This window comes from Pseudomonas sp. W2Jun17, assembly GCF_023127795.1.
GTDB classification, from domain to species: domain Bacteria; phylum Pseudomonadota; class Gammaproteobacteria; order Pseudomonadales; family Pseudomonadaceae; genus Aquipseudomonas; species Aquipseudomonas synxantha_A.
On record NZ_SPKO01000009.1, the window covers coordinates 1 to 228,629 of the forward strand.

200 protein-coding genes, 2 other RNA genes, 2 pseudogenes and 1 riboswitch (1 of these 205 running past the window's edge) are annotated in these 228,629 nt (G+C 59.5%); of the genes and pseudogenes, 103 read left to right on the forward strand and 101 right to left on the reverse strand.

Annotated features, from left to right (window positions below):
* Positions 1–178 precede the first annotated feature (178 nt).
* Both E4O98_RS07470 and E4O98_RS07475 read right to left on the reverse strand, forming a co-directional pair.
* Positions 179–514, reverse strand: coding sequence for a hypothetical protein (locus E4O98_RS07470; protein ID WP_032881258.1), 336 nt, complete (start codon positions 512–514; stop codon positions 179–181).
* A gap of 145 nt (positions 515–659) precedes the next feature.
* Positions 660–1,034, reverse strand: a complete 375-nt coding sequence (locus E4O98_RS07475) for a DUF2784 domain-containing protein (RefSeq protein WP_228308846.1) — start codon at positions 1,032–1,034, stop codon at positions 660–662.
* 108 nt (positions 1,035–1,142) lie between these two features.
* Here E4O98_RS07475 and E4O98_RS07480 point away from each other — a divergent pair, with 108 nt between their 5' ends.
* On the forward strand, positions 1,143–1,829 hold the full coding sequence (locus E4O98_RS07480) for an HAD-IA family hydrolase (protein WP_248134591.1): 687 nt from the start codon (positions 1,143–1,145) through the stop codon (positions 1,827–1,829).
* 127 nt (positions 1,830–1,956) lie between these two features.
* Here E4O98_RS07480 and E4O98_RS07485 read toward each other — a convergent pair whose 3' ends face one another.
* Positions 1,957–2,703, reverse strand: coding sequence for a 3-oxoacyl-ACP reductase family protein (locus tag E4O98_RS07485; RefSeq protein WP_032879901.1), 747 nt, complete (start codon positions 2,701–2,703; stop codon positions 1,957–1,959).
* Positions 2,704–2,808: 105 nt separating this feature from the next.
* Between E4O98_RS07485 and E4O98_RS07490 the strand changes: the two genes are divergently transcribed.
* Positions 2,809–3,732 (forward strand): LysR family transcriptional regulator, encoded by a 924-nt coding sequence (locus tag E4O98_RS07490; protein ID WP_032879902.1) that lies wholly within the window; start codon positions 2,809–2,811, stop codon positions 3,730–3,732.
* 116 nt (positions 3,733–3,848) lie between these two features.
* Here the strand turns inward: E4O98_RS07490 and E4O98_RS07495 are convergent, their stop codons facing one another.
* The 3 genes from E4O98_RS07495 to E4O98_RS07505 form a co-directional block, all read right to left on the reverse strand.
* Positions 3,849–4,577 (reverse strand): aspartate/glutamate racemase family protein, encoded by a 729-nt coding sequence (locus tag E4O98_RS07495; RefSeq protein ID WP_228308845.1) that lies wholly within the window; start codon positions 4,575–4,577, stop codon positions 3,849–3,851.
* A 13-nt stretch (positions 4,578–4,590) separates the two neighbouring features.
* The gene (locus E4O98_RS07500) at positions 4,591–6,120 is read right to left on the reverse strand and encodes an NCS1 family nucleobase:cation symporter-1 (RefSeq protein WP_216091965.1); all 1,530 of its coding nucleotides are present in this window, start codon (positions 6,118–6,120) and stop codon (positions 4,591–4,593) included.
* A 474-nt stretch (positions 6,121–6,594) separates the two neighbouring features.
* Positions 6,595–7,329, reverse strand: a complete 735-nt coding sequence (locus tag E4O98_RS07505) for a phosphoadenylyl-sulfate reductase (protein WP_032879905.1) — start codon at positions 7,327–7,329, stop codon at positions 6,595–6,597.
* A gap of 148 nt (positions 7,330–7,477) precedes the next feature.
* On the opposite strand from E4O98_RS07505, the gene thrH reads away from it, so the two are divergent.
* On the forward strand, positions 7,478–8,095 hold the full coding sequence (thrH, locus tag E4O98_RS07510; RefSeq protein WP_005790415.1) for a bifunctional phosphoserine phosphatase/homoserine phosphotransferase ThrH: 618 nt from the start codon (positions 7,478–7,480) through the stop codon (positions 8,093–8,095).
* A gap of 110 nt (positions 8,096–8,205) precedes the next feature.
* On the opposite strand, the gene pabB is transcribed toward thrH, so the two are convergent.
* The 4 genes from pabB to E4O98_RS07530 all read right to left on the reverse strand — a co-directional run bounded on the left by pabB (position 8,206) and on the right by E4O98_RS07530 (position 12,711).
* Positions 8,206–9,549: an aminodeoxychorismate synthase component I gene (pabB, locus tag E4O98_RS07515; protein WP_248134593.1), complete on the reverse strand. Its 1,344-nt coding sequence runs from the start codon at positions 9,547–9,549 to the stop codon at positions 8,206–8,208.
* Between the two features lie 101 nt (positions 9,550–9,650).
* Entirely contained in the window at positions 9,651–10,637 is a 987-nt protein-coding gene (locus E4O98_RS07520) for an alpha-L-glutamate ligase-like protein (protein WP_005790412.1), read from the reverse strand.
* Positions 10,637–12,169, reverse strand: a complete 1,533-nt coding sequence (locus tag E4O98_RS07525) for an inactive transglutaminase family protein (protein ID WP_032879907.1) — start codon at positions 12,167–12,169, stop codon at positions 10,637–10,639. Before E4O98_RS07525 ends, E4O98_RS07520 begins: the two co-directional genes overlap by 1 nt.
* A gap of 5 nt (positions 12,170–12,174) precedes the next feature.
* A complete protein-coding gene (locus E4O98_RS07530; protein ID WP_032879908.1) occupies positions 12,175–12,711 on the reverse strand; it encodes an ATP-dependent zinc protease in 537 nt (178 codons plus the stop codon).
* A gap of 271 nt (positions 12,712–12,982) precedes the next feature.
* Between E4O98_RS07530 and E4O98_RS07535 the strand changes: the two genes are divergently transcribed.
* The 6 genes from E4O98_RS07535 to prpD all read left to right on the forward strand — a co-directional run bounded on the left by E4O98_RS07535 (position 12,983) and on the right by prpD (position 21,390).
* On the forward strand, positions 12,983–13,696 hold the full coding sequence (locus tag E4O98_RS07535) for a GntR family transcriptional regulator (RefSeq protein ID WP_032879909.1): 714 nt from the start codon (positions 12,983–12,985) through the stop codon (positions 13,694–13,696).
* Positions 13,693–14,586 carry a methylisocitrate lyase gene (prpB, locus tag E4O98_RS07540; protein ID WP_032879910.1) on the forward strand — a complete coding sequence of 298 codons (894 nt, stop codon included), beginning with the start codon at positions 13,693–13,695 and terminating at the stop codon, positions 14,584–14,586. Before E4O98_RS07535 ends, prpB begins: the two co-directional genes overlap by 4 nt.
* A 42-nt stretch (positions 14,587–14,628) precedes the next feature.
* Positions 14,629–15,756, forward strand: a complete 1,128-nt coding sequence (gene prpC, locus E4O98_RS07545; protein WP_248134595.1) for a 2-methylcitrate synthase — start codon at positions 14,629–14,631, stop codon at positions 15,754–15,756.
* 183 nt (positions 15,757–15,939) lie between these two features.
* On the forward strand, positions 15,940–18,534 hold the full coding sequence (gene acnD, locus E4O98_RS07550; RefSeq protein ID WP_032879911.1) for a Fe/S-dependent 2-methylisocitrate dehydratase AcnD: 2,595 nt from the start codon (positions 15,940–15,942) through the stop codon (positions 18,532–18,534).
* 11 nt (positions 18,535–18,545) lie between these two features.
* The gene (gene prpF / locus E4O98_RS07555; protein WP_248134597.1) at positions 18,546–19,727 is read left to right on the forward strand and encodes a 2-methylaconitate cis-trans isomerase PrpF; all 1,182 of its coding nucleotides are present in this window, start codon (positions 18,546–18,548) and stop codon (positions 19,725–19,727) included.
* A 178-nt stretch (positions 19,728–19,905) separates the two neighbouring features.
* On the forward strand, positions 19,906–21,390 hold the full coding sequence (gene prpD, locus E4O98_RS07560) for a 2-methylcitrate dehydratase (RefSeq protein ID WP_248134599.1): 1,485 nt from the start codon (positions 19,906–19,908) through the stop codon (positions 21,388–21,390).
* Between the two features lie 134 nt (positions 21,391–21,524).
* On the opposite strand, the gene E4O98_RS07565 is transcribed toward prpD, so the two are convergent.
* Genes E4O98_RS07565 through E4O98_RS07585 form a run of 5 tightly spaced genes read right to left on the reverse strand, consistent with a single transcriptional unit; the run spans position 21,525 to position 27,059 of the window.
* Positions 21,525–22,265, reverse strand: coding sequence for an alanyl-tRNA editing protein (locus tag E4O98_RS07565; protein ID WP_032879914.1), 741 nt, complete (start codon positions 22,263–22,265; stop codon positions 21,525–21,527).
* 2 nt (positions 22,266–22,267) lie between these two features.
* Positions 22,268–23,260, reverse strand: coding sequence for a serine O-acetyltransferase (locus E4O98_RS07570; RefSeq protein WP_005790394.1), 993 nt, complete (start codon positions 23,258–23,260; stop codon positions 22,268–22,270).
* 37 nt (positions 23,261–23,297) lie between these two features.
* The gene (locus E4O98_RS07575) at positions 23,298–24,212 is read right to left on the reverse strand and encodes a cysteine synthase family protein (protein WP_057701141.1); all 915 of its coding nucleotides are present in this window, start codon (positions 24,210–24,212) and stop codon (positions 23,298–23,300) included.
* Between the two features lie 16 nt (positions 24,213–24,228).
* A complete protein-coding gene (gene moeB, locus E4O98_RS07580) occupies positions 24,229–26,091 on the reverse strand; it encodes a molybdopterin-synthase adenylyltransferase MoeB (RefSeq protein ID WP_103733620.1) in 1,863 nt (620 codons plus the stop codon).
* A 23-nt stretch (positions 26,092–26,114) separates the two neighbouring features.
* The gene (locus tag E4O98_RS07585; protein WP_032879916.1) at positions 26,115–27,059 is read right to left on the reverse strand and encodes an EamA family transporter; all 945 of its coding nucleotides are present in this window, start codon (positions 27,057–27,059) and stop codon (positions 26,115–26,117) included.
* A gap of 109 nt (positions 27,060–27,168) precedes the next feature.
* On the opposite strand from E4O98_RS07585, the gene E4O98_RS07590 reads away from it, so the two are divergent.
* The gene (locus E4O98_RS07590; protein WP_005790387.1) at positions 27,169–28,593 is read left to right on the forward strand and encodes a PLP-dependent aminotransferase family protein; all 1,425 of its coding nucleotides are present in this window, start codon (positions 27,169–27,171) and stop codon (positions 28,591–28,593) included.
* A 104-nt stretch (positions 28,594–28,697) separates the two neighbouring features.
* On the opposite strand, the gene E4O98_RS07595 is transcribed toward E4O98_RS07590, so the two are convergent.
* Positions 28,698–29,516 (reverse strand): pyruvate, water dikinase regulatory protein, encoded by an 819-nt coding sequence (locus E4O98_RS07595; RefSeq protein ID WP_003193298.1) that lies wholly within the window; start codon positions 29,514–29,516, stop codon positions 28,698–28,700.
* A 178-nt stretch (positions 29,517–29,694) separates the two neighbouring features.
* On the opposite strand from E4O98_RS07595, the gene ppsA reads away from it, so the two are divergent.
* The 8 genes from ppsA (at position 29,695) to E4O98_RS07635 (ending at position 37,823) form a co-directional block, all read left to right on the forward strand.
* On the forward strand, positions 29,695–32,070 hold the full coding sequence (gene ppsA, locus E4O98_RS07600) for a phosphoenolpyruvate synthase (protein WP_005790384.1): 2,376 nt from the start codon (positions 29,695–29,697) through the stop codon (positions 32,068–32,070).
* Between the two features lie 106 nt (positions 32,071–32,176).
* Positions 32,177–33,166, forward strand: coding sequence for an alpha/beta fold hydrolase (locus tag E4O98_RS07605; protein ID WP_032879918.1), 990 nt, complete (start codon positions 32,177–32,179; stop codon positions 33,164–33,166).
* A 229-nt stretch (positions 33,167–33,395) separates the two neighbouring features.
* Complete coding sequence (rraA, locus tag E4O98_RS07610) at positions 33,396–33,887, forward strand: ribonuclease E activity regulator RraA (protein ID WP_005790380.1); 492 nt, start codon at positions 33,396–33,398, stop codon at positions 33,885–33,887.
* Positions 33,888–33,902: 15 nt separating this feature from the next.
* Positions 33,903–34,898 (forward strand): zinc transporter ZntB, encoded by a 996-nt coding sequence (locus tag E4O98_RS07615; protein ID WP_005790378.1) that lies wholly within the window; start codon positions 33,903–33,905, stop codon positions 34,896–34,898.
* 86 nt (positions 34,899–34,984) lie between these two features.
* The gene (locus tag E4O98_RS07620; RefSeq protein WP_005790375.1) at positions 34,985–35,230 is read left to right on the forward strand and encodes a hypothetical protein; all 246 of its coding nucleotides are present in this window, start codon (positions 34,985–34,987) and stop codon (positions 35,228–35,230) included.
* Between the two features lie 2 nt (positions 35,231–35,232).
* Positions 35,233–36,057, forward strand: a complete 825-nt coding sequence (locus tag E4O98_RS07625; protein ID WP_248134601.1) for a mechanosensitive ion channel domain-containing protein — start codon at positions 35,233–35,235, stop codon at positions 36,055–36,057.
* 87 nt (positions 36,058–36,144) lie between these two features.
* A complete protein-coding gene (sigX, locus tag E4O98_RS07630; RefSeq protein ID WP_003193286.1) occupies positions 36,145–36,735 on the forward strand; it encodes an RNA polymerase sigma factor SigX in 591 nt (196 codons plus the stop codon).
* A 107-nt stretch (positions 36,736–36,842) separates the two neighbouring features.
* A complete protein-coding gene (locus E4O98_RS07635) occupies positions 36,843–37,823 on the forward strand; it encodes an OmpA family protein (protein ID WP_005790371.1) in 981 nt (326 codons plus the stop codon).
* A 60-nt stretch (positions 37,824–37,883) separates the two neighbouring features.
* Here the strand turns inward: E4O98_RS07635 and cobA are convergent, their stop codons facing one another.
* The 8 genes from cobA to E4O98_RS07675 all read right to left on the reverse strand — a co-directional run bounded on the left by cobA (position 37,884) and on the right by E4O98_RS07675 (position 49,159).
* Entirely contained in the window at positions 37,884–38,627 is a 744-nt protein-coding gene (gene cobA, locus E4O98_RS07640; protein ID WP_032879920.1) for a uroporphyrinogen-III C-methyltransferase, read from the reverse strand.
* Positions 38,628–38,637: 10 nt separating this feature from the next.
* Positions 38,638–41,346, reverse strand: a complete 2,709-nt coding sequence (locus E4O98_RS07645) for a nitrate reductase (protein ID WP_248134603.1) — start codon at positions 41,344–41,346, stop codon at positions 38,638–38,640.
* Positions 41,346–41,663, reverse strand: a complete 318-nt coding sequence (nirD, locus tag E4O98_RS07650; protein ID WP_005790365.1) for a nitrite reductase small subunit NirD — start codon at positions 41,661–41,663, stop codon at positions 41,346–41,348. The genes E4O98_RS07645 and nirD overlap by 1 nt, the downstream gene beginning before the upstream one ends.
* Positions 41,660–44,113 (reverse strand): nitrite reductase large subunit NirB, encoded by a 2,454-nt coding sequence (nirB, locus tag E4O98_RS07655; RefSeq protein ID WP_248134605.1) that lies wholly within the window; start codon positions 44,111–44,113, stop codon positions 41,660–41,662. Before nirB ends, nirD begins: the two co-directional genes overlap by 4 nt.
* A gap of 233 nt (positions 44,114–44,346) precedes the next feature.
* Positions 44,347–46,014 (reverse strand): bifunctional protein-serine/threonine kinase/phosphatase, encoded by a 1,668-nt coding sequence (locus tag E4O98_RS07660; RefSeq protein WP_248134607.1) that lies wholly within the window; start codon positions 46,012–46,014, stop codon positions 44,347–44,349.
* Positions 46,014–47,225, reverse strand: a complete 1,212-nt coding sequence (locus E4O98_RS07665; protein ID WP_078822055.1) for a nitrate/nitrite transporter — start codon at positions 47,223–47,225, stop codon at positions 46,014–46,016. Before E4O98_RS07665 ends, E4O98_RS07660 begins: the two co-directional genes overlap by 1 nt.
* 145 nt (positions 47,226–47,370) lie before the next feature.
* On the reverse strand, positions 47,371–47,946 hold the full coding sequence (locus E4O98_RS07670) for an ANTAR domain-containing protein (RefSeq protein ID WP_005790358.1): 576 nt from the start codon (positions 47,944–47,946) through the stop codon (positions 47,371–47,373).
* Positions 47,947–47,959: 13 nt separating this feature from the next.
* The gene (locus E4O98_RS07675) at positions 47,960–49,159 is read right to left on the reverse strand and encodes a CmpA/NrtA family ABC transporter substrate-binding protein (RefSeq protein WP_032879926.1); all 1,200 of its coding nucleotides are present in this window, start codon (positions 49,157–49,159) and stop codon (positions 47,960–47,962) included.
* A gap of 270 nt (positions 49,160–49,429) precedes the next feature.
* Here E4O98_RS07675 and E4O98_RS07680 point away from each other — a divergent pair.
* From E4O98_RS07680 to E4O98_RS07700, 5 genes and pseudogenes are all read left to right on the forward strand, one after another.
* Positions 49,430–50,179, forward strand: a pseudogene (locus E4O98_RS07680) (secretin N-terminal domain-containing protein); the annotation flags it as partial.
* A 153-nt stretch (positions 50,180–50,332) separates the two neighbouring features.
* Complete coding sequence (locus E4O98_RS07685; RefSeq protein ID WP_005790352.1) at positions 50,333–50,548, forward strand: FliM/FliN family flagellar motor switch protein; 216 nt, start codon at positions 50,333–50,335, stop codon at positions 50,546–50,548.
* Between the two features lie 165 nt (positions 50,549–50,713).
* Positions 50,714–51,097, forward strand: a complete 384-nt coding sequence (locus tag E4O98_RS07690) for a winged helix-turn-helix domain-containing protein (RefSeq protein ID WP_032879928.1) — start codon at positions 50,714–50,716, stop codon at positions 51,095–51,097.
* Positions 51,090–51,551, forward strand: a complete 462-nt coding sequence (locus E4O98_RS07695; protein WP_279309750.1) for a transglycosylase SLT domain-containing protein — start codon at positions 51,090–51,092, stop codon at positions 51,549–51,551. Before E4O98_RS07690 ends, E4O98_RS07695 begins: the two co-directional genes overlap by 8 nt.
* Positions 51,552–51,631: 80 nt before the next feature.
* A complete protein-coding gene (locus tag E4O98_RS07700) occupies positions 51,632–52,651 on the forward strand; it encodes a quinone-dependent dihydroorotate dehydrogenase (protein ID WP_005790346.1) in 1,020 nt (339 codons plus the stop codon).
* A gap of 127 nt (positions 52,652–52,778) precedes the next feature.
* Here E4O98_RS07700 and E4O98_RS07705 read toward each other — a convergent pair whose 3' ends face one another.
* The gene (locus tag E4O98_RS07705) at positions 52,779–52,994 is read right to left on the reverse strand and encodes a ribosome modulation factor (protein WP_002553055.1); all 216 of its coding nucleotides are present in this window, start codon (positions 52,992–52,994) and stop codon (positions 52,779–52,781) included.
* 532 nt (positions 52,995–53,526) lie between these two features.
* On the opposite strand from E4O98_RS07705, the gene rlmKL reads away from it, so the two are divergent.
* Both rlmKL and E4O98_RS07715 read left to right on the forward strand, forming a co-directional pair.
* Positions 53,527–55,791: a bifunctional 23S rRNA (guanine(2069)-N(7))-methyltransferase RlmK/23S rRNA (guanine(2445)-N(2))-methyltransferase RlmL gene (gene rlmKL / locus E4O98_RS07710; RefSeq protein ID WP_005790343.1), complete on the forward strand. Its 2,265-nt coding sequence runs from the start codon at positions 53,527–53,529 to the stop codon at positions 55,789–55,791.
* A 230-nt stretch (positions 55,792–56,021) separates the two neighbouring features.
* Complete coding sequence (locus E4O98_RS07715; protein ID WP_248134608.1) at positions 56,022–58,448, forward strand: diguanylate cyclase; 2,427 nt, start codon at positions 56,022–56,024, stop codon at positions 58,446–58,448.
* An 81-nt stretch (positions 58,449–58,529) separates the two neighbouring features.
* On the opposite strand, the gene dacB is transcribed toward E4O98_RS07715, so the two are convergent.
* A complete protein-coding gene (gene dacB, locus E4O98_RS07720) occupies positions 58,530–59,990 on the reverse strand; it encodes a D-alanyl-D-alanine carboxypeptidase/D-alanyl-D-alanine-endopeptidase (RefSeq protein WP_005790339.1) in 1,461 nt (486 codons plus the stop codon).
* A 236-nt stretch (positions 59,991–60,226) separates the two neighbouring features.
* Here dacB and E4O98_RS07725 point away from each other — a divergent pair, with 236 nt between their 5' ends.
* A complete protein-coding gene (locus E4O98_RS07725; RefSeq protein WP_003193255.1) occupies positions 60,227–60,571 on the forward strand; it encodes a YggL family protein in 345 nt (114 codons plus the stop codon).
* Between the two features lie 37 nt (positions 60,572–60,608).
* On the opposite strand, the gene E4O98_RS07730 is transcribed toward E4O98_RS07725, so the two are convergent.
* Complete coding sequence (locus E4O98_RS07730; RefSeq protein WP_248134610.1) at positions 60,609–61,799, reverse strand: benzoate/H(+) symporter BenE family transporter; 1,191 nt, start codon at positions 61,797–61,799, stop codon at positions 60,609–60,611.
* Positions 61,800–62,043: 244 nt separating this feature from the next.
* Here E4O98_RS07730 and E4O98_RS07735 point away from each other — a divergent pair, with 244 nt between their 5' ends.
* Positions 62,044–62,808 (forward strand): GntR family transcriptional regulator, encoded by a 765-nt coding sequence (locus E4O98_RS07735; protein ID WP_005790335.1) that lies wholly within the window; start codon positions 62,044–62,046, stop codon positions 62,806–62,808.
* A 154-nt stretch (positions 62,809–62,962) separates the two neighbouring features.
* On the opposite strand, the gene guaD is transcribed toward E4O98_RS07735, so the two are convergent.
* The 4 genes from guaD to xdhA form a co-directional block, all read right to left on the reverse strand.
* Positions 62,963–64,267, reverse strand: a complete 1,305-nt coding sequence (gene guaD / locus E4O98_RS07740) for a guanine deaminase (RefSeq protein WP_032879939.1) — start codon at positions 64,265–64,267, stop codon at positions 62,963–62,965.
* A gap of 7 nt (positions 64,268–64,274) precedes the next feature.
* Positions 64,275–65,117 carry a xanthine dehydrogenase accessory protein XdhC gene (gene xdhC, locus E4O98_RS07745; RefSeq protein ID WP_103733630.1) on the reverse strand — a complete coding sequence of 281 codons (843 nt, stop codon included), beginning with the start codon at positions 65,115–65,117 and terminating at the stop codon, positions 64,275–64,277.
* A 123-nt stretch (positions 65,118–65,240) separates the two neighbouring features.
* On the reverse strand, positions 65,241–67,640 hold the full coding sequence (gene xdhB / locus E4O98_RS07750; protein ID WP_103733631.1) for a xanthine dehydrogenase molybdopterin binding subunit: 2,400 nt from the start codon (positions 67,638–67,640) through the stop codon (positions 65,241–65,243).
* Positions 67,633–69,081: a xanthine dehydrogenase small subunit gene (gene xdhA, locus E4O98_RS07755; RefSeq protein ID WP_032879942.1), complete on the reverse strand. Its 1,449-nt coding sequence runs from the start codon at positions 69,079–69,081 to the stop codon at positions 67,633–67,635. The genes xdhB and xdhA overlap by 8 nt, the downstream gene beginning before the upstream one ends.
* Positions 69,082–69,361: 280 nt before the next feature.
* Between xdhA and E4O98_RS07760 the strand changes: the two genes are divergently transcribed.
* The 6 genes from E4O98_RS07760 to ffs (E4O98_RS07785) all read left to right on the forward strand — a co-directional run bounded on the left by E4O98_RS07760 (position 69,362) and on the right by ffs (E4O98_RS07785) (position 78,605).
* Positions 69,362–70,021 carry a GntR family transcriptional regulator gene (locus E4O98_RS07760; RefSeq protein ID WP_005790326.1) on the forward strand — a complete coding sequence of 220 codons (660 nt, stop codon included), beginning with the start codon at positions 69,362–69,364 and terminating at the stop codon, positions 70,019–70,021.
* A gap of 2 nt (positions 70,022–70,023) precedes the next feature.
* Entirely contained in the window at positions 70,024–73,512 is a 3,489-nt protein-coding gene (smc, locus tag E4O98_RS07765; RefSeq protein WP_248091978.1) for a chromosome segregation protein SMC, read from the forward strand.
* A gap of 259 nt (positions 73,513–73,771) precedes the next feature.
* Positions 73,772–74,635 (forward strand): cell division protein ZipA, encoded by an 864-nt coding sequence (zipA, locus tag E4O98_RS07770; protein ID WP_005790323.1) that lies wholly within the window; start codon positions 73,772–73,774, stop codon positions 74,633–74,635.
* Positions 74,636–74,722: 87 nt separating this feature from the next.
* A complete protein-coding gene (gene ligA / locus E4O98_RS07775) occupies positions 74,723–77,089 on the forward strand; it encodes an NAD-dependent DNA ligase LigA (RefSeq protein WP_228308827.1) in 2,367 nt (788 codons plus the stop codon).
* Between the two features lie 117 nt (positions 77,090–77,206).
* Positions 77,207–78,373 (forward strand): putative zinc-binding metallopeptidase, encoded by a 1,167-nt coding sequence (locus E4O98_RS07780; RefSeq protein WP_216091946.1) that lies wholly within the window; start codon positions 77,207–77,209, stop codon positions 78,371–78,373.
* A 135-nt stretch (positions 78,374–78,508) separates the two neighbouring features.
* Positions 78,509–78,605: signal recognition particle sRNA small type (gene ffs, locus E4O98_RS07785), an RNA gene on the forward strand.
* A gap of 189 nt (positions 78,606–78,794) precedes the next feature.
* Here the strand turns inward: ffs (E4O98_RS07785) and E4O98_RS07790 are convergent.
* Complete coding sequence (locus E4O98_RS07790; protein WP_248134612.1) at positions 78,795–79,415, reverse strand: hypothetical protein; 621 nt, start codon at positions 79,413–79,415, stop codon at positions 78,795–78,797.
* Between the two features lie 452 nt (positions 79,416–79,867).
* Complete coding sequence (locus tag E4O98_RS07795; protein WP_248134614.1) at positions 79,868–80,458, reverse strand: HNH endonuclease signature motif containing protein; 591 nt, start codon at positions 80,456–80,458, stop codon at positions 79,868–79,870.
* 36 nt (positions 80,459–80,494) lie between these two features.
* On the opposite strand from E4O98_RS07795, the gene E4O98_RS07800 reads away from it, so the two are divergent.
* Positions 80,495–82,900, forward strand: coding sequence for an NACHT domain-containing protein (locus E4O98_RS07800; protein WP_248134616.1), 2,406 nt, complete (start codon positions 80,495–80,497; stop codon positions 82,898–82,900).
* Positions 82,901–82,960: 60 nt separating this feature from the next.
* Here the strand turns inward: E4O98_RS07800 and E4O98_RS07805 are convergent, their stop codons facing one another.
* Positions 82,961–86,800: a transglycosylase SLT domain-containing protein gene (locus E4O98_RS07805; RefSeq protein WP_248134618.1), complete on the reverse strand. Its 3,840-nt coding sequence runs from the start codon at positions 86,798–86,800 to the stop codon at positions 82,961–82,963.
* A gap of 264 nt (positions 86,801–87,064) precedes the next feature.
* Positions 87,065–89,200 (reverse strand): phage tail fiber protein, encoded by a 2,136-nt coding sequence (locus E4O98_RS07810; protein WP_248134620.1) that lies wholly within the window; start codon positions 89,198–89,200, stop codon positions 87,065–87,067.
* Positions 89,201–89,752: 552 nt separating this feature from the next.
* Here E4O98_RS07810 and E4O98_RS07815 point away from each other — a divergent pair.
* The gene (locus E4O98_RS07815; RefSeq protein WP_248134622.1) at positions 89,753–91,084 is read left to right on the forward strand and encodes an ATP-binding protein; all 1,332 of its coding nucleotides are present in this window, start codon (positions 89,753–89,755) and stop codon (positions 91,082–91,084) included.
* A gap of 72 nt (positions 91,085–91,156) precedes the next feature.
* Here the strand turns inward: E4O98_RS07815 and E4O98_RS07820 are convergent, their stop codons facing one another.
* Positions 91,157–91,498 (reverse strand): hypothetical protein, encoded by a 342-nt coding sequence (locus E4O98_RS07820; RefSeq protein ID WP_248134624.1) that lies wholly within the window; start codon positions 91,496–91,498, stop codon positions 91,157–91,159.
* 576 nt (positions 91,499–92,074) lie between these two features.
* Entirely contained in the window at positions 92,075–92,365 is a 291-nt protein-coding gene (locus tag E4O98_RS07825; protein WP_248134626.1) for a hypothetical protein, read from the reverse strand.
* A gap of 425 nt (positions 92,366–92,790) precedes the next feature.
* On the opposite strand from E4O98_RS07825, the gene E4O98_RS07830 reads away from it, so the two are divergent.
* Positions 92,791–93,324, forward strand: coding sequence for a KilA-N domain-containing protein (locus E4O98_RS07830; RefSeq protein WP_248134628.1), 534 nt, complete (start codon positions 92,791–92,793; stop codon positions 93,322–93,324).
* A 249-nt stretch (positions 93,325–93,573) separates the two neighbouring features.
* On the opposite strand, the gene E4O98_RS07835 is transcribed toward E4O98_RS07830, so the two are convergent.
* The 3 genes from E4O98_RS07835 to E4O98_RS07845 form a co-directional block, all read right to left on the reverse strand.
* On the reverse strand, positions 93,574–94,065 hold the full coding sequence (locus E4O98_RS07835) for a KilA-N domain-containing protein (RefSeq protein WP_248134630.1): 492 nt from the start codon (positions 94,063–94,065) through the stop codon (positions 93,574–93,576).
* A 34-nt stretch (positions 94,066–94,099) separates the two neighbouring features.
* Positions 94,100–95,176, reverse strand: coding sequence for an N-acetylmuramoyl-L-alanine amidase (locus E4O98_RS07840; RefSeq protein ID WP_248134633.1), 1,077 nt, complete (start codon positions 95,174–95,176; stop codon positions 94,100–94,102).
* A gap of 218 nt (positions 95,177–95,394) precedes the next feature.
* Positions 95,395–95,958 (reverse strand): recombinase family protein, encoded by a 564-nt coding sequence (locus E4O98_RS07845; protein WP_248134635.1) that lies wholly within the window; start codon positions 95,956–95,958, stop codon positions 95,395–95,397.
* Between the two features lie 369 nt (positions 95,959–96,327).
* Between E4O98_RS07845 and E4O98_RS07850 the strand changes: the two genes are divergently transcribed.
* Positions 96,328–96,840: a RidA family protein gene (locus E4O98_RS07850; protein ID WP_248134637.1), complete on the forward strand. Its 513-nt coding sequence runs from the start codon at positions 96,328–96,330 to the stop codon at positions 96,838–96,840.
* A 194-nt stretch (positions 96,841–97,034) separates the two neighbouring features.
* On the opposite strand, the gene E4O98_RS07855 is transcribed toward E4O98_RS07850, so the two are convergent.
* Positions 97,035–98,339: a site-specific integrase gene (locus tag E4O98_RS07855; RefSeq protein ID WP_248134639.1), complete on the reverse strand. Its 1,305-nt coding sequence runs from the start codon at positions 98,337–98,339 to the stop codon at positions 97,035–97,037.
* 171 nt (positions 98,340–98,510) lie between these two features.
* Here E4O98_RS07855 and ffs (E4O98_RS07860) point away from each other — a divergent pair.
* From ffs (E4O98_RS07860) to E4O98_RS07875, 4 genes are all read left to right on the forward strand, one after another.
* Positions 98,511–98,607, forward strand: an RNA gene (ffs, locus tag E4O98_RS07860) — signal recognition particle sRNA small type.
* A 150-nt stretch (positions 98,608–98,757) separates the two neighbouring features.
* Positions 98,758–100,719, forward strand: coding sequence for an AAA family ATPase (locus tag E4O98_RS07865; RefSeq protein WP_103733636.1), 1,962 nt, complete (start codon positions 98,758–98,760; stop codon positions 100,717–100,719).
* Between the two features lie 158 nt (positions 100,720–100,877).
* Positions 100,878–101,924, forward strand: a complete 1,047-nt coding sequence (locus E4O98_RS07870) for an N-acetylmuramidase family protein (protein ID WP_032879947.1) — start codon at positions 100,878–100,880, stop codon at positions 101,922–101,924.
* 1 nt (position 101,925) lies between these two features.
* Positions 101,926–102,516, forward strand: a complete 591-nt coding sequence (locus E4O98_RS07875; protein WP_078822042.1) for a hypothetical protein — start codon at positions 101,926–101,928, stop codon at positions 102,514–102,516.
* Positions 102,517–102,629: 113 nt separating this feature from the next.
* On the opposite strand, the gene E4O98_RS07880 is transcribed toward E4O98_RS07875, so the two are convergent.
* Entirely contained in the window at positions 102,630–103,493 is an 864-nt protein-coding gene (locus E4O98_RS07880; RefSeq protein ID WP_223018109.1) for a LysR substrate-binding domain-containing protein, read from the reverse strand.
* A 99-nt stretch (positions 103,494–103,592) separates the two neighbouring features.
* Here E4O98_RS07880 and E4O98_RS07885 point away from each other — a divergent pair, with 99 nt between their 5' ends.
* The 6 genes from E4O98_RS07885 to E4O98_RS07910 all read left to right on the forward strand — a co-directional run bounded on the left by E4O98_RS07885 (position 103,593) and on the right by E4O98_RS07910 (position 110,244).
* Positions 103,593–104,534 (forward strand): DMT family transporter, encoded by a 942-nt coding sequence (locus tag E4O98_RS07885; RefSeq protein ID WP_103733639.1) that lies wholly within the window; start codon positions 103,593–103,595, stop codon positions 104,532–104,534.
* Between the two features lie 77 nt (positions 104,535–104,611).
* Positions 104,612–106,672 carry a DNA polymerase III subunit gamma/tau gene (dnaX, locus tag E4O98_RS07890; RefSeq protein WP_223018111.1) on the forward strand — a complete coding sequence of 687 codons (2,061 nt, stop codon included), beginning with the start codon at positions 104,612–104,614 and terminating at the stop codon, positions 106,670–106,672.
* A 43-nt stretch (positions 106,673–106,715) separates the two neighbouring features.
* Positions 106,716–107,054, forward strand: a complete 339-nt coding sequence (locus E4O98_RS07895; protein WP_003193199.1) for a YbaB/EbfC family nucleoid-associated protein — start codon at positions 106,716–106,718, stop codon at positions 107,052–107,054.
* A 139-nt stretch (positions 107,055–107,193) separates the two neighbouring features.
* The gene (locus E4O98_RS07900) at positions 107,194–108,228 is read left to right on the forward strand and encodes an NADP-dependent oxidoreductase (protein WP_248134641.1); all 1,035 of its coding nucleotides are present in this window, start codon (positions 107,194–107,196) and stop codon (positions 108,226–108,228) included.
* Positions 108,229–108,294: 66 nt separating this feature from the next.
* Complete coding sequence (gene recR / locus E4O98_RS07905; RefSeq protein ID WP_005790294.1) at positions 108,295–108,897, forward strand: recombination mediator RecR; 603 nt, start codon at positions 108,295–108,297, stop codon at positions 108,895–108,897.
* Between the two features lie 198 nt (positions 108,898–109,095).
* Complete coding sequence (locus tag E4O98_RS07910) at positions 109,096–110,244, forward strand: acyl-CoA dehydrogenase family protein (RefSeq protein WP_228308824.1); 1,149 nt, start codon at positions 109,096–109,098, stop codon at positions 110,242–110,244.
* 109 nt (positions 110,245–110,353) lie between these two features.
* On the opposite strand, the gene E4O98_RS07915 is transcribed toward E4O98_RS07910, so the two are convergent.
* Positions 110,354–110,902, reverse strand: coding sequence for an adenine phosphoribosyltransferase (locus tag E4O98_RS07915; RefSeq protein WP_005790291.1), 549 nt, complete (start codon positions 110,900–110,902; stop codon positions 110,354–110,356).
* Between the two features lie 78 nt (positions 110,903–110,980).
* On the reverse strand, positions 110,981–111,715 hold the full coding sequence (gene fnr / locus E4O98_RS07920; RefSeq protein ID WP_005790290.1) for a fumarate/nitrate reduction transcriptional regulator Fnr: 735 nt from the start codon (positions 111,713–111,715) through the stop codon (positions 110,981–110,983).
* Between the two features lie 155 nt (positions 111,716–111,870).
* On the opposite strand from fnr, the gene E4O98_RS07925 reads away from it, so the two are divergent.
* Positions 111,871–112,332 carry a hypothetical protein gene (locus E4O98_RS07925; RefSeq protein WP_032879954.1) on the forward strand — a complete coding sequence of 154 codons (462 nt, stop codon included), beginning with the start codon at positions 111,871–111,873 and terminating at the stop codon, positions 112,330–112,332.
* A gap of 6 nt (positions 112,333–112,338) precedes the next feature.
* Here the strand turns inward: E4O98_RS07925 and hemN are convergent, their stop codons facing one another.
* The 6 genes from hemN to ccoG all read right to left on the reverse strand — a co-directional run bounded on the left by hemN (position 112,339) and on the right by ccoG (position 119,165).
* Positions 112,339–113,721 carry an oxygen-independent coproporphyrinogen III oxidase gene (gene hemN, locus E4O98_RS07930; protein ID WP_248134643.1) on the reverse strand — a complete coding sequence of 461 codons (1,383 nt, stop codon included), beginning with the start codon at positions 113,719–113,721 and terminating at the stop codon, positions 112,339–112,341.
* Positions 113,722–113,824: 103 nt separating this feature from the next.
* Positions 113,825–114,508: a sulfite exporter TauE/SafE family protein gene (locus tag E4O98_RS07935; protein ID WP_032879956.1), complete on the reverse strand. Its 684-nt coding sequence runs from the start codon at positions 114,506–114,508 to the stop codon at positions 113,825–113,827.
* Positions 114,501–114,713 carry a cbb3-type cytochrome oxidase assembly protein CcoS gene (gene ccoS / locus E4O98_RS07940; protein ID WP_032879957.1) on the reverse strand — a complete coding sequence of 71 codons (213 nt, stop codon included), beginning with the start codon at positions 114,711–114,713 and terminating at the stop codon, positions 114,501–114,503. Before ccoS ends, E4O98_RS07935 begins: the two co-directional genes overlap by 8 nt.
* Positions 114,714–114,735: 22 nt before the next feature.
* Positions 114,736–117,186 (reverse strand): heavy metal translocating P-type ATPase, encoded by a 2,451-nt coding sequence (locus E4O98_RS07945; RefSeq protein WP_248134645.1) that lies wholly within the window; start codon positions 117,184–117,186, stop codon positions 114,736–114,738.
* 8 nt (positions 117,187–117,194) lie between these two features.
* The gene (locus E4O98_RS07950) at positions 117,195–117,734 is read right to left on the reverse strand and encodes a FixH family protein (protein WP_032879960.1); all 540 of its coding nucleotides are present in this window, start codon (positions 117,732–117,734) and stop codon (positions 117,195–117,197) included.
* Between the two features lie 15 nt (positions 117,735–117,749).
* Positions 117,750–119,165 carry a cytochrome c oxidase accessory protein CcoG gene (gene ccoG / locus E4O98_RS07955; protein WP_032879961.1) on the reverse strand — a complete coding sequence of 472 codons (1,416 nt, stop codon included), beginning with the start codon at positions 119,163–119,165 and terminating at the stop codon, positions 117,750–117,752.
* Between the two features lie 569 nt (positions 119,166–119,734).
* Between ccoG and E4O98_RS07960 the strand changes: the two genes are divergently transcribed.
* A complete protein-coding gene (locus tag E4O98_RS07960; protein ID WP_146097863.1) occupies positions 119,735–120,232 on the forward strand; it encodes a hypothetical protein in 498 nt (165 codons plus the stop codon).
* A gap of 95 nt (positions 120,233–120,327) precedes the next feature.
* Here the strand turns inward: E4O98_RS07960 and E4O98_RS07965 are convergent.
* From E4O98_RS07965 to ccoN (E4O98_RS08005), 9 genes and pseudogenes are all read right to left on the reverse strand, one after another.
* Positions 120,328–120,438: pseudogene (locus E4O98_RS07965) on the reverse strand (VapC toxin family PIN domain ribonuclease); the annotation flags it as partial.
* 68 nt (positions 120,439–120,506) lie between these two features.
* Positions 120,507–121,484, reverse strand: a complete 978-nt coding sequence (gene ccoP / locus E4O98_RS07970) for a cytochrome-c oxidase, cbb3-type subunit III (RefSeq protein WP_248134652.1) — start codon at positions 121,482–121,484, stop codon at positions 120,507–120,509.
* Complete coding sequence (locus E4O98_RS07975) at positions 121,481–121,666, reverse strand: CcoQ/FixQ family Cbb3-type cytochrome c oxidase assembly chaperone (RefSeq protein ID WP_005790274.1); 186 nt, start codon at positions 121,664–121,666, stop codon at positions 121,481–121,483. The genes ccoP (E4O98_RS07970) and E4O98_RS07975 overlap by 4 nt, the downstream gene beginning before the upstream one ends.
* 5 nt (positions 121,667–121,671) lie before the next feature.
* A complete protein-coding gene (gene ccoO / locus E4O98_RS07980) occupies positions 121,672–122,280 on the reverse strand; it encodes a cytochrome-c oxidase, cbb3-type subunit II (protein WP_003193167.1) in 609 nt (202 codons plus the stop codon).
* Positions 122,280–123,722 carry a cytochrome-c oxidase, cbb3-type subunit I gene (ccoN, locus tag E4O98_RS07985; protein ID WP_078822029.1) on the reverse strand — a complete coding sequence of 481 codons (1,443 nt, stop codon included), beginning with the start codon at positions 123,720–123,722 and terminating at the stop codon, positions 122,280–122,282. The genes ccoO (E4O98_RS07980) and ccoN (E4O98_RS07985) overlap by 1 nt, the downstream gene beginning before the upstream one ends.
* A gap of 353 nt (positions 123,723–124,075) precedes the next feature.
* Positions 124,076–125,023, reverse strand: a complete 948-nt coding sequence (ccoP, locus tag E4O98_RS07990) for a cytochrome-c oxidase, cbb3-type subunit III (RefSeq protein ID WP_005790271.1) — start codon at positions 125,021–125,023, stop codon at positions 124,076–124,078.
* Positions 125,020–125,220, reverse strand: a complete 201-nt coding sequence (locus E4O98_RS07995) for a CcoQ/FixQ family Cbb3-type cytochrome c oxidase assembly chaperone (protein WP_032879966.1) — start codon at positions 125,218–125,220, stop codon at positions 125,020–125,022. The genes ccoP (E4O98_RS07990) and E4O98_RS07995 overlap by 4 nt, the downstream gene beginning before the upstream one ends.
* Positions 125,221–125,223: 3 nt before the next feature.
* On the reverse strand, positions 125,224–125,832 hold the full coding sequence (gene ccoO / locus E4O98_RS08000) for a cytochrome-c oxidase, cbb3-type subunit II (RefSeq protein ID WP_003193159.1): 609 nt from the start codon (positions 125,830–125,832) through the stop codon (positions 125,224–125,226).
* A 10-nt stretch (positions 125,833–125,842) separates the two neighbouring features.
* Positions 125,843–127,267 carry a cytochrome-c oxidase, cbb3-type subunit I gene (ccoN, locus tag E4O98_RS08005; protein ID WP_005790268.1) on the reverse strand — a complete coding sequence of 475 codons (1,425 nt, stop codon included), beginning with the start codon at positions 127,265–127,267 and terminating at the stop codon, positions 125,843–125,845.
* A gap of 79 nt (positions 127,268–127,346) precedes the next feature.
* Here ccoN (E4O98_RS08005) and E4O98_RS08010 point away from each other — a divergent pair, with 79 nt between their 5' ends.
* The gene (locus tag E4O98_RS08010) at positions 127,347–128,039 is read left to right on the forward strand and encodes an alpha/beta family hydrolase (protein ID WP_032879967.1); all 693 of its coding nucleotides are present in this window, start codon (positions 127,347–127,349) and stop codon (positions 128,037–128,039) included.
* 102 nt (positions 128,040–128,141) lie between these two features.
* On the opposite strand, the gene E4O98_RS08015 is transcribed toward E4O98_RS08010, so the two are convergent.
* Positions 128,142–129,707 carry a PAS domain-containing methyl-accepting chemotaxis protein gene (locus E4O98_RS08015; protein ID WP_032879969.1) on the reverse strand — a complete coding sequence of 522 codons (1,566 nt, stop codon included), beginning with the start codon at positions 129,705–129,707 and terminating at the stop codon, positions 128,142–128,144.
* A gap of 151 nt (positions 129,708–129,858) precedes the next feature.
* Complete coding sequence (locus tag E4O98_RS08020; RefSeq protein ID WP_032879970.1) at positions 129,859–130,650, reverse strand: CPBP family intramembrane glutamic endopeptidase; 792 nt, start codon at positions 130,648–130,650, stop codon at positions 129,859–129,861.
* Positions 130,651–131,071: 421 nt separating this feature from the next.
* Here E4O98_RS08020 and E4O98_RS08025 point away from each other — a divergent pair, with 421 nt between their 5' ends.
* Complete coding sequence (locus E4O98_RS08025; protein WP_248134654.1) at positions 131,072–131,932, forward strand: DMT family transporter; 861 nt, start codon at positions 131,072–131,074, stop codon at positions 131,930–131,932.
* 70 nt (positions 131,933–132,002) lie between these two features.
* Here E4O98_RS08025 and E4O98_RS08030 read toward each other — a convergent pair whose 3' ends face one another.
* Positions 132,003–132,887 carry a DMT family transporter gene (locus tag E4O98_RS08030; RefSeq protein WP_032879973.1) on the reverse strand — a complete coding sequence of 295 codons (885 nt, stop codon included), beginning with the start codon at positions 132,885–132,887 and terminating at the stop codon, positions 132,003–132,005.
* Positions 132,888–133,040: 153 nt separating this feature from the next.
* On the opposite strand from E4O98_RS08030, the gene aceK reads away from it, so the two are divergent.
* The 5 genes from aceK (at position 133,041) to E4O98_RS08055 (ending at position 141,179) form a co-directional block, all read left to right on the forward strand.
* Positions 133,041–134,750 (forward strand): bifunctional isocitrate dehydrogenase kinase/phosphatase, encoded by a 1,710-nt coding sequence (gene aceK / locus E4O98_RS08035; RefSeq protein ID WP_248092011.1) that lies wholly within the window; start codon positions 133,041–133,043, stop codon positions 134,748–134,750.
* A 178-nt stretch (positions 134,751–134,928) separates the two neighbouring features.
* The gene (gene hrpA, locus E4O98_RS08040) at positions 134,929–138,840 is read left to right on the forward strand and encodes an ATP-dependent RNA helicase HrpA (protein ID WP_248134656.1); all 3,912 of its coding nucleotides are present in this window, start codon (positions 134,929–134,931) and stop codon (positions 138,838–138,840) included.
* 252 nt (positions 138,841–139,092) lie between these two features.
* Complete coding sequence (locus E4O98_RS08045) at positions 139,093–140,214, forward strand: beta-ketoacyl-ACP synthase III (protein ID WP_005790250.1); 1,122 nt, start codon at positions 139,093–139,095, stop codon at positions 140,212–140,214.
* Positions 140,215–140,337: 123 nt separating this feature from the next.
* Positions 140,338–140,952: an RNA polymerase sigma factor gene (locus tag E4O98_RS08050; RefSeq protein WP_005790248.1), complete on the forward strand. Its 615-nt coding sequence runs from the start codon at positions 140,338–140,340 to the stop codon at positions 140,950–140,952.
* Entirely contained in the window at positions 140,946–141,179 is a 234-nt protein-coding gene (locus E4O98_RS08055; RefSeq protein WP_032879977.1) for a zf-HC2 domain-containing protein, read from the forward strand. Before E4O98_RS08050 ends, E4O98_RS08055 begins: the two co-directional genes overlap by 7 nt.
* A 35-nt stretch (positions 141,180–141,214) precedes the next feature.
* Here E4O98_RS08055 and E4O98_RS08060 read toward each other — a convergent pair whose 3' ends face one another.
* Positions 141,215–142,537 carry a putative porin gene (locus E4O98_RS08060; RefSeq protein WP_005790244.1) on the reverse strand — a complete coding sequence of 441 codons (1,323 nt, stop codon included), beginning with the start codon at positions 142,535–142,537 and terminating at the stop codon, positions 141,215–141,217.
* A 284-nt stretch (positions 142,538–142,821) separates the two neighbouring features.
* Here E4O98_RS08060 and E4O98_RS08065 point away from each other — a divergent pair, with 284 nt between their 5' ends.
* Complete coding sequence (locus tag E4O98_RS08065; protein WP_032879978.1) at positions 142,822–143,955, forward strand: GNAT family N-acetyltransferase; 1,134 nt, start codon at positions 142,822–142,824, stop codon at positions 143,953–143,955.
* Positions 143,956–144,073: 118 nt separating this feature from the next.
* Here E4O98_RS08065 and aqpZ read toward each other — a convergent pair whose 3' ends face one another.
* The 5 genes from aqpZ to E4O98_RS08090 form a co-directional block, all read right to left on the reverse strand.
* On the reverse strand, positions 144,074–144,775 hold the full coding sequence (gene aqpZ, locus E4O98_RS08070; RefSeq protein ID WP_005790241.1) for an aquaporin Z: 702 nt from the start codon (positions 144,773–144,775) through the stop codon (positions 144,074–144,076).
* A gap of 174 nt (positions 144,776–144,949) precedes the next feature.
* Positions 144,950–146,782, reverse strand: coding sequence for an ABC transporter ATP-binding protein (locus tag E4O98_RS08075; RefSeq protein WP_032879980.1), 1,833 nt, complete (start codon positions 146,780–146,782; stop codon positions 144,950–144,952).
* 82 nt (positions 146,783–146,864) lie between these two features.
* Complete coding sequence (locus E4O98_RS08080; RefSeq protein ID WP_032879982.1) at positions 146,865–147,428, reverse strand: peptidylprolyl isomerase; 564 nt, start codon at positions 147,426–147,428, stop codon at positions 146,865–146,867.
* A gap of 3 nt (positions 147,429–147,431) precedes the next feature.
* Positions 147,432–148,235 carry an alpha/beta hydrolase gene (locus tag E4O98_RS08085; RefSeq protein WP_248134659.1) on the reverse strand — a complete coding sequence of 268 codons (804 nt, stop codon included), beginning with the start codon at positions 148,233–148,235 and terminating at the stop codon, positions 147,432–147,434.
* A 14-nt stretch (positions 148,236–148,249) separates the two neighbouring features.
* Positions 148,250–149,173 (reverse strand): LysR family transcriptional regulator, encoded by a 924-nt coding sequence (locus E4O98_RS08090; RefSeq protein ID WP_005790234.1) that lies wholly within the window; start codon positions 149,171–149,173, stop codon positions 148,250–148,252.
* 49 nt (positions 149,174–149,222) lie between these two features.
* Between E4O98_RS08090 and E4O98_RS08095 the strand changes: the two genes are divergently transcribed.
* The 3 genes from E4O98_RS08095 (at position 149,223) to E4O98_RS08105 (ending at position 151,364) form a co-directional block, all read left to right on the forward strand.
* Positions 149,223–149,537 carry a hypothetical protein gene (locus E4O98_RS08095; RefSeq protein WP_032879985.1) on the forward strand — a complete coding sequence of 105 codons (315 nt, stop codon included), beginning with the start codon at positions 149,223–149,225 and terminating at the stop codon, positions 149,535–149,537.
* Positions 149,538–149,688: 151 nt separating this feature from the next.
* Entirely contained in the window at positions 149,689–150,288 is a 600-nt protein-coding gene (locus tag E4O98_RS08100; protein WP_103733652.1) for an FMN-dependent NADH-azoreductase, read from the forward strand.
* A 203-nt stretch (positions 150,289–150,491) separates the two neighbouring features.
* Positions 150,492–151,364 carry a carboxylate/amino acid/amine transporter gene (locus E4O98_RS08105; RefSeq protein WP_005790229.1) on the forward strand — a complete coding sequence of 291 codons (873 nt, stop codon included), beginning with the start codon at positions 150,492–150,494 and terminating at the stop codon, positions 151,362–151,364.
* On the opposite strand, the gene E4O98_RS08110 is transcribed toward E4O98_RS08105, so the two are convergent.
* Complete coding sequence (locus E4O98_RS08110; RefSeq protein ID WP_248134661.1) at positions 151,318–152,349, reverse strand: NADP-dependent oxidoreductase; 1,032 nt, start codon at positions 152,347–152,349, stop codon at positions 151,318–151,320. The genes E4O98_RS08105 and E4O98_RS08110 overlap by 47 nt on opposite strands.
* A gap of 63 nt (positions 152,350–152,412) precedes the next feature.
* Positions 152,413–153,201 carry an SDR family oxidoreductase gene (locus E4O98_RS08115; RefSeq protein ID WP_248134663.1) on the reverse strand — a complete coding sequence of 263 codons (789 nt, stop codon included), beginning with the start codon at positions 153,199–153,201 and terminating at the stop codon, positions 152,413–152,415.
* A gap of 127 nt (positions 153,202–153,328) precedes the next feature.
* Here E4O98_RS08115 and E4O98_RS08120 point away from each other — a divergent pair, with 127 nt between their 5' ends.
* On the forward strand, positions 153,329–153,895 hold the full coding sequence (locus E4O98_RS08120; RefSeq protein ID WP_248134664.1) for a TetR/AcrR family transcriptional regulator: 567 nt from the start codon (positions 153,329–153,331) through the stop codon (positions 153,893–153,895).
* Between the two features lie 16 nt (positions 153,896–153,911).
* Here E4O98_RS08120 and E4O98_RS08125 read toward each other — a convergent pair whose 3' ends face one another.
* A complete protein-coding gene (locus E4O98_RS08125; RefSeq protein WP_103733655.1) occupies positions 153,912–155,204 on the reverse strand; it encodes a mechanosensitive ion channel family protein in 1,293 nt (430 codons plus the stop codon).
* Positions 155,205–155,396: 192 nt separating this feature from the next.
* Here E4O98_RS08125 and E4O98_RS08130 point away from each other — a divergent pair, with 192 nt between their 5' ends.
* Positions 155,397–156,743, forward strand: a complete 1,347-nt coding sequence (locus E4O98_RS08130; RefSeq protein WP_005790219.1) for a DEAD/DEAH box helicase — start codon at positions 155,397–155,399, stop codon at positions 156,741–156,743.
* Between the two features lie 47 nt (positions 156,744–156,790).
* Here the strand turns inward: E4O98_RS08130 and E4O98_RS08135 are convergent, their stop codons facing one another.
* Positions 156,791–157,066: a hypothetical protein gene (locus tag E4O98_RS08135; protein ID WP_248134666.1), complete on the reverse strand. Its 276-nt coding sequence runs from the start codon at positions 157,064–157,066 to the stop codon at positions 156,791–156,793.
* 154 nt (positions 157,067–157,220) lie between these two features.
* Between E4O98_RS08135 and E4O98_RS08140 the strand changes: the two genes are divergently transcribed.
* A complete protein-coding gene (locus E4O98_RS08140; protein WP_248134668.1) occupies positions 157,221–157,622 on the forward strand; it encodes an Eisosome component PIL1/LSP1 family protein in 402 nt (133 codons plus the stop codon).
* Between the two features lie 39 nt (positions 157,623–157,661).
* Here the strand turns inward: E4O98_RS08140 and E4O98_RS08145 are convergent, their stop codons facing one another.
* From E4O98_RS08145 to E4O98_RS08155, 3 genes are all read right to left on the reverse strand, one after another.
* Positions 157,662–158,531 carry a DUF6279 family lipoprotein gene (locus E4O98_RS08145; RefSeq protein WP_103733657.1) on the reverse strand — a complete coding sequence of 290 codons (870 nt, stop codon included), beginning with the start codon at positions 158,529–158,531 and terminating at the stop codon, positions 157,662–157,664.
* 66 nt (positions 158,532–158,597) lie between these two features.
* Positions 158,598–159,320: a TorF family putative porin gene (locus E4O98_RS08150; protein WP_005790212.1), complete on the reverse strand. Its 723-nt coding sequence runs from the start codon at positions 159,318–159,320 to the stop codon at positions 158,598–158,600.
* A gap of 213 nt (positions 159,321–159,533) precedes the next feature.
* The gene (locus tag E4O98_RS08155; protein ID WP_003193095.1) at positions 159,534–159,713 is read right to left on the reverse strand and encodes a hypothetical protein; all 180 of its coding nucleotides are present in this window, start codon (positions 159,711–159,713) and stop codon (positions 159,534–159,536) included.
* Positions 159,714–160,035: 322 nt separating this feature from the next.
* On the opposite strand from E4O98_RS08155, the gene E4O98_RS08160 reads away from it, so the two are divergent.
* Both E4O98_RS08160 and E4O98_RS08165 read left to right on the forward strand, forming a co-directional pair.
* Positions 160,036–160,872, forward strand: a complete 837-nt coding sequence (locus E4O98_RS08160; RefSeq protein WP_019820451.1) for a S1-like domain-containing RNA-binding protein — start codon at positions 160,036–160,038, stop codon at positions 160,870–160,872.
* 112 nt (positions 160,873–160,984) lie between these two features.
* Complete coding sequence (locus E4O98_RS08165) at positions 160,985–161,383, forward strand: DUF2177 family protein (protein WP_032879998.1); 399 nt, start codon at positions 160,985–160,987, stop codon at positions 161,381–161,383.
* On the opposite strand, the gene E4O98_RS08170 is transcribed toward E4O98_RS08165, so the two are convergent.
* Positions 161,327–162,505 carry an MFS transporter gene (locus E4O98_RS08170; protein ID WP_248092022.1) on the reverse strand — a complete coding sequence of 393 codons (1,179 nt, stop codon included), beginning with the start codon at positions 162,503–162,505 and terminating at the stop codon, positions 161,327–161,329. The two genes, E4O98_RS08165 and E4O98_RS08170, sit on opposite strands and share 57 nt — an antisense overlap.
* Positions 162,506–162,609: 104 nt before the next feature.
* Between E4O98_RS08170 and E4O98_RS08175 the strand changes: the two genes are divergently transcribed.
* The gene (locus tag E4O98_RS08175; protein ID WP_103733660.1) at positions 162,610–163,503 is read left to right on the forward strand and encodes a LysR family transcriptional regulator; all 894 of its coding nucleotides are present in this window, start codon (positions 162,610–162,612) and stop codon (positions 163,501–163,503) included.
* A 142-nt stretch (positions 163,504–163,645) separates the two neighbouring features.
* Positions 163,646–163,768: a PA1414 family protein gene (locus tag E4O98_RS27645; RefSeq protein WP_003193089.1), complete on the forward strand. Its 123-nt coding sequence runs from the start codon at positions 163,646–163,648 to the stop codon at positions 163,766–163,768.
* Between the two features lie 188 nt (positions 163,769–163,956).
* Here the strand turns inward: E4O98_RS27645 and E4O98_RS08180 are convergent, their stop codons facing one another.
* Together E4O98_RS08180 and speB are read right to left on the reverse strand one after the other, a co-directional pair.
* On the reverse strand, positions 163,957–165,339 hold the full coding sequence (locus tag E4O98_RS08180; RefSeq protein ID WP_103733661.1) for a sodium:solute symporter: 1,383 nt from the start codon (positions 165,337–165,339) through the stop codon (positions 163,957–163,959).
* A gap of 131 nt (positions 165,340–165,470) precedes the next feature.
* Positions 165,471–166,421: an agmatinase gene (gene speB / locus E4O98_RS08185; protein WP_005790202.1), complete on the reverse strand. Its 951-nt coding sequence runs from the start codon at positions 166,419–166,421 to the stop codon at positions 165,471–165,473.
* 149 nt (positions 166,422–166,570) lie between these two features.
* Here speB and E4O98_RS08190 point away from each other — a divergent pair, with 149 nt between their 5' ends.
* The 7 genes from E4O98_RS08190 (at position 166,571) to E4O98_RS08220 (ending at position 174,487) form a co-directional block, all read left to right on the forward strand.
* Entirely contained in the window at positions 166,571–167,464 is an 894-nt protein-coding gene (locus E4O98_RS08190) for a LysR family transcriptional regulator (protein WP_005790200.1), read from the forward strand.
* Positions 167,465–167,471: 7 nt separating this feature from the next.
* Positions 167,472–168,077 carry a DTW domain-containing protein gene (locus tag E4O98_RS08195; RefSeq protein ID WP_032880007.1) on the forward strand — a complete coding sequence of 202 codons (606 nt, stop codon included), beginning with the start codon at positions 167,472–167,474 and terminating at the stop codon, positions 168,075–168,077.
* 231 nt (positions 168,078–168,308) lie between these two features.
* Entirely contained in the window at positions 168,309–169,211 is a 903-nt protein-coding gene (gene cysM, locus E4O98_RS08200; protein ID WP_003193080.1) for a cysteine synthase CysM, read from the forward strand.
* On the forward strand, positions 169,211–170,563 hold the full coding sequence (gene rlmD, locus E4O98_RS08205) for a 23S rRNA (uracil(1939)-C(5))-methyltransferase RlmD (protein WP_248134677.1): 1,353 nt from the start codon (positions 169,211–169,213) through the stop codon (positions 170,561–170,563). The genes cysM and rlmD overlap by 1 nt, the downstream gene beginning before the upstream one ends.
* 121 nt (positions 170,564–170,684) lie before the next feature.
* A complete protein-coding gene (gene relA / locus E4O98_RS08210; protein WP_032880009.1) occupies positions 170,685–172,928 on the forward strand; it encodes a GTP diphosphokinase in 2,244 nt (747 codons plus the stop codon).
* A gap of 154 nt (positions 172,929–173,082) precedes the next feature.
* On the forward strand, positions 173,083–173,916 hold the full coding sequence (gene mazG, locus E4O98_RS08215) for a nucleoside triphosphate pyrophosphohydrolase (RefSeq protein ID WP_248134679.1): 834 nt from the start codon (positions 173,083–173,085) through the stop codon (positions 173,914–173,916).
* Between the two features lie 25 nt (positions 173,917–173,941).
* Positions 173,942–174,487 (forward strand): DUF2058 domain-containing protein, encoded by a 546-nt coding sequence (locus tag E4O98_RS08220; RefSeq protein WP_014719402.1) that lies wholly within the window; start codon positions 173,942–173,944, stop codon positions 174,485–174,487.
* A gap of 66 nt (positions 174,488–174,553) precedes the next feature.
* Here E4O98_RS08220 and E4O98_RS08225 read toward each other — a convergent pair whose 3' ends face one another.
* The 7 genes from E4O98_RS08225 to purM all read right to left on the reverse strand — a co-directional run bounded on the left by E4O98_RS08225 (position 174,554) and on the right by purM (position 182,983).
* Positions 174,554–176,659: a TonB-dependent receptor gene (locus tag E4O98_RS08225; RefSeq protein ID WP_078821994.1), complete on the reverse strand. Its 2,106-nt coding sequence runs from the start codon at positions 176,657–176,659 to the stop codon at positions 174,554–174,556.
* Positions 176,656–177,882 (reverse strand): MFS transporter, encoded by a 1,227-nt coding sequence (locus tag E4O98_RS08230; RefSeq protein WP_078821993.1) that lies wholly within the window; start codon positions 177,880–177,882, stop codon positions 176,656–176,658. The genes E4O98_RS08225 and E4O98_RS08230 overlap by 4 nt, the downstream gene beginning before the upstream one ends.
* Positions 177,872–179,797 carry an IucA/IucC family protein gene (locus tag E4O98_RS08235; RefSeq protein WP_223018125.1) on the reverse strand — a complete coding sequence of 642 codons (1,926 nt, stop codon included), beginning with the start codon at positions 179,795–179,797 and terminating at the stop codon, positions 177,872–177,874. Before E4O98_RS08235 ends, E4O98_RS08230 begins: the two co-directional genes overlap by 11 nt.
* A 188-nt stretch (positions 179,798–179,985) precedes the next feature.
* On the reverse strand, positions 179,986–180,174 hold the full coding sequence (locus E4O98_RS08240; RefSeq protein WP_003193064.1) for a hypothetical protein: 189 nt from the start codon (positions 180,172–180,174) through the stop codon (positions 179,986–179,988).
* Positions 180,175–180,552: 378 nt separating this feature from the next.
* Entirely contained in the window at positions 180,553–181,266 is a 714-nt protein-coding gene (locus tag E4O98_RS08245; protein ID WP_032880017.1) for a DUF3108 domain-containing protein, read from the reverse strand.
* An 8-nt stretch (positions 181,267–181,274) separates the two neighbouring features.
* The gene (gene purN, locus E4O98_RS08250; RefSeq protein ID WP_032880020.1) at positions 181,275–181,925 is read right to left on the reverse strand and encodes a phosphoribosylglycinamide formyltransferase; all 651 of its coding nucleotides are present in this window, start codon (positions 181,923–181,925) and stop codon (positions 181,275–181,277) included.
* On the reverse strand, positions 181,925–182,983 hold the full coding sequence (gene purM, locus E4O98_RS08255; protein ID WP_005790182.1) for a phosphoribosylformylglycinamidine cyclo-ligase: 1,059 nt from the start codon (positions 182,981–182,983) through the stop codon (positions 181,925–181,927). Before purM ends, purN begins: the two co-directional genes overlap by 1 nt.
* A gap of 355 nt (positions 182,984–183,338) precedes the next feature.
* Between purM and E4O98_RS08260 the strand changes: the two genes are divergently transcribed.
* The 5 genes from E4O98_RS08260 (at position 183,339) to E4O98_RS08280 (ending at position 187,940) form a co-directional block, all read left to right on the forward strand.
* Positions 183,339–184,379, forward strand: coding sequence for a DUF2066 domain-containing protein (locus E4O98_RS08260; RefSeq protein WP_248134681.1), 1,041 nt, complete (start codon positions 183,339–183,341; stop codon positions 184,377–184,379).
* 55 nt (positions 184,380–184,434) lie between these two features.
* A complete protein-coding gene (locus E4O98_RS08265; RefSeq protein ID WP_005790179.1) occupies positions 184,435–185,508 on the forward strand; it encodes an AI-2E family transporter in 1,074 nt (357 codons plus the stop codon).
* 204 nt (positions 185,509–185,712) lie between these two features.
* Positions 185,713–186,417: a DnaA regulatory inactivator Hda gene (gene hda / locus E4O98_RS08270; RefSeq protein WP_027603798.1), complete on the forward strand. Its 705-nt coding sequence runs from the start codon at positions 185,713–185,715 to the stop codon at positions 186,415–186,417.
* Between the two features lie 209 nt (positions 186,418–186,626).
* Entirely contained in the window at positions 186,627–187,256 is a 630-nt protein-coding gene (locus tag E4O98_RS08275; protein ID WP_005790175.1) for an NlpC/P60 family protein, read from the forward strand.
* Between the two features lie 144 nt (positions 187,257–187,400).
* Complete coding sequence (locus E4O98_RS08280; protein ID WP_005790173.1) at positions 187,401–187,940, forward strand: C40 family peptidase; 540 nt, start codon at positions 187,401–187,403, stop codon at positions 187,938–187,940.
* Between the two features lie 131 nt (positions 187,941–188,071).
* Here E4O98_RS08280 and E4O98_RS08285 read toward each other — a convergent pair whose 3' ends face one another.
* Positions 188,072–189,385 carry a sorbosone dehydrogenase family protein gene (locus E4O98_RS08285; RefSeq protein WP_216091917.1) on the reverse strand — a complete coding sequence of 438 codons (1,314 nt, stop codon included), beginning with the start codon at positions 189,383–189,385 and terminating at the stop codon, positions 188,072–188,074.
* A gap of 99 nt (positions 189,386–189,484) precedes the next feature.
* Positions 189,485–189,731, forward strand: a riboswitch (cobalamin riboswitch).
* Between the two features lie 78 nt (positions 189,732–189,809).
* Here E4O98_RS08285 and cobO point away from each other — a divergent pair.
* The 13 genes from cobO to E4O98_RS08350 all read left to right on the forward strand — a co-directional run bounded on the left by cobO (position 189,810) and on the right by E4O98_RS08350 (position 201,241).
* Positions 189,810–190,421, forward strand: a complete 612-nt coding sequence (cobO, locus tag E4O98_RS08290) for a cob(I)yrinic acid a,c-diamide adenosyltransferase (RefSeq protein ID WP_005790169.1) — start codon at positions 189,810–189,812, stop codon at positions 190,419–190,421.
* Complete coding sequence (locus E4O98_RS08295; RefSeq protein WP_248134683.1) at positions 190,418–191,809, forward strand: cobyrinate a,c-diamide synthase; 1,392 nt, start codon at positions 190,418–190,420, stop codon at positions 191,807–191,809. Before cobO ends, E4O98_RS08295 begins: the two co-directional genes overlap by 4 nt.
* Entirely contained in the window at positions 191,806–192,456 is a 651-nt protein-coding gene (gene bluB / locus E4O98_RS08300) for a 5,6-dimethylbenzimidazole synthase (RefSeq protein ID WP_078821987.1), read from the forward strand. Before E4O98_RS08295 ends, bluB begins: the two co-directional genes overlap by 4 nt.
* On the forward strand, positions 192,453–193,361 hold the full coding sequence (gene cbiB / locus E4O98_RS08305) for an adenosylcobinamide-phosphate synthase CbiB (protein ID WP_032880032.1): 909 nt from the start codon (positions 192,453–192,455) through the stop codon (positions 193,359–193,361). The genes bluB and cbiB overlap by 4 nt, the downstream gene beginning before the upstream one ends.
* Positions 193,354–194,343, forward strand: coding sequence for a threonine-phosphate decarboxylase CobD (gene cobD, locus E4O98_RS08310; RefSeq protein WP_248134685.1), 990 nt, complete (start codon positions 193,354–193,356; stop codon positions 194,341–194,343). The genes cbiB and cobD overlap by 8 nt, the downstream gene beginning before the upstream one ends.
* A complete protein-coding gene (locus tag E4O98_RS08315) occupies positions 194,340–195,791 on the forward strand; it encodes a cobyric acid synthase (protein WP_216091915.1) in 1,452 nt (483 codons plus the stop codon). Before cobD ends, E4O98_RS08315 begins: the two co-directional genes overlap by 4 nt.
* Positions 195,792–195,952: 161 nt before the next feature.
* Entirely contained in the window at positions 195,953–196,474 is a 522-nt protein-coding gene (cobU, locus tag E4O98_RS08320) for a bifunctional adenosylcobinamide kinase/adenosylcobinamide-phosphate guanylyltransferase (RefSeq protein ID WP_032880036.1), read from the forward strand.
* Positions 196,471–197,526, forward strand: a complete 1,056-nt coding sequence (gene cobT / locus E4O98_RS08325) for a nicotinate-nucleotide--dimethylbenzimidazole phosphoribosyltransferase (protein ID WP_032880037.1) — start codon at positions 196,471–196,473, stop codon at positions 197,524–197,526. The genes cobU and cobT overlap by 4 nt, the downstream gene beginning before the upstream one ends.
* Positions 197,523–198,098 (forward strand): alpha-ribazole phosphatase family protein, encoded by a 576-nt coding sequence (gene cobC, locus E4O98_RS08330; protein ID WP_032880038.1) that lies wholly within the window; start codon positions 197,523–197,525, stop codon positions 198,096–198,098. The genes cobT and cobC overlap by 4 nt, the downstream gene beginning before the upstream one ends.
* Positions 198,099–198,100: 2 nt before the next feature.
* Positions 198,101–198,829: an adenosylcobinamide-GDP ribazoletransferase gene (locus E4O98_RS08335; protein ID WP_248134686.1), complete on the forward strand. Its 729-nt coding sequence runs from the start codon at positions 198,101–198,103 to the stop codon at positions 198,827–198,829.
* 42 nt (positions 198,830–198,871) lie between these two features.
* Positions 198,872–199,276, forward strand: coding sequence for a MarR family transcriptional regulator (locus E4O98_RS08340; RefSeq protein ID WP_005790150.1), 405 nt, complete (start codon positions 198,872–198,874; stop codon positions 199,274–199,276).
* A gap of 63 nt (positions 199,277–199,339) precedes the next feature.
* Positions 199,340–200,539: an MFS transporter gene (locus E4O98_RS08345; RefSeq protein ID WP_164365808.1), complete on the forward strand. Its 1,200-nt coding sequence runs from the start codon at positions 199,340–199,342 to the stop codon at positions 200,537–200,539.
* Between the two features lie 150 nt (positions 200,540–200,689).
* The gene (locus tag E4O98_RS08350) at positions 200,690–201,241 is read left to right on the forward strand and encodes a redoxin domain-containing protein (protein ID WP_005790144.1); all 552 of its coding nucleotides are present in this window, start codon (positions 200,690–200,692) and stop codon (positions 201,239–201,241) included.
* A 65-nt stretch (positions 201,242–201,306) separates the two neighbouring features.
* Here E4O98_RS08350 and E4O98_RS08355 read toward each other — a convergent pair whose 3' ends face one another.
* From E4O98_RS08355 to E4O98_RS08370, 4 genes are all read right to left on the reverse strand, one after another.
* The gene (locus E4O98_RS08355; RefSeq protein ID WP_032880041.1) at positions 201,307–202,584 is read right to left on the reverse strand and encodes an outer membrane protein transport protein; all 1,278 of its coding nucleotides are present in this window, start codon (positions 202,582–202,584) and stop codon (positions 201,307–201,309) included.
* A gap of 146 nt (positions 202,585–202,730) precedes the next feature.
* The gene (locus E4O98_RS08360; RefSeq protein WP_078821982.1) at positions 202,731–203,213 is read right to left on the reverse strand and encodes a hypothetical protein; all 483 of its coding nucleotides are present in this window, start codon (positions 203,211–203,213) and stop codon (positions 202,731–202,733) included.
* Positions 203,214–203,488: 275 nt separating this feature from the next.
* The gene (locus E4O98_RS08365) at positions 203,489–203,713 is read right to left on the reverse strand and encodes a hypothetical protein (protein ID WP_005790139.1); all 225 of its coding nucleotides are present in this window, start codon (positions 203,711–203,713) and stop codon (positions 203,489–203,491) included.
* Positions 203,714–204,155: 442 nt separating this feature from the next.
* Positions 204,156–204,461 carry a hypothetical protein gene (locus tag E4O98_RS08370; RefSeq protein WP_032880043.1) on the reverse strand — a complete coding sequence of 102 codons (306 nt, stop codon included), beginning with the start codon at positions 204,459–204,461 and terminating at the stop codon, positions 204,156–204,158.
* Between the two features lie 457 nt (positions 204,462–204,918).
* On the opposite strand from E4O98_RS08370, the gene E4O98_RS08375 reads away from it, so the two are divergent.
* Both E4O98_RS08375 and rmuC read left to right on the forward strand, forming a co-directional pair.
* On the forward strand, positions 204,919–205,242 hold the full coding sequence (locus tag E4O98_RS08375; RefSeq protein ID WP_248134688.1) for a sel1 repeat family protein: 324 nt from the start codon (positions 204,919–204,921) through the stop codon (positions 205,240–205,242).
* Positions 205,243–205,417: 175 nt separating this feature from the next.
* A complete protein-coding gene (gene rmuC, locus E4O98_RS08380; protein ID WP_177464428.1) occupies positions 205,418–206,782 on the forward strand; it encodes a DNA recombination protein RmuC in 1,365 nt (454 codons plus the stop codon).
* A 61-nt stretch (positions 206,783–206,843) separates the two neighbouring features.
* Here rmuC and E4O98_RS08385 read toward each other — a convergent pair whose 3' ends face one another.
* The 3 genes from E4O98_RS08385 to E4O98_RS08395 form a co-directional block, all read right to left on the reverse strand.
* Entirely contained in the window at positions 206,844–210,314 is a 3,471-nt protein-coding gene (locus E4O98_RS08385) for a PAS domain-containing hybrid sensor histidine kinase/response regulator (RefSeq protein ID WP_248134689.1), read from the reverse strand.
* 118 nt (positions 210,315–210,432) lie between these two features.
* A complete protein-coding gene (locus E4O98_RS08390) occupies positions 210,433–210,816 on the reverse strand; it encodes a YbaN family protein (protein WP_032803663.1) in 384 nt (127 codons plus the stop codon).
* A gap of 20 nt (positions 210,817–210,836) precedes the next feature.
* Positions 210,837–211,424 (reverse strand): YecA family protein, encoded by a 588-nt coding sequence (locus E4O98_RS08395; RefSeq protein ID WP_005790129.1) that lies wholly within the window; start codon positions 211,422–211,424, stop codon positions 210,837–210,839.
* A 275-nt stretch (positions 211,425–211,699) separates the two neighbouring features.
* Between E4O98_RS08395 and recQ the strand changes: the two genes are divergently transcribed.
* Positions 211,700–213,829: a DNA helicase RecQ gene (gene recQ, locus E4O98_RS08400; RefSeq protein WP_005790127.1), complete on the forward strand. Its 2,130-nt coding sequence runs from the start codon at positions 211,700–211,702 to the stop codon at positions 213,827–213,829.
* A 121-nt stretch (positions 213,830–213,950) separates the two neighbouring features.
* Positions 213,951–214,385: a MarR family transcriptional regulator gene (locus tag E4O98_RS08405; RefSeq protein WP_003193007.1), complete on the forward strand. Its 435-nt coding sequence runs from the start codon at positions 213,951–213,953 to the stop codon at positions 214,383–214,385.
* 128 nt (positions 214,386–214,513) lie between these two features.
* On the opposite strand, the gene E4O98_RS08410 is transcribed toward E4O98_RS08405, so the two are convergent.
* Positions 214,514–216,703, reverse strand: coding sequence for a patatin-like phospholipase family protein (locus E4O98_RS08410; protein ID WP_005790125.1), 2,190 nt, complete (start codon positions 216,701–216,703; stop codon positions 214,514–214,516).
* An 84-nt stretch (positions 216,704–216,787) separates the two neighbouring features.
* Between E4O98_RS08410 and E4O98_RS08415 the strand changes: the two genes are divergently transcribed.
* Positions 216,788–217,075, forward strand: coding sequence for a SelT/SelW/SelH family protein (locus tag E4O98_RS08415; protein WP_043049661.1), 288 nt, complete (start codon positions 216,788–216,790; stop codon positions 217,073–217,075).
* A gap of 34 nt (positions 217,076–217,109) precedes the next feature.
* On the opposite strand, the gene E4O98_RS08420 is transcribed toward E4O98_RS08415, so the two are convergent.
* The 3 genes from E4O98_RS08420 to E4O98_RS08430 form a co-directional block, all read right to left on the reverse strand.
* Entirely contained in the window at positions 217,110–217,391 is a 282-nt protein-coding gene (locus E4O98_RS08420) for a hypothetical protein (RefSeq protein WP_005790122.1), read from the reverse strand.
* 130 nt (positions 217,392–217,521) lie between these two features.
* Positions 217,522–218,406, reverse strand: coding sequence for a DMT family transporter (locus E4O98_RS08425; RefSeq protein ID WP_032880046.1), 885 nt, complete (start codon positions 218,404–218,406; stop codon positions 217,522–217,524).
* Between the two features lie 99 nt (positions 218,407–218,505).
* Positions 218,506–219,255: an AraC family transcriptional regulator gene (locus E4O98_RS08430; protein WP_032880047.1), complete on the reverse strand. Its 750-nt coding sequence runs from the start codon at positions 219,253–219,255 to the stop codon at positions 218,506–218,508.
* A gap of 137 nt (positions 219,256–219,392) precedes the next feature.
* On the opposite strand from E4O98_RS08430, the gene E4O98_RS08435 reads away from it, so the two are divergent.
* Positions 219,393–220,202 (forward strand): UDP-2,3-diacylglucosamine diphosphatase, encoded by an 810-nt coding sequence (locus E4O98_RS08435; RefSeq protein WP_248134692.1) that lies wholly within the window; start codon positions 219,393–219,395, stop codon positions 220,200–220,202.
* A gap of 66 nt (positions 220,203–220,268) precedes the next feature.
* On the opposite strand, the gene E4O98_RS08440 is transcribed toward E4O98_RS08435, so the two are convergent.
* The 3 genes from E4O98_RS08440 to phhA form a co-directional block, all read right to left on the reverse strand.
* Positions 220,269–221,462: an amino acid aminotransferase gene (locus tag E4O98_RS08440; RefSeq protein WP_248134694.1), complete on the reverse strand. Its 1,194-nt coding sequence runs from the start codon at positions 221,460–221,462 to the stop codon at positions 220,269–220,271.
* Positions 221,462–221,818, reverse strand: a complete 357-nt coding sequence (locus tag E4O98_RS08445; protein ID WP_005790113.1) for a 4a-hydroxytetrahydrobiopterin dehydratase — start codon at positions 221,816–221,818, stop codon at positions 221,462–221,464. Before E4O98_RS08445 ends, E4O98_RS08440 begins: the two co-directional genes overlap by 1 nt.
* A gap of 98 nt (positions 221,819–221,916) precedes the next feature.
* Positions 221,917–222,708 (reverse strand): phenylalanine 4-monooxygenase, encoded by a 792-nt coding sequence (phhA, locus tag E4O98_RS08450; protein ID WP_043049667.1) that lies wholly within the window; start codon positions 222,706–222,708, stop codon positions 221,917–221,919.
* Between the two features lie 257 nt (positions 222,709–222,965).
* Here phhA and E4O98_RS08455 point away from each other — a divergent pair, with 257 nt between their 5' ends.
* Positions 222,966–224,519 carry a sigma-54-dependent phenylalanine hydroxylase transcriptional regulator PhhR gene (locus E4O98_RS08455; protein WP_005790109.1) on the forward strand — a complete coding sequence of 518 codons (1,554 nt, stop codon included), beginning with the start codon at positions 222,966–222,968 and terminating at the stop codon, positions 224,517–224,519.
* 66 nt (positions 224,520–224,585) lie between these two features.
* Here the strand turns inward: E4O98_RS08455 and E4O98_RS08460 are convergent, their stop codons facing one another.
* Positions 224,586–225,563, reverse strand: coding sequence for a hypothetical protein (locus E4O98_RS08460; protein WP_223018134.1), 978 nt, complete (start codon positions 225,561–225,563; stop codon positions 224,586–224,588).
* Between the two features lie 586 nt (positions 225,564–226,149).
* Between E4O98_RS08460 and E4O98_RS08465 the strand changes: the two genes are divergently transcribed.
* The 4 genes from E4O98_RS08465 to E4O98_RS08480 form a co-directional block, all read left to right on the forward strand.
* Positions 226,150–226,890 carry a flagellar basal body rod protein FlgF gene (locus tag E4O98_RS08465; protein ID WP_032880052.1) on the forward strand — a complete coding sequence of 247 codons (741 nt, stop codon included), beginning with the start codon at positions 226,150–226,152 and terminating at the stop codon, positions 226,888–226,890.
* A 62-nt stretch (positions 226,891–226,952) separates the two neighbouring features.
* Entirely contained in the window at positions 226,953–227,738 is a 786-nt protein-coding gene (flgG, locus tag E4O98_RS08470; RefSeq protein ID WP_005790105.1) for a flagellar basal-body rod protein FlgG, read from the forward strand.
* 53 nt (positions 227,739–227,791) lie between these two features.
* Complete coding sequence (gene flgH, locus E4O98_RS08475) at positions 227,792–228,487, forward strand: flagellar basal body L-ring protein FlgH (RefSeq protein WP_005790104.1); 696 nt, start codon at positions 227,792–227,794, stop codon at positions 228,485–228,487.
* Positions 228,488–228,514: 27 nt separating this feature from the next.
* Positions 228,515–228,629 carry the beginning of a flagellar basal body P-ring protein FlgI gene (locus tag E4O98_RS08480; protein ID WP_164699565.1) on the forward strand. Its footprint extends 974 nt past the window's final position, so only the first 115 of its 1,089 coding nucleotides appear in the window; it begins with the start codon at positions 228,515–228,517; the stop codon falls past the right edge of the window.

Here is a 228,629-nt window from a genome sequence, read left to right on the forward strand (position 1 = left end):
ATCGGGCGTTTTGAGACTGAAACAGGTGTAAATCTATTTCAGGACTAGACAGAGTGCTGGCGCCGAACAGGGCGGCGGCTACGAGGGCGTAAATGATGCTGAGGTTCATGGGCCATCCTCGAAGGTCAGGCCCATGATACGTCGCTTGCCGGGGTCAGCGCCCTGGCAGTTTCATACTTTATTGCGCGGTTTTCAGCTTGATCACATCACCGGAAATCTTGGTGGTGTAGCCGTTCAATACCCAGGCCCAGAACCACTTTTCTTGCACTTGGGTGTTGATCAGCGCGTCGCCGCCTTTGGCTTTGATGGCTGCATCCTGAGCGCGTACGAAGCGGTTGTTCTGGCCGATTGGGATGACGCCCAACAGCATGATACCGGTGGCGCTGGCTTCGCTGTGGCCGAGGACGGTGTATTGGCTGGCGTCGTATTGCTGGGTTTTCATGGCGGTGCCGGTGCAACCTGCCAGGGTGAAACCAAGAACCGCTGCTGCAACTGCTTTACTGACGTATTTCACTTGAAACTCCATGGACTCAACCTCGAGATTCAATTCCCGAGGGGGCGACACTTTAAGCGCTCGGTTGGCAGATTGAAAACAATCTGCCCAGGTTTCATGTTCAGGCTTGTGCGTGCGCCCAGGCGATCAAGCTCGGAGCTGAAGGTCATGCGCGTCTGCGTGTTAGCAAACTCCGGATCAACCGCCCATACACCACGGCGTTGATCAATATCACCACCGCCCCCAGCACCAGTTGAATATTCGCCGTCAGCCCGGCGGGGTAGATCAGCGTCAGGATGTAGTGCTCGATAAACCCACCGCCATAACCGTCTTGCCCGGCCAGGTGACGAAACAGGTTTTCCCAGCGGGTGAGGGGGCAGGGCAGGTGCAGCACCTCTACCGCGATCCCCCAGGCCACGGCGGGCAAGTGCAGCCACATTACCCTGGGCCATTTCAGGGCGAGCAGGCCACCGAACAGTACGAACAGGATAAAGGTCAGGTGAAACAGCACGAGGCCGTCGGCGACGAGTCGGTAGAGCATTGTGGGCACTTCGAAAGGAGGGGCAAACAGTCTAAAGGGTTGCTCGCCGGCAAGGGTGGCCGTTATTGTGCTGAATCCATTTAGTCCTTGCCCCAAGGTTGTATCGTGATGAATGCACCGCGTACCGCTGTCCCGATCAAAGCCGTGATTTTCGATATGGACGGGTTGTTGCTGGATACCGAAGGCATCTACACCGAAGTCACGCAGATCATCGCCGAGCGCTATGGCCGTACCTATGACTGGGGTATCAAGCAGCACATCATCGGGCGAGGCGCTCAGGATCTGGCCGATTACGTGGTCAAGGCGCTGGATTTGCCGATCAGGCCCGCGCAGTTTCTGGAAATTCGCGAGCCGTTGATGAGCGAGCGCTTTCCCAAGGCCCTGGGTATGCCGGGCGCTGAAGCGTTGGTGCGGCATCTGAAGGCGCACAATATCCCGATTGCGGTGGGCACCAGTTCATCGCGTAACTCGTTTGGCCACAAGACCACCTTGCACCGCGAATGGTTTGGCCTGTTCGACACCATCGTCACTGCCGACGACCCGGAAGTCGGTGCGGCCAAGCCGGCGCCGGATATCTTCCTCACGGCTGCGCGCCGTCTGGGTGTGGCGCCTGAGGATTGCCTGGTGTTCGAAGATTCGCCGTTCGGCGTGACTGCGGCGAAGGCTGCCAACATGACCGCCATCGCCGTGCCCGATGAGGCCATGGCGGACAGCAAGTACCAACATGCTGACCAGATTATTCGCAAGCTCGCCGACTTTGATTTGGCCGCCTACGGCTTGCCCCCCATGGCCTGACCCCGCGCGGTCAAAAATGTGGGAGCTGGCTTGCCTGCGAAAGCGGTAGTGCAGTGACAGATGTGGCACTGACACACCGCCTTCGCGGGCAAGCCCGCTCCCACATTTGGTTTGCGGTTTTGCAAAATCAGGCGCTGAAACCACCATCGATGGTCAGGCTGGCGCCCGTGATATACCCGGCTTCCGGCCCGGCCAGATACGCCACAAAGCTGGCAATCTCCTCCACGTGCCCATACCTGCCCACCGCCATCAACCCGATCAAGCTTTCGGCAAACTCACTGTTCGCCGGGTTCATATCGGTATCCACCGGCCCGGGCTGCACGTTGTTGATGGTGATACCCCGTGGCCCCAGATCCCGCGCCAAGCCCTTGGTCAACCCCACCAGCGCCGCCTTGCTCATGGCATAAGGCCCGCCACCACCGAAGGGCATACGCTCGGCGTTGGTGCTGCCGATATTGATTACGCGGCCACCTTCGCCCATGTGCCTGGCGGCTTCCTGGGTGGCGATAAATACGCTGCGCACGTTGATTGCCAGGGTCTGGTCGAAGTCCTCCAGCTTGAAGTCTTCCAGCGGCGCGATGGCCAGCACGCCTGCGTTGTTCACCAGGATATCCAGGCGCCCAAACGCATCGACCGTGGCGTTGACGGCATTGCGAATTGCCGTGGCATCGGCGCTGTCGGCTTGAATCGCCAGGGCTTTGCCGCCTTCGCTGATCACGTCGTGCTGCAACGCTTGGGCCTTGGCGGCCGAACTGACGTAGGTAAAGGCGACTGCAGCACCCTGCGCGGCGAGGCGCTTGACGATGGCGGCGCCGATGCCGCGGGAACCGCCTTGAATCAGGGCGACTTTGCCGGTGAGGTTTTGTGTGGTCATGTCGATCTCCAAGTAGTTGATGGGCTGAGTATCGACCTGCCTCCGGTACGCCGGTAGACCGTGATTGCTATAGTCTGTGTAAACCAAAAGTTTAGAGTGGCCGATATGGAGAGCTTTGGCAGTATCGAATGCTTTGTGCGCAGCGCCGAGGGTGGCAGCTTTGCCGAGGCGGCCCGGCACCTGAGCCTGACGCCCGCAGCCGTGGGCAAAAGTGTCGCCAAACTGGAAGCGCGCCTGGGTGTGCGGCTGTTTCAGCGCAGCACTCGGCGGCTTACGTTGACTGAAGCCGGCAAGTTATTCCTGGAAGAGGTCAGCGCCAGCCTCACCACTATCCAGAATGCTGTGGCCAACCTGGCCAGCGCCGAAGGGCGACCGGTGGGCACGCTCAAGGTCAGCATGGGCACGGTGGTCGGCTGTTTGTATATCGTGCCGCTGCTGGGGGAGTTTCTGAAACGCTACCCCGATATCAGCCCGGATTGGCATTTCGACAATCGCCAGGTCGATCTGATTGGCCAGGGCTTCGACGCGGCCCTTGGCGGCGGCTTTGAGTTGCCCCAAGGCGTCGTGGCACGCAAGCTGACACCGGCTCACCGCGTGCTGGTGGCATCGCCTGACTATTTGGCGGCACGCCCAGCGGTGTTGCAGCCAGAAGACCTGGAGCACTGCGACGGCATCCTGATTCGCTCACCGCAAACCGGGCGAGTGCGCTCCTGGCAACTGACTCATCGCAATGGCGAGCACGGCCCGCTGAGTCTCAAACCGCGCATGACCATGAGCGACTCGCAGGCCGCCTGCATCTGCGCCGAACAGGGCTTGGGCGTTGCGCTGGTGAGCATGCCGTTTGCCGTACCCTGGCTGGCGAGCGGCAAGTTGCTGCGGGTATTGCCGGACTGGTATGTGAACGACGGCAATATTTGCATCTACTACGCCGAACATAAACTGCTGCCAGGCAAGACTCGGGCGTTTGTGGATTTCATCATCGAGCAGTTTGCCGAGCAGCAGTTAGGCCAAAGATTCAGTGCCATCTAACACCTTGTAGTGATCAAAATGTGGGAGGGGGCTTGCTCCCGATTGCGGTGGGCCAGCTATAGATAAGCTGGCTGATACACCGCTATCGGGAGCAAGCCCCCTCCCACATTTGATCTTCAGTGGCCGAACTTACCGGGCCAACCTATGACTTTCTTAGGCCTGGGTGCCGCATACGTCCTGACTTTGGACGTCGACAACCCCAACCTCACCAACGACTCGGCAACCATCACCGCCGCCGTCACCCCGTCCACCACCGGCACTCCGGTGCGTTTGCGAATCTGCTCATCCAGCCCGGCCATGCCGCCGCAGCCCAGGCAGATCACCTCGGCCTTGTCGTCGCGAATGGCCAGTTCCGCCTGGTGCACGATGGCTTCCATGGCGCCCAGCGGGTCTTCTTCCAGCTCCAGCACTGCCATGCCGCTGGCGCGCACCGAAGCGCAACGCTGGTAGAGGCCGGCGAGTTTCAGCCGGTCTTCAATCAGCGGCACAGTGCGGTCCAGGGTCGTCACCACCGAGTAGGCGTGCCCCAGGAACATCGCGATGCTGGCCGCCGCCTCGGTGATATCCACCACCGGCACATTGAGCAGCTCCTGCAGGCCTTCACGGCCATGTTCGCCATAGCCGGCCTGGATCACCGCATCAAAGGGCTGGTCGTAGGCCATTACCCGATCCATCACGGCGATGGCTGCCAGATAGCTTTCAAAATTGCCTTCCACCGATTCTGCGCCGAAGTACGGGGTGAGCCCGACAATCTCGGTGCCCGGTGAAGCCACGGCCCGTGCTTGCTGGGCAATGGTGTCGGTGATGGATTCGGTGGTGTTGACGTTGACCACGAGGATACGCATGAAGAGTCCTTGTTTAATGACTGACGTTATCGACGGCAATGCTTTCGCCGCTGACATCGGCGTAGTGCGGCTGACGCTTGGCGATCAGCAGGTACAGCAACCCTGCGATGCCGGCGCCGAACAGCCAGGAGAACGGTGAAACGCTGGCAAACCCTGGCAACAGCGCCAGCAGGATGGCGATCACCGCCGCAGGAATAAACGCCGCCACGGCGCGCATATTCACCCCCCGGCTGTAGTAATAAACGCCATTGGGGTCTTCGCTATACAGCTGCGGCACGTCCACCCGGCTTTTACGGATCAGCCAGTAATCGACCATGATCACCCCGTACAACGGCCCCAGCAGCGCGCCCAGGCCAGAAAGGAAGTACACAATCACCAGCGGGCTGTTGTAGAGATTCCACGGCAGTATCAGCACCGCCACGAAGGCGCTGATCAACCCGGCGCGGCGAAAGTTCAGGTACTTGGGCGCCAGGTTGCTCAGCACAAAGGCCGGGGCGACGAAGTTGGCCATGATGTTCACCGCCACGGTAACGATCAGGAAGGCCAGGCAACCGAGCACCAGGAAGAAGGTATTGGGGATTGCCGCGATGATTTCGGTCGGGCTCTCGATCACTCGGCCATTGAGCTGGAACTGGCCGCCGCACAGCAGCACGGTAATGGCGGCGAACACCAGGATATTCACCGGCAGGCCCCAGAAATTGCCGACCTGGATGGTCTTGCGGCAGGGCGAAGAGCGGGCGAAGTCGCAAAAGTTGAGGATCAAGGTGCCGTAGATCGCCAGCCACAGCGCGCCACCGGCAAAGATATTGCGCCACATCTCGCCGCCGCTCAGCGGTTCACGGATCGACCAGGCGATATGCCCGCCTGCCTGGAAGTACATCCAGCCGGCCAACGCAGCCACCGTAAGCAAAATCACCGGCCCGGCGAAGCCTTCATAGCGGCGTACCATTTCCATGCCATAGGCGAGGATCACCAACTGCACCAGCCAGATCGCGACAAAACACGCCCAGCCCAGGCTCGACAGGCCCAGGATCGAGTTGTGGTCATAGTCGGCAAAGCCCGGATGAATCGCCGTCAGCAATACACGGAAAACCACCGACGCCAGGTACGTCTGGATACCAAACCAGGCAATCGCAATCACCGCCCGGATCAATGCTGGAATCTGCGCCCCGTGGATACCGAAACTGATGCGGCTGATCACGGGAAACGGCACACCGGTCTTCTGTCCCATGTACCCCGACAAGTTCATGAAGAAGTACACCAGCGCCGCGCCGATCCCCAGGGACAGCAATATTTGCCAGCCGCCCAAGCCCAATGCATATAAGCCGATGGCAAACGAATAGTTGGCGATGTTGTGCACGTCATTGGTCCACAGCGCAAAGATGCTATAGCGCCCCCAGCGTCGGCCCTCGATTTTGGTGGGGGCCAGGTCCTTGTTGTGCAGGCGCGGGCTGAGGACCAGGGGGCCGGGGCTTGCAGCCTCGGGGTGGAGGGTGGAGGAGGGCAGATCCAGCGCGATATTGCTCGAAAGACTTGTACGCATTCCGGCAGGCTCCAGCGCATCGGCAGCAAAGCGGCGGATGGCAAAGTGTATGTAGGTTTTGTATTGATTGTATACAAAGCGTACTTTTCACTAAGCCACATGCGTGCCAGTTTTCGTTATATGAAAAACGGGGATAATTTCTTTTTTATAGTATTTTTAAATAAACTACTGAATTGAAAGCAATATAAATTGACCGTTTGAACAGGTATTTATTTTTGATTGGGAGTAGCGTGATTCGGGGGTGTGGGGACTAGCAGAGATGAATGTTACGTTTTGGTGCGCTCGAATATGAGTTGCACACAAAAATGGCACCGATGGTTACAAGGTTGTGTACATTTTATGCTGCGCACAAAACAAAATGTGGGAGGGGGCTTGCTCCCGATAGCGGTATATCAGTCAGAAAATCTGCAACTGACCCACCGCTATCGGGAGCAAGCCCCCTCCCACATTTTTACCTCACCAGTTTGCCAGGCCTCAGGCCTTGCTGATGATATTCCCCGCATGCAGCCCGCATTCCTTCTGCGTGGCTTCTTCCCACCACCAGCGACCTTCGCGCTCATGCTGGTTCGGCAATACCGGGCGGGTGCAGGGCTCGCAGCCGATGCTGATAAAGCCGCGCTCATGCAGGCTGTTGTAAGGCAACTCCAACATGCGGATGTAACCCCACACCTCTTCGCTGGTCATCTGCGCCAGCGGGTTGAACTTGTACAGGGTACGTTCGGGGGTGGAGAAAGCCGTGTCGATTTCCAGCGCAGCCACCTGGCTGCGGGTGCCGGGGCTCTGGTCGCGGCGCTGGCCGGTGGCCCAGGCACTTACACTTGCGAGCTTGCGGCGCAGCGGTTCGATCTTGCGGATGCCGCAGCATTCGCCATGGCCGTCCTTATAGAAGCTGAACAGGCCCTTTTCCTTGACGAAGGGTTCCAGCTTGCTCTGGTCCGGCGAGATCAGTTCGATGTCGATCTTGTAGAACTCGCGCACCTGCTCGATAAACCGGTAGGTTTCCGGGTGCAGACGGCCAGTGTCGAGGCTGAATACCTTGACGTTCTTGTTCAGCTTCCAGGCCATGTCCACCAGCACCACATCCTCGGCACCGCTGAAGGAAATCCACAGGTCATCGCCGAACTGGCTGAACGCCAGCTTGAGAATATCCTGTGCAGACTTGTTGGCATAAGTCGCGGCGAGTTCAGCGACGTCGAAGGCTTGGTTCATCAGGACGGTTCCTACAGGTCAGTGGCGCTGAGCGCTCTATAGGCGGCGATGGTATCAAAATCTGCCGTGCGTTGCGGCGGCGTGCTTGAGTCGCTAGAGTTCGGCAGTCCTTTTGCCCGCTCAACTAATAAATCCAATGGAGTGTCTTGTGGAAATTGCCTGTCTTGACCTGGAAGGGGTGCTGGTTCCGGAAATCTGGATCGCCTTCGCCGAAAAAACCGGTATTGAATCCCTGCGCGCCACCACACGCGACATTCCCGACTATGACGTGCTGATGCAGCAGCGCCTGCGCATCCTCGACGAGCACGGGCTCAAACTGGCCGATATCCAGGCGGTGATTGCTACGCTCAAACCGTTGGACGGGGCCGTCGAGTTCGTCAACTGGCTGCGCGAACGCTTCCAGGTGGTGATCCTGTCCGACACCTTCTACGAATTCTCCCAACCGCTGATGCGCCAGCTGGGTTTCCCGACCTTGCTGTGCCACCGCTTGATCACTGATGAAAATGATCGGGTGGTAAGCTACCAGTTGCGCCAGAAAGACCCCAAGCGCCAGTCGGTATTGGCGTTCAAAAGCCTCTACTACCGCGTGATCGCTGCCGGTGATTCGTACAACGACACCACCATGCTGGGGGAAGCGGACCGTGGGATTCTGTTCCATGCGCCGGAGAATGTGATTCGCGAATTCCCGCAGTTCCCGGCGGTGCATACGTTTGAAGACTTGAAGAAAGAGTTTATCAAGGCGTCGAATCGGCAGTTGAGCCTGTAAGTTATGCGACGCGACTGATTGCCCCATCGCAGGCAAGCCAGCTCCCACCTTTGATCGCGGCGCGGTCGAAGGTGGGAGGGGGCTTGCCCCCGATAGGGCCGGTACAGGCCCTACAAACTTTCCAAAGTCTGTAACAACACCCGCACCTTCGTCAGCGACTCCTGATACTCAGCCTGCCACTGCGAATCCGCCACAATCCCACCGCCACCCCAGCAACACACCTGCCCGTCCTTGACCAGCAAACTGCGGATGGCAATGGAGCTGTCCATCTCGCCGCGCACGTCCAGGTAGACCAGCGAGCCGCAGTAAAGCCCGCGGCGGGTTGGCTCAAGTTCGTCGATGATCTGCATCGCGCGTATCTTCGGCGCGCCGGTGATGGAGCCGCCGGGGAAGCTGCCGGCGATCAGGTCGAGGGCGTCTTTGTCGTCGGCCAGTACACCGGTGACACTGCTCACCAGGTGGTGCACGTTGGGGTAGCTTTCCAGGCTGAACAGCTCTGGCACTTTCACTGAGCCGATGCGGCAATTGCGACCGAGATCGTTGCGCAGCAGGTCGACGATCATCAGGTTTTCTGCGCGGTCCTTGGGGCTGGCGAGCAACTCGGCGGCGTTGGCGGCATCTTCTGCAGGTGTTACGCCGCGAGGGCGGGTGCCCTTGATCGGGCGGGTCTCGACCTGGCGTTCGCTGATGCGCACAAAGCGTTCCGGTGACAGGCTCAGTACCGCACCGTCATCGGGCAAGCTCTGGAACCCGGAAAACGGCGTGGGGCAGGCTTCGCGCAGGGCGCAATAGGCTGCCCAGGGATCCCCCATGCAGGGTGCGCGAAAGCGCTGGGCAAAGTTGACCTGATAGCAGTCGCCGGCCTGGATGTAATCCTGGATACGCGCGATGGCTTGGCGGTAGGCCTCTGCGGTGAGGTCTGGTGCCATCGGGCCCTGGAGTTTGAACGTCGCAGAGGTGTCGACAGTCCCGTGGCTGAACAGCGCGATCAACCGTTGTCGTTCGCTATCGGCCAACGTGGGATGAAACACCAGTTGGCTGCTCCGGGCCTGGTGGTCGCTGATCAGCGCCCAGGCGTACAGCCCGAAGCGCGCGTCCGGCAGGTGCAGGTCATCCACCGCCAGGTGCGGCATGTTCTCAAGGTGCCGGCCGAAGTCGTAGCTCAGGTAGCCTATCAAGCCTCCGGCGAACGGCAACGGTAAATCGGCGGGGATTGCGGCTTCACCCAATCGCGTGAGGTTTTCCCGTAAGCGTTGCAGGAAATCACTGCCGCTTTCGTCCGGCTCTACCGTCAATGTCGCTTCCGGCCAGGCACTGAGCAGGTCATACCGGCCGCGCTCAGCCGTCGGCCGGCCGCTGTCGAGCAGTACCGCGCCTGGAGCACGGCGAATCGCCGCAAAATACTCGGCGGGGTTGGCCCGGTAGGGCAATGGGTGTACGGAGCAGGTCAACATGCGGGGTTGGATCAGCCAATGGCGCGGGGGAGGGGGATTGTAGTCCCCTGTAGGATTTGCTCCTAGAGGGGATGTCGGGGATAGACAGTTTGAAGACCGGATCAGCCTTCCACGGGCGGTATATGCCCAAACATCTCCTGCACGAACTTCACCCGCTCTTGCGGGGTTTCCGTCACGCCGGCAGCTTTGAGTTCCTCCAGTCGCGCCTCCACCGCATGGGTGCGCAAGGTCAGCCCGCAGTCATTGGCGATCTGGATATTCAGCCCCGGCCGTGCATTCAATTCAAGGATCAGCGGGCCTTTTTCCTGGTCCAGTACCATGTCCACGCCGATATAGCCCAGTCCGCACAGCTCGTAGCAGCCAGCCGCAAGCTGCATGAAACCGTCCCAGTTGGGCAGTTGCACGCCATCGACCGCATTGGTGGTGTCAGGGTGCTTGGTGATGATGTTGTTCAGCCAGGTACCGCGCAGGGTCAGGCCGGTGGCAAGGTCGACGCCTACGCCAATCGCGCCCTGGTGCAGGTTGGCCTTGCCGCCGGACTGGCGGGTCGGCAAGCGCAGCATGGCCATCACCGGGTAGCCCATCAGTACGATAATGCGAATATCCGGCACACCCTCGTAGCTGATGCTTTTGAAGATCTGGTCGGGCACCACACGGTACTCGATCAGTGCGCGGTCGCGGTGGCCACCCAGTGAATACAGGCCAGTGAGGATGCTGGAAATCTGGTGCTCGATCTCTTCATGGCTGATGATCTTGCCGGACACCGTGCGATAGCGCCCTTCAAAACGGTCTGCCACCACCAGGATGCCGTCGCCGCCGGCACCCTGGGCGGGCTTGATCACGAAATCGCTGCGCCCACCGATGATCTCGTCGAGCTTGTCGATTTCCTTCTCGGTGGAGATCACCCCGTACATTTCCGGCACATGGATACCGGCGGCCAGCGCCCGTTCCTTGGTGATGATCTTGTCATCCACAATCGGGTACAGGCTGCGTTTGTTGTACTTGAGCACGTAGTCGGCGTTACGCCGATTGATGCCCATGATCCCGCGCGCTTCCAGGGCCTTCCAGGTTTTCCAGAAGCCAAACATCAGGAGTCAGCCTTCAGGAATGCCTTGAAACGCACCAGCTCGGTGAGGCGATAGCCGCGATAACGACCCATGGCCAGCATGAAGCCCACCAGAATCAGCAGGATCGCCGGGAAGGTAAACACGAAGTAAACCAGCTCCGGAACGCTCATGATGAGGTGGGCCAACGAGGCGGCGAACAGGGTGCCAATCGCCACTTTCAGTGCATGGTTGGCGCCGCGCTCTTCCCAGGTAATCGACAGGCGTTCGATGGTCATGGTCAGGATCACCATCGGGAACAGCGCCACCGACAAGCCACGCTCCAGCCCCAGCTTATGGCTGAACAGGCTGATGGCGGCGATCAGCACCACCACGAAGGTCAGCACCACCGACAGCCTCGGCAGCATCTGCAGTTTCAAATGTTCCAGATACGACCTGAGTGACAGCCCCAGTGCCGTGATGATCGTGAACAGCACAATGCCGAAGCCCAGTTGCGTCTCGCGGAACGCCAGGGCGATCAGCACCGGCGTGAAGGTGCCCAGGGTCTGCAGGCCGATCAGGTTGCGCAGGATCAGAATCACCAGCACGCCAATCGGGATCATCACCATGATCATGAAGGTCTGCTGGGTTTGCAGCGGCAGGCCGTACAGCGAGTATTCGAGGAAGTTGGCGTCGGTGTTTTCGTCGGTCAGCTTGGCCAGGCGAATCGCGTTCATTTCGCTGTTGTTGAGGCTGAAGGTCACCATGGCCTTCTTGCCGCCATCGACCGTGATCAGGTTTTCATCGCCGGTCCACCACAGCAGGCGGTCGGCGGGCAGGCCCTGTTCACCGGTCTCCGGGTTGAAGTACAGCCAGTCGTTGCCGTTGAAGCTGCGCAGCCACAGTTCCGGGGTTTGCGGCTGGTCGGCCACCAGGCGGATGGTGTGGACTTTCTCCACCGGCACATGGGCAATGGACAGCAGCAGCTCGACGATCCTGGCCTTGTGCGGCGTCGACGGGTCGCCGGCCAGCAGCAGCTTCACATTGTCGTCGTTGAGGTTGTTGGTGCGCTTGATGGCTTCGCTGATAAAGGTCTCGACGTCGGCCGAGTGCTGGCGGATCGGCGCCAGCAAGGCTTCGGCGGCGATTTTTTCCGGGCCTTCCACAGCGATGCTGTCGCGGAAGGTCGGGCCTTTGATCTTGACCTTTTCGCCGCTGTAACGCTTGGTCAGCACCAGGCGGTAATACAGGGTCTGGTTGCCCTTGGCCCGGCGTGCCGACCAGGTGACCTTGCGGTTGCCGTCGATGCGGTTGACGCTGACTCCGTAGTTGTTGGAGATAAAGCTTTCATTAAGGCTGACGAAGTCGCGGCTCAGTGGCGGCACGAACATCTGGATCTTGACCGGGTCCTTGGGGTTGGCGACGAACTCGACCTTGGCGTCGATGTTCCACAAGTCGTCGGTGGCATCCTCGGTCACGGGGATCCCCAGCACGAAAATCTGATAGGCGGTGACCGAAATGCCGAGCACCACCAGGAAGGTGATCAGGATTTTCAGGTGCAGGGTCAGAGAGCGCATTCGGTTTACTCGGCGGTATGAGCGTCGGCGACGCAGGCGGGTTTGCCTGCTGCATATTTAAGACTGGGGTCGACCAGCGCATCAAAGCGTTTCAGCGCTTCGGAGCCGATCAGCAGCGGGTATTGGAAGCTGCTGCGGTCAGTCAAGTTCACTTCGATGCTGCGTAAAGCAGTGCCCATGCAGATATCCAGGGCAACCACCGGACGGGCGGTGTAGTTCTTGTCCTCATCGGGGTCGTAGTCGCCGGCGCGGCGCTTGATCTTGCTGACGCGGGCCAGGGGCAGTTCGATGGGGTGGGAGTGGGCGGTGTCGATGGCCAGGTAGAAGCGTACCCAGGTTTCGCCGTTGCGCTTGAAGCGCTTGATATCGCGGGCGCTCAACGAGGCGGTCTTGGCGCCGGTGTCGAGCTTGGCCGCGACCTCCAGGTCGATACCGTCCAGCTTGGCGTATTCATTGAGGCCATACACCGTTTTCTCGGCGGTGAAGCCAAGGCTGGGCAGCAACAGTAGGCAAACAAACAGGGGGAAGGGCTTGAGTCTCATAAATCCTGAGGCGGTGCCGTGCGATGTTCAATTCAAGGCGACTGGCATTGCTGCGCAAACTCCCTCGTGCGCCGTTTCATCCAGGGATGTCAGGCAAATACGCCGGGCATTCTAACATGATGCTTTTTTGGCGCCAGCGCTGGCAGGCGGCCATGCCTTGGATGGGTTATTCAGACGTATTAGACGATTGTCGACAATATGTATTTATTCTTTGACTGTTAAGGGGTAATTAGCTAGTTTTTGCAGCATTGCTTTTAAAGGTGTCGACAATATGCTGGGTCAGGCGGAAATTCCGATAGCGGCGTCAGACGATTCCCAAACCATGTCCGAGAACGTCTTCCGGCGTATCCAGGCCGCCATCGTCAAAGGTGAAATCGCCCCCGGCAGCAAGATTTCCGAGCCGGAACTGGCGCGTACCTACGGCATCAGCCGCGGCCCGCTGCGCGAGGCGATCCACCGCCTGGAAGGCCAGCGCCTGCTGGTGCGCGTGCCCCACGTCGGCGCACGGGTTGTGTCGTTGAGTCATGCCGAGCTGATCGAACTCTATGAGATCCGCGAGTCCCTGGAAGGCATGGCCTGCCGCCTCGCTGCCGAGCGCATGACCGACGCAGAAATCGAAGAGCTGCGCCAGGTATTGCACACCCATGAGCGCGATGCCGCGTTCCAGGCCGGTGTTGGCTACTACCAGCAGGAAGGCGACTTCGACTTTCATTACCGGATCATCCAGGGCGCCGGTAACCGCACCCTGACCCAAATGCTCTGCGGCGAGCTGTACCAACTGGTGCGCATGTACCGCATCCAGTTTTCCGCCACCCCCAATCGTCCACGCCAGGCCTTTGCCGAACACCACCGCATTCTCGACGCGATTGCCGATCGCGATGGTGAATTGGCCGAACTGTTGATGCGCCGGCATATCGGCGCCTCCAAACGCAACATCGCCCGTCACTTCCCGGACGGTGCTCCTTCATCACGAGGTGAGTCATGAGTTCCCATAACAACAGCACTCCCGGCCAGCGTTTCCGTGACGCAGTCGCCAGCGAACAGCCTTTGCAAGTTGTTGGTGCAATCAATGCCAACCACGCGTTGTTGGCCAAGCGCGCCGGCTTCAAGGCTATTTACCTGTCGGGTGGCGGTGTCGCCGCCGGCTCGCTCGGCGTGCCGGACCTGGGTATTACCGGGTTGGATGACGTACTCACCGACGTGCGCCGCATTACCGACGTCTGCGACCTGCCGCTGCTGGTGGACGTGGACACCGGTTTCGGCTCCTCGGCGTTCAATGTGGCGCGCACCGTCAAGTCGATGATCAAGTTCGGCGCCGCCGCCATCCATATCGAAGACCAGGTCGGCGCCAAGCGCTGCGGGCATCGCCCCAATAAAGAGATCGTGTCGCAGCAGGAAATGGTCGACCGCATCAAGGCTGCCGTGGATGCGCGTACCGATGACAGCTTCGTGATCATGGCGCGCACCGACGCCCTGGCGGTCGAGGGCCTGGAGTCTGCCCTTGAACGTGCCGCCGCGTGTATCGAAGCCGGTGCCGACATGGTCTTCCCGGAAGCCATCACCGAGCTCGAGATGTACAAGCTGTTCGCTTCCCGCGTAAAGGCGCCGATCCTGGCTAACATTACCGAGTTCGGCGCGACGCCGCTGTACACCACCGAACAGTTGAAATCTGCGGATGTTTCCATTGTGCTGTACCCGCTCTCGGCCTTCCGTGCCATGAACAAGGCCGCCGAGAACGTCTACACCGCGATCCGTCGCGACGGCACCCAACAGAACGTGATCGACACCATGCAAACGCGCATGGAGCTCTACGATCGCATCGACTACCACACCTTCGAGCAGAAGCTCGACGCGCTGTTTGCCGCAAAAAAATAATGCGGTGCGCCTCCCTAATAAATTCAAGATTGGAGAACGAACATGGCTGAAGCAAAAGTATTGAGTGGCGCCGGCCTGCGTGGCCAGGTTGCCGGGCAGACCGCACTGTCGACCGTGGGCCAGGCTGGTGCAGGCTTGACCTATCGTGGCTACGATGTGCGTGAACTGGCCGCCGATGCGCAGTTTGAAGAAGTCGCCTACCTGTTGCTGTACGGCGAGTTGCCGACCAAGACCGAACTGGCCGCCTACAGCGCCAAGCTGAGCAAGCTGCTTGACTTGCCCCAGGCATTGAAAGAAGTGCTCGAACGCATCCCCGCCGACGCCCACCCGATGGACGTGATGCGCACCGGTTGCTCGTTTTTGGGCAATATCGAGCCGGAAAAAGATTTCAGCGTACAGCGCGATGTCACTGACCGCCTGCTTGCCGCATTCCCGGCGATCATGTGCTACTGGTACCGCTTCAGCCACGACGGCAAGCGCATCGACTGCGTGACCGACGAGCCGAGTATCGGCGGCCACTTCCTGCACCTGCTGCACGGCAAGAAACCCAGCGAGCTGCACGTCAAAGTCATGAATGTGTCGCTGATTCTCTACGCCGAGCACGAATTCAACGCCTCGACCTTCACTGCCCGGGTGTGCGCCTCGACCCTGTCCGACCTGTATTCCTGCGTCACCGCCGCCATCGGTTCCCTGCGCGGCCCGCTGCACGGCGGTGCCAACGAAGCGGCGATGGAAATGATCGAGCGCTTTTCCTCGGCCGAAGAAGCGGTCGAAGGCACGCTTGGCATGTTGGCGCGCAAGGACAAGATCATGGGCTTCGGCCACGCGATCTATAAAGACAGCGACCCGCGTAATGAAGTGATCAAGGGCTGGTCGAAAAAACTCGCTGATGAAGTGGGCGACACGGTGTTGTTCCCGGTGTCTGAAGCCATCGACAAGACCATGTGGGAGCAGAAAAAGCTGTTCCCCAACGCCGACTTCTACCATGCCTCGGCTTACCACTTCATGGGCATCCCGACCAAATTGTTCACACCGATCTTCGTGTGCTCGCGCCTGACTGGCTGGGCCGCGCACGTGTTCGAACAGCGCGCCAACAACCGCATCATCCGTCCAAGCGCCGAGTACATCGGCGTTGAGCAGCGCAAGTTCGTGCCAATCGAACGTCGCTGAATGGGATGGGCTGTGTTCGCTGGCTAATGTGCTTTTTTGTGGGAGCTGGCTTGCCTGCGATGGCATCACCTTGGTGTACCTGTCACACCGCAGTGATGCAATCGCAGGCAAGCCAGCTCCCACAGGAAACAAAGCCAGTGTCGACAGTTCACCTTTCGAACTTACCGTGACCGAGTCCTGACGATGAACACTGAATTTCGCAAACCGCTCCCCGGCAGCCGCCTGGATTTCTTCGACGCCCGTGCGGCTGTCGAAGCAATCACCCCCGGCGCCTACGCCACCTTGCCTTACACCTCGCGCGTGCTTGCCGAAAACCTGGTGCGCCGTTGCGACCCGGCCACCCTCAACGCATCCCTGAGCCAACTGATCGAGCGCAAACGTGATCTCGATTTCCCCTGGTTCCCGGCGCGCGTGGTGTGCCATGACATCCTCGGCCAGACCGCCCTGGTGGACCTCGCTGGTCTGCGCGATGCCATCGCCCTGCAAGGCGGCGACCCGGCGCAGGTCAACCCGGTGGTGCCGACCCAACTGATCGTCGACCACTCCCTGGCTGTCGAGGCTGGCGGCTTTGACCCACAGGCGTTCGAGAAAAACCGCGCCATTGAAGACCGTCGCAATGAAGACCGCTTCCACTTTATCGAGTGGACCAAAAAAGCCTTCAAGAACGTCGATGTCATCCCGCCGGGCAACGGCATCATGCACCAGATCAACCTGGAGAAAATGTCGCCGGTGATTCAGGTCCGTGACGGCGTAGCCTTCCCGGATACCTGCGTCGGTACTGACAGTCACACTCCCCACGTCGATGCCCTGGGCGTGATCGCCATTGGCGTCGGCGGCCTGGAGGCCGAGAGCGTGATGCTCGGCCGTGCGTCGTGGATGCGCCTGCCGGAAAGCGTCGGCGTGGAATTGACCGGCAAGCTGCAACCGGGCATCACCGCCACCGATATGGTGCTGGCACTCACCGAGTTCCTGCGCCAGCAGAAAGTGGTCGGCGCCTGGCTGGAGTTCTTCGGCGAAGGGGCTAGTGCACTGACCCTGGGCGACCGTGCGACCATCTCCAACATGGCTCCTGAATACGGCGCCACCGCAGCGATGTTCTATATCGATCAGCAGACCATCGCCTACCTCAAACTCACTGGCCGAGAAGACGAACAAGTCGCCCTGGTCGAACAGTACGCGCGCCACACCGGTCTGTGGGCCGACGACCTCAAGGGGGCTCAGTACGAGCGTGGCCTGACCTTCGACCTGTCCAGCGTCGTGCGCAACATGGCCGGGCCCAGCAACCCACACGCCCGTGTTGCCACCCGCGACCTGGCGTCCAAAGGCATCAGCGGCCAGTGGGACGAAGTGCCAGGGCAAATGCCCGACGGCGCAGTGATCATTGCGGCCATCACCAGTTGCACCAACACCAGTAACCCGCGCAATGTCATCGCGGCGGGGCTTCTGGCACGTAACGCCAACAAGCTCGGCTTGGCCCGCAAGCCTTGGGTCAAGTCGTCGCTGGCGCCGGGCTCGAAAACCGTGGCCATGTACCTGGAAGAGGCCGGTCTGGGCCATGAGCTGGAAAAACTCGGTTTCGGCGTAGTGGCCTTTGCCTGCACCACCTGCAACGGCATGTCCGGCGCGCTCGACCCGGTGATCCAGCAGGAAATCATCGACCGCGACCTGTACGCCACCGCCGTGTTGTCGGGCAACCGCAACTTCGACGGGCGCATTCACCCTTACGCCAAGCAAGCCTTCCTGGCTTCGCCGCCGCTGGTGGTGGCCTATGCGATTGCCGGCACCATCCGTTTCGATATCGAGAAGGACGTGCTCGGCCTGGATGCCGACGGCAAGGAAATTCGCCTGCAGGATATCTGGCCGAGCGACGAAGAGATCGACGCGGTGGTCAAAGCATCGGTCAAGCCCGAGCAGTTCCGTGCGGTGTACATCCCCATGTTCGCGATTCACGAAGACACCGGCCCCAAAGTCACCCCGCTGTATGACTGGCGCCCGCAGAGCACCTACATCCGTCGCCCGCCGTACTGGGAAGGCGCGCTGGCCGGCGCGCGGCCGCTCAAGGGTATGCGCCCGCTGGCGGTGCTGCCGGACAACATCACCACCGACCACCTGTCGCCGTCCAACGCGATCATGCCGGGCAGTGCCGCCGGGGAATACCTGGCGAAGATGGGCTTGCCGGAAGTCGACTTCAACTCCTACGCGACCCATCGCGGTGACCATCTGACGGCGCAGCGCGCCACCTTCGCCAACCCGAAACTGTTCAACGAAATGGTGCAGGAAAACGGCAAGGTCAAGCAGGGCTCGCTGGCGCGAATCGAGCCGGAAGGCAAGGTCACGCGGATGTGGGAAGCGATTGAAACCTACATGGAGCGCAAGCAACCGCTGATCATCATCGCCGGTGCCGACTACGGCCAGGGCTCGTCCCGCGACTGGGCCGCCAAGGGCGTGCGCCTGGCCGGTGTGGAAGCGATTGCCGCCGAAGGCTTCGAGCGCATTCACCGCACCAACCTGGTGGGCATGGGCGTGTTGCCGCTGGAATTCCTGCCGGGCACCGACCGCCACACCCTCAAGATCGACGGCAGTGAAACCTATGACGTGATCGGCGAGCGCACCCCGCGCGCGCAACTGACCCTGGTGATCAACCGCAGGAATGGCGAACGTGTCGAGGTGCCGGTGACGTGCCGCCTGGATACCGCCGAAGAAGTGTCGATCTACGAGGCGGGCGGCGTGTTGCAACGTTTTGCCCAGGATTTCCTGGAATCGGCGGCCACCGCCTGAAGAGGACTACCATGGCACACGTAGCGCAAATCAAGATCCCAGCCACCTACATGCGTGGCGGCACCAGCAAGGGCGTGTTCTTCAGCCTCAAGGACCTGCCCGAAGTCGCGCAGGTGCCGGGGGCGGCCCGCGATGCCTTGTTGCTGCGGGTCATCGGCAGCCCCGACCCTTACGACAAGCAGATCGACGGCATGGGCGGTGCCACCTCGAGCACCAGCAAAACCGTGATCCTGGCCAAAAGCAGCCGCGCCGATCACGACGTGGACTATCTGTTCGGCCAGGTCTCCATCGACAAGCCGTTTGTCGATTGGAGTGGCAACTGCGGCAACCTGTCGGCAGCAGTGGGCTCGTTCGCCATCAGCGCTGGCCTGGTTGATCCGGCCCGCGTGCCCGAGAACGGGGTGGCGGTGGTGCGGATATGGCAGGCCAATATTGGCAAGAGCATCATCGCCCATGTGCCGATCACCAACGGCGCGGTACAGGAAACCGGCGACTTCGAACTGGACGGTGTGACCTTCCCGGCCGCCGAAGTCCAGCTGGAATTCATCGACCCGGCGGCGGAAGGTGGTGGTTCGATGTTCCCCACCGGCAACCTCATCGACGACCTGGAAGTACCGGGCGTCGGCACCTTCAAGGCCACGTTGATCAACGCCGGTATTCCGACCATTTTCATCAACGCCCAGGACCTCGGCTACACCGGTACTGAGCTGCAAGGCGCGATCAACAGCGACCCCAAGGCCCTGGCCATGTTCGAGACGGTACGGGCTTATGGCGCGTTGCGCATGGGCCTGATCAAGCACCTGGACGAGGCCGCTCAGCGCCAGCACACGCCCAAGGTTGCGTTCGTGGCCAGGCCTGCGGACTACGTGGCCTCAAGCGGCAAGGTAATCAAGGCCGGCGATGTGGATCTGTTGGTGCGTGCTTTGTCCATGGGCAAACTGCACCACGCCATGATGGGTACGGCGGCGGTAGCGATCGGCACGGCGGCGGCGATCTCCGGCACCCTGGTCAACCTGGCGGCGGGCGGCGTGGAGCGCAATGCCGTGCGCTTCGGGCATCCGTCCGGCACCTTGCGCGTCGGTGCCGAAGCCAGCCAAGTGAACGGTGAATGGGTGGTGAAGAAAGCCATCATGAGCCGCAGTGCGCGGGTGTTAATGGAAGGTTTCGTGCGCGTCCCCGGTGACGCTTTTTAGCTTTATGTGGGAGGGGGCTTGCTCCCGATAGCAGGGTGTCAGTCGCCCCATTCATTAACTGACCCACCGTCATCGGGAGCAAGCCCCCTCCCACAGGGATACAAGCAGGCAATCAGACCTGCGCAACGATTAACCCTGACCCTGAGGATGGAACAACCCAACTTTTAGGAGAACTGCCATGAGCGCCAACGTCGACCAGAACAACCGCCCCGACTACGACCAGTTTTTGCAGGACATCGCCGACTATGTCCTCAACTACCGCATCGAATCCCGGGATGCACTGGACACCGCCCGCAATTGCCTGATGGACACCCTTGGCTGTGGCCTGCTGGCCCTGCGGTTCCCCGAGTGCACCAAGCACCTGGGGCCGATAGTGGAGGGCACCGTGGTGCCGTTCGGCGCGCGCGTGCCGGGCACTTCGTTTCGCCTCGACCCGGTCAAGGCCGCCTGGGACATTGGCTGCATCGTGCGCTGGCTCGACTACAACGACACCTGGCTCGCTGCTGAATGGGGCCACCCTTCGGACAACCTCGGGGGCATTCTCGCCGTGGCCGATCACCTTTCGCAAAAACGCGTGGCCAATGGCGAGGCGCCGCTCACCGTACGTGCGGTGCTGGAAGCGATGATCATGGCCCACGAAATCCAGGGGGTGATCGCCCTGGAAAACTCTTTCAACCGCGTCGGCCTTGACCACGTGCTGCTGGTCAAAGTCGCCTCCACCGCTGTCACCGCCAAGCTGATGGGCGCCAATCGTGAACAACTGCTGGCGGCCTTGTCTCAGGCTTTCGTTGATGGGCAGGCGTTGCGCACCTATCGTCATGCACCGAATGCCGGCTCGCGCAAATCCTGGGCCGCAGGCGATGCATCGAGCCGTGGTGTGCGCCTGGCGGATATCGCCCTGCGTGGCGAAATGGGCATCCCCGGTGTGTTGAGTGCGCCGCAGTGGGGGTTCTACGACGTGTTGTTCAGCCACACCAACAAGGACCTGGCGCTCAAGCCCACAGACAAGCGCGCCTTCAGCCTGCCTCAGGCCTACGGCACCTACGTGATGGAAAACGTGCTGTTCAAGATCAGTTTCCCGGCGGAGTTCCACGCGCAAACCGCCTGCGAGGCGGCGGTGACCTTGCACCCGCAGGTCAAGCATCGTCTGCATGAAATCGAACGTATCGTGATCACCACCCATGAGTCGGCGATTCGGATTATTTCCAAGGTTGGCCAATTGGCCAACGCTGCCGATCGCGACCACTGCCTGCAATACATGACCGCCGTGCCCTTGGTGTTCGGCAATCTGGTGGCCGAGCACTACGAAGATGATTTCCACGCGGCCCACCCGATCATCGACGAGCTGCGCGACAAGATGGTCATCGTTGAAGACCCACGCTATAGCCGCGAATACCTGGAGGCGGACAAGCGTTCCATTGCCAATGCGGTGCAGGTGTTCTTTATGGATGGCACCTGCACTGAGCAGGTAGCGGTGGAATACCCGATTGGCCATCGCCGCCGTCGGGTGGACGGTATCCCATTGCTGGAAGACAAGTTCAAAGCCAACCTGGCGACGCGGTTCACTGCGCAGCGCAGCGCCGAGATTGTTGCGTTGTGCAAGGATCAGGCACGGCTTGAGGCGACGGCTGTGAACCGTTTCATGGATCTGTTGGTGATCTAAAAAACAACGCGGCCAATGTGGGAGGGGGTTTGCTCCCGATAGCTGGGTGTCAGTCAACAGATTCATTGACTGGTCCACCCCTATCGGGAGCAAGCCCCCTCCCACATTTTTCCTCCATTGGGGCGACTATCGGGTCAGGCGCAAGCTTGTTCAAACCGCAGTATCACCCTGCGGTTGTGCTTGCTCTTCTTTTCGATTTTCTCGCAGAACACCCGGCCGATTTCTTCGGTGTTGAGCACATGGGTGCCGCCGCATGGCTGGATATCGATGCCGGGGATCTCAATCACCCGTACCGAGCCCGACACCACCGGTGGCGCAACCGCCTGGGTGCGGGTGATCTGTAGCAAGGTCGCGTATTCGGTGGCGGGCATCGACAGGGTCTTCACCGCGTGGGCCTGCTCGATCAGGGCGTTGAGGTCACGGGTTAGACCGTCTTTGTCCAGGGTCATTTCCGGCAGGTCGAAATCCAGTCGGCCTTTATCCGCACTGATGCTGCAACCGGTCACGGGCGCGTCAATGAGCGAGCACAACAAATGCAGGCAGGTGTGCATTTTCATGTGCTGGTAGCGCCGCTCCCAATCCAGGCCGGCGTCTACCTGGATGCCCGCCGTCAACTGCTCGGGGCAATGGTCCACCTGATGCCAGATGATCGAGCGCAACACCGGATCGCGCACGGTACCTGTCACCTCGACCCGCGTGCCATCGGGCAGGGTGAAATGGCCGGTATCGCCCGGTTGCCCGCCGCCGGTGGGGTAGAACAGTGTGTGCTCCAGGGCGATGCCGTGTTCACTGACCGCAATAACCCGGGCGCTGAACGCGTTCTGATAGGGCGCGCTGTCGAACAGCGCCAGGGTTTCCATGGTATGCACGGACATGTTCAACCTCCAACGATCAGTGGGCTGGCTTGCAAGAGATGGCGCACCATCGCGCTCAAGCCAGGGGGAGAGAGCAGGGTGATTTCAAATTCCGGCCCGCAGACTTTCAGGTTCAGCGGCAAGCGCGGCAGTTGTTCGCCGGTATCGACACGGTGCAGACGAAATTGCAGGTGGTGGCGCTCTTTCACCGTGGGTTCGAGCATTAACCCTTGCAGCGGATGAAAGTCGGCATCCAGCACCGTGACCTTATGACCGGCACTCACCTCACCGACGACGTGCAAGCGCTCATCCAGGGCAAAGGCGCCTAGGTAATTGCTGCGGTCCGATTCGTCGTTTTTTTGCAACTGGATCTGGTTGACTACCTTGACCTTGGTGCCTGCCGGTACGTCCTGGGTGATCACGCAGGAGGGGCTGATAAATACGTTGTCGCCGATCGACACGTAGCCCAGCACCCTGGCACCGGCGCCCACTTCGACGTTGTTGCCCAGGCGCGGGTGGCGTTTGCCGTCCGGGTTGTTGGCGATGCCGCGGGCTCCCAGGGTCACGCCGCACAGGATGTAGCAGTCGTTGCCGATCACGCAGGTTTCGCCGATGACGGTGCCGTAGCCATGGTCCAGTACAAAGCGCCGGCCGATACGCGCCGCCGGATGAATCTCGGCACCGGAGAGAATCTTGCCCTGGTTGCTGAGCTTGAGCGCCATGCGCGAAAACATCCCATGGCCCGGGTCGGGGAAATTCCACACCTGGTGCGCAAGACGATAGAACAGCACTGCCTTGAACGAGGCATAGGATTCCAGGATCAACTCACCGCGCCCACGCGATGCCGGATCTCGATAGGCGTAGGCGATCAGGTCCTCGGCCACTGCTTGGGCGGCGTTCTGGATCAGTGGCGCCAGGTGTGGTTCCAACTGCTTCATCTGCCCGGGCGTCAGGGTCGTGATGAGATGGGTAAGCAACTCATCGTGCAGCAGTTGCATGTCGATAAAGCCCCCCATGGAGGCACCCCCGCATTCTGGATGATTGAAAAACCCGTTACTCGAAACTGGGCAGGTAGCTGTCGGCATTGTCGTAGACCATGGTCAGCACCACCGTTTCAGGCGGCAGTTCGGGGGCGAGTTGGGCGATGGCAACCATGTTGGCGGCGGAGGACAGCCCCAGGCTGATGGCGTCGGTGCGCATGATGCGTTTGATCATGTCCAGGCACGCCGAGTGCGACACCTTGAGCATGCCGTCGATCACGTCCAGGTTGAGGATGCTCGGGATCAGGCCAATCGACAGGCCCTGGATTGCGTGCGCAGCGTGCTGGTCTTTGAGCAGGTCGCATTCCTGCGGCTCCACGCCCATCACGCGGATCGCTGGCCAGGCGGCCTTGAGGGTTTCGCCAATGCCGGTGATATGGCCACCTGTGCCGATGCCGCTGACGAAGTAGTCCACGCGCTGATCACCGAAGGCGCGGATGATCTCCGGCGCGGTGGTGTCGCGGTGGGTCTGCGGGTTGGCGCCGTTGCGCTGCTGGTTGAGCATCACGAAGTTGGGGTTTTCCAACTGCAGTTCCATGCACTTTTCGCCGTGGGAGTTGTTGCCCAGGCGGCTGTCTGACAGCACCACTTTGGCACCATACAGGCGTAGCAATTTCTGCTTTTCGGGGCTGTAGTTGTCAGGGATCACCAGCACCACTTTATAGCCCAGGACATTGCCGGCCATCACCAGGCCAATGCCGGTGTTGCCGCCGCTGGGTTCGATGATGGTTTGCCCGGAGTCGCGGATCAGTACGCCACGGCGCTCGGCATCGAGGATCATGCCCAAGGCGATGCGCGCCTTGTGGCTGCCACCGGGGTTGAGGGATTCCAGCTTGGCGTAGACCTCGATGCCGAGGTCTTCGGAAAACTGGGCCAGGCGCACGATAGGCGTTTGGCCGATGACGTCGAGAATGGAGTTATGCAGCATCAGCAAGTCTCCACGATCAGTACAGAGGCATGTCGGGTTCGACGTCGCGAACCCAGTGCTTCATGCCGCCCTGCAGGACTTTGGTGTTCGCGAACCCGGCTGCCAGCAGGGTGCTGGCGGCCTGTTCGGCGCGGGTGCCCGCGTAGCAGATCAGGTAATGGGTGTTGTCGCGGCTGAGGTTGTCGAGTTGCCCATCCAGTTCGGCCAGGGGAATGTGCAGCACGCCTGGCAGCTTGCATACTTCCAATTCGCTGGCGTCGCGCACGTCCAGCAATACATCGGCGCTGTTGGGGTGCTCAAGCACCTGCTTGAGGTTCTGAGGCTTGATGTAGCGTTCTGCCGCCAGCGACGGTTGGCTCGGTACGGCATCGGCACATGCCGTGGGGGCGGCGCTTTCGCTGCTGCGCAGCTCCGAGCAGCAGGGGCAGTCGAGGCGGCGCTTGAAGCGGATCTCGCTGAACTTCATCGCCAGCGCGTCAAAGCGCATCAAGCGGCCGGATAAAGGTTCGCCAATGCCGATCAGCAATTTGATCGCCTCGGTGGCCTGGATCATTCCGACCACACCCGGCAGCACGCCGATCACGCCGCCGGCGCTGCAATTGGGCGCCAGTTCTGCGGGCGGGGCCTTGGGAAACAGGCAGCGATAGCACGGCCCGCCTTTGTAGTTGAGCACGCTGATCTGCCCGTCGAAACGGTAGATGGCGCCATAGACCAAAGGTTTGCCCAACTGTACGCAAGCATCGTTGACCAGGTAGCGGGTATCGAAATTATCGGTACCGTCGATCACCAGGTCATAGGCGCCCACCAGTTCCAGAGCGTTGTCGGTGTCAAGCGCGGTGTTGTGCGCATTGATCCGGATATGAGGGTTGAGGTCCAGCAGGCGTTGCTTGGCGGACTCGACCTTGGGCATTCCCAGGGTGCTGTTGCCATGGACAATCTGGCGCTGCAGGTTGCTGCTTTCCACCACATCAAAATCCACCAGCCCCAGGGTGCCGATGCCTGCCGCTGCCAGGTACAGGCTGATGGGCGAGCCCAGGCCCCCGGTGCCGATGACCAGAACTTTGGCTTTCTTCAGGTTCAATTGGCCTTCGCGGCCGACGCCCGGCAGGGTGATGTGGCGCACGTAGCGCTGCACTTCTTCGTTGCTCAGGGTGTCGATGTCCATGCCGCCTGAGGTGGCGAGCAACACTTCGATCCGGGATTTTGGCGGCAGGACTTCATCGGCTTCGATCAGCGCCTCCTCGGCGGTAAACAGGAAGTGTTCCTTGAGCTGGTTGTTCTTTTCATGGAACAGGTACTGACGCAATTGGGGGTGATTGGTGCAGAGATTTTCAATGACTTCGCGCAATGTCGATCCGGCGCCCTCAAGGGTCGATTCCGGCAGCTTGGCCACGCGAACCAGAATGTCGGGGAAAGAGACAGCGTTCATGGACAACTCCGTGTGCAGGTCGTTGAAGGGTTGAGGTGCGAAATGCTTGCCATCCCAGGCAAACAGTTTTGAGCCCAGGACCTGGCTCTGGCGAACATCCACCACCAGATAGCTGACGGGGTAGATCGGCTCCCCCATGAACAGCGCCTTGTCCTGGTCTTCATCACTGAAATAGGCGCCGACATCCGGGTGGGAGTGATAGATCACCACCACCGGGTTGTCGCTGCGAAACGACTTGTTCAGCAGCAGGGTATCGGCCACCGAGAAGGTGTAGCCGTTGGCCGCGCTGCGGGGGTACATCTGGGAGTTCTTGTGGTGCAGCTCGTTCTGGATATTGCTGCCCAGGTACACACTGCCGTCGGCGAAGACGAAGCCGCAGCACTCTTCTGGGTAGCTGCGGCTGGCGTGGGCGTAGATCTGTTCCAGGGCGGTGGGGCGGAGGACTTCCATGTTTCTCTCGCGTTGGTTGAGGGTCATTTTTTCTTGGCCAGGAGTTTTTCAACCGGCAGCTTGGTGATCGCAAAGCCGGCCAGCAGAATCGCCGAATACAGCATAAGGTCGCGGGAAATTTCCACGCCTTCGTACCAGGCACCGATGATCACCGCGAATACCGGGAAGATGATGAAGACAAACGACAGGATGATCGGGCTCAGGCGCTTGAGCAGCATGAAATACACAATAAACCCGCCTACCGAGGCCACCAGCCCGAGGTAGAACAGTGCAGTCCAGGAGCGCAGGGTGATGTCATTGAAGGCTGGCGTTTCAAACCACAGGCCGGCGACGAACAACATCAGCCCGGCGATGCCGATGGGCAGGGTGTTGTAGGTAATCACGCTGATGGCACTGCCTTTCTGCTTGGTAATCACGTAGCACAACGCGTGCATGATCGCGGCGCTCAGTATCGCCAACACCCCGAAGAACTCGGCGTGGTCCAGGTGCAGGCCCTGGCTCTTGATGATCATGTAGAGGCTGCCAAACCCGATACCGATGCCAACGACCTGGGAGAAGTAGATGCGCTCACGCAGGAACAGCGCCGAAAAGATCAGGATGAATACCGGCATGCAGCTGAACAGCAGGGCCGTCAGGCCGGATGACACGTGCATCTCGCCATAGTTGAGCAGGTAGTAGGGAACGCTGAAGTACGACAGGGTCACAAACACAAAGAACCAGCGGCTTTCCCGTGGGAACAGGATCGGCTCGCGACGCACCATGGCAAAACACAGGAACAGCGGAAACGCGATCAGAAAGCGCAGCCCGGCGGATGTCAGCGGCGGCACGCTCTCTACGGCGATCTTGATGCCCAGCCATGTAGTGCCCCAACTCAGGCACACGATCAGAAACATCAAGCTGGTCACCAGCCCGGCGAGCCACTGTTTTTGAGTTTTTGTTTTTGCAGTGTTTTCGAGAACGGCGGACATTGGCATCTTTTATTGCTTCCCTGAGCCGGAATTGAACTCTATATTGAACTTGTAATGAGTTATGTTTATCGGCGATTGAACCCGTAAAAGCACACTATTAGGGCGAAAGATGGCTGTCAAAACAAATATTGACATGGTGTCAATTATGCGTGAGGGCCTGTCCAACGGGCAGGGCGTGAAGTACAAGCGCCTGTCTGATGTGATGGAGCGGGGCATCCTCGAAGGCTTGATTGAGCCGGGACGAAAACTGCCGCCCCATCGGGTGCTGTCCGACAACCTGGGGGTGACCATTGGCACCATCAGCCGGGCCTACGGTGAGTTGGAGCGCCTGGGCTTGGTGGTTGCGCGGGTCGGTGACGGAACCTTCGTGCGCAAGCGTGGGATGGAGCGTCAGCGTGATGAAGGCTTTCGCAATTTCAGCGAGGAGCCGCGCCAGTACTTCGACATGAGTCGCAACATGCACATTCCGGGGCAGGAAACGGTGTTTCTTGCCCAGAGCTTCCAAACGCTGTCGACCAACGCCAAGTTCCTGCAGGACATCAGCGCCTATACCCCCGACGCCGGCTTGCCGCGTTACCGTGAAGCCGGGGCGCAATGGCTGGTGCAGCGCGATTTTCATCCGATTCCAGAGCAGGTCATCTGCGTCAACGGCGGCCAGCACGGTTTGCTGTGCGCGATGATGGCGCTGCTGCGTGCTGGCGATACGGTAGTCACCGAGCAACTGACTTATCCTGGGCTGATTACGGCTGCGCGCATGTTGGGCGTGCGCCTGATTGGCCTGGAAATGGATGAAGAAGGCGTGTTGCCCACGGCGCTGGATGAGGTCTGTCGTAATCACCGCATTTCGGCGTTGTACTGCACGCCGACTATTCAGAATCCCACGACGGCGGTGTTGTCGGTGGCGCGTCGCGAAGCCTTGGCCAAGGTGTGTCGTGAGCACAACCTGCTGATTCTCGAGGACGAAGCCCACGGCGTGCTGGTTGAGGATCGCCCGCCGCCCCTCAGCTATTTCGCGCCTGAGCGTACGATTTTGATCAGCAGTCTGAGCAAAGCGGTGTCGGCAGGGTTGCGGGTAGGCTACGTGCACGCGCCACCGGCACTGGTCAGCCGCATCTCGGCGGCACTGCGCTCGACCTGCTGGATGGCGACGCCTGTGACCCTGGAACTGGCCACCCAGTGGATCGAAAACGGCACGGCGGAATATCTGTTGCGCCAACAAATCAACGAAATCAGCCGCCGCAAGACCTTGGTCGAGGATTTATTGACCGGGCTGGCGTATCGCACCCACCTCAACAGCCCGCATTTCTGGATCGAAGTGCCGGAGCCATGGCGTGCGTCGGAAATCGAGGCAGAGCTCAGGCAGAACAATTACCTGATCGCCACCGCCGAGGCGTTTGCCGTGGGGCAGACGGCGGTGCCGCAGTTTATTCGGGCGAGTATCTGCAATACGTCTGGCGATGATCAGTTACTGCGCGAGGGGTTTGATGCGCTGGCGACGGCGTTGGGGCAGGGGGGGGGGCGGTTTCATCTGTAAATCCGCGTTACCGTTCATCGCAGGCAAGCCAGCTCCCACAGGGGAACGCATTCCAACTGTGGGAGCTGGCTTGCCTGCGATAGCGTCAGATCAGGCGACAGAGATCACTTGAAGCGCCGCTCCACACCCTTCTCAACCAAAATCTTTGCCGAAATCTCTTCCACCGAAAAATGCGTGGAATTGATGTGTGCAATATTCTCGCGACGGAACAGATTTTCCACTTCACGCACTTCGAACTCGCACTGCGCATAGCTGGAGTAGCGGCTGTTGGGCTTGCGTTCGTTACGGATGGCGGTCAGGCGGTCCGGGTCGATGGTCAGGCCGAACAGTTTGTGCGAGTGGGCGCGCAGGGCGGCGGGCAGCGTCAGGTGCTCCATATCGTCTTCTGTCAGCGGGTAGTTGGCCGCACGGATACCGAATTGCATGGCCATGTACAGACAGGTCGGGGTCTTGCCGCAACGCGACACGCCCACCAGGATCAGGTCGGCCTTGTCGTAGTAGTGGGTGCGGGCGCCATCATCGTTGTCGAGGGCAAAGTTCACCGCCTCGATGCGCTCCATATAGTTGGAGTTATGCCCGATGGAATGGGACTTTCCGACAGAGTATGAAGAATGCTCACTCAACTCCTGTTCCAATGGCGCCAGGAAGGTCGAGAAAATGTCGATCATGAAACCATTCGACGTTGCGAGAATCTCACGAATGTCTTGATTGACGATGGTGTCGAAAATGATCGGGCGAAAACCGTCTTTTTCAGCCGCCAGATTGATTTGTTGTACCATGGCCCGCGCTTTATCCACGCTGTCTATATAAGGCCGGGTGAATTTGGCGAAGGTAATGTTTTCGAACTGCGCAAGCAGGCTCTGGCCCAGTGTTTCGGCTGTGATGCCGGTGCCGTCGGAAATAAAGAAAGCAGATCGTTTCATTTGAGCCCTGGGCCTTAAGCTGATGGCGAATCTTGGATATGATAGGCGCGATTTTGCCGTCCCGCAGTGGGCCGCATTCTCACTTATTTTCCAGGTCCAGGCCACAAGCGCTGGCGTTAGCTCCTACTGAGCAACCCGCGTCCTGAGCTTTTCCAACACAGAAAGTGGAGAGATCACCTTGGTAGAGTACGTAGTTTCCCTCGATAAGCTCGGCGTCCATGATGTAGAGCATGTGGGGGGCAAGAACGCATCCCTCGGCGAGATGATCAGTAATCTTGCAGGCGCTGGTGTCTCGGTGCCCGGTGGTTTCGCCACCACGGCCCAGGCTTACCGCGACTTCCTCGAGCTGAGCGGCCTCAACGCCCAGATCCACGCCGCGCTGGATGCCTTGGACGTCGACGACGTCAACGCCCTGGCCAAGACCGGCGCCCAGATCCGTCAGTGGATCATGGAAGCCGAGTTCCCCGAGAAGCTCAACGAAGAAATTCGCACCGCCTTCGCCACCCTGTCCGCCGGCAACCCGGACATGGCTGTCGCCGTACGCTCCTCGGCCACCGCCGAAGACTTGCCGGACGCTTCCTTTGCCGGCCAGCAGGAAACCTTCCTGAATATCCGTGGCGTGGAAAACGTCATTCGCGCGGCCAAGGAAGTATTCGCCTCGCTGTTCAACGACCGCGCTATTTCCTACCGTGTACACCAGGGTTTCGACCACAAGCTGGTGGCCTTGTCTGCTGGTGTGCAGCGCATGGTGCGTTCGGAAACCGGCACTGCTGGCGTGATGTTCACCCTGGACACTGAGTCGGGCTTCCGTGATGTGGTATTCATTACCGGTGCCTACGGCCTGGGCGAAACCGTCGTACAAGGCGCGGTCAACCCTGACGAATTCTACGTGCACAAGCACACCCTTGAGGCCGGCCGCCCGGCCATCCTGCGCCGCAACCTGGGCAGCAAGGCGATCAAGATGATCTACGGCGACGAAGCCAAGGCCGGTCGCTCGGTGAAAACCGTTGACGTCGACAAGGCCGAGCGCGCGCGTTTCTGCCTGACCGATGCTGAAGTCAGCGAACTGGCCAAACAGGCGATGATCATCGAGAAGCACTACAAGTGCCCGATGGACATCGAGTGGGCCAAGGACGGTGACGACGGCAAGCTATATATCGTGCAAGCGCGTCCGGAAACCGTGAAGAGCCGCACTTCGGCCAATGTCATGGAGCGTTACCTGCTCAAGGAAACCGGCACCGTACTGGTGGAAGGCCGTGCCATCGGCCAGCGCATCGGTGCTGGCAAGGTGCGCATCATCAAGGACGTGTCCGAGATGGACAAGGTCCAGCCCGGCGACGTGCTGGTTTCCGACATGACCGACCCGGACTGGGAGCCGGTGATGAAGCGCGCCAGCGCCATTGTCACCAACCGAGGCGGGCGTACTTGCCACGCGGCGATCATCGCCCGTGAACTGGGGATCCCGGCGGTAGTCGGTTGCGGCAACGCCACCCAACTGCTCAAGGAGGGCCAGGGTGTCACCGTGTCTTGCGCCGAAGGCGATACCGGTTTCATCTTCGAAGGTGAGCTGGGCTTCGATATCAAGCAAAATTCCATCGACGCCATGCCCGACCTGCCGTTCAAGATCATGATGAACGTCGGCAACCCGGACCGCGCCTTCGATTTCGCGCAGTTGCCGAACGCCGGTGTGGGCCTGGCCCGCCTGGAGTTCATCATCAATCGCATGATCGGCGTGCACCCAAAGGCCTTGTTGAACTATGACGGCCTGCCGCTGGATATCAAGGAAAGCGTCGACAAGCGCATCGCCGGCTACAACGACCCGGTAGGCTTCTATGTCGAGAAGCTGGTGGAAGGCATCAGTACCCTGGCCGCGGCGTTCTACCCGAAAAAGGTCATCGTGCGCCTGTCGGACTTCAAGTCCAACGAGTACGCCAACCTGATCGGCGGCAAGCTCTACGAGCCGGAAGAAGAAAACCCGATGCTGGGCTTCCGTGGCGCCTCGCGTTACATCAGCGAAGCCTTCCGTGACTGCTTCGAGCTCGAGTGCCGTGCACTCAAGCGCGTGCGCAACGAGATGGGCCTGACCAACGTCGAGATCATGGTGCCATTTGTGCGCACCCTGGGCGAAGCGAGCCAGGTGGTCGACCTGCTCGCCGAAAACGGCCTGACTCGTGGCGAGAACGGCCTGCGCGTGATCATGATGTGCGAGTTGCCGTCCAACGCCATCCTGGCCGAGGAATTCCTGGAGTTCTTCGACGGTTTCTCCATCGGCTCCAACGACCTGACCCAGCTGACCCTGGGCCTGGACCGCGACTCCGGGATCATCGCTCACCTGTTTGACGAGCGTAACCCTGCGGTCAAAAAGCTGCTGGCCAATGCCATCCAGGCGTGTAACAAGGCCGGCAAGTACATTGGTATCTGTGGCCAAGGCCCTTCCGACCACCCTGACCTGGCTAAATGGCTGATGGAGCAGGGCATTGAAAGCGTCTCGCTGAACCCGGACTCTGTGCTGGAAACCTGGTTCTTCCTGGCGGAAGGCCAAGCGTCCGCTTAAAGTCGCAACGTCAAAAGTGCCGGTCACTCGTGAGGGTGACCGGCATTCTTATCTGTACTGGGCGGGAACTCCTTGCGGACGCCGCCCTTTTTTGTGCAAGAGCATTATGCAAAGCAGCAGCAACCTGTTTCCCGTCGCCTTGATCAGCGCTGAACGTCGTGGCGACCTGAGTGAAGACGTCTACCGGCTCAAGCCCGGCAATAGCCCTGATGGCACCGTCGAGCTGGCGGTTACCCGTTTGGGCCTGGCCGATGTCCCGGAAAACCGGGGCACGCCGATTATTTTGTTGCATGGCAGCTTTTCCAATCGGCGCTTCTGGTACTCGCCCAAGGGGATCGGCCTGGGCGCGTACCTGGCGCGCCGGGGTTTTGATGTGTGGATCCCGGAAATGCGCGGCCATGGGCTGTCCAAGCGCAACCATGAGTACGCCAGAAACCGCGTCGCCGATTACGCCCGCTACGATTTGCCGGCCATGGGGGCCTTTGTGCGTGAGCAAAGCGGGCAGGTCCCGCACTGGATCGGGCATTCCCTCGGTGCCACGACCTTGGCTGCGGCCCTGGGCGGGCAACATTTGGGGGCGCCTGAGGTGGCTTCGGTGGCATTGTTCGGCTGCCAGGTCAGCCGCACCCATTGGCCGTTGAAAATTCCACCCGTGGAGTGGGGTACTCGGTTGATCCTCAAGCGCCTTGCCCATGTGTCTGGCCCACGCTTCAAGCGCGGCCCCGAGGATGAGCCGGCGGGAGTGATGATCGAAGCGATGCGCTGGAATGGCCTGTTCGGCCGCTTCGGCGATGCCGAATGTGACTGGTGGAAGGGCTTGGCGCAGATCGATGTGCCGTTGCTCGCGGTCAGCGCGGCGGGCGATCGGCAAGACCCGGACTGGGCGTGTCGCAAGCTCTTCGAGCAGGTCGGCAGCGAGCATCGCCAGTATCTGTGCCTGGGGCGCGAGCAGGGTTTCAGCGAGGACTTCGGGCATGTGCAGATGCTGGTCAGCAAAGCCGCGCAGGCCGAAGTATGGCCATTGGTGGAACGGTGGTTGAACGACCCACTGACACCATTATTCGGGACTCGACCCCAAGTGGCCGCAGCAGTTTGAGCAAACGCTCTACCAAGGGCGTTTCACTCTTGAGTGGTTGCGGCTAAGATATGACGCGCTGGGCGCTTCTGGTCATATTCAGTCGCGCAACGTGTATTGCGTTGCGCTGATGCGGGTCCGATCATGGCGGCTCACCACTGGCAGGCACTTAAAGAATGCCTGTCGCGGCGCGTTTTTCTGATGTACACCGTGGATGTTCGATCTCTTCTTTGACGACAGGAGCTTCTCGATGAACCATTACGTGACCCCCGACCTGTGTGACGCCTACCCGGAACTGGTGCAGGTAGTGGAGCCGATGTTCAGCAACTTCGGTGGCCGAGATTCTTTTGGGGGTGAGATCGTCACCATCAAATGCTTCGAAGATAATTCCCTGGTAAAGGAACAGGCTGACCAGCCGGGCGCTGGCAAAGTGATGGTCGTTGACGGCGGAGGCTCACTGCGCCGCGCGTTGCTGGGCGATCTGATTGCCGATAAAGCTGCGAAAAATGGCTGGGAAGGGCTGGTGATCTATGGTTGCGTCCGGGATGTGGATGTTCTCGCCCAGACCGACTTGGGTGTGCAGGCACTGGCCTCCCACCCGATGAAAACCGACAAGCGTGGCCTCGGTGACCTGAACGTCGTTGTGACGTTCGCGGGTGTGACGTTCCGTCCGGGTGAGTACATCTACGCCGACAATAACGGCGTGATCGTGTCGCCCAGCCCGCTGAAAATGCCTGAATAAACCCAAGGAGTCTGGATGTTCGAGGAAGAGAACGCGCAATGGGGGCTGGTACATGCCCTGGTGCTGGATGGTAAAGGCGGTGCGCGTTCGATTGCCCGGACTGAGCTCGACGATCTGCAGTTGCAACCCCAGGAAAGCCTGTGGCTGCATTGGGATCGCAGCCATCCCCAGACCCAGACCTGGCTGCGCAAATCCAGCGGCCTGAGCGAATTTGCCTGCGACCTGCTGCTGGAGGAGAACACCCGCCCACGGTTGTTGCCGTTGCCCGACGCCGAATTGCTGTTGTTTCTGCGCGGGATCAATCTCAACCCCGGGGCAGAGCCGGAGGACATGGTTTCGGTGCGTATCTTCGCCGCCGCCAATCGTGTGATCTCCCTGCGTTTGCGCCCGTTGCGCGCCACCGATGAGCTATTGGTGCAACTGGCGGACGGCAAAGGCCCAAAAACGGCGTCTGAACTCATCCTTTATATGGCTCAGTACCTGACCAACAAAGTGCAGGATCTGGTTACAGGGTTGTCTGAAATCGTCGATTCCGAGGAAGAAAAACTCGATGCCGACGAACGGTATACCCCAGAGCACGGCAGCGTTTTGCAGATCCGTCGGCGCGCGGCCGGGCTCAAGCGGTTTTTGGCACCACAGCGGGATATTTTTGCCCAGCTGACGCGAATAAAATTGGCATGGTTTTGCGATGACGATGCTGACTATTGGAACGAGTTGCACAACAGTCTGACCCGTTACCTGGAAGAGCTGGAACTGGCCAGAGAGCGCGTGGGGCTTGTGCTTGAGGCCGAAGACCGGCGCTTGAGCCTGCGCATGAACCGCACCATGTATCGCTTCGGGATCATCACCGGGATCTTCTTGCCGATGAGTTTTCTCACCGGTTTGCTCGGTATAAATGTGGGTGGCATTCCGTTCTCCGAGAGCCCCTACGGATTCATGATTGCGTGCCTGTTGATGGTCTCGGTGGCCCTGGGACAATGGTGGCTATTTCGACGATTACGATGGGTTTGAGCTGAATATGACCTGAACGTAAGAAAGGGTCGATGTGACCCGATGAATTTTACCCTCGTCTTTTAAATCACTTGCGAGAGGTCTCTATGCACGATCCGTTCGAACAGTCTTTGCGTGACATGCTCAATGCTTCGCCATCCAACCGTGATGACGATGCTTGCCTGGGTCGCGTATTGAAAACCGCCAACCGTCAGGTCGGTGCGGGTGATCTGTTCGGGCTGCTCGGGCGTTGGTTGCCGGCATTGATGATGGCCCTGAACAACGGTTCGGCCCATGTGTCACCGGTTTCGCGCCGTAAACCTCTTGCTCGCACTGCTGATAAGGCTGATTGAATATGGAACTTGATCTCTGGACCCAGAGCCTGGTCACCGCGATGACCGCATTGTGGACCAAGGTTGCGAATTTCATTCCCAACCTGTTTGGTGCCCTGGTCCTGGTGTTGCTGGGCTTTGTCGTGGCCAAGTTGCTCGACACCCTGTTGTCCAAGCTGCTCGCCAAACTCGGGATGGATCGCCTGATGGCCGGCACCGGTTTGACCAAATTGCTGGGTCGCGCCGGGCTGCAGGTGCCGATTTCTACCTTGATCGGCAAGATCGTCTACTGGTTTGTTCTACTTATTTTTCTGGTTTCTGCAGCGCAATCCCTTGGACTTGAGCGAGTTTCAGCTACGCTCGACATGCTGGCACTGTATTTGCCGAAAGTTTTCGGCGGCGCGCTGGTGTTGCTGGTAGGTGTTTTACTCGCGCAATTGGCCAATGGGCTGGTGCGCGGGGCCGCTGAAGGCGTGGGGTTGGACTACGCGGCAGGCTTGGGGCGAATCGCACAGGGGCTGGTGATCATCATCAGTATTTCCGTCGCGATCAGCCAGTTGGAGGTCAAGACTGACCTGCTGAACCACGTCATTGTGATTGTTTTGATTACCGTTGGTCTGGCCGTTGCACTGGCCATGGGTTTGGGAAGCCGGGAAATTGCCGGTCAGATTCTTGCGGGAATCTATGTGCGTGAGCTATATCAGGTTGGGCAACAAGTGCGTGTGGGCGAGGTTGAAGGGCAGATCGAGGAGATCGGCACGGTCAAGACGACAGTGCTCACCGATGACGGAGAACTGGTTTCGCTGTCCAACCGGATTCTCCTGGAGCAGCAGGTCAGTAGCCGCTAATCCGGCAAACCCTGCTAATGTACGCCGCCGCAAACCCGGGTGACCGGGTTGCAACGGACATTGACCTGACTGCCGGCACGACTTGTTTTGAATAAAGCCCAAACGCTGTCCACGCGCTATGACCCCCGTGAGCTCTCTGATGAGGAGTTGGTCGCGCGCTCGCACACGGAGCTGTTTCACGTAACACGCGCGTACGAAGAATTGATGCGCAGGTATCAACGCACTCTGTTCAACGTTTGTTCAAGGTATTTGGGGAACGATAGAGACGCGGACGATGTCTGTCAGGAAGTGATGCTCAAGGTGCTATATGGCCTGAAGAACTTCGAGGGCAAATCGAAGTTCAAGACCTGGCTGTACAGCATCACGTACAACGAGTGCATCACGCAGTATCGGAAGGAACGGCGAAAGCGTCGCTTGATGGACGCTTTGAGTCTGGACCCCCTTGAGGAGGCGTCTGAAGAAAAGGCGCCGGCACCCGAGGAGAAGGGCGGACTTGATCGCTGGTTGGTGCATGTGAACCCGATTGACCGGGAAATTCTGGTGCTTCGCTTTGTCGCAGAGCTGGAATTCCAGGAAATCGCTGACATCATGCATATGGGCTTGAGTGCTACAAAAATGCGGTACAAACGTGCTCTTGATAAATTACGTGAGAAATTTGCGGGCGAGACTGAAACTTAGTGCGTAGCAAATATCTCTTACGTGTAGGCAAGTTCTGTTAGACTTGTCGCCGAGTTGTCCCCCGGTTTGTGGGACTGCTTTACAATCACCAGATGGGGATTTAACGGATGAAACTGAAAAACACCTTGGGCTTGGCCATTGGTTCTCTTATTGCCGCTACTTCTTTCGGCGTTCTGGCACAAGGCCAAGGCGCAGTTGAAGGCGAGCTGTTCTACAAGAAGCAGTACAACGATAGCGTTAAGCACATCGAAGACGGCTTCAACCCAGGCGCTCGCATTGGTTACTTCCTGACCGACGATCTGTCGTTGAATCTGTCGTACGACAAGACCAACCACACCCGTTCGAACGACGGCACTGGCAACCAGAAGATCAAAGGTGACACTGGCAGCCTCGTTGCTCAGTACCACTTCGGTCAGGCTGGCGTTGATAGCCTGCGTCCATACGTTGAAGGCGGTTTCGGCCACCAGAGCCGTACCAACGTCAAGGCTGACGGCCACAGCGGTCGCGACCAGACCACTTTCGCCACCATCGGTACTGGCGTGAAGTACTACTTCACCAACAACCTGTACGCTCGTGCTGGTGTTGAAGCTGACTACGGTCTGGACAACGGCAAGTGGGACTACTCCGCACTGGTTGGCCTGGGCGTGAACTTCGGCGGTAACGCTGGCGCAGCTGCTCCAGCTCCTACCCCAGCACCAGCTCCAGAGCCAGTTCCAGAGCCAGAAGCTCCGGTTGCTCAGGTTGTTCGTGTTGAGCTGGACGTTAAGTTCGACTTCGACAAGTCGGTTGTTAAGCCTAACAGCTACGGCGACGTGAAAAACCTGGCCGACTTCATGGCTCAGTACCCAGACACCAACGTAGAAGTTGCTGGTCACACTGACTCCGTCGGTCCAGACGCTTACAACCAGAAGCTGTCCCAGCGTCGTGCTGACGCTGTTAAGCAAGTCCTGGTTAAAGATGGCGTAGCTCCTAGCCGCATCACTTCCGTTGGTTACGGTGAGTCCCGCCCAGTTGCTGACAACGCAACTGAAGCTGGCCGCGCTGTTAACCGTCGCGTAGAAGCAGCTGTTGAAGCCACCGCTAAGTAATTAGCCTGGCTTTACAAAAAAACCCGGCTTAGGCCGGGTTTTTTTCGCCTGGAATTTGCCTCAGGCACTGGCCGCCGTCGCCAGGCAAGCCGCCTGCGCAGCACCAGCAACGCTACCAATCACCAGGATAGCCGGGCTTTTCAGGGCGAACGCTTGCGCATCCTCATGCATCCGCGCCAGATCACTGCGGCATTCGCGCTGCTGGGGCAGCGAAGCATTTTCGATCATCGCCACGGGCATGTCCGGGGCCATGCCGCCTTCGAGCAACTGCTGACGAATCTCCTCCAGCTTCGCCACGCCCATGTACACCACCAGTGTGGTTCCACTTTCTGCCAGTGCGCGCCAGTTCAACGCGCTGTCGTCCTGAGTATGAGCAGTGACCAGCGTCACGCCACGGCTCACACCGCGTAACGTCAGGGGGATATCGCAGCTCGTCGCCCCGGCTAACCCCGACGTGATGCCGTTGACCAACTCCACCTCAATGCCACGTTCGCGCAGCCACAGCGCCTCTTCGCCACCGCGACCAAAAATGCACGGGTCGCCGCCCTTGAGCCGCACCACGCATTTGCCCTGGCGGGCATAACGCAGCATCAGGCGATGGATAAAATCCTGGGGCGTGGAGCGGCAGCCACCGCGTTTTCCGACGGTAATCACGCGTGCATCGCCGCAGTGTTCGAGCACGGCCGGGTTGACCAGGTCATCAATCAGCACCACGTCCGCTTCATGCAGGGCTCTGACTGCCTTGAGGGTCAGCAACTCCGGATCACCGGGCCCCGCGCCTACCAGCCACACTTTTGCGCTCATGTTGTACCCCTTACACACTGATGGCGATTGGCTGCGGTTTGCAGGCCAAAAGACGTTTGATTTCCGGCACGCAGGAGCCGCATTGGGTGCCGCAGCCCAGTTCCCGTTTAAGTCCATCCAGGTCCAGGCCACGTCCAACGCCCGCACACACGGCGTTTTCGCTGACGTTCTTGCAGTTACACACAATCTTGTTGCTGGCCGTTGCGGCACCGGGTGGCGCGCTTAAAGGTGCCAACAGCCAGCGTCGCAGTTGCTCGTCGGCGCGGCCTTCCAGCCACAGGCTTTGCAACCAGTGGCGGGCCAGGGTTTCGCCGGCCAGGCGCAGGGCGGTGATACGGCCTTTTTCGATTTTCACGCGCTTGCCGATCGAGCGGCGCGGGTCGTCGTAGGCCATGACCGGACCGTCGTTCAGGCCCAGCAAGTGGTCAATCCGAGTCAACAAATGCAGGTCCGGCGCCTCGGTATGGGCTGCCCGTACCAGCAACGCAGGGCGTTCACGGCCGGCCAGGCTAAGGCTGACGTAGGCAAATTCCTCACACAGCGGGCGCAGCGCTTCGAAATGCTGCTGCACATTGCCCTCGATCAAGGCGAACAGCTGCCACGGCAGTTGCACGGCTTCCAGACGCACCCCGCTGTGCTTGAGTTCAGGCTGTTTGGACAGTGGGTCAAACGCCGGTTGGGTGATCACATTGACGCCGCCCTTGAGAAAGCGGTCGCCCCAATGCATCGGCAGAAATGCCTGGCCGGGCCGTACGCTGTCATCGCTGCTGACAGCGACGATCACGCTGCCGCGACGGCTTTTCAGGCTGACCAGGTCACCTTCCTGGAAGCGGTGGCGGCGAAGCTCGTCCGGGTGCAGGCTCAACAGCGCTTCACTGACATGCCCGAACAACTGTGCGGCCGTGCCGGTGCGGCTCATACCGTGCCACTGGTCACGCAGACGGCCGGTGATCAAGGTCAGGGGGAAGCGCGCGTCCCGTTGTTCCTTGGCCGCGCGGTAAGGGTCGGCCACAAACCGCGCCCGGCCATTGTCGGTGGGGAAGATGCCATCGCTATAAAGGCGCGCTGTGCCTGTCTGTGCGCCTGTGGGAAACGGCCATTGCTGCGGGCCGAGTTGGTCGAGCAGGCCATGGCTGATACCGGACAAGTCGAGGTCACGCCCTTGAGTGAGCCCCTTGAACTCGTCAAACAGCTGCGCCGGCTGTGCAAAGGCGAACAGGCTGGGCAACCCTGGCCGTAGGCGACGCTCCAGGCGCTGTGCGAAATCTACGGTAATTGCCCAGTCCGCCCGCGCCTCTCCCGGTGGGCTGATGGCGCGGCGTACGTGGGAAATACGCCGCTCGGAGTTGGTGACCGTGCCGTCTTTTTCGCCCCAACTGGCGGCAGGCAACAGCAGGTCGGCATAAGTGGCGGTTTCGGTGGTGCGAAAAGCCTCCTGCAACACCACGAACGGGCACGCCGCCAAGGCCGCACGCACGGCGTTCTGGTCGGGCAAGGATTGTGCAGGGTTGGTGCAGGCGATCCACAGGGCCTTGATCTTGCCTGCCTGCATCTGTTCAAACAGTTCGATCGCGGTAAGGCCAGCGGGTGCAGGCAGTTGCTCCACACCCCAATAGGTGGCCACTTCAGCGCGATGTGCCGGGTTGGACGCCTCGCGGTGGCCCGGCAGCAGGTTGGACAGGCTGCCGGTTTCGCGACCGCCCATGGCATTCGGTTGACCGGTCAGGGAAAACGGCCCGCACCCCGGCCTGCCAATGGTGCCCGTGGCCAAGTGCAGGTTGATCAACGCGCTGTTTTTTGCGCTGCCGGCAGTGGATTGGTTGAGGCCCATGCACCATAGCGACAAGAAGCTGCTGGATGTGCCGACCCACTGCGCACATAGGCGCAGTTGTTCGACGCTGATCCCGCACAACTGCGTGACCATCTGCGGCGTGTAGTCATGCACCAGGCGTTTGAGCTCGGCCAGGCCATCGGTGTGGGCCTGGATGAACGCACGATCAATCCAGTCTTCCCACAGCAGCAAATGCAAAATCCCGTGAAACAACGCCACGTCCGTCCCCGGCAAGATTGCCAGGTGCAGGTCAGCCAAATCGCAGGTGTCTGTACGCCGAGGATCAATCACCAGCACTTTCATCTGCGGGCGCTGCGCCTTGGCCTGCTCCAGGCGTCGGAACAATACCGGGTGGGCGTAGGCCATATTGCTGCCGACGATCATCACGCAGTCGCTGTTTTCCAGGTCTTCATAACTGCATGGCGGCGCATCGGCGCCCAGGCTGCGTTTGTAGCCGACCACCGCCGATGACATGCACAGCCGAGAATTGCTGTCGATATTGTTGGTGCCTACCAACGCCCGGGCCAGCTTGTTGAAGCTGTAGTAATCCTCGGTCAATAGTTGCCCCGAGATATAGAACGCCACGCTGTCCGGGCCGTGCTCGGCGATGGTCTCGGCGAACACGTTGGCGGCGTGATCCAGGGCGGTGTCCCAGTCGGTACGGGTACGGGCCAAACCTTTGCCCAGGCGCAACTCCGGATACAGGGCGCGTGCGCTCACGTCGCCGGTCAGGTGCAGGCTGGCGCCTTTGCTGCACAATTTGCCGAAGTTGGCCGGATGGCTCGGATCGCCTTGTACCCCCAGGATCTGCTCGCCGTCATGCTCGATCAGCACGCCGCAGCCCACGCCGCAATAACAGCAGGTGGACGCGGTGGTCTGGCGGTTCATCAACCCGCGTCCCGCAGGGCCAGCATCACCCGGCCGTTTTCTACCCGGGCCTGATGATGGTGGGCGCAGCCGATATCCGGCGCCTGGGCTTCGCCGGACGCCAGGTCAATCTGCCAGTTGTGCAGCGGGCAGGCGACGCGCTTGCCATAGATTAAGCCTTGGGAGAGCGGGCCGCCCTTGTGCGGGCAACGGTCGTCAAGGGCGAAGACTTCGTCGTCACTGGTACGAAAAATCGCGATGTCGCCTTTGGGCCCACTGATGATGCGCGAGCCCAGGGTATTGATTTCATCAAGGGCGCAGATATCCAGCCAGTTCATAGCGACACCTCCAGTTGTTTGACCGGGATAACGTCGAACTCCTTTTTCAGCAGCGGCTGTTCCAGGCGTTCCTTCCACGGGTCCTGTTCGAATGACAGCGAGAACTGCAAACGCTCATTGAGCGCCTGGCGGCGGGCCGGGTCTTCCAGAACGGCCTTCTTGATGTGCTCCATTCCCACCCGTTGCAGGTAGTGCACCGTGCGTTCCAGGTAGAACGCTTCTTCGCGGTACAGCTGCAGAAATGCGCCGTTGTATTCGCGCACTTCATCGGCGGTCTTGAGCTTGACGAAAAACTCCGCGACTTCGGTCTTGATGCCGCCGTTGCCACCGATATACATCTCCCAACCGGAGTCGACACCGATAATTCCCACGTCCTTGATGCCCGCTTCCGAACAGTTGCGTGGGCAACCGGACACCGCCAGCTTGACCTTGTGCGGTGACCACATATTGAACAGGTCATGCTCCAGTTCGATGCCCAGTTGGGTGGAATTCTGCGTGCCGAAACGGCAGAACTCGCTGCCCACGCAGGTTTTCACGGTGCGGATGGATTTGCCGTAGGCATGGCCGGACGGCATGTCCAGGTCCTTCCACACCCCTGGCAAGTCCTGCTTCTTGATGCCGAGCAAGTCGATGCGCTGGCCGCCGGTGACTTTCACCATCGGCACGTTGTACTTGTCGGCCACATCGGCGATGCGGCGCAGCTCCGAAGGATTGGTCACGCCGCCCCACATCCGTGGGACTACAGAGTAGGTGCCGTCTTTCTGAATATTGGCGTGGGCCCGTTCGTTGATCAGTCGTGATTGCGGGTCGTCCTTGGCCTCGCCCGGCCAGGTTGAAATCAGGTAGTAGTTGAGAGCGGGGCGGCAGGTGGCGCAGCCATTGGGGTTACGCCAGTTCAGGTAGCGCATGGTGCTGTCGATAGTCAGCAAGTGCTGCTCGCGGATAGCCTGACGGATCTGCCCGTGATTAAGGTCGCTGCACCCACAGATGGCCTTTTCGCTTTTGGGTTTGACGTCAGCCGCGCCGCCCACGGTGTTGATCAGGATCTGCTCAACCAGCCCGGCACAGGAACCGCAGGAGCTGGCGGCCTTGGTGTGTTTTTTCACCTCATCGACGCTGAACAGCCCTTGTTCCTGGATTGCCTTGACGATGGTGCCTTTGCACACGCCGTTGCAGCCGCAGACTTCGGCGCTGTCGGCCATGCTCATGGCTTTGTCCTGGCCTTGATGGCCCACATCGCCCAAGGCGTTCTCACCGAACATCAGGTGATCGCGGATCTCGCCAATTGCATGGTTCTCACGGATCTGGCGGAAGTACCAACCACCATCCGCGGTATCGCCGTACAGGCACGCACCGACCAGGATGTCGTCCTTGATTACCAGCTTCTTGTATACGCCGCCGATCGGGTCGGAGAGGGTGATGGTCTCGGTGCCTTCACCGCCCATGAAGTCGCCGGCAGAAAAGAGGTCGATGCCGGTCACCTTCAGCTTGGTCGAGGTCACCGAGCCTTTGTAAGTGGCAAAGCCCAGTTGGGCCAAGTGGTTGGCGCAGACCTTGGCCTGTTCGAACAGCGGCGCCACCAGGCCATAGGCGATCCCGCGATGGCTGGCGCATTCGCCGATCGCGTAGATGCGCGGGTCGTAGGTTTGCATCGTGTCGTTGACCAGGATCCCACGGTTGCAGGGGATGCCGGACTTCTCCGCCAGTTCGGTGTTGGGGCGGATACCGGCGGCCATCACCACCAGGTCGGCGGGGATGATGTCGCCATTCTTGAACTGCACCGAGCCGACGCGACCATTGCCGGCATCGTGCAGGGCCTGGGTTTGCTCGCACAGGCGAAACACCAGGCCACGGCTTTCCAGTTCGGTTTGCAGCAACTGGCCGCTGGTCTTGTCCAGTTGGCGTTCCAGCAGCCATTCACCGAGATGCACCACCGTCACGTGCATACCGCGCAGCATCAGGCCGTTGGCCGCTTCCAGGCCGAGCAGGCCACCACCGATCACCACCGCGTGCTTGTGGGTCCTGGCGGTGTCGATCATCGCCTGGGTATCGGCAATGTCGCGGTAGCCAATCACGCCCTGCAAGGTATTGCCGGGAATCGGCAGGATAAACGGCGTAGAACCGGTGGCGATCAGCAGGCGATCGTACTCGGCCTCGGTGCCGTCTTCGGCAATGACTTTGCGCTTGACCCGGTCGATCTGCACCACCTTGCGGTTGAGCAGCAGCTTGACGTTGTTATCCAGGTACCAGTCGAGGTCGTTGAGCACGATCTCTTCGAAGGTTTGCTCACCGGCCAGCACCGGCGACAGCAGGATGCGGTTGTAGTTGGTGTGGGGCTCGGCGCCGAACACGGTGATGTCGTACAGTTCGCTGCTCAGCTTGAGCAATTCTTCAAGGGTGCGAACCCCGGCCATGCCGTTGCCGATCATCACCAGTTTGAGTTTTTTCATGTCGTTCTCCGCAATGGCTCGACAAATCGTGCGCAAACAAAAAAAGGCGTCCCCGCTAGTCAGCTAGCGAGGACGCCTTTGTCCTGGTCCCGTTCTCTCGGGAAGCTCGACCCTTCGACGTTGAAGGGGCGGCTATATGTGGGTTGTTGGAAGACCTAATGCAGCAGCTGTGCCAAGTTACATACCCCCAGTTTTATTGGGCGTTTAAACAGGAGAGAGGTGGATTTTGCTCGTTAGTGGTGCAGCAGCCAGTACAGCAGCACCAGATTGATCAACAGTGAGGCCGCTGCCAGGGTTTGCCAGACCTTCAGCGGCTCGCGCTCCAGCAGTGGCCGTGGCCGCACGCTCAGTTCGCGGCGGTCGGCCTGTTCCAGTACCAGCAGCCATTCTTCGGCAGTTTCATAGCGCTGTGCGGGCAGGGCGGCCACGGCGCGCTCCAGGCTGTGGGGCAACCAATCCGGCAGGTCGGGGCGATAGCGGCTGGCGCTGACAGGCTGGTTGAAACGCGGGCGTTGGAAGGCTTCGATTTCGCCGTAGGGGTAATGCCCAGTCAGCAGGTAATACAAGGTCACACCGACACTATACAAATCCTGTTGCGCAGTAGGATGCTCGCCTGCGAAAGCTTCGGGCGCGATAAAACTCGGGGTGCCGGGCAGTAAGTGGGCACGGTCTTCAGAAAGGCCAGGGCAGTAGGCCAGGCCAAAGTCCAGCACCCGCAGTTCCCCGTCATCGCCCAGCAGCAGGTTTTCCGGCTTGATGTCGCGGTGCAGAATCTGTCGGCGATGCAGCAGGCCCACGGCGCGCAGCAAGCGTTCGGCGATTGACTGCCATTGCGCCAGCGGCAGCGGGCCTTGTTGTTGAAACAGCTGGGCGAGGGTCTGCCCGGGGTATTCGCGCATCACGTAGTACAAATGCTGACGACCACTGGCGGCATGCACCTGCGGAAAGGCACGGCCAGCGACGCGGCGCAGAAACCATTCCTCCGATAACAAGGCTTGGGCGGCGTCGGTGTCATCGTGGCGCAAGGGCAAGGTCTTGAGCAGCCAGGGTTGCCGCTGCGCATCGTGCACGCGGTACAGCAACGATTGCCGACTCTGCGCGAGCACGCTTTGCACCTCCCAGCCTTCAAAGATCTGCCCAACCTTCAGCGGCGGCGGCGTTGGCCATTGCTGCAACTGCACCAAGGCGTCGCCGAGGGTGGCGGCGCCGAGTTGGTCGATGCGCACCAGCAAGGCGCTGGCGTTGTCTTGGCTGCCGGCCAGGTGGGCGGCGCTGACCAGGGTGCTGACGGCCAGGTCGAGGTCGTCTTGCTCACGCAGAATCGCGCCAATGCTGTGATCGCCCAACGTCGCCCACACCCCGTCGCTGAGCAAGAGGAAACATTCGCCCTCGCGCAATTGGCCGTCGAGGAAGTCCAGCACCAGGTGCTGATCCAGGCCAAGGGCGCGTTTGAGTACGTGCTGCATACCCGGCTGTTCCCACACATGGTCTTCGCTGAGGCGTTGCAACTCGCCGTCGAACCAGCGATATGCACGGCAATCACCGACATGGGCCAGCGTGAAGCGTTGGCCGCGAAACACCAGGGCGCTGAGGGTGGTGAGCAACGGTTGCCCACCACCGTTGGCTTGCAGCCAGCGATTTTGCGCGACCAACAGACGTTCGAGCGCCTGGGCCACCCCCCAGGTCTGCGGCGTGGCGTAGTAGTCCAGCGCCAGCGCCTGCAAGGTCGAGCGCGCGGCCAGGCCACCGTCGGCGCATTGGCTGACGCCATCGGCCAATGCGCACAGGTAGCCTTTGCTCGCCGCCAGTTCCGCCATCGGTGTGACCACCCGCAGCGCATCCTGGTTTTCACTGCGTGGGCCAATGGCGCTGGCCTGGGCGACGCTCAGTCGAAGGCTCATCAGACGCGGGCAGCGGTGACCGCAGCCGAGCCCCAGGTGGTTCTCCAGCGGCGCTTGACGCCATGCAGGCCAAACCAGGCCAGCACTCCGAGGCTGGCGAACAACCACAGCGCCAACTGGTAACTGCCGGTGCTCTGTTTGATCGCGCCCATGCCGGCGGCGAGGGCGAAGCCGCCGATGCCACCGGCCATGCCGATCAAGCCGGTCATTACGCCGATCTCACTGCGAAAACGCTGCGGCACCAATTGGAATACCGCGCCATTTCCGGCACCCAGGCCGAGCATGGTGCAGACGAAAAGCGCCAGCGCCGCGTAGGAGCTGGGCAGGTTGAAACCCACTGCGGCAATACAGATCACCGCCACGCTGTACATGCCGAGCAGGGTCTTGATCCCGCCAAAACGGTCGGCCAGGGCGCCGCCCAGCGGGCGCATCAGGCTGCCACCGAACACGCAGGCCGCGGTGTAGTAACCGGCGGTCACCGGGCTCAGGCCGTATTGGTCGTTGAAGTAGCCGGGCAGGGCGCTGGCCAGGCCGATGAAGCCACCAAAGGTCACGCTGTAGAAGAACATGAACCACCAGCTGTCGCGGTCGCCCAGGGCCTTGAAGTAGTCGGCCATGGACTTGGCTTTCGGACGTTGTGGCGCGTTGCGTGCGAGCCAGGCGAATACGATCAGGGTAAGGACCAGCGGAATCAGCGCAAAGCCGAACACATTGCTCCAGCCGAACGCAGCCGCCAGCACCGGTGCCAGCAAGGCGGCAAATACGGTGCCGGAATTACCGGCACCGGCGATGCCCATGGCCTTGCCCTGGTGCTCTGCGGGATACCACTGCGATGCCAGGGGCAGAGCCACGGCAAAGGAGGCACCGGCCATGCCCAGAAACACGCCCAGCAGCAAGGCTTGCTCGTAACTGTGGATCCCCAGCTTCCAGGCGCAGAACAGCGCCACGATCACAATCACTTGGCCTATCAGCCCAGCGGTCTTGGGTGACAGCTTGTCGGCCAACATGCCCATCAGAAAACGCAGGACCGCGCCCGCCAGGATCGGCGTGGCCACCACCAGGCCGCGCTGCTGGGTGGTCAGGTGCAGGTCGGCGGCAATTTGCACCGCCAGCGGGCCCAACAGGTACCAGACCATGAAACTCAGGTCGAAATACAGGAACGCGGCAAACAGGGTCGGGGTATGCCCGGATTTCCAGAAGCTTGATTTCATCACGCACCTCAACGGTTGGGGGTCTGAAACGAAAAAACGCCGCCACCGGGTTCGCGAGGGCAAACCGGGTGGGCGACGTCTTTGTCGTGGAGGGGCAACCGCCGTTGGTTACCTGTGAGGATTCTTTAGCAAGAGCTGAGCCAGATCAGCCGAGCAACTCGCTCATGGCGATAATCTGCTCTGCCACCTGGATCAGTTTCTGCTGGCGACTCATGGCCTGACGGCGCATCAGGGTGTACGCCTCTTCTTCATTACAGCTCTTCATTTTCATCAGCAGGCCCTTGGCCAACTCGATGCGTTTACGTTCGGCCAATTGCAGGTCGCGGGCCTGCAACTGCGCGCGCAGGGCCTGGTCACTCTCGAAGCGGGCCATGGCCACATCAAGGATCGGTTGCAGGCGTTGGGCCTGAATGCCTTCGACGATATAGGCACTGACGCCGGACTTGATTGCCTGGCGCATCACATTCGGGTCATGCTCATCGGTAAACATCACGATAGGCCGGGGCTGGTCGCGGCTGACCAACACCACTTGCTCCATCACATCGCGGCCGGGTGACTCGGTATCGATCAGGATCACGTCCGGGCGCACTGTTTCGACGCGTGCGGGCAGGTCGATGGTCAGGCCGGATTCATCGATCACCTCGAAGCCGGCTTCGGTCAGGGCGGCCTTGAGGCGCCCGACCTTGCGCGGGGTGTCATTGATCAACAGGATTCGTAGCATCATTGAGCTCCTGTCAGCGCAGCGCTTGACGGTGGTTGTCATCGCCCAGGGCATTGAGGCGGAAGCTGCGGGCGTAACCGGCGGGGTCGGAGCCGTCCCAGATTTTGCCGTCGATCAATTGACTGCTGCGCATCGGCGCGTCGCCAACGCTGAGGCCCAGCGCATCGGCGGCCTGGCGATACAGTGCCAATTGCTGGACCTGGCAGGCGACGCCGAGGTAGTCAGGGTCTTCACGCAACAAGCCCCAACGCCGGAACTGGGTCATGAACCACATGCCGTCGCTGAGGTAGGGCAAATTCACCTCGCCACCGGCGAAAAAGCGCAAAGCATGGGGATCCTGCCACTGGTTACCCAAGCCGTCCTCGTAATGACCCAGCAGACGCGGCTCGATGCAGTCCAACGGGGCGTCGAGGTAGTCGCGAGCGCTGAGCAACTGCGCGGTGGAACGGCGGTTTTCAATGCTCTGTTCGATAAACCGGCTGGCCTCGAGGATCGCCATGACCAATAGGCGGGCGGTATTGGGAAACGCGTCGACGAACGCCTGGGTGCAGCCCAGGACCTTTTCCGGATGATTGGGCCAGATCGCCTGGGTGGTCGCCAGAGTAAAGCCTTGATGATGTTGCACTGCACTGGCACTCCAAGGCTCGCCGACACAAAAACCGTCGATGCGTCCGGCCTGCAGGTGCGCCACCATTTGCGGCGGCGGCACCACCACGCTGTTCACATCCTGCAATGGATGAATGCCTTGGCTCGCCAGCCAGTAATACAACCACATGGCGTGGGTGCCCGTGGGAAATGTCTGGGCGAAGGTCAGTTTTGTCCGGCTTTGGTGCACGTGGCGTTCCAGCGCTTCAGGAGTGACCACTCCCTGATGTTGCAGGCCGTGGGACAGGTTGATGCTCTGGCCGTTCTGGTTGAGGCCCATCAGTACGGCCATGTCGGTAGGCGCAACGCCGCCGATGCCCAGATGCACGGCATAGATCAGCCCGTACAGCCCGTGGGCGGCGTCCAGCTCGCCACTGACCAGCTTGTCACGCAGGTTGGCCCAGGATGATTGGCGCTTGAGGTTCAGTGTGAGGCCGTAGGGCTGGGCGAAGCCCTGGGTGGCAGCGACCACCAGCGACGCGCAATCGGTCAGGGCCATGAACCCCAGGTCAAGGCTGCTCTTTTCCGGGGCATCGCTGCCGTTTACCCAAGCCAGCGGATCGTTCATCAATACCTGCCTTTTCTGAAAAAAAAGCGTCGTTTCCCGGCTTGGCGTGACAGGCCATTGCCGGGTAACGACGCCTTTGTCCGTAGGCCCGCGCCGCCTTTGGTGCGGGCCTGATACAAAGTGCGAAGCAAGGCACATGCCACGGGGGCGTGGTGCAGTCTGCCGTCAACTTTCCATCATGATTGAACCTCTTGCGCCTCGCAGTATGGCCGCTTCTTCAGGCCAGATCGCCCAGGAATACCCACGGTGCACACTGATTCCCCGAACCCCATGAACTGCCGCTGGCTGCACTGCGGGTTACTGTGTGCCGCCCTGTTGCTGGGTAGCCGCGCAGCCTGGGGCCAGGCGTACCAGGCACAGGATGAAAGTTTGCATACTTTCTTTACCGCGCTGTCGGGGCCATTGGGCCTGCCTGTGGTCACCAGCCGTGCGGTGGCGCGCAGGCGCATCAGCGGAACCTTCGACTTTGCAGCGCCGCAACGGGTCCTGGAAACCCTCGCTGGGCAGCAAGACCTGATCTGGCACCGCAGCGGGCAAGTGGTGCATCTCTACACCGCCGATGAGGTGCGTAGTTCTGCGGTGGTGCTGCGGCATATCTCAGTCAATCGGCTGCGCGGCATCATGCGGCGTGCGGGGCTGGATGAGCCGCGCTACCCATTGCGTGAGAGCGGGGCACGTACGTTCTACGTTTACGGGCCACCGAGCTATGTCGATCATGTCTTGCGGCTGGCCAGCCTGATGGACCAGCCACGCCGCAAGCAGCCCGAAGGCGCAACGGCATTCGGCGTTGTCCAGGTGATCAATGCAGCTGTTCAGGACCGCCAGCAAGGAGAGGGTGCCAATAAGGTCCGCGTACCGGGTATGGCTGCCATGATCGAAGCCCGGCTATCCCCTGAGCAGAAAGGCCAATTGGCAGACGGTAGCCTGGTGTTGGTGGCCTATTCGGATACCAACAGTTTGTTGATCAAGGGCCAGCCTGCCCAGGTGAGTCTTATCGAAAAACTGGTGGCGGAGCTGGATAGCGCCACGGTCCAGGATGACGTTTCGTCAGGCCCTGACCCATTACCGCCACCTCCCGCGCCTGCGCAATTGAGCACAGCACAACATGAGCGTGTGCAGCGTGCGTTCCTGCGCACCGATCGTGAGTTTTCCCCATGAAAAAGGCGTTTGTCCATGCACCTGGAAATACTGCTGCAGGAGCAATTGATCAGCCGCAAGCGTTTGGCTGCGTTCGCACCGGGGAAGGTGCTGCCTCTGGATCCAGGGGCGACTCGATGTGTGGAGGTACGGGTCAATGGGCAACTGATGGCGTTGGGTGAGCTGGTGCAACTGGAGGATCGGCTGGGGGTTGAGTTGCAGGAGACGTATCAGGAATGGCTACCCCAATAAGTGCGTCAGGAGAATTGTCTGACCGAAAGTTTCCAAAAAAGGGCGCCCGAATGGGCTTTGTCCTAGCGCGAGCCGTAGGCCGGTTTTTTATAGTCGTGACATTGGCAGGTGAGCCGGTACGGAAACTAAGGATGTGAATGTCAGTAGTAAAAAGCAGAGGTGCGTATGGCCGTCGTGATTGATGAATCGACGACCTCCCTGGTCTTCGCTCGCTGGACCTTGCATGGCGATGGCCGGTTGACGGGCGGCGATGCGGATATTCAGTTGCCGCCCAAGGAGTGGCATGTGCTGCGATTGTTGCTGGCCTCCGGTGGCACGCTGATGACCAAGGATCGCCTGCTGGAGCTGGCCTGGCCCCGGGGAGAGGTGGCCGATGAGTCACTGACGCGCTGTATCTATTCCCTGCGCAAACATTTGAGGGCCGACAAAGGGTTTATCAAGACGATTTATGGCAAGGGGTATCGCTTTACGTGCCCGGTGCGGGTGGGGGAACCACCACGGGGTGTCGTGCATGTGTGCTCTGTGTGTGGCCAGGCCAGCAATGCTTAAGGTTTGGAGCGTGGTACTGCTGCTCAGTGGGCTGATGGGCAGTCACCAGGTACTGGCCTATTGCTGGGACGAGGCGGCCAGCCGGTACGATCTCGAACCGGAACTGTTGCAGGCTATCGCTGATGTCGAATCGGGTTCGCGTGCGCAGGCGATCAACTACGCCAACCGCAATGGCACGCGTGATATCGGCTTGATGCAGATCAACAGCATCCACCTGCCGCGTTTGCTCAAACAGGGCATTACCGAGGAGCGGTTGTTGAGCGAACCTTGTTTGTCGGTGCAAGTCGGTGCCTCGATTCTGGCCGAGTTTATTCAGCGTTTCGGCTACAACTGGATGGCGGTGGGTTCCTACAATGTTGGACCGGGCCCTGGCTCGCAGCGTGAGGCGTTGCGCCAGCGCTACGCCGAAAGGATCTGGGTGCGTTATCAGGCGTTGATTGCTCAGCGCCGATGAGCGCAGCACGCCTCGCATGAGGCCCGCCACCCCGGCTATAATCGCGTCACCTTTTGCCGCCATCCGAGTCTAGCCCGCCCATGTATACCTTGGCCCGCCAGCTGTTGTTCAAACTCTCCCCGGAAACCTCCCACGATCTGTCCCTGGACTTGATCGGTGCCGGTGGCCGCCTGGGGCTCAATGGCCTGGTATGCAAGGCTGCGGCGAAAGTGCCGGTGTCGGTGATGGGCCTGGATTTTCCCAATCCGGTCGGCCTGGCAGCCGGCCTGGACAAAAACGGCGCGGCCATCGACGGGTTTGCACAGTTGGGGTTCGGCTTCGTTGAAATCGGCACCGTGACGCCACGGCCACAGCCGGGAAATCCCAAGCCACGCATTTTCCGCCTGCCGGACGCAGAGGCGATCATCAATCGCATGGGTTTCAACAACCTCGGCGTCGATCACCTGTTATCGCGGGTTCAAGCGGCAAAATACACAGGCATCCTCGGGATCAATATCGGCAAGAACTTTGACACGCCGGTGGAGCGTGCAGTGGACGATTACCTGATCTGCCTGGACAAGGTTTACGCCCACGCCAGCTACGTCACCGTCAACGTCAGCTCGCCCAATACCCCGGGCCTGCGTAGCCTGCAATTCGGTGACTCCCTCAAACAACTGCTCGAAGCCTTGCGCCAGCGTCAGGAAGACTTGGCCGTGCGTCATGGCAAGCGCGTACCCCTGGCAATCAAGATCGCCCCGGACATGAGCGATGAAGAAACCGTACTGGTGGCCCAGGCCCTGGTGGATGCGGGCATGGACGCAGTGATTGCGACCAACACCACCCTCAGCCGCGTGGGCGTCGAGGGGCTGGCCCATGGCGACGAGGCGGGCGGCCTGTCCGGCGCGCCGGTACGGGACAAGAGCACCCATATCGTCAAGGTGCTGGCGGCCGAGTTGGCCGGGCGTTTGCCGATCATCGCGGTGGGCGGTATTACCGAAGGCAAGCACGCGGCCGAGAAGATCGCGGCTGGCGCCAGCCTGGTGCAGTTGTACTCCGGCTTTATCTATAAGGGGCCGGCGTTGATTCGCGAGTCGGTGGATGCCATCGCTGCCCTGCGCTGACAATCTGCCAGGCAATAAAAAGGGCTCCATAAAGGAGCCCCTGGGCCGAAGCCCGCCGCCCGGATGGGGCGCGCGTGGTTAAGTCGTTACTCATTCAAAGATGTGTGTCGGAATAAAATGCCCCTGATTAGCCGACGGCGTGAAGTTCGTTGAGTCTGTGGATGCCCGCAGTGCCAGTCATACCGTCCCAGTTGTCGCCGCGTCCTTCTCGCCAGCCGTTGATCCAGGCTTGGCGTACCGACGGTAGAGTAAATGGGCAAAGCTCACGGGATTTTCCATGAACGCCATATTGATATCCGCGTAAAAATGCTCTTTCCAACGGATCACGCTTAAGTCTTCTCATAGGGTGTTTCCCTCACTTGTTGACTGTCTAGATATCCTTCGGCCTTGTCCAAGGCCGGGCAGAGTTTTTCTGCCGTTGGTGGGCTCGCTGCCGGCGTGGCGAGCCGATGTGTCGGCGTCGTTACGGCGCCAACCTGTGTTGAGTTCTAACCAATAGGTCACATGTATTCAATGATCGTTTTGTCATAAGCACGTAACGATAACGATGCTATAGCCATAAGCTGGGATGGTTTTTCGCCCCTTTTATGCAGCAAAGCCAGCTATGATGTGCCCTGCACAGCGAAGCGGGTTAATCCTTTAGTGAGAATGCCCGCCTGTTGCAGTCGGTTATTATTCGACGAAGGGTCTGAATATTTCCTTTTGTTGCTTCACATTGTTTCTCTGCCCCGTCAAACAAGGCTCAACGGCCCGGAAAGCGGGGTGGGACGGCACATTCGTGCCACGCGAGCACTCTTCAAGAAAAGTGCTTGATTGAAAACCGAGCCGGCGATGCGTCGCCCGTTCATTTATTGCTGAAAAGCCTGGAATGCCCCATGTCGGACCGTTTTGAACTCTTCCTCACTTGCCCCAAGGGCCTCGAAGGCCTGCTGATCGAGGAAGCCGTCGGGCTTGGCCTTGAGGACGCCCGCGAGCACACCTCGGCCGTTCGCGGCATGGCCGACATGGAAACCGCCTACCGCCTGTGCCTGTGGTCACGCTTGGCCAACCGTGTGCTGCTGGTGCTCAAGCGCTTCCCGATGAAGGACGCCGAAGACCTCTACCACGGCGTGCTGGATATCGAATGGGCCGACCACATGGTTCCCGACGGTACCCTGGCGGTCGAGTTCAGCGGTCACGGCTCGGGCATCGACAACACTCACTTCGGCGCGCTGAAGGTCAAGGATGCGATCGTCGACAAGCTGCGCACCCCAACCGGCGAGCGTCCATCCATCGACAAGATCAACCCGGACCTGCGCATTCACCTGCGCCTGGACCGTGGCGAAGCGATCCTGTCCCTGGATCTTTCCGGCCACAGCCTGCACCAGCGTGGCTACCGCCTGCAGCAGGGCGCGGCACCGCTGAAGGAAAACCTGGCAGCGGCGATCCTGATTCGCGCCGGCTGGCCACGCATTGCAGCCGAAGGCGGTGCGCTGACCGACCCGATGTGCGGCGTCGGCACCTTCCTGGTTGAAGGCGCGATGATCGCCGCCGACATGGCCCCCAACCTCAATCGCGAGCTGTGGGGTTTCACCACGTGGCTGGGTCACGTCCCGGCGCTGTGGAAAAAGCTGCACACCGAGGCCAGCGAGCGTGCGGCCATTGGTATGAACAAGCCACCGCTGTGGGTCCGCGGTTACGAAGCCGACCCGCGCCTGATTCAACCCGCCCGCAATAACATCGAACGCGCCGGCCTGAGCCACTGGATCAAGGTGTACCAGGGCGAAGTGGGCACGTTCGAGCCGCGCCCGGACCAGAACCAGAAAGGCCTGGTGATCTGCAACCCACCCTACGGTGAGCGCCTGGGTGACGAAGCCAGCCTGTTGTACCTCTACCAGAACCTCGGCGAGCGCCTGCGCCAGGCCTGCATGGGCTGGGAAGCTGCGGTGTTCACCGGCGCGCCGGACCTGGGCAAGCGCATGGGCATCCGCAGCCACAAACAGTATTCGTTCTGGAACGGCGCGTTGCCGTGCAAATTGCTGCTGATCAAGGTCAACCCGGATCAGTTCGTCACCGGCGAACGTCGCACGCCGGAGCAGCGCCAGGCTGAGCGTGAGCAAGCGGCTTACGACCAGGCGCCGACCGAGCCCGTTGAGCGCCAGTACAACAAGAACGGCAACCCGATCAAGCCAGCCCCGGCCCCGGTGGTCGAACAGGCGCGCTTGAGCGAAGGCGGGCAGATGTTTGCCAACCGCCTGCAAAAGAACCTCAAGCTGCTGGGCAAATGGGCCAAGCGTGAAGGCGTGGATTGCTACCGTGTGTATGACGCCGACATGCCCGAGTACTCCATGGCCATCGACCTGTACCACGATTGGGTTCACGTACAGGAATACGCGGCACCAAAATCCATCGACCCGGAAAAAGCTTCGGCGCGCATGTTCGACGCCCTGGCAGCGATTCCCCAGGCCCTGAACGTCGACAAGAGCCGCGTGGTGGTCAAGCGTCGCGAGCGTCAGAGCGGCACCAAGCAATACGAACGCCAGAGCGCCCAGGGCAAGTTCACCGAGGTCAGCGAAGGTGGCGTGAAGCTGCTGGTCAACCTCACCGACTACCTGGATACCGGCCTGTTCCTCGACCACCGCCCGATGCGTATGCGCATCCAGAAAGAAGCGGCCGGCAAGCGCTTCCTCAACCTGTATTGCTACACCGCCACCGCCAGCGTCCATGCTGCCAAGGGTGGAGCGCGCAGCACCACCAGCGTCGACCTGTCCAAAACCTATCTGGACTGGGCGCGTCGCAACTTCTCCCTCAATGGTTTCTCCGACAAGAACCGCCTGGAGCAGGGTGATGTCATGGCGTGGCTGGAGGCCAGTCGCGATGAGTTCGATATGATTTTCATCGATCCGCCGACCTTCTCCAACTCCAAGCGCATGGAAGGTATCTTCGACGTGCAGCGTGACCACGTGCAGTTGCTCGACCTGGCCATGGCGCGTCTGGCGCCGGGTGGCGTGCTGTACTTCTCCAACAACTTCCGCAAGTTCCAGTTGGAAGACAACCTCAGCGAACGCTATGCGGTCGAGGAGATCAGCGACAAGACCATCGACCCGGATTTTGCGCGCAATGCGAAGATCCACCGGGCCTGGAAAATCACTGCTCGCTGATTAATATCAGCAGTTCTGAATGCGCTGAGTATCCAGTGTGGGAGGGGGCTTGCTCCCGATAGCAGAGTATCAGTCACCAATGGAATGGCTGATCCACCGCTATCGGGAGCAAGCCCCCTCCCACATTAAGCCCCTGCAGTTTTTAGGCTGGTCAAACACCCGACCAATGGCTATAACTTAAACCCCAGCCAACGTGACACCCCCGCACACTGGCGTTGTGAGTGTTGCCTATGCCGATGCAAGCTGTCCGCCCGAAAATCCTTGGTTTTATCAGTGAACAGGCGTCGGCTTGGCTGGTGGCATTGGTGGTGTTGTTGGCTGGCAGCGCGTTGACGATGGTTGTCGCGTGGGCGACTGCCGACCTGTATCAGCAACAGGTGCGCCAGCGTTTCCAGTTGCTGGTCAATGAGCGCTACACCCGCATCCAGGAGCGTTTTGAGGATCAGGAGTTGCGCCTGGGTAGCCTGCAGCGTTTCTTCATCAACTCTGGCGATGTCTCCCGTGCCGAGTTCGACGGCTTCGCCCAGCCTCTGTTGCTCAATGCGCGTGCCTACGCCTGGGCACCGCGCATATTTCGTGAGCAGCGCAGGGCGTTCGAGCGAGAGATTTCCCGTCAGCGTGGCATCCCTTTCAGCATCCGTGAACTCAATGGCTTGGGTGAGTTGGCGCCCGCGCCCGAGCGCGATGAATACGTACCGGTGTTGTACAGCCAGACGCAGAGCTTGTTGGGTTCGCCCTTGGGTTTTGACCTGCTGGCCCAGCCCTTGCGCCGTTCAGCCCTGGAGCGTGCGCAAAAAAACGCCAGGCCGGCAGTGTCACAGCCCATGCAATTGGTGGGCGTGGAGCCTGCCTACGCGGCCGGCGTGCTGCTGGTGGCGCCAGTGAGCAAAGCCGTTGGCAGCGAGCCCTACGGCTTTGTCATGGCGGTGCTCAGCATGCGCCAACTGGTGGCCGATGGGTTGCCCAAACCGAATCGCGACAATCTGGTCATGCAGATCGTCGACACTTCCGATACGCAGCAACGGGTGTTGTATGCATCCAGCAATACGGTGGGCAACAGCGACCTGAGGGCGACACGCCGCCTCACCCTTGGCGATCACGTCTATGCCCTGAGCCTGCGTGCCAGCGAGGTGTTCGACAAGGCCAATCATTCCTCGATGAACACCATTCTGGGCATGGGTATGCTGCTCAGCGCCTTGCTCAGTGCCTTGCTCTACGTGCTGGTCAGCCAGCGCCAGCGTGCGCTGAAACTGGTGGAACAGCGCACCGTGCAGTTGCGCTTGCGTGAGCAAGAGTTGCGTGGGGCTCACGGGCAATTACGCAGTGTGCTGAATGCGGCGACTCAGGTCGCGATCATCGCCACCGATTTGCGCGGTGTGATCAACACCTTCAATGCTGGCGCCGAACAGATGTTGGGTTTCAAGGCCGAAGAGGTGCTGGGTCGCCTGACCCTGGAAAGCCTGCACCTGGCCGTGGAACTCGAAGCGCGGGCTGCGCCGTTGAGCCTGGCGCTAGGCAAGCGTATTGCGCCGAGCCAGGCAATGCTGGTGGAGAGCCCTGACAGCCTGCATGAAGCTCGCGAGTGGACGCTGGTGCGCAAGGACGGTACCCAACTGACGGTCAACATGCTGGCCACCGTGCTCCTGGACGACTTTGGCCTGTGGGTCGGGCACTTGGCAATTTACCTGGATATCACCGAGCAAAAGCGCGCCTATGAAGCCCTGGCCGCCCGGGACCGTCTGCTGAAAAAACTCAGTGCTCATGTGCCTGGCGGGATTTTCCAGTTCACCCAGGACCTGCAGGGCAATGGGCGTTTCATTTACGCCAGCGAAGGTATGCGCGATATCTATGAAATCGAACTTGGCGCATTACAGCAGGATGCAGGCAAGGTGCTGGAACGCATTCACCCCTTGGACATTGAGCGAGTGCGTGCCTCGATACGTTTGTCGGCGTTGCAACTGAGCCATTGGCGCGAAGAATATCGCGTGCAGTTGCCTCAGCGAGGCTTGCGCTGGATTCGCGGCGAAGCGACACCTGAAGAGTTACCTGGAGGCGGTACGCTTTGGCACGGTTATGTGTCGGATATTTCCGATCTCAAACGGGTCGAGGAAGAACTGCGCGCGCTTTCCATCACTGACTCTCTGACGGGCATCTATAACCGGCGTTATTTTCAGGATCGGCTCAAGGGCGAGATGCTGCGGATCAACCGCACCTCGGGTGCACTGTCGTTGATCATGCTCGATATCGATCACTTCAAGCGCATCAACGACCAGCATGGTCACGCCGTGGGCGACTGGGTGTTGCAGGAGTTGTGCAAGCGCATAGGCCAGCGCTTGCGCCGTACCGACGTGTTTTGCCGCCTGGGTGGGGAAGAATTCGTGGTGCTGTGCCCAAGTACCAATGGTGCCCAGGCCTATAGCCTGGCAACTCAGTTGTGGCAGTCGTTGCGCGATACGCCGATGGAACCGGTGGGCATCGTCACTGCCAGCTTTGGCGTAGCCAGTTGGCGGACCGATGAAGATATCGATGGGTTGCTGCTGCGCGCTGATTCGGCAGTGTATGTGGCCAAGCAGGCGGGCAGGGACCGGGTCGAGGCGTGTGGGAGCGAGCAAGCCCTACTGACTGTAGGAGCGAGCTTGCTCGCGAAAAAACCATAGACGCCGCGTGTACTCAGGAAACACGCGTGATCGTTGACGTTTTTCGCGAGCAAGCTCGCTCCTGCAGGGTAGTGTGATGCTTTACAGAACCGGCGCGGCTGCAACGGCCTTCGGCTGGCGATACAGGTCCAGGAGCACCTGGTCCAACACCGATGACGCGCCCCAAGGCTTGGAGTCGTTGAGAATCGCCACCACCGCCCAAGTGTTGCCATTGTTGTCACGGCTGAACCCGGCGATGGCGCGCACGGTGTTCAGGGTACCGGTCTTCACATGAGCTTCGCCGCGCATCGCTGTGGTCTTCAGGCGTTTACGCATGGTGCCGTCAGTGCCGGCGATTGGCATCGAACTGATGTACTCCGCCGCGTAGGGGCTTTTCCAGGCGGCTTGCAGCATGGCCGCCATTTCGCGAGCGCTGACCCGTTCGGCGCGGGACAGGCCGGAGCCGTTCTCCATTACCAGGTGCGGTGCGGTGATGCCTTTTTTGGCCAGCCATTGGCGCACGACGCGTTGCGCGGCCTTGGCATCGTCGCCATCGGCATCGTTGCGAAATTGCGCGCCCAGGCTCAGGAACAGTTGCTGGGCCATGGTGTTGTTGCTGTATTTGTTGATGTCGCGAATGATTTCCGCCAGGTCCGGCGAGAATGCGCGGGCCAGCACCTTGGCATCCTTGGGTACTGGCGCCTGGATATCGCGGCCCTGGATGGTGCCGCCCAGCTCCTTCCAGATCGCACGCACGGCGCCGGCGGTGTAGGTGGCGTGGTCGAGCAGTGACAGGTAAGTCTGCGAGCTGCAGCCATCGGCCAGTTGGCCGCTGACAGTCACGGTCACACTGCCGTCGGCGGCGGTCACCGGGTTGTAACGCACGTCACCGGTGCACTGCTTGGCGTTGGTGACTTTCACCTGGTTGTCGATGCGAATGCTGGCAATCGGCGGTTCGACCGACACGATCACGCGTCCCGAATCATTACGGGTCACGAAGCGCAGGGCCTTGAGGTTGACCAGCAAGGCATCGGGCTTGACCAGGAACGGCTTGTTCTCGTCGTTGCCGTCGTCATTGAAATCAGGCAACAGCGGCTGGTTGAAGAAGTTGCGATCCAGTACCAGGTCGCCGGTGACCTGCTGCACGCCATTGGCACGCAGGTCGCGCATCAGCAGCCAGAGCTTTTCCATGTTCAGCTTGGGATCGCCGCCGCCCTTGAGGTACAGGTTGCCGCGCAACACGCCACCGCTGAGGGTGCCGTCGGTGTAGAACTCGGTCTTCCACTGGTGGTTGGGGCCGAGCATCTCCAGGGCCGCGTAAGTGGTCACCAGCTTCATGGTAGAGGCCGGGTTCACCGATACGTCGGCATTGAATACGGTTGGCGTACCGGGGCCGTTCAGAGGCAGCATCACCAGAGACAACGCGGTATTGGGCAGTTTGGCTTTCTGCAAGGCCTGCGCGACGCTGGGGGGCAGGGCAGTATTGATGGGGGCGGCAGTGGCCGAAAGGGCCAAAGGCAAAAGGACACTGGCAAGTAATACAGAACGCAACGATTTGATCATAAGAAATAAAACCCTACTGCTGAGAAGGGTGAAAAAGGCGAGGGGTATATAAGAAAATCCCTCAATGGTCACGAAAGTGTCGGCATTATGCCCCAAGGTGGCTTCACTTGTAGCTGAACGATAGCCGCTAATCAGGTTTTTTTAACGGCCGATGCGCCGCCCGTCCCAGAGAGTCGGGCAATTGCCGCCTTAAACTGCTAAAGTGCCGCCCGTTATTACTTATGAGGATTGTTCCAATGGCGACTAACCGTTCCCAGCGTCTGCGCAAAAAACTGTGCGTTGATGAATTTCAAGAGCTGGGTTTCGAACTGAACCTGGACTTCAACGAAGGCCTGAGTGAAGAAGCTATCGACGCTTTCCTCGAAGCATTCATCAAAGAAGCCATGGAAGCCAATGGTCTGGGCTATGTCGGCGGCGATGACTACGGTCTGGTTTGCCTGCAGAAGCGTGGCTCGGTGTCCGAAGAGCAGCGCGCTGCTGTCGAAGCCTGGCTGAAAACCCGTTCCGAGCTGACCAAGGCTGAAGTCAGCCCGTTGCTGGACGTGTGGTATCCGGAAAAGCCGATCAACGCGGCTAAGTGATACTAAACAAAACGGCGACCTGAGGGTCGCCGTTTTTTTATGCCTTGCGCCAATTCAGAATCAACAGCGTCAACACCCCCGCCACAATCCCCCAGAACGCCGACCCGATGGAAAACAACGTCAAGCCTGACGCGGTGACCATAAAGGTGATCAGCGCCGCTTCGCGCTCCTTCGGCTCATTCATGGCAATGCTCAGGCCGTTGATGATCGAGCCAAACAACGCCAGCGCTGCAATCGACAGCACCAGTTCCTTGGGCAGGGCTGCGAACAATGCCGCCAGGGTTGCGCCGAATACCCCGGCAATCCCGTAGAACACCCCACACCACACCGCAGCGGTGTAGCGCTTGTTGCGGTCTTCATGGGCGTGCGGCCCGGTGCAGATCGCCGCGCTGATCGCCGCCAGGTTGATGCCGTGGGAGCCGAACGGTGCCAACACCAGCGAGGCCAGGCCGGTGGTGGTGATCAGCGGCGAAGCCGGCACGGTGTAGCCGTCGGCCCGCAGCACGGCGACCCCGGGCATGTTCTGCGAGGTCATGGCCACCACAGACAGCGGGATACCGATGCTGATGGTCGCCGCCAGTGAGAAATGCGGCGTGGTCCATACGGGCGTCGCCACTTCCAGATGAAAACCGCTGAAGTCCAGCAACCCCATCAGCCCCGACAGCGCGGTGCCTATCAGTAGCGCGGCAAGCACGGCATAGCGCGGCGACAGGCGCTTGATGATCAGGTAGGTGAAAAACATCCCCAGTACCAGACCGGTGCGATGCTGCGCAGCGACGAAGATTTCGCTGCCGATCTTGAACAGGATCCCCGCCAGCAACGCCGCCGCCAGCGATGCAGGGATGCGCTTGACCAGTTTTTCAAAGCTGCCGGTCATCCCGCATAGGGTCACCAGCACTGCGCAGGTGATGTAGGCGCCGATGGCTTCGCCATAACTCACGCCGCCTAAACTGGTGATCAACAGCGCCGCGCCGGGTGTGGACCAGGCGATGGTGATGGGTGTGCGATAGCGCAGGGACAGGCCGATGCTGCATACCGCCATGCCGATGGAAATCGCCCAGATCCACGAAGAAATCTGTGCGGTGGTCAAACCGGCAGCTTGGCCGGCCTGGAACATCAGCACCAGGGAGCTGGTGTAGCCGGTCATCATGGCGATAAAACCGGCGATGATGGCCGAGGGGGAGGTGTCGGCCAGCGGGCGCAAGGGCGCTTGGGTGGCGTCGGTCATGGAAGGGTGTTCCTTTTACCTGGGATTTGCCGGTGACGGCGCAGATTCAAGCCTAAACTCAAACGTAACGAGTCATTGCAATACAGCCGGGGCCGCAAACAGCCGTACAGTGTGTTGGCGCATTGGGTTGTGTACAATGTGCGCTGTTTTTAGGTGATACTTGCCAGCGACCCGTAGTTGCCGTATTACCTTGAATTTGCCGTATTACCGTTAATTCGCCGCCGTTCTCCCTACCCGAGTGCCCATGAACGAACAGTTGCAACCTCTCAAGAAACAACCGCGAGCCGGCAAGACCGGTCGCAGCGGAACCCAGGACGATATCGTCTACGCGCATATCTTCGAGGCGATCCTCGAACAACGCCTGGCACCCGGAACCAAATTGAGTGAAGAGGCACTGGGCGAGATCTTTGGCGTTAGCCGCACCATCATTCGCCGCGCACTGTCGCGCCTGGCCCATGAAGGCGTGGTACTGCTGCGGCCCAATCGCGGCGCAGTGGTTGCCAGCCCCAGTGTGGAAGAAGCGCGCCAGGTGTTCATGGCCCGGCGTCTGGTGGAGCGAGCGATCACGGAGTTGGCGGTGCAGCACGCTACCGCTGAGCAATTGGCCGAGTTGCGCCAGATGGTCAATGACGAGCGCGACAGTTTCTCCCGCGGTGATCGCGGTGCCGGTATCCGTCTTTCGGGCGAGTTCCACCTGAAACTGGCCGAAGCGGCCAAGAACGCGCCGTTGATCAGCTTCCAGCGCAGCCTGGTGTCCCAGACCTCATTGATCATCGCCCAGTACGAAAGCGGCAACCGCTCGCACTGTTCCTACGATGAGCACACCCAGTTGATCGACGCGATCGAAGCCCGCGATGCGGTGCTGGCGGTGAACTTGATGATGCATCATATGGATCATATCGACAGCAAGCTCAACCTCGATGAAGAGAGCGCGTCGGATGATTTGCATGCGGTGTTTTCGCACCTTCTACAGACTAAAAAACCTGGGCGCACGTCTGTAAAGTTGTAAACCCAATCAAATGTGGGAGCCGGGCTTGTGTGGGAGCTGGCTTGCCTGCGATAGCATCACCGCAGTGTAACTGACATACCGCGGTGCCTGCATCGCGGGCAAGCCCGGCTCCCACACAAGCCCCTCCCACATTGGTTTTGTGGTGTCTCTGAGATCAGCGCTGGTGCACCAGCTGGCCGGCTGCATAGGTTTGCAACACTGCCCGATCATCCCCCAGCGTCATCAGCACAAACAACGTCTCGGCAATGTTATTGGCCTGCTTCAAGCGATAGCTGAGCAGTGGCGTGGCGTTGTAGTCCAGCACCAGGAAGTCCGCATCCGTCCCCGGCTGCAATGTGCCGATCCTGTCTTCCAGACGCAACGCGCGCGCACCGCCCAGGGTCGCCAGATAGAGCGACTTGAACGGGCTCAACCGCGCTCCCTGCAACTGCATGACCTTATAGGCTTCATTCAGTGTTTGCAGGAGCGAGAAGCTGGTGCCGCCGCCCACGTCGGTGCCCAGGCCTACGTTCAATTTGTGTTTCTCGGCCATGGGCAAGTTGAACAACCCACTGCCGAGGAAGAAGTTCGACGTTGGGCAGAACGCCACCGCCGAGCCGGTCTCCGCCAGCCGTGCGCATTCGTCGTCACACAGGTGCACGCCGTGGGCAAACACCGAGCGCTCGCCGAGCAGTTTGTAATGGTCGTACACGTCCAGGTAGCCGTTGCGCTCGGGAAACAGCTCGTTTACCCACTCGACTTCCTGCTTGTTCTCACTGATGTGGGTCTGCATGTACAGATCTGGGTATTCGCCCAGCAATTGCCCGGCCAGCGCCAGTTGCTCAGGCGTGCTGGTGGGGGCGAAGCGTGGCGTAACGGCATAATGCAGGCGGCCTTTGCCGTGCCAGCGTTCGATCAACGCCTTGCTTTCCTGATAGCCGGATTCAGGTGTGTCGGTCAGGTAGTCCGGCGCGTTGCGGTCCATCATCACTTTGCCGGCGATCATGCGCAGGTCGAGTTTCTCGGCCGCTTCAAAAAACGAGTTCACCGATTGCGGGTGTACGCTGCCGAAGACCAGTGCGGTGGTGGTGCCGTTGCGCAGCAACTCCTTGATGAAGATATCCGCGACGTTATCGGCGTGGGCCTTGTCGGCGAACTGGCTTTCACAGGGGAAGGTGTAGGTGTTGAGCCAATCCAGCAATTGCTCGCCGTAGGCGCCGACCATGCCGGTTTGCGGCAGATGGATATGGGTGTCGATCAGGCCGGGGGTGATCAATGCGTCCTGGTAGTGCGTGATGTCGATGTCGGCGGGCAGCGTCGGCAGCAGGTCGCTGGCGTGGCCGAGCGCACTGATCTGGCCGTTATCGATCACCAGCAGGCCGTCTTCGAAATACTCGTAGGAGGCGTCGATGCCAACGATGGCAGGGTCGTCGATGCTGTGCAGGATGGCGGCGCGGTAGGCTTTGCGAGTCAAAGGCATGGTTATCTCAATTGATAGCTTGGCTGCGGCGCGAAGCCGGCAGCAGTTTGGCAATGGGTTCGGCGCCGGCAGTGTGCTGGCCGAAATTGGCGTTATAGGTGGCGATGATTTCGCCGGCGATGGAGATGGCGATCTCTACCGGCAACTTGCCCTTCACCTCGGTGAGGCCCATGGGGCAGCGCATGCGTTGCAACCGTGCGGTGTCGAAGCCGCGGTCACGCAGGCGGTGTTCGAATTTGACGCGTTTGGTTTTCGAGCCGATCAGGCCGAAGTAGGCGAAGTCATTGCGCTTGAGCAGGGCGGCGGTGAGTTCCAGGTCCAGCGCGTGATTGTGGGTCATGACGATGCAGTAACTGCCCGCGGGCAGGTCGGCAATTTCATCGACCGGTTCTTCACTGACGATTTTACGCACGCCTTGCGGGATGTGCTCCGGAAACTCCTGCTCACGGGAATCGATCCAGCGTACGCGGCAGGGCAAGCTTGCCAGTAACGGCACCAGCGCACGCCCGACATGGCCGGCGCCAAACACCGCGATCTGCGCCTGCACCTGGCCCATGGGTTCGAACAGCAATACCGCCACGCCACCGCAGCACTGGCCCAGGCTCGCGCCGAGGCTGAAGCGCTCCAGATGAGTAGTTTGCTGGCCGCGCACGAGCATGTCGCGAGCGAGCTGCATTGCCTTGTATTCCAGGTGCCCGCCGCCGATGGTGTCGAAGGTGCGCGCGGCGCTGATCACCATCTTGGAACCGGCATTACGTGGCGTGGAGCCCAGCTCTTCGATGATGGTCACCAGTACGCAGGGTTCGCCCTGGTTTTGCAGGGTGGCGAGGGCGCTGATCCAGTTGTCCATGTCTACCTCAACATTTCTGCTGTTAGTTCGGCCGCTATCGCAGGCAAGCCAGCTCCCACATTTGATCGGGTTAGCACCTCAAAATGTGGGAGCCGGGCTTGCCCGCGATGGCAGCGCCTGGGTCTAGAGCGAAGCCAATTCAGTGTCAGCCTCGACAGCCTTCGCCGCCCGCAATTGCCGCATCTGCTCACACCCCCACAACACCCGCTCGGGCGTGGCCGGCGCATCGATCTTTGGTTGCTGGCGATAGTCAGCCAAACTCGCCACCGCATCTTTGATCGCGCACCACGAAGCAATCCCGAGCATGAACGGCGGCTCACCCACGGCCTTGGAATGGAATACTGTGTCCTCCGGGTTCTTGCGGTTCTCCACCAGTTTCACCCGCAGGTCCAGCGGCATGTCCGCCACCGCCGGGATCTTGTAGCTGGCCGGGCCGTTAGTCATAAGCTTGCCTTTGTTGTTCCACACCAGTTCTTCCATGGTCAGCCAACCCATGCCCTGGATAAAGCCGCCTTCGACCTGGCCGATGTCGATGGCCGGGTTCAACGAAGCGCCCACATCGTGGAGGATGTCGGTGCGCAGCATCTTGTATTCGCCGGTCAGGGTGTCGACGATCACTTCGCAACACGCGGCGCCGAACGCGTAGTAGTAGAACGGTCGTCCGCGCGACTGGCTGCGGTCGTAAAAGATTTTCGGGGTCTTGTAGAAACCGGTGCTCGACAGCGAGACCTGGCCGAAATACGCCTGCTGGATCAACGCTTCGAACGTCAGGATCTGCTCGCGTACACGCACATGGCCGTTGCGGAACTCTACGTCCGCTTCACTGACGTCGTACTTGCGCGCAGCGAACTCCACCAGGCGCTGCTTGATGGTCTCGGCGGCATTCTGTGCCGCCTTGCCGTTCAGGTCGGCACCGCTGGAAGCCGCAGTGGGCGAGGTGTTGGGCACCTTGTCGGTGTTGGTGGCGGTGATCTGCACGCGGTCGATGTCCACCTGGAACACTTCCGCCACTACTTGCGCGACCTTGGTATTCAGGCCCTGGCCCATCTCGGTGCCACCGTGGTTCAGGTGGATGCTGCCGTCTGTGTAGATATGAATCAGCGCGCCGGCCTGATTCAGGAAGCTTGCGGTGAAAGAAATGCCGAATTTCACCGGGGTCAGCGCCAGGCCCTTTTTCAGGATCGGGCTGTGGGCGTTATACAGGCGGATCGCTTCGCGGCGTTCGGCATATTGGCTGCTGGCTTCGAGTTCGGCGGTCATCTCTTCGAGCATGTTGTGCTCGACGGTCTGGTAGTAGTGGGTGACGTTGCGCTCGGTCTTGCCGTAGTAGTTGGCCTTGCGTACCGCCAGTGGGTCTTGGCCTAAATGGCGGGCGATGGCGTCCATCACTTCCTCGATGGCGACCATGCCTTGGGGGCCGCCGAAGCCGCGATAGGCGGTGTTGGAGGCCGTGTTGGTCTTGCAGCGATGGCCGTTGACCGTCGCATCGCCCAGGTAATACGAATTGTCGGCGTGGAACATGGCGCGGTCGACAATCGAGTTGGACAGGTCTGGCGAACAGCCGCAGTTACCCGCCAGTTCCAGGTTGATCCCGTGCAGGCGACCGTTGTCGTCGAAGCCCACGTCGTACTCGATATAGAACGGGTGACGCTTGCCCGTCATCAGCATGTCCTCAACCCGCGGCAAACGCATCTTGGTCGGCTGGCCGGTCAAGCGTGCTACCACCGCGCACAGGCAGGCGGGGCTGGCGGCCTGGGTTTCCTTGCCGCCGAACCCGCCGCCCATGCGACGCATGTCCACGACAATCTTGTTCATTGACACGTCAAGCACTTCGGCCACCAGCTTCTGCACTTCGGTGGGGTTTTGCGTAGAGCAATAGACGATCATGCCGCCGTCTTCGGTGGGCATTACCGAAGAGATCTGGGTTTCCAGATAGAAGTGTTCCTGGCCGCCGATATGCAGGGTCCCCTGGATACGGTGCTTGGCACTCGCCAGCGCAGACGCCGAATCGCCGCGTTGGTGCGTGTGGCTGTCGAGCACGAAATGCTTGTTGCGAAAGGCCTCGACCACATCCAGCACTGGCTCCAGGTCTTCGTATTCGATCACTGCCGCCATCGCTGCCTTGCGTGCGGTCTCCAGGTCACGGGCCGCCACGGCCAGCACCACCTGGCCGACGAACTGCACAGTGTCGATGGCCAGCAATGGGTCGCCGGGCATCAACGGCCCGATGTCTTTCAGGCCCGGTACATCTTCGTGGGTAATCGCAATGCGCACGCCGTCGAAGGCGTAGCAGGGCGCAGTGTCGATACTGAGAATGCGGGCGTGGGCACGGTCGGACAGGCGCGCATACAGGTGCAACTGGTTGGGAAATTCCAGGCGGTCATCGATGTACTGCGCTTCGCCGCTGACGTGCTTGGCGGCGCTGTCATGCTTGACGCTGCGCCCGACCCCGGAGGTGAGATCCCGGGCAAACAGTTCGGCAAGTTCGGCCTGGGTCTTTACGACGGCGTGATGGTTAGACATAAGCGGTCACCCGAGTCTCGATGTGCGGCGTTTGCAGTTCGATGAAGTATTTGCGCAGCAGGTTCTGCGCGCTGAGCAGGCGATATTCCTTGCTGGCGCGGAAGTCCGACAGCGGGGTGAAGTCCTGTGCCAGGGCGGCGCAGGCTTTCTCGACCGTGGCCGAGTTCCAGATGGCGCCCACCAGCGCGGCCTCGCAACTTTTTGCGCGTTTTGGTGTGGCAGCCATGCCGCCGAAGGCAACGCGCGCCGCGCTGATCACACCGTTGTCGATGTTCAGGTTGAACGCCGCGCACACGGCGGAAATATCATCGTCCAGGCGCTTGGACACCTTATAGGCACGGAACAGTGCGTGGCCTTTGGGCACGATGATCTTCTCGATGAACTCGCTGTCCTGGCGGGCGGTGACACGGTAGTCGATGAAATAGTCTTCCAGCGCCAGCGTGCGGCGGGTGTTGCCTTTGCACAGTACGATCTGGGCGCCGAGCGCAATCAACAGTGGCGGCGAATCCCCAATCGGTGAGGCGTTGCCGATATTGCCGCCCAGGGTGCCCTGGTTGCGGATTTGCAGGGAGGCGAAGCGCTGCAGCAGTTCGCCGAAGTCCGGGTATTCATGGTGTAGCGCGGTGTAGCAATCGGAGAGAACGGTGGCCGCGCCGATCTCCAGGCGGTCGTCGAAATGTTCGATGCGCTTCATGTCTTCAATGTTGCCGACGTAGATCATCACCGGCAGGGTGCGGTGGAACTGGGTCACTTCCAGCGCCAGGTCGGTGCCGCCGGCCAGCAGGCGGGCTTGCGGATAGGCGTCGTAGAGGTCGGCCAGGTCGGCGACGGTCAAGGGCACCAGGCAGCGTTTGTCACCGCTGTTGAGCTCGCCGGTCTGAGTGGGCGCGATGCTTTTAAGGCGGGCGATGGTGTCGGCCTCGCGGCAGTCGAACTGATCCTGAGGCTTGTTGCAGCAGGCTTGTTCGGCGGCGGCCAGGATCGGGCGATAACCTGTGCAGCGGCACAGGTTGCCGGCCAGGGCTTCATGGGCTCTGTGGCTGTCGGGGGCGTCACTGTTTTTTTGCAGGGCAAACAACGACATCACGAAACCCGGGGTGCAAAAGCCGCACTGCGAGCCATGGCACTCAACCATGGCCTGTTGCACGCTGTGCAGTTGGCCCTGGTGCTTGAGATCTTCAACGCTGATCAGTTGTTTGCCGTGCAGCGACGACACGAAAGTCAGGCAGGAGTTGAGGCTGCGGTAACGAATCTGCTCGGTGCCTTGGCCATCGGTATGCAGCTCACCGACCACCACCGTGCACGCACCGCAGTCGCCGCTGGCGCAGCCTTCCTTGGTACCGGATTTGCCCACATGCTCACGCAGATAGTTGAGCACGGTCAGGTTGGGGTCCAGGGCGTGCTCGCTACGGAGTTCCTGGTTGAGTAAAAACTGGATCACGGAAGGCCTCGCAGACTCATTATTGTTGTTAACCGCTTTGCGCCGAATCTAGTCATGTCTGACTTTTCGGTCAATGGTTTTCTGACCTATGGGTCAAGAAAATGCGATCGCAACACTTTCAATTATGGTTCAGTCTTCTGGAACCGGTGTTTTTGGCGGCGTGTGGGCTGTTAACGTTGCTTATTTCATGCCAAATTCGCCACGGTGGGCGTAGCGCCATCAGCGGGCCAATGCGCTACACTGCCGCGCTTGTACCGATAGAAGATTTTGAAGGGAAAACATGACGTTCAAGGCGCCGGACAGTCTCGCCGAGCAAATCGCTCACCACCTCGCCGAACGTATCATTCGCGGCGAACTCAAGCCTGGGGAGCGGATCCAGGAACAGAAGGTCACGCTGGCGCTCAACGTCAGTCGCGGTTCCGTGCGCGAAGCCTTGCTGATCCTCGAACGCCGCCATCTGATCGCGATCCTGCCGCGCCGTGGCGCCCACGTTACCGAGCTCACCGCGCACAAGGTGCAGAGCCTGTGTACGTTGATGGGCGAGATGTACATCCTGCTCGGCAATGCAGTGGCCGAAGGCTGGCAGACCCAGGCCGATATGGCGCCGTTCCTGCAGATCCAGCAACGCCTGCAGCTGAGCTTGGAGCGCGAGGACATCCGCGCCTTCGTCGAAGAAAGCTTCAGCGTGATGCGCGCCGCGTATCCCTTCGCCAACAACCCGTATTTGCAGGAAACCGTTGAAAACCTGCAGCCGGCGATGAACCGCGCTTATTACCTGGCCCTGGATCAGCGCAAGGCGTCCATGAGCGAGTTCCAGGCACTGTTCGAGCAATTGCTCGCCGCGGTGCTCGCCCGTGATCTGGTGCAGATTCGCCTGGTGCTGTCGGCCTACTGCCAGCGCAGTAGCTCGCTGGTCATCGCTGCGTTGGCGGACGCCTAAGCGTGCGGCTCAAGTGCATCAAGTTGGCGGGGTTCAAATCCTTCGTCGACCCGACTACCGTGAACTTCCCCAGCAACATGGCAGCGGTAGTGGGACCCAATGGCTGCGGCAAGTCGAACATCATCGACGCCGTACGCTGGGTGATGGGCGAGAGCTCGGCGAAGAACCTGCGTGGCGAGTCGATGACCGATGTCATCTTCAACGGCTCCACCAGCCGCAAGCCGGTGAGCCAGGCCAGCATCGAACTGGTGTTCGACAACTCCGACGGTACCCTGGTCGGCGAATACGCCGCCTACGCAGAGATCTCCATTCGCCGCAAAGTGACGCGCGACAGCCAGAACAGTTACTTCCTCAACGGCACCAAGTGTCGCCGCCGGGACATCACCGATATTTTCCTCGGCACAGGTTTGGGCCCGCGCAGCTATTCGATCATCGAACAGGGCATGATCTCCAAGCTGATCGAAGCCAAGCCCGAAGACCTGCGCAACTTTATCGAAGAAGCGGCCGGCATCTCCAAGTACAAGGAGCGCCGCCGCGAAACTGAAAACCGCATCCGCCGTACCCATGAAAACCTCGCCCGCCTGACCGACCTGCGCGAAGAGCTGGAGCGCCAGTTGGAGCGTCTGCACCGCCAGGCCCAGGCCGCCGAGAAGTATCAGGAATACAAGGGCGAAGAGCGCCAGCTCAAGGCGCAACTGTCGGCCCTGCGTTGGCAGGCACTGAACGATCAAGTGGGCCAGCGCGAAGCGATCATTGGCACCCAGGAGGTCAGCTTTGAGGCGCTGGTGGCCGAGCAACGCAATGCTGATGCCAGCATCGAACGCTTGCGTGACGGGCACCATGAATTGTCCGAACGCTTCAATCTGGTGCAGGGGCGTTTCTATTCGGTGGGGGGCGATATCGCTCGGGTCGAGCAGAGCATCCAGCACGGCCAGCAGCGTTTGCGCCAGTTGCAGGATGACTTGAAGGAGGCCGAGCGCGCCCGCCTGGAAACCGAGTCGCACCTGGGCCATGACCGCACCTTGCTGCTGACCCTCGGCGAAGAGCTGGACATGCTCACCCCCGAGCAGGAAATCACCAACGCCGCCGCCGAAGAGGCCGCCGCCGCGCTGGAAGAATCCGAAACCACCATGCACGCCTGGCAGGAGCAGTGGGATACCTTCAACCTGCGATCGGCCGAGCCGCGTCGCCAGGCCGAGGTGCAGCAGTCGCGCATTCAGCAACTGGAAACCAGCATGGAGCGCCTGGCCGAACGCCAGCGTCGCCTGCAGGAAGAACGTGTATTGCTCGCCGCCGACCCCGAAGACGCGGCGATCATGGCGCTGAGCGAGCAACTGGCCGAAAGCGAAATGACGCTGGAAGAGTTGGAAGCCAGCGAGGAACAACAGGTGGAACGCCTGGAGCAATTGCGTCAGCAACTGCATACGGCAACCCAGGCGCAGCAGCAGGCCCAGGGCGATCTGCAACGGCTCAATGGGCGCCTGGCATCTCTTGAAGCCTTGCAGCAAGCTGCGCTGGACCCTGGCACCGGCACCGCCGAGTGGCTGCGCGACCAGCATCTGGCTGAGCGCCCGCGCCTGGCCGAAGGCTTGAAGGTAGAAGCCGGTTGGGAGCTGGCGGTGGAAACCGTGCTCGGCGCCGATCTGCAAGCGGTGCTGGTGGACGATTTTGGCGGCTTCGACCTGGCCGGTTTCGCCCAGGGCGATTTGCGTTTGCTCAGCCCGGCGGCCGACGGCACGCGGGTACCGGGCAGCCTGCTGGACAAGGTCGAGGCGGCGATTGATTTGTCGCCATGGCTGGGCCAGGTCAAGCCGGTTGAGTCACTTGAACAGGCCCTGGCCCAGCGCGGTCAACTGAGCGCCGGCGAAAGCCTGATCAGTCGCGACGGTTATTGGATCGGCCGACATTTCCTGCGCGTGCGCCGTGCCAGCGAAGCGGAAAGTGGCGTATTGGCCCGCGGCCAGGAAATCGTCAACCTGATCGCCGAACGCGAAGAGCGCGAAGCCACCCTCGAAAGCCTGGAAAACGAACTGCAAACCCTGCGCGCCACCCAGCGCCAGCAAGAGACCGGCCGCGAACACCTGCGCCGCTTGTTGCAAGACGAAGCGCGCCAGCAAGGCGAATTGAAAGCCCAACTGTCGGCGAGCAAAGCCAAGGTCGAACAACTGACCCTGCGCCGCACCCGCCTTGACGAAGAAGTGGCCGAGATGGGCGAACAGCGCGCCCTTGAACATGAGCAGGTTGGCGAAGCGCGCCTGCAATTGCAGGAAGCCCTCGACAGCATGGCGCTGGATACCGAGCAGCGCGAGTTGCTGCTGGCCCAGCGTGACAGCCTGCGCGAACGCCTCGACCGCGTGCGCCAGGAAGCTCGCCAGCACAAGGATCACGCTCACCAGTTGGCGGTGCGCCTGGGCTCTCTGCGGGCCCAGCATGATTCCACGCGCCAGGCCCTTGAGCGCCTGGAGATGCAGTCCGAACGCCTGACCGAAAAACGTGAGCAACTGAGCCTCAACCTGGAGGAGGGCGAGGCGCCGTTGGAAGAGCTGCGCCTCAAGCTTGAGGAACTGCTCGACAAGCGCATGACCGTCGACGTAGAGCTCAAGACCGCGCAGATCGCCCTGGAAGATGCCGACCGCGAACTGCGTGACGCTGAAAAGCGCCGTACGATGGCCGAGCAGCAATCCCAATTGATCCGCGGCCAACTCGAACAACAGCGCATGGAGTGGCAAGCCCTCACCGTGCGCCGCAAGACCTTGCAGGACCAGTTGCTCGAAGACGGTTATGACCTGCATGGCGTGCTCAACACCCTGACCGCCCAGGCCAACGAGAAGGACGCCGAAGAAGAACTTGAGCGGATTGCCGCGCGCATTCAACGCCTTGGCGCCATCAACCTTGCGGCGATCGATGAGTACCAGCAGCAGTCCGAGCGCAAACGTTATCTGGATGCTCAGGATGCCGATCTGGTCGAAGCCCTGGACACCCTGGAAAACGTGATCCGCAAGATCGACAAGGAAACCCGCAACCGCTTCAAAGATACCTTTGATCAGATTAATGGCGGTTTACAGGCGTTATTCCCAAAAGTTTTCGGTGGTGGCAGTGCCTACTTGGAACTGACGGGCGAAGATCTACTCGATACAGGGGTAACGATCATGGCGCGGCCTCCGGGCAAGAAGAACAGCACCATCCATTTGTTGTCCGGTGGCGAAAAAGCCCTGACCGCATTGGCCCTGGTATTTGCCATCTTCAAGTTGAACCCGGCGCCGTTCTGTATGCTCGACGAAGTTGACGCGCCGCTGGATGACGCTAACGTTGGACGCTACGCTCGGTTGGTCAAAGAGATGTCCCAGACTGTGCAGTTCATCTACATCACCCACAATAAGATCGCCATGGAAATGGCGGATCAGTTGATGGGGGTCACGATGCACGAGCCGGGCTGTTCGCGTTTGGTCGCAGTGGATGTGGAAGAGGCGATGGCAATGGTGGAATCCTGAACCATGCCAGGAGAGAGAATTTACGGTACGTCGTAGGGCGATTTACCGGTTTGGCGAAAGTGGCAAATGGACATATTTGTTCAAGGCATTTTGACAGACGGTGTAAAGTTATCTTTGGTCGTGCTAGTTTAATGTCAATTTTTCGTATGCGTGGGCAAAACGTCAGTCAGAACATAGAGTTGGCGCCACGTTTTAAAGCGGTTTGCACGGTGCTAAACCCCTTATTTTTCAGCATTTTTTATTAGAGGCACGGGATTACATGGAAATCGGTCTGCGCGAGTGGCTGATCGTCATCGGCATCATTGTCATTGCCGGTATTCTTTTCGATGGCTGGCGCCGCATGCGCGGTGGCAAGGGCAAGCTCAAGTTCCGCTTGGACCGAAACCTGTCCAACTTGCCTGACGACGACGGCGCCGCCGAGCTGCTGGGGCCGCCCCGTGTGCTGGATACCCACAAAGAGCCGCAACTGGACGAGCATGATTTGCCGTCAATGAGCGCGCCGTTGCGGGAAGCCCGCGAGCCGTCCTCCAAGCGCGGCAAGCGTGGTGGCGCGGCGGTTGCCGAGCCGCATCAAGGTGACCTGAACCTCGACGTCGATGACGGCCCGAGCTTCAGCAGCCGTGATGACGACTTCCCCGACGAGACTCCGACCAAAAGCGCGCCTCGCCAATCGGTAAACGATCAGCCGGCCGCCGAGGAAGTCCTGGTTATCAGTGTGATCTGCCGCGATGCCGGTGGCTTCAAGGGCCCTGCGCTGTTGCAGAACATCCTTGAGAGCGGCCTGCGCTTTGGCGAGATGGATATTTTCCACCGTCACGAGAGCATGGCCGGTAACGGTGAAGTGCTGTTCTCCATGGCCAATGCGGTCAAACCCGGCACTTTCGACCTGGACGATATCGACCTGTTCAGCACTCCGGCGGTGAGTTTCTTCCTCGGCTTGCCAGGCCCGCGTCACCCCAAGCAAGCGTTTGATGTGATGGTGGCCGCAGCTCGCAAGCTGTCCCAGGAATTGAACGGCGAGCTCAAGGACGACCAGCGCAGCGTCCTGACCGCCCAGACCATCGAGCATTATCGTCAGCGCATCGTCGAGTTCGAGCGTCGTGCCCTGACACAGAAACGCTGAGGTTCGATCATAAGCGTTGTCTGTAGAATCCATGCACTAACATATTGAGCAGCTTCGGCTGCTCTTTTGCTTTATGAGAGAACACCCATGACCGCCGCCCACACCCGCATTCTCGAACTGCGCGCTGAACTGGATCAGCACAACTATCGCTACCACGTGCTTGACGAGCCGAGCATTCCGGACGCCGAGTACGATCGCTTGTTCCACGAGCTCAAGGCCCTGGAAGCCGAGCATCCGGAGCTGGTGACGCGTGATTCACCGACACAGCGGGTCGGCAGTGCGGCGCTGTCGGCATTCACCCAGGTCAAGCATGAGATCCCGATGCTCAGCCTGGGCAACGCCTTTGATGAAACCACCATGCTGGAGTTTGATCGCCGGGTGACCGAGGGCCTCGACCTGCCGGTAGGCGATCTGTTTGGCGCGGGTGCGGCAGTGGAGTACAGCTGCGAGCCAAAGCTCGATGGCCTGGCGGTCAGCCTGCTGTATCAGGACGGCGAACTGGTACGCGGCGCTACCCGGGGTGACGGCACTACCGGTGAGGACATCAGCGTCAACGTGCGCACCGTGCGCAATATTCCGCTCAAGCTGCACGGCAGCGGCTGGCCGGCCACTCTGGAAGTCCGTGGCGAAGTGTTCATGTCCAAGGCCGGGTTCGAACGCCTGAATGCCTCGCAGCTGGAAGTTGGCGGCAAGACCTTCGCCAACCCGCGCAACGCCGCGGCGGGCAGCCTGCGCCAACTGGACTCGAAGATCACTGCCAGCCGCCCGCTGGAATTCTGCTGCTATGGCATCGGCCAGGTGACCGCGGATATCAGCGATACCCATATCGGCAACCTCAAGCAGTTGCAGAAGTGGGGCATGCCGATCAGCCACGAACTGAAGTTGGCCAAGGGTATCCAGGAGTGCCTGGACTACTACCGCGACATTGGCGAGCGCCGTAATGCGCTGGGCTATGAAATCGACGGCGTGGTGTTCAAAGTCAACAGCATCGCGTCCCAGCGTGAACTGGGCTTCCGCGCCCGCGAGCCGCGTTGGGCGATTGCGCATAAATTTCCGGCGATGGAAGAGCTGACCGAGTTGCTCGACGTGGAATTCCAGGTCGGCCGTACCGGTGCTGTGACCCCGGTGGCGCGCTTGAAGCCGGTCAAGGTGGCTGGCGTGACGGTGTCCAACGCGACCCTGCACAACATGGACGAAGTGGCGCGCCTGGGGCTGATGATCGGTGACACGGTGATCATCCGCCGCGCCGGTGATGTGATTCCGCAGGTGGTCTCGGTGGTCACCGAGCGTCGCCCGGAGCACGCCCGTGCGGTGCAGATCCCCGAGAACTGCCCGGTGTGCGGCTCCCATGTGGAGCGCACGCAACTGGTCAAGCGCAGCAAAGGCAAGGAAACCGTCAGCGAAGGCGCGGTGTACCGTTGCGTCGGGCGCCTGGCCTGTGGCGCGCAGCTCAAGCAGGCGATCATCCATTTCGTCTCGCGGCGTGCCATGGACATCGACGGCCTGGGCGACAAGACCATCGAGCAATTGGTGGATGAGAAACTCATCGGTTCGCCGGCAGACCTCTACAAGCTCAAGTACGAACAGATCATCGACCTGGAAGGCTTTGCCGATATCTCCAGCAAGAAGCTGATCAGCGCCATCGAAAACAGCAAGACCCCGACCCTGGCGCGTTTTATCTACGCCCTGGGTATTCCCGATGTGGGCGAAGAGACCGCCAAGGTGCTGGCACGTTCGCTGGCGTCCCTGGAGCGTGTGCAGAAGGCTTTGCCTGAAGTGCTGACCTACTTGCCCGACGTCGGCCTGGAAGTGGCGCACGAGATTCATAGCTTCTTTGAAGACAGCCATAACCAGGATGTGATCGGTGCACTGTTGTCGCCGGACGAATGCGGCCTGCAATTGCAGGAGCAAGGCGAACTCAGCGCAGAATTCGCCGCCAGCACCACCTTGGGCGGCTTGCTCGACAAGCTGCATGTACCTTCCGTCGGGCCGGGAGCTGCGCAGAAACTGGCAGACAAGTTCGGTTCGCTGGAAGGCGTGATCAAGGCCGATTGGCTGGATATGCGCCAGGCCCTGCCCGAGAAGCAAGCCAAGGCCGTGCGCGAATTCTTCGACAACCCTGACAACGCCCATCATGCCCTGGCCATCGAGCAGCAGCTCAAGGACTTCGGCATGCACTGGCAGAGCGAGAAAAAGGTCGTTGAAGGCTTGCCCGAAGCCGGGCACACCTGGGTACTCACCGGCTCCCTGGAGTTGATGAGCCGCGACGTCGCCAAGGACAAGCTCGAAAGCCTGGGCGCCAAGGTGGCCGGTTCCGTCTCGGCGAAAACCCACTGCGTGGTCGCCGGGCCGGGAGCCGGTTCCAAATTGGCCAAGGCCAGCGAGCTGGGCCTTAAAGTGCTGGATGAGGAGGCCTTCGTCGCCTTCCTGGCCAGCCACAACATCAGCGTCTGACCTCTTCCTGTGGCGAGGGAGCTTGCTCCCGTCGGGCTGCGCAGCAGCCCCTCAAGAAAGCGGAACGATCTCGAGCGAGAAATGATCTAGTCTCTGTCACCCCAGGGAGAGCCCGCCATGTTCCGTTACTTCGAGCAACTCAGTTCGCGCATCGCCGCCCCGTTCATGGCTCAAACCTCGCGCAACAGCAAGGTGTGGCAATGCCGCTGCGGCCAGTCTTTATTCTTTCGCAACAGCCAATGTCTGGCCTGCCAGGCGGTGCTGGGTTATCTGCCGCAGCAAAGCCGTCTGTCTTCCCTGCAACCCGGCCCTGTCGTTGACACTTGGCTGGCGGATGACGCGCCCGATGCCGGCACCTGGCGTCGCTGCGCCAACCTCGACTCACCGGCCGCGTGCAACTGGCTGATCCCCGCCCACAGCACTGCGTCGCTGTGCGTGGCCTGTAGCCTGAATCGCACAATTCCTGATCTATCCATCCCGGAAAACCCCGAACGCTGGCGCAAGGTCGAAACTGCCAAGCGTCGGCTGGTGGCACAACTGATCAGCCTTGGCCTGCAGGTGGTGCCCAAGAGCGTTGACGAAGACACCGGGCTGGCCTTCGACTTCATCGGGACTGACCTGGCAGGCAATGCGCCGACCACTGGCCATGCCAACGGCCTGATCACCCTCGATATCAAGGAAGCCGACGATGCTCACCGCGAAAAAGTCCGCGTACAGATGCGTGAGCCTTACCGCACCTTGCTCGGTCATTTTCGCCATGAAGTCGGCCACTATTACTGGGATCGGCTGATTGCCAACAGCCACTGGCTTGACGCTTTTCGCACCTTGTTCGGCGATGAGCGCGCCAGTTACGCCGAAGCGCTCGACCAGCATTATCAGAACGGCCCGCGTCCGGATTGGCAGCAAACCTGCGTCAGCGCCTACGCCACCATGCATCCCTGGGAAGACTGGGCTGAAACCTGGGCCCATTACCTGCACATGATGGACGCGGTGGACACCGCGTTGGGCTTTGGCATGAGCGCCCGCGAGATGGACCTGGACTACCAGCCGTTCCCGCTGACAACGCTGTATGACCCGGCACACCCCGGCGGCCCGGCGTTCCTCTCGTTCGTCAATGCCTGGATCGAGCTGGCCGGTATGCTCAACGAACTGTCCCGTGCCATGGGCCAGCCGGATTTCTACCCCTTCGTGCTGCCGCCGGGGGTGATAGCCAAGTTGCACTTTATCCACCTGGTCATCCAGGAAGAGGGTGGCAGAGCGGACGAGGTTCTGCAGGCTCAGTGATTGCCCCTGTGGGAGGGGTAATTGCAGAGGGCCATGGCAAGTACTTGAAGCTTCTCATTTTTTACGGTTGTAACTTCCGATCAGATCGGTACAATGGCGCGGCTTGCCGAGAGGCTTGCGTCGTTATGGTGACCCCATCGGTCCCCCCGCAACGATTACCCGTGAACCTGGTCAGAGCCGGAAGGCAGCAGCCACAGCGGGAACATTGTGTGCCGGGGTGTGGCTGGTGGGGTTGCCTCCATAACGCTAACTTGTTGATCTAAAACAAGTTATTCCTAGAGAAATCCTTAGAGTGGTACAGCGCCGTGGGTGACCCAAGTGGGCCTCCGCGAGACCATGCTAGCTGTTCACTTCTCCTCTGTCAGCATCCCTATCTGTTTTTACCCTCTGAGAGCTCCTCAGGGCGTCTTCTGCTGCCTGCTCATTTGTCTTCCGGGCACAGTAGCAAGTCTGCCGATGGGCGGCACCAGCGGGCTAACAGCTCGTCTCTGATGTAACTGGCTCCCCTGAAGGCATACCACGGATGGATCCTGATGATTACTGGTCCACGGGAACCCTTCGTGGTTCTTCTGATGAGTCCATCCTCAAGGTTCTTCAGGATCGCAAAGAGAGATCTCTGGGAAAGCTGAGGGAAGGCTCTCGCCAATTCATCCATGCTCCCAATCCAACAGTTCCAGGTTGTCAGGTGTTCGCACAGGTGGCGGAAGACCATCGTCTCAGTTACAGGCTTTCCGTGGTCCATGAGCTCAAAGAGCTTCTGATAGTCCACCGTGAGATTCTTCAGGAACGGGTCGTGGACTCCGGTGGCCTCAAGTAACTCCTCAGCATCCCTGGCTTGAGAGGGGAACCGGGTATCGAGACCTACATACTTGGCTACTGTATGTGTGGCGACCCTCGCTGCTTCGGGGGGCTTGTTCAACGCTTGGTCGATGATCTCTCCTGTATGGGTGTTAACAATGAAGAGGCCCTCTGAACTCCGCTCACCGACTACCGAGGGAGTGGGGTTGGGGATGTCCTTAAAGAGTCTTTGAGGCTCAGCCATATCGAGTCCTTGTCCAATAAATATCAATGTGATGAGTCCCTCCGTAAGGACTCCAGGTAGGAATCCCTAATCTCTAGAAAGGGGCAGATGGGAGTTCCCGTGGTACTTGGGGTTGAGTGGTATTTCAGTGCAGCGGAAGTGCAGTGTTGCAGAGGGCCTGTAGGGAGGTCGGTAGCTGATAATTCAATAAGGTGAATAGACCACAGGTAAGCTGGCGGATCAGCTCAGGCAACCCTCAGCCTTGCACCTGAGCAGGCTCCTGAGGGGCGGGCATCTGTATCTTCGCTATCTATATGTGCTCTAGGGGGATCCAAGGTGGGGAGGAATGGGATGGCCTTAGAGAACTCTCCCTTTGCCTATCTATATGTGCTCTCGGGAGGGATCTAAAGTGAGGAGAAACCGTTTATTAGTGAGGAGAAAGGGGTTGTCCTTAGAAATTATTGAGGCTGAGCTCATATAGGCACCCCTTGCTTTCGAAGATTACGCTTGGTCGTCGCATCAAGTGCTTTAGCAAACTGCCGTTTCAAGGTAACGCCGTGTAGTTGTTTCACTACATCAAAGATCGTAGCGCCCTCACGAAGCATTGCCTTCGCCCTCGGTTCGGAAAAAGCTCGGTATTGAGGGTCAAATTTGAGGTTGGCAACCAATGATTGCTCCGCCGCTATAGCCTGCATCGCTTCCCCTAGCTGTGCGTGTGCCATATTTTCTTTTGGGGTCACCCATTCGAGGTTGGCTACATGATTGTTTTTACGGTTACTGTCCTTGTGGTTCACCTGAGGCTTACCCTCTGGGTTAGGGATGAAGGCATCCGCGACTAGTCTATGGACTAGCTTCCCATGAGGTTTTCCGTTCAAACTGAGGCAGGCTAGGAGGTAACCTTTGTTCGTTGCAGGCTTCAACGCTCGCACCTTGAGCCCCTTGAAGCTGAGGACGGTTCCGTCTTCGGTGATTGCATATCCTGGGAAGCCTGGGATTTGCGCTATAGGGTTTTCGGCGTGAATAGTGTATTTCGGTCTGTTGATGTGAGTACTGAGTTTGTCCATCGGTTTGCTCTAATGTCGTTAATAGGGATTTGCTAAATGAGTACTGTTGAGAAGGGCGATGCTCTAAGGGACTACGTTGCTAGACTGCTGATGGCAGCTCAGCATGCAAATGTTGAAGTTGAAAAAAGAATAGGTTCAAAAAAGGTTGATATTTACTTCGAAGAGCTTTATTGGGGCCGCACGGTTCGGATTGCTGTTGAGTGTAAGAACTATGAGAAGCCGCTCACAAAAGATTACGTTAAGCGTGGGATAGTTTTAGATTATCAACAGTTGCTTACTAAAGGGATGGTTGACAAGGTATATGTTATCGCACCTCAGGAGATAAGCCCTGACACACGAAGTTTTTTACATGAATATGGTTTTGAATTTTATACTTTGGCTCAGCTTCAATCGGTGCTAATGGATTTTACTGGCTATTTGGGAGGGCTGTGCGCCTCTTATAAGGAAGGGGGGCTGCCTGATTATTATATGAGGCCCTCTTTTAATGAGGGGTGTGATCTCGAAGAGAATTTGGCTCAGTGGGTAGGTAGTGATGATTATCAGCCAGTGGCTATTTTGGCCGGATATGGGATGGGTAAAACCAGCTTTGCCCGGCATTTCTCGGCTAAGCTTGCAGAACAATATTTTTTGGGTGGGATTAGTCGCATACCTGTTTATATAAGATTGGGCGATATCTCTTCTGAGCAAAGTCTTGAAGGGCTTCTTGGGAAAACTTTGACTAGCGCTAAGGGGGTGGGGCGTTATAGTTTTGAGTTGTTCATGGAGCTAGGGCGCCAAGGTATGTTTGTCGTACTGCTAGATGGCTTCGATGAGATGAAACATGCCATATCTTGGGAGCAGTTTAAATACAATTTTGAACAGTTGGGGCGGCTGCTAGAGGGTAAATCCAAGGTTGTTTTGTTAGGGCGTCCATCAGCGTTTCTCAGTGATTATGAATCCTCGCTTGTTATACGCGGAGTGCAAAAAGGGCGTGGGAAAGAGATTAGATCTATAGATTGGGCAAATTATCGAGAGATAAAGCTTGATATGTTTACGATGGAGCGAGCTTACGAGTTTATTTGTAAGTATTTATCTTATAAAGTTGGTAGTGGTTCGCAAGGAAGAAAGCTACTAAACGGGGCGGAGGTGAGCGGATTTTTAAATGATCGACTGGGTGAAATACGGAAGCTAGATGTTCATGAGCTTATTCAGCGTCCGGTACAAGCTAAAATGTTGGCGGATATTGCTGCGGATCCCAGTAATCAGCTTTGGAGTTATTCTAGATTTGAGTTGTATGAAATATTTCTAAACCACATAATCGATAGAGAAATGCAAAAGCCGTCTAGGCACATATTCACAGTGGATGAGCGCAGAGGTTTTATCCAGTCTGTGGCGTGGTGGCTATGGAGCGGATCCAATCTTAGCGGTTTTGATTCAGGGGACATTCCAAAGTCTCTCCTTCATCCATATTCTTCTGGGAAGGATATACCTACCAAAGAGGTGTTACGTGATCTGGTGTCTGGATCCATACTCGAAGTTAAGCAGGCAGGGAAATTTTACTTTCCTCACAGGTCCTATCAAGAGTTTTTAGTATCTGAACATGTTCTCAGGCAGCAATGGACTGCTGCTACATTAGGGTTAGTGAGTAGTGCTTTAAATTCTGAGGTTGTTACATTTCTTAAGGAGTCTCCAGATACTAGTTCGGTAAGTACAATGTGCGCCGCCCTTCATGATTTTAAAGGTGGGCTTAACTTCTTGCTCTTAGAGTATCTCGCTTGGGAGGTTATGACTGGGAGGGTGGCCGCTGATGATTTAAGTAGACTGGATGGACATCCATGGGGGGTGGTTGTCAAGCATTTGGCCTCACTTGTTGGTCCGCTATCAAAAGAAGACTTTGAAAGTATTGGTGATGGATTGTTTGTTGATTTTGGCAAAGCGCAGACTCGAGATGTTCGGCTGGCTATTTTACTTTGCTTAATGTTGCATCTATCCTATTCCCCGCCACTCTCCCGTGAGGCTCTGGTAGCGCGTATCGCTGCGCTTCTTCTAGGGGACTCAATTTCAAATATGGAAAAGATTATCGGGGATGGTAAGAAAAGGACTCAGGTAGCGATTCCTGATGGTCGAACAGCTCCTTTTATTAGGTTGATTTTTGTTGGATTTAAACCTGTTTTTCAGACGGGTGAGCTTGTTGTTGAAATTGATGTTTCGGCTATATTTTTGGAGCTTCAGTCCTTGCTCGCCCGCGACTATAAATTTTATGGTTTGGATAAGGTCGGCTTTGATATTTTTAATCTGAGCTATAGATCGATTTCAGGTTATCACGAAGATCTGGCTATCTCGGAGAAAGGAGGGTTGATTATTAAGTATTTTAAGGAGTTTCATGAGTCAGCTAAGATGGTTCAGGTTTCTCAGAAAGTAAAGAAAGGACCTAGATTCTTAACTCAAAACGATTATGACTAAAAGATGTGGGCAGGTGATCTGCTGCTATTTCCTGGAGACCTGCCCATCTCTTCTTCATTGCTAGCGTTCGTACATGCCATGTTCCATCAGCCAGCCAAGCGCTCCTTGAGTAGCTGGGTCATTTGGCAAGATGCCCTTCAGGTTCCTCAGAAGAGCAATTTTCTGGCGCTCCACTTGATCCTCATCTAGGTCCCCTCGTAGTAATAGATTGGCGGTATTGGCTGCTGCCCCTTTAAGCTGTGAGCCAAACTTCAGCGCAGGGAAGTTACCCATGGTTTCCCCTAGGTCTCCTGTGCGCCAAGCCTGAGGTCTCTCTTCTGAGTCCAGCTCAGTTTCTCTCGTAGTGCGCCCAAGTCCCGCATACGGGAGTCCCAGAGGAGTCCCTACGGTGTCGTAGGCCATTGCAGGTGCCGCCATGTAGCTCGACCGCTTTAAAGCGCCCACAGCCAATGTAGAGAGGTCCCATTCACCACTCTCAGAGTTGTATCCCATGGCGTTCTTGTAGAATTCCCGGCGCTTTTCTTCGTCCCTTATGGTCTGCCCTCGAATTGCGGCAAACGCGACGACTCCAATACCTGCGAGCCCCATAGCCCAGGTAAGTTGGAGAGCCTCGTCTATGTCCCGATTTCGGATCCTATTGGCGCCCTTCAAAAACTTCTTCTCCAATGATCGTAGAGAAAACGTCTGGTACTGGGTGACGACTGAGGCCATGGATGCTTTGCCAGAGTCGGCCCATATGAACGTGTCGCCAATACTCGGGCGCTGGATCACATCGGAAACGGCTAGATCCCCCATTCGTCGAATCTCAGCGACTACCTGACGTGCCTCTAGAGCGTTCTTGCCTGACCCTTTCAGGAATCGCCCAGCGTTGAACGTTAGTTTCCCCTTTGGGGTTATCTTGGCGCTCTTTCTGACATGGCCGAGGACCTTCTGGAATAGCTTAGGGTCAACGTTCATGTGCTTCAGTTTGGCAGGGGAGAAAACCTTTGAGGCTTGTCCATTGGCATGTCGTACCAGTTCACTGAGGAACTCTTCCTGAGAGGTTTTGACGATTCGATTGGTGCTTGCCCCTAGGAGCCGCGCCGTTGGTGCAATCTGAGCAAGTCGAGTGGTCCCGGCTTTAAGCGCAGCAATGGGCGCAATTGAGTTCTCTCGTGCTATTGCATAAACGGAGGATAGATGTGAGGGGTAGACCACATCATGGATTTCTTCACCCCAGAGACGATTCTGGAGAAACCGCAAATCATCTGCCGTGGCTTTGCCTTTTGCGACCCGCTGGAACATCTCTCCGACACCGGGGAGCGCTTTGAGAAAGAAGCTCAGTCCGTAGTTATGAATCCCCGCCGCGATTTCGGTGTAGTTCAGGGGCCCCATATAGGCGGACTTCGCCACAAACGATAGGTTCGTGAAGGACCCTAACAACTGATCAAGCCACGTTCCATTGTCTGGTCGGAGACTCATTCCATAGATCTTTTTGGCGGCAATGTTCAGAGCGTTGAGATCTCCTTCAAGTTGACGCTTCAGCTTGGGGTTATCATCCCGTGTGGCTTTCGCAACCTGCTGGGCAATTCTAGAAGTTCTCTCCATAAATCCGGCCAAGCCAGCATCACCAAGTCCCACGGACATTGCCAGGTCACCGGCTGTACGCTTGTGGTAGCTGTGCATGATTGCCCGTACATCACCACTACGAAGGTCTCGATTGATATTGAACTTTGAGCCATCCGCCAGGGTGATCTCAGCGTCAGTCCTGAAGATCCCTCGGGAACGCATGAAGTCAGGAAGCTCCTCTGGTTTGCTAGATCTATACAGGTGAGCCTTAATGCGACTCATGTCCTGGTCCACATAGCCCAGGGCCTGGTTCTTCGCCTTCTGGAGAGCCCAACGGCGGAAGTCAGAGGTCAGCTTCCCGTTTTCATCGAGAGCCTTCCTGGCTACTTGCTGAGCACTGGCGGCGGCTTCAGGAGTCTCCGCGTTCTTCAGGGCTTTTTTAGCGAGCTTTGCGAACTCATCCTCATAAGCCTTGACTGCATTGGCACGGACTTGAGGGTTCCCCAGGGAGGCATAGAGAGCTCTCCCAGCGACCTCCAGCAGACGGTTATCACCACCAACCCGTCCAGAGGCCCTGGAGATCTTTGCTGTATCCATGATCACTGGGGAGTAGTTCTCGACACCTTGCCATTCCCGAGGGTTCTCCACGATGTCCGTACCAGACCCGTAGCGTCTCGAAGGGGCCAGCACGTCACCAATACGGCGATCATAGAATTTACCCATCAGGTCAGCCGCTTCGGAGACCCCCTTGGGAATCCCTTCACGGTTTCCAGTTTCACGGGCCAGCGTCACGAGATAGCCGAACTGATCTTCAAGTTCAGCATTGGAGAGGCCGGTGTGTCTCTGGGAGCGGATGTACTCTTCAGCATGGCGGGAGTAGGTGGTGTCTACATCGAACCACTCGTTGTCCAGGTTACGCTTGACCTCCTCGCCGGTCATTCGACCGAGACCTGAGGTGCCATCCTTGTAACCTTTGTCATTCCTGAAGAGGCCCAGAGCTGCTGTGCGGATGTCCTCGTTTTGACTGGAGCGCATCCGTTCGCCAATCGTCGAGAACCGAGCTACTGGGCTATAAGTATCTTCCTTGAGTACCTTCGAGGTGAGAGGACCTGGCTGATAGCGTTGCTCTGGGATAATCCCTGCATCCTCAAGAGTCTTGGAGGTTTCAGCGTCTTCGACGTACCGAAAGGAATCCATGGGATTGTTCTTGCCGAATGCCGTCTTGACCCCTACTGCGACTCCATGAAGCGCTGCTCCACCGACTGCTCCAGCAAGGATCGCAGACTTGTAGTCGGCATCGACCCCTGTGGAGGTTTCCCGGAGGGATTCAGTAAGAGCTCCATATGCAGCACCTTCCGCACTAGCTCCGACTGCTCCCGCAAGGATTCGAGCTGTTCCAGGATTGAAGAGTTGACCAACTTGAGCTCCTCCAGGGATGAAGAAGGCGCCATAAGTAACTGGATCACCGAGCATCTCCCCAAGTCCACCTGACAGAGAAGTAAGGACTCCTTGACGCCCATCAGCAGCCGCTGTGGATCTATTTTCTTTTGCCATGTCGATGAGTCCATCAAGGTCCTCTCCTGAGTATGCGTGGTTGAATACGAAAGAGGCACCGGCTTCACCGATGCCAGCATCCTTCACTTTCTGGATCTCGTCCCCGGTGGGAACCCAGTCGATGTCCCGTTCAGTAACCGGGATGGTGACTCGGCCAGAGCGGATGTCTGAACCAATGGAAGATCGTTGTAGGCCATCCGTGAAGGCATCCCACTTGGATCTCTCGGAGTCCGTCCCGAGTTCTTCAGGAGAAGCCCCGGAGACCCGATCTACAGCACTTTCGATTGGAGCCTGGGTAGGTCCAAAGTGGATACGGCTAGGCGCTCTTGTGCCATCTGCTGCCCAGCCTGACTGCTTTCCCTCGAAGATCTGCTTGAGATACCCACGGGTTTCCGCTGGTAGCTCTACGTCTTCGATGATCCCACCAGCTTTGTCGATTCTCCGCTGGAGAGCTGTAGGGCCCATGTTGTAGGCCGCAAGGGCGAGTTCATCGGATCCTCCGAAGCGTTTCTTGAGGTCAGCCATGTAGCGAGCTTGGGCCGGGATGGACTTCTCTGGGTTGTGGAAGTCTTCTTCGGTCATCAGCCCGTAGGCTTTACCTGTGCCTTCGATGAACTGGGAGAGGCCCCGTGCTTGACCATACTTGGTCATCGGGCCGATTGCTTTAGGGTTCCAGCGGGACTCAACGTAGCCTTGACGCTCAAGGAGGTCAGGACTTACGCCGGATTCTTCCCCTGAGGCCGCATAGAGAGAGCGGTAGGGGGATTCTGTAGGTGCTGGGTTTTGATCATTGCGCATGGGAGGGGATTCCTTTTAGGTTCCCTTGCAACTGAGACTCCAGCGCCCCACAAGGGCAACTCAGGCAGACTCAGAGAGTAGGAATAAGTGGGCTGAACGTGTTGGGGGGGGGGGGCAGGGGCGCCGGTCAACTTGATTCAGAGTGGATCACTTGCCAGAGACGCTGCCGTCTGTTAGATGGGCTATTAGTCTTGTAGGGGCTGTATGTATTCCTGCTTGCATAGAGCGAAGCTGTTCCCATTTTTTACGGCTAGAAATACGGATTTATGTGTCTATCGTCATCGTCCTTGCGACTGAGAAGAACAGTTGATGGTCATCCTGCATGTTTTGCGTATTGGTCACGAACGAAACCCCAGCAGAGTTGAAGATACAGACGCCTTGACTTACCCCCGCACTGGTGGGAGTTAACTGAGTGGTGACGGGCAGGTTGAACCTGATATCAGCCTTTGATGGAAAGCCGAGGGTCACCCCTTTCGTCATAGCTCCAGACAGTCCACTCAGGTTGAGCCTTACCAGGATCTGACTGCCTTGATTCTTGATTGCTGAGGTCAACGGGGCATTGAGTGCTTTGTTGGTAACACCTGATGCTGGGTTGAGCGCGAGGGGGAACCACCAGTCGTGATAATCCAAAACCTGCGTTTTCGAAGAAACTGACAACCCTAACTTTTTGGCGATAGTTTCAGCGATGAGCTTGTGACCTGCGACGTTAGGATGCAGATCGTTGCTAAATAGGTTAAGGGTCTCAATCAAATACGCCGAATTCGGCACAATGCCGTTTTTCATGAAGAAGTCAGGGAAAGGAATGTACACCCCCTTGGTCTGTGTAGCCAAACGTCGAAGTTGTGCCCGCGTCCTATTTTCGGGGCCTACGTACCAGATGAAGTCGGGAACAACCACAGGGACTTCGTACTGGTTCGCATATTGAATTAGCCAGTCTATTACCTGAGTGAACTCCTTATACTTTGTGTCATCGTTCTGGTGGTCGTAGAAATCGTTTACGCCAAGGGCCATGACAAAAAGAGCCGATTCGGCCATCAGTTTTTGCACACATATTTGGCTGGTATTTCTGAGTTTTCGGCCACTCTGCGACATATTTTGCAGGACAGCCTGATTTGCGGCTTGGTAATAGCCTATACCTGTGATTTCAGCGGCCGAGGAAGCCCTGATGGTTATCTTGCAAGAGCCTAAGCCGTTGTCCTTAAGCACGAAACCGTATCCGGCAAATGGATTTCTAGTTGCAGCGTAGGTATTAATCGTGGTCAGCAGCGTATCATTGATCAGGATATCAAAGCCGCCGCCTGAAGGGTTTTGCGCATAGTAGATCGTAGCTACTTCTTGAAAGGTGGGGACAGTGATGTCTATTTGAGCGCCCGCAGTCGCTGTGACATATGAAGCGCCAGTAGGTACGTCCAGCAGCGTGTCATATAGAATCCAGTTGGCCCCAATAAGGACATCGTGAATATCAGAGTTTACGGCGCCAGTCTCTGGGTTGGCGAATGGTAGGAGTGGGGTAACTCCATAACTGTACGTGCCCAGTTCAACGTTAAGCATACGTTTGAACAGGTTAACCCAACCATTTCGATACCAGTCATCTGCGAACGCTCCATGAGAAATAGAGTCACCTAGGACGTGCATAAAAGGCGCCCCACTGGAAATTCGCGAACGGACCCTGGGAAGGATCACATTCTTACCGAAGATTTCAGACTCGACCGATAGGCCGAGGGAGTCTATGGAGGAACTTACGGTATCAATCCCGTGTTGTAGTTGCTGAGCCTGTCGCGCCAACGCGTCGGTAGTATCCCGGACTGTTCCTGAGCCATCTCCGATAAGCTCGGCTCCATCAGCCCCTGAAAGATCTTGAATCACATGAGGTAGCAGATCTGGAGCTCTGTAGAAGATATTCGTAGCGTTGTTAATAGGCCCCTGAATAGCCGATAGTAGATCACCAAAAAACATCCGAGACCACTTTTTGGTAACAGCGTCTTGGTCCTGGATAGGATCGGCTAGATTTTTTATTCCCAAGCCAAGAGCATTCCATCTAGAGTCAAAATCAACCCTCATGGAACCATTAGATACAACTGCGGCCTCTTCAGCGATATGCAGTAGCTGTAGCTGAAACAGCTCAAGGTCGTTCGCTCGAAGTACTGAAGCATCTTTCCAGGAAACTAGCCGCTGGCTGGGGTCGGTATGTCTTTCTAGTGTTACGGCTTTACCGGCAGGAATATCTCCTTTTAAGAATCTAATGCGAGTCTTATCTAAGAAGTCATAATCCACACCGAAAGTTTGTAGAACTCCTTCCAGTTGAACAGTTATGAATCTTTGCGAAAGGTAGTCAAAGGGGATGTCAAAGATTGAGGATGCTTCACTCTTTTTGTAAGTGATAGGCGCGTAAGCTGCCATAGAGTTCCTTGGAAGTATCTTTGGGGCCTCAGAAAGAAGCCCCGGAGGGATGTTTAAGGCTCCTCTACGCCATGAGCGATAAGCCACGAGAGTGCGGTTTGAGTCGCTGGGTCGTTAGGGAGAAGCCCTTTCAGATTGAGCAATATGAGTTTCTTCTGCCTTTCGACTTGCTCAGGGTCTAAGGAGGGGCGCATCAAGTTTCCTGCTGCCACACCGGACTGAATCATTTGGGGTCCGTATTTCACGGCAGGGAAGTCCCCAAAGGTGTCCCCAATGTCCAAACCCTTCCAGGCTTTCTCCGGTGTATCGCCCGGTGAGGCCGTTAGGGTCATTCCGGCGTAGACGAGGTTCTGTGATTGGCATTCGGTGAGCCTCTCACTGAGCCTTGAGACCTGCAGGCTCGTATTGGTGGTTTATGTGGGTAGTCCTAAGGTGAGGAGAAACCTGGCGTGTGCTGGACTGGCTAGACCCATGGCCTTATGCTGGCTCAATACTGAGTGGTTACGGGAAGCAATTTTTTGAACTGCTTTAATGCATGGAATAAGGATGTTTATGGCTATTGATGGTTACGATAAAAGATCTTTTGGGAAAAAGTTAAATGAGGTGGTTTCTCCATCGAGACCTATTCTCTCGATACAACATCTTGTTGGACGAGAAAAGGAATTGGATCGGATCGAGAAGGCTTTAATGGCTCATGGTCGTAACGTATTTATATTTGGTGAGCGCGGCGTAGGGAAGTCCTCGCTTGCAGCAACTGCTGCCAACCAATGGCAAAGCTCTGATGCGGGGTATATAGATGTTTCTTGTGCTCCCGATTCGACTGTAAAATCAATAGTTTCAAGTATAGCTGCTCAGGCTATTAAGAGAGCGTGGACGACTAATGTTAAGCTTAGTGAGGACGTTTCTGTAAAGTTTAAGTGGTTGTCCTACTCTTTGAAGAGTGAAAGTTCTCCAGTGGACTTCTCTACCAAGATAACCTGTTTGAGCGACGCTGTTGAAGTCTTGAAAGAGGTTTCTCAGCTTCACTCCGATGCGCCGGTTGTAGTTGTGGATGAGGTGGATCGTATAACAAGCGATGCCGAAATTGACATGCTTGCGGACTTGTTGAAGCAAATGGGGGATAAGCAGATAGCTCTGAAGTTTATCTTTACTGGCGTGGGAAGTACGCTAAATGAGATCTTAGGTTTTCATCGGTCAGCTATTCGGCAGCTTGAGACCATAGAACTCCCAAAATTGAGCTGGGATGCTCGCTGGGATATAGCTATTGCAGCGCTGGGTGAATTTGGTATTGAGATTAATCGTGATATTTGTGTTCGCATAGCCGCCGTAAGTGACGGGTATCCTTACTACGTCCATCTCATGGTAGAGAAGTTACTGTGGATTTTGTTTGAAAAGGACGATGTTGTAGTTACTGTGGCATGGGAAGATTACTTTGCAGCTTTGGATGATGCTATTCTGAGCATTTCCGCTGAGTTAGCTAGACCTTACGAGCTTGCAATAAATCAAAGAACGCAAGACTATGAAGAAGTCTTGTGGTCGACTTCTGCTGATGAGTGGCAGGGAGCTTACCTATCTTCGATGCACACCAGGTATAGAAATATCATGGAGCAGGTTGATGGTAAGGAACCTTTGAAGTATGAAACATATACGTCACGGATAAGGAATTTACTCAAGCCAGAGTACGGCAGTATTCTCGTTAAGGGTACAAGGCAAGGATATTACCATTTTAAAGAGAAGATGCTTAGAGGGTACATCAGGATGCAAGCGGAGGCTAATCGGGTGGAGATTATAAGCGAGGAGGCAAGCGCCACTATTAAGAATTATATTCGAGTTCCTGCAAGGAATGTTGGTTACTTTAAGTCTGAAACCCCAAAGGGTTTTTGATGATGATTTGAGCAAGTGTAGGTGGTGATAAAAAATATTCCCACACTTGCTCCAAAAAAGTATTGGTTTAAGTCAGTGGATTGTCCGCTTGTTCGGATTGTTGAGTAATTGGTTGTAGGCATAGCGGAGGGCGGTAGCTGGATATCTATTGACAGTAATGTCGCTGTAGTTCAAGGGGGACACCTTGAGTCCCATCCGTGTTGAGTAATCCTCCGCAAGCTCTTGCATTTGCGCCCAACCCCTAGGGAGACTCATTGAGATACTTCCGTTTGGGCCTTCTTTTTGAAGGATCGCTAGAGCTGTCTGAAGGACATTACAAGCAACCTGAATAGCTATGGGTAGTTCAAGCGTGGTCTCTTCATGTTCGGTTTCGTGAAACTGTTTGGTGAGTTCAGCTAGTAAACGAGTGGTCATTGCCCATTTCCGGTTAGTTCTAAGGTGGGGAGAAATCTCGGTATTACGGTACTGGAACCCAAATCCAGTGTGTTCAAAGGCGCTCCTCCTTGAGTTCTGAAGAGACTGCTGAGCTATGCCCTTGCAGATTTCACGGAGGAGCGCCCTCGGCGAACCTTCAGAAGCTCCGCCTGGGGTTAGTCCCGAACTGAAGGCCCTTGAGTGCTCTCCAGGTCCAGGCGGGAGTATTGAAGGCTCCGTGCTCAAGCCATTCCTGGAAGCCGTGTTGCGCCCACTGACATCCTTTGGCGGGATTGAAGGAGCCGTAGGGGAATCTCCAGGACTCCAGGGAAACGAAGTTCATAGCCCGAGGGTGTGTGTCTGTTTTAAGAATCTCCGCAAGGGCTCCCATTTGAGCCTTGGTTGTTTGTGTGTCTGCCCAGGCAAGAAGAGCTGCGGCGTCTTCGTTGAGACCTTCAGGGTCAAAGCCTGTGCAAAGGCAGAGGTCGGCAAGGAACGGGAGGGCTTCTTTAGGGGCGCTAGTCGGGAGCTGTCGAATGATGTTCATCATGGTTACGGGTCCTGGCAGGTTGATGGTTAAACAGACGCTGTTACATGGATTCCCTGTTTCCAGGTGTCTCGCCCTATGGCGATGAGAAGCTCTCCTGTGGAGATCTCATGCCCGTGTTCCAGGTGGTCCTGATGGGTTTCCAAGAGAAAATCCTCTCGACCTGATTGGCCGTCACAAAGGGCAACCCCAAGGACTTCACCACTGTCAGCATCAATGACTGTGAAGCTGTAAGTGCTGCCGCGCTTGCGGTGCTTGAGGAGAGTTCCTGGAGCCTTGGCCGCTTGGGTCCATTCGTTGGCTGTGGTCTTCTTGATCATCTGGTGATTCCTTTTTTGAGGCTGAGGGGATCCCTTGGGGCTTTCTGGGGAGAGCCTTAGCTGGTAGATCTGGATGATTTATTTGTACCTGTGCTGTACCCGCTGGATACCAGAGAGCTATGGAATCGTGTAATCTTGTTGTCACTTGTTCAACGTTGTGTAACGCCATTGTTGGACATTGTTAAACAATCGTCAACACTTTGAGAGGATATTTTGTGAGCGATCAAAAGGTGGGCCATTCAGACCCGATGGTTAGCATGGGAGTGCGTCTTCCGCAGAGCGTTAAGGATGCGTTGGAGGAAGCGGCAAGAGGAGAGGGGCGGACACTCAGTAACTATGTCGTTAGGGTGCTCCAGGCACATCTCGTAGCAGCTCAGGCAGACAAGTCCTGACGCCCTTTAATCTGATTGAGAAAACCAACCAATATGGACATTACGCACAAGCATGCTGATCACTTGATCATCATTGAAGGCCAGCCTTTCAAGGCCAATGACTCTGGTATGTGGGATCTGACGGAGATCTGGCGAATCCTGAAGCTACCCAAAGGTAAAGCCCCTGCTCAGTGGCGGACCAATCAATCTAAGCGCCTAGAAGCTATGCAGAATTTGCACAGCTCCAATGGCTCCGGGTCTTGGGCAACCAAACGCGGCGCACTGGCATATGCTGCATGGGTCTCTGAGGAATTCGAGACAATGGTTTATGACGCCTTCGAGGCCATCCTTGAGATGCCCGAGGTTGCTCAATTGGTCGCTGTCAAAATGCAGAGCCTTGGCAAGAACCATAGCGCCGAAATCCTCAAGCGGCATATCACCGAGAACCAAGAGCGGAACTCTATTCTTCGGAAACTCAAGAAAGGTCCCCAGAAACCTAAGTCAGCAGAGCAAATAGAGCGCGAAAGGCTTTCCCGGATGGCTTACAGAAATGAGAGCAGGTCTAGGAAGCAAGGGGATCATATTTAGTTATGGTCTCGTGGGCGCTGTCTTCTGGGTCACGTAGGGGTTTGCTAGGGTTCAATATTCTAGGTAGCACCTAAAGGAGTCCGAGGAGGGCGCCAAATGATCAACCCGATAATCCAGGCGATGCAGGCTAGAGCGGAGTTGCTAGACATCCAGGAGAGCACCCAGGGCCTGGACGATGCCCTAGCGAATCTTGCGGGCTGGCTGGAGATGAGGCAGGAGGATTTACACGAGGATGACGTGACAGTCTTGTTAGAGGTCGGTGGGATTCTCTACAGGGAAGGACTTAAGCGAAGAATGGGAGAGTGAACAGGAGGAGGGCTCCAGGAGACCCTGTTGGATCTCCGTCTGGGTCTTCATGTATTCCAGGTGGGAGGATTCCTCGGGTTTCTCGATGGTGACTACGGCGGCGCCCTTGAGGATGTCCTCAATCATCATGTCGCAGGCCACAGAGAACCTTACGTCCAACCAGCGCGCAAAGAAGACGGCCAGCTTCGGGTGAGCCCAGGTGGCACCATACCGGCCTTTGGACACGTCAGTTAAAAGCGCGGATTTCGCGGCTTTAGAAAGTTCGTTGCAATAGTCAATTGTGTCAGGAGATCGCTTGAAGTGGCTTAGGTCCTTCCCGAACTCCTTAGCGGCCTTCGTCATATTGAAGTAGCCGTCTTCCCTGAAGGTGAACGTCTTCCCTTGCCAGTCCTTGGTAATCAGTTGGGTAGCTTGTTGTGTACTTTTTGCAGACATGAGGATGCTCCTAGGGTCCTCTCCGAGAGGCCCGTCATTGGAGCCATTTGCTTAAGTCAAAACCAGGGCAATGCCTCGAGCTCCAACCTGGAAGGCCCTCGTCATGATCCGGGGAGAGATCCCGGTGGCCTACAATCTTGGCACTCGAATATCTGGTTGTGAGCTGGCCCAGTAGGACCTTGAGGGTCTCGTACTGAGGCACGGTGAAGTTGTCCGAGGGTTTCCCCTGGGTATCGACACCACCGACCATGCAGACCCCTACGGAGTTGCTGTTGTGGCCTGCTACATGGGCGCCGATCTCAGTTTCTCTACGGCCAACTTCGATGGAGCCATCACGGCGAATCACATAGTGATAACCGATGGTCACGAAGCCCCGCTTGAGGTGCCACTGAGTGATTTCACGCTTTCCAATATCCGACTTTGGGCCGGTGGCTGAGCAATGAACAACGATGAGATCTGTACGGTCTCGGTCCTTGAGATAGGGCTTCGCCCGGTCTCTGACGCTTGGCTCAAAGCCGTAGCCATTTGAACTCAAGATGTCTTCGTCCTCTGTAAAACCGTAATCTAACGCAGTGAGTTTAGGCTCAACTTCAAGCTTCAGGATCTTCACTGCGCGGATCCGCAGGGTGACACCAGCGCCTAGGAGGGCGGTGTAGAAGGGGAACACGAAGACCGAGATGCGAGCAATGGTGCCAGTACCTATCTTCAGGTCATGGGTTAGGGCTTCGCCTTTACCATCGAACAGAGCGATTTTGCGCTCAACGACTTGCTGGGTCTTCTTGTCGGTGTAGCTTGCTTTCGACTTGAAGTTGAAGACCAGATAGTCAACGCCGTCCTCTTCGGTTTCCTCCATTGGGAGATCCGCCAGTTTCACCTTCTTGCCAGAGCCTTTCTTCTTGGCTTCAGCCTCTTGTACCTGCCGGTCGTGTTCAGCCTGCTGGACCTTCTCCAGGAGCTCCTGGAACTTGATCGCGCTCGGTTCGTCAGCACGAACTTTCAGCAGGGTCTTGTAGACGCCTGCGTCGTCGTACTGGGTGTCCGGTTTCAACAGGCAAGGCCGCATGAGTTCACCTGCTGGGGAGATCGCTGCTACCGAATAGTTATCCGCCATGAGATGCTTCTTTGCAGTCTTTGAGAGGCCCTCTATGAAGCCCTGAGAAGCTCCTGTGGTCAAACCTAAAGAGCCACACGGAAAGCGCGCGCTTAGGTGCTTGTCTAGGGAATCCCAAAGAGGTTCCAAAGGAAGCCGAAACAGATAGGCGCATATTGATTCATTTGCAATTATTGGCAGGCTATCTATTTGTGCAATAAAGGATCCCTAAGGACCCTCTACCCCTCGACTAACTCCGCTGCTTTACGGACCCTGAACACTGTAGTCCTATCCAGGCCGAGCTCTTTACCTATCGCGGTATCTCCTAGTCCTTCAGCCTTGAGAGCCAGGATACGTTCCAGTAGAGGCTCCCCTTTGGGTTTCCTTCCCTTGTACTTCCCATCAGCTTTGGCCTTCGCAATGCCTTCCCGCTGGCGCTCCAGCATCATCTCCCGTTCAAACTGAGCCACGGAACCCAATACGTTCAGCATCAGGCGCCCTCCCGCAGTCGTGGAGTCTATTCCCATGCCGAGGATATTCAGCCCTGCTCCGAGCTCATCGAGCCTCTTCAGGATCTCCCCTAGGTGATGAACGCTACGGGCGAGTCGGTCAAGCTTTGTGACTACCAGAAGGTCCCCCTTGCGGAGGTCCTGGAGCATCCTCTCAAGCTCTGGGCGATCAGCAACAGAGGAGACCTGTTCCTTGTAGAGCTTCTCCACACCAGCAGCTAATAGCTCTCTTTCCTGGGCTTCAAAGCCTGCTACCTGTTCGAGGGTTGAGGTTCGAGCATATCCAATGCGCATGATGAGTCTCCGTGAGGGAAGTGTTGCGTTGAAGTCTTAAGATGTCCTTACGGTAGTGTTGCAAATATCATAAGTCAACTCTAACGCAACACTTTTGCCCGTTCTCTGCAACGCTGCATTAGGGCAAGGTCTATTGCAACGGTGGCGCTGAATGGGTTCCCGATAGGACCATGGTCTGCCTTGGTCTTCCTACAGTGGCGCCCGCAGGCACGCACGAGTAAACGACCGGGAGCGCACCCAGGCAGGCACCCGCACGGGGGTACGGGCGGATACGCGAGCCTTAATAAGGGGGCTCACATTTTTCTCAAAATTCCAAAGCTCCTAATAGCTTGATCTGGTAAAAGGTAAGCATGATCAGAAGGGGGTCCTATGGGTGAAGCTTTCAAGTATTTACTACCTGCTCTACTTGCATTATTTGCGTGGTGGCTAAAAGTATCCCGTGAGCATAAAACTGTCGGTCGGGCCATTTTTGCGGAAATGCAGGCTCTTTCGGATATCGTTCAGGCTAGAGGTTATTTAAAGGGGCTTCACGATGTAGCTACTAAATTACGCGTAGCAGGTCCTTTTGCTGATCCTTTTCCATATCCAGTATCAGTCGGAGATCACTACAATCGTGTCTATGTGGCGAATCTTCAGAATCTTGGATTTTTAGAGGAAATTGAAGCGGGTTTGGTAGTACGGTTTTACCAGCTTGCCGAAAGCGTTGTAAGGGAGGTCACTGAGGGCGGAGTTCTTCACAAGGGTACCAATGACCCCGCAGTGTTTGATGAAAACGCTTGGATACTTCAGGAAGCGCTTAACGTCTTTAAGTCCATCAAGGAACTACGGGATCAACGCTCAAAACTTTTTTGGATGAGGCGTTACTGGATCGCCATTAGCTAAAGATGTTGGGCATTAGTTGGGGGTCTGGAGGGCCTCTAAGAGGATACCAAGCGCCTGAGCGACATCAGGAGAAAGGTGAACGCCAGCAGCAGCCGCAACAGCGACCACAAAAGCCCATGTGCGTTTATCACGGAGCAAGCTTTTAAGGCCCTGAAGGGGCGCACTTTTGCTCGGTTCATCGTGGGTTTGTACGATCATAATTCATCCTTGTTTGTTCTGATTTCTACTTTCAACATGGCTACGGCCTGGGCCATGACTTTAATAGGTTCTCGGCTGCCGTAGAGTCCAAAGGTCATGGAGCCGTCCTCATGGCCTACGAGCCGTTTAATGATTGAATCCTGAACGCCGGCTTCCCTGAGGTCGTCGATGAAGGTGTGACGGAAGCTATGGAAAACCTTTCTGGGATCTGTAACTCCACGCTTGTGGCGATACCTACCAAACCATTTACTAGGGGCGTGGCCCAGTTGCCCGCGTTTAGGGATTAACTCTGGGAAAACCCTTGAGGGGCTATCCACGTTCATTTTCTGGACATGCTCAAGGAATCCCATGCGGACTACATCTGAGTGAATGGGGACTAGCCGCTGGCTGCTTGGACTCTTCAGCTTTTGCTCCTGGTGAGTTGCAGCAATGCGAATACACGCGACCCCTTGGACAGTAACAATGTCATCTGTGTAGAGCTGACAGAGCTCCTCCATGCGTGCCCCCGTAGCTCTCCCGAGTATCACCAGCCAGAATCTCCAGGGATGCTTTTCAGATTCCTTGCGGAGAGCTTCACAGTCGAGGAGGGCGGTTATGTCCGAAGGATTGAAAGACAGTCGAGCATCCTTGGACGAGGTGGCTACCATCACTTTCATTCCCTTTAATGGGTTGTGGTCGATGTATTGGTTTTGAAGGCACCAATTGAAGAACGCAGAGACCTTTCTCAGGCGGTTATTCACGGTCACGGTGGAGATGGGGGTGTATTGCATTCCAGAGTCGATAACCTGCCGCAGGCTCTTACCGGAGAACTCAGGACGCAACCCGAAGTATTGAGGGCATTGGCTCAGTAACCCTTTGAAGGTCCTAGCATCGGTTGAGGTAAAAGCTGAAGGCTTGCGATCTCCCATCAGCTCGAAGAAGTCCCTTAGGCAGCGCTCAACCTCTTGGATATTTCCTTCCCGCCAGGAACCTCCCTGTTTGCCCTCAGCTATATAGTCATTCGCCAGAGACTCCAGAGTGGGTTCAACCTTTGCTTCTTGGAGGGATGTACTCATGACAGTTAGCGCCGAGATCGGAACGTTGAGCTCGGTAGCTGAGTCGTCGTGGAGCCACTGGTAGCATAGTTGGTTGAGGTCTCTCAGGGATTTCAGTGGGTTCCTGTTCAGATGCTCAGAAACGTTGAACGCCAAGCGCCCCGCGAGATAAAGGGCGGCTCGTCTATTCGTGACTCCCAAGCTAATGCGGAAAGTGGGTCTCCTATGGTCGAGGGCCTTGGGTAGCCTCAAGTTCAGGTAATACATGGTCTTGCGCCGGATGATGAAGGCCAAAGTGGGTCACCAGAGTGGTACAGCTAAGTGGTACAATGCTGACCACACCCTGAGGCTGACTGGAGGTCTTCGAGGTCTCACAGTGAGAATTGATCAGGGATTTTATAAGGGATTTCAGTAGGGCATTACCTTGGAAGCCCAGCCCATCGGTCCCCCCGCAACGATTACCCGTGAACCTGGTCAGAGCCGGAAGGCAGCAGCCACAGCGGGAACATTGTGTGCCGGGGTGTGGCTGGTGGGGTTGCCTCCATAACGCTCCCTTCTGTTTTACCTATTCCTGAATCCATATAGTCAGCCAGTCATCTGTGACCCTTATCGCACAGTGCACGACGGCCACTCCACGACTAGTGGCATACTCCCAAGCGTGTCTTTCCCCTGGCTACGAGGCTGTATGCACTCGGAACATTTTGATTTGTCCAGCCCTGTGTTCTTGCCGATCACCGAGCAAGCCTGTGCGGGTTTGCTGAGCGGTGACGGTGCAGCAGCGCTGGTAGCCCTGAGTGAGCCGGAGTTGGCGGCGGTGCTGGTGATCCAGAACCTGGCGCAGGTGCCCGAAAGCGACCTGAGCGCCAATGGTGCCGAAAAAGTGTTGGCCAAGCTGATTGACTGGGCGGTAGAGGCCAGCCATTCGGCAAGCGTCTCCCTACTCTCCGAGGCGCAGCGGCTGTTCGACCAAAGGAAGCTGTACTTCGGCCTCAATGTGGTCAAAAGCCTGAAGCTGCGTTTTCTGTTAGCGGAGGAAGTGCAGGCGCGCGACTATCTGTTGCCCAGCGGCAAGTGGGACGTAGAGTACAAAGTCCGCCATCTCAAGACCAATGATCCCTTCAGCAAGCAGATGGTCACGCCCAGGCATCGCGAGCGCTGGTTGAGTGCCGAGCAAGACAAGTTGGTCAGAACCTTCCGCGCCAACTTGAACGAAGACCTGCATGTTCAGGGCTATGCAGGTATCGGCAAGAGTCACCTGCTGGTGGCCTTGATGGAGCACTTGCGTCCGGAAAAGACTTTGTTGCTGGCGCGTACCCCGGCAAAGCTGGAAACCCTGCGTGCCCGTATGGTGGGCGTACGCGAGCGAAAGGCCGGGCACACCTTCCATGCATTCGCCCACGCCTTGATGCAGGGGCCCAGGCCCAAGCCGCTGACTGCGCAGGTGAGGGCGCCGAGCAAGCAGGCACTGGCTCAGGAGCTGAATATCTTCGGCTTTCGTGGCCTGCAAGGGCAGGCTGTGGTCGACGTTTGCCTCAACGTATTGCAAGCCTACTGCCGCTCCTGGGAATACAGCCTGTCGGCGAAGCACTTGCCGCATTTCAAACAGCCGCTGTCCAGCGTTGATGCCAGGGCACTGCTCGAATATGCCAGCCGGCTATGGAGCTATCTCGAAGCGAATCCGGCCTGGGGCAGCCAGACTGGGTTTGAAGCCTTGCTGATGATCAAGCGCGCCAGCCTCGCCGGCTGCGTGGTGCCCGAGCGTTATACCCACGTCCTTATCGACGAGAGCCAGGATATTCCGGCGCCGCTGCTGCAAATCATCGAGCGGGGCCGGCAGGTGCTGATAACCCTGGGGGATGAGTATCAGCAGGCCAGTGGAGTCATGGTCAGGCGCGCCCGTGAGGTGCGCCATACGGATGTGTGTTACTCCGTGCGCTCCGGACGCAATGTCGAGCGCCTGGTCAATCCCTTGATCAGCCAGCATTCGGATAAGAGCAAAGTGCTTTTCGAGGGGGCTCGGGATGCCGACGTCGGTATCGAGTTTTATCCGCTGGGCTTTGTACCGCCGCAAGGCTGCGTGGTATTGACCGCATCCCACTGGGACACAATGAAGTGGGCCATCCAGTTGAGCGAAGCCCGTTGTGCGTTCAGCCTGGCCGGTAAAGAAGCGCAGCAGTCGCTCAAGTATTTTATGGACACCGTGGTCGCGTTGTTCAAGCCTGACTTCTACAGCAGCGAGTTCAATGACAGCGGGCCCCACCCGTTTTTCAGCGATATGGCCGATTGGCAGCAAGTACGCGAGGCCTGCCAGTTCGATGAGGCGTTTCTCTGGGTCGAAGCTGAGCTGCAAAAAGGCTTTAATCTGGCGGATGTCACGCGCTTGAACAGGCAAAGCGGCCATCCGGATGAGCGCTGCCTCTTGATGTTGGCGCAAGACGCCGGTGGCATGGAGTTCAACCGGGTGTTGCTCACACCAGCGTTGTTGACCAACGTAAAGTTCCAGGATGCCTACGCGTTCGACCAGCGACTGTGTGCGGTGTATATCGCAATTTCGCGAGCAACCCAGCAGCTCTATCTGCCCTACGATGTGGTTGAGTGGCTCGACTATCACAAGTATCAGAAAACCCGCGAATTACACGGTTACTGAAGGATTTAATCCAGCTGTTTCACAACTTTGGAAAAGCCCTCTGGACAACCCCCAGACCGCCTTGTTAGCTTGCGCCGGCCACTTGTTTCAGAGCATGACAAGGGCATGGACTTGATATTGAAGTGCTATCGCTTCTCTAACTTACAAGGATGTCTGTCATGAAAAGCCTGCAAGGGTTGCCTCGACTTATCAGTGCCTCAGTCGGCGCTCCCGGCAAAGCCCGCAACTTGCCCGCCGATGTGCAGTGCATCCAATATTTATTCAACCTGATCATTCCCAAAATGGGCTTTGCCTTGCTGGAAAACGGCAAGTGCGATGGCCAGTTGGTGCAGTGCATCAGCCAGTATCAGTTCCGCCATCTCAAATATGCTCATCCCGATGGGGTGATCGACCCCACGGGGCGTACGTTCAACAGCTTGATCGAGGAAGCGGTGAAAGTACCCGTACGGGCCTTCCCGACCATGCGTATTCCGAGCTTTCTCAACGCATTGGGCAATAACAACGTCGATGCGGTGCAAGCCACGGTCAATGTCTACCTGAACCAGGTGCGTGCGGTGATCGAGGCCGAGCGGCGCAACCGCCAATTAATGCTGCAGGCCACCTGCGACGGCGGCACGACGCTGAGCGATACGGACTTCCAGAATGCTGCCAAGCAATTGGGCAACGGCATCTCGGTGAATGTGGTCAAGGCGTTCGCCACCATCGAGTCGGGCGGGAAGGTGGGGTTCGGGCCGGCCAAGCTGCCGATCATCGCCTTCGAAGGTCATCACTTTCGCAAGTACACCAAGCATATCTACGACCAGTCGCACCCGCTGCTGTCGTACGTCTACAAGAAAAAAGCCGGGCCGCAGTGGCAGACCAACAACAAGGACCAGGTCAAGGCCTGGGAAACCATGGCCACCGCTTTTGCTCTCGACCAGGAAGCGGCACTGATGTCGGCGTCCTGGGGGATGTTTCAGGTCATGGGGTTCAACTTCGCGTCGTGCGGGTTCAAGACGGTGTTCGAGTTTGCAGCGGCGTTAAAAGTAAACGCCGGTAATCAACTCAAGGCCTACCTCAGTTTTTGCAGCAAGAGCACGGCGCTGATGAGTGCGATGAAAAACAAGGATTTCACAGCCATGGCTCGTAACTATAACGGCGAGGACTACGGCAACTATGACGTGCTGATGAAACAAGCCTACGAAGCCTTTGAAGGGAAGAAATAAGATGATTCGTTTTCTGGCGATGGGAATGCTGTCGTTGTGCGCCGTGGCCCCCGCGTTTGCTGGTTCGGCCGCTTTGCATTCAGGCAAGTACGAAGGGTTGATGCTGGCGGTGACGCCCGGTAACCAGGTTGAAGGCTTTTATTCCGAAGCGATGGGCGAGGGCGTTAGCCGCCGTTGCACCTTCTACCTGCAAGGCAAGCCAGAGACGCTTACCACCTGGCTGGATGCTGCCTACCCTGGGAGTGTGGCAGTGGCGTCCGACGGTGTGGTCCTGACAGTGGAGCAGGGCCGTCAACACCCCGGCTGCATCAACGTGTTGATGCCGGAAATTGCCACGGGCCTGGACCTGACCCAGACCGCCAGCAAAAAGTGGATCGGGCTGGTGACGGTGTCTGCCGACAAGGCTTACCTTCTGAAAACTCCGGGGGCCAAGGCGGTCAAGCGTCCCTATATCGTCAAGGGTGATGTAGTGGGTGTGCTGGCGTTCAAGGACGGCTGGGCGCAGGTGGAGTTCATCAATGCGCACGACCGTTCCTTCACGGGCTGGATCAGCCAGGGCCAGTACACACGGTTGGCTGCACCGAAGCTCTGAGAAGCTCTGAAATGTGGGAGGGGGCTTGCTCCCGATGAGGAAGGGTCAGCTAGCACCTATATTGATTGACCCGCCGCTATCGGGAGCAAGCCCCCTCCCACATTTTGGCGGTGTTAGCCGAAGGTTTCGCGCAGTAGCCCGGAGAATGCATCCCGTGCAAGATGCCGCTGGGTATCTTTGTGCCAGAACAGCAAGTTGTCTACCGCTGCCAGTTCGTCGAACCGATACGATGCCAGCTGATTGGCCTGCTCATAACGCGCCAGGATGCCCTCCGGCGCCAAAGCCACGCCAATCCCCGCGCTGACGCAGCCGATGATCGTGCCCCAACTGGTATAGCTGGCAATCGCCGGCTTGAAGTCCTGGGGCTTGAGCCAGTTTTCCAGTGTTGCGCGGTAGGGGCAGCCGGGCGGCCACACCAATAATGTGCGGCCAGCCAGGTCTTCGGGGCTGTGGATGGGCGCGCTGGACGCGCTGGCGATCAGTACCAGGCGTTCGCTGTAGACCACGCTGTGCTCCAGCTTCGTGTGTTTGCCACTGGCGGCCACGAGGGCCACATCCAGACGATGGTGTTGCAGGTCGTCCAATAGTTGCGCCCAGGCGCCGGTCACCAACTCCAGGCTGACCTCGGGATAACGCCGGTGATACTCCGCCAACAGCGGCGGCAGGCGGCCGCTGGCGCTGGATTCCACCGCGCCGATGCGCAAGGTGCCACGGGGAATCGCGCTGGCATCCACCGCACGCTTGGACTCATCCACCAACGCCAGGATGCGCTCGCAGTAATCCAGGAAGATCTCACCCGCAGCACTGATCGCCAACCCGCGGCCGGCGCGGATAAACAACGGTGTGCCCAACTCGCTTTCCAGCTGCTTGATGCGGGTGGTGATGTTGGACGGCACACAGTGCAGTTGCAGGGCGGCCTGGGCCACGCTGCCGGTTTGCGCCACGGCTCGCACCATTTTCAGTTGGGCCAGTTCCATTGCTCAGTTCCAGTGATTTCAGAAGTCAGAAACGCTTAATTGTCCTACGCCTGGCCCGGGCCAAGACTGACGGCACTCCTTCTTTTATGGATGCCATCGATGAGTACCCCGTCACCGCTCAAGCTTACGCTAGTCATTGCCAGCGTCATCCTCTGTTGGGCTTATTCACCCATAGGCGTGCATATGGGGCTGCACAGCTACAGCCCTGGCCAATTGGCGTTGCTGCGTTTCTTGATTGCGTCGCTATTCATGGCGGCTGTGGCCTGGGTAGTCGGCATTGGCCGGCCCCAGGTGCGCGACCTGCCGTGGCTGCTGGTGCTGGGTTTCTTCGGGGTGTTCCTGCACCACACCAGCCTCAATCACGGGCAGCAATGGGTGACAGCGGCGGCGTCGAGTGTGTTGGCACAGTCGGCGCCGCTGTTCAGTGTGTTGATCGCTTTTTTCTGTTTGCAGGAGCGCGTCAGCATCTGGCGTTGGAGCTGTGTACTGTTGGGGTTGGCCGGCGTGCTGGTGGTGATCTGGGGCGATCATGGTGTAGGCGATATCGACCCGCGCGGCTTGTTGATCCTGCTGGCGGCCTGCTCATGGAGCGTGTACTTCGCCATCCAGAGGCATTACGCCCATCGCTACAGTCCGTTGACGATGGCGTGCTACATGGTCTGGTCCGGCACCTTGATGCTGTGCGTGAACCTGCCGGGCCTGCCTGCCGCTATCGTGCAGGCGCCGTTGCGGGAGAACCTCGCGGTGCTGGTGTTGGGTATTTTTCCCAGTGCGTTGGCCTATCTGGCCTGGGGTTATGTGCTCAAGCACGTCGAAGTCAGCCGCGCTTCGGTGGCGATGTACCTGATTCCGCCGGTTGCCATGGTGATGGCCGCCACGCTGCTCGGTGAACAGGTGACCCTGCAGGTGATGCTGGGTGCGGTGATCGTGCTGACCAGCGTCGCCGCTATCAGCCTGGAGGGACGCTGGCGCTCAATCGTGCGGCCGGCACACCCGCAGACGCCATCTGGACGGGCAATCAAGCCAGCTTCGTCAGATTAGACGAGCGTGCCGGATGCAATTTCCCCCCTGCTCCGCTAGCATTACCGGCTTCCGCTTCCCAGTTGCGACGGTTTTCGATGAGTTATCAGGTTCTTGCACGTAAATGGCGCCCGCGCTCGTTCCGCGAAATGGTCGGCCAGACCCATGTGCTCAAGGCTCTGATCAATGCCTTGGACAGCCAGCGGCTGCACCACGCCTATCTGTTCACCGGTACTCGCGGGGTGGGCAAGACCACCATTGCGCGCATCATCGCCAAGTGCCTGAACTGTGAGACCGGTATCACGTCAACGCCTTGCGGCACCTGTTCGGTCTGCCGCGAGATCGACGAAGGGCGTTTCGTCGACCTGATCGAGATCGACGCCGCAAGCCGCACCAAGGTCGAAGATACCCGCGAGCTGCTCGACAACGTGCAGTACGCGCCGAGCCGTGGGCGCTTCAAGGTCTACCTGATCGACGAAGTGCACATGCTGTCCAGCCACTCCTTCAATGCGCTGTTGAAAACCCTGGAAGAGCCGCCGCCCTACGTTAAGTTCATCCTGGCCACCACCGACCCGCAGAAACTTCCTGCAACCATTTTGTCGCGGTGCCTGCAGTTCTCGCTGAAGAACATGACGCCCGAGCGCGTGGTCGAGCATTTGACCCATGTGCTGGGTGTCGAGAACGTACCGTTCGAAGACGACGCCCTGTGGTTGCTGGGCCGCGCTGCCGACGGTTCGATGCGCGACGCCATGAGCCTCACCGACCAGGCCATCGCTTTTGGCGAAGGCAAGGTGATGGCTGCCGATGTGCGCGCCATGCTCGGTACCCTGGACCACGGCCAGGTCTTCGACGTGCTGCACGCGCTGATCGAGGGCGACGCCAAGGCATTGCTTGAGGCCGTGCGCCACCTGTCGGAGCAAGGCCCGGACTGGAATGGCGTACTCTCGGAAATCCTCAATGTGCTGCACCGCGTCGCTATCGCCCAGGCCCTGCCGGAAGGCGTGGATAACGGCCATGGCGATCGCGACCGCGTGTTGGCCCTGGCCCAGGCATTACCGGCCGAGGATGTGCAGTTTTACTACCAGATGGGCCTGATCGGCCGCCGCGACCTGCCCCTGGCGCCGGACCCGCGAGGTGGCTTTGAAATGGTGCTGCTGCGGATGCTGGCGTTCCGGCCGGCGGATTCGGCAGACGCGCCGAGACAGCCGCTAAAGCCAGTGGGGATCAGCCAGGCCACAGTTGATTCCGCCAAACCAGTGGCTGGCGCGGCCGTTGTCGCGCCAGTAGTGTCTGCGCCGGTGGCGCCGGCACCTGAGCCCGAACCTGCGCCGGCTGCAGTGGCACCTGTGGTTGAGCCCGAGCCGGTTATCGAGCCCGCCCCCGTGGTCGACCTGCCCTGGAACGATCCGGTCGAAGCAGAGGCTGAGCCCGAGGCTGAGCAACAGCCCGCCGTAGAACCCGTACTGGAAACTGCCGGCGAGCAGCCGGAGCTGACGCCGATGCCTGCGCCGACCCCGGACAGCGTGGTGCCGGATGCCCCTGAGTGGGTATCGGCGCCGGTTCCCGAGCCGACGGTAGCCCAGGTCGAGGCCGCGACCCCCGGCATCGACCTGGACGACGAACCGCCGCTGGACGAAGACTACATCGAGCCGGACATGGATTCGGCCTACAGCTACCTGGACGAATTGGCCAGCGAGCACACCGCCGAGCCAGCGCCCGAGCCCGAGGCAGAACCGGCTGCGGCCCCGGCCACCGGCCTGGCCCTGCAATGGCTGGAATTGTTTCCGAAATTGCCGATCTCCGGCATGACCGGGAGTATCGCCGCCAACTGCACACTGATCTCCATCGAGGGCGACCATTGGCTGCTGCACCTGGATCCGGCCCACAGCGCCTTGTTCAATGCGACCCAGCAGCGTCGGCTCAACGATGCGCTCAACCAATACCATGGGCGCACGCTGACCATCGCCATCGAACTGATCAAGCCCGAGCAGGAAACCCCGGCCCAGGCCGCGACCCGTCGGCGTCTGAACCGCCAGCGCGAGGCTGAGGATTCGATCCACGCTGATCCGCTTATCCAACAAATGATGCAACAGTTCGGTGCGGTCGTCCGCCACGATACTATTGAACCTGTCGAAGCCCCGGTGCCCCAAGCGTCATGACACCGGGCTATTTATTGATCCACGTACTTTTGAGGTGATTCCCATGATGAAAGGTGGCATGGCCGGCCTGATGAAGCAGGCACAGCAGATGCAGGAAAAAATGGCCAAGATGCAGGAAGAACTGGCCAACGCCGAAGTCACCGGTAAAGCCGGTGGCGATATGGTCAGCGTGGTGATGACCGGTCGTCACGACATCAAGCGTGTCAGCATCGACCCTAGCGTGTTGCCTGGCGTGGGCGAAGATGACCTGGAAATGCTCGAAGCGTTGTTCGCCGCAGCCGTCAACGATGCTGTGCGCAAGATCGAAGCCAATAGCCAGGACAAAATGTCCGGCGTGACGGCTGGCATGCAGCTGCCACCGGGCATGAAACTGCCGTTCTGATACAAACGTTGGCTAGACTCAAATGCCGGGCATTGCGCCTGGCATTTTTTTTGCGCGCACGAAACATCGAACCCCGGCCCGTTGCCTATGGTCTGCACCCTATACCGCTGAATTCTCATCGATAAAAGGAGCCCCGCTGATGCCTCAAGAAATGACGCTCAACCAACGCATCGTTCTGGTCTCACGCCCTCAAGGCGCACCCACGCCGGAAAACTTCCGCCTGGAACGTATAAGCCTGCCGGATCTGGCAGACGGTCAGGTGCTGCTCAAGACGCTGTACCTGTCTTTGGACCCCTACATGCGTGGACGCATGAGTGACGCGCCGTCCTACGCCGCACCCGTGGAAATCGGCGAAGTGATGACCGGCGGTGCTGTCAGCCGTGTCGAGCAATCACGCAACCCGAAATTCGAGGTAGGTGATCTGGTGGTCGGTGCCACCGGCTGGCAGAGCCACAGTATCTGCGACGGCAAGAACCTGATGCCATTGCCCAAGGGGCTTGCGAGCCCGTCGATGGCTCTGGGCGTGTTGGGTATGCCAGGCATGACCGCTTACATGGGCCTGATGGATATCGGCCAGCCGAAAGCCGGGGAAACCCTGGTGGTGGCGGCTGCGTCCGGCGCGGTGGGCTCGGTGGTGGGGCAGGTGGCCAAGCTCAAGGGCTTGCGCGTGGTGGGGGTTGCTGGCGGTGCCGACAAGTGCCGCTATGTGGTGGATGAGCTGGGCTTTGACGCCTGTATCGACCACAAGAGCGCAGACTTCGCCCATGAGTTGGCCCTGGCCTGTTTCAAAGGCGTGGACATTTATTTCGAAAACGTCGGCGGTAAGGTCTTCGATGCGGTGCTGCCGCTGCTCAATGCCAAGGCGCGCGTGCCGCTGTGCGGGTTGATCGCCGGCTATAACGCCCATGAAACCCCCAGCGGCCCTGATCGCCTGCCGGCACTGCAACGCACCTTGCTGACCAAGCGTGTGCGTATCCAGGGCTTTATCGTGTTCGACGACTATGGCGACCGCCAGCCGGAATTCCTCAGCGCCATGGCGCCGTGGGTGCGCGATGGCAAGATCAAGTTCCGCGAGGATGTGGTCGATGGCCTGGAGCAAGCGCCTGAAGCCTTTATCGGCTTGCTGGAGGGACGCAACTTCGGCAAGTTGGTGGTGCGCGTCGCGCAAGATTGAGTATTTGACGCTAATCCGGGGCGCGGGTATAAACCGCGTCTCGTTGTTTTGTCGGACCCTTCGCCCATGAGCTTCAGCCCCCTGATTCGCCAACTGATCGACGCCCTGCGCACCTTGCCAGGTGTTGGCCAGAAAACTGCCCAGCGCATGGCGCTGCAACTGCTGGAGCGTGATCGCAGTGGCGGCACCCGCCTGGCCCAGGCTCTGAGCCAGGCCATGGAAGGCGTGGGCCACTGCCGTCAGTGCCGCACCCTCACCGAAGAAGAACTTTGCCCGCAATGCGCCGACCCCCGTCGCGACGACACGTTGCTCTGCGTGGTGGAGGGGCCGATGGATGTGTATGCAGTGGAGCAGACCGGTTATCGCGGCCGCTACTTTGTGCTCAAGGGCCACCTGTCGCCGCTCGACGGTTTGGGGCCGGAAGCCATCGGTATCCCGCAACTGGTCGCGCGCATTGAAGAGCAGGGCACCTTTAGCGAAGTGATCCTGGCGACCAACCCGACGGTGGAAGGTGAAGCCACGGCGCATTACATCGCCCAACTGCTGACCAACAAGGGCTTGATCACTTCTCGGATTGCCCATGGCGTGCCGTTGGGGGGCGAGTTGGAGTTGGTGGATGGCGGTACCTTGGCGCACTCGTTCGCAGGCCGCAAGCCGATCGCCCTCTAACGCCCATTGCAGCCCCCAATGTGGGAGCTGGCTTGCCTGCGATAGCATCACCACGGTGTAACTGAAAAACCGAGGCGCTTGCATCGCGGGCAAGCCCGGCTCCCACATTGGTTTTGTGGTGTCGGTGAAAATCGTGTACAGCTTGATAACCAAGCAAGCGCTTGGTAAGTTCGTTCCATCTCGCCATGGAGCTTGCCGATGTCTGCCTATCAGGAATACTTCGACCCCAGCCACCAATTGGTCCGCGATAGCGTGCGCCGGTTTGTCGAGCGCGAGATGTTGCCGGGGATCGAGCACTGGGAGGAGGCTGAGAGCTTTCCTCGTGAGCTTTACCTCAAAGCCGGAGCGGCGGGCATTCTTGGGATCGGCTACCCCGAGGCATTGGGTGGAAGCCACGAAGGCGATCTGTTCGCCAAGGTCGCCGCCAGCGAAGAACTGATGCGTTGCGGTTCCGGTGGTGTGGTGGCCGGGCTCGGCTCCCTGGATATCGGCCTGCCGCCCATCGTCAAATGGGCCCGGCCTGACGTGCGGGAGCGTATAGCGCCCCTGGTGCTGGCCGGCGAGAAAATCATCGCCCTGGCGGTTACCGAACCGAGTGGCGGCTCTGATGTCGCCAACCTGCACACCCGCGCCGTGCGTGACGGTGAGCACTACCGTGTGAGCGGTGCCAAGACCTTTATCACCAGCGGCATTCGGGCGGATTTCTATACCGTGGCGGTGCGCACCGGCGGGCCGGGCTTCGGCGGTATCAGCCTGTTGCTGATTGAAAAAGACACCCCCGGTTTCACCGTTGGCCAGCCGCTGAAGAAGATGGGCTGGTGGGCGTCGGACACGGCCGAGTTATTTTTCGACGACTGCCACGTGCCCGTCGGCAACCTCATCGGCGCTGAAAACATGGGGTTTGCCTGCATCATGGGCAACTTCCAGAGCGAGCGCCTGGCGCTGGCGCTGATGGCCAACATGACCGCGCAACTGGCCCTGGAAGAAAGCCTCAAGTGGGCCGCCCAGCGCGAAGCGTTCGGTAAACCCATCGGCAAGTTCCAGGTGCTCAAGCACCGCCTGGCGGAAATGGCCACTGCCGTGGAAGTGTCCCGCGAGTTCACTTACCGTCAGGCGGCGAAGATGGCCGCTGGCAAGAGCGTGATCAAGGAGATTTCCATGGCCAAGAACCTGGCCACGGATACAGCTGACCGGGTGACCTATGACGCGGTGCAGATGTTGGGCGGGCAGGGGTACATGCGGGGTAGCCTGGTGGAGCGGCTGTATCGGGATAATCGCATTCTGTCGATTGGTGGGGGGACGCGGGAGGTGATGAACGAAATCATCAGCAAGCAGATGGGGTTGTGAACCGGGGTGTTCTCTCGGGCCTCATCGCGGGCAAGCCCGGCTCCCACAGGGGAATGCATTCCAAGGTGGGAGCCGGGCTTGCCCGCGATGACTGCAGTACTGACGACCCTTACCTTTCAGTCAGCCCAAACTGCGTCAGGCAAAACGTGGGAATCCCCATGTCTTCCAACCGCTGCGAACCACCCAGTTCCGGTAAATCAATAATCGCCGCCGCTTCAAAGATCTGCGCGCCCATGCGCCGTACCAGGTTGGCCGCAGCAATCAGGGTGCCACCCGTGGCGATCAGGTCATCGAATATCAGCACCGAATCACCTTCGCACAGGCTGTCGGCGTGTACTTCCAGGAAGGCTTCGCCGTACTCGGTCTGGTAACCCTCGGCCAGCACATCCGCCGGCAGCTTGCCTTGCTTGCGAAACAGGATCAGCGGCTTGTTGAGCTGGTAGGCGATGATCGAACCGATCAGGAAACCGCGGGCATCCATCGCACCGATATGCGTGAAATCGGCTTCGACATAGCGCTGGGCAAAGCTGTCGGCTACCAGGCGCAGGGCGCGGGGTGATTGGAACAGCGGGGTGATGTCACGAAAGATAACCCCAGGCTTGGGGAAGTCGATGACAGGGCGAATCAGGGATTTGATGTCGAACGAATCGAAGGTCATCGTCGCAGAGTCCTGGGCGGAAAACGGACTCGAAGTATACCTGCGGCCTTGCCGATTGGCGCGGCCGCAGTGTCTGGATCAGACCTCCAGTGAGCCCCCGGCCAATGCGCAAAGCTGGATCGGGTCGAGGATATGCACTTCCTTGCCCTCGGCAGCAATCAACTGGTTCTGCTGGAAGCGGGTAAACACGCGGGACACGGTCTCAACTGCCAGGCCCAGGTAATTGCCGATTTCATTACGCGACATGCTCAGGCGGAACTGGTTGGCCGAGAAACCACGGGCACGGAAGCGCGCCGACAGGTTGACCAGGAACGTCGCGATGCGCTCGTCGGCGGTTTTCTTCGACAGCAGCAGCATCATTTGTTGATCGTCACGAATCTCGCGGCTCATCACGCGCATCAATTGGCGGCGCAGTTGTGGCAATTGCAGGGCCAATTCGTCCAGGCGCTCGAAAGGAATTTCGCACACCGACGTCGTCTCCAGGGCCTGGGCCGACACCGGGTGAATCTCGGTGTCCATTCCCGACAGCCCGACCAACTCGCTGGGCAGGTGGAAGCCGGTGATTTGTTCTTCGCCGCCGTCGCTGAGGCTGAACGTCTTCAATGCGCCCGAACGTACTGCATAGACGGAATCAAACTTGTCGCCCTGGCGAAACAAAAATTCGCCTTTTTTCAATGGGCGGCCGCGTTTGACGATGTCGTCCAGCGCATCCATGTCTTCCAGATTCAACGAAAGTGGCAGGCAGAGGGGAGCCAGGCTGCAATCCTTGCAATGGGCCTGGCTGTGAGCGCGCAGTTTAACTGGCTCGGACATTTCTTAAATCCTTGTGGGAAAACACACATAAGACGTAAGGGTAACGCACTGGGGTGTATGGAGGCCAGCGTGTACAAAAAACCTGTCGGTATATAAAGATCTGGCTAAAACCGCCGATAGTACTGCTATCGACTACAAATACGGCGACTCAAAACATGTTAGCCCTCAGTACTCAACTCGCTTCGCGTACTCAGATCCAGGCACAGCCCGAAACCAAGAAAGCTGCCGATTCCGATGTTGCCGCGATTCCGACAGCGGATGAAGCCAAGCCTGCCGTTTCGGTGACCATTTCCGGCGCCGCGATGAAAGCTGCCGCGGCGGAAAAAACCTCAAACAGTGACATCGACGAAAGCGGCCTGGCGGACAACGTCAAGAATCTGCTCAAGATGATTCGTGAGATCAAAAAGCAGATTGCCGAGAAACAGGCTGAGATGGCAGCGGTAATGGCCGACAGAAGTCTCAGCCCTGAACAGGCCCGTGCCCGGCTCTCCGGGCTGCAGTCAGCGTTGAGCGCGCTGCAAGCCAGCTTGACCAGCGCCCAGGCATCCCTGACCAAGGCGATGAAAGACATGAGCGCGGGTGATGCGGTCAAGGCCGCGAGCCTGGCCATGAAGTAAGAACGTCTAGATGACCCGCGAAAATCGTTGCCTGTTCTGGTGCTCCAGATAGGCATCGAACACCATGCACACTGAACGCACCAGCAAGCGCCCGGCCGGCAGCACACGAATGCCCCGGGCGTCCAACTCGATCAGGCCATCGGTGGCCATCGTCTCCAATTGCGGCCATAGCTCGGCGAAGTAGCCGCGAAAGTCGATGTTGTACGCCTGTTCGATCGCCTCGAACCCCAGGCTGAAATTGCAGATCAACTGCTGGATCACTTCCCGTCGCAGAAGATCGTCGGTGGTGCAGACTAAACCACGGCTGGTTGCCAGTTGTGCGCCCGCCAAGGCGTTCTGGTAGTGGGTGAGGTCGCTGCTGTTCTGGCAATACAAGTCGCCAATCTGGCTGATCGCCGAAACGCCCAACCCAATCAGATCGCAATGCCCGTGGGTGGTATAGCCCTGGAAGTTGCGCTGCAGCTTGCCTTCCTCCTGGGCGATGGCCAGTTCGTCGTCCGGCAGGGCGAAGTGATCCATGCCGATATAGCGGTAACCGGCCTGGGTCAGTTGTTCAATGGTGGTTTGCAGCATCAGCAGTTTTTCGGCCGGCGAGGGCAGCTCGTCGGTGTTGATCCGCCGTTGGGGCATGAAACGTTCCGGCAGATGGGCGTAGTTGAATACGGACAAGCGGTCCGGCTGCAAGCGGATGACTTCTTCCACAGTGCGCGCAAAGTTCAGCGGTGATTGCTTGGGCAAGCCGTAGATCAAATCGATATTGATCGAGCGAAATTGCAGGGTACGTGCCGCATCGATCACTGCGCGGGTCTCTTCCAGGCTTTGCAGGCGATTGACCGCTCGTTGCACCTCGGGGTCAAGGTCTTGCAGGCCGATGCTTACGCGGTTGAAACCCAGCTCGCGCAGCAGGCCCATGGTGGCCCAGTCGGCTTCGCGAGGGTCGATTTCGATGCCATAGTCGCCCGAATCATCATCGAGCAAATTGAAATGCTGGCGCAGGCAATTCATCACCTGGCGCAGTTCATCGTGGCTGAGAAAAGTCGGTGTGCCGCCGCCAAAGTGCAATTGCTCCACTGGCTGCTTCGGATCGAGGTGGCAGGCCACCAGCTGGATTTCCTGCTGCAGGCGCTGCAAGTAGGCCTGGGCGCGACCACGGTCCTTGGTGACCACCTTGTTGCAGGCGCAGTAGTAGCAAATGTTTGCGCAGAACGGTACGTGCACATACACCGATAACGGCCGTACCGCCTTGCGGCTTTCGCGCAGCGCGTGGAGCAGGTCGAAGGTGCCGACCTGGCTGTCCAATTGGACGGCGGTAGGGTAGGACGTGTAGCGCGGCCCCGCCAAGTCGTAGCGGTGAATCAGATCTGTGTCCCAACGAATGGCGTCGAGCATGCGGGCGGTCCCCCGGATTGGCTAGTGGGCCGAGTCTAGGGGCAGGGCTGGCAAGGCATGTTGATTTGCATCAACGGGGAGCGGCGCTATGCCACAGGTGCTTTCAATGACCCATGAGCCAGTGCTGATGCGGGCCCGGCAAGGTCCAGATACCGAAGATGATCACCAACAGGCCGCCGGCCATGCGCACGCTGCGTTTACGCAAGAGCGCGGTGACACGCTCCGCCGCCAGCCCGGTGGCCAGCAGCACCGGCCAGGTGCCGAGGCCGAACGCGAGCATCAGCAACGCGCTGTCCAGCGCATTGCCCTGGCTCGCGGCCCACAGCAGGGTGCTGTAGACCAAGCCGCACGGCAACCAGCCCCACAGCGCGCCCAGCAGCAAGGCGCGCGGCAGGCTCGACACCGGCAGCAAACGGTTGGCAACGGGCTGTATATGCCGCCACAGGCCGCGTCCGAGGCTTTCGATGCGGGTCAGGCCGCTCCACCAACCGGCCAGGTACAGGCCCATGCAAATCAGCAGTAACCCGGCGAGTACGCGCATGAACATCGCCGCCGGGCTGTTGGCCACCGCCCAGCCGGCAAGGCCAATCAGCAAGCCGGCCGTGGCATAGCTGAGGATGCGCCCCAGGTTGTACGCCAGCAGCAGGCGAAAGCGGCGGCTGCGTTGCTCCTTGGGGATCGCCAGGGTCAGGGCGCCCATCAGTCCGCCACACATGCCCAGGCAATGGCCGCCGCCCAGCAGGCCGAGGATCAGCGCCGAGACCAGCAGGGGCGCCAGCTCAAGCATGGGGTGGATCTTTGGGCGGTTGTTCGGGGCTGTTGGCTTGGTCGATGGCGGCCAGGTGGTTCGGGTCCTGGTCGTCGAACAACACGCTGTGGGCGGGGCCGTCGAGATCCTCGTACTGGCCGCTGTCCACGGCCCAGAAGAAGATGTAGATCGCCACACCCACTAACAGCAGCGCCGCCGGAATCATCACGTATAGAGCTGGCATCTGCACTCCATGCCCACGCGGCTCAGGCCGGCAGCGGGCGGGTTACTGGGGCGGTACCTTTAGCGTGCGCGCTCGGCAGGCGAGTCAGGCGCAATGCGTTAAGGACCACGGTCAACGAACTGAGGGACATACCGATGGCTGCCCAGATTGGTGTGATCCAGCCCAGGGCGGCAAACGGCAGCATAAGGCCATTGTACAGCCCGGCCCACAGCAGGTTTTCAATGATCACTCGACGGGTGCGCCGCGCCAGGCTGAAGGCCTGCACCAAGGCATCCAGGCGGTTGGACAACAGCACCGCGTCGGCGCTGGTTTTCGCCAGGTCAGTGGCCGAGCCCATGGCCACGCTGATATCGGCGGCGGCCAGCACCGGCACATCATTGACGCCATCGCCCAGCATCAGCACCTTGCGGCCTTGCTTGTGCAGGTTTTGCAGCACCTGCAACTTGTCATCAGGGCGCAGGCCGCCGTGGGCTTCGTCGATGCCCAACTCAAGGGCCACACTGGCGACCATCGGTGAGCTGTCGCCCGAGAGCAGCAGCGTACGCCAGCCGCGTGCCTTGCACGCTGCGAGCAGCGCAGGGGCGTCGCTGCGCAGGCGGTCGTCGAGTACGAACCAGGCGAGGGCGCCGCTGTTGTCACCCAACAGCAGCCATTGCCCGGCTTCGTCCGGTGAGGCGGGAATCGCGCAGCCACTGAGTTCGCAGACAAAACACGGTTGGCCAATACGCAACAGGCGGTCCCCCACCCGACCCTCCAGGCCCAGGCCAGGGGTGCTCAACACTTCATCAGCGGCCAGTGGCGCACGCCCAAAGGCACGAGCAATCGGGTGTTCCGAGCGGTTCTCCAGGGCGGCGGCGAGGCCCAGGCACTGGTCGCTGTCCAGCGCGCCCAGGGGCTGGATGGCGCGCAACGCCAGGCGTCCTTCGGTGAGGGTGCCGGTCTTGTCGAAAATCACCGTGTCGATCTGGTTCAGGCCTTCAAGCACATGGCCGCGGGTCAGTAGCAACCCCAGGGTGTGCAAGGTGCCGGTGGCAGCGGTCAGGGCGGTTGGGGTGGCCAGGGACAGTGCACACGGGCAAGTCGCCACCAGCATCGCCAACACAATCCAGAATGCGCGTGACGGGTCCAGTTCCCACCACAGCAGGCCGATCAGCACGGCGGCGATCAGCGAGCACAGCAGGAACCACTGCGCGGCACGGTCGGCGATTTGCGCCAGGCGTGGTTTCTCGGCCTGGGCGCGCTCCAGCAGGCGCACAATGGCGGACAGACGCGTGTCGTGGCCCAGGGCGCGCACCTCGACCGTCAGTGCGCCCTCGACATTCAGCGTGCCAGCCGTAACGCTGTCGCCGACCCGCCGCGGCTGTGGCAGGTACTCGCCGGTCAGCAGGGATTCATCGATGCTGGATTGGCCGTCGAGGATCACGCCATCCGCCGGCAGCACCGCGCCGGGATGCACCAGGACACGATCACCCAATGCCAGTTCACTGAGCAGGATGCGTTCGCTCTGGCCATCGCCTTGGAGGCGCAAGCAGGAGGCGGGCAACAGGTTGACCAATTGAGCGGTGGCCGCTGCGGTGCGCTCCCGGGCGCGGCGCTCAAGGTAACGCCCGGCCAGCAGGAACAGCGCAAACATGCCCACGGCATCGAAATACAATTCGCCCACGCCAGTGATCGCGGTCCAGATGCCCGCCAGGTACGCACCGCCAATTGCCAGGGATACCGATACGTCCATGGTCAGGTGTCGCGTGCGTATGTCACGCAGCGCCCCTTTGAAGAACGGCGCGCAGCTATAGAACACGATGGGTGTGGTGAGAAACATCGCAACCCAGCGCAGGATCACGTGCAACTCCGGGCTCAGGTCGATATTGAATTCCGGCCAGGTCGCCATGGTTGCCATCATCGCCTGGAACCACAGCAAGCCGGCAACCCCCAGTTGACGCAGGGCCAGGCGATTTTCGCTGGCCAATTGTTCGGCGGCGCGGTCGGCCTGGTAGGGGTGGGCGGCGTAGCCGATATGGCGCAGTTCGCTGAGCAGTTGGCTCAACGGCAGTTGCCCATCGGCCCAGCGCACGTGCAAGCGATGGTTGGACAGGTTCAGCCGCGCCTCGGCCACCGCGGGCAGGCTGCGCAGGTGTTTCTCGATCAACCAGCCGCAGGCGGCGCAGCTGATGCCTTCCATCAACAGGGTGGTTTCGGCCAAGTCGCCTTGATGGCGCACAAAGGGTTTTTGCACATCGGCGCGGTCGTACAGCGCCAGCTCATCCACCAGTTGCACCGGGAGCGCCTCGGGGTTGGCCGAGGCTTCGCTGCGGTGCTGGTAATAGCTTTCCAGCCCACCGGCCACAATCGCTTCGGCCACGGCCTGGCAGCCGGGGCAGCAGAGTTCGCGGCGTTCGCCGAGGATCCGGGCGGTGAACCGGCTGCCGGATGGGACGGGCAGGGCGCAGTGGTAGCAGGGGATTGGGCTGGTCATGGGCGCTGCTATTTTTTCAGGTCTTCGGCACCCTGCAATGGTTCGTCACCCAACAGCAAGTCTTTGTCGTGGCTGACCTCTTCTTCCTCGAACATCCTCCAGGTGTTGCTGCCTTCCACGCCAAGCAGTTCCACGAAACGCCGGCCTTCGACCTTGTCGGTGACCTGGCCGATGTAGCGGCCCTGCTCGCTATCACTGCGGGCCAGGACGATCTTGCGATCCTTCTCCGGCTGGGTCGGGGAAATCAGGTTCAGTTCCAGGGTTGCAGGGCCGCTGTTACCGGTCAGGTGCAACTCGACTTCGCCGGTCAGTTCATCCAGGTGCAACTTGGCACGCAGTTGCAGGGTCTGGGCCAGGCGTTCACGGTCCAGGGAGCGGTTGATGCCTTTGCCGGCCTCGTAGTAATTGTCGTTGACCAGGTTGTCCGGGTTGTTGACCGCGATGGTCACCATGGACAGGGTCAGCGTCACCGAGCAGGCCAGGATCGCGATGATGATCCAGGGCCAGAGGTGCTTGTACCAAGGGCTTGCAGCAGTGGTTGCGGGCATTCTTGTGTTCCCTGTTTAACGAACTTGTGGGCCGATGAATCGGCTCTTGGCTTCAATATGAACGCTGGTGTCATCGGCATCTTTGAGGATGAAAGTCACCTCGTTGGTGCTCGACGGCAGTTGCTCCGGCGCACTCGACAACTCCACCGGCATACTGACGATATCGCCGGCGGCCACCTTGATTTCGCGTCGCCCCTGCAACTTGAGGTCCGGCAGGCCGGCGGCGTCGAGCACGTAGGTGTGGTCGTGCTGGTCCTTGTTCATGATCTTCAGGCTGTAGACGTTTTCGATGCGCCCTTCGGCGTTTTCCCGGTACAGCACGCGGTCCTTGCTGACATCGAAACCCACCAGCGAGCGCATGAAGAATGCGCCGACCAGCAAGCCGATCATGGTCAGCAGCACCAGCGCATAGCCGATCAGCCGTGGGCGTAACTTATGGGTCTTCTGACCGGACAGATTGTGCTCGGTGGTATAGCTGATCAGGCCGCGTGGGTAGTCCATCTTGTCCATGATGTTATCGCAGGCATCGATACAGGCGGCGCAGCCGATGCACTCGATTTGCAGGCCGTCGCGGATATCGATGCCGGTCGGGCACACCTGCACGCACATGGTGCAATCGATGCAGTCTCCCAGGCCCTGGGCCTTGTAGTCGACGCCCTTTTTACGCGGGCCGCGCACTTCGCCACGGCGCGGGTCATAGGAAACGATCAGGGTGTCTTTGTCGAACATTACGCTCTGGAAGCGCGCGTAAGGGCACATGTAGATACACACCTGCTCGCGCAGCCAGCCGGCGTTGCCGTAGGTGGCGAGGGTGAAGAAGCCGACCCAGAAATACGACCAGCCGTCGGCCTGGCCGGTGAAGAAATCGAACACCAGCTCGCGGATCGGCGAAAAGTAGCCGACGAAGGTCATGCCGGTGGCGAAACCGATCAACAGCCACAGCGTGTGTTTGCTGAACTTGCGCAGGAACTTGTTGGCGCCCATGGGCGCCTTGTCCAGCTTGATGCGCTGGTTGCGGTCGCCTTCGGTGACCTTTTCGCACCACATGAAGATCCACGTCCACACGCTTTGCGGGCAGGTATAGCCGCACCACACCCGTCCGGCGTACACGGTGATAAAGAACAGGCCAAAGGCCGCAACAATGAGAATGCCCGAGAGCAGGATGAAATCCTGGGGCCAGAAGGTGGCGCCAAAAATGAAGAACTTACGCTCCGGCAGGTTCCACCACACCGCCTGGTGGCCGCCCCAGTTCAGCCACACGGTGCCGAAGTAAAGCAGGAACAGGCCGGCGCCACCGAGCATGCGCAAATTGCGGAACAGGCCGGTGAAGGCACGGGTATAGATTTTCTCTCGCGAGGCGTAGAGGTCGACGCTATTGCTCGCGTTTTTGGCAGGCGGGGTAACGTCATGTACCGGTATCTGGTTGCTCATCATTGCATCCCACGGCGGTGGAGATTTGCCTCGGCCAGTACGTGCCAGCCAGGGTCAAATGGGGGGTGTTGCAGTGGCCTAATGATACGCCCCCGATGTTGTGCAAAGGGTGCGACCTTTGGTCGCGTTGGGAGAAATCAAATGATGGTGTACGTGACCTGGATCAATTGACTTGTGAAGTATGGACGGTTTTGGTGGGTGTGCCGGTCATTCGTCCCTCGGGTCAATCAGTGGCGCGCCGCTGGGCCAGAAGTCGCTGATGTGGCGTGAGCAGGGTGAGTCACGGAAAAGCGCAGATTCAAGTTTGGCGATATTTTTATATTGCCGTGTCAGGCTGGCTCGGCTGTTTTATAGCCATGGCATAAGCTGTAAATATATAGGCAAGCATCAAGTGCGATTGGTTGTTTACTACTTGCTGCGCATGAAGTTTTCACTGGTGGCCAGTCGCCAAGTATGTATACATGCATTTACATGTTTTTGCTCTGCGGATTGAACTGTCTGGTAAGTGGTATTCACTAATGGGTGTGTGGTTTTTTTTGCTGGTCTTATCTATTTTTTCGAGGTGTTAGATGATAAGTGATAATGTTTTTAATGCTTCAGATTTCGAGGTTTTTAATCTGCGCTCTATCTTGGGTCTGCCACCTTCAGATCATGCTGTACCCGCGAGCGCGATGACGTTGCGTAGTTTTGCCGTTCAACCATCCTTTTCTGGCAATCGAGTGCCTGATGACTCGAAGGTGATAGAGGGCGAGGTGGTGGAACGACTGCTGCAAAACTTCAACGTGTTTGAAGATCCAGGTTCTCCAGGACGCATTACGGTTGGGAGTTTGGTTGAAGTGCTTTGCGGGTTTAAGCCTGAGGTGTCGGAAAGGAACGTCGAGTTGGTTAAGATGATTTTTCTAATGCCCGGACTTTTGAATAAGCTTTGTAGTGCCCATGGTGTTGATAAAGTAGGTGCTCCCTCATCGGAGGGCAGTATTGATAAGTTTGATTTGGAGCGGCTGGATAATTTTCATGCGCCGTTGCGTAATCGCCGACGGGAATTTAATAAGATGTTTAAGTATTAATCTCAGCGACCAGAGCGAATGATCTGTTGCAGTTGGGGGACTTTGTCTGGATCAATTGACTTGTGAAGTACGGACGGTTTTTGCTCGCAAGACGGTCATTCGCCCCATGGATTGATCAGCGCAACGCCGCTGGACTTGAAGTCGCTGACGTTGCGTGTGACCACGGTAAGCCCATGAACCAGAGCGGTTGCGGCAATCGACGAGTCATTCGCAAGCCAGAAACAAAATAGCCCCGACAGTTTTCGCTGGGCGGGGCTTTTTTGTGTGCGAGGATTTATTGCTCTTCTGCCTTCTTATCCCCATGGGACAGGCTGTACACGTACGCCGCCAGCAAGTGCACTTTGTCATTGCCTTGCAGCAACTCCTGCGCTGGCATCTGACCTTGGCGGCCATAACGAATGGTCTGTTGCAATTGCGCGAAGCTTGAGCCGTAGATGAATGCGCCCGGGTGCGTCAGGTCGGGGGCGCCCATGGCTGGCGTGCCTTTACCGGCCGGGCCGTGGCACGCCACGCAGTTGGCGGCGAAGAGTTTCTCGCCGTTGGCTACATCTGCCTTGGCGCCTTCGGGCAGCTTGCGGCCATCGAGGTTGGTCACCACAAAGCCTGCTACGTCAGCCACGCCTTGCTCGCCGATGACTTCGGCCCAGCCTGGCATTACTGCGTGGCGGCCTTGCATGATGGTTTGCTTGATGGTCTCCGGCTCGCCGCCCCAGCGCCAGTCAGCGTCGGTCAGGTTAGGGAAACCGTAGGCGCCCTTGGCGTCGGAGCCGTGGCACACCGAGCAGTTGGAGGCAAACAGCCGGCCGCCCATCTTCAGGGCTTGCGGGTCCTTGGCCACCTCTTCAATGGGCATCGATGCGAATTTGGCGAAGATCGGCCCGAACTTGGCTTCCGATCTGGCCATTTCCTTTTCCCATTCGTGCACGCCGGTCCAGCCGGTCTGGCCGTTGGCAAAGGGGGTTTGCTTGTCGTTGTCCAGGTAGTTATAGCCCGGCAGCAAGCCTTTCCAGTTACCCAGGCCGGGGTAGAGCACCAGGTAGCCGAGGGCGAAGACGATGGTGCCGACAAACAGCATGAACCACCATTTGGGCAGTGGGTTGTCGTACTCCTCGATGCCATCGAACGAGTGGCCGACGGTCTCGTCCGTCTGCTCGGTGCGCTGGCCCTTGCGGGTCGACAGCAGCAGCCAGGTCAGGGCGAAGATGGTACCCAGACTGAGGACTGTGACGTACAGACTCCAGAACGTAGTCATTCTTTGTTACTCCTAGAAGCTTGCTCGACGTGCTTGATGGCTTCGGGATCATCTGCAAAGGGCAGCATGGTCGCGTCGTCAAACTCCGACTTGCGCCGCGGGCTGAACACCCACAGCGCCAGGCCGACAAAGGCCACCATCACCACAACGGTGCCCAGGCCACGAATCATCCCGATATCCATGTAGGTCACCGTTTGCTTTTGATGATGGTGCCAAGGCCCTGCAGGTAGGCCACCAGTGCGTCCATTTCGGTCTTGCCCTTCACAGCGGCCGCTGCACCGGCGATGTCTTCGTCGGTGTAGGGCACGCCCAGGGTGCGCAAGACTTCCATCTTCTTCGCGGTGTCCTTGCCGTCGAGCTTGTTTTCCACGAGGAACGGGTACGCCGGCATTTTCGACTCCGGCACCACGTTACGCGGGTTGTACAAGTGCGCACGCTGCCAGTCATCGGAGTAACGCCCGCCGACCCGGGCCAGGTCCGGGCCGGTGCGCTTGGAACCCCACAGGAACGGGTGGTCCCACACGCTTTCACCGGCGACCGAATAGTGGCCGTAGCGTTCGGTTTCGGCGCGGAACGGGCGGATCATCTGCGAGTGGCAGCCCACGCAACCGTTGGCGATGTAGACGTCGCGGCCTTCCAGTTCAAGGGCGGTACGCGGCTTCATGCCTTCGACCGGCTTGTTGGTCACGTCCTGGAAAAACAGCGGCACGATCTGGGTCAGGCCGCCGATACTCACGGCGATGACCATGAAGAAGGCCAGCAGGCCGATATTCTTCTCGACTACTTCATGCTTCATCAGTGGGCTCCCACAACGGCGATCTTGGCGGCGGCTTCGGCTTGCGCCGGGTCGGAGGCACGTACGGTGCGCCAGACGTTGTAGGCCATCAACAACATGCCGCTGGCAAAGAATGCACCGCCCAGGGCACGCACGATAAAGCCCGGGTGGCTGGCTTGCAGCGCTTCGACGAAGGAGTAGGTGAGGGTGCCGTCATCATTGATCGCACGCCACATCAGGCCCTGGGTGATGCCGTTGACCCACATCGAAGCGATGTAGAGCACGGTGCCGATGGTCGCCAGCCAGAAGTGCGCATTGATCAGCCCGACGCTGTGCATCTGAGCGCGGCCGAACAGTTTGGGGATCATGTGGTACAGCGCGCCGATGGAGATCATCGCTACCCAGCCCAGTGCGCCGGCATGTACGTGGCCGATGGTCCAGTCGGTGTAGTGGGACAGCGAGTTGACGGTCTTGATCGCCATCATCGGCCCTTCAAAGGTCGACATGCCGTAGAACGCCAGCGACACCACCAGAAAGCGCAGGATCGGGTCGGTGCGCAGCTTATGCCAGGCGCCCGACAGGGTCATCATGCCGTTGATCATGCCGCCCCAGCTTGGTGCCAGCAGGATGATCGACATCGCCATGCCCAGGGACTGTGCCCAATCCGGCAAGGCGGTGTAGTGCAGGTGGTGGGGGCCGGCCCAGATGTACAGGGTGATCAGCGCCCAGAAGTGCACGATGGACAGGCGATAGGAGTAGATCGGGCGCTCGGCCTGCTTGGGCACGAAGTAATACATCATCCCCAGGAAGCCGGTGGTGAGGAAAAAGCCTACGGCGTTGTGGCCGTACCACCATTGAATCATCGCGTCCGTCGCGCCAGAGTAGGCCGAGTAGGACTTGAACAGGCTGACCGGCAAGGACGCGTGGTTGACGATGTGCAGCATCGCCGTGACCAGGATGAACGCCCCGTAGAACCAGTTGCCCACATAAATGTGCTTGGTCTTGCGCTTGACGATGGTGCCGAAGAACACCACCGCGTAGGTCACCCAGACGATGGCGAGCAGAATCGCGATCGGCCATTCCAGCTCGGCGTATTCCTTGGTGGTGGTGTAGCCCAGTGGGAGGCTGATGATGGCGCCGACGATAACCGCCTGCCAGCCCCAGAAAGTGAACGCGGCCAGGCTATCCGAGATCAATCGCGTCTGGCAGGTGCGTTGCACCACGTAGTAGGAGGTGGCAAACAGTGCACAGCCACCGAAGGCGAAGATCACCAGGTTGGTGTGCAGCGGGCGCAAACGACCGAAGGTCGTCCAGGGCAGGTCGAAATTCAATTGCGGCCAGACCAGTTGCGAGGCGATGAACACCCCGAGCCCCATGCCAAGGATCCCCCAGACCACCGTCATGATGGCGAACTGGCGGACTACCTTATAGTTATAAGCAGTCGGACTGATTGCTGTGCTCATTCTAAGGTTCCACGGTTTAGGTTTTTTTATAGGTAAAATCGGTCGCAAGTATGTAGAAAGCGAGGGGCCATTGCAACGCAATGGCTGACCTGTATCAATGCGTTCCACGCCAGATTCTGCGCCCTTTCCATGTTTGGCGTAAGGATTAAATCCGAAATAGAAAGCTGATCAAGTGGACAGGAATTTTAGGGGGCGCAACGGATACCGTCGCCTACGCCAGAATTGCTCCACTGTGGGAACAAGCGTAGACCCGAATGGGAGGGGGGGAAAGTTGGGTGTTGCGAGGGTGCGACACTTGGTCGCGACTTATGCCTGTGGCGAGGGAGCAAGCTCCCTCGCCACAGGTAGAGCTTTTACTGCGGTTGGCTGTCTGGCGTTGCACCATCAGCATTATGGGACAGGCTATACACGTACGCCGCCAGCAGATGCACCTTGTCATTACCCTGCAGCACTTCCTGGGCCGGCATCTGGCCCTGGCGACCATGGCGGATGGTCTGCTGCAACTGCGCCAGGCTGGTGCCGTAGATAAACCCGCTTGGTTCGGTCAGGTTCGGCGCGCCCATGGCTTCCACGCCGTGGCCTTGTGGGCCATGGCAAGCCACGCAGGTGGTGCTGAATGCGGCTTGGCCCGCGGCCAGGTCAGCGGTGTTGTCCGCCGGCAAGGGCAGCTTGGCCAGGTCGTGGCGCACATAGGCGGCGACGTTTTTCACCCCGTCCTCGCCCAGCACTTCACCCCAGGCCGGCATGGCCGCGTGGCGACCGGCCATGATGGTAGCCTTGATCGCTTCGGCCGAACCACCCCAGCGCCAGTTGCTGTCTGCCAGATTCGGGAAGCCATAGGCGCCCTTGGCATCCGAGCCGTGGCACACCGCGCAGTTGGAGGCGAACAGGCGACCGCCCATCTTCAACGCTTGTGGGTCCTTGGCGACTTCTTCCACGGGCATCGCCGCGAACTTGGCGAAGATCGGCCCGAACCTGGCGTCGGCCTTGGCCATTTCCTTGTCCCATTCCTTGGTCTGGGTCCAGCCATCTTCATAGCCCGGCAGCACGCCTTTCCAGTTGCCCAGGCCCGGGTAGAGAATCAGGTAGCCGACGGCAAATACCAGCGTGCCGGCGAACAGCATGAACCACCACTGGGGCAGCGGGTTGTCGTACTCCTCGATACCGTCGAAGGCATGGCCCATGGTCTGGTCGACGCTGCCCTTGGTTTCGCCCTTGCGGGTGCCGACCAACAGCCAGGTCAGGCCGATCAGGCTGCCGAGGGTCAATACGCAGATCCATGTACTCCAAAAAGTAGTCATGGCCGAGTGCTCCTTGTTACTGGCTCTGCTTGAGCGTCGGTTGGGGAGGGTTCATCGGCAAACGGCAGCATGGTCGCATCGTCAAACTCCGACTTGCGCCGTGGGCTGAACACCCACAGCGACAGGCCGATAAAGGCGATGGCGACCACCAGTGTGCCGAGGCCGCGGATGGTGCCCGCATCGAATTCAAATCCCATGGCTCACCTCTTGCTCTTGATGGCGGTGCCGAGCACTTGCAGGTAGGAAACCAGCGCGTCCATCTCGGTCTTGCCCTTGAGGCTGGCGACCGCGCCGTTGATGTCGTCGTCGGTGTAAGGCACGCCGAGGGTACGCATCACTTTCAATTTGGTCTCGGTGTGGCTGCTGTCGACGGCGGCGGTGACCAACCACGGATAGGCCGGCATTTTCGACTCCGGCACCACGTTGCGCGGGTTGTACAAATGCGCGCGGTGCCAGTCGTCCGAGTAGCGTGCGCCGACGCGGGCCAGGTCCGGCCCGGTGCGCTTGGAGCCCCACAGAAACGGGTGGTCCCAAACGCTTTCGCCGGCCACCGAGTAGTGACCGTAGCGCTCGGTCTCGGCGCGGAACGGGCGGATCATCTGCGAGTGGCACTGCACGCAGCCTTCGCGGATGTAGATGTCGCGGCCCTCCAGCTGCAGCGCGGTGTAGGGCTTCATGCCTTCCACCGGCTTGTTGGTCACGTCCTGGAAGAACAGCGGGACGATCTGGGTCAGGCCGCCGATGCTCACGGCGAGCACCATCAGCAGCATCAGCAGGCCGACGTTTTTTTCAATCGTTTCGTGTTTCATCATCGACTCCTCAGGCCATCTGCGCTGCGGCGCTGATTTCGGCTGGCTGCGCCGAACGCACGGTGCGCCACGTGTTGTAAGCCATCAGCAACATGCCGGTGAGGAAGATCGCACCGCCCACCAGCCGCACGATGAAGCCAGGGTGGCTGGCCACCAGGGTTTCGACGAAGGAGTAGGTCAAGGTGCCGTCTTCGTTGACCGCACGCCACATCAGGCCCTGGGCGATGCCGTTGACCCACATCGAGGCGATGTAGAGCACGGTGCCGATGGTGGCCAGCCAGAAGTGCGCGTTGATCAGGCCGAGGCTGTACATCTGCTCGCGACCGAAGACTTTCGGGATCATGTGGTACAGCGCGCCGATGGAGATCATCGCCACCCAGCCCAGCGCCCCGGCGTGTACGTGGCCGATGGTCCAGTCGGTGTAGTGGGAGAGAGCGTTGACGGTCTTGATCGCCATCATCGGACCTTCGAAGGTCGACATGCCGTAGAAGGCCAGGGACACAACGAGGAAGCGCAGGATCGGGTCGCTGCGCAACTTATGCCAGGCACCCGAGAGGGTCATCATGCCGTTGATCATGCCGCCCCAGCTTGGCGCCAGCAGCACCAGTGACATCACCATGCCCAGGGACTGCGCCCAGTCCGGCAAGGCGGTGTAGTGCAAGTGGTGAGGGCCGGCCCAGATGTACAGGGTGATCAGCGCCCAGAAGTGCACGATCGACAAGCGATAGGAATACACCGGACGCTCGGCCTGCTTGGGTACGAAGTAGTACATCATCCCCAGGAAGCCTGCGGTGAGGAAAAAGCCTACCGCGTTGTGCCCATACCACCATTGCACCATGGCATCCGTCGCACCGCCGTACAGCGAGTAGGACTTGGTCAGGCTGACCGGGATTTCCAGGTTATTGACGATATGCAGGATGGCCACGGTGATGATGAACGCACCGAAGAACCAGTTACCGACGTAGATGTGCTTGGTCTTGCGCTTCATGATCGTGCCGAAGAACACGATGGCATAGGCGACCCAGACGATGGTGATCAGGATATCGATCGGCCATTCCAGCTCGGCGTATTCCTTGGAACTGGTGTAGCCCAGCGGCAGGCTGATTGCGGCCAGCAAAATCACCAGCTGCCAGCCCCAGAAGCAGAACGCGGCCACTTTTGGTGCGAACAGCTGAGTCTGGCAGGTGCGTTGTACCGAGTAGAAGGAGCTGGCGAACAGCGCGCAGCCACCGAAGGCGAAAATCACCGCATTGGTGTGCAACGGGCGCAGGCGGCCGAAGCTGGTCCAGGGTAAATCGAAGTTGAGCGCAGGCCAAACCAATTGGGCGGCGAGAAAAACCCCGAGCCCCATGCCGACGATGCCCCACACCACCGTCATAATGGCGAATTGGCGGACCACCTTGTAGTTATAGGCGGTACTTAAAGTAGTGTTCATGGTTCCCCATCCACGGTTCAACCCAAGCAAGTGCGGCACTTGGGCTGGAGTTATAGGCAGACTAAAAAGCGAGGCAAGCATGGGCAAAGAGCACAAGGCCAGTATTGACGGGGATCAATGGGCGCAGTGTGTGCGCGAACGCGGCTGGCTGTGGGATGTCGCCACGGGCACGGCTTCGGGCGAGCCGGTCACTCTGATCCTGGCCCACGGCGCCGGGGCACCGATGGACTCGGCGTTCATGAACGACATGGCGGCACGCCTTGCCGGGCATGGCGTGAACGTGGTGCGCTTCGAGTTCCCGTACATGGCCCAGCGCCGTATGGATGGCGGCAAGCGCCCGCCGAATCCGGCGCCGAAACTGCTGGAGTGCTGGCGCGAGGTGTATGGCGAGGTGCGACGTCATGTCGCTGGGAAACTGGCAGTTGGCGGCAAGTCCATGGGTGGGCGGATGGCCAGTTTACTGGCCGATGAACTGGGCGCCGATGGGTTGGTGTGCCTGGGCTATCCGTTCTATGCGGTGGGCAAGCCAGAGAAACCCCGGGTGGAGCACTTGGCTGCGCTTACGACGCCAACGTTGATTGTGCAGGGCGAGCGTGATGCCTTGGGCAATCGGGCAGCGGTGCAGGATTATGAGTTGTCAGAGAGTATTGAAGTGATGTGGTTGGTGGCGGGCGATCATGACTTGAAGCCGTTGAAGGCTTCGGGGTTCAGCCATGAGCAGCACTTGGAGGCGGCGGCGGTGCAGGTGGCTGAGTTTCTCAGGGCCTGTTAGGGCCCTATCGGGGGCAAGCCAGCTCCCACATTGGACTGGGTTCACCTATTTCTATCGGTGAATACCGTCCAGTGTGGGAGCTGGCTTGCCTGCGATAGCGGTTTATCGGTTAAAACGCTCCACCAGCGAGTACTGGGTATTGGCGGTATGCGTCAACTCCTCACTCAACTGCGCCGAGTTCATCGCCTGCTCTGAAGTTTGATCTGCCAACAGCGCGATGGTGCTGATATTGCGGCTGATCTCCTCGGCCACGGCGCTTTGCTCTTCGGTAGCAGCGGCAATCTGGGTGGTCATGTCGGTGATATTGGCCACCGCCTCACTGATGCCCACCAACGCCTGATCCGCTTCCATCACCCGCGCTACACCCTCTTCAGCCTGGCGATGCCCGGCGTCCATGGTTTGCACAGCCGCAGCCGCCGTGTGTTGCAGCTTGGCGATCAGGGTATGGATCTGCCCGGTGGATTCGGCCGTACGCTGCGCCAGTTGGCGCACTTCATCGGCGACCACCGCAAATCCACGGCCCATCTCACCGGCACGCGCGGCTTCGATAGCGGCATTGAGCGCCAGCAGGTTGGTCTGGTCGGCGATGCCTTTGATCACATCGACCACACCGCCGATTTCATCGCTGTCCTTGGCCAGTTGGGTGACGGTCACGCCCGTCTCGCCCACGGCCACCGACAGTCGCTGGATCGCCTCGCGGGTTTCCCCGGCGATATCTCGGCCGCGACCGGTCAGGCGGTTGGCTTCCTGGGTGGCATCGGCGGTGCGCTGCACATGGCTGGCGACTTCCTGGGTGGTCGCGGCCATCTGGTTGACGGCGGTGGCCACCTGTTCGGTTTCCACGCGCTGACGTTCCAGGCCGCTGGAGCTGCTGTGCGCCAGGGTGTTGGACTGCGCCGCTTGGTCGTTGAGGTGCTCGGCGGTGTCCTGCAGACGGGTCAGGCAGGTCTTCAGGCGCGCTTCCTGGCTGAGGATCGACATTTCCAGTCGGGCCTGGGCGCCACGGCTGTCGGTGTACATCTGCGCGATCAACGGATCGGAGGTGGTCTGCTCGGCCAGCCGCAGCAAGCGCTTGAGGCCGCGCTGCTGCCAGCTCAGGCCCAGCAGGCCCAACGGCACCGATAGCGCCGCAGCCAGGGCAAAGCCCCACTGGGAGGTCAGGGTGGCGCCGATCATGAAGCTCAGTTGGCTGACCAGGATAAACGGCAGCCAGTCCTGTAGCACCGGCAGCCATTTGTCGCGCTGGGGGATGGCCGACTTGCCCTGGTTGATGCGTTGATAGAGCGCCTCGGCCCGGCGGATCTGCTCGGCGGTGGGCTTGATGCGCACCGATTCGTAGCCGATCACCTGGTTGCCGTCGAACACCGGAGTCACATAGGCGTTAACCCAGTAATGGTCACCGGTCTTGCAGCGATTCTTGACAATGCCCATCCATGGCAAGCCTTGTTTGAGCGTGGACCACATGTGCGCGAACACGGCCGAGGGCACATCCGGGTGGCGCACCAGGTTGTGCGGGGCACGGATCAGTTCGTCGCGGGTGAACCCACTGATTTCGACAAACGCGTCGTTGCAGTAGGTAATGACACCCTTGGCATCTGTGGTGGAGATCAACCGTTGCTGAGCGGGGAAGGTACGTTCGCGCTGGGTAACGGGTTGGTTATTACGCATGATTGTTCAATCCGCAAGGCTTTCAGGGGGTATCGGCCATGGCGGGCATTTATTTAACTTATTTTTGCAACAATCCTGGGAGCAGTGGGCTGGCTGTGGTGAGGGAGCAAGCTCCCTCGCCACAACAACTCGCTCCTACAGCAAGAAAGGCTCAGCCGGCCAGCATCGGGTAGGTGAACAGCCCGAAGTGCAGCAGATTCAAGCCAAAGTGCGTGGCAATCGCTGCGCCGAGCCCGCCAAAGCGATACGCCAGGCCGTAACCGACCCCGGCAATACTCGCCAGCATTACCCATTGCCAACCCGCACCAAAATGCGCCAGGCCGAATAACAGCGAGGCCAGCAGCAGCACGAGGTTCTCGCCGTAGGGCAGGTGTTTGAAGCGCTGGCTCAGGCCGCCCTGAACATAGCCACGAAACAGCGCTTCTTCCACCAGCGTCACCAGCAGCAGGTTATTGAGTACCCACAGCCATGCCTGGTCCGGCCATTTGGGGGCCCAACTGATCATCCCCATCAGGGCCGCGCCACCCAGGGCAGCGATGGCGGTCAGGGTCAGTGCCAGGGCGGTGACGCAGATCGACAGGCGCAATGAACGTCGCGCCACAATCCACGGGCAGGCCAGCAACAGCCAGAAGCCGATCAGGGGTTTGTCCTGGTTCAGGTACATCGAGAAGGGCACTGAGTCCGGGGTAAAACGCTGGGGTGCAATACCTCGGCCATTGTAGAAACCCGGCAGCCAGTGCATCGCCAGCCCCAGGGCCAGGACGATAAACAAGCCGTGGCCCAGGTAGCGTGCCCAAGGAGTGCGTTGCTGGCGTACGGCGTAGCCGGCCACCAGCAACAGCGCCACTGACACCGCCGCCAGTATGCCCAGTTGGCCGTAGATCAAGGCCGTGACATAGCCAATGCAAAGTAGTGTGAGGTACAGCCAGGGCAGAGCAATCATGTGAAATCCTTAACAAAAACCGGGCGGCATTATAGCGAGTGGTCTGGTTCGAGGGCATGAAAACGCCTCCACGTACGAGGCAAGGGGGAAAGGATTGCAAAGTATGTTTGCGGCTGGTTATAGTCGTCGCGTCTTTCTCCCTTCAAAAAGATCAGCACATGCCAGCTTCCCAGCGCATAGCGGTAGTCGATTCAGCGGTCAACGCTGTGGTCGTGCCGTGCGGCGCAAAGCAGCCTGCGCAGATCAGTCACTACCCCCCACCTGTCAGTAGCACGCCGGTGTACGCAGTCGTATCACCGCCGGGCGTTGGCATTTCGGGCTGATCAGCTGTTTGCTGTTCCCCTGTGCCTGCCTGAAAAAAACCTACTGAAATTCAGTCCTTACTGAATCGGCTTTTTTGCCTGATAACAGGTGGTAACTCATGTCTGTTCTTTCGAAACAATCCGTGGCCGCGGCGGCCTCGACGAGCGTGTTTGTCTTGCTGTGGAGCAGCGGGGCGATCTTCTCCAAGTTGGGCCTGGCCCATGCTTCGCCCTTTGCCTTTCTGCTGATCCGCTTTGCCATCGCCCTAGTGGGGTTGGTGGTGCTGGTGCCGATCCTCAAGTTGAAGCTGCCACGTCCCGGCAAGCCCATGCTGTATGCGGCGGCGACGGGCCTGGTGTTGTTGGGGGCCTACCAGATTTTCTATCTGCTGGCCCTGGACCTCAAAGTCACCCCCGGGGTGATGGCGACCATCATGGGCGTCCAGCCGATCCTCACCGTGGTGCTGATGGAGCGTCAGCGCTCGTTACGCCGGTTGTTCGGCCTGGGGTTGGGCCTGGCCGGGTTGATCATGGTGGTGTACCAGGGCATCGGGCTGGCGGGCATGTCCCTGGCCGGGATGCTGTTCGGGCTGCTGGCGCTGGCGAGCATGACGTTTGGCTCGATCATGCAAAAGCGCATCACCGACAACCCCTTGGGCACGTTGCCGTTGCAATACCTGGCCGGGATGCTGTTGTGTGCGGTGTTCGTGCCGTTCCAGCCCTTCCATTTCGAGCACAGTTGGGGCTTTTACCTGCCGGTGCTGTGGATGGGATTGGTGGTGTCAGTGCTGGCGACGCTGTTGCTGTATAGGCTGATCGCCCGCGGCAACCTGGTGAATGTCACCAGTTTGTTCTATCTGGTGCCAGCGGTGACGGCGGTAATGGACTACCTGATCTTCGGCAATCGCCTTGCGCTGTTAAGCGTGCTGGGAATGGCGTTGATCATCGTCGGCTTGGTGTTTGTATTCCGTAAAAACTAAAACCTATCCCTATAGGAGCAAGCTTGCTTGCGCTGGGGGGCGAAGCACCCCCAGGAGCAGGGGGACGCTCCTATAGTTTTTGCGGGCGCAGTACCAACCACAACGCCCCGGCAATCAGCACCCCGCCATACAGGTGAGCCATGGACAGCGGCTCATCCAACAGCAACGCCCCCCACAGCACGCCGAACGGCGGAATCATAAAGGTCACGGTCATCGACTTGACCGGGCCAATGGATGACAGCAGGCGGAAGTACAAAATGTAGGCGAACGCCGTACACACCAGCCCCAAGCCCAGCAGCGACGCCCACACCTGCCAGCCGCCCCAACTTGCCGGTGGATGGCTGATGGCGCTGTAGGCAAAGAGCGGCAATAGAAACAAGGTAGCGCCGAGCATACTGCCCAAGGCCGACAGGCGACTGTCCAGCCCGCCGCGCTGATCCAGCCAGCGTCGTGCCAGGAAACCGGCAAAACCGTAGCAGGTGGTCGCCAGCAGGCACGCCAACGCGCCCATCAACAATTGCAAATCAAAGGCCACTGGCCCCGCACGCGTGAGCACGGCGACGCCAAACAGCCCCAAGGCAACGCCCGCTATTTTCGACGGTGTCAGGCGCTCGCTGAAAAACAACCCGCCAATCAGCACGCCCATCAGCGGCGTGGTGGCGTTGAAAATCGCCGAATAACCCGCCGGCAGTACCTGCGCTGCCACTGAATACATGGTCGCCGGAATCCCGGAGTTGATCACCCCCAACAGCAAAACGGTCTTGAACTTGCCCTGGAAATCCCAGCTCACGCGCAGCATCGCCAGAATCACCAGCAACCCGGCGGCGGCGATCGACACGCGGAAAAACGCAGTCGGCACTGTGCCGATTTCCGGCGCAATGATGCGCATAAACAGGAAACTCGCGCCCCAGATGGCAGCCAGTCCCAGCAAGTAGAGGGTGTCAACAGGTCTCACGGAAAACTCCTACGCCAATCAGGCGGGGAGTGTTGCCCAGTGCTCAGGCCGACACAATCGCTAACTACGACGGCCCCTTAAAAATCCTCCTTCTCCTGCCAGCGTTCACTGGCTAAGCTCTGAGCTTCCCGCTACCCGTTCGAGGTTTCCCGCATGTCGCAGCCCGCCCTCGCTATCGCCCGGATGATCCTCGACGGTTTCGACGATTACCGTGAGCACTTTCGCCAGATCACCGATGGGGCCCGCGAGCGTTTCGAGAAGGCCCAGTGGCAGCAAGGGCAGGCGGCGTCTGCGGCACGCATCAACCTGTATGAAGAGAAAGTTGCCGAGGTCACTGCCCGCCTGCGCGCCGGTTTCGAAGCGGGTGCGCTGCAGGACATCGAGCTGTGGCCCCTGGTGAAAAGCGCCTATATCGGCCTGATCGACCTGCGCTTTGACGATGAATTGTCCGAGACCTGGTACAACTCGATCTTCTGCGGCCTGTTCAGCCATGACCTGATCAGCGACGGCTGCATGTTCATCCACACCACCCGGCCGAGCCTGCGCCGGGCGCGGGCGGCGCAAACCCGGGTCTACACGCCGGCCGGTAAAATATCAGACATGCTGGCGCAGATTTTCTCTGACTACAGCTTCAGCGAGCCTTACGCCGACCTTCCTGCCGACCTGCGTCGCCTCGAAGCCCAGCTGCGGGAAAACCTGCCGGATTGGGTATGCAAAGACCCGGACCTCAAGGTCGAGCTGTTTTCCTCCGTGCTCTACCGCAACAAAGGCGCCTATCTCGTAGGGCGCATTTATACCCGCGACGAACAGTGGCCGTTGGTCATCCCGTTGCTGCACCGCGAAGGGCGCGGCATCCAGATCGATGCGTTGATCACCGACGAAGCCGACGTGTCGATCATCTTCTCGTTCACCCGTTCCTATTTCATGGTCGACGTGCCGGTGCCTGCCGAATTCATCGGTTTTCTCAAGCGCATCCTGCCGGGCAAGCACATTGCCGAGCTGTACACCTCCATTGGTTTCTACAAGCACGGCAAGTCCGAATTCTACCGCGCACTCATCAACCACCTGGCCACCACCGACGATCAGTTCATCATGGCCCCCGGCGTGCGCGGCATGGTCATGAGCGTGTTCACGCTGCCGGGCTTCAACACCGTGTTCAAGATCATCAAGGACCGTTTTTCACCGTCGAAAAACGTCAACCGCGCCACGGTGATCGAGAAGTACCGGCTGGTTAAGAGTGTCGACCGGGTAGGGCGCATGGCTGACACCCAGGAATTCGCCGACTTTCGTTTCCCCTTGAGCAAGTTCGAGCCCGAGTGCCTGGCCGAGCTGCTGGAAGTCGCGGCCGGCACGGTCGAAGTGGAAGGCGACAGCGTGCTGATCCGCCACTGCTGGACCGAGCGGCGCATGACCCCGCTCAACCTCTACCTCGACAACGCCAACCCCGCCCAGGTGCGCGAAGCCCTGGAAGACTACGGCCTGGCAATCAAGCAACTGGCGGCGGCGAATATCTTCCCCGGCGACATGCTGCTGAAAAACTTCGGCGTCACCCGTCATGGCCGCGTGGTGTTCTACGACTACGATGAAATCTGCTTTCTGACCGAAGCCAACTTCCGCCATATTCCCGCACCGCGCACCCCCGAGGACGAAATGGCCTCAGAGCCCTGGTACTCCATCGGCCCGCTGGACGTATTCCCCGAAGAGTTCCCGCCGTTCCTGTTTGCCGACGCTGGCCAGCGCAAGTTGTTCGACGAGCTGCATGGCGAGCTGTACAACGCCGATTACTGGAAGGGCCTGCAGGACGCGATTCGCGCCGGTAAGGTTATCGACGTATTCCCCTATCGCCGAAAAGACCCGCTATAACGCTTTCTCTTGTGGGAGGGGGCTTGCTCCCGATGACGGTGAATCAGTCAACACCTTCATTGGCTGACCCACCTTCATCGGGAGCAAGCCCCCTCCCACATGTTTGACCTGCCAGATAAGTCGATTTTCTGCCACACTTGCCGGCCGCGCATAACATAGATGACCGTCGAAGTAGCTGATGACTGACCAAGCACCCACCATCGACCAACTGCTCAAAACCCTCGACCACGCCATGCTCGCCGACCGCCACCGCTTGCGCCGGCAGTTGCTTGAGCTGCGCAAGAAACCCGATGAGGACAAGCTGGCGCAGTGGGTGGCGCGGATGCAGGCATCCTGTGCCCAGGTCACGGCGCGGCGCGCCAGCCTGCCGGTAATTCGCTACGACGACAGCCTGCCGATTGCCGCCAAGCGCGATGAGATCAAGGACGCGCTGCTCAAACACCAGGTGTTGATCATTGCCGGCGAGACCGGCTCGGGCAAGACCACCCAGTTGCCGAAAATCTGCCTGGAAATCGGCCGCGGCCAGTACGGCCTGATCGGCCACACCCAGCCGCGCCGGATCGCAGCGCGCAGCGTCGCCAGCCGTGTCGCTGAAGAGCTGGCCACGCCATTGGGCGCCTTGGTCGGCTATCAGGTGCGTTTCGAAGACCAAAGTGATTCCAACACCCTGATCAAACTGATGACCGACGGCATCCTGCTGGCCGAAACCCAGAACGACCGTTATCTGGAACGCTACGACACGATCATCGTCGACGAAGCCCATGAACGCAGCCTGAACATCGACTTTCTGCTCGGCTACCTCAAGACCCTGCTGCCGCGTCGCCCTGACCTGAAAGTCATCATCACCTCGGCGACCATCGACCTGGAGCGCTTTTCCAAGCACTTCGACGATGCGCCGATTGTCGAGGTCTCGGGCCGTACTTTCCCGGTGGACACCTGGTATCGCCCACTGACCCTGGAACAGGACGAAGAGGGCAACCGCGTCGAGGATGACTTGACCGTCGACCAGGCGATCCTCGCCACCCTCGATGAAATCGCCGCCTATGAGCGCAGCGAGCGACGCAGCCCCGGCGATGTGCTGGTGTTTCTGCCCGGAGAGCGCGAGATTCGTGATGCCGCCGACATGCTGCGCAAGGCCCAGCTCAAGCACACCGAGATTTTGCCGTTGTACGCACGGCTGTCACCGGCCGAGCAACAGCGCATTTTCCAATCCCACCCAGGCCGGCGCGTGGTACTGGCGACCAACGTTGCGGAAACCTCGCTGACGGTGCCGGGCATTCGCTATGTGATCGACAGCGGCACGGCGCGCATCAGCCGCTACAGCTACCGCGCCAAGGTGCAGCGCCTGCCGATCGAGGCGATCTCCCAGGCCAGCGCCAACCAGCGTAAAGGCCGTTGCGGCCGGGTTGAGCCGGGCATTTGCGTGCGCCTGTACAGCGAAGAAGATTTTATCGGGCGCCCGGAATTCACCGACCCGGAAATCCTGCGTACCAACCTCGCCGCCGTGATCCTGCAGATGCTGCACCTGCGCCTGGGCGAAATCACCGATTTCCCGTTTATCGAACCGCCAGATGGCAAGGCGATCAGCGACGGTTTCAACCTGCTGCAGGAACTCTCGGCGGTGGACCGTAACAGCCAGCTCACGCCGTTGGGCCGCCAGCTTGCACGCTTGCCGGTGGACCCGCGCATGGGCCGCATGTTGCTCGAAGCGGCCAAGCTGGGCAGCTTGCAGGAAGTGCTGATCGTGGCCAGCGCCATGTCTATCCAGGACCCGCGCGAGCGCCCACCGGAGCGTCAACAGGCCGCCGACCAGGCCCACGCTCAGTGGAAAGATCCGGATTCGGACTTCGCCGGGCTGGTCAACCTGTGGCGCGGCTTTGAAGAGCAGCGCCAGGAACTGACCGCCAGCCCGCTGCGCAACTGGTGTCGCAAGAACTTCCTCAACTACCTGCGCCTGCGCGAGTGGCGCGACTCCCATCGCCAGTTGAGCCTGATCTGCCGCGACATGCAGCTGAACATCAATAAAGAGCCTGCGGACTTCCCCAAACTGCACAAGGCGGTGCTGTCCGGCCTGCTCAGCCAGATCGGCCAGAAGACCGAAGACGGCGATTACCTCGGTGCGCGGCAGCGGCGTTTCTGGATCCACCCCTCGTCCGGTATCGGCAAGAAGCGCCCGCAATGGCTGATGACTGCCGAGCTGGTGGAAACCACCAAGCTCTATGCGCGCATGGTGGCGAAGATCGATGCCGACTGGATCGAGCCGCTGGCCGGGCACCTGATCAAGAAAAACCACTTCGAGCCCCATTGGGAGAAGAAGCGCGGCCAGGTGGTGGCGTTTGAGCAGATCACCCTGTTCGGGCTGATTGTGGTCGGGCGCCGGCCGGTGCATTACGGGCCGATTGACCCGGTGGTGTCTCGCGAGTTGTTTATTCGTGAGGGCCTGGTACGCGGCGAGATTCAGTCCCGGGCCAAGTGCCTGGCGGCCAACCAGCTATTGCTGGAGCAGCTCGACGAACTGGAGGCAAAGGCACGCCGCCGCGACATCCTCGCCGACGAAGAAACCCTCTACGCGTTCTACGATGCGCGCCTGCCAGCGGAGATTCACCAGACCGCCACGTTCGACAGCTGGTACAAGGTCAACAGCCAGAAAGACCCGCAACTGCTGATCATGCGCGAAGAAGATGTGCTGGCCCGCGAGGCCAGTGAGGTTACCGCTGCGCATTATCCGGACACCTTGCACCTGGGTGACCTGGCGTTGGCCTTGAGCTACCACTTCGAACCCAACCACCCTCGCGATGGCGTCACCCTGCGTGTACCTGCGCCGTTGCTGCCGGCGTTGCCGGCCGAGCGCCTGGAGTGGCTGGTGCCGGGCGTGATCGAAGCCAAATGCATCGCGTTGGTACGCAACCTGCCCAAGGCATTGCGCAAGAACTTCGTGCCGGTGCCGGACTTCGTCAAGGCGGCGCTGCAACGCATCGAATTCGGCCAGGGCTCGCTGCCCCAGGCGCTGGGGCGCGAGTTGCTGCGCATGACCGGTGCGCGGGTCAGCGATGAAGCCTGGGCCGAAGCGGCGCAGCAGGTAGAAAGCCACCTGAAGATGAACCTGGAAGTGGTCGACGGCCAAGGCAAGTTCCTTGGCGAAGGTCGCGACCTGGCCGAACTGACCGCACGTTTTGCAGAGGCCAGCCAGGCCGCGTTGGCCGTACCGCAAACCGCGAAAAGCCAACAGCCGGTAGAAGCCAAGGTGTTCGCGGCGGTGGCTGAAAAGACCCAGCAAAACATCGCCGGCCTGTCGATGACGGTGTACCCGGCGCTGGTGGAAGAGAACGGCACGGTCAAGGAAGGGCGTTTCTCCACCGCCGCCGAAGCCGAGTTCCAGCATCGCCGTGCGTTGCAGCGCCTGCTGATGCAACAACTGGCGGAACCGGCGAAATTCCTGCGCGGCAAATTGCCGGGCCTGACCGAGCTGGGCTTGATGTACCGCGAACTGGGGCGTATTGACGCGTTGGTGGAAGACATTCTGCTGGCCAGCCTCGACACCTGTGTACTTGAGGGCGAAGACAGCCTGCCGCGTGATGGCGCGGGCCTGGCTGCCCTGGCCGAGCGCAAGCGTAGCGGTTGGACCGAACACGCCGAGCGCCTGGCACGCCTGACCCTGGAGGTGCTGAAACTCTGGCACGGCCTGCAAAAGCGCTTCAAAGGCAAGATCGACCTGGCCCAGGCGGTGGCCTTGAATGATATCAAGCAGCAACTGAGCAACCTGGTGTACCCAGGTTTTGTGCGCGAAACCCCGGCGCAATGGTTCAAGGAGCTGCCGCGCTATCTCAAGGCTATCGAACTGCGCCTGGAAAAACTGCCGAGCCAGGTGCAAAAGGACCGCGTGTGGAGCAGCGAATTGGGCGGCCTGTGGGCTCAATACCAGAACCGCTTGAACAAACACGCCCAGGAAGGCAAGCGTGACCCACAGTTGGAGCTTTACCGCTGGTGGCTGGAGGAATACGGGGTGTCGTTGTTTGCCCAGCAGTTGGGCACCAAGGTACCGATTTCCGATAAACGCTTGAGCAAGCAGTGGAGCCAGGTAGAGCCCTGAACCTTTCCGGGTTTCCCGATCCGGGCAGGGCCAAATGTGGGAGGGAGCAAGTCGAATCGTCGCACCGCCCCTCCCACATTCAAGGTGTTTGTCTGGCCTATAGCGCCAAATCTCCAGGGTTGTGGCAAACTTCGCGGTTACAAGATTGAATAAAGCGTCGCCAGTTTGATGCCTGCTGGACGGAATCAAACGACTTTAAGTTTGGTACGATGGTACCAATATCTTCTGCCTGACAGATTTAGAGGAACGACCGTGCATAACGTCGTCATCAGCGGCACTGGCCTGTACACCCCGGCCAACAGCATCTCCAACGAAGAGCTGGTGCAGTCTTTCAATGCCTATGTGCAACAGTTCAACGCAGACAACGCCGCCGCCATCGAGCGTGGCGAGGTGCAGGCGCTGACGGAGTCGAGCGCGGCATTCATCGAAAAGGCATCCGGCATCAAGAGCCGTTTTGTGATGGACAAGGACGGCATCCTCGATCCGCAGCGCATGGCGCCACGCCTGCCCGAGCGTAGCAACGACGAATGGTCGGTGCTCTGCCAGATGGCGGTCGGTGCCGCCGAACAAGCCCTGCAACGCGCCGGCAAGACCGCCGCCGACATTGATGGCGTGATCGTTGCCTGTTCCAACCTGCAACGTGCCTACCCGGCGATTGCCATTGAAGTCCAGGAAGCCTTGGGTATCCAGGGCTTCGGTTTTGACATGAACGTGGCGTGTTCTTCGGCCACCTTTGGCATCCAGAACGCGGCCAACAGCATCCAGTTGGGCCAGGCCCGGGCGATCCTGATGGTCAACCCGGAAGTCTGCACCGGCCACCTGAACTTCCGCGATCGCGACAGCCACTTCATCTTCGGTGACGCCGCCACTGCGGTGATCCTGGAACGCGCTGACCTGGCGACGTCCGAGCACCAGTTCGATGTGGTGAGTACAAAGCTGCTGACCAAGTTCTCCAACAACATCCGCAACAATTTCGGCTTCCTCAATCGCACGGCGGAAGAAGGTGTCGGTGCCCCCGACAAGCTGTTCGTGCAGGAAGGCCGCAAGGTGTTTCGCGATGTCTGCCCGATGGTGGCCGAATTGATCGGCGCGCACCTGGCGGAAAATCAGTTGAGTGTGACCGATGTGAAGCGCTTCTGGCTGCACCAGGCCAACCTGAGCATGAACCACCTGATCGTGAAAAAGCTGCTGGGGCGCGACGCGTCGGTGGAAGAAGCGCCAGTGATCCTCGATACTTACGCCAATACCAGCTCGGCCGGCTCGGTGATTGCGTTTCACACTTACCAGGATGACTTGCCCAAGGGCTCGGTTGCCGTACTCAGCTCCTTTGGCGCCGGGTATTCGATTGGCAGTGTGATCCTGCGCAAACGCTGATTGTGTGGGGGCTGGCTTGCGTGCGATGGCATCACTGTGGTGTGACTGATACACCGAGGTGTCTGCATCGCAGGCAAGCCAGCTCCCACAGGACCGGGTGTGCACTTTTAAATAGAGGTTTGAATGGCAGCAGCGGACGACGCGCACCTGCTTGAACGCCTGCTCAAGGGTGAGCAGCGGGCCTACAAGGAATTGGTCACCACTTACCAGAGCGCAATGCGGGCGGTGGCCTACGCCATCGTCGGTCAGCGCCACGCCGACGAAATCGTGCAAGACGCCTGGGTTTCGGTCGTACGCAACCTGGCCAGATTCGAAGGGCGATCGAGCCTCAAGACATGGTTATTGACCATTACCGCCAACGCCGCCAAGGGACGTTACAAACAGAATCGTCGGGAAGTGCTGCTCGACGATTTGCCTTCGCCCCACGGCACCATTGGTGATGATCGCTTCAGCCCGGATGATGGCCATTGGGCTGTCGCCCCGTATGCCTGGCACCAGGACACCCCTGAAGCGCTGCTGACCGAAGATGAACTGCGCAAATGCCTGGAGCATACGATTCTGAGTTTGTCCGAACTGCAAAGCAGCGTGCTGGTGTTGCGTGAACGCCAGGGTCTGGAACTGGAGGAAATCTGTAATCTTCTGAGCCTTTCGCTCTCCAACGTTCGTGTGCTCCTGCATCGAGCACGGCTTAAAGTCTTTGCTACGGTGGAGCATTTTGAGGAGACGGGCGAATGTTGACCTGTAAAGAGCAAGTAGCGCGCTCCAGTGACTATCTGGATGGTCAATTGACCTTCCGTGAACGTCTGATGGTGCGTCATCACTTGATGTTCTGCCCGAACTGCCGACGGTTTATCCGGCAGATGCGCCTGTTGCAGGCGACGCTCAAGCGTATGCCGCAGGAGCCGGTGGACGGTGCTGATGCGCTGGCTGAACAGATGGCAGCCGAGCGCCGTAAGGATATGTAGGAGCGAGCTCACCAAGCTCGCTCCTACAGTAACGGTTAGAACTTGGCTTCAGCATCCAGCTGCAGGGTGTTGGTGTTGGCATCCCGCTGGGTACGGCTGGCGTAGTCCGCCTTGGTCAGGAAGTAGGTGGCGCCCAGGGCGAAGTTCTTGTCGATGTCGTAGCTGACCTTCATCTTGTGGCCGCGCGAACCGGTGGTACCGTTGGCGAAGTCCGAATCGGTGAACGCGCCTACGACGGCATTACGCTGAACATCGCGGTAGTTGTAGTCCAGGTTGAAACCGAACACCTTGGACTTGGCACCCAGCAACCACGCGGTGTCCTGGTCGGTCACGGCATCGTTGTTTTTCACGTATTGGCCGTAGAACGACAGTGGCACTGCCAAGCCGCCGATGTCTGCCTGGGCAAAGCCTTCGTACAGGCGGAACTCGTTGTTGGCTGAGTTGCCGTTGACCGCCAACGCGCAAGGTGTGGTAGTGGTTGTGCAGCGGCTGTCCTCGTCATTTTTGTAGGCGTAGACGCTGCCGCCCAGGGTCATTTTCAGGTTGTCGGTGACCGAGAAACGCGTACCCAACTGGCCGGACGTCAGGCGCAGGTCGTGGCGGAACTGCACGCCGTCGCCGTCGACGTTGTCCTTGAGGTTGTAGTTACCCAGGCTGCCGAACAGTTCGGCGCTGCTGCCCAGTGGGTATTTGTAGGTGACGGCCAGGCCTTCAGGGTTGATATCGCTATCCCAGATCACGTCGCCCATGTTTACCCAAGGCTGAAGCATCTTGCCGCCGATCACGTGCAGGTTCTTGATCTGGTCCGGGTGGTAGTCGATGTAACCGAGGTCCAGCCAGATCGATTTTTTATCGAAGTAGCCGTCCTGATCCTGGTTGGTAGAACGCGCATCGTCACCACCGCCGGTGGCGATACGGATACCGGTGTCCACCTGCGGGTTGATTTCGGTGTAGGCACCCAGGCGGGCGCGGATACGTTGACGGTCTTTGTCACGCCCACCGTTGTTGGGTTCGCCATCAATCTTGATGGTTTCCTGGCGGAAGCGTACATCACCCTTGAATTGAGTCTTGGCGGCCCAGGCCAGCTTTTGGTCGAAGCTGCTCAGCTCGTTGGTTTTTTTCGCAGTGGCTGCGATCTGCTCGTTGGTCTCTTGCTGAGCTTGGCGTGCGATCTGCTGTTCTTTCTGGTCCTTGGCCAGTTCCGCTTGCAGTTCTGTGTACTGCGACGCGGTGATCTGGCCGTTGGCCTTGAGCATGTCGAGCAATTTAGCGTCGACTGCAGCGCTGGCCGGTACGCTCAGGGCCAGCAACAGGCCGCCACACAGGAGCGCCGCAGTTTTAGTGGAAGCAAGACGCATATCAATCTCCGAAAGTGAGGAGGGATGGCAAACCATCCAGGACACAACCGACCCATGACGGACGGAAAAAATGTCGCCCGGTAGATCCGGACGCTCTAAAAACTGGCGTCAGTATCGCGGCCGTTTATGACGGAGTAGTGGCTAAGTGATTTCATGTAGATGACAGCTTGTAACGGGAAGGAACTAACGCTTGGGCGTTCTGTCGGCGCGTTTTGCAGATGTACGCCAGGCTGCGATAAGCGATACTGCCCAGGCTTTCATGCCGCGAAACAATGAGGATGTCGATGCCACTGCAACGCCTGGACAGCCTGTCCGCAATCGCTGCTCACACTTGGGATGCCCTGGTGCCGCAGGCCCAGCCTTTTGTGCGGCATGGGTTTTTGAGCGCGCTGGAAGACAGCGCCAGCCTGGGCCCGCAAACAGGCTGGCAGGCGGAACATCTGCTGCACTGGGAAGGCCCGCGTTTGGTGGCGGCATTACCCAGTTACCGCAAGTGGCACTCCTATGGCGAGTACGTGTTCGACCATGGCTGGGCCGAAGCCTGCGAGCGTGCCGGGATTGATTACTACCCGAAGCTGCTGACAGCCGTGCCGTTCAGTCCGGTCAGCGGGCCGCGTTTATTGGCCGCCAGTGCCGAAGACGGCTTTGAGTTGCTCAAAAGTTTGCCGGGTTACCTGGAAATCGAAGGGCTCTCCAGCGCCCATATCAATTTCACCGACGCTTTGGCCGACGACGCCTTGGCCCGGCAGCCCGACTGGATGCAACGCCTGGGCTGCCAGTTTCATTGGCAGAACCGTGGCTATCGCGACTTCCAGGACTTCCTTGATGCCTTGAGTTCACGCAAGCGCAAGCAGATGCGCAAAGAGCGTGAACAAGTGGCCGGGCAGGGCATCGAGTTCGAGTGGCTGCAAGGTCATCAATTGAGCGAGGCCCAATGGGATTTTGTTTATGCCTGCTATGCCAACACCTATGCGGTGCGCCGCCAAGCGCCCTATCTGACACGGGCGTTTTTCAGCCTGTTGGCCGAACGTATGCCCGAGGCGATCCGCGTGGTGCTGGCCAAGCAAGGCCCGCGTCCGGTGGCCATGGCGTTCAGCTTGATCGGTGGCGACAGCTTCTACGGCCGCTACTGGGGCTGCCTGGGGGAGTTCGACCGGCTGCATTTCGAAACCTGTTTCTACCAGGGCATGGACTACGCCATCGCCCACGGCCTGCAACGCTTCGATGCGGGGGCCCAGGGCGAGCACAAATTGATTCGCGGGTTTGAGCCGGTGATCACGCGGTCCTGGCACTACCTGCGCCATCCGGGGCTCAAGAGTGCCGTGCACGACTTTCTTGAACGTGAACGGGTGGGGATTCTGGCGTATGCCGAAGAGGCGAGGGCGGCTTTGCCTTATCGGCAACCTGACAGCAAGTGAAACACCTTGTAGGAGCGAGCTTGCTCGCGAAGAACGCTTAGGCGAAGCGGGCTGCATCTGGAAGCCTGCGTCATCGTTGACGTTTTTCGCGAGCAAGCTCGCTCCTAGAGGGGTTTGGTCAGGCAGGCTTTTCTGCGCCCAACCATCGGTACGTAATGCCACCGATCACCGCGCCCAGGATCGGCGCAAGCCAGAACAGCCACAACTGTTCAAGCGCCCAGCCGCCGACAATCAACGCGGGCCCCGTGCTGCGGGCCGGGTTGACCGAGGTGTTGGTGACCGGGATCGAGATCAGGTGGATCAGCGTCAGCCCCAGGCCAATGGCGATGGGGGCAAAGCCCGCGGGGGCACGGCGGTCGGTAGCGCCCAGGATGATCAGCACGAACATCGCCGTCATCACCAGTTCACAGACCAATCCTGCTGCCATCGAGTAACCACCGGGTGAGTGTTCTCCATAGCCGTTGGAGGCCAGACCACTCGCCAGTTCAAAGCCGGGTTTGCCGCTGGCAATAAAGTACAGCAGCGCAGCGGCGATGGTGGCACCGATCACCTGAGACACGATGTAGGCCGGCAACTCTCTGGCCGGAAACCTTCCGCCCACTACCAGCCCCACCGAAACGGCCGGGTTGAGGTGACAGCCGCTGATGTGCCCGATGGCAAACGCCATGGTCAGCACTGTGAGCCCGAAGGCCAGGGCCACGCCGAGCAGGCCGATTCCGACATTGGGGAACGCTGCGGCCAGCACCGCACTCCCGCAACCGCCCAACACCAGCCAAAACGTACCCAGCCCTTCCGTTACGGAACGTTTGAACAGTGACATGAACACTTCCTTAGATTGCTCTATCTGATTAACGGTCTGTGAAGCTTCCCTGCCGCCTAAATCAGGGCCCTCCTGGGGCCTGATTGCAGTACAGCAGGATTGTGTCGCAAGACCAGTTCGATAGAGAAAACTGTCAGAATTGTTCGGAATTGCCCGGGCACCTATCCAATGAAATCAGTCTATTCCGACGAATCCGCCGGTCTGGTGCTGCCATAACCGCGAATAAAGCCCGCCCTGCGCCAGCAACTCGGCATGGCTGCCGCTTTCGGCAATCTGGCCTTTCTCCAGCACTACCAAGCGGTCCATTCGTGCGATGGTCGACAACCGGTGGGCGATCGCAATCACGGTCTTGCCCTGCATCAGAGTTTCCAGGCTCTCCTGGATCGCCGCTTCCACTTCCGAGTCCAATGCCGAGGTGGCTTCGTCCATGATCAGGATCGGTGCGTCCTTGAGCAGCACGCGGGCGATGGCGATACGTTGACGTTGACCGCCAGAGAGTTTCACCCCGCGCTCACCGACATGGGCGTCCAGCCCGGTGCGGCCCTCGGAATCCGACAACAGCGGGATGAACTCATCGGCGCGAGCCTTGTGCACCGCAGCCCAGAGTTCTTCCTCAGTTGCGTCGGGCTTGCCATACAGCAGGTTGTCACGGATCGAACGGTGCAGAAGCGATGTGTCCTGGGTGATCATGCCGATCTGTGCACGCAGGCTTTCCTGGGCCACTTCGGCGATGTTCTGGCCGTCGATCAGGATGCGGCCGCCTTGCAGGTCGTAGAGGCGCAGCAGCAGGTTGACCAGGGTCGACTTGCCCGCGCCGGACGGGCCGATCAAACCGATCTTTTCCCCGGCCTTGATGTTGAGGTTGAGGCCGCCAATGATCCCGCTCTTCTTGCCGTAGTGGAAATCCACCTGCTCAAAGTGCACTTGGGCATTGGGGACTTTCAGGCGCGGGGCGTTTTCACGGTCGGTCACGGCCAGTGGCTGGGCGATGGTTTTCAGGCCGTCCTGCACGATGCCGATATTTTCGAAGATGCCATTGACCACCCACATGATCCAACCGGACATGTTGACGATGCGGATAACCAAGCCAGTGGCCAAGGCAATCGCACCGACGGAAATCAGCGACTGCGTCCACAACCACAGGGCCAGGCCGGTGGTGGTCACAATCAGCAGGCCGTTCAAGATACAGATCACGGTGTCCATGCTGGTGAGCACACGGGCGGCCAGTTGGGTTTTTTCGGTCTGCTCGATGATCGCTTGCTTGGCGTATTCCTGTTCATTCTGCGTATGGGCGAACAGCTTCAAGGTGGTGATATTGGTATAGCCGTCGACAATTCGGCCCATCAATTTGGAGCGCGCCTCCGAGGAAATCACCGAGCGCTCCTTCACGCGCGGTACGAAGTAACGCAGGGCCAGGCTGTAGCAGATGATCCAGGTGATCAGCGGGATCATCAGCCGCCAATCGGCCTCGGCAAACAGCACCAGGGCACTGATGGCATAGATCGATACGTGCCAGATGGCTTCTGCCGTCGCCACTGCCGAATCACGCAAGGAGTTGCCGGTTTGCATGATCCGCTGGGCGATGCGCCCGGCGAAATCGTTCTGGAAAAAGTTCAGGCTCTGCTTGAGCACGTAGCTGTGGTTCTGCCAGCGAATCAGGCTGGTCATGCCTGGGTTGATGGTCTGGTGCACCAGCAAGTCATGCAGGCCGTTGAAAACCGGGCGCAGCAGCAGGGCGACCACGGCCATCCAGATCAGCTCGGCGCTGTGGATCTGGAAGAAATTCGCCGGTGGTGTGCCCTGGGCCAGGTCGATGATGCGGCTCAGATAGCTGAACAGCGCCACTTCGATAAGCGCACCGACCAGCCCCACCACCAACAGTGCGGCGAAGCAGGGCCAGACCTGGCGCAGGTAATAGAGATAGAAGGGCAGGACTTTTTCGGGAGGGGCCGCGCTGGGAGCGTCGCGGAAAATATCGATCAGTTGTTCAAAGCGACGATAGAGCATTGGGTTTGACGCCCGCCGGGCGGGCTCTCCTTTCAAATGCGCGCGGTGCCGTGTGGGCACCACGCGAAGCTACCTGCAGACCTCAGTCGATGCGCTTGGCCGACTTGATCAACACAGGATCGATTGGCACGTTCTGCATGCCTTGTTTGGTGGTGGTCTGGGAGTTGACGATGATGTCGACCACATCCATGCCCTTGACCACTTTGGCGAACACGGCGTAACCGGCATCGCGGCCCGGGTCGAGGAAGGCATTGTCGGCTACGTTGATGAAGAACTGGCTGGTGGCCGAGTTCGGGTCATTGGTGCGGGCCATGGACAGCGTGCCGCGCACGTTATGCAGGCCATTACTGGCTTCGTTCTTGATCGGTGCTTCAGTCGGTTTTTGCGACATCTGCTGGGTGAACCCGCCGCCCTGGACCATGAAGCCCGGGATCACGCGGTGGAAAATCGTGTTGGTATAGAAACCCTTGTCGACATAGGCGAGGAAGTTCTTGGTGCTGATCGGCGCCTTGACCGGGTCCAGTTCGATTTCAATGTCGCCATTGGTGGTGGAGATCAATACGTGGGGCGCCTTGGCCGGTTCGGCCGCCATCAGGTTGGCAGCGAACAGAACAGAACCGGCAAAGAAGGCGATTTTTTTCAGCATGGGTCAGTGATCCTGGGTAGTGGTTTCGACTGTCTTTAGAAAATCGAGCAAGGTCGCGTTAAAGACTTCGGGTTGATCCAAGGGCGTGGCATGGCGGGAATCTTCGATCACCACCAGTCGCGCATCGGGCAGCAGTTTTACATAGATTTCTTTCTGCGCCACGGGGGTGTAGTCGTGGTCGGCGCTGATGACCAGGGTTGGACAGGTAATTCGCGAAAGTTGTTCCTGCACGCCCCAGCCCACAATCGCGTCGAAGCTGGCGAGATAAGCACGTTTGTCGTTGCTTGCCCAGCGTTCGGCCATCTTGCGGCGCAGGTCGGCCTGGGCAGGTTTGGGGAACAGTCGTTCGCCCAGGGCGTTGCCGATGGTGCGCAGGCTGAGTACGCGGGCCAGGGTCCAGCGTTTGCCCCACTGCCAATAGTCACTTGCGCTGTGCACCTTGACTTCGGGCGCGCTGTTGACGATGCACAGGCTTCTGACTCGCGCAGGGTCGTCCACCGCCAGTTGGAAGGCGATCATGCCGCCCATGGATAAACCCACAACGTGGGCGGGCGGCAGGTCCAGGTGCTCGATCAGGGCGAGCAGGTCGAACGTGAAGCCCTGGATGCTGTAGCGCTCGCGGGGCTTATCGGAGCGGCCATGCCCACGCACGTCGACCACGATCAGGCGATAGTGCCGAGCCAGTACCGGCACTTGCAGCTCCCAATCCTGGCTACTGGAGCCCAGGCCGTGGATCAGGATCAGCGGCGTGCCGTGGCCGTATTCCTCGTAGTGCAGGCTGCAGCCTTCGTGGTCGAACCAGGCCATGGATGAACTCCGTTTCAGGCTTGTCGGGGAGCGGCGAAAGGCGCGTCCAGGGGAGCGGTGTCAAACGTGCGCAGCAGCTCCACGAGAATCTGCGTCGCCGGCCCCAGGGGTTTGTCTTTGTTGGAGTAGAGATAGAACGTCGGGTGACGGCTGCCGCCTTGTTCCAGGGGCAGTTGCTTGAGTACACCTTCGGCCAGTTCGCGCTCGATCATGTGCCGTGGCAGCCAGGCAAAGCCCAGGCCGCTGCCCACGAAGGCGGCGGCGGTAGCCAGGCTGCCGACGGTCCAGCGCTGTTCGGCGCCCAGCCAACCCACGTCGCGCGGTTGCTGGCGGCCGGAGTCGCGGATGACCACCTGCATCTGGCTTTCCAGGTCCTGGAAACTCAGCTCGCGATTCATGCGGTGCAACGCATGTTCGGGGTGGGCCACGGCGATAAATTCCACATCGCTCATTTCGGTGCCCAGGTAACCGGGGATACTGAAACCGCAAATTGCCAGGTCGGCTACGCCTTCGATCAGCAGTTCTTCGACGCCGGACAACACCTCTTCACGCAAGCGCACGCGGCAGCCGCGACTTTGCGGCATAAACGCAGTCAGGGCGCGCACCAGGCGCGCATTGGGATAGGCCGCATCCACTACCAGGCGCACTTCGGCCTCCCATCCCTGTTCCATATGATGGGCAAGGTCCTCAAGTTGACTGGCGTTCTTCACCAACTGCCGGGAGCGACGCAGCAGCACTTCACCGGCCTCGGTCAGCACCGCCTTGCGCCCGTCGATGCGCAGCAGCGGCACGCCGAGTTGATCCTGCATACGAGCCACGGTGTAGCTCACCGAGGATTGCGAACGGTGCAGCGCTTCAGCCGCCTGGGCGAAGCCGCCATGGTCAACCACGGCCTGCAACGTGCGCCATTGATCGAGGGTAACGCGGGGCGCTTTCAACATGAGCTCCTCTTGTCCTAAGCTGGCAGTCCTTATTGGAGACTGCCGAATGAGAAAATTGTGTTGTGTGTTGCTGGCGCTGCTGCCGATGAGCGTATTTGCCTACCCTATCGACGTGACGAAAAAGATCGATGGCGTCAGCATTGATTACACCGCCTCCGACGTGGACGCAGACATCAGCTCGATTCAGCTGAACAACTACGGCACCCAGGATGCTGTGTGTTCGGTAATCTTCACCAACGGCCCGGAATCGCCGCGCCGTCGCACCGTGAGCGTGCCAGCAGGCAAAAGCACCAACACCACGGTCAAGTTCAACCGCTCCATCATCAAGATGCGCATTGCCTTGGACTGCAGCCCCAAATAAAGCGATAGCGGAGCCTTTCTACAGGAGTACTCCGCTTATAAACAAATTTATAGATGGGTTATAGCAGTTTTTTGCGCTTTTTTATCGAATGAGCCCTGGTTAATCTTTTCTCCATCGACTTACAACATTCACCGATGGAGCCTACATAGCCATGTCCAACGTTCTGATCATCGAAAGCAGTGCGCGCCAGCAGGATTCTATCTCTCGCCAGCTCACGCAACAGTTCATCAGCCAATGGCGGGCTGCCCACCCAGCCGATCAGATCACCGTGCGCGACGTGGCACTCAACCCGGTTCCACACCTGGACGCCAACCTCCTTGGCGGCTGGATGAAACCTGAAGATCAGCGTAACGACAGCGAGCAGGTATCCCTGGAGCGTTCCAACGCATTGACCGACGAATTGCTCGCCGCCGATGTGTTGGTAATGGCTGCACCGATGTACAACTTCGCCATCCCCAGCACCCTCAAAGCCTGGCTGGATCACGTCCTGCGCGCCGGCGTAACGTTCAAGTACACCGCCACCGGGCCGCAAGGCTTGCTGACCGGCAAACGTGCCATCGTGCTGACCGCCCGTGGCGGCATTCACACCGGGGCCACCTCGGACCACCAGGAACCCTACCTGCGCCAGGTGATGGCCTTTATCGGCATTCACGACGTGACCTTCATTCACGCCGAAGGGGTGAACCTGAGCAGCGACTTTCAGGAAAAAGGCATCAACCATGCCAAAGCCCTGCTCGCACAGGTGGCGTGATCCGTTAATCGCCAGATAATCGCGGGCTGTTTATATAACGCCACGCCAACCCTTCAAGTACGCGTATCGAACCTCCCTTTGCACTTGTTGCTCCTGAGTGCTCCTGCCCGACTGCCGCTTTAGCGAGGTCGGGTTTTTTTTGCCTTGAGTTTCTTCAAGGCTGGAAAAGCTTTAATGTCGCGCCCATTCGAAACGAGGCGCGCATGGGCTATTTACTGGTTGTCACCCTGATTCAGGCATTTTCCTTCAGCTTGATCGGCGAATACCTCGCCGGTCACGTCGACAGCTACTTCGCAGTGCTGGTGCGCGTGGTGCTGGCCGGGCTGATCTTTATCCCGCTGACGCGCTGGCGCTCGGTGGAGCCTGCGTTCATGCGCGGCATGTTGGTGATCGGTGCATTGCAGTTCGGCGTGACCTACGTATGCCTGTACTTGAGCTTTCGCGTGCTGACGGTGCCGGAAGTGCTGCTGTTCACCATCCTCACACCGCTGCATGTGACCCTGATCGAGGACGCGCTTAATCGGCGCTTCAATCCTTGGGCACTGGTCGCGGCCCTGGTGGCGGTGGGCGGTGCGGCGGTGATTCGTTTCGATCAGATCACCCCGCACTTCCTGATGGGATTCTTGCTGCTGCAATTGGCCAACTTCACCTACGCCGCCGGGCAAGTCATGTACAAGCATCTGGTGGCGCGTTATCCCAGTGACCAACCGCACTTCCGGCGTTTCGGTTATTTCTACCTGGGCGCCTTGCTGGTGGTGTTGCCGGCGTTCCTGCTGTTCGGCAAGGCTGACTTCTTGCCGCAAGCGCCGCTGCAATGGGGCGTGCTGGTGTTCCTTGGTTTGGTCAGCACCGCGCTGGGCATGTACTGGTGGAACAAGGGCGCCTGTCTGGTCAATGGCGGTACCCTGGCGGTGATGAACAACCTGCATGTACCGGTGGGGCTGCTGTTGAACTTGCTGATCTGGAATCAGCATGAGCCGCTGGGCCGTCTGGCCCTGGGCGGCCTGGTGATTCTGGGCGCGGTGTGGATCAGTCGGCTCGGCGCACGCCAGGCGCGGGCGGCGCTGTCATCGTGATCACCACTTTGCCTTTGGCGCGGCCTTGTTCGACATAGCTCAGGGCTTGGGCTGTGGACTCGAAAGGGAAGGTGCGGTCGATCACCGGCTTGATAATGCCGGCTTCCACCAGCGCGGTCAGTTCATCCAATTGGGCGCCGTTGGCGCGCATGAAGAGGAAGTCATAACGCACGCCTTGTTTGCGCGCTTTGCGGCGTATACCGCTGCTCAACACACCCATGACCAGGCCCAATAGCCACGACAGCTGCTGCTCTCGAGCAAACGCCTGCGTCGGTGGCCCGGAGATGGAGATGAGTTGACCGCCCGGTTTGAGAATGTCGAGTGACTTTGCCAGTGCGTCCGGACCGAGACTGTTCAAGACGACGTCATAATCATTGAGCAGGGTTTCGAAGTTTTGCTGCTTGTAGTCGATCACTACATCGGCGCCCAGTGCCTTGACCCACTCGACATTGGCGGTGCTGGTCGTCGTTGCGACAAATGCGCCCAAATGCTTGGCAAGCTGGATGGCGATACTGCCGACTCCGCCGGAACCGGCATGAATGAAGACCTTCTGGCCTTTTTTCAGCCTCGCTGTTTCAACCAGTACTTGCCATGCCGTCAATGCGACCAGAGGCAGGGCGGCGGCTTGCTCCATCGTGATGTTTGCAGGTTTGCGTGCCAGTGCGTCCTCGCGTACCGCAATCAGCTCGGCGAACGTGCCGATACGCTGCTGTGGAGGGCGGCCATACACTTCGTCACCCGGCTTGAAGCGTCGCACCGCGGCCCCGACGCTGAGCACCACGCCAGCCAGGTCATTGCCCAGTATCAACGGCAATGCATACGGCAGAATCAGTTTGAATTCGCCCTTGGCGATTTTTGCATCCAGCACGTTGACGCTGCTGGCATGTACTTGAACCAGCACGTCATGCTCACCCACCACTGGTGTTGGCGCTTCGGTGATGCGACCGGTCTGTTTGCCGTAACGTTCGATGGAAAATGCCTTCATGGTTCAACGCTCATCGCTTCGAGAGGGAGGGCAGGCGCATAGAGCGCGCCTGCAACAGGTTGATCAGGCTTGGGTCAGGTACCGCTCGGCAACCTCGGACTGCTTGATCTGCGACAGCAAGCCTTGTCGGGCTGCCTGCAAGGCATCCCAGCGTGCGCCGTCCTGCAAGGGCGGGATGGTCACGGGCTCACGACGGTCGAAACCGACCAGCGCCGCATCGACCAGGTCACCTACCTCCATCACATCTGTGAGAGTGTTGATGTCAATGCCCGCCCGGTCCCAGATCTCGGTACGCGTAGCGGCCGGTAGCACGGCTTGCACATAGACACCTTTGGCGCCCAACTCAAGGCTCATGCCCTGGGACAGGAACAGTACGAATGCCTTGGTCGCGCCATATACGGTCATGCCGAACTCCGGCGCCAGGCCCACCACCGAGCCAATGTTGATGATAGCGCCATTGCCGGCTGCCGCCAGGCGTGGGGCAATGGCGCTGGCAAGCCGTACCAGCGCGGTGGTGTTGAGCGCGACCAATTGAGCGACGCTGTCGGTGGACTGTTCGATGAAGCTGCCGGACTGTGCGGCACCGGCATTGTTGACCAGCGTACCGATGCTGGAATCTTCGCGCAGACGTGCTTCGACCGCTGCCAGGTCAGCGATCTGGGTCAGGTCAGCGGGGAGGATATCAACAGTGATGACGTGCTCTTCACGCAGACGTGCAGCGAGCGCTTCCAGGCGCTTGGTATCGCGGGCGACCAGAACCAGGTCGTGACCACGCTGGGCAAAACGTTCGGCGTAGGCGGCACCAATGCCGGTCGAGGCGCCAGTGATGAGAACGGTCTTGGAAGTGCTCATGGTGTGATGCTCAGTGAGTGCAGGGAGGTTTTATGATGTCGATCATAATCAAAGCTGTCAACGGTTTTGATTATGATCGACATCATAGTAAGATCCCTCTATCGCAGGGCAGCAGGAGCGCATAGAAATGAAGATCACCAAGACGCAATCACAGAACAATCGAGCGCATATCGTCGCGACGGCTTCCGCGCTGTTTCGTGAACGTGGTTTCGATGGGGTGGGTGTGGCCGAATTGATGGCTGCCGCTGGTTTTACCCAGGGCGGCTTCTACAAGCACTTCGGCTCCAAGGCGGATTTGATGGCAGAAGCGGCCGCCAATGGCCTGGCGCAGTCGCTCGCCAGCAGCATGGAGATGGAGGCGGGGGAGTTTTTCGAGGTTTACCTGTCCCGGCAGCACCGCGATCATCGCGGCGGCGGGTGCACGTTGGCGGCGTTGTGTGCAGACGCTGCGCGTCAATCGGACACGCTTAAGGAGACTTTCGCCAACGGGCTGGAAAACACGCTGCAAGCCCTGGAGGCAAAGTACAACACGACGCAGGACGAGCCACAGCAAGACGTGCGCGCGAAAATGCTCAACAGGATGGCCCATGCCATTGGCGCAATCTTGTTATCGCGGGCGTGCCCGGATGATTCCGCTTTGGCTGATGAAGTGCTTGAGGTTTGCCGCCGGGAGATTACGGCATCACTGCCGTAATCCCGTTCGGATCACTTCACGCCGTTTCGATGGCGGGTAGTTGCGCGGCCCCGGCCAACGCCGGCAGTACGCCGGCGCGCAGGTCATTACCGCTTGGCTGCTGATACAGGCTCAACCCGAACTCCGGCAACACTGCCAGTAGATAATCGAAAATATCCCCCTGGATCCGCTCGTAATCCGCCCACGCGGTGGTGCGGGTAAAGCAGTAGATCTCCAGCGGCACGCCTTGGGCGGTGGTTTGCATCTGGCGCACCATGCAGGTCATGTTCGGCTGGATGTCCGGGTGGCTTTGCAGATACGCCAGGGCATAGGCGCGGAACGTGCCGAGGTTGGTCATGCGCCGGCGGTTGGCCGACAGTTGCGCGCTGTGGCCCTGGGCCTCGTTCCAGGCCTTGAGTTCGGCCTGTTTGCGACCGATGTAGCCGGTGAGCAGGTGCACCTGGGTCATGCGCACTTCTTCGTCATCGCGCAAAAAGCGCACGCCGCTGGCATCGATGTACAGGCTGCGCTTGATGCGCCGCCCGCCGGAGGCCTGCATACCGCGCCAGTTTTTGAACGACTCGGACATCAAGCGCCAGGTCGGGATGGAAACGATGGTCTTGTCGAAATTCTGCACCTTGACCGTATGCAGGGTGATGTCCACCACATCGCCGTCGGCGCCGACCTGGGGCATTTCGATCCAGTCGCCGACCCGCAGCATGTCGTTGCTGGTCAATTGCACACTGGCGACGAACGACAGCAGCGTGTCCTTGTACACCAACAGAATCACCGCCGACATCGCACCCAGGCCCGACAGCAGCAGCAGCGGCGAACGGTCGATCAGGGTGGCGACGATGATGATTGCGCCAAACACGAACAACACCATTTTTGCCAACTGCACATAACCCTTGATCGAGCGGGTGCGTGCGTGTTCGGTGCGTGCGTAGATATCCAGCAGCGCATTGAGCAGGGCACTCATGGCCAGCACCATAAACAGAATGGTGATCGCCAGGGCCACATTGCCGATAAACAGAATGGCGGTCTTGCTCAGGTCAGGTACCAGGTACAGGCCGAACTGGATCACCAGGGACGGCGTCATTTGCGCCAGCCGATGGAAGACTTTGTTATGTCGCAGATCGTTCAGCCAGTGCAGGGCCGGTTGCCGGCCAAGCAATTTGACTGCGTGCAGGATGAGGTAACGTGCTACCCGTCCAACCAGCAATGCCACCACCAGCAGCACCAGCAAGCCGAGGCTGGAATGCAGGACCGGGTGTTCATCGAGGGCGCCCCAAAGGTCTTGGACGTTGAGCCAGAGCTGTTTGATATCCATGAGTGAACCGATTCTTCTGTAAGACAACACGGGGCGATTAGAGCATTTAAGTGCAAAAAAGTTGACGCTCTGGACAAAATCGCTCACAAAAAAGCAGCTGATTAGCCCTGTTCGCGTAAAGAAACTCGGTTTGGCCGCCCGAAACCGGTAACCTATGGCGCTGATATTTTGTATTTCTTCGAGGTAGCACCCGTGTTTTCCCAATTCGCCCTGCACGAACGCCTGCTCAAAGCCGTGGCCGAGCTTAAATTTGTCGAGCCTACGCCTGTGCAAGCAGCGGCCATCCCGCTCGCGCTCCAAGGGCGTGACCTGCGGGTGACGGCTCAAACCGGCAGCGGCAAGACCGCCGCTTTCGTCTTGCCGGTTCTGAATCGTCTGATTGGCCCGGCCAAGGTCCGCGTCAGCATCAAGACCCTGATCCTGCTGCCGACCCGTGAGCTGGCCCAGCAGACCCTCAAGGAAGTCGAGCGCTTCTCGCAATTCACCTTCATCAAGTCCGGCATCATTACCGGCGGCGAAGACTTCAAGGTCCAGGCTGCCATGCTGCGCAAGGTGCCGGACATCCTGATCGGTACCCCGGGGCGCATGATCGAGCAACTCAACGCCGGCAACCTCGACCTCAAGGAAGTCGAAGTACTGGTGCTCGACGAAGCCGACCGTATGCTCGACATGGGCTTTGCCGATGACGTGCAGCGCCTGGTTGCTGAATGCGTCAATCGCCAGCAGACCATGTTGTTCTCCGCCACCACCGGCGGTTCAACCCTGCGCGACATGGTTGCCAAGGTGCTGAACAACCCTGAGCACTTGCAGGTCAACAACGTCAGTGACCTGAACGCAACCACGCGTCAGCAGATCGTGACCGCTGACCATAACGTGCACAAAGAACAGATCCTCAACTGGTTGCTGGCCAACGAGACCTACCAGAAGGCCATCGTGTTCACCAACACCCGTGCCGCCGCCGACCGTATCTACGGGCGTCTGGTCGCGCAGGAATACAAGGCGTTCGTGCTGCACGGCGAGAAAGACCAGAAGGACCGCAAGCTGGCCATCGACCGCCTCAAGGCTGGCGGCGTGAAGATCCTGGTAGCCACCGACGTCGCTGCGCGTGGCCTGGACGTTGATGGCCTGGATCTGGTGATCAACTTCGACATGCCCCGCAGCGGCGACGAATACGTGCACCGTATCGGCCGTACCGGGCGTGCCGGCAACGATGGCCTGGCCATCTCGCTGATCTGCCACGGCGACTGGAACCTGATGTCGAGCATTGAACGCTACCTCAAGCAGTCGTTCGAGCGCCGTACCATCAAGGAAGTCAAAGGCACTTACACCGGGCCGAAGAAGGTCAAGGCGTCGGGCAAGGCCGTTGGCGTGAAGAAGAAAAAGACTGACGCCAAGGGCGACAAAAAGAAAACCGGCGCCAAATCGCCGACCAAGCGCAAGATCGCCAACCGGCCGAAGACCGACAACCTGTCGCTCGTCAGCAAGGACGGCATGGCGCCGCTCAAGCGCCGCAAGCCAGAAGCACCGGCTGCCGAATAAGCAGGCGGGCATAAAAAAACCGGACGATGTCCGGTTTTTTTTCGCCATCAGTTGTTGGTTTTGGCTGCCGCTTCCTTGAGCTCCTTGAGCCGCGCATCGATCAACTGGCACTTGTCGGGAAACTCGGCGCTTTCGGTGTCCAGGTCCATTTTCTGCAACTGGGCATTCATCTCCTTGGCTTTCTGGGGATTCTGCTCCGTTAGCTGGGTCACTTGCTTGGCCAGTTCTTCGCGTTTGGCCGTGGCCTCTTCAGGCGTGCAAGCCCAGGCGGGCAGGGCGCTTAACAATGTGGCGGCAATCGCCAGGTTCATCAGGGTTTTCATGGTCGGACCTCCTTGGCGGTATAGGCAGTTGAGGCGGCGAACGTCTGGAAAGTTCAGAGAAATGACGCCCGTCTATCCGGGTGAACGGCCAGTGCCCCCACGTGTCACTACCTATGACGGGCTAATTTTCCATCGGCCTGCAGGAGGAATCAGGATGACGACTTACAACTGGGATCTGATCGAACGTCTGCTGCACGAAGTGCAGAACGGCGAGGGCAGCTTCGCCCCGCGTAAATACGCCGAGCAGGAAGCCGCTGATAAGGCTACGGCTGGCGAGGACACCGGGAACCTGGACGCGCTGAAAAAAACCGCTGCGGACTACGAGGCGTTGTTGTTCAAGCGCGGGTTTATTGAGTCGCGCCCCGGAGAGGAAGGCGGCAATGGTGAAAACTTCATCTTGACCGCGCGCGGTGCAAGCCTGTTGGCGTTGATCGACAGTTCGATTCCTGGCCATGAGCACCCCCGTCAAGTGATGAACGAGCAGGAGGACGCGCTGGAGGAGGCGACCTTCGATCAAGTCTCTTCCAAAGCTGCGATTGCCGGTGGCGCTATCTAACCCCTGAATCCAATGTGGGTGGGAGCCCTGCTCCCCTCCCTATTGATTTGCGCCGGCTTTGAGGCATTTAAGCGCTTTGAAATCGCCTCGTACGCCGTCGATTTTTTGCCTCAGCTTCTGACGTTGTTGCTCGGTGCTCTCAGCCATCAGGTCCACGATCAGACTGCGCGCCGCCGCTTCGGTCTGGGCATAGGCAGCGCGGTATTCAGGCGTCCATAGGCTCTCCCTGTCCACCAGCAAACGTTGCATTTTCTGCGGGAAGTCGGCGTCGTGGCGGTGTTCAACGGCCTCGATAAACTGCGCCTGCCAATGGGCGCGGTTGCCGATCCACGCCTGGTTCTGTTCGCCCAAAGCGTTGGACCACGCCGTTACACGGTTTTGCTGGCTGGCGCTTAGCGGGCCGATCCAGGCATCCAGGCGCTTGCTCATGCGCTGGGCGCGTTCCTTGATCTGCTGGGCCAGCGGCGGTTTGAGGTATTCATCCTGGCGTTTGCGCAGGTCTTTGGCCAGGGCGTCGCTCATGTCCTTGACCTGTTGATCATCCAGACCCTGCAGCAACTGCACGGCGGACGGGGTGATCTCCCGCGCGATCTCGGCAATCGCCTGCTTGGCTTCCACGGTTCGGGTTTGCAGCGCGGCGTCAGTGATTTGCTGGCTGTCGACCATCTGCTGCAGGTGGTCCAGCCAGTCCAGGTAGCCCGGTAATTGCGTGGTGCAATGCCAGGCCAGGTGTTCCTTGAGGGTGTCGTTGAACCAGCTCTTCTGCCCGGCATTCATGTCCAGGTAGTCGTTGAGGGTCCAGGGGATGATCACGTCGAGATTACGGTAGGCCAGGCCCACGCGATTGCAGCCGGCGAGCACCAGGCTCAGGGTCAGCAGTACCACCAGGAGTTTGAGCCGGCGCAACATGGGCGAGTCCTTGCACGGATGGGATTAATGCATGTGAACCTGCGCGGGGTGCGACAGTTCAGCCCATCAATAAAACGGCCGGACGGCCTTCAAGGTCAACAGGCCGTCGCATTGCGAGTTGTGTCCGGAGTAGGCCGAGCAGTCACCGCCGCTGAGGCTGGAGTCGCTGTAGATCAGATCCAGGTCGATGCCTTTCCAGGCCCGGGAGAATTGCACCGACCAGTCGCTGAAACTGCTGATGGCGCCGTTTTCCACCGACACCGGTGTGCCCAATTGGTGGGTGGTGTATTTCATGCTGACGCCGATACCGAACGGCTGGGTGCCGCCGAGGTCGGCGAACAGGGTGCTGTCCTGACGGTCGGGGTCGTTGCTGAAGGACACGCCGAAGCGGTTGCCCAACAGGTTCAGGCCGCCGTAGAACTCCTGGCTGTCGAGGGGGCTGACCTTGGGGTAGCTGTAGTGAATCAAGCCCACTTCATAGCCCAGGGTCTGGTCGAAAGGGCGTTTGAAACCCAGGTAGGAGTCAACTTCGAGATTGTTGGCCGACGACAGGCCCATATTCGGTGAAAACTGGCCGAAATACAGGCCGCTGTCGTGGGTAAGGTCCAGGCCTCCGTGGAACGAGTCACTGCCAGGGGAGGTGGGCTTGACCAGGCCCTGGGCCATGCTACGGCTGGGGGTAGTGCCCAATTTCAGGTCGAAGTCGCCCAGTTCACGCTGAAAAATCTGCGCTTCGGCCAAAGGGCTGGCGATCAGAATGCTGACCAGGAAAATACAGCGTTTAAGCATGCTTCACTCCATGAAAAGCGAGGAGCAGTAACGGATGGGTTCGAGCAGATGCCCGTGCTAGACGTGTGCAAGGATACCGGCGAATGCCAGGCATTGAGGCCCGTTCGTCGATTAGCTTGGTATTGAAGGGTGTACGAGGGTGTTTCCAACTCTAGTCCTAGCGCCTTGAAGGCAAGACGCTTAGGGACCAGATGCAGTGCGCAGGTAGGACGATTACTTCTTGCCCAGGCTGATCTGCTTGGACGGGCCGAAAGTCTGGCCGCTCACGCCCTTGGCAATTTGCTGGATTTCGCCGCCGGACTTGAGGAAAGCAGCAATCTGGCTGTTGATCGATTCGCTGGTTTCAACGGCGGGAGCTGGCTTTGCTTTGCTGTTGGATGCTTTTACACGCATGGCGGCCACTAACCTGTAGAGAATTAACTTGGCCAGGCATCGTACAGGAAATACTTGACAATTGCTTGGCAAATATCCCCTGAGAATATAGGCCAGGCTGGGAAAGAGCCCAGGTTTAATGATGAAATAAGCCGCTAACTTACTGTTTTAGCTCGAAACCATGGGCGTGTGCGAGGTTGGCGGCCCGGAAAAATTCAACCGATTGATCAGACGAGCGGGGCGATGCCAATAGAACGCCATGCCAGCCCGCGATTTTTCAGGCGCGCGCGCGTGCAGGGCCCAACTCGGGTAGAATGCCGCCCACGCAATGAGGGTATTGGAAATGGCTTTAGTCGGGCGCTACAACAGCTTGCAAGTGGTCAAGCACACTAACTTTGGTTTGTACCTCGATGGTGCGCAAGATGGGGAAATCCTCTTGCCTAATCGGTATATCCCTAAAGATATTCCCAGTGAAGATGAAGACTGGCTCAATGTTTTCATTTACTTGGACAGCGATGACAAACTTATCGCCACCACTGAAAAGCCCAAAGTTCAAGTCGGCGAATTTGCCAGTTTGAAAGTTGTGGAAGTCAACAGTATCGGGGTGTTCCTCGACTGGGGCCTGCCAAAGGATCTGCTGCTGCCGTATTCGGAAGAAAAGCGCCAGCTGACGGCGGGTGAATATTGCGTGGTGCACGTCTACCTCGACAAGCACACCAAGCGCATCACCGCCACCGCACGTCTTGACCGTTACCTGGACAAGACGCCAGCCAACTACCAGGTGGGCCAGGAAGTCGATCTGTTGGTGGCTGAAGCCACGGACATGGGTTTCAAGGCAATCATCAACAACAAGCACTGGGGCCTGATCCACAAGAACGAAGTGTTCAAGTTCCTGCGCCCGGGCAAGGAAGAAAAAGGCTTCATCAAGGAGATTCGCGCCGATGGCAACATCAGCCTGAGCCTGCAACCGGTCGGCCAGGAAGCGGCCTCCAGCCTCAACTCCAAGATCCTCGCCAAGTTGCGTGACAACAACGGCACCCTGCCGGTCAGCGACAAAAGCGATCCGGCGGTGATCAGCAACTTGTTCGGCGTCAGCAAAGGCAACTTTAAAAAGGCCATTGGTGCGCTCTACAAGCAAGGCCAGATCGTGATTCACGCCGACCGCATTGAACTAAGCTGATCGCGCCTGGCTCTTTGTAGGAGCGAGCTTGCTCGCGAAAATATTCCACGCGCAGTGTGGCGTCGGATGTACGTTTTTCGCGAGCAAGCTCGCTCCTACAAAGGCTCGTGTCATGTCCAAGAGACCGCTCTTCGCCTACCTCGGCACCTTGCTCGCCTTCCTGGTCCTCGACGGCCTCTGGCTCGGCGTGCTGATGGGCCCCACCTACAAATCCCTGCTCGGCCCGCTGATGCTTGATCAGCCGCGCCTGTTGCCTGCGGTGTTGTTCTATCTGCTGTATGTCCTCGGTTGTGTGGTGTTCGTGGTCTTGCCCAGTGCCAGTTGGCAACGTGCTGCGCGGTTGGGCGCACTGCTGGGCCTGGTGGCCTATGGCACTTATGATTTGAGCAATTGGGCCACGCTTCAGGGCTGGTCCGCCGGGCTCGCGGTGATGGACATGGCGTGGGGCACCTGTTTAACCGCCCTGTGCTGCACCGTCGGCCACCTGTGTGCACGGCGTGTGCATCGGTAGTTGGCGGTTGATCAAGACCGAGCCTGCCACCAACAACCCGGCACCGGCGACGATCAACGCCGGGTGCAGACCACCACTGAGGTGACTGCTCATCGAGGCCAGTAGCGGACCGCTCAGTTGGCCGATGGCAAAGCTGGCGGTCAGTAGCCCTGTGCTGCGTTGGTAGCCGTTGGGTGCAACCTCGCGCAGGCGCGCCATTACCAGTTGCATGCAGGCCAGGAAGGGCGCGCCGCACAACAACACGCCCAGCGCAAGGCCCCAACCGTTACCGAGCAGGCAGGCGAAGACCCCGGCCGCTTGCAGCCACAAGGTCACGATCAGCCATCGGCGCGTGGTGTCCGGGCTCTTGCGGCGCAGACTTGCCACCACCACACCTACAGCGGCAGCCAGGCCGAAGCAGGGCCAGAACAGATCGGCCTGCCAGGCTCCGTTGAACTGTGCGTTGGCCATCTGCGACAGAAAGGTCGCGGGGATGATGTAGCCCAGGCCGAACAGGAAATAGATCCAGCACAGATGCGCGATGCTGCCGTTGTTGCTTGCACGGGTTTCAGCAGGCGCCGTGAGGGTTGGCTTGGGTAAAAAGGGCAGGATCGCCAGCAGCATCACCAGGGCAACGATGCCGTAGACCAGCCACAGCATGGCGGAGCCTTGCCCCAGCAAGTTCGAGCCCAGCGCCAGCAGCCCCGTCAGCGCAATCCCAAGTCCCGGCCCGGCAAATACCAGCGCACCCAGACGCGGCCGGCCGGCGGCGATCGCCAGCGGCTGGCTCAGGCTGGTAATCATCACCAGAGCCCAGGCGCTGGCCACGCCGGTTCCGAAGCGCAACAGCAAGTGCGGCCAGAACCCATGGGCCCAGTACGACGCCAGCGTCAGCAGGACGCAGAGCCACAACCCGCCATAAAGGCGGCCGCGTACATGATGATGGCTGCGAGCAAAGATCGAATCCACCGCGCCCACAAAGTAGCCCAAGTAATTGGCGGCCGCGATCAGCCCGGCGTCCGCCAGGTCGACCTGACCTTCGCTGAGTAAATGCGGCATTTGCGGGGTCAGGGCGAAGCGGCCAATGCCCATGGCCATCATCAGGGCGATAAAGCTGGCGAGTAAACGAATCTGCGGTGACATGCTTAGGTTTCCTACAGGAAAGCGAATGACTTGTAGGCTAAGGCGGATTGACTTTCTGTAAAATTGAATAATAGTGAGTAACTTGTTCAGTTTTGGAGAAAGGTATGGAGTTCAGTCAATTGCGGATTTTCCAGGCCGTGGCGGAAGAGGGCTCCATCACCCGCGCCGCTGAACGTTTGCACCGCGTGCCATCGAACTTGTCGACCCGCCTCAAGCAGATGGAGGAGCAACTGGGAGTCGAGCTGTTTGTGCGTGAGCGCCAGCGGTTGCAGCTTTCTCCTGCGGGTAAAGTGCTGCTGGACTACAGCACTCGGCTGCTGGCGCTGCATGACGAAGCTCACGGCGCCGTACAAGGCGGGCAACCGGCTGGTGATTTTGTGCTGGGCAGCATGTACAGCACCGCCGCGGTGCATTTGCCCAAGCTGCTGGCGCGCTATCACAGGACTTACCCCATGGTGAACCTGCAAGTGCAGTCGGCGCCCAGCGGGGAGCTGCTGGAAGGTTTGATTACCGGACGGCTGGACGCAGCGTTTGTGGACGGTCCGCTGACCATCGCGACCCTGGATGGCGTACCGTTGTGCGAAGAGCGCCTGGTATTGATTTGCGAAGCCGATCACCCACCGGTGCGCGGTCCCCAGGACGTTGCCGGGCGATCTGTGTTCACGTTCCGACGCAGCTGCGCCTATCGCACGCGCCTGGAAACCTGGTTTTCCCACGAGCATGTGGCCATGGGGCGGGCTATCGAGATCGAGTCCTATCAAGGGATGCTCGCGTGTGTGATCGCCGGTTCGGGGGTGGCGTTGATGTCGCAATCGATGCTCGACAGCCTGCCAGGCAAGGACAGCGTGTCCGTTCATCCGCTGACCGGGCCTTTTGCCACTGCGACCACCTGGCTGATGTGGCGAAAGGGTATGCTCGGCGCTAACCTCAATGCATGGATCGACCTGCAGCACGAAGGCAGCCCGGCAAGCCTGGCAGATACGCGCGCCATCGCTTGAGCGATCCGTCAGGATTTGGATCAATCCAGTAATAGTTAGTTGTGGTTTCGTTCAAGCATTACCTAGGACTTAGGGCTACTATCTCTGTAGGAAACGGCGACAAAACTCACGCCGACCAGCACTACCCTCAAAGGGGGCAACCATGAAAGAGAAAATCCAAAACTGGCTCCACGATCTTGGCGTTGCGCTGGGCTTGATCGAGCCCCCGCTGCAACCGGTGCCGATCCGCACGGACGATGAGCAGCGCCGGCCCCGTCGCCGCTGAGTATCAGGCCCAAACAATATGGGAAATGTGGGAGCGGACTTGCTCGCGAATACGGTGCATCAGCCGGTAAATGGTTGAATGACACACCGCCTTCGCGAGCAAGTCCGCTCCCACAATTATTTTGTGCAGGGCAAAAAAACGGGTGCGAACACCGACGCCGCACCCGCTGAAGAAATTATCCTAATAGCTCAAGCCGCCCGAGCCGCAACGGTATCCGGTTTGCGCGACAACATACTCACCAGCACAAAACTCACCAGGGCTACCGCCAGGCTGCAGTAAATCGGTGTGTTTGCATCCAACCCATCCTTGAACATAAACACCAGCGCGGTTACGAAACCCAGCGCCATGGACGTGATCGCGCCCGAGGTGGTGGCTCGCTTCCAGAATATCGCGCCAATCAGAGGTACCAACATACCGCCCACCAACAGGTTATAGGCCAGGGTCAGCGCGCTGATCACGTCATTCACCACCAGTGCGATGCCCAATACGGCAACACCGGTCATCAGGGTGAACACGCGGTTGATGCCCAGGCTCGATTGCTTGCCACCGCGCAGCCGTGGCAGCAGGTCTTCGGTCAACACGGTGGACGCAGCGAGCAGGCCGGCGCTGGCGGTGGACATCATCGCCGCCAGGGCAGCCGCAATCACCAGGCCACGAATACCGTCCGGTAACGAGGCTTTGACGATGGCGGCAAAGGCATTGTTGACGTTATCCAGGTCCGGGATCAGCACGTGAGCCGCCATGCCAATCAGGGCGCAGGCAAGGCCGTAGAGAATGCAGTAGAAACCGGCGAAAGTGCCCGCGTACTGGGCGACCTTTTCATCACGGGCGGTGAATACTCGCTGCCAGATATCCTGGCCGATCAGGATGCCGAAGAAGTAGATCATGAAGTAAGTGATGATCGTGTCCCAACCGATCGCGGTAAAGCTGAAGTTCGACGCCGGCAGCTTGGCCACCAGTTCATCCCAGCCGCCGACGCGGTACAGGCAGATCGGCAGCAGGATGAACATCAGGCCGACGGTCTTGATCACAAATTGCACGATATCGGTCAGGGTCAGCGACCACATGCCACCGATGGTTGAATACACCACCACCACACCGCCGCCTACCAGCACCGACATCCAGAACGGCAAGTCGAACAGCACTTGCAATACGGTGCCGATTGCCAGGATCGAGGTCACGCCGATCATCAGTGCATAGGCCAGCATGATCACAGCGCTGGCCTGGCGCGCCATGGGGTTGTAGCGTTTTTCCAGGACCTGGGTCACGGTGAAGATTTTCAGCTTCAGCAGCGGCTTGGCCAGGAACAGGTTCAGCGCAATGATCCCGGCGCCCAGCGCGGCGCACAGCCAGAAACCTGAAATGCCGTGCACATAACCCAAGCGCACGGTGCCGACGGTGGAGGCGCCGCCCAATACCGTGGCGGCCATGGTGCCCATGTACAGCGACGGGCCGAGGTTACGGCCCGCCACCAGGTAGTCTTCGTGGGTTTTGGCGCGGCGCATACCGTAGTAGCCGAGCACGAGCATACCGGCGGCGTAGATGAGTACGACGAATAAATCCAAAGCCATGACGGTGATTCTCCGATTATCTTTTTTATGGGCGATCAGGCGGCAGCCGGCTCGGTCAATACGCGAGCGAAGGTCAGGTACATCGTTGGATGGGGATCTGCGCGATCCCCTTGATTGTTATCGTGAAGGCATCAGCGATGCGCGACGCCAGGCAATACACAGAGCATCTCGTACAGCAAGTTGGCGCCCAGCAGCGAGGTGTTGCCTGTGGTGTCATAGGGCGGTGAAACTTCCACCAGATCACAACCAATCAGATCCAGGCCCTGGCAGCCACGGATGATCTCGATCGCTTGGATGGTGGTCAGCCCGCCGATTTCCGGGGTGCCGGTGCCGGGTGCCCAGGCGGGATCGATGCCGTCGATATCGAAGCTGAGGTACACCGGGCCGCCGCCGACTTTTTCCCGCACTTGGGCCATCAACGGGGCCAGGGATTGGTGCCAGCATTCTTCGGCCTGGACCACGCGAAAGCCTTGCTTGCGGCTCCAGTTGAAATCTTCTGCGGTGTAGCCCTGGGCACGCAGGCCGATCTGCACCACGCGGTCGCAATCGAGCAAACCTTCTTCCACGGCGCGGCGGAAGGTGGTGCCGTGGGCGATTTTTTCGCCGAACATATGGTCGTTGACGTCGGCATGGGCATCGATGTGCACCAGCCCGACCTTGCCGTGTTTCTTGTGGATCGCCCGCAGGATCGGCAGGGTGATGGTGTGGTCGCCGCCCAGGGTCAGGGGGATCACGTCGTGCTCGAGGATTTCATCGTAGGCTTCTTCGATGATGCGCACGGCGTCGAGCAGGTTGAAGGTGTTGATCGCCACGTCGCCGATGTCGGCCACTGACAGTGAGTCGAACGGTGCAGCGCCGGTGGCCATGTTGTAGGGACGGATCATCACCGACTCGGCGCGGATTTCCCGAGGCCCGAAGCGTGTGCCGGCGCGCAGCGAGGTGCCGATATCCAGGGGCACGCCGATAAAGGCAGCGTCCAGACCCTTGGCCGTTTGCAGGTGGGGAAGGCGCATCATGGTGGCGATGCCGGCGAAGCGCGGCATTTCGTTGCCGCCCAGTGGTTGGTGGAAAATCTTGTCCACGGGATTGCCTCATCGTTGTTTTGTTTATTGATGGCCGATTCTGCAAAAAGCCTGGGGCAGGAAGAATCGGCAGGGGCAAATACTTAGTTCAGATTTTTCTAAACTAATGCAGGGAGGTAGACTGTGCGCATCCCTGTCCGGAGCCGACCATGGCCAACGCCTTGCCCGACCTGAAACTCCTGCGCATCTTCGTCAGCGTCGTGCGCCACCAGGGGTTCGCCAATGCCCAGCACGAACTCAACCTGTCGACGTCGGCCATCAGCACGTATATGAGCCAACTCGAATCCGCGCTGGGCCTGGTGCTGTGCCATCGAGGACGTGGCGGCTTCAGCCTGACCAGCAAAGGCGAGCTGTTTCATCAGGAAACCCTGCGCCTGTTGGGCGAGCTCGAGGGCTTCGAGCAATACGCCGCCGCGCTCAAAGGCGAGTTGCGCGGCACGCTCAAGCTGGGCGTGCTTGATTCCACCGTCAGCGACAAGGCCCTGCCATTCGCCGAAGTGATTGGCGCCTACAGCCTGGAACATCCGGCGGTTCACCTGAATCTGTCGGTGATGAGCCCCTACGAACTGCAACTGGGCGTACAGGACAACCGCCTGGACCTGGCAATCGGTGCGTTCTCCAACCGTATGAGCGGGCTGATCTATATGCCGCTGTACCGCGAACAGCACTGGCTGTATTGCAGCAACCGGCACCCGCTGTTCAGCGAGCGGCGTATTCCCGAACAGGTCATCACTCAGCAACGTATGGTCGGCCGCGGCTACTGGAGCCAGGCCGAACTGGCGCGCCACGGCTTCAAACACAGCGCCGCGACCGTGGAAAGTATGGAAGCGCAGTTGATCCTGGTATTGTCCGGCGCCTACATCGGTTACCTGCCCGAACACTACGCCCAGGCCTGGGCCGACAAGGGTGACCTGCGCGTGTTACTGCCGGCGACCTTCGGCTACCAGGCGCCGTTCTCGATGATCATGCGCCGTGGTCGTAGCCGTGAACCGCTGATCCAGACCTTCCGCGACTTGCTCAAGACCCAGCTTAACCAGGCCTGAAAAAACCATGTCCAGACCCCAATGCCCGCAATGCTTGCGGCCGACCACTCATTGCCTCTGTGCACTGATCCCGACCCTCGACAGCCGCACTCGCGTGTTGCTGTTGCAGCACCCGAGCGAGGTCGGCCATGCGCTCAATACCGCGAGGTTGGCGGCGTTGGGCTTGAATAATGCGCAGTTGGTGGTGGGGGAGGTGTTTGATGATCTGGCGACGTTATTAAACCCGCCTGGTTATCGGGCGCGGCTGTTGTTTCCGGCGGATGACGCCGAGCCGCTGCGCGCTTATGCACCTGACGATCAGCCATTGTTATTGGTGGTTCCCGATGGCACCTGGCGCAAGGCGCGCAAGCTGTTGCACCTCAATCCTTTGCTGGCGGCGTTGCCCCGGGTGACATTGGCCCTAGGCGGCGTTTCCCGCTATCGCTTGCGCAAGGCGCCGGGGCCTGGTGCCTTGTCGACGGTTGAAGCAATCACGCAAGCGTTGCAGGTATTGGAAGCTCCACTATCGTTCGAGCCGCTGCTCAAACCCTTTGAAGCGCTGATCGAAGGGCAGATTGCTGCGATGGGGGATGAGGTATTCCAGAGAAATCATGGTGAAGGGCAGAAGGATTAGCAGGTTTGACGAGGCGCGCCCATCGGGAGCAAGCCCCCTCCCACAGTGGATCGCGTTCCTGCATAAAAATGCGGTCCGATGTGGGAGGGGGCTTGCCCCCGATGGAGCCCTCACAGTCAACACTTTAATGGCTTATGCCTTTAAGCCATAAGCACCGCACTTTGCGTGATATGGCCCGCCGGCCTTTCCCGGTATGATGTCCGCCCCCGCAGTCTGGATTGCGAATACGCCATGACCTTGCAGTACCCCACAATCGCCGATTGCGTCGGCAACACGCCCCTGGTCCGCTTGCAACGCATGGCGGGTGAAACCAGCAATACCCTGTTGCTCAAACTCGAAGGCAACAACCCGGCCGGCTCCGTCAAGGACCGCCCGGCGCTGTCGATGATCGCCCGCGCCGAGTTGCGCGGGCAGATCAAGCCAGGCGACACCCTGATTGAAGCCACCTCGGGTAACACCGGGATCGCCCTGGCCATGGCCGCCGCGATCAAAGGCTACAAGATGGTGCTGATCATGCCCGACAACGGCAGTGCCGAGCGCAAGGCGGCGATGACCGCTTACGGTGCCCAGCTGATCCTGGTCACCCAGGAAGAAGGCATGGAAGGCGCCCGTGACCTCGCCGAGCGTATGGCCGCCGAAGGCCGTGGCGTGGTGCTGGACCAGTTCGCCAACGGTGACAATCCCGAGGCGCACTACACCAGCACCGGCCCGGAAATCTGGCGCCAGACCCAGGGCACCATTACCCATTTCGTCAGTTCCATGGGCACCACCGGCACCATCATGGGCAACTCGCGCTACCTGAAGGAGCAGAACCCTGCGATCCAGATCGTCGGTCTGCAACCGATGGAAGGCGCGGCCATCCCCGGTATCCGCCGCTGGCCCGAAGAGTACTTGCCGAAGATCTACAACGCGACGCGAGTAGACCGCATCATCGACATGGCCCAGCGCGAAGCCGAAGACACTACGCGCCGTCTGGCCCGTGAAGAAGGCATCTTCTGCGGCGTGTCCTCCGGCGGCGCTGTGGCCGGTATGTTGCGCTTGTCCAAAGAAGTGGAAAACGCGGTGATCGTCGCGATCATCTGTGACCGAGGCGACCGCTACCTGTCGACCGGCATCTTCGACGAACCCAACTGATGGCCAAGCACGAGAGAGGCCTGCGCTTCCAGCCGACAGGCGGCAGCCGGGCCCCGCAGATCCCGGTGGGCAAGAAACAGCGCCTGACCATCGAGCGCCTGGCCAATGATGGCCGTGGCATTGTGTTCTTTGAAGGCCGCACCTGGTTTGTGAATGGTGCGCTGGCCGGCGAAGAAGTCGAAGCGCGGGTGTTGGGCGCCCACGGCAAAGTGGTTGAGGCCCGCACCGAGCGGGTGTTCAAGGCCAGTGAGCTACGGCGCCCGGCACCCTGCGCCCACGTTGGCCGCTGCGGCGGTTGCAGCGTGCAGCATCTGTCCCATGATCAGCAACTTGCCCTGAAACAGCGCATGCTCGCCGAGCAGTTGTCGCGGGTGGCAGGTGTCGAACCGCAAGAGTGGGCGCCGCCGTTGAGCGGGCCGGAGTTCGGTTACCGGCGTCGCGCCCGTGTGGCCGTACGTTGGGACGCCAAGGCGAAGAAACTCGAAGTGGGTTTTCGCGCCGTGGCCAGTCAGGACATCGTCGCTATCGACGATTGCCCGGTGCTGGTACAAGCCTTGCAACCGATCATGCAGCGCTTGCCGAATATGCTGCGTCGCCTGAGCAAACCGCAGGCGCTGGGGCATGTGGAGCTGTTCAGTGGTTCGTCCATCGCCGTTTTGCTGCGGCATATGGCACCGCTGTCCGAAGCAGACCTGCTGATCCTTAAAGAATTCTGTACCTTCCATGAGGCCCAATTGTGGCTGCATGGCGAGGGCCAGCCGGAACCTGTCGAGCCCGACCAGGCCCTGGGGTTTCGCCTGGATGCCTGGAATCTGGAACTGGCTTATCGGCCGGGAGATTTTGTGCAGGTCAACGCCGGGGTCAATCAGGCGATGGTTGCCCAGGCATTGGAGTGGCTGGCGCCACAAGCCGACGAACGGGTGTTGGACCTGTTTTGCGGCCTTGGCAACTTCGCCTTGCCGCTGGCGCGCCAGGTGCGCGAAGTGGTGGCGGTAGAGGGTGTGCAGACCATGGTGGACCGTGCGGCACTCAATGCCGCGAGCAACCATTTGCCTAACGTGCAGTTCTTTCAGGCCGACCTGTCTCAGCCTTTGACTGACGCGCCATGGGCCAAACAGGGCTTTTCTGCGGTACTCTTGGACCCACCCCGCGATGGTGCCCAAGAGGTTGTGCGCAAGCTCGCCACCCTTGGAGCCAAGCGCCTGGTGTATGTGTCCTGTAACCCAGCTACGCTGGCGCGGGACACGGTTGAGTTGGTCAAGCAAGGCTACCGGCTAAAGCGTGCCGGGATTCTCGACATGTTTCCGCAGACTGCGCATGTCGAGGCCATGGCGTTATTTGAAGCGGGCTAGGATGCCCGTTTAATCCGACTGGCCTGCGTTCTCCAAGGCCTTGGTACTGCTACGGAGCTCGCAGTAAAAGTCGGCGATGATTTTGGCGCATCAAAGGTGCGTCGTAGGGAAGGTAAGCAAGATGGTACAGGTGAGAGCACACCAGCCGATCAACACCGACGGCAGTATCAATCTCGAGGCATGGCTGGATCATGCCGTCAGTGTCGACCCGGCACTGGACCGTGAAGCCTTGAAAGCAGCCTGCGAGTTCGCTCGTGAGTCTGAGCAGCAAGACAATGCGGCCAAGAACCTGTGGGCCGAAGGCACTTCAAGCTTTCGCACCGGGTTGGAAATCGCCGAGATCCTCGCCGATCTCAAGCTGGATCAGGATTCGCTGATCGCCGCGGTGCTGTATCGCGGCGTGCGCGAGGGGCATATTCCGTTGGCAACCGTTGGCCAGCGCTTCGGCTCGGTGGTGACCAAGCTGATCGACGGCGTGCTGCGCATGGCGGCCATCAGTGCCAGCCTCAGCCCGCGCCAGTCGATGGTGCTGGGCACCCAGGGCCAGGTGGAAAACCTGCGCAAGATGCTGGTGGCGATGGTCGACGACGTGCGCGTCGCCCTGATCAAGCTGGCCGAGCGTACCTGCGCGATCCGTGCGGTGAAGACCGCCGACGACGAAAAGCGCAACCGCGTCGCCCGCGAAGTCTTCGACATCTACGCGCCGCTGGCCCACCGCCTGGGCATCGGCCACATCAAGTGGGAGCTGGAGGACCTGTCCTTTCGCTACCTGGAGCCGGACCAATACAAACAGATCGCCACGTTGCTGCACGAGCGGCGCCTGGATCGCGAGCGCTTTATCAGCGACGTGATGGGCCAGCTGCGTTCCGAGCTGCAGGCAACTGGCGTAGACGCCGACATCAGCGGCCGCGCCAAGCACATCTACTCGATCTGGCGCAAAATGCAGCGCAAGGGCCTGGCCTTCAGCCAGATCTATGACGTGCGGGCGGTGCGCGTGCTGGTGCCGGAAATGCGCGATTGCTACACCGCGCTGGGGATCGTTCACACCCTGTGGCGCCACATCCCCAAGGAGTTCGACGACTACATCGCCAACCCCAAGGAAAACGGCTACCGCTCGCTGCACACCGCGGTGATCGGCCCTGAAGGCAAGGTGCTGGAAGTGCAGATCCGCACCCACGCGATGCACGAAGAGGCCGAGCTGGGTGTGTGCGCGCACTGGCGCTACAAGGGCACCGACGTCAAGGCCGGGTCCAACCAGTACGAAGAGAAAATCTCCTGGCTGCGCCAAGTGCTGGAATGGCACGAAGAACTCGGCGACATCGGCGGGCTGGCCGAACAGCTGCGGGTGGATATCGAGCCGGACCGGGTCTATATCTTCACCCCCGACGGCCATGCCATCGACTTGCCCAAGGGCGCCACGCCGCTGGATTTTGCCTACCGCGTGCACACCGAAATCGGCCATAACTGCCGGGGCGCCAAGATCAACGGGCGCATCGTGCCGCTCAACTACAGCCTGCAAACCGGTGAACAGGTCGAGATCATCACCAGCAAGCACGGCACGCCGAGCCGCGACTGGCTGAACCCGAACCTGGGCTATATCACCACCTCGCGGGCGCGGGCGAAGATCGTCCACTGGTTCAAACTTCAAGCGCGCGACCAGAACGTCGCCGCCGGCAAGACCCTGCTCGAACGCGAACTGGCGCGCCTGGGCCTGCCTCAGGTGGACTTCGACAAGCTGGCCGAAAAGGCCAACATGAAGATCGCCGAAGACATGTTCGCCGCCCTCGGTGCCGGTGACCTGCGCCTGGCGCAACTGGTCAACCTGGCCCAGCAACTGGTCGAGCCCGAGCGCGGCAACGAACAGCTGGAACTCATCCCACGCAAGGCCACGGGTTACAAACCGGGCAAGCGTGGCGATATCCAGATCCAGGGCGTGGGCAACCTGATGACGCAAATGGCCGGCTGCTGCCAGCCGTTGCCGGGCGACGCCATTGTCGGCTACATCACCCAGGGCCGTGGCGTGAGCATTCACCGCCAGGACTGCGCCTCGGTGCTGCAACTGGGCGGGCGCGAGCCGGAGCGGATCATCCAGGTCAGTTGGGGGCCGGTGCCGGTGCTCACTTACCCGGTGGACATCATCATCCGTGCCTACGATCGTTCCGGCTTGCTGCGTGACGTCTCGCAAGTGCTGCTCAACGAGCGGATCAACGTGCTGGCGGTCAACACCCGCTCGAACAAAGAGGACAACACGGCGTTGATGTCCCTGACCATCGAGATTCCGGGGTTGGACGCACTGGGACGGTTGCTTGGGAGGATTTCCCAGTTGCCGAATATCATCGAGACGCGGCGCAACCGCACCCCATGAATAGCTGGATGAACGCGAACTGAATTGTGTTAGCTGCTTCATGTGGGAGCTGGCTTGCCTGCGATAGCACCACCTCGGTTTAACTGAAGCACCGAGTCGCGAGCATCGCAGGCAAGCCAGCTCCCACATTGGATTTTCAGCGGAAAGAGATACGATGTATTCACTCGAAGACCTGCTGCACCTGATGAACCGCCTGCGCGACCCGCAATACGGCTGCCCGTGGGACATCAAGCAAACCTACGCGACCATCGTCCCGCACACGCTGGAGGAGGCCTATGAAGTGGCCGACGCCATCGAGCGCGGCGATTTCGATCACCTGCAAGGTGAGCTGGGCGACCTGCTGTTCCAAGTGGTGTATTACAGCCAACTGGCGCGGGAAGAAGGGCGCTTCGAATTTGCCGGCGTGATCGACAGCATCACCCGTAAGTTGATTCGCCGGCATCCTCACGTGTTCCCAACCGGCGACCTGTACGCACCGCTGGATATCCCGCAGTTGAGCGAAGAACAGGTCAAGGAGCGCTGGGAGCAGATCAAAGCTGAGGAGCGCGCAGAAAAGTCCGACGCTCCCGAGCAACTCTCCCTGCTCGATGATGTGCCCACCGCCTTACCTTCGTTGTCCCGTGCGGCCAAATTGCAAAAGCGCGCCAGCCAGGTCGGTTTCGACTGGCCGGCCGCCTTGCCGGTGGTGGACAACGTGCGTGAAGAGTTGGATGAAGTGCTCGAAGCCATGGCCGATAACGATCCGCAGGCCATTGCCGATGAAGTCGGTGACCTGCTGTTTGCCGCCGTCAACCTGGCCCGTCACCTCAAGGTTGACCCGGAAACCGCACTGCGCGGTGCCAATGCCAAGTTCGAACGACGTTTCCGATTTATCGAACAGGCATTGCGCGATACGCGCCAACCCATAGAAGATTGCACCCTCGAAGAGTTGGACGCCCTGTGGGGCGAAGCCAAACGCCAGGAAAAGAATGTGTCCAGCTGCGGTTGAGCAGCTGCCTAAGTGAGTAAGCACCATGAGCCTTTCCCTTCGCGACCAGTTGCTCAAAGCAGGTCTGGTCAACCAAAAGCAGGCCAAGCAGGTCGGCAAAGAGAAGCAGAAGCAGCAGCGTCTGGTCCACAAGGGCCAGGCAGAAGTCGATGATACCCAGGCACGCCTGGCCGCTGAGGCACACGCCGAGAAGGTCAAGCGTGACCAGGAGCTCAACCGCCAGCAGCAGGAAAAAGCCGAGGCCAAGGCGCGTACCGCCCAGGTCAAGCAGTTGATCGAAACCTCGCGCCTGCCCAAGTTGACCACCGAGGACTACTACAACTTTGTCGATGACAAGAAGGTCAAGCGCCTGTCGGTCAACACCTTGATGCGCAACAAGCTGAGCAACGGCTCTCTGGCTATCGTGCACCACGGTGGCGGCTACGAGGTGATCCCGCGTGAAGCGGCGCTCAAGATTCAGGAACGTGCACCGGAGCGCATCGTGCAGCTCAACATCCTCACCGAAAGCCAGGTGCCGGATGAGGATGATCCGTACGCCGCCTACCAGATCCCTGACGATCTGATGTGGTAAGCCGCTAGAAACGACAAACCCCGCCAAAAGGCGGGGTTTGTGTTTTAAGCGTGCAGCGTCAGCCGGTTACCAATCCACTGCGTAACTCAGGCTGAAGGTACGGCCCTCGGCATTCGGGTACGGTGCGCGGGCATTGGCCTGGGCGAACATGTTCTGGTAGTTGCGGTTGGTAAGGTTGTACACCGCACCTTCGAGGCGACCTACCGGTAGCCTTACCGAGCCCAGCAGGTCAACCAAGGTATAGCCCTGGATATCGCGACCGTTGTTGTCCTTGGCCGCCGCGTCATAGTCGGCCAGGCGCATCCCCTGCAAGCGCAGGCTGTAGTCGTCACGCTGATAGCCGACAAAAGCGGTGGTCTTGGCGGGGGAAATACGCGTGGCGGGCAGGTCGATCCATTTGCCGTTCTGCTGGGTCTCGCCCTTGGCGTAAGCGTAAGTACCGCCGACGGACCACTGGTCGTTGACGTTATAAGTCAGGCTGGTTTCGGCACCGCGCACGCGTTCTTTCTGATTGATCAGGCGCAATACACGGTCGTTGGCATCGTAGAACTGCGTGACATCCGAGGTGTTTTCATACGCGGTGACACTGGCCTGCCACTTGTCCCAGTCGCCACGCCAGCCCAGCTCGTAACTGTCGACTTTCAGAGCCTGGGCATTGAGGTCCTGAATATCGTATTTGCTGTTCACGTCACGCAGGAAGCGCTGGATATCCGGCAGGGAAAAGCCCTGGCTGAAGTTGACGAACACGTCCTGGTTTTCGGTCAGGTGATACACCGCCCCGAGGTTATACAGCGTGTCATCGTATTTGAGCGTGCCGCCGGGCAGTGTGGCGCGGTTGCCGGTCTGGACGATTTCGCCGTAGGCGATGCTGTCGGAGACTTTGCTCTCAATCCACTCGCGACGTATTCCACCGCGTAAGGTCCAGTCATCGATGTCGTAGGACAGCTGACCAAAGATGGCTTTGGTGGTGGTCTCAATATCCGGGCCCAGTTCGAACGTGGTCCCGGTTTTGCTGTAGCTCAGGCCATTGACCCGGTATTGGTCGCCACGCTGGCGTGAGGTTTCATGATCATAGTCAGCCCCCCACACCAGGTTGCCGGTTGCCGGGCCGATGTCCGGCATCTGCGTATCGATCGCCGCACGCAGGCCATAGACATCCTGCACGCTGTTGTTGTCGGACACGCCTGCCCGACCCCGGGACAGGTCCGGGAAGAACAGGGCGTCGGCCCGCCGCCAGTAACTTTCGACCTGCAGGCCCTGGCCGTAGAAATCCTTATCGGCGTAGTTAAGGTTGACCGCCTGGTTATGGGTGTAGGGCTGGTCGCCCAGGTCCAGGCCTTTTACCGCGACTGCGTTGCTGGTGATGCGCGGGTTCTTGGTGTAGCGGGTGTCTTGTTCGTCTTTATAGTCTTGCAGCGACAGGCTGATCTTCTTGTCGTCATCGAGCTCGTAGCCGAAGCGACCTTGCAGGTCGTAGGTGTCGGTGTCCATGTTGCTGCCCTGGGACGTATCCTGGGGAATGCGCTTGCCGTTACCGTCGAACTGGTCGTTGCGCTGCACGGTATTGCCCGACAGATACCAGTCCACTGGACCCTTGCGCCCGGTAGCGCTTTGGAACGCCTCGTAAGCGAACCCCTTGTGGCTGAAGTTATTGCCGGCGGTCATGCCGATCTTGCTGCTGAAGGCCAGGTCCTCACCCTTGTTGCGCTTGGTGATGATGTTGATGATGCCGCCCGATGCGCCTGCGCCGTAGACGCTGCTGGCGCCGGAGATCACTTCGATGCGCTCGATGCTTTCCGGTGCCACGCTGTTGAGCTGGCGGAAGTTATCGCGCGTGGCGTTTTGTGAAACCCCATCGATCAGGATCAGGGTATTACGCCCGCGAAGCGTTTGGCCGAAGTTGCTCATGCCGCCGCTGGAAGGCGCAATGCCAGGCACCAGTTGGCCGAGGATATCTGCGACCCGACGCCCCGCGCCCGTTTGCTGGCGGATCTGTTCTTCGTTGATGACCTGCACAGAGCCTGGAATCTGCGCGATGCTGGTTTCATTGCGCGTCGCCGACACCACGGTCGCTTGCAACTGCAGGCTGGTCGGCTCTGTCTGTTCGGCCCAGGCGGGGGCACTGATCGAGCCGAGAAGCGGCAGCAGAACGGCCAATTGCGATGTGTTCATGGATTTGTCTCAGAGTTATTAGAAGTATTGACAGAAAAATCGGATGTCTCAGGCGCTCGCGTACATGAACGGATGGCGCGGATACTCACGGCGGCCAATGCGTAGGTCAGTGCGACCAGCCAGAAGCTGTGCGCCAGGCCCACCCATCCCATGCCGATACCGCCTATCAATGCGCCGCACAGCGCACCTGCTTTGGCGGCGCTGTTGCCCATGCCCAGGGCGAAGCCCTGCTGGCTGGACGCTACGGTATTGGCGATCAGCGTGTAGGCCACGGGCAATAAAGCACCCTGCCACACGCCCCATAGCAGCCGGCTGGCGATGAACCCCAACCACTCACTGGCCAGCGCCGTGCCGGCCAGTGTGAGCGCGCACGCCCAGGTGACCCACTCGATGATGCGCAGCGTATGCGCTGGTTGATGTCGATCGAACAGGCGGCCCCATAACGGCGCGGACAGTGCCAGGGTCAAGGCGCTGGCGCCATAGCTGGCGCCGATCAGCCACGCGGGTGCCTGCAAAACCTCGGCAACATATAAGGCGTAAAACGGTTGCGGCATCATCCTGGCCGCCTGGATCAATACGATGATTCCCAACATTGCGCCCAGCCAGCCTTTGGGCAGTGCGACAGGCTTCGATGGGCGGGCAGGTCTGGATCGTGGTGAATCGCTGGGCAAGAACGCGCTGATTATCGCGCACAACAGGCAGACGGCGGTGGCGCTGTAGCACAGCAATGCGAAACCGGATATGTCCATCAGCCAGCCGCCCAATACCGGCCCGGCCAGGGAGCCTACGGCGGTGGCTGATTGCAGCCGCGCAAGAATGTGCCCGCGTCCACTCTCACCGCAGCAGGCCAGCGCGTAGGCTTGGGCAGCTGCAATGAAACCGGCCAATGCACCTTGCACCACGCGGATGACCACCAGCCACCACGGATCGGGCGTCATCGCAGCCAGCGCCTGGCACACCGCCAATGCCAGCAACGCCCGGATGATCATCGGCTTATGGCCGGTACGGTCGCCCAGTTTCCCCCACATGGGTGTGAGGATCATCGCTGCCATCATCGGCCCGGCATATACCAGCGAAGACAGCAGGCCGGTGTACTGGGCATTGGCGACGCCCAGCAGCTTCTGGATTTGCAGCGGCCAAAACGGCCCGCTCATCTCCATCGCCCCCATCGACACCAACTGAATCACCACCAGCAGCCGCAGCGCTGTGTTGTTAGTCGGCATTGGCGGCCGCGCTCAACGGGTTGGGCAGGCGTCCGACGATATCGGCATGACTCTCCAGCAGGCGCATGCGCATGAACGACTTGGCCGGCCACGGTTGCTCCAGCAGTGCTTCGCGCTCGGCTGCCCAGCGTTGCGGTTCAACCTGTGAGCGCAGGTTGTCGAAACACTGGCTGACCTGTGCCGACAGTTCATTCCAGAGCAGCGCCTGGGGGATGTCGAAGTGGCGCGCAGCAAGCAGGATCAACTCACCCAGATGGCACATGAATACGGTGTGCAGCAGTTTGTCCCGTACGAAACCTGCGTCGTCGTACAGCGTCATCTTCGGGTCGTGTAGTTCGACGTCCAGGCCGTGGGCGTGCAAGGTCTTGCGGTCGATACGGATATCGCCGAAATCGCGCAACAGCAGGCGGCTCAATTGCCCATCTGCAGTCATGACCATGAAGGAGTTCTGCTGATGGGCCTCGAAAGCGACGCCGTAACGCAAATACATGCCCAGCAGCGCCGGCACACTGATCGCCGCGTACTCATGGAAGAACGCGAGCATGGCCGCCGCATCGTCTTTGCCTTGGCTCAGGCGCACCCATTGGCGCAGCAGCGGCTGGCCGTGTTGATCAATGGCAAACAGGCTGCCCACCGGTACGGCCATTTCCCCGGGCTTGAGCTGGCTCTGGGGATTGTCGCGATAGAGCACCGCCAGGTGGCGGGAGTGCTCGTCATTGGCCGGTTGTGGCTTGAAATGCACACCGATACGCTCGGGAACGATGCTGAGGATTTTCTGAATCGCAGGCTCGCGCTCCAGGATGGTCAGCAGCAGGTGGCTGATCCGTGGGCCCATGCGCGCCGAGCGCGGTGAGACGGTGCGCTGCACGCTGGTCAGGCGCAGCGACACCGGCAGTTTGACCATGGGCGCATCGCAACGTCCGTCAGGCAATACGGTCCTGAATGACATGGTGGGGTGGGCGGTAAACGCGACGATATCGGTCAGCACCAGCAGCTTGTCGCCGATTGCATCGGCGAACAGCTGGGGCAGCTCCTGACGTGCCTGCCAGGGATGGGCAGGCACCGGCAGATAATCGCCTGCTTCAAGGCCTTGTGCTTGAAGTGTCGCGGTTAATTGCTGCGCCGCGTGTGGAAAGTGACTGCTCCACCACTGCCAGTAATCTGCCGTCCCGGCCAACGTTTCGACATGGGCAAACTGGCGATGCAGCGCGCACAGCAGCACGGGGAAGCGTGCTTCGAACTCCGGCGAATAGTCGATGACTTGGCTGGTATCCAGGCCCAGCTTGGTCTTGTAGTTGGGGTGCCACGGGTGCCCCAATGTTCCCCACTGCTCAAGTACGGATGTCGGATTGATCGTGCCTGCACCGTGCTTGAGATGACTCAGCAGGTTGCCTTGATGTACTGGGTCCATGGACGCATGCAGCTTGAGCGTCCATTGCTCATGGAAAGCGAGGCACAAGGTGTCGTTGATGAAGCTGTCGTCGATCTCGGCATTGAGGCGGTTGAGCACTTCCAGGTCGGCAGGTGACGTGAGGCTGGCGTTAAGCAACGTCAACAACTGTGATGGGAACTGGATCTTCTGGTCGGGCTGACCTTCGCGCAACAGGATGACTTTGCCACGCAGGTCCCAGCTGGCCATGCGGCCAGGACGCAAATGATCAAAGCGCAGGCGAGCCTGACAAGGCAGTGTCAGCGAGCATTGCCCATGTTCGTCGTAAATGAGGGTGCTGGGGTCCAGCAGGCTTTCACGAAACAATGCTTGGATCAGGCGTTGGAAGCTACGTTCAGCGGCAGGTGCCAGCGTATTGACCAAGTCGTCGAGGCTGATGTGGCTGGCCTGGAATTGCGCAGTGGCAAGCGCTTCGCTCCAGCGTTCCAGTAACGCGTTTTCCGGCTTCCTGCTATTTCCGTGCATCTAATTGATTCCCTAATCGTGAGCCTGAATGAAAGGCGCATGAATGATATCGAGAATCATTATTTGTGTGTGCTTTTGTTACATTAATTCATATCGAATTTTTGACAAAAAAACCGCGCTCGAAAAGCGCGGTTTTTGATGTAGACGGCCCGGCTGCGTGGGCCGGGCGTCGACTTGATTTCAGAGTTTCAGGAGCTTTTCGCCTGGCGTTGCAATTCGAGAGTTTCAAGCTCGTTTTTATAATTGTGGGCATCGCTCTCGTTGTGAAACATGCCGACCAATACGTCTTGCTGATGGACATCCCAGATGTGAATCCCGTGGCCTACCGCCTCGTGGGACATATGCTCATCGTCGCGTTCAGTTACTTTTACAGTCATCTGCTTGCTCCAATCTCTGGTTGATCTGCGGCAAGTCGTCGCAGGCCTCTGTTATATTATTTGTTAGCTTGCTAAGTAAACTGATTTTGCGCGCAATAATTCATTGCAGAAAACGCAACAATCGCGCAGGCCGCTAAACCCGTGGCATTCGGTTGCAGGGGCATGAGTTTTATGACAAAAGTTTCATGTTTGCTTCTAGCAATAAGACCTTTGTCGGCCCTACCACCGCTATCGGGAGCAAGCCCCCTCCCACATTTGAAATGCATTCCACTGTGGGAGGGGGCGTGCTCCCGATAGCGTCATAAGCTTCACAGTAAAATTTCCAGGCAAAAAAAAGCCCCGCATTCAGCGAGGCTCTCTTCCAGCTCATCAGCGCAATCAGCTGCCTTTGACGGCCTTACCGTCAACGGTGCCATCCTGCAGCATGATGTTGTATTCCTTGCCGTCGGTCTCAACCTGGCGCAGGGCAACCAGAATGCCGCCCTGGTCCTTGGCAAACCACATCTGCGTGATGCGCTTGCTCTGGGAGGGATCACGTACGCGTTCAACCTTGATCGCGTCAATGGAGCCTACCTTGGTCTGAACCTTTTCCGGGCCAATCACACGGAAGTCATAGGTATCGACATCAGTACCTTCGGCCACTCGGTAGCTCATGCTCTTCTTGCCGGCAGCCACGTCGCGCTGAAGGGCGAGCTGATACGTGGACTTGTCGAGCATGCCGCTTTCGAGGGTGACGTTGACCGGATCCTTGTTTTCAAAGCCGGTGATTTTCTTGTTCGCCTGGTCGAAATCCAGGTTGATCTTCTTAGCCTTGCCCAAACCGCCGCGCTCGAAGCTGTAGCTCTTGGGTTGCAGGGTGTCCTTGTCGAACAGGATCACGCTGGTTTCGGTCAGGCTGGCAATCATCATCGAGGCCTTGAAGTTCAAGGTCCAGGTGCCGTCGCCGTTTTTGGTCAGGCTGCGTTCAGCCGAACCACTCATGGGCAGTTGCTTCCAGTCGGCGGTGTAGCTGACGGAGAAAGGGTGAAGGTCTGCCGCTTGTACGGCAGGCAAAGCGAACAGCGCAAAAGCGAAGAGCAGGGCGCGACGCATAAAATCTCCTAGGTTCGAATCAAGTGGCCGCTGGCCGCGAGTAACTGACCGTCCAATAATGCACCCTGGTCACCAAGAATCAACCGTCCCTCGGCAAACCAGCGAACAGCCAGCGGGTAAATCCTGTGTTCCTGGGTATGAACCCGTTGCGCAAGCGTCTGCGCCGAGTCGCCTGACTCTACCGGAACCACTGCCTGTACGACCAGAGGCCCGCCATCGAGTTCCTCGGTGACAAAGTGCACGCTGCAGCCATGCTCGCTGTCGCCGGCGTCGAGGGCGCGCTGATGGGTGTGCATGCCTTTGTACTTGGGCAGCAGGGAAGGGTGGATATTGAGCAGGCGCCCTTCGTAGTGCCGCACGAAATCAGCACTGAGGATGCGCATGAAGCCGGCAAGCACGACGAGCTTGGGTTTGAAGGCGTCGATCAGTTCGACCAGGGCGCGGTCGAAGGCCTCGCGGCCGTCGAACGCCTTGTGATCCAGCGAGCGGGTGTCGATACCCGCGTCCCTGGCGCGTTGCAGGCCGTAGGCGTCGCTGCGGTTGGAAATCACCGCAGCGATGCGCACCGGGCTGTCGCCGCTGCGCGTGCTATCGATCAGGGCCTGCAAGTTACTGCCGGTGCCGGAGAGCAGCACCACGACATCACAGGTTGCAGGCATCAGTGCGCCTTAAGGTTCTTCAGTTCAACCTGGGCTGCGCCTTCTGGAGCAGTGGCGATCTGGCCGATGACCCAAGGTTGCTCGCCGGCTTCACGCAATACGTTCAGCGCGGTTTCAACGTGCTCTTGCGCCACGCAGATGACCATGCCCACGCCGCAGTTCAGCACGCGGTGCATCTCGGTTTCGTTGACGTTGCCTTTCTCTTGCAGCCAATCGAAGACTGCCGGGCGCTGCCAGCTGGCCACGTCGACAATCGCCTGAGCGCCTTTTGGCAGGACGCGCGGGATGTTGTCCAGCAGACCGCCGCCGGTGATGTGGGCCATGGCCTTGACGGCGCCGGTGTCCTTGATCAGCTTGAGCAGTGGCTTGACGTAAATGCGGGTCGGGGCCATCAGCAGGTCGGTCAGAGGCTTGCCGTCGAGCTGGATGTTCTCGATGTCGGCGCCGGACACTTCGATGATCTTGCGGATCAGCGAGTAACCATTGGAGTGCGGGCCGGACGATGGCAGGGCGAGCAGGGCGTCGCCGGCAGCCACTTTGGAGCCGTCGATGATCTCGGCTTTTTCCACGACGCCGACGCAGAAACCGGCCAGGTCGTAGTCTTCGCCTTCGTACATGCCTGGCATTTCAGCGGTTTCGCCGCCGACCAGCGAGCACCCCGACAGTTCGCAGCCGGCGCCGATGCCGGTGACCACCTGGGTTGCGGTTTCGACATTGAGCTTGCCGGTGGCGTAGTAGTCGAGGAAGAACAACGGCTCGGCGCCGCACACCACCAGGTCGTTGACGCACATGGCAACCAGGTCGATGCCGATGCTGTCGTGCTTGTTCAGGTTCAGGGCCAGGCGCAGCTTGGTGCCTACTCCGTCGGTGCCGGACACCAGTACAGGCTGCTTGTAGCCGGCCGGGATTTCGCAGAGGGCGCCAAAACCGCCCAGGCCGCCCATGACTTCAGGGCGCGCAGTGCGCTTGGCGACGCTCTTGATGCGTTCGACCAATGCTTCACCGGCGTCGATGTCTACACCGGCGTCCTTGTAGCTCAGGGAGGGTTGCTTGCTCATGATCCAGGCCTTTAGGGGGGGATTCAGGGGTAACGACCGAGCGGGCGGGCGCTTTTTAAAAAGGCCGCTGCCGTTGACGGTCTGCGAAGGCGCGCGATTTTATCAGGCTTGAAGGGCAGCGGCCATCCTCGGGCCGACGGGCAGGGCCATATAGATTAAAAAAGCCGGTTAAAAAATGCTGATCGGCTCTGCCAAGCGGCGTATTAAGGTATAGCCTTGAACCCGCTATCGTTATGACAGTACAAAAACTTACCGAGGCCCTGTGAATGTTTTGCCGGGTGCTGTGGTCACAGCCTGGCTAAACCGATTCACGCGGTCTGTTCCAGCCGCTAAATTTGTCGTTCGGGAATCTTCCATGCGTCTGTGTAAATTCTTCTTTGTGGGCTGTTTGTCGTTGGTCAGCCTGGCGAGTCATGCCGAAACCCTCAATGGCCTCTATCAAGTGCTCGAACCGGTCAGCAGCCAGTCGCCCCAGGAGCGTGACCAGGCCACCCAGCGCGCCGTGCAGACTCTGGTGATTCGCCTCACCGGCGACGCCAAGGCCGCCGATGGCCCGGGCCTGGCGGCAATCCGCAAGGACCCGCAACAAATCATCACCCAATATGGCTACGACGCGGGCCCGCCCGAGAGCCTGCAAGTGGACTTCGACCCGGTCAGCACCGACCGCGCCTTGCGTGATGCCGGCCTGTCGATCTGGGGCAGTAATCGGCCGTCGATTCTCGGTTGGTGGCTGAACGATTCCACCGAAGGCAGCAGCCTGGTCGGCGATGGCCAGGCGGTTGCCCAGACACTGCGCCGCGCCGCGCAACACCGTGGCTTGCCGTTGCGCCTGCCGCTGGGCGACCTGGATGAGCAAGTGGTTGCCACTGCACCGAATCTGGAAAGCGCGGACGCTGCGCCCTTGCGTGCAGCCTCCGAGCGCTACGGAGCCGATGCGTTGCTGGCTGTGCATGCGCGCCAGGAAGGTAGTCAGTGGCAGGCCAAATGGCGTCTGTGGCTGGGCGATAAGTCTGAGCAAGGCACCGTCCAAGGCGCTGATACTGCCGCACTGGCAGATGCTGTATTGCTGGAGGTCAGCCAAAAGCTGGCGCCGCGCTTTGCGGTCAAGCCTGGTGTGAGCAGCGAGCAGCTGCTGGAAGTGCAAGGCATGAACCTGGAGCGCTACGCCGTCCTGGGCCGGTTGCTGGAGCCCTTTGGCGGTCAGCCGCAGTTAGTGGATGGCAATCGCATTGTGTATCGCGTCAACGGCAGTGCCGAGCAGCTGCGTACCCAATTGAGCCTGGCCAAGTTGCAGGAAATTCCCGCAGGTGAAACCCCGGCCCAGCAACCTGTGGTCGATGGCACGCAACCGGCTGCTGTACCTGAGCCTCAGGCGCAACTGCGGTTTCGTTGGTAAATAGTGCTCCTTCTTCTATATAGAAGAAGGGCGTCGATAATAGATGGAGTGGTTTATGGCGGATACGCGTCGTTGGGTGTGGCTTGGCGGGATAGTCCTGCTGTGCGGTTTTGTGTTCTTGCTGCATTCGATTCTGACGCCGTTTCTGGTGGCGCTGTTGCTCGCCTATCTGTTCGATCCCGTGGTGGATCGCCTGGAAAAAGCCGGTATGTCGCGTACTTTGGGCGTGGTCACGGTGTTCGCACTGTTCACGCTGATTATCACGGCGCTGGTGTTGATACTGGTGCCGATGCTGGCCAAGCAGCTGTTTCGCCTCTACGAGCTGGCGCCGCAGATGCTCGACTGGTTGCAGCACACGGCAATGCCGTGGGCCCAGTCCAAGTTCGGGTTGGCGGATGGGTTCTGGAAGTTCGACAAGGTCAAGGCGGCCATCAGCGAGCATATGGACAAGACCACCGATATCGTCACGGTGGTGCTCAGCCAGGCAACCGCTTCGAGCCTGGCGCTGATCGGCTGGTTGACCAACCTGGTGCTGATCCCGGTGGTGGCGTTTTACCTGCTGCGTGATTGGGACATCATGATGGCCAAGATCCGCAGCCTGCTGCCCCGTGACCGTGAAGAACGCATCGTCTCCCTTGCTGCAGAATGCCATGAAGTACTGGGGGCATTCGTTCGCGGTCAGTTGCTGGTGATGCTGGCGCTGGGGGTGATCTACGCAGCTGGCTTGATGGCCATCGGCCTGGAGCTGGGGCTGTTGATCGGCTTGATCGCAGGCCTGGCAGCCATCGTGCCGTATATGGGCTTTGTGATTGGTATCGGTGCGGCGCTGGTGGCCGGTCTGTTCCAGTTTGGCGGCGACCTCTACCCAATGCTGGGGATTGTCGCGGTGTTCATGGTCGGCCAGGCATTGGAAGGCATGGTGCTGACGCCGTTGCTGGTAGGCGATCGGATTGGCCTGCACCCGGTGGCGGTGATCTTTGCGATCCTGGCGGGTGGCGAGTTGTTCGGGTTTACCGGCATTCTGCTGGCGCTGCCGGTGGCGGCGGTGATCATGGTGCTGGTGCGTCATGTTCACGACTTGTACAAGGATTCGGACGTGTATACGGGCGTTGATGAGCCCGAGTTGTAATCGCAATGTCACAAACCCGGCCAAGGCCGGGTTTGTTGTTTGTGGTGCAGGGTGCGTCAAACAATCCGCGTGAAACCGCCAAGTTAACGCAAACCTTTGATTTTGCTTGTGGTCTGCTGCATTGTGCACCCGGCGTCACGGGTATAAACTTTGCAAACTTTACACAGAGGCCACTAACGGTTCGATGGGAGCCGTTCAGTCAGCATGAAACCGATTCAGCTGCCCCTAGGTGTGCGTCTGCGTGATGACGCTACCTTTATCAATTACTACCCAGGCGCCAATGCCGCTGCACTCGGCTATGTGGAGCGGCTTTGCGAAGCCGACGCCGGGTGGACTGAAAGCCTGATCTATCTGTGGGGCAAGCATGGCGTGGGGCGTACCCACCTGTTGCAGGCCGCGTGCCTGCGTTTCGAACAGATGGGCGAGCCGGCAGTGTATTTGCCCCTGGCCGAGTTGATGGACCGCGGCATCGGCATCTTCGACAACCTTGAGCAATACGAACTGGTGTGCCTGGACGACTTGCAGGCGGTGGCCGGCAAGGCGGATTGGGAAGAAGCGCTGTTTCACCTGTTCAACCGCCTGCGCGACAGCGGTCGTCGTTTGCTGATCGCCGCTTCCACATCGCCTCGTGAGCTGCCGGTGAAGCTGGCCGACCTCAAGTCGCGCCTGACCCTGGCGCTGATCTTCCAGATGCGCCCGTTGTCCGATGAGGACAAGTTGCGTGCCCTGCAGCTGCGTGCTTCCCGACGTGGCCTGCACCTGACCGACGAAGTCGGGCACTTTATCCTGACTCGTGGCACCCGCAGCATGAGCGCGCTGTTCGATTTGCTTGAGCAGCTTGACCAGGCTTCGTTGCAGGCGCAAAGAAAATTGACGATTCCTTTTCTGAAAGAAACGCTGGGTTGGTAAGGCGTTGATTTGCCACTAATCGGCATTTTACGGGCGCCAGAAAACCTGCGTTTGAGCCCAGCGGGCCACGCAAGTGCAGTGATAAATGGAATTACGGCTTAGATGGCATAGTCCAAACAATAAGTCACATAGATCACGATTGAATTTGCAAATCGATGTGATAGAGGGCATAGTCTCGGCTTCTTTACACATCAGCCACGGTCGTGCCCATGCTAAATCGCTTCGCACCCCTCGTGCCTCTCGCACTCGTTACCCTATTGTTTGGTTGCGCCTCCCACCCTCAACAGGTGGCAGAACAGCCCAAACCACAGGTTCAAAATCAGGCCAAGTTCGTTGCTGCACAGTCTGCTTCTGTTTATGAAGAAGAGATGGCAACCGAAAAAGAACTCGCCGAGTTTTCAGACAGCAAGCCTTACCAGCTGCCCCTTCTGGCCGACAGCATTCTTGAACGCGGCAAGTCCCTGATCGGTACTCGTTACCGTTTTGGCGGCACCTCTGAAGCCGGTTTCGATTGCAGCGGTTTCATCGGTTATCTGTTTCGTGAAGAAGCTGGCATGAACCTGCCTCGCTCCACCCGCGAAATGATCAACGTGGATGCACCGTTGGTCGCACGCAACAACCTCAAGCCGGGCGATCTGCTTTTCTTTAGTACCAGTGGTCGTGGTCGTGTCAGCCACGCCGGTATCTACCTGGGCGATAACCAGTTTATCCACTCCAGCAGCCGCCGCAGCGGTGGTGTTCGGGTCGATAACCTGGGCGACAGCTACTGGAGCAAAACCTTCATCGAAGCCAAGCGCGCACTCGCCATGGCCCCGACTACGGTTACCGCTAGTAAGTAAAGTTAAAGTGATACTTGAAGTTTGACGTGTAAGCGCTAGAATCCCTGGACATTGTTGTTATCCGTTCGCGCGAGCTTTGCTTGCGCGTTCTGGTTTTCAACGTTCGGCAGCGAAAGCCGCATCCAGACCAGGATTGTTCTGCACATGTCGACCTCGGCCCGCCTGATGCTCATTGTTTGCGCCGCGCTGCTCAGCGCCTGCGCCAGCCGTCCACCGCCGCCCGCGCCTGTAGCGGTCAAGCCCAAGCCGGTATTCAACTACGCCACCCAGAATTTTTCGCCTGCTGCCGAAGACGTGCTCTTCCGTGCGCTGGGCCTGGTCGGCACGCCTTATCGCTGGGGCGGCAACACACCGGATTCGGGGTTTGATTGCAGTGGCCTGATCGGCTTTGTGTTCCGCGACGCCGCCGGCATTTCCCTGCCGCGCACCACCCGCGAACTGATCGTGATGCGTGGCCAGGACGTCAGCGAGCAGAACCTGCAAACCGGTGACTTGCTGTTCTTCGCCACAGGCGGTGGTTCACGGGTCAGCCATGCGGGAATCTATGTCGGGGAAGGGCGCTTTGTGCATGCGCCGCAAACCGGCGGTACGGTTAAGCTCGACACGCTATCCAAAGCGTATTGGCAGAATGCCTACCTGAGTGCCAAGCGGGTTTTACCGGGGAATCTGGCACGCAACCCTTGAGTCGTACATAGATCCAGTGTGGGAGGGGGCTTGCCCCCGATAGTGGTGTAACAGTCGGCACGTACTCAGCTGACAGACCTCAATCGGGGGCAAGCCCCCTCCCACATTATTTGCAATGCTCTTGAGATGGGTTACTTGGCTGCAGAAACCCGCCACACCTTATTGCCCACATCATCAGCCACCAGCAAATCACCCTGCTGATCAATCACCACGCCCACCGGCCGGCCCATGGCTTTCTCGTCGCTGTTGAGAAACCCCGTCAGCACATCCACCGGCTGTCCTTTCGGCTGGCCCTCTTCAAACGGCACAAAAATCACCTTGTAGCCACTATGCGGCTTGCGATTCCACGAACCATGCTGGCCGATAAACGCGCCGTTGCTGAATTGCGTAGGCAACTTGCTGCCCTCGGCGAAGGTCAGCCCCAGTGAAGCGGTGTGCGGGCCTACCGCGTAGTCTGGCGCGATGGCTTTGGCAACCAAGTCCAGGTTTTGCGGCGTGACGCGAACATCCACATGCTGGCCGTAATAGCTGAAGGGCCAGCCATAGAAGCCGCCATCCTTGACCGAGGTGATGTAGTCCGGCACCAGGTCGCTGCCGATTTCATCGCGCTCATTGACCGCCGTCCACAGCTTGCCGCTCTGTGGTTCCCAGGCCATGCCATTGGGGTTACGCAGACCGGAGGCAAAAATGCGGTGTTGGCCGGTGGCGCGATCGACTTCCCAGATTGCAGCTCGGCCTTGCTCGACGTCCAGGCCGTTTTCGCCAACGTTGCTGTTGGAGCCGACGCTCACATACAACTTGCTGCCATCCTTGCTGGCCACCACGTTTTTCGTCCAGTGGTGGTTCAAGGGGCCACCTGGCAACTCCACGACTGTTGTGCCTGGGGATGTGATTGCGGTTTCACCTGGCTGATAAGGAAAACGCAGTAACTTGTCCGAGTCCGCCACGTACAGGTCGTTGCCCACCAGTGTCATGCCAAACGGCGAATTCAGATTTTGCAGAAATACCGTACGCGTTTCGGCCACGCCGTCATGATCGGCATCGCGCAACAACGTAATGCGGTTCGGGCTCGGCACACCGGCACCGGCGCGGCCCATGACTTTTTCCATCACCCAACCCCGCACGCCTTTGGTGTCGTCTGGCTTGGGTGGCGCATTGGTCTCGGCCACCAACACGTCGCCGTTGGGCAGTACGTAGAGCCAGCGTGGATGCTCCAGGCCCTCGGCGAATGCGGCCACTTGGGTGCCGGCGGCAGCCGTTGGCTTGGCGCCTTCAGGCCAACCGATCGCCGGGGCGATGTTGACGGTGGGAATCAGCGTCTTGTTCGGCTCCGGCAGTTTGGGCGAGGGCCCGGTGCCATCGGAGACTTGCAAGGTAGAGCTTTCGCCGCAGGCGGCGAGGCTGCCGGTGAGCATGATCAGTAAGGCCAGTCGGGTTTTAGGCATGGTTTTCTCCTTGATACCTGTAAGGGTAGAGAAGCACGCTGTACGGATGGTTCAAGTACAAGGCCAGCTTTAATTGACGCTCCACCCCCAACCCACTAACCTTCGCGGCTTGTTCCAGGTGCTCTGTGGCGTGCGCGTCGACAGGGTGAAACAGGGAAGCCGGTGAGCGAGCGCACTTGTACACAGTGCTGCCGCGATTCCGGCGCTGCCCCCGCAACGGTAAATGAGTCAAGACGGTGCTGTTTGCCACTGTATCGCCCGCGATATGGGAAGGCGCGCCCTCGGCTGCTTCGACAAGACGCGCCACTCATGAGTCCGGAGACCGGCCTTGAACATTCAACAGCATCACGGTGGGCGATGCTTGGCTGTCTGTTTTTTCTTTTTCCTGCCCGCCGTTTTTGTCCAGCCCCAACGGAGAGCTGCCATGACCGATTCCCCCGACCGCGACGAACGCCACCTGGCGCGCATGTTGCGCAAAAAAGCCGTGATCGACGAGCGCATCGCCAATTCGCCGAATGAGTGCGGCTTGTTGCTGGTATTGACCGGCAACGGCAAAGGCAAGAGCAGTTCGGCCTTCGGCATGTTGGCCCGCGCCATGGGCCACGGCATGCAGTGCGGTGTGGTGCAGTTCATCAAGGGCCGCAACAGCACAGGCGAAGAGCTGTTCTTCCGGCGCTTCCCCGAGCAAGTTCGCTTCCACGTCATGGGCGAAGGCTTCACCTGGGAAACCCAGGATCGTCAACGCGATATCGCCGCCGCCGAAGCAGCTTGGGCGGTGTCGCGGGCAATGCTCAATGACCCTTCCATTGGCCTGGTGGTGCTGGATGAACTGAACATCGCTCTCAAGCACGGCTACCTCGACCTGGACCAGGTACTAAGCGACCTGCAAGCCCGCCCGCCGATGCAGCATGTGGTGGTCACTGGCCGTGGTGCCAAGCCTGAATTGATCGAAATGGGCGACACCGTCACCGAAATGGGCATGCTCAAGCACGCGTTCCAGGCCGGTATCAAGGCACAGAAGGGCGTTGAACTTTGAATCAGCCCCGCCAATGCCCAGCCGTCTTGATCGCCGCTCCGGCGTCCGGCCAAGGCAAAACCACGGTCACCGCTGCGCTGGCCCGTTTGCATCGCAACCTGGGGCGCAAGGTGCGCGTGTTCAAATGCGGGCCGGACTTTCTCGACCCGATGATCCACGAGCGCGCCAGCGGTGCGCCGGTGTATCAATTGGACATGTGGATGGTGGGCGAGCAGGAAAGTCGTCGTTTGCTGTGGGAGGCGGCGGGGGAGGCCGACCTGATCCTGATCGAAGGCGTGATGGGGCTGTTCGACGGCACCCCCTCCAGCGCCGACTTGGCGCGGCACTTCGGCGTGCCAGTGCTGGGGGTGATCGACGGGACTGCCATGGCCCAGACCTTTGGTGCCCTAGCCCTGGGCCTGGCGCGCTATCAGCCCGACCTGCCGTTCGCCGGCGTGCTGGCCAACCGTGTCGGCACCCTGCGCCATGCCCAGTTGCTCGAAGGCAGCCTCACGGAGGGCTTGCGTTGGTACGGCGCGTTATCCCGCGAGACCGGTATCGAACTGCCGAGCCGCCACCTGGGCCTGGTACAAGCCAGCGAACTCAATGACCTCGATGTACGCCTGGATGCTGCCGCCCAGGCATTGGACAGTAGCTGCGAAGTGGCCCTGCCGCCGCCCGTGACCTTTGCCGCGCCCGAAGTGATCAAGGCCGAACCGTTACTTGCCGGTGTGCGTATCGCCGTCGCCCGTGACGAAGCCTTTGCCTTTACCTATGGCGCCAGCCTGGATTTGCTGCGGGCCATGGGTGCCGAGCTTGAGTTTTTCTCACCTATCCATGATCGCCAACTGCCGCAGGCAGACAGCCTTTACCTGCCAGGCGGGTATCCGGAACTGCACCACCAGGCGCTGTCGGCAAACACCTCGATGCTGGAGGCCATCCGTGCTCATCACGCCGCCGGCAAGCCACTGCTCGCCGAATGTGGCGGCATGCTCTATCTGCTCGATTCGCTGACGGATGTAGAGGGCGCCCGAGCCGAACTGGTTGGCGTGCTGCCAGGCGATGCGGTGATGCAAAAGAAACTCGCGGCACTGGCCCTGCAAAGTGTCGAATTGCCGGAAGGTACGTTGCGCGGGCACACCTATCACCACTCCTTGACCAGCACCGCATTGGCGCCGATCTCCCGTGGCCTGAGCCCTAACGGCGGGCGCGGGGCTGAAGCGGTTTACCGACAAGGGCGGCTGACCGCTTCCTACGTGCACTTTTATTTTCCGTCGAATCCTGGCGCGGTGGCCGCGTTGTTCGCGCCAGACCTTGAAACCGCTATCGCAGGCAAGCCAGCTCCCACAGTTGACCGAGTTGAAACCCAATCCAATGTGGGAGGGGGCTTGCCCCCGATGAGGCCATGACTGACAACGCCTTCCCCGAGGCCGACCGCCAGGCCGTATACCGCGCCATCGCCGAACGCCGCGACATGCGCCACTTCACCGGCGGCAGCGTCACCCCGGAACTGTTGCACCGCCTGCTCCAGGCCGCGCACCAGGCACCCAGTGTAGGCCTGATGCAACCGTGGCGTTTTATCCGCATCAGCGACCGCTCATTGCGCAGGCAGATTCAACAGTTGGTGGAAGAAGAGCGCGCGCGCACCGCGCAGGCCCTGGGCGAGCGCTCCGATGACTTCATGAAGCTCAAGGTCGAAGGCATCAGCGACTGCGCCGAGGTGCTGGTGGCTGCACTGATGGATGATCGCGAGCGCCACATCTTCGGGCGCCGCACCTTGCCGGAAATGGACATGGCGTCTCTATCTTGCGCAATCCAGAACCTGTGGCTGGCGGCGCGCGTGGAAGGCCTGGGCATGGGCTGGGTGTCGCTGTTCGAACCCCTGGCGTTGGCCGAACTGCTGGGCTTGCCAGCCGGCGCGAAACCCCTGGCCGTACTGTGCCTGGGGCCGGTGGCTGAGTTCTACCCGGCACCGATGTTGCAGCTCGAAGGCTGGACCGAGCCGCGGCCGCTGAGTGACATGCTGTATGAAAACAAGTGGGGAGTGAGTCAATGAGTGTGGCCTTGCTGTGTGTCGCTGCGGTGGCGCTGGATGCGCTGCTGGGTGAACCCAGGCGCTGGCATCCGCTGGTGGCGTTCGGCAACTTCGCCGGGCGCATCGAGCAGCGTTTCAATAGCGGTGGGCGTGGCTGGCGCAGCCATGGCGTGACCGCGTGGTTTATCGCAGTGGTGCCTCTGACCTTGCTGGCCACCGCGTTATCGTGGGCGCCTTATATCGGCTGGCTCCTGGAAATCCTGGCGTTGTACTGCGCCTTGGGCATGCGCAGCCTGGGCGAGCATGTGACGCCGGTGGCCCAGGCCCTGCGCAGCGATGATCTGGATGAGGCACGCAAACGCGTGAGTTACCTCGTCAGTCGCCAGACCAGCGAACTGGACCGCACCGAAGTTGCGCGCGCCGCAACCGAGTCGGTGCTGGAGAACGGCAGCGATGCGGTATTCGCCGCATTGTTCTGGTTTGTGGTGGCGGGCGTGCCAGGCGTGGTGCTTTATCGCCTGAGCAACACCCTCGACGCCATGTGGGGCTATCGCAACGAGCGCTTTGAGCGTTTTGGCTGGGCGGCTGCAAAGATCGACGATGTGCTCAACTACATTCCTGCGCGGCTGGTGGCCTTGACCTACGCGCTATTGGGCAAAACCCGCCTGTCTCTCAAATGCTGGCGCACCCAGGGCCCGACGTGGGACAGCCCTAACGCCGGTCCGGTGATGGCTGCCGGTGCCGGTGCGTTGGGCGTCGAACTCGGTGGCGCAGCGATTTATCACGGCGAGGTGCATCAGCGCCCGCAGTTGGGCGAAGGCCCGCCGGCCGATGCCGACTCCATTGATCGTGGCTGGCACTTGGTGCAGCGCGGCGTATGGTTGTGGCTGCTGGTCTTGTGCGTAGGGGCGCAAATCTATGCTTGAACACGGTGGTCGGCTGCGAAAGGCCGCGATTGAATACGGGATTGCCGAAGCGGATTGGCTTGATCTGTCCAGTGGCCTGGCGCCCTGGCCGTGGCCGATTCCCGAGATCCCGCTGCGTGCCTGGGCCCGCTTGCCGGAAACCGATGACGGCCTGGAGAGGGCCGCCTGCGAGTATTACGGCGCCGCCCAGTTGTTACCGGTGCCGGGCTCCCAGGCCGCGATCCAGTTATTGCCGCGCCTGCGCCGCTCCGGCAAGGTCGGCGTGCTTTCGCCTTGCTATGCCGAGCACGCCGAAGCCTGGCGCCGCGCCGGTTATGTGGTGCGTGAAGTGCAGGAGCAGGAGGTCGACTTCTTTCTCGACAGCCTCGATGTGCTGGTGGTGGTCAACCCCAACAACCCCACGGGCCTGAGCCTGCCCCCGCAACGCTTGCTGGACTGGCACGCGCGGCTGGTCCAGCGCGGGGGCTGGCTGGTGGTGGACGAAGCGTTCATGGACGTGACCCCCGATTCAAGCCTGGCGAGCCATGCCGATCAGGTCGGTTTGATCGTACTGCGCTCGTTCGGCAAGTTTTTCGGCCTGGCCGGTGTGCGCCTGGGCTTTGTGCTGGCCGAACGCAAGTTGCTCAAGTTGCTGGCCGAACAGGTCGGGCCCTGGGCAGTCAGCGGGCCGACGCGGGTATTGGGCCAAGTGTGCCTGCGCGATACGGATGGGCACACCCGCCAGCGCAATCGATGCATCGAAGCGGGCCAGCGCTTGTTCGAACTGCTTGAGCGCAGAGGCTTTCAACCTCACGGCGGCTGCGCATTGTTCCAGTGGTTGATCACGCCTCATGCCGAGCGCCTGCACGAATTCATGGCCCAGCGCGGCATCCTGCTGCGCCTGTTTGTGCACGACAGCAGCGTACGTTTCGGCTTGCCCGACACCGAAGCCGACTGGTTGCGGCTGGGCGAGGCTTTGGCCGCATACAAGGAAGCCACATGAGTACACTGATGGTGCAGGGCACAACCTCCGACGCCGGCAAGAGTACCCTGGTGACCGCGCTATGCCGTTGGCTGGTGCGCCAGGGTGTCGCGGTGGTGCCGTTCAAGCCGCAGAACATGGCGCTCAACAGCGCGGTGACGGCCGAAGGCGGCGAGATCGGCCGCGCCCAGGCAGTGCAGGCCCAGGCCGCCAACCTGGCACCCCACACCGATATGAACCCGGTGCTGCTCAAGCCCAACAGCGACACCGGCTCGCAAGTGATCATCCACGGTCGCGCCGTGACCAGCATGAACGCCGTGGCCTATCACGACTACAAAGCCATTGCGATGCAGGCGGTGCTGGCTTCCCACGCACGTTTGAGCCAAGCCTACCCGGTGGTGATGGTCGAAGGCGCGGGCTCCCCGGCCGAGATCAACCTGCGCGCCAATGACATCGCCAACATGGGTTTCGCCGAAGCGGTGGATTGCCCGGTGCTGTTGATCGCCGATATCAATCGCGGCGGCGTGTTTGCCCATCTGGTCGGTACCCTGGAATTGCTGTCGCCCAGCGAGCAGGCACGGGTCAAGGGCTTCATCATCAACCGTTTTCGCGGTGATATCGCGCTGTTGCAGCCTGGCCTGGATTGGCTGGAGGCGCGCACCGGCAAGCCGGTTGTCGGCGTGTTGCCCTACGTGATGGACCTGCACCTGGAGGCGGAAGACGGCATCGACCAGCGCCAGATCGACAAGGCCGCCCACGTGCTCAAGGTGGTGGTGCCGGTGTTGCCGCGTATCAGCAATCACACTGACTTTGACCCGCTGCGCCTGCATCCTCAGGTGGATTTGCAGTTTGTCGGGCCGGGCCAGGCGATGCCTGCGGCTGACCTGGTCATCCTGCCTGGCTCCAAAAGCGTACGCAGCGATCTGGCCTTCTTGCGCGCCAATGGCTGGGATGCGGCCGTGGCGCGGCATCTGCGTTATGGCGGCAAGGTGCTGGGGATTTGCGGCGGTTTGCAGATGCTGGGTGAGCAGGTGCATGACCCGCTTGGGCTGGAGGGTGTGGCCGGGTCCAGTGCCGGCCTCGGGCTGCTGGCGTTTACCACAACGCTGGAGGAGCAGAAGCAACTGCGCAATGTGCGCGGACGCTTGGTGCTCGAAGATGCTGAAGTGAGTGGGTATGAGATTCACGCGGGTGTGACATCAGGCGATGCCCTGCTCAGCGCTGCGGTGCTGCTGGAGGATGGTCGCAGCGATGGCGCGCTGAGTGCTGATGGGCAGATTCTCGGCACCTACCTGCACGGGCTGTTCGAAACACCGGCGGCGTGCAGTGCCTTGCTGCGGTGGGCCGGATTGCAGGAGGTGCAAGAGGTGGATTATCACGGGTTGCGCGAGCGTGATATCGAACGGTTGGCGGACTTGGTGGAGAACCACCTGGATACGGATTTATTGCGTCGATTGTGCGGGATTTGACGGCATGTATAGGACGCAAATGTGGGAGGGGGCTTGCTCCCGATAAGTGCTTTACAGTCACTGAGGTATCGACTGATACACCTTAATCGGGAGCAAGCCCCCTCCCACAATGGATGGTATCAATCGCAATTTTTTCGGCTGGCTGGAAAAGGTATTTGCTCATGTATCAATTAATCCTCGGCGGTGCCCGTTCGGGCAAGAGTCGCCTGGCTGAAAAGCTCGCCTGCGACAGCGCTTTGCCGGTCACTTATATCGCCACCAGCCAACCGCTGGATGGTGAAATGAATCAGCGGGTGGCGCTGCATCGCGAACGTCGCCCGGATCATTGGGGGCTGATTGAAGAACCCATCGAGCTGGCGCATGTGCTGCGTGAAAACGCCGCTACCGACCGCTGCCTGTTGGTGGACTGCCTGACGTTATGGCTGACCAATCTGCTGATGCTCGACGATAGCGATCGTCTGGTGTTCGAGCGCGATCAACTGCTGCAAACCCTGGCCTCGCTGCCGGGTGAAATCATTTTTGTCAGCAACGAGACCGGTCTGGGTGTCGTGCCGCTGGGCGAATTGACTCGCCGCTATGTGGATGAAGCCGGTTGGCTGCATCAAGCCTTGGCCGAGCGGTGTCAGCGTGTGGTGTTGACGGTTGCCGGCCTGCCCCTGACTTTGAAAGGTACTGCGTTATGACGGACTCCTGGTGGCTCAACCCCTGCAAGGCCATTGATACTGCGGCCCATGAACAGGCGCTGGCGCGTCAGCAACAATTGACCAAGCCCGCCGGTTCCCTCGGCCAGCTGGAAGCGCTGGCGGTGCAGCTGGCGGGTTTGCAGGGCCAGGTCAAGCCGTCGGTGGAGCAACTGTGGATCGCGATTTTTGCCGGTGATCACGGTGTGGTCGCCGAAGGCGTGTCGGCATTTCCTCAGGAAGTGACCGGGCAGATGTTGCATAACTTCGTCACCGGTGGTGCGGCGATCAGCGTGTTGGCGCGGCAACTGGATGCGCAGCTGGAAGTGATTGATCTTGGCACGGTGACGCCCTCGCTGAATTTGCCCGGCGTGCGTCATGTGAATATCGGCGCTGGCACGGCCAACTTCGTCGATGGCCCGGCGATGACCCAGGCTCAAGGGCTGTTGGCATTGCAAGCCGGCCGAGACAGCGCGCACCGCGCTCTGGAACGCGGTGCGCAGGTGTTTATCGGCGGCGAGATGGGTATCGGCAATACCACCGCGGCCAGCGCGTTGGCCTGTGCATTGCTGGATTGCCAGGTGAGCGACCTGACTGGCCCGGGTACAGGTTTGAATGCTGCGGGCGTCAGCCACAAGGTCGCGGTCATCGAGCGCGCTTTGGCGCTGCATGCCGGGCAACGGGGTGATGCGTTGCAAACGCTGTTCAATCTCGGCGGTTTTGAAATTGCCGCGTTGGTTGGCGCTTACCTGGCCTGTGCGCAGGCAGGTATCGTGGTGCTGGTGGATGGGTTTATCTGCAGCGTTGCCGCGCTGGTGGCGGTGCGCTTGAACCCGGCGTGCCGCGAATGGCTGGTGTTCGGGCATCGCGGTGCCGAGCCGGGCCATCGCCATGTGTTGCACAGCCTGGATGCCGAACCGCTACTGGAACTGGGCTTGCGCCTGGGCGAAGGCAGCGGCGCGGCGCTGGCGGTGCCGTTGTTGCGTTTGGCCTGTGCGTTGCACGGGCAGATGGCAACCTTCGCCGAAGCGGCCGTGGCAGATCGCCCCGCATGACCTTGCACCTGGACCTGCTGCGCCACGGCGAAACCGAGCTGGGCGGCGGCCTGCGCGGCAGCCTGGACGATGCCTTGACCGCCAAGGGCTGGGCGCAGATGCGAGCCTCGGTGGTGGGGCAGGGGCCATGGGATCGGTTGATCGGCTCACCGTTGCAACGCTGCGCCTTGTTTGCCCAGGAGCTGGGAGCACAGCTCGGCCTGCCGGTCAGCCTTGAGCCGGCTTTGCAAGAACTCCACTTCGGTGCCTGGGAAGGCCAGAGCGCCGCGGCGCTGATGGAGACCGATGCCGAAGGGCTGGGTTTGTTCTGGGCCGATCCCTACGCGTTCACGCCGCCCCAAGGCGAGCCTGTCAGTGCATTTTCCGAGCGGGTGCTCGGCGCGGTGTCACGCCTGCATCAGGCTTACGCCGGCCAGCGCGTGTTGTTGGTCAGCCATGGCGGCGTGATGCGCCTGCTGCTGGCCCGGGCGCGTGGGATGCCGCGCGAGCAACTGCTGAACGTCGAGGTCGGCCACGGCGCGCTTTTCAGCCTGCAGGTCGGTGCCGACGGCGTACTGAAAGAAGGATCGTGACGATGTTGCCGTTCTGGATCGCCCTGCAATTTCTCAGCTGCCTGCCGATCCGCTTGCCGGGTATGCCGCAGTCTCAGGAGCTAGGCCGTTCGTTACTGTTTTATCCGCTGGTGGGACTGCTGTTCGGTCTATTGCTGTGGGGGTTGAACCTGGTATTGATGGGCGCGCCCTTGCTGCTGCACGCCGCGCTGTTGCTGACGGCCTGGGTGCTGCTCAGCGGTGGCCTGCACCTGGATGGCCTGGCGGACAGCGCCGATGCCTGGTTGGGTGGCTTTGGTGATCGCGAGCGCACCCTCAGCATCATGAAAGATCCGCGCAGCGGGCCGATTGCGGTGGTTACCCTGGGCTTGGTGCTATTGCTCAAGTTCAGCGCGTTGGTGGCCTTGATCGAGCAGCATAATGGCGCCGCCCTGATCCTGGCGCCGTTGATCGGACGGGCTTCGATGCTGGCGCTGTTTCTTACCACGCGCTATGTGCGGGTAGGAGGGTTGGGCCAGGCCTTGTCGGACTACTTACCGCGGATTGTCGGCCAGCAGGTGCTGATCCTCAGCGGATTGACCTGCATCCTGATCGGTGGTTTCAACGGCGGTATTGCGGTGTTGCTGGCGGCGCTGTGCTTTATGGGGCTGCGTCACTTGATGATCAGGCGCCTTGGCGGTACCACGGGCGACACGGCAGGCGCGCTATTGGAGCTACTGGAAGTCGCTGTCCTGGTCGGGTTGGTGCTGTAACGCTTTCTTGCAATTCCTTAACTCCGGGTATATACACGCTCTATGCTTGCTTCCCAATGTTTATGCACCAACCTGCGACGCGCCGCCCGTGGCGTCAGCAGGCATTACGACGGCGCTCTCGACGGCTTCGGGATCAACGTCGCCCAGTATTCTTTGCTGTGTAACCTGCAGCGCCTTGACCAACCGAGCATTTCCAGCCTGGCCGAAGCCATGGGCCTGGATCGCAGCACCCTGGGGCGCAACCTGCGTGTTCTGGAGGGCGAGGGGTTGGTGCAATTGGTCGAGGGCGATGACCTGCGAAACCGCCTTGTGCTGTTGACTGAAAGTGGCCAGCAGCGATTGGCCGCCGCGTTGCCGGCATGGGAAGCGGCGCAACAGAAACTGATTGATAAGCTCGGCGCTGAAAAGCGCGAAACCTTGTTGGCCTTGCTGGATGAACTCGCCTGAACGGCGGTTTGTTCGACTACAAGCGGGTATATACCCGCGAGCGGAGAATAAAAAATGACCTCGATGTGGCGCACCAGCGGTTGGATCCTTGTGGGGAGTGCGCTGATCCTGGCGTTGTCCTTGGGCGTACGGCATGGCTTCGGCCTGTTTCTGGCGCCGATGAGCAGCGAATTCGGCTGGGGGCGTGAGACCTTCGCCTTCGCCATTGCCTTGCAGAACTTGATCTGGGGCCTGGCGCAGCCGTTTACCGGCGCCTTGGCCGACCGTTTCGGCGCAACCAGAGCGGTGTTTGTCGGCGGCGTGTTGTACGCCGTGGGCCTGGTGCTGATGGGGATGTCCGACTCCGCGTGGTCATTGTCCCTGAGTGCAGGCTTGCTGATTGGCATCGGCCTGTCCGGTACCTCGTTTTCAGTGATTCTCGGTGTGGTCGGTCGCGCCGTACCGCCGGAAAAACGCAGCATGGCCATGGGCATTGCCAGCGCCGCCGGGTCCTTCGGCCAGTTCGCCATGGTGCCCGGCACCCTCGGCTTGATCGGTTGGCTGGGCTGGTCCGCAGCGTTGCTGGCGTTGGGCTTGATGGTGGCGTTGATCCTGCCGCTGGTTGCCATGCTCAAGGACCGGCCGTTGCCGGTCACGGTCGGTCAGCAAACCCTGCGCGAAGCGTTGAAGGAAGCCTGCTCTCACTCCGGGTTCTGGCTGCTGTCTTTCGGTTTTTTTGTGTGCGGGTTCCAGGTTGTGTTTATCGGTGTGCACTTGCCGGCGTACCTGGTCGACCAACATCTGCCGGCCACGGTGGGCACCACGGTGCTGGCCTTGATCGGTCTGTTCAATGTGTTCGGCACCTATACCGCTGGCTGGCTGGGCGGGCGCATGTCCAAGCCGCGCTTACTGACCGGCCTGTACCTGCTGCGGGCGGTGGTGATTGTGTTGTTCCTGTGGGCGCCAGTCACTGAAGTGACGGCCTATCTGTTTGGCATGGCGATGGGGTTTCTGTGGTTGTCCACCGTGCCGCTGACCAACGGCACCGTCGCGACGTTGTTTGGCGTACGCAACCTTTCGATGCTCGGCGGGATTGTGTTCCTGTTCCATCAACTCGGTTCGTTCCTCGGCGGTTGGCTGGGCGGGGTAGTCTATGATCGAACCGGCAACTACGATTTGATCTGGCAGGTGGCGATTCTGCTCAGCCTGCTCGCCGCGGCCTTGAACTGGCCGGTGCGTGAGCGGCCAGTGGCGCGTGTGCAGGCGCAGATGGAGGCGGCATGAGGGTAGCGGTGCGCTTGATGGTGATGGCGGCAGGGTTGCTTCTGTTGCTACTGGCCTGGTGGGGTTGGCAGCAAGGAGGCCTGGCGTTGATGCAACTGGGCATGGCGATCTGTTAAGTTCAATGCCTGAACTGACTCAAGGACTTTGATCATGTTGATGCGCTGGCTCGCTGTACCCGTCCTCATGGCTGTTGGCAGCGTGGCCATGGCCGCCAGCTGCCCGTCGCTGCTTACGGGCCAATTGCCCAAACTGCGGGCCAAGGAATCCATTGACCTGTGCCAGCAATTCGCTGGCAAACCCTTGGTGATCGTCAATACGGCGAGCTTCTGCGGCTTTGCCCCGCAGTTCAAGGGCCTGGAAGGCTTATATCAACGCTATAAGGGCGAAGGCCTGGAAGTAATTGGCGTGCCGTCCGATGACTTCAAGCAGGAAGCCAAGACCGGGGAGGAGACCGCCAAGGTCTGCTACGTGAATTATGGCGTGACCTTCACCATGACCGAGCCGCAGAAGGTCAAGGGGCCGGATGCGGTGCATCTGTTCAAGGTCCTTGCCGAGCAGGCCGACGCGGCGCCGAAGTGGAACTTCTACAAGTACGTGGTTGACCGCCAGGGCAATGTTGTCGCCAGCTTTTCCAGCCTGACCAAGCCGGACAGCCCGGAGTTGATCAAGGCGGTCGAGCAGGCGATAGCATCCAAACCCTGATAACCAGCCACTGAAAAGCCCCGCCTCCTTCACAGGAGAGCGGGGCTTTTTTATACGGTCGCGGTTTAGAACTTGTAGGTCATGCCCAGGCCGAAACCGTTGGCACTGTTTTCATACTTGGCGTTGTAGCTGGCCAATTGGTTGGAGCGCGAAACCTTGACGTCTTCTTCCTTCAGGTAGGAGTAGGCCAGGTCGATGGTCATGTTCGGCATGACCTCGTAGCCCAGGCCCAGGCTGAAGATCGTGCGGTCGCCGGTCGGGATGCGTGGCGAACGATCCGTGTTGTTGGTAGGCGACTGGTCGAAAGTCAGGCCGGTACGCAACACCACTTGCTTGGTGAGCTGATACGAAGTACCCACGGCATAGGCCCAGGTATCGTGCCAGTTCTGGTCTTCCTTGATAGTGCCTACCAAGGCAGGGGCGAGCGCGCCGCCTGTTGCGCCGGACACGCCGTCGTTCTTGACGGTGATGTCTTTCAAGCGGCTCCAGCGTGTCCAGGTTGCACCTGCATACAGCTTCCAGGCGTCAGTCAGGTCTTGGGTCACCGACAGGTCGTAGGACTCAGGCGTATCGATCTTCAGCGACGCATCGTAGCGATTGCTGCGCAGGGCGGCAGCGGTCGCGGCTGGTGCGGTGACTTCGGTGTGGCCGTCCAGCTTGTAGCTGACCTTGGAGTGATAGGTCAGGCCGACGCGGGTGGTATCGGTGGCTTGTACCAGCACGCCGATGTTGAAGCCCAGCGCGGTGTCGTCACCCTTGATCTTGATGTTGGTGTCTGGCGCGCGAGCGTTCAGCGTCAGGTCTGATTCCAGGGTGCCGGCGATGCGGTTGATGGTCGGGCCAAAACCAACGGAAACACGGTCGTTGAAGGCGTAGCTGACCGTTGGCTGGAAGGTGATGACTTTCACTTCACTCTTGCTGCCAAAGCCACGGCCCTGGAAGCCGCTTTCGTAGTCGGTTACCAGGCCGAACGGTGCATAGACACCGAAGCCGACAGCCCACTGATCGTTTAGTTTATTGGTGTAGAAACCGAAAGGGACGGCGGTGAATGGCACCATGTCGCCTTTGTTGCTGCCGCGGGAGCGGCCGCTGACGTCGCTGATATCAGTAGAAGCATCAATGGCTGCAACGCCGCCGGTGATCTGTTGACCTTCCAGGCGTGCCATACCGGCAGGGTTGCCGAACACAGTGCTTGCATCATCGGCAGAAGAAGATCGACCTGCAAAACCAGTACCCATCCCGCTGACGCTCTGTTCGTTCAGGGCAAAGCCGCTGGCGAATAGTTGGGAGGATGCCATGGCAACGGCGAGGCTAAGTGTGGTCTTGAGCATTACTTTTTTCATTATTAGAACTCCGAGGTGATCACCGCAGCGGAAAGTAACAATAAATTTGCGATCGCGCTATAGGGTGTAATGCAGGAGATAGAGCGGTTTTGTAGGACAATCCGACCAGATTCGCTGTTTTTTGCCGAATCTTGCAATTTACCCGGTCAGCAGATCACCTGTTTCATGGCTGGAACACAGGTTTGCCAGGCTTGGGTGAAATCCCGCAGCCGACCTTGAGGGTGGAATATTTCTTTCCAGATACGCGCCATGGCCAATACGTCGCCTGGGGCGGGGAGTGCTGGGCGATGTTGTTCTACCAGCAGCCAGGCGATTGCCGTGGCGTATCGCAGGTTTACCGTCAACTCCAACTGGGGCGCACTCAGAAACGCATGTTGGCTGGCCAGCCCGCGCACCAGGCTTGCGCGTTCCGGGTCCAGCGCCAGGTATTCGTCCCAGAGGGCACGGTGGCGGGGTTCAGTGATGCTATAGAGGCCATGGCCGCGCCGATCATGCAGGGCCGACCCCAGTTCTGACTGGCTGGCGGCGATCCCCAGTAACAAGGACTCGGCTGTTGGGTTATGGCAGCCGAGGTAGGTCAAGGTCGGCCTGATCACATAACGACACAATTCGCTGGCGGCAATACCCATACAAGCCTCAGTCCATAAATGGGGTTGACGAGCCTGAGAAGGAGGGCTTGGCAGCGGTGAATCGGATCTCAGGCCCGTCGCAAGCGGACGATGCCGCTTGAGTTGAAGTGTAGTGTCATATTCATGATGTAAAGGACTGTTTTTAAAACATCTTATCTATTCAGTTATAACGTTTATATCTATCGGTGCTTAGTAAATACCGGCCCGCGCCAAATTTCAGGCAATAAAAAACCCTGTTTTTCAGACAGGGTTTTTGTTTTCAGCGACTCGGTCGATCAGGCAGTCAGTGCCTGACGGGTACGCTCGATCACGGCCTGCAGCGGTTCTGCGCTGGAGTATTGATCGGGGTACAGGCGTTCGCTGTGACGAGCGATACCGTGTTCATTGACCAGGGTGAAGCTGAAGCAGCCTTTGCGAGCGGCCATGATCAGGCAGTTCATTGGGGCAAAAGCGTTAGTGAGGGTGCGAATGGCATCCTGAGTGTGGATTTGAGCGTTCATATTATTGGTGTTCCTACAAATGACACGGATAAGAACCGTGCAACGTTAAAACGTTCCAGTAACGCTGATTACCATTGATCAAACGAAGAACCTGACTGGAACAAAGCAGCCAGTTTGAAGCGCTGATAATTTAGGCGCGCTTGGGCTGGCAGGTAGGTACTTAGGAGGGCAGGCAACACAACAGGGGCAAAGGTTCTGGGCCCGGGGTGAAGATCCTGATCAATTTGCAGGTTGGTTCGGTCAGAGTATGTAAACTTCGCGACACCCTTTGCTTGTTCAAAGGCAGTGTCGTCGCAAGCGATACCTGGAAACCATCGAGGTGGTCGATCCCGTGTGGTTCAGGGGACTTGTTCGACCAGAATTGACTTTCAGCTTGGTACTAACGCCGCGGATAGTAACGGAATGAAGCAGGGAAGGGAAGGGGGTTGGCAAAAAACTTTAATCAGCCGCCGAGCAGTCCACGATAGACCAATACGGTCACAGACGCAGCCAGGGCGCAGCCCAGTGCGTAAGCGGCGAGCGTCAGGCGCAAGGACTGGCCGGTCTCGATCAGTTTCATGACCTCGTGAAGATCATTGATCCGGCCGTCACTCAGTTCGATGCACAGGCTCGCGGCGGTAAAGGCGGCCGAGAGCAAAATCGCGATAGCGAACAACGCGCCGTCCGGAGAGGGTAGCGCTGCATTGATTCCCAACGATGTCGCGCAGATGGCCAACAGCAGCATGGCGAAAAGCAGAATTCCTTTCATCGGCCCTACAGAGTTGCGTTGACGGTGGCGCAGTGTGGCGAGCCGGGACAGATTTGAAAAGCCCCCGGGTTTGTCCTGGCAGTAACATGTTTAACGCGTGTTGAATCAAAAAACGCCGGCGATATAACCCTTGAATAGTTACTTGTGCACATTGGTTGCGGCATGTGTAACCCTCCTGCCACTCACCGCGAAGGGCGCCCATTTGCCTGTAATCAAAATTTAAGTCAATGAAAAATCTGGCTTTTTTTTATTGGTGAAAAAATCGTCAGTTTGACCGGGGGCCCCGTTCCATGGGCCTTTGCGCGAGTTCAAGGAGGGTTGTCCACTGAGTTATCCACAGCTTCTGTGGATTGTCCCAAGCGCTTGCTCTAGGACGGGCGTGCAGGTTTTTTTCAGCTTTACCTGTACGAAAAAAAGAGTAGAGTGGCGCGCCTTCCGTTCTGTCCCACAGTGCTTTATGAAGTTTCGCTCAGTATCACCTTCTGTTACCGACACTACTCAAACTGTTACCGCACCCAAGCGTTTTGCCTTGAAGGTCGCTCTGTGGCTGCTCGACAGCCCGCGTCTGGGCCAGAGTCGCAACGTCAAGCACTTCGCTGGGCGTTTGCTCAAGCAGCCTGCCCGGGAAGGCGTGGTGGCCGCACAGAGTCGTCTCGGCCAGCTGATGTGCCGCGAGTGCGGAAACGCACGTGACCGGCGCATTGGTCATGATCTATTACGCTCGGCCGCTCGCGCCGGCGATCGTCGCGCCCAGAGTGAACTGCGCCAGGTCGAAGACTGAGCTGTCTTCGGGCCCTGTGCTTGGTTACCCTTGATCTTTTTTGGTGATGGCAGAAATGGCTATGGTTTTTGACTGGACCAGTATTGCCTTGGGGCTCGTTGGCGCAGCCGTACCGTTACTGGCGCTGTGCTGGCAGATTCAGCGGCGCTTGAACGCGCGCAACACCGGGTGGGAACTGCTGGAAGAACGCCTGGCAAACGCGCAACTGGCCCAAGAGGGGCTCGCCGCCCAGCTGGATGCCAGTCGCGATGAAATCAGCGACCTGAGCCAGGCCAACGCCGCCAAACAAGCCGACCTGGCGGCACTGGGTCGCGAAGTCGAACTGTTGCAGATCGACCGCGATAACGCCCGCGATGCCGCCCATGCCTGGAACCTCGATCGCAGCGCCAAGGAAACCGAACTGCGCCGTCTCGACGCCTTGGCCGCAGCCCTGAGCGCGGAATTGCGCGAGCAACAGGAGAGCCATCAGCAGCGCCTCACTGACCTGCAAGGCTCACGGGACGAGCTGCGTGCGCAGTTCGCCGAGCTTGCCGGTAAAATCTTCGACGAGCGTGAACAGCGCTTCGCCGAAACCAGCCAGGAACGCCTGGGCCAGTTGCTCGACCCGCTCAAGGAGCGCATCCAGTCCTTCGAGAAACGCGTTGAAGAAAGCTATCAAAACGAAGCCCGTGAGCGGTTCTCCCTGGCCAAGGAGCTTGAGCGCCTGCAGCAACTGAACCTGCGCCTGTCGGACGAAGCCACCAACCTGACCCGCGCCCTCAAGGGGCAGAAAACCCAGGGCAACTGGGGGGAACTGATTCTTGAGCGGGTGCTGGAACACGCAGGCCTGGAAAAAGGCCGCGAATACCAGACCCAGGTCAGCCTCAAGGGCCCGGATGGCGAGCGCTTCCAGCCGGACGTGCTGATCATGTTGCCGGGTGACAAGCAGGTGGTGGTCGACTCCAAGGTCAGCTTGACCGCCTATCAACAGTACGTCGCGGCGGATGACGAAGTGATTGGCCAGGCGGCGTTGAAGCAGCATGTGCTGTCTTTGCGCAATCACGTCAAGGGCTTGGCCGGCAAGGACTACAAGCGCCTGGAAGGTTTGCACAGCCTGGATTTCGTTCTGCTGTTCGTACCGATCGAGGCGGCTTTTTCCGCGGCCTTGCAGGCTGAACCGAATTTGTTCCAGGAAGCCTTCGATCGCCATATCGTGATTGTCAGCCCCACCACCTTGCTCGCCACCCTGCGGGTGATCGATAGCCTGTGGAAGCAGGAGCGTCAGAGCCAGAACGCCCGGGAAATCGCCGAGCGTGCCGGTTGGCTGTACGACAAGTTCGTGTTGTTTATCCAGGACCTCGACGAAGTGGGCAACCGGCTGCAGCAGTTGGACAAGGCTTACAGTGCGGCGCGCAACAAATTGACGGACGGGCGTGGGAATCTGGTCAGCCGTACCGAGCAGTTAAGGTTGCTCGGCGCCCGAGCCAGCAAGAGCCTTCCGGCGGATTTGCTGGAGCGAGCGATGACAGATTCGGATGGCGTGGCGCATCTCCCCGAATAGACTTGGGGCCAAATGTGGGAGTGGGCAAGCCCCTCCCACATTTTGACCACGCACGACCCTTTTACAAGGGCAGGTGCCTGCTCAACAGTGCCCTCAACGCCGCCGGCTTCACCGGCTTGGCCAGGTAGTCCAGCCCCGCCCCATGCACCTGAGCCACCATCTCCGGGCGCCCGTCGGCACTGATCACAACGCCGGGAATAGGCTCGGCCAATTGCGCTCGCAGCCAGCCCATCAGTTCGGTGCCGGTTTCGCCGTGGTCCAGGTGATAATCCACCAGCGCCAGTTGCGGTCGCATACCGTCGGCCAGCAGCGCTGCGCACTGGGCCTGGTCGGTGGCGGTCCAGACTTCGCAGCCCCAGCGTGTCAGCAGGCTGCGCATACCGATCAGGATGCTTTCCTCGTTATCCACGCACAGCACCCGCGCACCGCTCAGGGGCAGGCCGTTCTCCACGGCGGCTTTTGGCTGCGGGCTGGCCTGGTTGCGCGCCAGCGGCACGCACACGCTAAATACGCTGCCCTTGCCCGGCCACGAGCGCACGCTCAGGCGATGGCCCAACACGCGGCACAGGCCGTCGGCAATCGCCAAGCCCAGGCCCAGGCCCTTCTCGGCGCGGGTCTGGTGGCTGTCCAGGCGCTTGAATTCTTCGAAGATCACTTTTTGCTTGTCCGGCGGAATGCCCGGGCCTCGGTCCCATACTTCCAGGCACAGTTCGCCCTGACGTCGACGTACGCCCAGCAGTACGGGCCCGTCGGCATAACGGAAGGCATTGGTCAGAAAGTTCTGCAACACCCGCCTCAGCAACTTGATGTCGCTGTCCACTCGCAGGCGGCTGCCGCGCCAACGGAAGCGCAAGCCTTGCTCATGGGCCAGCGCCTTGAATTCTGCGCCCAGGGTGTCAAATAGCTCATTGAGTACAAAGGGCTGGCGTTGTGGATTGATCTTGCCGTTTTCCAGGCGCGATATGTCCAGCAAGTCGCTGATCAGGTCTTCGGCTGAGCGCAACGAGCTGTCCAGATGCTGCACCAGTTGCCGCGCCTCGTCGGACAGGCCGTCGTGCTGGTGGGAGAGGGCGGCGGAGAACAGACGTGCGGCGTTCAGCGGTTGCATCAGATCGTGGCTCACCGCCGCCAGGAATCGCGTCTTCGATTGGCTGGCAGATTCGGCCACGCCTTTGGCGTCGGTCAGCGCCACGTTGAGCTGCGACAACTCATGGGTGCGCTCGGTCACTCGCTGTTCCAGGCCCTCGTTTGCCTCGGTCAGTGCCTGTTCGGCTTCGCGGAACGCGGTGATGTCGGTGAAACTCATGACAAAACCGCCACCGGGCATCGGGTTGCCGATCAACTCGATCACCCGGCCATTGGGAAACAGGCGCTCGGAGGTGTGCGCGCGGCCCTGGCGCATCCAGTGCAGGCGTCGCGCCACGTGCACTTCGGCTTCACCCGGCCCGCACAGGCCGCGCTCGGCGTTGTAGCGAATAATGTCGGCAATCGGCCGGCCGACGTTGATCAAACCGTCCGGGTAGTTGAACAGCTCCAGGTAGCGCCGGTTCCAGGCCACCAGCTTGAGCGACTGGTCCACCACACTGATGCCTTGGGTAATGTTCTCGATAGCGCCTTGCAGCAGGGCGCGGTTGAATTGCAGCACCTCGGAGGCTTCGTCGGCGATGCGTACTACGTCCTCCAGCTGCATTTCCCGGCCTTCGATCGCGGCTTTCACCACTGCCCGCGTCGAGGAGGCGCCGAGTACGCCGGCCAACAAACGCTCGGTATGGGCGATCCAATCGTTGTCGGCATTCTGGTTGGGGTTGAAGCCTTTACCCTGGCGATAGGCAAAGCGAATGAAGCTCTGCTGGGCACGTTCTTCGCCGACGAAACGTGCAGCCAGGCTGAGCAGGTCGCTGATCTGCACCGACAACATGGAACGAGCATTGGCGCGCTGGTTGATTTCCTGGCCGATAAACCGGCCGGCCTGCCAGTGCTCGGAAACTCGCGTGCGCGACAGCATCGATACCCAGACGAAGAGGGTGAAGTTACCCGCCAGGGAGAACACTGTACCCAAGGTCAGCGACGTCACCGACAGCCCGAATGGGTGGGAGTGCATCCAGGTCAGGCCGGGGAAAAGGCTGAGCGACCAGCCAAGGCTTTTCGCCGTCACCGGTAGGACCAAGGTGTAGAACCACAGGAATGTACCGGCGGCCAGGCCGGCAAATACACCGCGCCGGTTGGCCTGCTTCCAGTAGAGCGCACCGAGCATCGCCGGGGCCAGTTGGGTCACGGCGGCAAAAGCGATCTGGCCGATGGTGGCCAGGCTGGCAGTCGAGCCCAGCAGACGGTAGCTCACATACGCCAGCAGCAGAATGATCACAATGCTCACCCGGCGTACCGAGAGCATCCAGTGGCGGAACACTTCGAACGGCCGCTCGGCGCTGGAGCGGCGCAGCAACCACGGCAACAGCATGTCGTTGGAGACCATGGTCGACAACGCGATGCTGGCCACGATGACCATGCCGGTGGCTGCCGAAGCCCCGCCGATGAACGCCAGTACGGCGAGGGCCGGGTGGGCCTGGGCCATCGGCAGGCTGATCACGTAGGAGTCGGGCAGCACCGAACCGGGCAACAGCATTTTTCCGCCCAGGGCGATCGGTACCACGAACAACGCGGCGAGGATCAAGTACGCCGGAAATACCCACTTGGCCAGGCGCAGGTCCTGCGGGTCAATGTTCTCAACGACAGTCACATGGAATTGCCGGGGCAGGCAGATGATCGCCATCATGGCGACGCCAGTCTGCACCACCATTGATGGCCAGTTGATCGTTTCTTTCCAGTATTCCTCCAGGCGCGGCGCGAGCATGGCCTGGCTGAACAGATCGCCGAAACCGTCGTACAAGCCGTAGGTCACAAACGCGCCGACCGCGAGAAATGCGAACAGCTTGACCAAAGACTCAAAGGCAATCGCCAGCACCATGCCCCTGTGGTGTTCGGTGGCATCGAGGTTGCGCGTACCAAACACGATAGTGAACAGCGCCAGCACCAGCGACACGATCAAGGCTGTGTCCTGAGCCCGGGTACCGGTGGTGTCGGGGCCGGCGCCGATCAACAGGTTTACGCCCAGCACGATGCCTTTGAGTTGCAGCGCGATATAGGGCAGCACGCCGACCAGACAGATCAGCGCGACCACCACCGCCAGGGATTGGGATTTGCCATAGCGAGCGGCGATAAAGTCGGCGATGGAGGTGATGTTTTCCTGCTTGCTGATCAGGATCATCTTCTGCAGCACCCAAGGCGCCAACACCAGTAACAGCACCGGCCCCAGGTAGATCGGTAAAAATGCCCACAGCTGCTCGGCGGCTTGGCCTACCGCTCCGAAGAACGTCCAACTGGTGCAGTACACCGCCAGCGACAAGCTATAGACCCACGCACGCACCCGGGGTGGCAGCGGCGCATGGCGGCGGTCACCGTAAAAAGCGATGGCAAACATAATGGCCATATAGGCCAGGGCAACGGCGGCGATCAGCCCGCTGGACAGCGTCATGGTAACTCCGAGCATAAGAACACCCGGGCATTCCGGGCCCGGTTGGACAGTCTCGCATGATGCCTGTTGTTAGTCAGTGTCGACCAAGGTCGCGTGGGATCTAATGTCGCAGGTGCGTTCAGCGCGGGGGCAGGGTTTTCTGGCGCAGGATGTAGATCGTCACCAGCACGGCGCTGGTCAGCATGAAGCCGCGAGCCCACGGCAACGGCACCAGGTAACAGGATAGCGCGATGCTCAGCCACATCAGGCCGATGGCGTAGACCTTACCCTTGAGTGGAATGCCGTTGCCATCCAGGTAATCACGAATCCATGGGCCCAGCCGTGGGTGTTCCACCAGCCAGTGATAGAACCGCGGGGAGCTTCGAGCGAAGCAGGCGGCGGCCAGCAGTAGAAAGGGCGTGGTCGGCAATACCGGTAGGAAAATGCCAATCACTCCCAGCGCTACGCTCAGCCAGCCGATGGCCAGTAGTACGTAGCGCAGGAGCAGTGAGCGGTTGCCCATTGGTGCCACGGGCAAGCGACTCAGTGGTGACGTGGCTTGAGGATCGCCGGTTTTTCGTCAGGCGCGTTGCACAGCAGGTACAGCGCGGTCAGGGCTTCCGGGATCTGCACGATCATGTCGTCCATCAGGTTGGCATCGGCGGCGATGTCGGAGAACTCTGCTTCTTCTTCGAACAGGCCCGAACCGACCATGATCGGCAGGAGCATTTCGCTGACTTCTTCTTCGGCGGTTTCGAACCAGGCGGCTTCACGCAGGAACACGCCTTCCATGAAACCGATGCACCAGCCGCGCAGGTCGGAGTCGTCCGGGTCGTCGCCCAGGTCGAGGTCGCATGGCAGCTCGAACTCTTCGTCGGAGGCCAGTTGGCGCGCAATGTGGGCCTTGAGGGCGATCAGGGTGGATTCGATTTCTTCGCGCTGGGCGGCGTCGCTGTAATGAGGCTCTTCAGCGAACAGCGCGTCGATCCATTCACGGTCCGGGACGGTTTCGGAGCAGATCGACAGGGCGGTCAGGTAGCCGTGGGCGGCCACGTAGTCCAGCGCCTCGTCATGCAGCTCATCGGCGTCGAGGAAGGCTTGCAGGCGGGTTAGTTGCTCAGCGAAGGACATTGAAGGGCTACCTTGGGAATAAACGATGCTGAATTCTAGGCTTTCTTGAGCGCCCAGGCCAGCCGCACGGCATATTTGCCCGGTTTTAGAGCGGGCGTCTATTCGTCAGTCGCGCCCTTTGGCCGATGACGCTCGGGTATACTGCCGCGTTTTGTGATGCCCCTGCAGGCTTAGCGCCAATCCGGGAAAACTTCGCTTACGGATTATTTTCCGTGAAAGCGTATTTTTTCGGCCAGCCTGTACAGAGGGATTTCGGCACCATTTTGGAGTTTTACATGCTCGAGCAGGCTCAACGCGTCCTCAAGGACATCTTCGGCTACGACAGTTTTCGTGGCCGCCAGGGTGCGATCATTGAGCGTGTGGCCAGCGGCGGCGATGCCCTGGTGCTGATGCCTACCGGTGGCGGCAAGTCGCTGTGCTTCCAGGTACCCGCGCTGTTGCGCAACGGCCTGGCGGTGGTGGTGTCGCCGCTGATCGCGTTGATGGACGATCAGGTTGCCACCCTCGAAGAGCTGGGCGTCGCCGCCGCTTCCCTGAACTCCACTCTCAGCGCCGAGCAGCAGCGCGACCTGGCCGCACGAATCAAGCGCGGTGAAGTGAAGATGTTGTACCTGGCGCCGGAGCGTCTGGTGCAGCCACGCATGTTGGCCTTTTTGCAGAGCCTGGAAATCGCCCTGTTCGCCATCGACGAAGCCCACTGTGTATCGCAGTGGGGCCACGATTTCCGCCGCGAATACCTGCAGCTTGGTCAATTGGCGGAGCTGTTCCCCGACGTGCCGCGCATCGCCCTGACCGCCACCGCCGACAAACGTACCCGTGAAGAGATCGTCGAGCGCCTGCATTTGCAGAATGCCGAGCGCTTCCTGTCCAGCTTTGACCGGCCGAATATCTTCTATCGCATCGTACCCAAGGAGCAGCCACGCAAGCAGTTGCTCGCGTTCCTGTCCGAGCGGCGCAGCGATGCGGGTATTGTCTACTGCCTGTCACGCAAGAAGGTCGATGAAGTCGCTGCGTTCCTGTGCGAGCAAGGCTACCCGGCGCTGCCTTACCACGCCGGCCTGCCCAATGAAACGCGCTCTGCGCACCAGAAACGCTTCCTAAACGAGGAAGGCCTGATCATGGTGGCGACCATCGCCTTCGGCATGGGTATCGACAAATCCAACGTGCGTTTCGTGGCGCACATGGACCTGCCCAAGTCCCTTGAGGCCTATTACCAGGAAACCGGTCGTGCCGGCCGAGATGGCCTGCCGGCGGATGCCTGGATGGTCTACGGCCTGCAGGACGTGGTGATGCTCAAGCAGATGCTGCAGAACTCCGAAGGTGACGAGCGTCACAAGCGTCTGGAGCAGCACAAGCTCGACGCCATGCTTTCGTTGTGCGAAGAAACCCGCTGCCGCCGTCAGACGCTGCTGGCGTATTTCGACGAAGACATGCCGCAACCCTGCGGTCACTGCGACAACTGCATCGACGGCGTGCAAACCTGGGACGCTACCGAGCCTGCGCGCCAGGCGTTGTCGACGATCTATCGCACTGGCCAGCGCTATGGCGTGGGCCATCTGGTGGATGTGTTGCTCGGCAAGGACAATGAAAAAGTTCGTAGCTTCGGCCACGAAAAACTGTCGGTCTATGGCGTCGGCAAGGCCCGTGCCGAGGGCGAATGGCGTTCGCTGTTTCGCCAGATGGTTGCCCGTGGCCTCGTCGACATTGATATCGAAGGCTATGGCGGGCTGCGCCTGAACGACAGTTGCCGGCCGTTGCTCAAGGGTGAAGTCAGCCTGGAACTGCGCCGCGACCTCAAGCCGCAGGCCAGCGCCAAAAGCAGCAGCACCAGCCAGGCCAGCCAGTTGGTGCGGGGCGAGGAGCGCGAGCAGTGGGAGGCGTTGCGTACCCTGCGGCGCAAATTGGCGCAGGAACACAGCGTGCCGCCCTACGTTATCTTCCCCGACTCCACCTTGCTGGAAATGCTCCGCGAGCAACCCACCACCATGGCCGAGATGGCTCGGGTCAGTGGCGTGGGTGCGCGCAAGCTGGAGCGTTACGGCCAGGCCTTCCTCGAAGTGCTCGGCGGCCAGGCAGAAGCGCCGAAGGAAATCGCCGATATTCGCCACGAACTGATCAGCCTGGCCCGCGCGGGCATGACTCCGATCCAGATCGCCGGCCAACTGCAATGCTCGGAAAAAAATGTGTATACCCTGCTCGCCGAAGCCATTGGCAAGCAACAGTTGTCGCTGGAGCAGGCCCTTGATTTGCCTGAGGATTTACTCGGCGAAATCCAGGATGCCTTCCTCGACGGAGAAGGCGAATTGCCACCTGTGGTGGAGATCGCTCCATTGTTCACCGGGCGTGTTCCCGAGGGTGTTTTGTACTGCGTGCGTGCCGCTTTGCAGTCGGAATTCGAAATTTAGTGTGGCAATTACGACAATGTAACGAATCAGTACATACCGGGCCTTGCCTACTGGCATGGCTCATGCTTAGCTGACTAATAATTAGCCACACTTTATTTTCAGTCTTAAACATGAGTTTTTTATGCCGTTAACCGATCAACACCGTTTTGGCATGCAGTTGGCGCAAATGTCCCGAGGTTGGCGCGCTGAGCTGGACCGTCGTTTGGCGGGGCTAGGGTTGTCCCAGGCGCGCTGGCTGGTGCTGCTGCATCTGGCCCGTTTTGTCGAAGCACCTACCCAACGTGAACTGGCACAAAGTGTCGGCGTCGAAGGGCCGACCTTGGCGCGCCTGCTCGACAGCCTGGAAGGCCAGGGCCTGGTGCAACGCCAGGCCGTGGTGGAAGACCGCCGCGCCAAACGCATTTTGCTGTGTGATACCGCTCAACCGCTGATCGACCAGATCGAGACCATCGCCACGGCCTTGCGCCATGAGCTGTTCGTTGGGGTGAATGAAGAGGATCTGCGCGTGTGCATGCGTGTGCACGAGCACATTCTGGCGAACCTGGAAAAGTCCTGACTCCCAATTCGCCGAGAACCAAATGTGGGAGGGGGCTTGCTCCCGATTGCGGTGGGCCAGCTACAGAATTGTTGACTGATACCCCGCCATCGGGAGCAAGCCCCCTCCCACATTAGTTCTGTGCTGTGTCAGAAGGTCTGCCCCAGGTTCAGGTACACCGCCTTCTGATTATCATCATTGAACCCATAGCTGAAATTCAGCGGCCCCAGTGGCGTATCAAACCCCAGGAAAATACTCGCGGCATTGATATACCCGCTGTCGAATTCGTTGTCGTTGTTCCACGCCCGGCCCCGTTCCAGTGAGGCACCCAGGTACAACGGGAAGTCCAGTGGCAGGTACGAGCGTGGGGTCAGCCGGCGGAAGTACACCGCGCGCATCAGGCTGACGTTCTGGCCCGAAATCGCATCCTGGCGAAAGCCCGACAATTGCCGCGCCCCACCCAGCAGGAAGCTGGAGATCACCACATCGGAATTATCCAGCGTGCGTCCATAGCGACCGCCGAGTATCAGAGTGTCCGGGCCATGGCTCATGGCCTTGTCCAGTTTGAACTCCCATTGACGGTAGCGCTGGTCCGAACCCAGTCCGGGTTCGAATTCGCGAAAGGCCAGGCCTATGTCTTCGCCGCTGTGCGGGAAGTAGACGTTGTCGAGGGAGTCGAAGGAATATTTAAGCTCATAGAACCCTTCGCTGAAACTCACGCTCGGCAGGTCGCGCTCGCCGATACGCACGTCCGCCTTGCCCCACGCCTCACCTACGCCGAAGCGGATCTCGCCGCTGTTGCCGATCTGGCGTCCTACGTTCAAGCCAAAGCCATAGCGTTCCAGGCGATATTCGGAGATGGGGTCGTTGTCCAGGATCAGCTCAACGTTCTGCGCCTCGGCTCTGATGTAAGGCGCGACGAAGTAGCGCGACCCGGTGTCCATCGGTTGGTAGAACTCGCTGTACAGCTCCTGTCGATCACCGATCTGCACCCGAGTCAGCCATTCCGCGCCGAGGCGGTTGATGCCGTTCACTCGATAGCTGGCGCCAAGGTTGAAAGCGCTGTCGCCGCGCATGTCATCCGACAGGTTCAAGCCCAGGCGCAGGTAGTCGGTGCCGCTGCGCTTGCCCCGCGCGCTGATCACCAGGGTGTTGTCCTGGCCCTTTTTGACCACGCGGTATTGCACCTGCTCGAAGTAATCCAGGCCGTACAGTGTGCCCATGTCCGATTGCAGGCGCCCCAGGTTCAGCGGTTCTCCCAGCCCCTGACGGATGTAATAGCGGATCACGTCGTCGCTGACTTTGGAGTCGTTCTCCACCTTGATAGCGGTGATCACCGGGGTGCGCTCGCCCGGCGTGCGTGCAGCCACCAGTTGCGCGTCGATGGGCTCGACCGGACGCAGGTTCGCCAGGCGCACATCGAGAGCGCGGGTGGCGCGGTAACCGGCGTCGATCATGTCTTTGGCGCGGCCGAAGTCGGTCACGCCATAGGCGGCCAGAGGCGGTTGGATCAGCACATCCTTGGGGTTCAGAGCCTTGAGTTGCTCCTCGGAATTGCGCCGGGTCATCAGGGTGATGGACTGGTTGAGCACGTCCACCACGGTCGCCAATTGCTTGCGCGAGCGCAGCGGGGTGCCGATGTCGACCACGATGGCAATATCGACGCCCATCTCCCGCGCCACATCCAACGGGATGTTGTCGGTCATACCGCCGTCCACCAGCAGGCGGCCGTCCAGTTCCACCGGGGCGAACACGGCGGGGATCGACATGCTGGCGCGTATCACCTGGGGCAGGTGGCCCTTGCTGAACACGACTTTTTCGCCGGTGGTAATGTCGGTGGCCACTGCGCGGAACGGGATCGGCAGCTTGTCGAAGTTACGCGTGTTGCTGCTGTGGGCAAACATGCTTTCCAGCAGCAGCGCCAGGTTCTGGCCCTGGATCACACCCAGTGGCAGGCCGAGGCTGCCGTCGTCGCGGAAACTGAGTTTCTGCTTGACCAGGAAATCCCGGTCGTCCTGTTTGCGCCGAAACGGTACGTCTTCGCGTGGTGGGGCGTCCGACAGGGCCTGTTGCCAGTCGATGCCCAGCGCCAGCTTCTCCAGTTCGTCGATTTTGTAGCCCGATGCGTACAGCCCGCCAATTACCGCACCCATGCTGGTGCCGGCAATCGCATCAATATGGATGCCCTGTTCCTCAAGGGCTTTGAGCACACCGATATGCGCCAGGCCACGGGCGGCACCACCGGACAACACCAGGCCGATTTTAGGGCGGGGCGCTTCCAAGGCTTCGGCAAGCAGGGGGACTAGGCACAGGAACAGGCAAGACAGCAGGCGGCGCATCATCAATCTCGAGGCTGGGCGATAAAGGCCGCTATTATAGCCACTCGATTCGCTGGGCCCGTCATGTCAGGAGCCGCTTAAATTATGTCTGCAAGCAAACCCGAGATCGTTATCACTTATTGCACCCAGTGCCAGTGGTTGCTGCGCGCCGCGTGGCTGGCCCAGGAGTTGCTCAGTACATTTGCCGATGACCTGGGGCGCGTGGCGCTGGAGCCGGCCACCGGTGGCGCCTTTCGCATCACCTGTGATGGCGTGCAGATCTGGGAACGCAAAGCCGACGGCGGCTTTCCCGAGGCCAAGGTACTAAAACAGCGTGTACGCGACCAGATCGACCCGCAGCGCGATCTGGGCCATAACGATCGTACGCAATGAAAGTCACCGCCACAGAGGGGCGGTGACCCTACCGCTACTTGGCAGCGAGCTTTTGTTTGATAAAACCGACGGCCCATGTCAATACCAACCCACCGACGCCACCGCCGACAATATTGCTGCCGACCGCGGCAACATCCAGCGCTTCGCCGCTGGTGGTGCCCGTGAGTGCGGCGACAATCTGGCCCAGCACCAAGCCGCCGACTCCGCCGAGAAAGGTATTGAGCCCTGTCCCCAGGCTCTGTTTGGTCATGCCGGCGATGTTGCCACCGACGGCACCGCTGATGATCTGGACCAGCAAGCTGATGAGCATTTCCATGATGAAACTCCTGCATCGCATTGAGGGGTGACCACTCGCTTGCAGCAACTTCAGAAAGCACCATGGCTGTCGTCGAGGAGTCTTTATCCGTTGAACGACTACAGACTGTTGCGGACGTTTAAAGTATAGATCAGGCTGTGGTTGCCGGTTGTTTGGCCTGGCTGGCGCTGCCCATCAGGCCGGAAAGCACGATGGCGAGGATGATCAAGGCGCCGCCCAGCAACATGCGTAAGGTCGGGGTTTCGGCAAACAACAGCCAGGCCACGGTGATGCCGTAGACAGGTTCCATGGCAAACACCACCGAGGCGGTGCGCGCCTTGATCACGGCAAGGCTGGCGACAAACAGGCTATGGGCAAGACCCGTACAAAACACTCCCAGCAACCCGATCCATAGCCAGTCAATCCCACGTACATCCGCCAGCCCTGGTGCGGCCACCGGCAGCAGGCAGGCCGCGACCACCACGTTCTGGCACAGCGCGGCCTGTACCGCAGGAATGCGCCCGGAGCTGGCGCGATTGTTCAGCGATAACAACGAGAACAACAGCCCCGAGGCGATCCCCCACAGTAGGCCGCTGGTGGCCTCGCTGGCGAGGTTGAAATCCGGGGTCACCAGCACCAGGCCAACGGTGACCAGGGCCACTAGCAGCACTTCATTGGCGCGAATGCGCTCGCGGAAGATCAACCCTTCAAGGATCACGGTAAAGGCCGGAAAGGCGGTAAACCCCAGAGTCGCCACGGCCACGCCGGCGACTTTGACGGCAATAAAGAACGTCACCCAATGCGCGGCCAGCAACACACCGCTGACCAGCAGGCGGCGCCAGTCGCGCATCTCCAGTGTCTTCCAGGGCGCGTTGCTGGCAAAGCGGGCAAACACCGCCAGGGCGAGCACAGCAAACGCGGCGCGACCAAACACGATGATGGCAGGGGAGGCCGCCGCCAGCTTGCCGAATACGCCGGTGAGGCCAAACATCAATGCGCCGATATGCAGGGCGCCAAGGGCTGAGCGGGGAGTCATTGCGATCCTTGAAGCAACGGGGGTAACAGCCTCGCAGTCTAGAGGCATGGTTTGCGGGCGTCTGTCGCCGGCCTCGCGATTTTTAGCGTGGGGCTCTTGTCAGTCGGCCCGACGCAGGGCGCTGGGCGTGGCGCCAAACTCGCGCAACATGGCGGCACTGAATGCGCTTTGCGAGGCGTAGCCGACGCGCTCGGCAACCTCACCAATGGCAAGCGGTGTGCCGCGCAAAAGCCCCAGCGCCATGTGCAAGCGACGACTGCGAAGATAATCCATCGGCGTTTGCCCGCATTCGGCCATGAAGCGTGCATGCAGGCGCGCCACGGAAAGCCCGGCGATGCGCGCCAGGTCGGCCACCTGCAACGGGCGCGCAGCATGGCGCTGGATATGGGCATTGAACGCTGCATAAGGCAGGCGCCGGCCAGGCTGCGATTTAGCCTGGGGATGATTGAGGCTGGCCAGTAACAGCACCGCACCTTGCTGGACGATCAGCGGGTCGTCCACCGGGCTGTGCGCCAGCCACTGCACCAGTTGGCTTTGCCGCGGATCTAGCGTCAGTCGCGCCGGTTGCCCCAGCAAGCGGCGACTGGCATCGGCATGCTCGCCCAGGGATTGCACCACCCAATGCTCGGTCGGCACATCCAGCACCAGGCAGCGGCTGCCATCGCGGCTGCCACAGGCATGGTGGGTGGAGAAGGGCAGCACCATCACACTGCTCTCGCGCACTTGGCTGCCACGGCCATCGACTTCCAGCTCCAGGTGCCCGGACAGGCCGAACACCAACTGCGCATGATCATGGCTGTGAGCGATGGGGGCTTCGAGGTAGTGGCGTAGCGTGAGGCTCGGGCTCATCGCAATCTCCAGGGCGGCAAGGCGCCAGTCTACAACGCTTTGCGGGCATTTAGCGCTGTCATCAGACTGACGCACAGCTGTCATGGGCTATTAATCGCCAAGGCGCAAGCTCGCGAAAACAGCGTCGAGGGATGCCCATGACCCATGCCGAGTTCACCCAGCCCAGCCGCAAGCAACGGGTGCGAACCCTGTGGATTTCCGACGTGCATCTAGGCACCCGGGATTGCCAGGCCGAGCACTTGTCGCAGTTTCTCAAGGGCTACCACGCCGACAAGGTCTACCTGGTGGGCGATATTATCGATGGTTGGAAAATGCGTGGCGGCATCTATTGGCCCCAGGCCCACACCAATGTGATCCGTCGACTGCTGACCATGGCCAAGCGCGGCACCGAGGTGATCTACGTCACTGGCAACCATGATGAATTTTTACGACGCTATTCCAAGCTGATCCTGGGCAATATCCAGTTGGTCGATGAGGCAGTGCATGTGACCGCCGACGGTCGGCATCTATTGGTGATCCATGGCGACCAGTTCGATGTGATCACCCGTTATCACCGTTGGCTGGCGTTCCTCGGCGACTCGGCCTACGAATTCACCCTCACACTTAACCGCTGGCTCAACCATTGGCGCGCGCGCTACGGTTATGGCTACTGGTCGCTGTCGGCGTACCTGAAGCACAAGGTGAAAACCGCCGTGAGCTTTATCAGCGATTTCGAAGAAGCGATTGCCCACGAAGTCACCAGGCGCGAACTGCATGGGGTGGTGTGCGGGCATATCCACCATGCCGAGATTCGCAAAGTGGGCGAGGTGGATTACCTCAACTGCGGGGACTGGGTAGAGTCGTGCACCGCGTTGATCGAGCACTGGGATGGGCATATCGAGTTGTATCGGTTGGCGGACGTCCAGGCCAGGGAGGCGCAGCTCAAGGCTGAAATGGTCGCTGGCTAAAAGCCTCGCCTCGGTAAAAATGTGGGAGGGGGCGTGCCCCCTCCCACATTTTTGATCCAGCAGTTTTCAGTTGGAAACGTCGGCGATAGCTTGGGCCAGCAGCGTCAAACGTGTCGCATCCACCCCGGCCACGTTGGCCCGGCCTGAACTGACCATATACACGCTGTGCTCCTCGCGCAGTTGCTTGACCTGCTCGGCACTCAAACCGGTATAGGAAAACATCCCGCGCTGCGCGCCGATATGGGCAAACTTCTCGGCCAAGCCATGGGGCTTCAAGGCTTCCACCAACCCGGAGCGCAAGTGCGCGATCCGCGAGCGCATGGCCTCGACTTCCTCGCTCCACAGTTTTTTCAGCTCGGTATCACCGAGGATGGTCGCCACCACGGCAGCGCCATGATCCGGCGGCGTCGACCACAGGTTGCGGGCGATATTCGCCAGTTGGCTGCGCACATCGGTGAGCTTTTCGGCATCCGCAGCACACAGGATCAGTGCGCCGACCCGGTCGCGATAAAGACCAAAGTTCTTCGAGCAGGAACTGGTGACCAGCACTTCCGGCAACTCGGCTGCAAACAGGCGCACCGCCCACGCGTCCTGCTCCAGGCCATCACCAAAGCCCTGGTAAGCAAAGTCGATCAGCGGCAGCAACTGGCGTTCCCGCACAATCTGCAACACCTGGCGCCAGTCATCCTGGGTCAGGTCGAAGCCGGTCGGGTTATGGCAGCAGGCATGCAGCAGCACCACGTCACCCTTGGGTACCGTGGACAGGGTCGCAAGCATCGCCGCCACATCCAGGCGATTGTCGCTGCCTACGTAAGGGTAGTGACTGACCTTAAGCCCGGCCTTGGCAAAAATGGTCTCGTGGATCGGCCAGGTCGGGTTGCTCAACCACACGCCACGGCCAGGCAGGCTCTGGGCGATAAAGTCAGCGCTCAGGCGCAGGGCGCCGGTACCGCCTGGGGTCTGGGTGGCGCCGGCGCGGCGTTCGCGCAACAAGGCCGAATCGGCACCGAGCACCAGCTCACTGATCAGGGTGCCGAAAGCCGCCTCACCATGGCCACCGATGTAGGTCTTGGTCACCTGGGTATCAACCAGGCGCTGTTCCGCCAGCTTCACCGAGTGGGGAATCGGCGTCAGGCCCTGGTCGTCCTTATACACGCCCACGCCCAGGTCGAACTTGTTCGGGTTGGCATCCTGGGCATACAGGTCCATCAGCCCGAGGATCGGGTCACCGGGCACGCGGCCAATCGCATCGAAGTGCATTACTTGCGGCCCTCGGCAGTCTTGGCCACTTCGTCGGTGCGCGCAGCCATGATGAAGTCGTTGCGGTGCAGGCCCTTGATGGAGTGGCTCCACCAAGTCACGGTGACTTTGCCCCATTCGGTGAGCAGGCCAGGGTGATGGCCTTCTGCTTCGGAGATTTCACCCATGGCGTTGGTGAAGGCCAGGGCGAACTTGAAGTTCTTGAACAGGAAGACCTTTTCCAGCTGCATGACGCCGTCGCGCACTTCGATGTTCCAGTCAGGGATCTGCTTGAGCAGCACCGGCAGTTCTTCATCGCTGACTTGCGGGGCATCGGCGCGGCAGGCTTCGCAGTGGGCTTGGTTCAAGGTGGTCATGGGAGGTGTCCTGAATTCGAATGTTTGAAGGTCAGTGGCGTTACCCTAAAGCAACGCGCGGCCAGGGAACAGACTCACCTGGCCTAAAAAGGCACAGCTCAAGCAGCCTTGGGCTTTGGCGGGAATTTCGGTGCGTGCAAGCCCAATTCCATACCGCGCTCGACCATGCCCATGATGTCTTCCTGCGCCACGTCGAACAGGCGCTTGAGTTCGGGCAATACGAAGTACAGCGGTTGCAGGATGTCGATACGATAAGGGGTGCGCATCGCTTCCAGCGGATCGAAGGCTTGGTGCTCGGGCTCATCCGACAGGCAATACACGCTTTCTTTAGGCGAAGACAGAATGCCGCCACCGTAGATGCGGCGCCCTTGGGGCGTGTCCACCAGGCCGAACTCGATGGTCATCCAGTACAGGCGCGCCAGGTACACCCGTTGCTCCTTGGTGGCCGCCAGGCCGAGCTTGCCGTAGGTGTGGGTGAATTCGGCGAACCAGGGGTTGGTCAGCAGCGGGCAGTGGCCAAATATCTCGTGGAAAATATCCGGTTCTTGCAGGTAGTCCAGCTCTTCACGGGTACGAATAAAGGTCGCCACCGGAAATTGCTTGCTGGCGAGCAATTCAAAAAAGGTCTGGAAGGGAATCAGTGCGGGTACACGCGCGACTTGCCAGCCGGTGGTTTCGGCCAGCACCTTGTTGATTTCGCCCAACTGGGGGATGCGATCCAAGGGCAGGCCGAGCTTGTCGATGCCGTCCAGGTATTCCTGGCAGGCACGGCCTTCGATCACTTTGAGTTGGCGAGTGATCAGCGTGTTCCATACCGCGTGTTCTTCTGGCGGGTAATGGATAAAACCTTGCGCATCGGGCTCGCGGGCCACGTAGTGCGTCTGCTTCATACGGCTCTCCTGCTAGGCATTCGTTCTTGTTATGTCCTGCGATGCACCTATTGATAACCCGAACAGCGCCGGATTCCATCGCGGTCTTGCCTGGGTGCGTAGGAAAAACTACCCGTTTTCGTAAAGTATTCGTTACGGGTGTAGGCCTTATCTGTGTCTTGGGCTGTGAAAAGGTGACGCGCTGTCACATAATCTTGACGACTATCTGCGCCCAGCGGCAAAAAGACGCGGTGCTTCCCTACTTTTCGAGCCTTTCCATGCGTATCAAAGTGCATTGCCAGAACCGCATCGGCATCCTGCGGGACATCCTCAACCTGTTGGTGGAGTACGGCGTCAACGTCGCCAAGGGCGAGGTCGGCGGTGAGCATGGCAATGCCATCTACCTGTTTTGCCCGAACCTGGTGAACATGCAATTTCAGGCATTGCGCCCGCAGTTCGAGGCGATTGCCGGCGTATTCGGCGTCAAAAGGGTGGGGCTGATGCCGAGCGAGCGGCGGCATATGGAACTCAATGCGCTGCTCGGCGCCCTTGAATTTCCGGTGCTGTCCATCGACATGGGCGGTTCTATCGTCGCTGCCAATCGTGCAGCGGCACAGTTACTCGGTGTGCGGGTGGATGAGGTGCCGGGTATTCCACTGTCGCGCTATGCCGAGGACTTCGATTTGCCGGAACTGGTGCGTGCCAGCAAATCGCGGATCAACGGCTTGCGGGTCAAGGTCAAAGGTGACGTGTTTTTGGCGGATATCGCCCCACTGCAATCCAGCGAGCATGACGACAGTGAGGCCATGGCCGGTGCCGTGCTGACCTTGCATCGCGCTGACCGTGTGGGTGAGCGCATCTACAACGTGCGCAAGCAAGAGCTGCGCGGCTTTGACAGCATCTTTCAAAGCTCCAAAGTGATGGCTGCGGTGGTCCGAGAAGCACGGCGCATGGCACCGCTGGATGCGCCGCTATTAATAGAAGGCGAAACCGGCACCGGCAAAGAACTGCTGGCCCGTGCGTGTCACCTGGCCAGCCCGCGAGGGCAGTCGCCTTTGATGGCCCTCAATTGTGCGGGGTTGCCCGAGTCGATGGCTGAGACTGAACTATTCGGCTACGGCCCCGGTGCTTTTGAGGGGGCGCGAGCGGAGGGCAAGCTCGGGCTGCTGGAGTTGACGGCGGGCGGTACCTTGTTTCTTGATGGCGTTGGTGAAATGAGCGCGAGATTGCAGGTGAAGTTGCTGCGCTTCTTGCAGGATGGGTGTTTCCGTCGGGTCGGCAGTGATGAAGAGGTGTATCTGGATGTGCGGGTGATCTGTGCGACCCAGGTGGACTTGTCGGAACTCTGCGCCCGGGGTGAGTTTCGCCAGGATCTCTATCACCGACTGAACGTGCTGTCGCTGCACATTCCACCCTTGCGTGAATGCCTGGACGGCCTGGCGCCCTTGGTCGAGCATTTTCTTGACCAAGCCAGTCGGCAGATCGGTTGCCCGCTGCCCAAGTTGGCGCCCGCTGCCATGGAGCGTCTTAGCCACTACCACTGGCCAGGCAATGTGCGGCAGTTGGAAAACGTGTTGTTTCAGGCGGTATCGTTGTGTGAGGGCGGCACGGTCAAGGTCGAGCATATTCGTCTGCCGGATTACGGCGTGCGTCAGCCGCTTGGGGATTTTTCGTTGGAAGGCGGTTTGGAGGATATCGTGGGGCGGTTCGAAAAGGCCGTGTTGGAAAGCCTTTACGCCGAGCACCCAAGCAGCCGGCAACTGGGTAAGCGCTTGGGTGTATCGCACACCACCATTGCGAATAAGTTGCGCGACTATAAGGTGATCAAGTAAGGGTATCGCGATGCTGGACACTGCGTCTTGTGAACGCAGTGTCCGATCTGACAACTGTCCAGTGTGTCAGCCGTAGACAATGTTGTACTGGCCTATTTCTTCAATCTTGCCTGTACTTTTGTCCCTCCAGGCCAGCGTTGTGTTTTCGTTGTCAATTTTAAAGAGCTCAATCAGGCTGTAGTTCTTGTCATGTTCCAAGTTGCTCAAACTTTTTTGAATCTCGGGAGAGAGTTTTCCGTACTTGCCGTTTTTCAGGTCCTTGGCAGTTACGCCGTAATCCTTGAATTGTTGGGCTTCGGAATTCGAATTCAACAGCTTTAATAAATCCGTACCGCTCGTTGGCGTCATATAGCCGTTTTCTGGCTGTTCAATAAATACAGGCCTGCCACCGTCGACGGGTGCCCAGAGGTAGGTAAATGCGTATCCGTTAAACTGAGTCACCATCCGGTAGTCCCTATGTTCATCCAGTTTCCCCAGTTCCTTGGTAATACTGGGGGAGAGTGGCCCATATTTGCCGCCAAGCAGATCCTTGGTGGTGATATCCATGTCCATACGGATCATGGCCTGTGGCAGTGTGTCGATAAGTTTATCCAGCGCCTTTACGGCCGGGTTCCAATGTTGATTTATTGGTGCGAATTCGTCTGCGAGCCTTGGAGAGACAAGATAACTTGGCCGCTGATCAGCATACCTGTCAGTAGGGTAGTTCCAGTCACGGCGCATGTCTGGTACGCGCCGCTCGGGAAGGTAGTCCCAGTCGCGACGCATTTGCGGCAAATCCCGGCTAGGGCGATAGTCCCAGTCTGGTTGCATGTCCGAGATGCGTCGGTCGGGGTAGTAGTCCCTGGCACGGTGCATCTCTGGAAAGTATCGGTCAGGACGATAGTCTGAAACATCGGCCCTGTGCTCGTGGGTGCACGCGTGATAATGGGGCGCGGCCGATGGGTAGTTAGGTCGGTATACATCATGGTCCGGTCTGCCACCCGCTCTTGTAGGGAAGTAAGGAACACTGAAAGGCAGGGTGGGTACTTGTGAAATAGTGGACATGATACTGATCCTGTAGTTAGTGATAGGTGTGTCGCAAACACGCAACTTTAAATACTCGGGGTGGTGATGTTGCGATGGACAGAATTTACGCAGGCAGTAGGGTGTGTTCAAGTTGTCGTTGTTTAGTAATTGTAAGCGTGTGTCGAGACGTTTTAATTTGGTGTAAGTGTTGTGAGATGTCCGAGAAAGCAAGCGTAAAAACATGTATTAACTAAATGCTCAAGCGCCTGATAAAGATGGGTTTCACTCGCTGTACGTGAATTTGAAATAATAAGTCTGGTAGTCACCGCGTGTGTATTAATAACCCATCGCAACATTTCCCTCGATAAGAGCGGCCCAGGAAGCTGAAATGGCGACGCACCGGCGTAATTCAGGCATGGGGAGGGCTTCGGGCGTCAGGTCTTGCCGCAAGCGGCATAAGTCCGCCGTTTTTTCGACTCTTGAGAGTGGGTCTGCTCGACGCTCCAGCCCTCAACCCCCCGTATTCAGGGGGCTCCCTCGTTTTTTTTAAAGTTGGTTCGCAAATTGCTTAAGCCTCCTCAGTACAGCGGTGGGCGGCAAGCGTCCGTCAGAAAGAGGAAAGAGCGTGGACAAGTACCTTTATGTGGCAATGACCGGCGCCAGCCAGAATGCACTGGCGCAGAAGGCCCATGCCAACAACCTGGCGAACATTTCCACCAACGGTTTCCAGCGCGACCTGGAGCAGGCGCGTTCGATGCCGGTGTTCGGTGACAGCTTTCCGGCGCGGGCATTTGCCATGACCGAGCGGCCGGCCACTGACTTCTCCCCGGGCGCGATGATCGAAACCGGTCGCGACCTGGATGTGGCCGTCAGCGGCGACGGCTGGATGGCCGTGCAAACCCCCGATGGCGGCGAAGCCTACGTACGCAGCGCGAGCATGAACGTGGATGCGCTGGGGGTGCTGCGTGCCGGCAATGGTATGCCGATCATGGGTAACGGTGGCCCGATTGCCGTGCCGCCCCAGCAGAAAATCGAAGTCGGTGCCGACGGCACCATCAGCATCCGCGCCATGGGCGAAGGCCCGCGGGTGATGGCGGAAGTGGACCGGATCAAGATGGTCCAGCCCGACCTCAAGAACATGACCAAGGGCCTGGACGGCACCATCCACACCAAGGATGGCCAGCCAGCCCAGGCCGATGCGAACGTCAAGCTGACTTCGGGCTTCCTGCAGGCGAGCAACGTCAATGCCGTGGAAGAAATGACCGCGGTGCTGGCGCTTTCCAAGCAGTTCGAGCTGCACATCAAGATGATGAACAGCGCTAAAGAAGACGACCAGGCCATGACGCGCGTCATGCAGATGAGCTGATTCAAGCCCATTAACTAATTTGCAACGTAGCGCCCACCACCCGGCGCACGAAGGAGAACAGCATGCTTCCGGCTCTATGGGTTGCCAAGACAGGCCTGTCCGCCCAGGACACCAACCTGACGACCATTTCCAACAACCTGGCGAACGTGTCGACCACGGGCTTCAAACGTGATCGCGCCGAGTTCCAGGACCTGCTCTATCAGATCAAGAAGCAGCCAGGTGCCCAATCGACCCAGGACAGCGAATTGCCGTCGGGCCTGCAATTGGGTACTGGTGTGCAGATCGTCGGCACCCAGAAAAACTTCAGCGCCGGTAACCTGCAGCAAACCGGCCAGCCGCTGGACATGGCCATCAATGGCCGTGGCTTCTTCCAGATCCTGCAACCGGATGGGACTACCTCCTACACCCGCGACGGTACTTTCCACCTGGACTCCAACGGCCAGATCGTCACCGCCAACGGTTTCGCCCTGGAACCGGCCGTGGTGGTTCCGGCGGATGCCAAGACCTTTACCGTGGGCAACGACGGCACCGTGTCTATCACTGTGGCCGGCAACCCGGCGTCGCAAGTGATCGGCAACCTGCAAACCGCCGACTTCATCAACCCGGCCGGCTTGCAAGCGATGGGCAATAACCTGTTCCTGGAAACTGCCTCCAGCGGCGCGCCGCAAATCGGCACCCCGGGCCTGAACGGGTTTGGCACCACGCTGCAAAGCACCCTGGAAACCTCCAACGTCAGCACCGTTGAGGAGATGGTCAACATGATCACCACCCAGCGCGCCTACGAGATGAACTCCAAGGTGATTTCCACCGCCGACCAGATGCTCTCGTTCGTCACGCAAAATCTGTAATCACGTCTATGGGGCGCTCTTGACGGCGCCTGCAACACCATGAGGTAAGGGTCATGAATCGCTATGTTTCCGTTTTGGCATTGAGTGGGATCGCCGTGCTCGCGGGCTGTGTTGCCCCAACGCCAAAGCCCAATGACCCGTACTACGCGCCGGTGTTGCCACGCACGCCGCTGCCGGCGGCGGCCAATAACGGCTCGATCTACCAGGCTGGTTTCGAACAGAACCTGTACAGCGACCGCAAGGCCTTCCGGGTCGGTGACATCATCACCATCACCCTCAACGAGAAGACCCAGGCCAGCAAGAACGCCAACTCGCAGATCGGCAAGAACAGCAAGACCAGCATCGGCCTGACGTCGCTGTTCGGCGGTGGCCTGAACACCAACAACCCGCTGGGCGGTGGTGACCTGAGCCTGGACGCCGGCTACAGCGGCGACCGTGCCACCAACGGCAAGAGTGCGGCGGGGCAGGGCAACAGCCTGACCGGTTCGATCACCGTGACCGTGGCCGACGTATTGCCCAACGGCATCATCGCCATACGCGGTGAAAAGTGGATGACCCTCAACACCGGCGACGAGCTGGTGCGCATTGCCGGGATGGTCCGTGCCGATGATATTTCCACCGACAATACCGTGCCGTCGACGCGCATTGCCGATGCGCGCATCACCTACTCGGGGACGGGTTCGTTTGCTGATGCAAGCCAGCCGGGCTGGTTCGATCGTTTCTTCCTTAGCCCGCTGTTCCCTTTCTAGGTGGCCATTTTGAATTTCAAACAGCTGATGGCGACGGCGCTCTTGCTGGCCTTGAGCACTGTGGCCCAGGCCGAGCGGCTCAAAGATATCGCCAGTATTTCCGGCGTGCGCTCCAACCAGTTGATCGGCTATGGCCTGGTGG

Excerpts from the sequence above, each read along its gene's own strand:
- E4O98_RS08420 (WP_005790122.1), bottom strand. The coding sequence starts at position 217,391 with ATGGAAATGCTCATCAGCTTGCTGGTCCAGATCATCAGCGGTGCCGTC.
- flgG (WP_005790105.1), top strand. The coding sequence starts at position 226,953 with ATGCTTCCGGCTCTATGGGTTGCCAAGACAGGCCTGTCCGCCCAGGAC.
- E4O98_RS07950 (WP_032879960.1), bottom strand. The coding sequence starts at position 117,734 with ATGCCCGCAACCACTGCTGCAAGCCCTTGGTACAAGCACCTCTGGCCC.
- E4O98_RS08440 (WP_248134694.1), bottom strand. The coding sequence starts at position 221,462 with ATGCACTTCGATGCGATTGGCCGCGTGCCCGGTGACCCGATCCTCGGG.
- E4O98_RS07870 (WP_032879947.1), top strand. The coding sequence starts at position 100,878 with ATGAAAAGCCTGCAAGGGTTGCCTCGACTTATCAGTGCCTCAGTCGGC.
- dnaX (WP_223018111.1), top strand. The coding sequence starts at position 104,612 with ATGAGTTATCAGGTTCTTGCACGTAAATGGCGCCCGCGCTCGTTCCGC.
- aqpZ (WP_005790241.1), bottom strand. The coding sequence starts at position 144,775 with ATGTCACTGTTCAAACGTTCCGTAACGGAAGGGCTGGGTACGTTTTGG.
- E4O98_RS07960 (WP_146097863.1), top strand. The coding sequence starts at position 119,735 with ATGATAAGTGATAATGTTTTTAATGCTTCAGATTTCGAGGTTTTTAAT.
- E4O98_RS07730 (WP_248134610.1), bottom strand. The coding sequence starts at position 61,799 with ATGACCGACGCCACCCAAGCGCCCTTGCGCCCGCTGGCCGACACCTCC.
- relA (WP_032880009.1), top strand. The coding sequence starts at position 170,685 with ATGGTACAGGTGAGAGCACACCAGCCGATCAACACCGACGGCAGTATC.
- E4O98_RS07880 (WP_223018109.1), bottom strand. The coding sequence starts at position 103,493 with ATGGAACTGGCCCAACTGAAAATGGTGCGAGCCGTGGCGCAAACCGGC.
- E4O98_RS07935 (WP_032879956.1), bottom strand. The coding sequence starts at position 114,508 with ATGCTTGAGCTGGCGCCCCTGCTGGTCTCGGCGCTGATCCTCGGCCTG.
- E4O98_RS27645 (WP_003193089.1), top strand. The coding sequence starts at position 163,646 with ATGAAAGAGAAAATCCAAAACTGGCTCCACGATCTTGGCGTTGCGCTG.
- E4O98_RS07635 (WP_005790371.1), top strand. The coding sequence starts at position 36,843 with ATGAAACTGAAAAACACCTTGGGCTTGGCCATTGGTTCTCTTATTGCC.
- E4O98_RS08365 (WP_005790139.1), bottom strand. The coding sequence starts at position 203,713 with ATGAACGCTCAAATCCACACTCAGGATGCCATTCGCACCCTCACTAAC.
- xdhB (WP_103733631.1), bottom strand. The coding sequence starts at position 67,640 with ATGTCTAACCATCACGCCGTCGTAAAGACCCAGGCCGAACTTGCCGAA.
- E4O98_RS08135 (WP_248134666.1), bottom strand. The coding sequence starts at position 157,066 with ATGAAAACCCTGATGAACCTGGCGATTGCCGCCACATTGTTAAGCGCC.
- xdhC (WP_103733630.1), bottom strand. The coding sequence starts at position 65,117 with ATGGACAACTGGATCAGCGCCCTCGCCACCCTGCAAAACCAGGGCGAA.
- E4O98_RS08350 (WP_005790144.1), top strand. The coding sequence starts at position 200,690 with ATGTTGATGCGCTGGCTCGCTGTACCCGTCCTCATGGCTGTTGGCAGC.
- E4O98_RS08390 (WP_032803663.1), bottom strand. The coding sequence starts at position 210,816 with ATGGGCAACCGCTCACTGCTCCTGCGCTACGTACTACTGGCCATCGGC.
- E4O98_RS07925 (WP_032879954.1), top strand. The coding sequence starts at position 111,871 with ATGTTAGCCCTCAGTACTCAACTCGCTTCGCGTACTCAGATCCAGGCA.
- E4O98_RS08245 (WP_032880017.1), bottom strand. The coding sequence starts at position 181,266 with ATGCGTCGCGCCCTGCTCTTCGCTTTTGCGCTGTTCGCTTTGCCTGCC.
- E4O98_RS08385 (WP_248134689.1), bottom strand. The coding sequence starts at position 210,314 with ATGACGCTGTCCAGCGGGCTGATCGCCGCCGTTGCCCTGGCCTATATG.
- E4O98_RS08280 (WP_005790173.1), top strand. The coding sequence starts at position 187,401 with ATGTCGACCTCGGCCCGCCTGATGCTCATTGTTTGCGCCGCGCTGCTC.
- E4O98_RS07840 (WP_248134633.1), bottom strand. The coding sequence starts at position 95,176 with ATGGCGGATAACTATTCGGTAGCAGCGATCTCCCCAGCAGGTGAACTC.
- E4O98_RS07810 (WP_248134620.1), bottom strand. The coding sequence starts at position 89,200 with ATGGCAGCTTACGCGCCTATCACTTACAAAAAGAGTGAAGCATCCTCA.
- E4O98_RS07895 (WP_003193199.1), top strand. The coding sequence starts at position 106,716 with ATGATGAAAGGTGGCATGGCCGGCCTGATGAAGCAGGCACAGCAGATG.
- E4O98_RS08345 (WP_164365808.1), top strand. The coding sequence starts at position 199,340 with ATGTGGCGCACCAGCGGTTGGATCCTTGTGGGGAGTGCGCTGATCCTG.
- E4O98_RS08095 (WP_032879985.1), top strand. The coding sequence starts at position 149,223 with ATGAGAAAATTGTGTTGTGTGTTGCTGGCGCTGCTGCCGATGAGCGTA.
- E4O98_RS07820 (WP_248134624.1), bottom strand. The coding sequence starts at position 91,498 with ATGACCACTCGTTTACTAGCTGAACTCACCAAACAGTTTCACGAAACC.
- ccoN (WP_078822029.1), bottom strand. The coding sequence starts at position 123,722 with ATGAGCACAGCAATCAGTCCGACTGCTTATAACTATAAGGTAGTCCGC.
- aceK (WP_248092011.1), top strand. The coding sequence starts at position 133,041 with ATGTCGCAGCCCGCCCTCGCTATCGCCCGGATGATCCTCGACGGTTTC.
- E4O98_RS08230 (WP_078821993.1), bottom strand. The coding sequence starts at position 177,882 with ATGCCGACTAACAACACAGCGCTGCGGCTGCTGGTGGTGATTCAGTTG.
- E4O98_RS07595 (WP_003193298.1), bottom strand. The coding sequence starts at position 29,516 with ATGAAACGATCTGCTTTCTTTATTTCCGACGGCACCGGCATCACAGCC.
- E4O98_RS08020 (WP_032879970.1), bottom strand. The coding sequence starts at position 130,650 with ATGATTGCTCTGCCCTGGCTGTACCTCACACTACTTTGCATTGGCTAT.
- cobU (WP_032880036.1), top strand. The coding sequence starts at position 195,953 with ATGTATCAATTAATCCTCGGCGGTGCCCGTTCGGGCAAGAGTCGCCTG.
- E4O98_RS08235 (WP_223018125.1), bottom strand. The coding sequence starts at position 179,797 with ATGCACGGAAATAGCAGGAAGCCGGAAAACGCGTTACTGGAACGCTGG.
- E4O98_RS07665 (WP_078822055.1), bottom strand. The coding sequence starts at position 47,225 with ATGAAATCAAGCTTCTGGAAATCCGGGCATACCCCGACCCTGTTTGCC.
- E4O98_RS07530 (WP_032879908.1), bottom strand. The coding sequence starts at position 12,711 with ATGAGACTCAAGCCCTTCCCCCTGTTTGTTTGCCTACTGTTGCTGCCC.
- E4O98_RS08105 (WP_005790229.1), top strand. The coding sequence starts at position 150,492 with ATGGGCTATTTACTGGTTGTCACCCTGATTCAGGCATTTTCCTTCAGC.
- prpD (WP_248134599.1), top strand. The coding sequence starts at position 19,906 with ATGAGCGCCAACGTCGACCAGAACAACCGCCCCGACTACGACCAGTTT.
- E4O98_RS08170 (WP_248092022.1), bottom strand. The coding sequence starts at position 162,505 with ATGTCACCGCAGATTCGTTTACTCGCCAGCTTTATCGCCCTGATGATG.
- E4O98_RS08140 (WP_248134668.1), top strand. The coding sequence starts at position 157,221 with ATGACGACTTACAACTGGGATCTGATCGAACGTCTGCTGCACGAAGTG.
- E4O98_RS07855 (WP_248134639.1), bottom strand. The coding sequence starts at position 98,339 with ATGTATTACCTGAACTTGAGGCTACCCAAGGCCCTCGACCATAGGAGA.
- E4O98_RS07975 (WP_005790274.1), bottom strand. The coding sequence starts at position 121,666 with ATGGATATCGGGATGATTCGTGGCCTGGGCACCGTTGTGGTGATGGTG.
- cbiB (WP_032880032.1), top strand. The coding sequence starts at position 192,453 with ATGAGTGTGGCCTTGCTGTGTGTCGCTGCGGTGGCGCTGGATGCGCTG.
- E4O98_RS07850 (WP_248134637.1), top strand. The coding sequence starts at position 96,328 with ATGGGTGAAGCTTTCAAGTATTTACTACCTGCTCTACTTGCATTATTT.
- prpC (WP_248134595.1), top strand. The coding sequence starts at position 14,629 with ATGGCTGAAGCAAAAGTATTGAGTGGCGCCGGCCTGCGTGGCCAGGTT.
- E4O98_RS07585 (WP_032879916.1), bottom strand. The coding sequence starts at position 27,059 with ATGTCCGCCGTTCTCGAAAACACTGCAAAAACAAAAACTCAAAAACAG.
- E4O98_RS07500 (WP_216091965.1), bottom strand. The coding sequence starts at position 6,120 with ATGCGTACAAGTCTTTCGAGCAATATCGCGCTGGATCTGCCCTCCTCC.
- ccoP (WP_248134652.1), bottom strand. The coding sequence starts at position 121,484 with ATGACTACGTTCTGGAGTCTGTACGTCACAGTCCTCAGTCTGGGTACC.
- ligA (WP_228308827.1), top strand. The coding sequence starts at position 74,723 with ATGACCGCCGCCCACACCCGCATTCTCGAACTGCGCGCTGAACTGGAT.
- E4O98_RS08220 (WP_014719402.1), top strand. The coding sequence starts at position 173,942 with ATGAGCCTTTCCCTTCGCGACCAGTTGCTCAAAGCAGGTCTGGTCAAC.
- hemN (WP_248134643.1), bottom strand. The coding sequence starts at position 113,721 with ATGCTCGACGCCATTCGTTGGGACACAGATCTGATTCACCGCTACGAC.
- E4O98_RS08160 (WP_019820451.1), top strand. The coding sequence starts at position 160,036 with ATGGCTTTAGTCGGGCGCTACAACAGCTTGCAAGTGGTCAAGCACACT.
- mazG (WP_248134679.1), top strand. The coding sequence starts at position 173,083 with ATGTATTCACTCGAAGACCTGCTGCACCTGATGAACCGCCTGCGCGAC.
- E4O98_RS08395 (WP_005790129.1), bottom strand. The coding sequence starts at position 211,424 with ATGTCCTTCGCTGAGCAACTAACCCGCCTGCAAGCCTTCCTCGACGCC.
- recR (WP_005790294.1), top strand. The coding sequence starts at position 108,295 with ATGAGCTTCAGCCCCCTGATTCGCCAACTGATCGACGCCCTGCGCACC.
- rlmD (WP_248134677.1), top strand. The coding sequence starts at position 169,211 with ATGGCCAAGCACGAGAGAGGCCTGCGCTTCCAGCCGACAGGCGGCAGC.
- rraA (WP_005790380.1), top strand. The coding sequence starts at position 33,396 with ATGAACCATTACGTGACCCCCGACCTGTGTGACGCCTACCCGGAACTG.
- E4O98_RS08410 (WP_005790125.1), bottom strand. The coding sequence starts at position 216,703 with ATGCGCCGCCTGCTGTCTTGCCTGTTCCTGTGCCTAGTCCCCCTGCTT.
- E4O98_RS07620 (WP_005790375.1), top strand. The coding sequence starts at position 34,985 with ATGCACGATCCGTTCGAACAGTCTTTGCGTGACATGCTCAATGCTTCG.
- E4O98_RS08115 (WP_248134663.1), bottom strand. The coding sequence starts at position 153,201 with ATGAGCACTTCCAAGACCGTTCTCATCACTGGCGCCTCGACCGGCATT.
- E4O98_RS07675 (WP_032879926.1), bottom strand. The coding sequence starts at position 49,159 with ATGAACGATCCGCTGGCTTGGGTAAACGGCAGCGATGCCCCGGAAAAG.
- E4O98_RS07685 (WP_005790352.1), top strand. The coding sequence starts at position 50,333 with ATGCACCTGGAAATACTGCTGCAGGAGCAATTGATCAGCCGCAAGCGT.
- E4O98_RS07575 (WP_057701141.1), bottom strand. The coding sequence starts at position 24,212 with ATGCTGCATAACTCCATTCTCGACGTCATCGGCCAAACGCCTATCGTG.
- purN (WP_032880020.1), bottom strand. The coding sequence starts at position 181,925 with ATGCCTGCAACCTGTGATGTCGTGGTGCTGCTCTCCGGCACCGGCAGT.
- E4O98_RS07475 (WP_228308846.1), bottom strand. The coding sequence starts at position 1,034 with ATGCTCTACCGACTCGTCGCCGACGGCCTCGTGCTGTTTCACCTGACC.
- E4O98_RS08375 (WP_248134688.1), top strand. The coding sequence starts at position 204,919 with ATGAAGTTTCGCTCAGTATCACCTTCTGTTACCGACACTACTCAAACT.
- E4O98_RS08315 (WP_216091915.1), top strand. The coding sequence starts at position 194,340 with ATGAGTACACTGATGGTGCAGGGCACAACCTCCGACGCCGGCAAGAGT.
- E4O98_RS07800 (WP_248134616.1), top strand. The coding sequence starts at position 80,495 with ATGAGTACTGTTGAGAAGGGCGATGCTCTAAGGGACTACGTTGCTAGA.
- E4O98_RS08335 (WP_248134686.1), top strand. The coding sequence starts at position 198,101 with ATGTTGCCGTTCTGGATCGCCCTGCAATTTCTCAGCTGCCTGCCGATC.
- E4O98_RS08340 (WP_005790150.1), top strand. The coding sequence starts at position 198,872 with ATGCTTGCTTCCCAATGTTTATGCACCAACCTGCGACGCGCCGCCCGT.
- E4O98_RS07570 (WP_005790394.1), bottom strand. The coding sequence starts at position 23,260 with ATGGGGGGCTTTATCGACATGCAACTGCTGCACGATGAGTTGCTTACC.
- E4O98_RS08355 (WP_032880041.1), bottom strand. The coding sequence starts at position 202,584 with ATGAAAAAAGTAATGCTCAAGACCACACTTAGCCTCGCCGTTGCCATG.
- prpF (WP_248134597.1), top strand. The coding sequence starts at position 18,546 with ATGGCACACGTAGCGCAAATCAAGATCCCAGCCACCTACATGCGTGGC.
- E4O98_RS08195 (WP_032880007.1), top strand. The coding sequence starts at position 167,472 with ATGTCCAGACCCCAATGCCCGCAATGCTTGCGGCCGACCACTCATTGC.
- E4O98_RS08360 (WP_078821982.1), bottom strand. The coding sequence starts at position 203,213 with ATGGGTATTGCCGCCAGCGAATTGTGTCGTTATGTGATCAGGCCGACC.
- E4O98_RS07495 (WP_228308845.1), bottom strand. The coding sequence starts at position 4,577 with ATGCGTATCCTCGTGGTCAACGTCAACACCACCGAATCCATCACCGAC.
- E4O98_RS07660 (WP_248134607.1), bottom strand. The coding sequence starts at position 46,014 with ATGAGCCTTCGACTGAGCGTCGCCCAGGCCAGCGCCATTGGCCCACGC.
- E4O98_RS07725 (WP_003193255.1), top strand. The coding sequence starts at position 60,227 with ATGGCGACTAACCGTTCCCAGCGTCTGCGCAAAAAACTGTGCGTTGAT.
- E4O98_RS08010 (WP_032879967.1), top strand. The coding sequence starts at position 127,347 with ATGGGCAAAGAGCACAAGGCCAGTATTGACGGGGATCAATGGGCGCAG.
- E4O98_RS07875 (WP_078822042.1), top strand. The coding sequence starts at position 101,926 with ATGATTCGTTTTCTGGCGATGGGAATGCTGTCGTTGTGCGCCGTGGCC.
- E4O98_RS07825 (WP_248134626.1), bottom strand. The coding sequence starts at position 92,365 with ATGATCAAGAAGACCACAGCCAACGAATGGACCCAAGCGGCCAAGGCT.
- fnr (WP_005790290.1), bottom strand. The coding sequence starts at position 111,715 with ATGTCCGAGCCAGTTAAACTGCGCGCTCACAGCCAGGCCCATTGCAAG.
- ccoG (WP_032879961.1), bottom strand. The coding sequence starts at position 119,165 with ATGAGCAACCAGATACCGGTACATGACGTTACCCCGCCTGCCAAAAAC.
- E4O98_RS08150 (WP_005790212.1), bottom strand. The coding sequence starts at position 159,320 with ATGCTTAAACGCTGTATTTTCCTGGTCAGCATTCTGATCGCCAGCCCT.
- rlmKL (WP_005790343.1), top strand. The coding sequence starts at position 53,527 with ATGTCGGACCGTTTTGAACTCTTCCTCACTTGCCCCAAGGGCCTCGAA.
- E4O98_RS07485 (WP_032879901.1), bottom strand. The coding sequence starts at position 2,703 with ATGACCACACAAAACCTCACCGGCAAAGTCGCCCTGATTCAAGGCGGT.
- E4O98_RS08085 (WP_248134659.1), bottom strand. The coding sequence starts at position 148,235 with ATGGCCTGGTTCGACCACGAAGGCTGCAGCCTGCACTACGAGGAATAC.
- E4O98_RS08435 (WP_248134692.1), top strand. The coding sequence starts at position 219,393 with ATGACCCATGCCGAGTTCACCCAGCCCAGCCGCAAGCAACGGGTGCGA.
- E4O98_RS08405 (WP_003193007.1), top strand. The coding sequence starts at position 213,951 with ATGCCGTTAACCGATCAACACCGTTTTGGCATGCAGTTGGCGCAAATG.
- E4O98_RS07865 (WP_103733636.1), top strand. The coding sequence starts at position 98,758 with ATGCACTCGGAACATTTTGATTTGTCCAGCCCTGTGTTCTTGCCGATC.
- E4O98_RS07835 (WP_248134630.1), bottom strand. The coding sequence starts at position 94,065 with ATGTCTGCAAAAAGTACACAACAAGCTACCCAACTGATTACCAAGGAC.
- E4O98_RS08080 (WP_032879982.1), bottom strand. The coding sequence starts at position 147,428 with ATGCTGAAAAAAATCGCCTTCTTTGCCGGTTCTGTTCTGTTCGCTGCC.
- E4O98_RS08060 (WP_005790244.1), bottom strand. The coding sequence starts at position 142,537 with ATGCGTCTTGCTTCCACTAAAACTGCGGCGCTCCTGTGTGGCGGCCTG.
- E4O98_RS07535 (WP_032879909.1), top strand. The coding sequence starts at position 12,983 with ATGCTGGGTCAGGCGGAAATTCCGATAGCGGCGTCAGACGATTCCCAA.
- E4O98_RS08175 (WP_103733660.1), top strand. The coding sequence starts at position 162,610 with ATGGAGTTCAGTCAATTGCGGATTTTCCAGGCCGTGGCGGAAGAGGGC.
- E4O98_RS07900 (WP_248134641.1), top strand. The coding sequence starts at position 107,194 with ATGCCTCAAGAAATGACGCTCAACCAACGCATCGTTCTGGTCTCACGC.
- E4O98_RS07780 (WP_216091946.1), top strand. The coding sequence starts at position 77,207 with ATGTTCCGTTACTTCGAGCAACTCAGTTCGCGCATCGCCGCCCCGTTC.
- E4O98_RS08370 (WP_032880043.1), bottom strand. The coding sequence starts at position 204,461 with ATGAAAGGAATTCTGCTTTTCGCCATGCTGCTGTTGGCCATCTGCGCG.
- cobO (WP_005790169.1), top strand. The coding sequence starts at position 189,810 with ATGACCGATTCCCCCGACCGCGACGAACGCCACCTGGCGCGCATGTTG.
- E4O98_RS08125 (WP_103733655.1), bottom strand. The coding sequence starts at position 155,204 with ATGGATATCAAACAGCTCTGGCTCAACGTCCAAGACCTTTGGGGCGCC.
- acnD (WP_032879911.1), top strand. The coding sequence starts at position 15,940 with ATGAACACTGAATTTCGCAAACCGCTCCCCGGCAGCCGCCTGGATTTC.
- E4O98_RS08075 (WP_032879980.1), bottom strand. The coding sequence starts at position 146,782 with ATGCTCTATCGTCGCTTTGAACAACTGATCGATATTTTCCGCGACGCT.
- nirB (WP_248134605.1), bottom strand. The coding sequence starts at position 44,113 with ATGAAAAAACTCAAACTGGTGATGATCGGCAACGGCATGGCCGGGGTT.
- cobT (WP_032880037.1), top strand. The coding sequence starts at position 196,471 with ATGACGGACTCCTGGTGGCTCAACCCCTGCAAGGCCATTGATACTGCG.
- E4O98_RS07910 (WP_228308824.1), top strand. The coding sequence starts at position 109,096 with ATGTCTGCCTATCAGGAATACTTCGACCCCAGCCACCAATTGGTCCGC.
- bluB (WP_078821987.1), top strand. The coding sequence starts at position 191,806 with ATGACTGACAACGCCTTCCCCGAGGCCGACCGCCAGGCCGTATACCGC.
- E4O98_RS07790 (WP_248134612.1), bottom strand. The coding sequence starts at position 79,415 with ATGGCTGAGCCTCAAAGACTCTTTAAGGACATCCCCAACCCCACTCCC.
- cobD (WP_248134685.1), top strand. The coding sequence starts at position 193,354 with ATGCTTGAACACGGTGGTCGGCTGCGAAAGGCCGCGATTGAATACGGG.
- phhA (WP_043049667.1), bottom strand. The coding sequence starts at position 222,708 with ATGAAGCAGACGCACTACGTGGCCCGCGAGCCCGATGCGCAAGGTTTT.
- E4O98_RS07815 (WP_248134622.1), top strand. The coding sequence starts at position 89,753 with ATGGCTATTGATGGTTACGATAAAAGATCTTTTGGGAAAAAGTTAAAT.
- E4O98_RS08120 (WP_248134664.1), top strand. The coding sequence starts at position 153,329 with ATGAAGATCACCAAGACGCAATCACAGAACAATCGAGCGCATATCGTC.
- E4O98_RS08155 (WP_003193095.1), bottom strand. The coding sequence starts at position 159,713 with ATGCGTGTAAAAGCATCCAACAGCAAAGCAAAGCCAGCTCCCGCCGTT.
- E4O98_RS08015 (WP_032879969.1), bottom strand. The coding sequence starts at position 129,707 with ATGCGTAATAACCAACCCGTTACCCAGCGCGAACGTACCTTCCCCGCT.
- E4O98_RS07520 (WP_005790412.1), bottom strand. The coding sequence starts at position 10,637 with ATGTTTGGCTTCTGGAAAACCTGGAAGGCCCTGGAAGCGCGCGGGATC.
- cobC (WP_032880038.1), top strand. The coding sequence starts at position 197,523 with ATGACCTTGCACCTGGACCTGCTGCGCCACGGCGAAACCGAGCTGGGC.
- E4O98_RS08165 (WP_032879998.1), top strand. The coding sequence starts at position 160,985 with ATGTCCAAGAGACCGCTCTTCGCCTACCTCGGCACCTTGCTCGCCTTC.
- E4O98_RS08190 (WP_005790200.1), top strand. The coding sequence starts at position 166,571 with ATGGCCAACGCCTTGCCCGACCTGAAACTCCTGCGCATCTTCGTCAGC.
- E4O98_RS07995 (WP_032879966.1), bottom strand. The coding sequence starts at position 125,220 with ATGGGATTTGAATTCGATGCGGGCACCATCCGCGGCCTCGGCACACTG.
- ccoS (WP_032879957.1), bottom strand. The coding sequence starts at position 114,713 with ATGCCAGCTCTATACGTGATGATTCCGGCGGCGCTGCTGTTAGTGGGT.
- E4O98_RS08265 (WP_005790179.1), top strand. The coding sequence starts at position 184,435 with ATGGCGGATACGCGTCGTTGGGTGTGGCTTGGCGGGATAGTCCTGCTG.
- E4O98_RS07490 (WP_032879902.1), top strand. The coding sequence starts at position 2,809 with ATGGAGAGCTTTGGCAGTATCGAATGCTTTGTGCGCAGCGCCGAGGGT.
- prpB (WP_032879910.1), top strand. The coding sequence starts at position 13,693 with ATGAGTTCCCATAACAACAGCACTCCCGGCCAGCGTTTCCGTGACGCA.
- E4O98_RS08260 (WP_248134681.1), top strand. The coding sequence starts at position 183,339 with ATGCGTCTGTGTAAATTCTTCTTTGTGGGCTGTTTGTCGTTGGTCAGC.
- ccoO (WP_003193167.1), bottom strand. The coding sequence starts at position 122,280 with ATGAAGCATGAAGTAGTCGAGAAGAATATCGGCCTGCTGGCCTTCTTC.
- ccoO (WP_003193159.1), bottom strand. The coding sequence starts at position 125,832 with ATGAAACACGAAACGATTGAAAAAAACGTCGGCCTGCTGATGCTGCTG.
- cysM (WP_003193080.1), top strand. The coding sequence starts at position 168,309 with ATGACCTTGCAGTACCCCACAATCGCCGATTGCGTCGGCAACACGCCC.
- E4O98_RS07565 (WP_032879914.1), bottom strand. The coding sequence starts at position 22,265 with ATGTCCGTGCATACCATGGAAACCCTGGCGCTGTTCGACAGCGCGCCC.
- E4O98_RS08065 (WP_032879978.1), top strand. The coding sequence starts at position 142,822 with ATGCCACTGCAACGCCTGGACAGCCTGTCCGCAATCGCTGCTCACACT.
- E4O98_RS08145 (WP_103733657.1), bottom strand. The coding sequence starts at position 158,531 with ATGTTGCGCCGGCTCAAACTCCTGGTGGTACTGCTGACCCTGAGCCTG.
- E4O98_RS08455 (WP_005790109.1), top strand. The coding sequence starts at position 222,966 with ATGCGTATCAAAGTGCATTGCCAGAACCGCATCGGCATCCTGCGGGAC.
- E4O98_RS08100 (WP_103733652.1), top strand. The coding sequence starts at position 149,689 with ATGTCCAACGTTCTGATCATCGAAAGCAGTGCGCGCCAGCAGGATTCT.
- E4O98_RS07645 (WP_248134603.1), bottom strand. The coding sequence starts at position 41,346 with ATGAACCGCCAGACCACCGCGTCCACCTGCTGTTATTGCGGCGTGGGC.
- cobA (WP_032879920.1), bottom strand. The coding sequence starts at position 38,627 with ATGAGCGCAAAAGTGTGGCTGGTAGGCGCGGGGCCCGGTGATCCGGAG.
- E4O98_RS07590 (WP_005790387.1), top strand. The coding sequence starts at position 27,169 with ATGGCTGTCAAAACAAATATTGACATGGTGTCAATTATGCGTGAGGGC.
- E4O98_RS08180 (WP_103733661.1), bottom strand. The coding sequence starts at position 165,339 with ATGGCTTTGGATTTATTCGTCGTACTCATCTACGCCGCCGGTATGCTC.
- E4O98_RS07700 (WP_005790346.1), top strand. The coding sequence starts at position 51,632 with ATGTATACCTTGGCCCGCCAGCTGTTGTTCAAACTCTCCCCGGAAACC.
- purM (WP_005790182.1), bottom strand. The coding sequence starts at position 182,983 with ATGAGCAAGCAACCCTCCCTGAGCTACAAGGACGCCGGTGTAGACATC.
- E4O98_RS07885 (WP_103733639.1), top strand. The coding sequence starts at position 103,593 with ATGAGTACCCCGTCACCGCTCAAGCTTACGCTAGTCATTGCCAGCGTC.
- zipA (WP_005790323.1), top strand. The coding sequence starts at position 73,772 with ATGGAAATCGGTCTGCGCGAGTGGCTGATCGTCATCGGCATCATTGTC.
- dacB (WP_005790339.1), bottom strand. The coding sequence starts at position 59,990 with ATGATCAAATCGTTGCGTTCTGTATTACTTGCCAGTGTCCTTTTGCCT.
- E4O98_RS07830 (WP_248134628.1), top strand. The coding sequence starts at position 92,791 with ATGGACATTACGCACAAGCATGCTGATCACTTGATCATCATTGAAGGC.
- nirD (WP_005790365.1), bottom strand. The coding sequence starts at position 41,663 with ATGAACTGGCTGGATATCTGCGCCCTTGATGAAATCAATACCCTGGGC.
- E4O98_RS08430 (WP_032880047.1), bottom strand. The coding sequence starts at position 219,255 with ATGAGCCCGAGCCTCACGCTACGCCACTACCTCGAAGCCCCCATCGCT.
- E4O98_RS07615 (WP_005790378.1), top strand. The coding sequence starts at position 33,903 with ATGTTCGAGGAAGAGAACGCGCAATGGGGGCTGGTACATGCCCTGGTG.
- E4O98_RS08275 (WP_005790175.1), top strand. The coding sequence starts at position 186,627 with ATGCTAAATCGCTTCGCACCCCTCGTGCCTCTCGCACTCGTTACCCTA.
- E4O98_RS07760 (WP_005790326.1), top strand. The coding sequence starts at position 69,362 with ATGACGTTCAAGGCGCCGGACAGTCTCGCCGAGCAAATCGCTCACCAC.
- E4O98_RS08110 (WP_248134661.1), bottom strand. The coding sequence starts at position 152,349 with ATGAAGGCATTTTCCATCGAACGTTACGGCAAACAGACCGGTCGCATC.
- hda (WP_027603798.1), top strand. The coding sequence starts at position 185,713 with ATGAAACCGATTCAGCTGCCCCTAGGTGTGCGTCTGCGTGATGACGCT.
- E4O98_RS08425 (WP_032880046.1), bottom strand. The coding sequence starts at position 218,406 with ATGACTCCCCGCTCAGCCCTTGGCGCCCTGCATATCGGCGCATTGATG.
- E4O98_RS07705 (WP_002553055.1), bottom strand. The coding sequence starts at position 52,994 with ATGAGAAGACTTAAGCGTGATCCGTTGGAAAGAGCATTTTTACGCGGA.
- E4O98_RS08285 (WP_216091917.1), bottom strand. The coding sequence starts at position 189,385 with ATGCCTAAAACCCGACTGGCCTTACTGATCATGCTCACCGGCAGCCTC.
- E4O98_RS08240 (WP_003193064.1), bottom strand. The coding sequence starts at position 180,174 with ATGACTGTAAAAGTAACTGAACGCGACGATGAGCATATGTCCCACGAG.
- ccoP (WP_005790271.1), bottom strand. The coding sequence starts at position 125,023 with ATGACTACTTTTTGGAGTACATGGATCTGCGTATTGACCCTCGGCAGC.
- recQ (WP_005790127.1), top strand. The coding sequence starts at position 211,700 with ATGCTCGAGCAGGCTCAACGCGTCCTCAAGGACATCTTCGGCTACGAC.
- E4O98_RS07670 (WP_005790358.1), bottom strand. The coding sequence starts at position 47,946 with ATGCTACGAATCCTGTTGATCAATGACACCCCGCGCAAGGTCGGGCGC.
- E4O98_RS07695 (WP_279309750.1), top strand. The coding sequence starts at position 51,090 with ATGCTTAAGGTTTGGAGCGTGGTACTGCTGCTCAGTGGGCTGATGGGC.
- E4O98_RS07795 (WP_248134614.1), bottom strand. The coding sequence starts at position 80,458 with ATGGACAAACTCAGTACTCACATCAACAGACCGAAATACACTATTCAC.
- E4O98_RS08225 (WP_078821994.1), bottom strand. The coding sequence starts at position 176,659 with ATGAACACATCGCAATTGGCCGTTCTGCTGCCGCTTCTCGGCTCGATC.
- E4O98_RS08460 (WP_223018134.1), bottom strand. The coding sequence starts at position 225,563 with ATGTCCACTATTTCACAAGTACCCACCCTGCCTTTCAGTGTTCCTTAC.
- E4O98_RS07605 (WP_032879918.1), top strand. The coding sequence starts at position 32,177 with ATGCAAAGCAGCAGCAACCTGTTTCCCGTCGCCTTGATCAGCGCTGAA.
- guaD (WP_032879939.1), bottom strand. The coding sequence starts at position 64,267 with ATGCCTTTGACTCGCAAAGCCTACCGCGCCGCCATCCTGCACAGCATC.
- E4O98_RS07625 (WP_248134601.1), top strand. The coding sequence starts at position 35,233 with ATGGAACTTGATCTCTGGACCCAGAGCCTGGTCACCGCGATGACCGCA.
- E4O98_RS07735 (WP_005790335.1), top strand. The coding sequence starts at position 62,044 with ATGAACGAACAGTTGCAACCTCTCAAGAAACAACCGCGAGCCGGCAAG.
- E4O98_RS07525 (WP_032879907.1), bottom strand. The coding sequence starts at position 12,169 with ATGCGCTCTCTGACCCTGCACCTGAAAATCCTGATCACCTTCCTGGTG.
- E4O98_RS08445 (WP_005790113.1), bottom strand. The coding sequence starts at position 221,818 with ATGACCACCTTGAACCAAGCCCACTGCGAAGCCTGCCGCGCCGATGCC.
- E4O98_RS08055 (WP_032879977.1), top strand. The coding sequence starts at position 140,946 with ATGTTGACCTGTAAAGAGCAAGTAGCGCGCTCCAGTGACTATCTGGAT.
- E4O98_RS07480 (WP_248134591.1), top strand. The coding sequence starts at position 1,143 with ATGAATGCACCGCGTACCGCTGTCCCGATCAAAGCCGTGATTTTCGAT.
- E4O98_RS07915 (WP_005790291.1), bottom strand. The coding sequence starts at position 110,902 with ATGACCTTCGATTCGTTCGACATCAAATCCCTGATTCGCCCTGTCATC.
- ccoN (WP_005790268.1), bottom strand. The coding sequence starts at position 127,267 with ATGAACACTACTTTAAGTACCGCCTATAACTACAAGGTGGTCCGCCAA.
- E4O98_RS07715 (WP_248134608.1), top strand. The coding sequence starts at position 56,022 with ATGCCGATGCAAGCTGTCCGCCCGAAAATCCTTGGTTTTATCAGTGAA.
- flgH (WP_005790104.1), top strand. The coding sequence starts at position 227,792 with ATGAATCGCTATGTTTCCGTTTTGGCATTGAGTGGGATCGCCGTGCTC.
- E4O98_RS07805 (WP_248134618.1), bottom strand. The coding sequence starts at position 86,800 with ATGCGCAATGATCAAAACCCAGCACCTACAGAATCCCCCTACCGCTCT.
- pabB (WP_248134593.1), bottom strand. The coding sequence starts at position 9,549 with ATGTTGACCTGCTCCGTACACCCATTGCCCTACCGGGCCAACCCCGCC.
- E4O98_RS07505 (WP_032879905.1), bottom strand. The coding sequence starts at position 7,329 with ATGAACCAAGCCTTCGACGTCGCTGAACTCGCCGCGACTTATGCCAAC.
- hrpA (WP_248134656.1), top strand. The coding sequence starts at position 134,929 with ATGACTGACCAAGCACCCACCATCGACCAACTGCTCAAAACCCTCGAC.
- E4O98_RS08415 (WP_043049661.1), top strand. The coding sequence starts at position 216,788 with ATGTCTGCAAGCAAACCCGAGATCGTTATCACTTATTGCACCCAGTGC.
- moeB (WP_103733620.1), bottom strand. The coding sequence starts at position 26,091 with ATGGAAGTCCTCCGCCCCACCGCCCTGGAACAGATCTACGCCCACGCC.
- E4O98_RS08025 (WP_248134654.1), top strand. The coding sequence starts at position 131,072 with ATGTCTGTTCTTTCGAAACAATCCGTGGCCGCGGCGGCCTCGACGAGC.
- E4O98_RS07845 (WP_248134635.1), bottom strand. The coding sequence starts at position 95,958 with ATGCGCATTGGATATGCTCGAACCTCAACCCTCGAACAGGTAGCAGGC.
- E4O98_RS08050 (WP_005790248.1), top strand. The coding sequence starts at position 140,338 with ATGGCAGCAGCGGACGACGCGCACCTGCTTGAACGCCTGCTCAAGGGT.
- E4O98_RS07690 (WP_032879928.1), top strand. The coding sequence starts at position 50,714 with ATGGCCGTCGTGATTGATGAATCGACGACCTCCCTGGTCTTCGCTCGC.
- E4O98_RS07945 (WP_248134645.1), bottom strand. The coding sequence starts at position 117,186 with ATGACCAGCCCAATCCCCTGCTACCACTGCGCCCTGCCCGTCCCATCC.